The organism is Streptomyces venezuelae ATCC 10712, from assembly GCF_008639165.1.
GTDB classification, from domain to species: domain Bacteria; phylum Actinomycetota; class Actinomycetes; order Streptomycetales; family Streptomycetaceae; genus Streptomyces; species Streptomyces venezuelae.
In genome coordinates this window covers 4,275,000-4,497,608 of record NZ_CP029197.1, presented here as the reverse complement: position 1 = coordinate 4,497,608, position 222,609 = coordinate 4,275,000, and the positions used below count along the sequence as shown (strand labels likewise).

Annotated in this window: 224 protein-coding genes, 3 tRNA genes and 1 riboswitch (2 of these 228 running past the window's edge); of the genes, 113 read left to right on the top strand and 114 right to left on the bottom strand. The window is 72.2% G+C overall.

Annotated features, from left to right (window positions below; all coding sequences use genetic code 11):
• Positions 1-294, top strand: partial view of a serine/threonine-protein kinase gene (locus tag DEJ43_RS38785; protein ID WP_015035353.1) — the final stretch only. It extends 1,386 nt beyond the left edge of the window; the window shows 294 of its 1,680 coding nt (coding positions 1,387-1,680); its start codon lies off the left edge, out of view; its stop codon occupies positions 292-294.
• A gap of 99 nt (positions 295-393) precedes the next feature.
• Here DEJ43_RS38785 and DEJ43_RS20795 read toward each other — a convergent pair whose 3' ends face one another.
• Both DEJ43_RS20795 and thpR read right to left on the bottom strand, forming a co-directional pair.
• Entirely contained in the window at positions 394-1,383 is a 990-nt protein-coding gene (locus tag DEJ43_RS20795) for an aldo/keto reductase (protein WP_015035352.1), read from the bottom strand.
• 210 nt (positions 1,384-1,593) lie between these two features.
• Entirely contained in the window at positions 1,594-2,166 is a 573-nt protein-coding gene (gene thpR / locus DEJ43_RS20790; protein WP_015035351.1) for an RNA 2',3'-cyclic phosphodiesterase, read from the bottom strand.
• Positions 2,167-2,199: 33 nt separating this feature from the next.
• Here thpR and DEJ43_RS20785 point away from each other — a divergent pair, with 33 nt between their 5' ends.
• A complete protein-coding gene (locus tag DEJ43_RS20785; RefSeq protein WP_041662743.1) occupies positions 2,200-2,706 on the top strand; it encodes a GNAT family N-acetyltransferase in 507 nt (168 codons plus the stop codon).
• A 187-nt stretch (positions 2,707-2,893) separates the two neighbouring features.
• On the opposite strand, the gene DEJ43_RS20780 is transcribed toward DEJ43_RS20785, so the two are convergent.
• Both DEJ43_RS20780 and DEJ43_RS20775 read right to left on the bottom strand, forming a co-directional pair.
• The gene (locus tag DEJ43_RS20780; RefSeq protein WP_015035349.1) at positions 2,894-4,231 is read right to left on the bottom strand and encodes an MFS transporter; all 1,338 of its coding nucleotides are present in this window, start codon (positions 4,229-4,231) and stop codon (positions 2,894-2,896) included.
• 26 nt (positions 4,232-4,257) lie between these two features.
• Positions 4,258-4,701 carry a MarR family winged helix-turn-helix transcriptional regulator gene (locus tag DEJ43_RS20775; RefSeq protein WP_015035348.1) on the bottom strand — a complete coding sequence of 148 codons (444 nt, stop codon included), beginning with the start codon at positions 4,699-4,701 and terminating at the stop codon, positions 4,258-4,260.
• 191 nt (positions 4,702-4,892) lie between these two features.
• Between DEJ43_RS20775 and DEJ43_RS20770 the strand changes: the two genes are divergently transcribed.
• Positions 4,893-5,117, top strand: coding sequence for a hypothetical protein (locus DEJ43_RS20770; RefSeq protein WP_015035347.1), 225 nt, complete (start codon positions 4,893-4,895; stop codon positions 5,115-5,117).
• On the opposite strand, the gene DEJ43_RS20765 is transcribed toward DEJ43_RS20770, so the two are convergent.
• The gene (locus tag DEJ43_RS20765; protein ID WP_015035346.1) at positions 5,110-6,555 is read right to left on the bottom strand and encodes an NCS2 family permease; all 1,446 of its coding nucleotides are present in this window, start codon (positions 6,553-6,555) and stop codon (positions 5,110-5,112) included. The two genes, DEJ43_RS20770 and DEJ43_RS20765, sit on opposite strands and share 8 nt — an antisense overlap.
• Positions 6,556-6,714: 159 nt before the next feature.
• On the opposite strand from DEJ43_RS20765, the gene DEJ43_RS20760 reads away from it, so the two are divergent.
• The 5 genes from DEJ43_RS20760 to DEJ43_RS37535 all read left to right on the top strand — a co-directional run bounded on the left by DEJ43_RS20760 (position 6,715) and on the right by DEJ43_RS37535 (position 11,251).
• A complete protein-coding gene (locus DEJ43_RS20760; RefSeq protein WP_041662741.1) occupies positions 6,715-7,047 on the top strand; it encodes a DUF2530 domain-containing protein in 333 nt (110 codons plus the stop codon).
• A 100-nt stretch (positions 7,048-7,147) separates the two neighbouring features.
• Positions 7,148-9,556, top strand: a complete 2,409-nt coding sequence (locus DEJ43_RS20755; protein ID WP_041662740.1) for a cation-translocating P-type ATPase — start codon at positions 7,148-7,150, stop codon at positions 9,554-9,556.
• A gap of 180 nt (positions 9,557-9,736) precedes the next feature.
• A complete protein-coding gene (locus DEJ43_RS20750) occupies positions 9,737-10,063 on the top strand; it encodes an SCO4225 family membrane protein (protein WP_015035343.1) in 327 nt (108 codons plus the stop codon).
• Between the two features lie 124 nt (positions 10,064-10,187).
• On the top strand, positions 10,188-11,090 hold the full coding sequence (locus DEJ43_RS20745) for a hypothetical protein (protein ID WP_015035342.1): 903 nt from the start codon (positions 10,188-10,190) through the stop codon (positions 11,088-11,090).
• Between the two features lie 2 nt (positions 11,091-11,092).
• On the top strand, positions 11,093-11,251 hold the full coding sequence (locus DEJ43_RS37535; RefSeq protein WP_015035341.1) for a hypothetical protein: 159 nt from the start codon (positions 11,093-11,095) through the stop codon (positions 11,249-11,251).
• A 13-nt stretch (positions 11,252-11,264) separates the two neighbouring features.
• Here DEJ43_RS37535 and DEJ43_RS20740 read toward each other — a convergent pair whose 3' ends face one another.
• Together DEJ43_RS20740 and DEJ43_RS20735 are read right to left on the bottom strand one after the other, a co-directional pair.
• Positions 11,265-14,411, bottom strand: a complete 3,147-nt coding sequence (locus DEJ43_RS20740) for a sacsin N-terminal ATP-binding-like domain-containing protein (RefSeq protein ID WP_015035340.1) — start codon at positions 14,409-14,411, stop codon at positions 11,265-11,267.
• A gap of 182 nt (positions 14,412-14,593) precedes the next feature.
• The gene (locus tag DEJ43_RS20735) at positions 14,594-15,523 is read right to left on the bottom strand and encodes a DUF3027 domain-containing protein (RefSeq protein WP_041662738.1); all 930 of its coding nucleotides are present in this window, start codon (positions 15,521-15,523) and stop codon (positions 14,594-14,596) included.
• Positions 15,524-15,885: 362 nt separating this feature from the next.
• On the opposite strand from DEJ43_RS20735, the gene DEJ43_RS20725 reads away from it, so the two are divergent.
• The 4 genes from DEJ43_RS20725 (at position 15,886) to DEJ43_RS20710 (ending at position 19,664) form a co-directional block, all read left to right on the top strand.
• Entirely contained in the window at positions 15,886-17,265 is a 1,380-nt protein-coding gene (locus tag DEJ43_RS20725) for an MFS transporter (protein ID WP_015035338.1), read from the top strand.
• Positions 17,266-17,408: 143 nt separating this feature from the next.
• Positions 17,409-17,888 carry a hypothetical protein gene (locus DEJ43_RS20720; RefSeq protein WP_041662737.1) on the top strand — a complete coding sequence of 160 codons (480 nt, stop codon included), beginning with the start codon at positions 17,409-17,411 and terminating at the stop codon, positions 17,886-17,888.
• A gap of 7 nt (positions 17,889-17,895) precedes the next feature.
• Positions 17,896-18,813, top strand: a complete 918-nt coding sequence (locus DEJ43_RS20715) for a futalosine hydrolase (RefSeq protein WP_015035336.1) — start codon at positions 17,896-17,898, stop codon at positions 18,811-18,813.
• Positions 18,810-19,664 (top strand): 1,4-dihydroxy-6-naphtoate synthase, encoded by an 855-nt coding sequence (locus DEJ43_RS20710; protein WP_015035335.1) that lies wholly within the window; start codon positions 18,810-18,812, stop codon positions 19,662-19,664. Before DEJ43_RS20715 ends, DEJ43_RS20710 begins: the two co-directional genes overlap by 4 nt.
• A 4-nt stretch (positions 19,665-19,668) precedes the next feature.
• Here the strand turns inward: DEJ43_RS20710 and DEJ43_RS38570 are convergent, their stop codons facing one another.
• On the bottom strand, positions 19,669-20,052 hold the full coding sequence (locus tag DEJ43_RS38570) for a cold-shock protein (RefSeq protein ID WP_015035334.1): 384 nt from the start codon (positions 20,050-20,052) through the stop codon (positions 19,669-19,671).
• 140 nt (positions 20,053-20,192) lie between these two features.
• Between DEJ43_RS38570 and DEJ43_RS20700 the strand changes: the two genes are divergently transcribed.
• Positions 20,193-20,471, top strand: a complete 279-nt coding sequence (locus tag DEJ43_RS20700; RefSeq protein ID WP_015035333.1) for a hypothetical protein — start codon at positions 20,193-20,195, stop codon at positions 20,469-20,471.
• Here the strand turns inward: DEJ43_RS20700 and DEJ43_RS20695 are convergent.
• A complete protein-coding gene (locus DEJ43_RS20695; RefSeq protein ID WP_015035332.1) occupies positions 20,459-21,094 on the bottom strand; it encodes an HAD family hydrolase in 636 nt (211 codons plus the stop codon). The genes DEJ43_RS20700 and DEJ43_RS20695 overlap by 13 nt on opposite strands.
• A gap of 143 nt (positions 21,095-21,237) precedes the next feature.
• Here DEJ43_RS20695 and DEJ43_RS20690 point away from each other — a divergent pair, with 143 nt between their 5' ends.
• From DEJ43_RS20690 to DEJ43_RS20680, 3 genes are read left to right on the top strand one after another with little or no spacing between them, the layout of a single operon-like run.
• Positions 21,238-22,242 (top strand): FecCD family ABC transporter permease, encoded by a 1,005-nt coding sequence (locus DEJ43_RS20690; protein WP_015035331.1) that lies wholly within the window; start codon positions 21,238-21,240, stop codon positions 22,240-22,242.
• Positions 22,239-23,306, top strand: a complete 1,068-nt coding sequence (locus tag DEJ43_RS20685) for a FecCD family ABC transporter permease (RefSeq protein WP_015035330.1) — start codon at positions 22,239-22,241, stop codon at positions 23,304-23,306. The genes DEJ43_RS20690 and DEJ43_RS20685 overlap by 4 nt, the downstream gene beginning before the upstream one ends.
• Positions 23,303-24,145 carry an ABC transporter ATP-binding protein gene (locus tag DEJ43_RS20680; RefSeq protein ID WP_015035329.1) on the top strand — a complete coding sequence of 281 codons (843 nt, stop codon included), beginning with the start codon at positions 23,303-23,305 and terminating at the stop codon, positions 24,143-24,145. Before DEJ43_RS20685 ends, DEJ43_RS20680 begins: the two co-directional genes overlap by 4 nt.
• A gap of 104 nt (positions 24,146-24,249) precedes the next feature.
• Here the strand turns inward: DEJ43_RS20680 and DEJ43_RS20675 are convergent, their stop codons facing one another.
• Entirely contained in the window at positions 24,250-25,347 is a 1,098-nt protein-coding gene (locus DEJ43_RS20675; RefSeq protein ID WP_015035328.1) for a hypothetical protein, read from the bottom strand.
• A 72-nt stretch (positions 25,348-25,419) separates the two neighbouring features.
• Here DEJ43_RS20675 and DEJ43_RS20670 point away from each other — a divergent pair, with 72 nt between their 5' ends.
• A complete protein-coding gene (locus tag DEJ43_RS20670; RefSeq protein ID WP_233447969.1) occupies positions 25,420-27,945 on the top strand; it encodes a helicase C-terminal domain-containing protein in 2,526 nt (841 codons plus the stop codon).
• Positions 27,946-27,997: 52 nt separating this feature from the next.
• On the opposite strand, the gene DEJ43_RS20665 is transcribed toward DEJ43_RS20670, so the two are convergent.
• Positions 27,998-28,576, bottom strand: a complete 579-nt coding sequence (locus tag DEJ43_RS20665; protein WP_071891440.1) for a Uma2 family endonuclease — start codon at positions 28,574-28,576, stop codon at positions 27,998-28,000.
• Between the two features lie 132 nt (positions 28,577-28,708).
• Between DEJ43_RS20665 and DEJ43_RS20660 the strand changes: the two genes are divergently transcribed.
• Entirely contained in the window at positions 28,709-30,349 is a 1,641-nt protein-coding gene (locus DEJ43_RS20660; protein WP_015035325.1) for a DNA repair helicase XPB, read from the top strand.
• Positions 30,350-30,352: 3 nt separating this feature from the next.
• Here the strand turns inward: DEJ43_RS20660 and DEJ43_RS20655 are convergent, their stop codons facing one another.
• Positions 30,353-30,541 (bottom strand): hypothetical protein, encoded by a 189-nt coding sequence (locus DEJ43_RS20655; RefSeq protein WP_041662733.1) that lies wholly within the window; start codon positions 30,539-30,541, stop codon positions 30,353-30,355.
• A 321-nt stretch (positions 30,542-30,862) separates the two neighbouring features.
• Here DEJ43_RS20655 and DEJ43_RS20650 point away from each other — a divergent pair, with 321 nt between their 5' ends.
• From DEJ43_RS20650 to DEJ43_RS20640, 3 genes are all read left to right on the top strand, one after another.
• On the top strand, positions 30,863-32,818 hold the full coding sequence (locus DEJ43_RS20650; RefSeq protein WP_237531766.1) for a HelD family protein: 1,956 nt from the start codon (positions 30,863-30,865) through the stop codon (positions 32,816-32,818).
• Complete coding sequence (locus tag DEJ43_RS20645) at positions 32,815-33,297, top strand: VOC family protein (protein ID WP_015035323.1); 483 nt, start codon at positions 32,815-32,817, stop codon at positions 33,295-33,297. Before DEJ43_RS20650 ends, DEJ43_RS20645 begins: the two co-directional genes overlap by 4 nt.
• 86 nt (positions 33,298-33,383) lie before the next feature.
• Complete coding sequence (locus DEJ43_RS20640; protein WP_015035322.1) at positions 33,384-33,956, top strand: dihydrofolate reductase family protein; 573 nt, start codon at positions 33,384-33,386, stop codon at positions 33,954-33,956.
• On the opposite strand, the gene DEJ43_RS20635 is transcribed toward DEJ43_RS20640, so the two are convergent.
• The 3 genes from DEJ43_RS20635 to DEJ43_RS20625 form a co-directional block, all read right to left on the bottom strand.
• Entirely contained in the window at positions 33,953-34,879 is a 927-nt protein-coding gene (locus tag DEJ43_RS20635) for an aminoglycoside phosphotransferase family protein (RefSeq protein WP_041662731.1), read from the bottom strand. The genes DEJ43_RS20640 and DEJ43_RS20635 overlap by 4 nt on opposite strands.
• Before the next feature lie 67 nt (positions 34,880-34,946).
• Positions 34,947-35,636, bottom strand: coding sequence for a copper homeostasis protein CutC (locus DEJ43_RS20630; protein ID WP_015035320.1), 690 nt, complete (start codon positions 35,634-35,636; stop codon positions 34,947-34,949).
• A 51-nt stretch (positions 35,637-35,687) separates the two neighbouring features.
• Positions 35,688-36,665 carry a hypothetical protein gene (locus DEJ43_RS20625; protein ID WP_015035319.1) on the bottom strand — a complete coding sequence of 326 codons (978 nt, stop codon included), beginning with the start codon at positions 36,663-36,665 and terminating at the stop codon, positions 35,688-35,690.
• Positions 36,666-36,849: 184 nt separating this feature from the next.
• On the opposite strand from DEJ43_RS20625, the gene DEJ43_RS20620 reads away from it, so the two are divergent.
• The 10 genes from DEJ43_RS20620 to DEJ43_RS20575 all read left to right on the top strand — a co-directional run bounded on the left by DEJ43_RS20620 (position 36,850) and on the right by DEJ43_RS20575 (position 46,030).
• Positions 36,850-37,134 (top strand): heavy-metal-associated domain-containing protein, encoded by a 285-nt coding sequence (locus DEJ43_RS20620; protein ID WP_015035318.1) that lies wholly within the window; start codon positions 36,850-36,852, stop codon positions 37,132-37,134.
• Positions 37,135-37,352: 218 nt separating this feature from the next.
• Positions 37,353-39,620, top strand: a complete 2,268-nt coding sequence (locus tag DEJ43_RS20615; RefSeq protein ID WP_015035317.1) for a heavy metal translocating P-type ATPase — start codon at positions 37,353-37,355, stop codon at positions 39,618-39,620.
• 37 nt (positions 39,621-39,657) lie between these two features.
• Positions 39,658-39,939, top strand: coding sequence for a metal-sensitive transcriptional regulator (locus DEJ43_RS20610; protein ID WP_015035316.1), 282 nt, complete (start codon positions 39,658-39,660; stop codon positions 39,937-39,939).
• A 171-nt stretch (positions 39,940-40,110) separates the two neighbouring features.
• Positions 40,111-40,500 (top strand): BlaI/MecI/CopY family transcriptional regulator, encoded by a 390-nt coding sequence (locus DEJ43_RS20605; RefSeq protein WP_041664095.1) that lies wholly within the window; start codon positions 40,111-40,113, stop codon positions 40,498-40,500.
• Positions 40,497-41,408, top strand: a complete 912-nt coding sequence (locus tag DEJ43_RS20600) for a M56 family metallopeptidase (RefSeq protein ID WP_015035314.1) — start codon at positions 40,497-40,499, stop codon at positions 41,406-41,408. The genes DEJ43_RS20605 and DEJ43_RS20600 overlap by 4 nt, the downstream gene beginning before the upstream one ends.
• Before the next feature lie 259 nt (positions 41,409-41,667).
• Positions 41,668-42,039 carry a GNAT family N-acetyltransferase gene (locus tag DEJ43_RS20595; protein WP_223831057.1) on the top strand — a complete coding sequence of 124 codons (372 nt, stop codon included), beginning with the start codon at positions 41,668-41,670 and terminating at the stop codon, positions 42,037-42,039.
• 258 nt (positions 42,040-42,297) lie between these two features.
• On the top strand, positions 42,298-43,155 hold the full coding sequence (locus DEJ43_RS20590) for an SAM-dependent methyltransferase (RefSeq protein WP_158506264.1): 858 nt from the start codon (positions 42,298-42,300) through the stop codon (positions 43,153-43,155).
• 137 nt (positions 43,156-43,292) lie between these two features.
• Positions 43,293-43,733 carry a Fur family transcriptional regulator gene (locus DEJ43_RS20585; RefSeq protein WP_041662729.1) on the top strand — a complete coding sequence of 147 codons (441 nt, stop codon included), beginning with the start codon at positions 43,293-43,295 and terminating at the stop codon, positions 43,731-43,733.
• Positions 43,734-43,830: 97 nt separating this feature from the next.
• Positions 43,831-44,853 carry a helix-turn-helix domain-containing protein gene (locus tag DEJ43_RS20580; protein ID WP_015035310.1) on the top strand — a complete coding sequence of 341 codons (1,023 nt, stop codon included), beginning with the start codon at positions 43,831-43,833 and terminating at the stop codon, positions 44,851-44,853.
• A gap of 124 nt (positions 44,854-44,977) precedes the next feature.
• Entirely contained in the window at positions 44,978-46,030 is a 1,053-nt protein-coding gene (locus DEJ43_RS20575; protein ID WP_015035309.1) for a helix-turn-helix transcriptional regulator, read from the top strand.
• A gap of 260 nt (positions 46,031-46,290) precedes the next feature.
• Here DEJ43_RS20575 and DEJ43_RS20570 read toward each other — a convergent pair whose 3' ends face one another.
• From DEJ43_RS20570 to asnB, 6 genes are all read right to left on the bottom strand, one after another.
• Positions 46,291-46,491 carry a hypothetical protein gene (locus tag DEJ43_RS20570; protein WP_015035308.1) on the bottom strand — a complete coding sequence of 67 codons (201 nt, stop codon included), beginning with the start codon at positions 46,489-46,491 and terminating at the stop codon, positions 46,291-46,293.
• 216 nt (positions 46,492-46,707) lie between these two features.
• A complete protein-coding gene (gene mshA / locus DEJ43_RS20565) occupies positions 46,708-48,012 on the bottom strand; it encodes a D-inositol-3-phosphate glycosyltransferase (RefSeq protein ID WP_078508898.1) in 1,305 nt (434 codons plus the stop codon).
• Positions 48,013-48,149: 137 nt separating this feature from the next.
• Positions 48,150-49,715, bottom strand: a complete 1,566-nt coding sequence (locus DEJ43_RS20560; RefSeq protein WP_015035306.1) for a class I tRNA ligase family protein — start codon at positions 49,713-49,715, stop codon at positions 48,150-48,152.
• Between the two features lie 19 nt (positions 49,716-49,734).
• Positions 49,735-50,481, bottom strand: a complete 747-nt coding sequence (locus DEJ43_RS20555; protein ID WP_015035305.1) for an SDR family oxidoreductase — start codon at positions 50,479-50,481, stop codon at positions 49,735-49,737.
• A gap of 91 nt (positions 50,482-50,572) precedes the next feature.
• The gene (locus DEJ43_RS20550) at positions 50,573-51,478 is read right to left on the bottom strand and encodes a PrpF domain-containing protein (RefSeq protein WP_015035304.1); all 906 of its coding nucleotides are present in this window, start codon (positions 51,476-51,478) and stop codon (positions 50,573-50,575) included.
• Positions 51,468-53,285 carry an asparagine synthase (glutamine-hydrolyzing) gene (gene asnB, locus DEJ43_RS20545; RefSeq protein WP_015035303.1) on the bottom strand — a complete coding sequence of 606 codons (1,818 nt, stop codon included), beginning with the start codon at positions 53,283-53,285 and terminating at the stop codon, positions 51,468-51,470. Before asnB ends, DEJ43_RS20550 begins: the two co-directional genes overlap by 11 nt.
• 140 nt (positions 53,286-53,425) lie before the next feature.
• Between asnB and DEJ43_RS20540 the strand changes: the two genes are divergently transcribed.
• The 4 genes from DEJ43_RS20540 to DEJ43_RS20525 all read left to right on the top strand — a co-directional run bounded on the left by DEJ43_RS20540 (position 53,426) and on the right by DEJ43_RS20525 (position 56,122).
• Entirely contained in the window at positions 53,426-54,160 is a 735-nt protein-coding gene (locus DEJ43_RS20540; protein ID WP_015035302.1) for a PIG-L deacetylase family protein, read from the top strand.
• Positions 54,161-54,276: 116 nt separating this feature from the next.
• Positions 54,277-55,248, top strand: coding sequence for a hypothetical protein (locus tag DEJ43_RS20535; RefSeq protein WP_145953711.1), 972 nt, complete (start codon positions 54,277-54,279; stop codon positions 55,246-55,248).
• 48 nt (positions 55,249-55,296) lie between these two features.
• Positions 55,297-55,656 carry a hypothetical protein gene (locus tag DEJ43_RS20530; protein WP_071891436.1) on the top strand — a complete coding sequence of 120 codons (360 nt, stop codon included), beginning with the start codon at positions 55,297-55,299 and terminating at the stop codon, positions 55,654-55,656.
• Positions 55,657-55,753: 97 nt separating this feature from the next.
• Positions 55,754-56,122, top strand: a complete 369-nt coding sequence (locus tag DEJ43_RS20525; RefSeq protein WP_015035299.1) for a peptidoglycan-binding domain-containing protein — start codon at positions 55,754-55,756, stop codon at positions 56,120-56,122.
• Positions 56,123-56,144: 22 nt separating this feature from the next.
• On the opposite strand, the gene DEJ43_RS20520 is transcribed toward DEJ43_RS20525, so the two are convergent.
• From DEJ43_RS20520 to DEJ43_RS38565, 5 genes are all read right to left on the bottom strand, one after another.
• Positions 56,145-56,774 carry a LysE family transporter gene (locus DEJ43_RS20520; RefSeq protein WP_015035298.1) on the bottom strand — a complete coding sequence of 210 codons (630 nt, stop codon included), beginning with the start codon at positions 56,772-56,774 and terminating at the stop codon, positions 56,145-56,147.
• On the bottom strand, positions 56,771-57,097 hold the full coding sequence (locus DEJ43_RS20515; protein WP_015035297.1) for a DUF2087 domain-containing protein: 327 nt from the start codon (positions 57,095-57,097) through the stop codon (positions 56,771-56,773). The genes DEJ43_RS20520 and DEJ43_RS20515 overlap by 4 nt, the downstream gene beginning before the upstream one ends.
• A gap of 68 nt (positions 57,098-57,165) precedes the next feature.
• Positions 57,166-57,444, bottom strand: coding sequence for a hypothetical protein (locus DEJ43_RS20510; protein ID WP_015035296.1), 279 nt, complete (start codon positions 57,442-57,444; stop codon positions 57,166-57,168).
• A 160-nt stretch (positions 57,445-57,604) separates the two neighbouring features.
• Positions 57,605-58,750: a serine hydrolase domain-containing protein gene (locus DEJ43_RS20505; RefSeq protein WP_015035295.1), complete on the bottom strand. Its 1,146-nt coding sequence runs from the start codon at positions 58,748-58,750 to the stop codon at positions 57,605-57,607.
• Positions 58,751-58,979: 229 nt separating this feature from the next.
• Complete coding sequence (locus tag DEJ43_RS38565; protein WP_041662728.1) at positions 58,980-59,675, bottom strand: TetR family transcriptional regulator; 696 nt, start codon at positions 59,673-59,675, stop codon at positions 58,980-58,982.
• Positions 59,676-59,734: 59 nt separating this feature from the next.
• Between DEJ43_RS38565 and DEJ43_RS20495 the strand changes: the two genes are divergently transcribed.
• Entirely contained in the window at positions 59,735-60,502 is a 768-nt protein-coding gene (locus DEJ43_RS20495) for an SDR family NAD(P)-dependent oxidoreductase (RefSeq protein ID WP_041664092.1), read from the top strand.
• A 75-nt stretch (positions 60,503-60,577) separates the two neighbouring features.
• The gene (locus tag DEJ43_RS20490; RefSeq protein ID WP_015035292.1) at positions 60,578-61,240 is read left to right on the top strand and encodes a phosphotransferase; all 663 of its coding nucleotides are present in this window, start codon (positions 60,578-60,580) and stop codon (positions 61,238-61,240) included.
• Between the two features lie 59 nt (positions 61,241-61,299).
• On the opposite strand, the gene DEJ43_RS20485 is transcribed toward DEJ43_RS20490, so the two are convergent.
• Positions 61,300-61,506, bottom strand: coding sequence for a hypothetical protein (locus DEJ43_RS20485; RefSeq protein WP_015035291.1), 207 nt, complete (start codon positions 61,504-61,506; stop codon positions 61,300-61,302).
• A 32-nt stretch (positions 61,507-61,538) separates the two neighbouring features.
• On the bottom strand, positions 61,539-62,399 hold the full coding sequence (locus tag DEJ43_RS38170; RefSeq protein WP_015035290.1) for a glycine-rich domain-containing protein: 861 nt from the start codon (positions 62,397-62,399) through the stop codon (positions 61,539-61,541).
• A gap of 451 nt (positions 62,400-62,850) precedes the next feature.
• Here DEJ43_RS38170 and DEJ43_RS20475 point away from each other — a divergent pair, with 451 nt between their 5' ends.
• The 4 genes from DEJ43_RS20475 (at position 62,851) to DEJ43_RS20460 (ending at position 65,575) form a co-directional block, all read left to right on the top strand.
• Entirely contained in the window at positions 62,851-63,114 is a 264-nt protein-coding gene (locus DEJ43_RS20475) for a hypothetical protein (RefSeq protein ID WP_015035289.1), read from the top strand.
• Positions 63,083-63,619, top strand: coding sequence for a DUF6879 family protein (locus DEJ43_RS20470; RefSeq protein WP_015035288.1), 537 nt, complete (start codon positions 63,083-63,085; stop codon positions 63,617-63,619). The genes DEJ43_RS20475 and DEJ43_RS20470 overlap by 32 nt, the downstream gene beginning before the upstream one ends.
• 12 nt (positions 63,620-63,631) lie before the next feature.
• Positions 63,632-64,501, top strand: a complete 870-nt coding sequence (locus DEJ43_RS20465) for a helix-turn-helix domain-containing protein (protein WP_015035287.1) — start codon at positions 63,632-63,634, stop codon at positions 64,499-64,501.
• Between the two features lie 159 nt (positions 64,502-64,660).
• A complete protein-coding gene (locus DEJ43_RS20460; protein WP_015035286.1) occupies positions 64,661-65,575 on the top strand; it encodes a hypothetical protein in 915 nt (304 codons plus the stop codon).
• Position 65,576: 1 nt separating this feature from the next.
• Here DEJ43_RS20460 and DEJ43_RS20455 read toward each other — a convergent pair whose 3' ends face one another.
• From DEJ43_RS20455 to DEJ43_RS20375, 17 genes are all read right to left on the bottom strand, one after another.
• Positions 65,577-66,344, bottom strand: coding sequence for a DUF4232 domain-containing protein (locus tag DEJ43_RS20455; RefSeq protein ID WP_041662726.1), 768 nt, complete (start codon positions 66,342-66,344; stop codon positions 65,577-65,579).
• A 166-nt stretch (positions 66,345-66,510) separates the two neighbouring features.
• The gene (locus DEJ43_RS20450; RefSeq protein ID WP_015035283.1) at positions 66,511-70,215 is read right to left on the bottom strand and encodes a non-ribosomal peptide synthetase family protein; all 3,705 of its coding nucleotides are present in this window, start codon (positions 70,213-70,215) and stop codon (positions 66,511-66,513) included.
• A 53-nt stretch (positions 70,216-70,268) separates the two neighbouring features.
• Entirely contained in the window at positions 70,269-70,937 is a 669-nt protein-coding gene (locus DEJ43_RS20445) for a maleylpyruvate isomerase family mycothiol-dependent enzyme (RefSeq protein ID WP_015035282.1), read from the bottom strand.
• A gap of 1 nt (position 70,938) precedes the next feature.
• Complete coding sequence (gene ahcY / locus DEJ43_RS20440) at positions 70,939-72,342, bottom strand: adenosylhomocysteinase (protein WP_015035281.1); 1,404 nt, start codon at positions 72,340-72,342, stop codon at positions 70,939-70,941.
• Positions 72,335-73,195 carry a methylenetetrahydrofolate reductase [NAD(P)H] gene (gene metF / locus DEJ43_RS20435; protein WP_015035280.1) on the bottom strand — a complete coding sequence of 287 codons (861 nt, stop codon included), beginning with the start codon at positions 73,193-73,195 and terminating at the stop codon, positions 72,335-72,337. The genes ahcY and metF overlap by 8 nt, the downstream gene beginning before the upstream one ends.
• The gene (gene metH / locus DEJ43_RS20430) at positions 73,192-76,653 is read right to left on the bottom strand and encodes a methionine synthase (RefSeq protein ID WP_015035279.1); all 3,462 of its coding nucleotides are present in this window, start codon (positions 76,651-76,653) and stop codon (positions 73,192-73,194) included. The genes metF and metH overlap by 4 nt, the downstream gene beginning before the upstream one ends.
• A 10-nt stretch (positions 76,654-76,663) precedes the next feature.
• Entirely contained in the window at positions 76,664-77,647 is a 984-nt protein-coding gene (locus DEJ43_RS20425; RefSeq protein ID WP_015035278.1) for a carbohydrate kinase family protein, read from the bottom strand.
• Between the two features lie 3 nt (positions 77,648-77,650).
• Entirely contained in the window at positions 77,651-78,859 is a 1,209-nt protein-coding gene (metK, locus tag DEJ43_RS20420) for a methionine adenosyltransferase (protein ID WP_015035277.1), read from the bottom strand.
• Positions 78,856-79,107: an acyl carrier protein gene (locus DEJ43_RS20415; protein ID WP_015035276.1), complete on the bottom strand. Its 252-nt coding sequence runs from the start codon at positions 79,105-79,107 to the stop codon at positions 78,856-78,858. The genes metK and DEJ43_RS20415 overlap by 4 nt, the downstream gene beginning before the upstream one ends.
• A 12-nt stretch (positions 79,108-79,119) precedes the next feature.
• Positions 79,120-79,563 carry a holo-ACP synthase gene (gene acpS / locus DEJ43_RS20410; protein WP_015035275.1) on the bottom strand — a complete coding sequence of 148 codons (444 nt, stop codon included), beginning with the start codon at positions 79,561-79,563 and terminating at the stop codon, positions 79,120-79,122.
• 1 nt (position 79,564) lies between these two features.
• The gene (locus DEJ43_RS20405) at positions 79,565-80,452 is read right to left on the bottom strand and encodes a class-II aminoacyl-tRNA synthetase family protein (RefSeq protein WP_015035274.1); all 888 of its coding nucleotides are present in this window, start codon (positions 80,450-80,452) and stop codon (positions 79,565-79,567) included.
• 37 nt (positions 80,453-80,489) lie between these two features.
• Positions 80,490-81,383: a diiron oxygenase gene (locus DEJ43_RS20400; RefSeq protein ID WP_015035273.1), complete on the bottom strand. Its 894-nt coding sequence runs from the start codon at positions 81,381-81,383 to the stop codon at positions 80,490-80,492.
• A 22-nt stretch (positions 81,384-81,405) separates the two neighbouring features.
• Positions 81,406-82,449 carry a methyltransferase domain-containing protein gene (locus DEJ43_RS20395; protein WP_015035272.1) on the bottom strand — a complete coding sequence of 348 codons (1,044 nt, stop codon included), beginning with the start codon at positions 82,447-82,449 and terminating at the stop codon, positions 81,406-81,408.
• Positions 82,446-83,288, bottom strand: coding sequence for a class I SAM-dependent methyltransferase (locus DEJ43_RS20390; protein WP_015035271.1), 843 nt, complete (start codon positions 83,286-83,288; stop codon positions 82,446-82,448). The genes DEJ43_RS20395 and DEJ43_RS20390 overlap by 4 nt, the downstream gene beginning before the upstream one ends.
• Positions 83,289-83,404: 116 nt before the next feature.
• Positions 83,405-83,944, bottom strand: coding sequence for a MaoC family dehydratase (locus DEJ43_RS20385; protein ID WP_015035270.1), 540 nt, complete (start codon positions 83,942-83,944; stop codon positions 83,405-83,407).
• An 89-nt stretch (positions 83,945-84,033) separates the two neighbouring features.
• The gene (locus tag DEJ43_RS20380) at positions 84,034-85,203 is read right to left on the bottom strand and encodes a trans-sulfuration enzyme family protein (RefSeq protein ID WP_015035269.1); all 1,170 of its coding nucleotides are present in this window, start codon (positions 85,201-85,203) and stop codon (positions 84,034-84,036) included.
• A 108-nt stretch (positions 85,204-85,311) separates the two neighbouring features.
• Positions 85,312-86,745 (bottom strand): MFS transporter, encoded by a 1,434-nt coding sequence (locus DEJ43_RS20375; protein ID WP_015035268.1) that lies wholly within the window; start codon positions 86,743-86,745, stop codon positions 85,312-85,314.
• A gap of 207 nt (positions 86,746-86,952) precedes the next feature.
• On the opposite strand from DEJ43_RS20375, the gene DEJ43_RS20370 reads away from it, so the two are divergent.
• Both DEJ43_RS20370 and DEJ43_RS20365 read left to right on the top strand, forming a co-directional pair.
• Positions 86,953-87,669 (top strand): HD domain-containing protein, encoded by a 717-nt coding sequence (locus DEJ43_RS20370; protein WP_041664088.1) that lies wholly within the window; start codon positions 86,953-86,955, stop codon positions 87,667-87,669.
• Positions 87,670-87,748: 79 nt separating this feature from the next.
• Positions 87,749-88,462, top strand: coding sequence for a hypothetical protein (locus DEJ43_RS20365; protein ID WP_015035266.1), 714 nt, complete (start codon positions 87,749-87,751; stop codon positions 88,460-88,462).
• Positions 88,463-88,539: 77 nt separating this feature from the next.
• Here DEJ43_RS20365 and DEJ43_RS20360 read toward each other — a convergent pair whose 3' ends face one another.
• Together DEJ43_RS20360 and DEJ43_RS20355 are read right to left on the bottom strand one after the other, a co-directional pair.
• Positions 88,540-88,947 carry a hypothetical protein gene (locus DEJ43_RS20360; RefSeq protein ID WP_015035264.1) on the bottom strand — a complete coding sequence of 136 codons (408 nt, stop codon included), beginning with the start codon at positions 88,945-88,947 and terminating at the stop codon, positions 88,540-88,542.
• Between the two features lie 16 nt (positions 88,948-88,963).
• Entirely contained in the window at positions 88,964-96,430 is a 7,467-nt protein-coding gene (locus tag DEJ43_RS20355; RefSeq protein ID WP_150253466.1) for a polymorphic toxin type 27 domain-containing protein, read from the bottom strand.
• Between the two features lie 424 nt (positions 96,431-96,854).
• Between DEJ43_RS20355 and cmlV the strand changes: the two genes are divergently transcribed.
• Both cmlV and cpt read left to right on the top strand, forming a co-directional pair.
• Positions 96,855-98,090: a chloramphenicol efflux MFS transporter CmlV gene (cmlV, locus tag DEJ43_RS20350; protein ID WP_015035262.1), complete on the top strand. Its 1,236-nt coding sequence runs from the start codon at positions 96,855-96,857 to the stop codon at positions 98,088-98,090.
• Positions 98,091-98,175: 85 nt separating this feature from the next.
• A complete protein-coding gene (cpt, locus tag DEJ43_RS20345; protein WP_015035261.1) occupies positions 98,176-98,700 on the top strand; it encodes a chloramphenicol phosphotransferase CPT in 525 nt (174 codons plus the stop codon).
• 49 nt (positions 98,701-98,749) lie between these two features.
• Here the strand turns inward: cpt and DEJ43_RS20340 are convergent, their stop codons facing one another.
• A complete protein-coding gene (locus DEJ43_RS20340) occupies positions 98,750-99,019 on the bottom strand; it encodes a DUF4031 domain-containing protein (protein WP_015035260.1) in 270 nt (89 codons plus the stop codon).
• A 13-nt stretch (positions 99,020-99,032) separates the two neighbouring features.
• On the bottom strand, positions 99,033-99,389 hold the full coding sequence (locus DEJ43_RS20335; protein WP_041662725.1) for a hypothetical protein: 357 nt from the start codon (positions 99,387-99,389) through the stop codon (positions 99,033-99,035).
• A 120-nt stretch (positions 99,390-99,509) separates the two neighbouring features.
• Between DEJ43_RS20335 and DEJ43_RS20330 the strand changes: the two genes are divergently transcribed.
• Genes DEJ43_RS20330 through DEJ43_RS20320 form a run of 3 tightly spaced genes read left to right on the top strand, consistent with a single transcriptional unit; the run spans position 99,510 to position 102,911 of the window.
• Positions 99,510-100,427, top strand: a complete 918-nt coding sequence (locus DEJ43_RS20330) for a MurR/RpiR family transcriptional regulator (RefSeq protein WP_015035258.1) — start codon at positions 99,510-99,512, stop codon at positions 100,425-100,427.
• Between the two features lie 38 nt (positions 100,428-100,465).
• Complete coding sequence (gene murQ, locus DEJ43_RS20325) at positions 100,466-101,395, top strand: N-acetylmuramic acid 6-phosphate etherase (RefSeq protein WP_015035257.1); 930 nt, start codon at positions 100,466-100,468, stop codon at positions 101,393-101,395.
• Positions 101,396-101,429: 34 nt separating this feature from the next.
• Positions 101,430-102,911, top strand: a complete 1,482-nt coding sequence (locus DEJ43_RS20320) for a PTS transporter subunit EIIC (RefSeq protein ID WP_015035256.1) — start codon at positions 101,430-101,432, stop codon at positions 102,909-102,911.
• A gap of 79 nt (positions 102,912-102,990) precedes the next feature.
• Here DEJ43_RS20320 and DEJ43_RS20315 read toward each other — a convergent pair whose 3' ends face one another.
• Positions 102,991-104,574 carry an alpha/beta hydrolase gene (locus DEJ43_RS20315; RefSeq protein ID WP_015035255.1) on the bottom strand — a complete coding sequence of 528 codons (1,584 nt, stop codon included), beginning with the start codon at positions 104,572-104,574 and terminating at the stop codon, positions 102,991-102,993.
• Positions 104,575-104,724: 150 nt separating this feature from the next.
• On the opposite strand from DEJ43_RS20315, the gene DEJ43_RS20310 reads away from it, so the two are divergent.
• From DEJ43_RS20310 to DEJ43_RS20295, 4 genes are all read left to right on the top strand, one after another.
• The gene (locus tag DEJ43_RS20310; protein WP_015035254.1) at positions 104,725-105,267 is read left to right on the top strand and encodes a GNAT family N-acetyltransferase; all 543 of its coding nucleotides are present in this window, start codon (positions 104,725-104,727) and stop codon (positions 105,265-105,267) included.
• Between the two features lie 22 nt (positions 105,268-105,289).
• Positions 105,290-105,676, top strand: coding sequence for a nuclear transport factor 2 family protein (locus tag DEJ43_RS20305; protein WP_015035253.1), 387 nt, complete (start codon positions 105,290-105,292; stop codon positions 105,674-105,676).
• A 78-nt stretch (positions 105,677-105,754) separates the two neighbouring features.
• Positions 105,755-106,705 carry an aldo/keto reductase gene (locus tag DEJ43_RS20300; protein WP_015035252.1) on the top strand — a complete coding sequence of 317 codons (951 nt, stop codon included), beginning with the start codon at positions 105,755-105,757 and terminating at the stop codon, positions 106,703-106,705.
• An 11-nt stretch (positions 106,706-106,716) separates the two neighbouring features.
• A complete protein-coding gene (locus tag DEJ43_RS20295) occupies positions 106,717-107,442 on the top strand; it encodes a transporter substrate-binding domain-containing protein (protein WP_015035251.1) in 726 nt (241 codons plus the stop codon).
• 10 nt (positions 107,443-107,452) lie between these two features.
• Here the strand turns inward: DEJ43_RS20295 and DEJ43_RS20290 are convergent, their stop codons facing one another.
• Positions 107,453-108,748 carry a lysine 2,3-aminomutase gene (locus DEJ43_RS20290; protein ID WP_015035250.1) on the bottom strand — a complete coding sequence of 432 codons (1,296 nt, stop codon included), beginning with the start codon at positions 108,746-108,748 and terminating at the stop codon, positions 107,453-107,455.
• On the opposite strand from DEJ43_RS20290, the gene DEJ43_RS37530 reads away from it, so the two are divergent.
• Together DEJ43_RS37530 and DEJ43_RS20285 are read left to right on the top strand one after the other, a co-directional pair.
• Entirely contained in the window at positions 108,728-108,865 is a 138-nt protein-coding gene (locus DEJ43_RS37530; protein WP_158506263.1) for a hypothetical protein, read from the top strand. The two genes, DEJ43_RS20290 and DEJ43_RS37530, sit on opposite strands and share 21 nt — an antisense overlap.
• Positions 108,866-109,282: 417 nt before the next feature.
• Positions 109,283-110,074: a class I SAM-dependent methyltransferase gene (locus DEJ43_RS20285; protein ID WP_015035249.1), complete on the top strand. Its 792-nt coding sequence runs from the start codon at positions 109,283-109,285 to the stop codon at positions 110,072-110,074.
• 36 nt (positions 110,075-110,110) lie between these two features.
• On the opposite strand, the gene DEJ43_RS20280 is transcribed toward DEJ43_RS20285, so the two are convergent.
• The 5 genes from DEJ43_RS20280 to thrC all read right to left on the bottom strand — a co-directional run bounded on the left by DEJ43_RS20280 (position 110,111) and on the right by thrC (position 114,920).
• Entirely contained in the window at positions 110,111-110,581 is a 471-nt protein-coding gene (locus DEJ43_RS20280; protein ID WP_015035248.1) for an SRPBCC domain-containing protein, read from the bottom strand.
• A 153-nt stretch (positions 110,582-110,734) separates the two neighbouring features.
• Positions 110,735-112,363 (bottom strand): chaperonin GroEL, encoded by a 1,629-nt coding sequence (gene groL, locus DEJ43_RS20275; protein WP_015035247.1) that lies wholly within the window; start codon positions 112,361-112,363, stop codon positions 110,735-110,737.
• 319 nt (positions 112,364-112,682) lie between these two features.
• The gene (locus DEJ43_RS20270) at positions 112,683-112,886 is read right to left on the bottom strand and encodes a cold-shock protein (protein WP_015035246.1); all 204 of its coding nucleotides are present in this window, start codon (positions 112,884-112,886) and stop codon (positions 112,683-112,685) included.
• Between the two features lie 404 nt (positions 112,887-113,290).
• On the bottom strand, positions 113,291-113,569 hold the full coding sequence (locus DEJ43_RS20265; RefSeq protein ID WP_015035244.1) for a MoaD/ThiS family protein: 279 nt from the start codon (positions 113,567-113,569) through the stop codon (positions 113,291-113,293).
• A 40-nt stretch (positions 113,570-113,609) separates the two neighbouring features.
• Positions 113,610-114,920 (bottom strand): threonine synthase, encoded by a 1,311-nt coding sequence (gene thrC / locus DEJ43_RS20260; RefSeq protein WP_015035243.1) that lies wholly within the window; start codon positions 114,918-114,920, stop codon positions 113,610-113,612.
• Positions 114,914-115,060: riboswitch (SAM riboswitch) on the bottom strand. It overlaps the preceding gene by 7 nt.
• 148 nt (positions 115,061-115,208) lie before the next feature.
• Between thrC and DEJ43_RS20255 the strand changes: the two genes are divergently transcribed.
• The 3 genes from DEJ43_RS20255 (at position 115,209) to DEJ43_RS20245 (ending at position 119,453) form a co-directional block, all read left to right on the top strand.
• Entirely contained in the window at positions 115,209-116,150 is a 942-nt protein-coding gene (locus tag DEJ43_RS20255) for a glucosyl-3-phosphoglycerate synthase (RefSeq protein WP_015035242.1), read from the top strand.
• A gap of 38 nt (positions 116,151-116,188) precedes the next feature.
• Entirely contained in the window at positions 116,189-118,003 is a 1,815-nt protein-coding gene (locus DEJ43_RS38560; RefSeq protein ID WP_015035241.1) for a DUF11 domain-containing protein, read from the top strand.
• 91 nt (positions 118,004-118,094) lie between these two features.
• Complete coding sequence (locus DEJ43_RS20245; RefSeq protein ID WP_015035240.1) at positions 118,095-119,453, top strand: alpha,alpha-trehalose-phosphate synthase (UDP-forming); 1,359 nt, start codon at positions 118,095-118,097, stop codon at positions 119,451-119,453.
• 312 nt (positions 119,454-119,765) lie between these two features.
• Here the strand turns inward: DEJ43_RS20245 and DEJ43_RS20240 are convergent, their stop codons facing one another.
• The 4 genes from DEJ43_RS20240 to DEJ43_RS20225 form a co-directional block, all read right to left on the bottom strand.
• Positions 119,766-121,136, bottom strand: coding sequence for a Fic family protein (locus DEJ43_RS20240; RefSeq protein WP_041662721.1), 1,371 nt, complete (start codon positions 121,134-121,136; stop codon positions 119,766-119,768).
• A gap of 356 nt (positions 121,137-121,492) precedes the next feature.
• Complete coding sequence (otsB, locus tag DEJ43_RS20235; protein ID WP_015035238.1) at positions 121,493-122,335, bottom strand: trehalose-phosphatase; 843 nt, start codon at positions 122,333-122,335, stop codon at positions 121,493-121,495.
• A 77-nt stretch (positions 122,336-122,412) separates the two neighbouring features.
• Entirely contained in the window at positions 122,413-122,673 is a 261-nt protein-coding gene (locus DEJ43_RS20230) for a DUF3263 domain-containing protein (RefSeq protein ID WP_041664084.1), read from the bottom strand.
• A 117-nt stretch (positions 122,674-122,790) separates the two neighbouring features.
• Entirely contained in the window at positions 122,791-124,074 is a 1,284-nt protein-coding gene (locus DEJ43_RS20225) for an ABC transporter substrate-binding protein (RefSeq protein WP_041662720.1), read from the bottom strand.
• A gap of 219 nt (positions 124,075-124,293) precedes the next feature.
• Between DEJ43_RS20225 and DEJ43_RS20220 the strand changes: the two genes are divergently transcribed.
• The 3 genes from DEJ43_RS20220 to DEJ43_RS20210 all read left to right on the top strand — a co-directional run bounded on the left by DEJ43_RS20220 (position 124,294) and on the right by DEJ43_RS20210 (position 127,458).
• On the top strand, positions 124,294-125,253 hold the full coding sequence (locus DEJ43_RS20220) for an ROK family protein (protein WP_041662719.1): 960 nt from the start codon (positions 124,294-124,296) through the stop codon (positions 125,251-125,253).
• Positions 125,253-126,395 (top strand): N-acetylglucosamine-6-phosphate deacetylase, encoded by a 1,143-nt coding sequence (gene nagA / locus DEJ43_RS20215; RefSeq protein WP_015035234.1) that lies wholly within the window; start codon positions 125,253-125,255, stop codon positions 126,393-126,395. The genes DEJ43_RS20220 and nagA overlap by 1 nt, the downstream gene beginning before the upstream one ends.
• Before the next feature lie 136 nt (positions 126,396-126,531).
• Positions 126,532-127,458, top strand: coding sequence for a 1-phosphofructokinase family hexose kinase (locus DEJ43_RS20210; protein WP_015035233.1), 927 nt, complete (start codon positions 126,532-126,534; stop codon positions 127,456-127,458).
• A 33-nt stretch (positions 127,459-127,491) separates the two neighbouring features.
• On the opposite strand, the gene DEJ43_RS20205 is transcribed toward DEJ43_RS20210, so the two are convergent.
• A complete protein-coding gene (locus DEJ43_RS20205; protein ID WP_015035232.1) occupies positions 127,492-128,466 on the bottom strand; it encodes a CBM35 domain-containing protein in 975 nt (324 codons plus the stop codon).
• Between the two features lie 95 nt (positions 128,467-128,561).
• Positions 128,562-130,313: a diguanylate cyclase CdgB gene (gene cdgB, locus DEJ43_RS20200; protein ID WP_015035231.1), complete on the bottom strand. Its 1,752-nt coding sequence runs from the start codon at positions 130,311-130,313 to the stop codon at positions 128,562-128,564.
• A 325-nt stretch (positions 130,314-130,638) separates the two neighbouring features.
• Here cdgB and DEJ43_RS20195 point away from each other — a divergent pair, with 325 nt between their 5' ends.
• Entirely contained in the window at positions 130,639-131,202 is a 564-nt protein-coding gene (locus DEJ43_RS20195; protein WP_015035230.1) for a flavin reductase family protein, read from the top strand.
• Positions 131,203-131,227: 25 nt separating this feature from the next.
• Here the strand turns inward: DEJ43_RS20195 and arfB are convergent, their stop codons facing one another.
• Positions 131,228-131,665, bottom strand: coding sequence for an alternative ribosome rescue aminoacyl-tRNA hydrolase ArfB (gene arfB, locus DEJ43_RS20190; RefSeq protein WP_015035229.1), 438 nt, complete (start codon positions 131,663-131,665; stop codon positions 131,228-131,230).
• 115 nt (positions 131,666-131,780) lie between these two features.
• Between arfB and DEJ43_RS20185 the strand changes: the two genes are divergently transcribed.
• Together DEJ43_RS20185 and DEJ43_RS20180 are read left to right on the top strand one after the other, a co-directional pair.
• Entirely contained in the window at positions 131,781-132,356 is a 576-nt protein-coding gene (locus DEJ43_RS20185) for a TerD family protein (RefSeq protein WP_015035228.1), read from the top strand.
• A 76-nt stretch (positions 132,357-132,432) separates the two neighbouring features.
• Positions 132,433-132,972, top strand: a complete 540-nt coding sequence (locus tag DEJ43_RS20180; protein WP_015035227.1) for a GNAT family N-acetyltransferase — start codon at positions 132,433-132,435, stop codon at positions 132,970-132,972.
• A 7-nt stretch (positions 132,973-132,979) separates the two neighbouring features.
• Here DEJ43_RS20180 and DEJ43_RS37810 read toward each other — a convergent pair whose 3' ends face one another.
• Positions 132,980-134,602 carry a M1 family metallopeptidase gene (locus DEJ43_RS37810; RefSeq protein ID WP_015035226.1) on the bottom strand — a complete coding sequence of 541 codons (1,623 nt, stop codon included), beginning with the start codon at positions 134,600-134,602 and terminating at the stop codon, positions 132,980-132,982.
• A 91-nt stretch (positions 134,603-134,693) separates the two neighbouring features.
• Complete coding sequence (locus DEJ43_RS20170) at positions 134,694-135,233, bottom strand: GlcG/HbpS family heme-binding protein (RefSeq protein WP_041662717.1); 540 nt, start codon at positions 135,231-135,233, stop codon at positions 134,694-134,696.
• 238 nt (positions 135,234-135,471) lie between these two features.
• Between DEJ43_RS20170 and DEJ43_RS20165 the strand changes: the two genes are divergently transcribed.
• The 4 genes from DEJ43_RS20165 to DEJ43_RS20150 all read left to right on the top strand — a co-directional run bounded on the left by DEJ43_RS20165 (position 135,472) and on the right by DEJ43_RS20150 (position 139,196).
• Positions 135,472-136,677 (top strand): sensor histidine kinase, encoded by a 1,206-nt coding sequence (locus DEJ43_RS20165; protein ID WP_015035224.1) that lies wholly within the window; start codon positions 135,472-135,474, stop codon positions 136,675-136,677.
• 2 nt (positions 136,678-136,679) lie between these two features.
• Positions 136,680-137,300: a response regulator gene (locus DEJ43_RS20160; RefSeq protein WP_015035223.1), complete on the top strand. Its 621-nt coding sequence runs from the start codon at positions 136,680-136,682 to the stop codon at positions 137,298-137,300.
• Between the two features lie 97 nt (positions 137,301-137,397).
• Entirely contained in the window at positions 137,398-138,603 is a 1,206-nt protein-coding gene (locus DEJ43_RS20155) for an FAD-dependent monooxygenase (protein WP_041662716.1), read from the top strand.
• Positions 138,604-138,695: 92 nt separating this feature from the next.
• Positions 138,696-139,196: a hypothetical protein gene (locus tag DEJ43_RS20150; protein ID WP_015035221.1), complete on the top strand. Its 501-nt coding sequence runs from the start codon at positions 138,696-138,698 to the stop codon at positions 139,194-139,196.
• A 76-nt stretch (positions 139,197-139,272) separates the two neighbouring features.
• On the opposite strand, the gene DEJ43_RS20145 is transcribed toward DEJ43_RS20150, so the two are convergent.
• The gene (locus tag DEJ43_RS20145; protein ID WP_015035220.1) at positions 139,273-139,947 is read right to left on the bottom strand and encodes a pentapeptide repeat-containing protein; all 675 of its coding nucleotides are present in this window, start codon (positions 139,945-139,947) and stop codon (positions 139,273-139,275) included.
• A gap of 110 nt (positions 139,948-140,057) precedes the next feature.
• Between DEJ43_RS20145 and DEJ43_RS20140 the strand changes: the two genes are divergently transcribed.
• Together DEJ43_RS20140 and DEJ43_RS20135 are read left to right on the top strand one after the other, a co-directional pair.
• Complete coding sequence (locus tag DEJ43_RS20140; RefSeq protein WP_015035219.1) at positions 140,058-141,242, top strand: NAD(P)-binding protein; 1,185 nt, start codon at positions 140,058-140,060, stop codon at positions 141,240-141,242.
• A 173-nt stretch (positions 141,243-141,415) separates the two neighbouring features.
• A complete protein-coding gene (locus DEJ43_RS20135; RefSeq protein WP_015035218.1) occupies positions 141,416-142,414 on the top strand; it encodes a zinc-binding dehydrogenase in 999 nt (332 codons plus the stop codon).
• A 33-nt stretch (positions 142,415-142,447) separates the two neighbouring features.
• On the opposite strand, the gene DEJ43_RS20130 is transcribed toward DEJ43_RS20135, so the two are convergent.
• The 4 genes from DEJ43_RS20130 to DEJ43_RS20115 all read right to left on the bottom strand — a co-directional run bounded on the left by DEJ43_RS20130 (position 142,448) and on the right by DEJ43_RS20115 (position 145,048).
• A complete protein-coding gene (locus DEJ43_RS20130; protein WP_015035217.1) occupies positions 142,448-142,786 on the bottom strand; it encodes a hypothetical protein in 339 nt (112 codons plus the stop codon).
• 9 nt (positions 142,787-142,795) lie between these two features.
• Positions 142,796-143,275, bottom strand: a complete 480-nt coding sequence (locus DEJ43_RS20125; RefSeq protein WP_015035216.1) for a GNAT family N-acetyltransferase — start codon at positions 143,273-143,275, stop codon at positions 142,796-142,798.
• Between the two features lie 141 nt (positions 143,276-143,416).
• Positions 143,417-144,313: an aminoglycoside phosphotransferase family protein gene (locus DEJ43_RS20120; RefSeq protein WP_015035215.1), complete on the bottom strand. Its 897-nt coding sequence runs from the start codon at positions 144,311-144,313 to the stop codon at positions 143,417-143,419.
• Positions 144,314-144,322: 9 nt separating this feature from the next.
• On the bottom strand, positions 144,323-145,048 hold the full coding sequence (locus DEJ43_RS20115) for a DsbA family protein (protein WP_015035214.1): 726 nt from the start codon (positions 145,046-145,048) through the stop codon (positions 144,323-144,325).
• A gap of 164 nt (positions 145,049-145,212) precedes the next feature.
• Here DEJ43_RS20115 and DEJ43_RS20110 point away from each other — a divergent pair, with 164 nt between their 5' ends.
• Positions 145,213-146,601: an NAD(P)/FAD-dependent oxidoreductase gene (locus DEJ43_RS20110; protein WP_015035213.1), complete on the top strand. Its 1,389-nt coding sequence runs from the start codon at positions 145,213-145,215 to the stop codon at positions 146,599-146,601.
• 154 nt (positions 146,602-146,755) lie between these two features.
• Here DEJ43_RS20110 and DEJ43_RS20105 read toward each other — a convergent pair whose 3' ends face one another.
• From DEJ43_RS20105 to DEJ43_RS20085, 5 genes are all read right to left on the bottom strand, one after another.
• Positions 146,756-148,852: a restriction endonuclease gene (locus tag DEJ43_RS20105; RefSeq protein WP_015035212.1), complete on the bottom strand. Its 2,097-nt coding sequence runs from the start codon at positions 148,850-148,852 to the stop codon at positions 146,756-146,758.
• A 108-nt stretch (positions 148,853-148,960) separates the two neighbouring features.
• Entirely contained in the window at positions 148,961-150,439 is a 1,479-nt protein-coding gene (locus DEJ43_RS20100; protein ID WP_015035211.1) for a hypothetical protein, read from the bottom strand.
• A 90-nt stretch (positions 150,440-150,529) separates the two neighbouring features.
• Positions 150,530-150,823 (bottom strand): hypothetical protein, encoded by a 294-nt coding sequence (locus tag DEJ43_RS20095; protein WP_015035210.1) that lies wholly within the window; start codon positions 150,821-150,823, stop codon positions 150,530-150,532.
• Positions 150,824-150,936: 113 nt separating this feature from the next.
• On the bottom strand, positions 150,937-151,650 hold the full coding sequence (locus tag DEJ43_RS20090; RefSeq protein ID WP_015035209.1) for an HAD family hydrolase: 714 nt from the start codon (positions 151,648-151,650) through the stop codon (positions 150,937-150,939).
• Positions 151,651-151,721: 71 nt separating this feature from the next.
• Positions 151,722-151,840, bottom strand: a tRNA-Gly gene (locus DEJ43_RS20085).
• A 139-nt stretch (positions 151,841-151,979) separates the two neighbouring features.
• Between DEJ43_RS20085 and DEJ43_RS20080 the strand changes: the two genes are divergently transcribed.
• From DEJ43_RS20080 to DEJ43_RS20065, 4 genes are all read left to right on the top strand, one after another.
• Complete coding sequence (locus DEJ43_RS20080) at positions 151,980-152,426, top strand: hypothetical protein (RefSeq protein ID WP_015035208.1); 447 nt, start codon at positions 151,980-151,982, stop codon at positions 152,424-152,426.
• 1,136 nt (positions 152,427-153,562) lie between these two features.
• Complete coding sequence (locus tag DEJ43_RS20075; RefSeq protein ID WP_015035207.1) at positions 153,563-154,741, top strand: Fic family protein; 1,179 nt, start codon at positions 153,563-153,565, stop codon at positions 154,739-154,741.
• An 80-nt stretch (positions 154,742-154,821) separates the two neighbouring features.
• On the top strand, positions 154,822-155,580 hold the full coding sequence (locus DEJ43_RS20070) for a Fic family protein (protein WP_015035206.1): 759 nt from the start codon (positions 154,822-154,824) through the stop codon (positions 155,578-155,580).
• Positions 155,581-155,999: 419 nt separating this feature from the next.
• Positions 156,000-156,380 (top strand): hypothetical protein, encoded by a 381-nt coding sequence (locus DEJ43_RS20065; RefSeq protein WP_015035205.1) that lies wholly within the window; start codon positions 156,000-156,002, stop codon positions 156,378-156,380.
• Positions 156,381-156,407: 27 nt separating this feature from the next.
• On the opposite strand, the gene DEJ43_RS20060 is transcribed toward DEJ43_RS20065, so the two are convergent.
• On the bottom strand, positions 156,408-157,088 hold the full coding sequence (locus tag DEJ43_RS20060) for a YdcF family protein (protein ID WP_071891433.1): 681 nt from the start codon (positions 157,086-157,088) through the stop codon (positions 156,408-156,410).
• Positions 157,085-157,879 (bottom strand): GntR family transcriptional regulator, encoded by a 795-nt coding sequence (locus DEJ43_RS20055; protein ID WP_015035202.1) that lies wholly within the window; start codon positions 157,877-157,879, stop codon positions 157,085-157,087. Before DEJ43_RS20055 ends, DEJ43_RS20060 begins: the two co-directional genes overlap by 4 nt.
• A gap of 153 nt (positions 157,880-158,032) precedes the next feature.
• Between DEJ43_RS20055 and DEJ43_RS20050 the strand changes: the two genes are divergently transcribed.
• From DEJ43_RS20050 to DEJ43_RS20000, 11 genes are all read left to right on the top strand, one after another.
• Complete coding sequence (locus DEJ43_RS20050; RefSeq protein ID WP_015035201.1) at positions 158,033-158,365, top strand: SCO3933 family regulatory protein; 333 nt, start codon at positions 158,033-158,035, stop codon at positions 158,363-158,365.
• Between the two features lie 2 nt (positions 158,366-158,367).
• Positions 158,368-159,714 carry an FtsK/SpoIIIE domain-containing protein gene (locus tag DEJ43_RS20045; RefSeq protein ID WP_015035200.1) on the top strand — a complete coding sequence of 449 codons (1,347 nt, stop codon included), beginning with the start codon at positions 158,368-158,370 and terminating at the stop codon, positions 159,712-159,714.
• Between the two features lie 74 nt (positions 159,715-159,788).
• Complete coding sequence (locus DEJ43_RS20040; RefSeq protein ID WP_015035199.1) at positions 159,789-160,472, top strand: DUF2637 domain-containing protein; 684 nt, start codon at positions 159,789-159,791, stop codon at positions 160,470-160,472.
• A gap of 20 nt (positions 160,473-160,492) precedes the next feature.
• Positions 160,493-160,681, top strand: coding sequence for a mobile element transfer protein (locus DEJ43_RS20035; RefSeq protein WP_041662713.1), 189 nt, complete (start codon positions 160,493-160,495; stop codon positions 160,679-160,681).
• 20 nt (positions 160,682-160,701) lie between these two features.
• The gene (locus DEJ43_RS20030) at positions 160,702-160,860 is read left to right on the top strand and encodes a hypothetical protein (protein ID WP_015035198.1); all 159 of its coding nucleotides are present in this window, start codon (positions 160,702-160,704) and stop codon (positions 160,858-160,860) included.
• Between the two features lie 11 nt (positions 160,861-160,871).
• Positions 160,872-161,183, top strand: a complete 312-nt coding sequence (locus DEJ43_RS20025; RefSeq protein ID WP_015035197.1) for a hypothetical protein — start codon at positions 160,872-160,874, stop codon at positions 161,181-161,183.
• A gap of 5 nt (positions 161,184-161,188) precedes the next feature.
• The gene (locus DEJ43_RS20020) at positions 161,189-161,719 is read left to right on the top strand and encodes a GGDEF domain-containing protein (RefSeq protein WP_015035196.1); all 531 of its coding nucleotides are present in this window, start codon (positions 161,189-161,191) and stop codon (positions 161,717-161,719) included.
• Positions 161,720-161,811: 92 nt separating this feature from the next.
• Complete coding sequence (locus DEJ43_RS20015; protein ID WP_411572281.1) at positions 161,812-161,994, top strand: hypothetical protein; 183 nt, start codon at positions 161,812-161,814, stop codon at positions 161,992-161,994.
• Positions 161,995-161,998: 4 nt separating this feature from the next.
• On the top strand, positions 161,999-163,402 hold the full coding sequence (gene repSA, locus DEJ43_RS20010) for a replication initiator protein RepSA (protein ID WP_015035195.1): 1,404 nt from the start codon (positions 161,999-162,001) through the stop codon (positions 163,400-163,402).
• Between the two features lie 2 nt (positions 163,403-163,404).
• The gene (locus tag DEJ43_RS20005; RefSeq protein WP_041662712.1) at positions 163,405-163,608 is read left to right on the top strand and encodes a helix-turn-helix domain-containing protein; all 204 of its coding nucleotides are present in this window, start codon (positions 163,405-163,407) and stop codon (positions 163,606-163,608) included.
• Complete coding sequence (locus DEJ43_RS20000) at positions 163,608-164,753, top strand: tyrosine-type recombinase/integrase (protein WP_015035193.1); 1,146 nt, start codon at positions 163,608-163,610, stop codon at positions 164,751-164,753. The genes DEJ43_RS20005 and DEJ43_RS20000 overlap by 1 nt, the downstream gene beginning before the upstream one ends.
• A gap of 68 nt (positions 164,754-164,821) precedes the next feature.
• On the opposite strand, the gene DEJ43_RS19995 is transcribed toward DEJ43_RS20000, so the two are convergent.
• Positions 164,822-164,900, bottom strand: a tRNA-OTHER gene (locus DEJ43_RS19995).
• A gap of 93 nt (positions 164,901-164,993) precedes the next feature.
• Complete coding sequence (locus DEJ43_RS19990; protein WP_041662710.1) at positions 164,994-165,758, bottom strand: helix-turn-helix domain-containing protein; 765 nt, start codon at positions 165,756-165,758, stop codon at positions 164,994-164,996.
• Positions 165,759-166,064: 306 nt separating this feature from the next.
• On the opposite strand from DEJ43_RS19990, the gene DEJ43_RS19985 reads away from it, so the two are divergent.
• The 7 genes from DEJ43_RS19985 (at position 166,065) to DEJ43_RS19955 (ending at position 169,066) form a co-directional block, all read left to right on the top strand.
• Positions 166,065-166,538: a DUF6907 domain-containing protein gene (locus DEJ43_RS19985; protein WP_015035191.1), complete on the top strand. Its 474-nt coding sequence runs from the start codon at positions 166,065-166,067 to the stop codon at positions 166,536-166,538.
• Entirely contained in the window at positions 166,535-167,122 is a 588-nt protein-coding gene (locus tag DEJ43_RS19980; protein ID WP_015035190.1) for a DUF6907 domain-containing protein, read from the top strand. The genes DEJ43_RS19985 and DEJ43_RS19980 overlap by 4 nt, the downstream gene beginning before the upstream one ends.
• Complete coding sequence (locus DEJ43_RS19975; protein WP_015035189.1) at positions 167,119-167,469, top strand: hypothetical protein; 351 nt, start codon at positions 167,119-167,121, stop codon at positions 167,467-167,469. Before DEJ43_RS19980 ends, DEJ43_RS19975 begins: the two co-directional genes overlap by 4 nt.
• Positions 167,466-167,663, top strand: coding sequence for a hypothetical protein (locus DEJ43_RS19970; RefSeq protein WP_015035188.1), 198 nt, complete (start codon positions 167,466-167,468; stop codon positions 167,661-167,663). Before DEJ43_RS19975 ends, DEJ43_RS19970 begins: the two co-directional genes overlap by 4 nt.
• Positions 167,660-167,944 (top strand): HNH endonuclease, encoded by a 285-nt coding sequence (locus tag DEJ43_RS19965; protein ID WP_015035187.1) that lies wholly within the window; start codon positions 167,660-167,662, stop codon positions 167,942-167,944. Before DEJ43_RS19970 ends, DEJ43_RS19965 begins: the two co-directional genes overlap by 4 nt.
• 340 nt (positions 167,945-168,284) lie before the next feature.
• Positions 168,285-168,668 (top strand): hypothetical protein, encoded by a 384-nt coding sequence (locus DEJ43_RS19960; protein ID WP_015035186.1) that lies wholly within the window; start codon positions 168,285-168,287, stop codon positions 168,666-168,668.
• Between the two features lie 2 nt (positions 168,669-168,670).
• The gene (locus tag DEJ43_RS19955; protein WP_015035185.1) at positions 168,671-169,066 is read left to right on the top strand and encodes a DUF6907 domain-containing protein; all 396 of its coding nucleotides are present in this window, start codon (positions 168,671-168,673) and stop codon (positions 169,064-169,066) included.
• A 685-nt stretch (positions 169,067-169,751) separates the two neighbouring features.
• On the opposite strand, the gene DEJ43_RS19950 is transcribed toward DEJ43_RS19955, so the two are convergent.
• From DEJ43_RS19950 to DEJ43_RS19910, 9 genes are all read right to left on the bottom strand, one after another.
• A complete protein-coding gene (locus DEJ43_RS19950) occupies positions 169,752-174,164 on the bottom strand; it encodes a hypothetical protein (protein WP_015035184.1) in 4,413 nt (1,470 codons plus the stop codon).
• A gap of 287 nt (positions 174,165-174,451) precedes the next feature.
• A complete protein-coding gene (locus tag DEJ43_RS19945; RefSeq protein ID WP_233447967.1) occupies positions 174,452-174,742 on the bottom strand; it encodes a hypothetical protein in 291 nt (96 codons plus the stop codon).
• 391 nt (positions 174,743-175,133) lie between these two features.
• Positions 175,134-175,733 (bottom strand): hypothetical protein, encoded by a 600-nt coding sequence (locus DEJ43_RS19940; protein WP_015035180.1) that lies wholly within the window; start codon positions 175,731-175,733, stop codon positions 175,134-175,136.
• The gene (locus DEJ43_RS19935) at positions 175,730-175,972 is read right to left on the bottom strand and encodes a hypothetical protein (protein WP_015035179.1); all 243 of its coding nucleotides are present in this window, start codon (positions 175,970-175,972) and stop codon (positions 175,730-175,732) included. Before DEJ43_RS19935 ends, DEJ43_RS19940 begins: the two co-directional genes overlap by 4 nt.
• Positions 175,969-176,298: a hypothetical protein gene (locus DEJ43_RS19930; protein ID WP_015035178.1), complete on the bottom strand. Its 330-nt coding sequence runs from the start codon at positions 176,296-176,298 to the stop codon at positions 175,969-175,971. Before DEJ43_RS19930 ends, DEJ43_RS19935 begins: the two co-directional genes overlap by 4 nt.
• Positions 176,295-176,540: a hypothetical protein gene (locus DEJ43_RS19925; protein WP_015035177.1), complete on the bottom strand. Its 246-nt coding sequence runs from the start codon at positions 176,538-176,540 to the stop codon at positions 176,295-176,297. The genes DEJ43_RS19930 and DEJ43_RS19925 overlap by 4 nt, the downstream gene beginning before the upstream one ends.
• Before the next feature lie 290 nt (positions 176,541-176,830).
• On the bottom strand, positions 176,831-178,009 hold the full coding sequence (locus tag DEJ43_RS19920; protein ID WP_015035176.1) for an AAA family ATPase: 1,179 nt from the start codon (positions 178,007-178,009) through the stop codon (positions 176,831-176,833).
• Entirely contained in the window at positions 178,006-178,566 is a 561-nt protein-coding gene (locus DEJ43_RS37805) for a hypothetical protein (protein ID WP_181399520.1), read from the bottom strand. The genes DEJ43_RS19920 and DEJ43_RS37805 overlap by 4 nt, the downstream gene beginning before the upstream one ends.
• Positions 178,567-178,646: 80 nt before the next feature.
• The gene (locus DEJ43_RS19910) at positions 178,647-178,940 is read right to left on the bottom strand and encodes a helix-turn-helix transcriptional regulator (protein WP_199868640.1); all 294 of its coding nucleotides are present in this window, start codon (positions 178,938-178,940) and stop codon (positions 178,647-178,649) included.
• A 64-nt stretch (positions 178,941-179,004) separates the two neighbouring features.
• Between DEJ43_RS19910 and DEJ43_RS19905 the strand changes: the two genes are divergently transcribed.
• Entirely contained in the window at positions 179,005-179,532 is a 528-nt protein-coding gene (locus tag DEJ43_RS19905; RefSeq protein ID WP_051025904.1) for a helix-turn-helix domain-containing protein, read from the top strand.
• Complete coding sequence (locus DEJ43_RS19900; protein ID WP_015035172.1) at positions 179,525-180,721, top strand: tyrosine-type recombinase/integrase; 1,197 nt, start codon at positions 179,525-179,527, stop codon at positions 180,719-180,721. Before DEJ43_RS19905 ends, DEJ43_RS19900 begins: the two co-directional genes overlap by 8 nt.
• Before the next feature lie 101 nt (positions 180,722-180,822).
• On the opposite strand, the gene DEJ43_RS19895 is transcribed toward DEJ43_RS19900, so the two are convergent.
• Positions 180,823-180,896 (bottom strand) — tRNA-Thr (locus DEJ43_RS19895).
• A gap of 182 nt (positions 180,897-181,078) precedes the next feature.
• Here DEJ43_RS19895 and DEJ43_RS19890 point away from each other — a divergent pair.
• The 3 genes from DEJ43_RS19890 to DEJ43_RS19880 all read left to right on the top strand — a co-directional run bounded on the left by DEJ43_RS19890 (position 181,079) and on the right by DEJ43_RS19880 (position 183,636).
• On the top strand, positions 181,079-182,176 hold the full coding sequence (locus tag DEJ43_RS19890) for an ABC transporter ATP-binding protein (RefSeq protein ID WP_015035171.1): 1,098 nt from the start codon (positions 181,079-181,081) through the stop codon (positions 182,174-182,176).
• Positions 182,177-182,399: 223 nt separating this feature from the next.
• The gene (locus DEJ43_RS19885; protein WP_015035170.1) at positions 182,400-182,810 is read left to right on the top strand and encodes a hypothetical protein; all 411 of its coding nucleotides are present in this window, start codon (positions 182,400-182,402) and stop codon (positions 182,808-182,810) included.
• A gap of 109 nt (positions 182,811-182,919) precedes the next feature.
• Positions 182,920-183,636 (top strand): nucleotidyltransferase family protein, encoded by a 717-nt coding sequence (locus DEJ43_RS19880; protein WP_015035169.1) that lies wholly within the window; start codon positions 182,920-182,922, stop codon positions 183,634-183,636.
• Between the two features lie 141 nt (positions 183,637-183,777).
• Here the strand turns inward: DEJ43_RS19880 and DEJ43_RS19875 are convergent, their stop codons facing one another.
• The 6 genes from DEJ43_RS19875 to DEJ43_RS19850 form a co-directional block, all read right to left on the bottom strand.
• A complete protein-coding gene (locus DEJ43_RS19875; protein WP_015035168.1) occupies positions 183,778-185,385 on the bottom strand; it encodes a DoxX family membrane protein in 1,608 nt (535 codons plus the stop codon).
• Between the two features lie 182 nt (positions 185,386-185,567).
• The gene (gene rlmB, locus DEJ43_RS19870; protein ID WP_015035167.1) at positions 185,568-186,527 is read right to left on the bottom strand and encodes a 23S rRNA (guanosine(2251)-2'-O)-methyltransferase RlmB; all 960 of its coding nucleotides are present in this window, start codon (positions 186,525-186,527) and stop codon (positions 185,568-185,570) included.
• Between the two features lie 76 nt (positions 186,528-186,603).
• Entirely contained in the window at positions 186,604-188,004 is a 1,401-nt protein-coding gene (gene cysS, locus DEJ43_RS19865) for a cysteine--tRNA ligase (RefSeq protein ID WP_015035166.1), read from the bottom strand.
• A gap of 193 nt (positions 188,005-188,197) precedes the next feature.
• Complete coding sequence (gene ispF, locus DEJ43_RS19860) at positions 188,198-188,707, bottom strand: 2-C-methyl-D-erythritol 2,4-cyclodiphosphate synthase (protein WP_015035165.1); 510 nt, start codon at positions 188,705-188,707, stop codon at positions 188,198-188,200.
• A complete protein-coding gene (ispD, locus tag DEJ43_RS19855; protein ID WP_015035164.1) occupies positions 188,697-189,446 on the bottom strand; it encodes a 2-C-methyl-D-erythritol 4-phosphate cytidylyltransferase in 750 nt (249 codons plus the stop codon). Before ispD ends, ispF begins: the two co-directional genes overlap by 11 nt.
• 377 nt (positions 189,447-189,823) lie before the next feature.
• Entirely contained in the window at positions 189,824-190,306 is a 483-nt protein-coding gene (locus DEJ43_RS19850) for a CarD family transcriptional regulator (protein WP_003953493.1), read from the bottom strand.
• 741 nt (positions 190,307-191,047) lie between these two features.
• Here DEJ43_RS19850 and DEJ43_RS19840 point away from each other — a divergent pair.
• On the top strand, positions 191,048-191,692 hold the full coding sequence (locus tag DEJ43_RS19840) for a hypothetical protein (protein ID WP_015035163.1): 645 nt from the start codon (positions 191,048-191,050) through the stop codon (positions 191,690-191,692).
• Positions 191,693-191,769: 77 nt separating this feature from the next.
• On the opposite strand, the gene phoP is transcribed toward DEJ43_RS19840, so the two are convergent.
• Both phoP and phoR read right to left on the bottom strand, forming a co-directional pair.
• On the bottom strand, positions 191,770-192,441 hold the full coding sequence (gene phoP, locus DEJ43_RS19835; protein WP_466728736.1) for a two-component system response regulator PhoP: 672 nt from the start codon (positions 192,439-192,441) through the stop codon (positions 191,770-191,772).
• Positions 192,442-192,446: 5 nt separating this feature from the next.
• Complete coding sequence (phoR, locus tag DEJ43_RS19830; protein WP_015035161.1) at positions 192,447-193,676, bottom strand: two-component system sensor histidine kinase PhoR; 1,230 nt, start codon at positions 193,674-193,676, stop codon at positions 192,447-192,449.
• Positions 193,677-193,951: 275 nt separating this feature from the next.
• Between phoR and phoU the strand changes: the two genes are divergently transcribed.
• Positions 193,952-194,632, top strand: a complete 681-nt coding sequence (phoU, locus tag DEJ43_RS19825; protein ID WP_071891424.1) for a phosphate signaling complex protein PhoU — start codon at positions 193,952-193,954, stop codon at positions 194,630-194,632.
• A 207-nt stretch (positions 194,633-194,839) separates the two neighbouring features.
• Complete coding sequence (locus DEJ43_RS37525; protein ID WP_167537142.1) at positions 194,840-194,992, top strand: hypothetical protein; 153 nt, start codon at positions 194,840-194,842, stop codon at positions 194,990-194,992.
• A 64-nt stretch (positions 194,993-195,056) separates the two neighbouring features.
• On the opposite strand, the gene DEJ43_RS19820 is transcribed toward DEJ43_RS37525, so the two are convergent.
• Positions 195,057-195,524, bottom strand: a complete 468-nt coding sequence (locus tag DEJ43_RS19820; protein WP_015035159.1) for a GNAT family N-acetyltransferase — start codon at positions 195,522-195,524, stop codon at positions 195,057-195,059.
• 69 nt (positions 195,525-195,593) lie between these two features.
• Between DEJ43_RS19820 and DEJ43_RS19815 the strand changes: the two genes are divergently transcribed.
• Positions 195,594-196,094, top strand: coding sequence for a hypothetical protein (locus tag DEJ43_RS19815; RefSeq protein ID WP_015035158.1), 501 nt, complete (start codon positions 195,594-195,596; stop codon positions 196,092-196,094).
• Between the two features lie 48 nt (positions 196,095-196,142).
• Here the strand turns inward: DEJ43_RS19815 and DEJ43_RS19810 are convergent, their stop codons facing one another.
• Positions 196,143-196,493, bottom strand: coding sequence for a hypothetical protein (locus DEJ43_RS19810; protein WP_015035157.1), 351 nt, complete (start codon positions 196,491-196,493; stop codon positions 196,143-196,145).
• Between the two features lie 186 nt (positions 196,494-196,679).
• Positions 196,680-197,438, bottom strand: a complete 759-nt coding sequence (locus DEJ43_RS19805) for a phosphoglyceromutase (protein ID WP_015035156.1) — start codon at positions 197,436-197,438, stop codon at positions 196,680-196,682.
• Positions 197,439-197,564: 126 nt separating this feature from the next.
• On the opposite strand from DEJ43_RS19805, the gene DEJ43_RS19800 reads away from it, so the two are divergent.
• On the top strand, positions 197,565-198,971 hold the full coding sequence (locus DEJ43_RS19800; protein ID WP_015035155.1) for an MDR family MFS transporter: 1,407 nt from the start codon (positions 197,565-197,567) through the stop codon (positions 198,969-198,971).
• On the opposite strand, the gene DEJ43_RS19795 is transcribed toward DEJ43_RS19800, so the two are convergent.
• Positions 198,961-199,896, bottom strand: coding sequence for an MBL fold metallo-hydrolase (locus DEJ43_RS19795; protein WP_015035154.1), 936 nt, complete (start codon positions 199,894-199,896; stop codon positions 198,961-198,963). The two genes, DEJ43_RS19800 and DEJ43_RS19795, sit on opposite strands and share 11 nt — an antisense overlap.
• Before the next feature lie 103 nt (positions 199,897-199,999).
• Between DEJ43_RS19795 and DEJ43_RS19790 the strand changes: the two genes are divergently transcribed.
• Entirely contained in the window at positions 200,000-200,977 is a 978-nt protein-coding gene (locus DEJ43_RS19790; RefSeq protein WP_015035153.1) for an AraC family transcriptional regulator, read from the top strand.
• Here DEJ43_RS19790 and DEJ43_RS19785 read toward each other — a convergent pair.
• The 3 genes from DEJ43_RS19785 to mshA (DEJ43_RS19775) all read right to left on the bottom strand — a co-directional run bounded on the left by DEJ43_RS19785 (position 200,967) and on the right by mshA (DEJ43_RS19775) (position 204,613).
• Positions 200,967-202,622, bottom strand: a complete 1,656-nt coding sequence (locus DEJ43_RS19785; RefSeq protein ID WP_071891421.1) for a glycosyl hydrolase family 28-related protein — start codon at positions 202,620-202,622, stop codon at positions 200,967-200,969. The genes DEJ43_RS19790 and DEJ43_RS19785 overlap by 11 nt on opposite strands.
• 130 nt (positions 202,623-202,752) lie before the next feature.
• Positions 202,753-203,253, bottom strand: a complete 501-nt coding sequence (locus DEJ43_RS19780) for a type III secretion system chaperone family protein (protein ID WP_015035151.1) — start codon at positions 203,251-203,253, stop codon at positions 202,753-202,755.
• Positions 203,246-204,613, bottom strand: coding sequence for a D-inositol-3-phosphate glycosyltransferase (mshA, locus tag DEJ43_RS19775; protein ID WP_015035150.1), 1,368 nt, complete (start codon positions 204,611-204,613; stop codon positions 203,246-203,248). Before mshA (DEJ43_RS19775) ends, DEJ43_RS19780 begins: the two co-directional genes overlap by 8 nt.
• Positions 204,614-204,916: 303 nt before the next feature.
• On the opposite strand from mshA (DEJ43_RS19775), the gene DEJ43_RS19770 reads away from it, so the two are divergent.
• From DEJ43_RS19770 to DEJ43_RS19760, 3 genes are all read left to right on the top strand, one after another.
• The gene (locus DEJ43_RS19770) at positions 204,917-205,711 is read left to right on the top strand and encodes a class I SAM-dependent methyltransferase (protein WP_015035149.1); all 795 of its coding nucleotides are present in this window, start codon (positions 204,917-204,919) and stop codon (positions 205,709-205,711) included.
• Positions 205,712-205,930: 219 nt separating this feature from the next.
• Positions 205,931-206,980, top strand: a complete 1,050-nt coding sequence (locus DEJ43_RS19765; RefSeq protein ID WP_015035148.1) for a C40 family peptidase — start codon at positions 205,931-205,933, stop codon at positions 206,978-206,980.
• A gap of 456 nt (positions 206,981-207,436) precedes the next feature.
• Complete coding sequence (locus DEJ43_RS19760) at positions 207,437-208,672, top strand: PP2C family protein-serine/threonine phosphatase (protein ID WP_015035147.1); 1,236 nt, start codon at positions 207,437-207,439, stop codon at positions 208,670-208,672.
• Positions 208,673-208,706: 34 nt separating this feature from the next.
• On the opposite strand, the gene DEJ43_RS19755 is transcribed toward DEJ43_RS19760, so the two are convergent.
• From DEJ43_RS19755 to DEJ43_RS19745, 3 genes are all read right to left on the bottom strand, one after another.
• Positions 208,707-209,051 carry a DUF2516 family protein gene (locus DEJ43_RS19755; protein ID WP_015035146.1) on the bottom strand — a complete coding sequence of 115 codons (345 nt, stop codon included), beginning with the start codon at positions 209,049-209,051 and terminating at the stop codon, positions 208,707-208,709.
• 89 nt (positions 209,052-209,140) lie between these two features.
• Complete coding sequence (locus DEJ43_RS19750) at positions 209,141-209,749, bottom strand: hypothetical protein (protein WP_015035145.1); 609 nt, start codon at positions 209,747-209,749, stop codon at positions 209,141-209,143.
• A 43-nt stretch (positions 209,750-209,792) separates the two neighbouring features.
• On the bottom strand, positions 209,793-210,209 hold the full coding sequence (locus DEJ43_RS19745; protein WP_015035144.1) for a helix-turn-helix domain-containing protein: 417 nt from the start codon (positions 210,207-210,209) through the stop codon (positions 209,793-209,795).
• 116 nt (positions 210,210-210,325) lie between these two features.
• Here DEJ43_RS19745 and DEJ43_RS19740 point away from each other — a divergent pair, with 116 nt between their 5' ends.
• Together DEJ43_RS19740 and DEJ43_RS19735 are read left to right on the top strand one after the other, a co-directional pair.
• Positions 210,326-210,733, top strand: a complete 408-nt coding sequence (locus DEJ43_RS19740) for a helix-turn-helix transcriptional regulator (protein WP_015035143.1) — start codon at positions 210,326-210,328, stop codon at positions 210,731-210,733.
• Positions 210,734-210,792: 59 nt separating this feature from the next.
• Complete coding sequence (locus DEJ43_RS19735; RefSeq protein ID WP_015035142.1) at positions 210,793-211,209, top strand: VOC family protein; 417 nt, start codon at positions 210,793-210,795, stop codon at positions 211,207-211,209.
• Positions 211,210-211,261: 52 nt separating this feature from the next.
• Here the strand turns inward: DEJ43_RS19735 and DEJ43_RS19730 are convergent, their stop codons facing one another.
• Positions 211,262-212,005 carry a class I SAM-dependent methyltransferase gene (locus DEJ43_RS19730; protein WP_041662706.1) on the bottom strand — a complete coding sequence of 248 codons (744 nt, stop codon included), beginning with the start codon at positions 212,003-212,005 and terminating at the stop codon, positions 211,262-211,264.
• A gap of 161 nt (positions 212,006-212,166) precedes the next feature.
• Positions 212,167-212,655, bottom strand: coding sequence for an HAD domain-containing protein (locus DEJ43_RS19725; protein ID WP_015035140.1), 489 nt, complete (start codon positions 212,653-212,655; stop codon positions 212,167-212,169).
• A gap of 76 nt (positions 212,656-212,731) precedes the next feature.
• Between DEJ43_RS19725 and DEJ43_RS19720 the strand changes: the two genes are divergently transcribed.
• Positions 212,732-213,217 (top strand): MarR family winged helix-turn-helix transcriptional regulator, encoded by a 486-nt coding sequence (locus DEJ43_RS19720; RefSeq protein WP_015035139.1) that lies wholly within the window; start codon positions 212,732-212,734, stop codon positions 213,215-213,217.
• Between the two features lie 196 nt (positions 213,218-213,413).
• A complete protein-coding gene (locus DEJ43_RS19715) occupies positions 213,414-214,913 on the top strand; it encodes an MFS transporter (RefSeq protein WP_078508896.1) in 1,500 nt (499 codons plus the stop codon).
• On the opposite strand, the gene DEJ43_RS19710 is transcribed toward DEJ43_RS19715, so the two are convergent.
• From DEJ43_RS19710 to DEJ43_RS19700, 3 genes are all read right to left on the bottom strand, one after another.
• On the bottom strand, positions 214,836-216,833 hold the full coding sequence (locus DEJ43_RS19710) for a HelD family protein (RefSeq protein ID WP_015035137.1): 1,998 nt from the start codon (positions 216,831-216,833) through the stop codon (positions 214,836-214,838). The two genes, DEJ43_RS19715 and DEJ43_RS19710, sit on opposite strands and share 78 nt — an antisense overlap.
• 80 nt (positions 216,834-216,913) lie before the next feature.
• A complete protein-coding gene (locus tag DEJ43_RS19705) occupies positions 216,914-217,576 on the bottom strand; it encodes a TetR/AcrR family transcriptional regulator (protein ID WP_015035136.1) in 663 nt (220 codons plus the stop codon).
• Positions 217,573-218,373, bottom strand: a complete 801-nt coding sequence (locus DEJ43_RS19700) for a TetR/AcrR family transcriptional regulator C-terminal domain-containing protein (RefSeq protein WP_015035135.1) — start codon at positions 218,371-218,373, stop codon at positions 217,573-217,575. The genes DEJ43_RS19705 and DEJ43_RS19700 overlap by 4 nt, the downstream gene beginning before the upstream one ends.
• A 214-nt stretch (positions 218,374-218,587) precedes the next feature.
• On the opposite strand from DEJ43_RS19700, the gene DEJ43_RS19695 reads away from it, so the two are divergent.
• Positions 218,588-219,535, top strand: coding sequence for an ABC transporter ATP-binding protein (locus DEJ43_RS19695; protein ID WP_015035134.1), 948 nt, complete (start codon positions 218,588-218,590; stop codon positions 219,533-219,535).
• A complete protein-coding gene (locus DEJ43_RS19690; protein WP_015035133.1) occupies positions 219,528-220,295 on the top strand; it encodes an ABC transporter permease in 768 nt (255 codons plus the stop codon). Before DEJ43_RS19695 ends, DEJ43_RS19690 begins: the two co-directional genes overlap by 8 nt.
• Before the next feature lie 13 nt (positions 220,296-220,308).
• Here the strand turns inward: DEJ43_RS19690 and DEJ43_RS19685 are convergent, their stop codons facing one another.
• Both DEJ43_RS19685 and DEJ43_RS19680 read right to left on the bottom strand, forming a co-directional pair.
• On the bottom strand, positions 220,309-221,553 hold the full coding sequence (locus tag DEJ43_RS19685) for a GNAT family N-acetyltransferase (RefSeq protein ID WP_015035132.1): 1,245 nt from the start codon (positions 221,551-221,553) through the stop codon (positions 220,309-220,311).
• A 64-nt stretch (positions 221,554-221,617) separates the two neighbouring features.
• Complete coding sequence (locus DEJ43_RS19680) at positions 221,618-222,217, bottom strand: RsiG family protein (RefSeq protein WP_015035131.1); 600 nt, start codon at positions 222,215-222,217, stop codon at positions 221,618-221,620.
• 129 nt (positions 222,218-222,346) lie between these two features.
• Here DEJ43_RS19680 and dtd point away from each other — a divergent pair, with 129 nt between their 5' ends.
• Positions 222,347-222,609: the 5' portion of a D-aminoacyl-tRNA deacylase gene (gene dtd, locus DEJ43_RS19675; RefSeq protein WP_015035130.1), read on the top strand. Its footprint extends 163 nt past the window's final position; only the first 263 of its 426 coding nucleotides appear in the window; its start codon is at positions 222,347-222,349; the stop codon falls past the right edge of the window.

The following is a 222,609-nucleotide window of genomic DNA, read 5'->3' as shown; positions in this document are numbered from 1 at the left end:
CGGTACACGCACCCCGAGGCGGATCGGGACTCGCTGATACGCGCCATGACCGTCACGGGCAGGGAGAGCGTCAGCGACCCGCCCCGAGTGATCCGTCCGCCGGGCTCGGACGTCGACATCCGGTGCACGACCGTGGACAGCCGGACCGTGTGCGGCTGGGGCGACGACAACACCACCGTCGCGGTCGCGTTCAAGCCCACCAGCACGCTCGAAGTGGCGGCGGCCGAGACCCGCAAGATACGCGACGAGATCCGCCGGCCGATCGCGACGGCGAGCGCGTCGCCCTCGGAATGAGACACCGGCGCCGGGCCAGCGGCTCGCCCTAGGGATGAGACGCCGGCGCCGGGCCGCACGGACTGTCCGTCCGGCCCGGCGCCGCCCGGCACGGGCCTCCTACCAGGCGAAGGCCTCGGGAGACGGGCCCGGGCCCGGGAAGATCTCGTCGAGACCGGACAGGACCTCCTCGCTCAGCTCCACCTCCAGGGCGCGCAGCGCGCTCGCCAGCTGCTCCGGCGTGCGGGGGCCGACGATCGGGCCGGTCACGCCCGGGCGGGTGAGGAGCCACGCCAGGGCCGCCTCGCCCGGCTCAAGGCCGTGCTTGTCGAGCAGGTCCTCGTACGCCTGGAGGCGCGCCCGGGACTCCGGGTCGGCGAGGGTCGCCGCGGCGCGTCCCTCCGTGCGTCGCTTGCCCTCGGCCTCCTTCTTGAGGACGCCGCCGAGCAGGCCGCCGTGCAGCGGGGACCAGGGGATGACGCCGAGGCCGTACTCCTGGGCGGCGGGGATCACCTCCATCTCGGCGCGCCGCTCGAAGAGGTTGTAGAGGCACTGCTCGCTGACGAGGCCGACGGAGCCGCGCCGCGCGGCGGTCTCGTTGGCCTGGGCGATCTTGTAGCCGGGGAAGTTGGAGGAGCCGGCGTAGAGGACCTTGCCCTGCTGGATGAGGACGTCGATCGCCTGCCAGATCTCCTCGAAGGGAGTCGACCGGTCGACGTGGTGGAACTGGTAGACGTCGATGTGGTCGGTGCCGAGGCGCTTGAGGCTGGCCTCGACGGCCCTGCGGATGTTGAGCGCCGAGAGCTTGTCGTGGTTGGGCCAGGCCTCGCCGTCGGGGCCCATGTTCCCGTAGACCTTGGTGGCGAGAACCGTACGGTCCCGGCGGCCGTGGCCCTTGGCGAACCAGGACCCGATGATCTCCTCGGTCCGGCCCTTGTTCTCACCCCAGCCGTACACGTTGGCGGTGTCGAAGAAGTTGAGCCCCGCGTCCAGCGCCGAGTCCATGATGGCGTGGCTGGTGGCTTCGTCCGTCTGGGGTCCGAAGTTCATCGTCCCGAGGACGAGTCGGCTGACCTTGAGTCCGGTGCGTCCGAGCTGCGTGTACTTCATGGTCGTCAAGCCAACTGCTTCGAGTGCGCTCGAAGCAAGGGGGTTCCCACGAGGTGGCGACGGGGCGCCTGGGGGGCGTCGGCGGTGCTACTGGCCGGCGACGGAGGCCAGGGCGATGATGGCGAACATCAGTACGAGCACGCCGGCCATGATGCGGTTACGGGTCTTCGGGTCCACGCTTCGAGGTTACCCGGCCGTTCGGCGCGGGCCTCACCCCGCTCCCTCAAGCGGCCAGCCGTCCACCCGCTCGTACCGTGGCTGCTCGCCCCGCACGCCGCTGACCGGCAGGTTCGAGCGGACCAGGGCCAGCTCCCCGACCTCCCAGCGGGTCCCCTCGAAGCCGGCGAGCCCGTCCAGGAACGGGTGCAGGTCCACCGCGTCCGCCCGGGCGCGGGCGAGCGTCAGATGCGCCTGGTAGCGGCGGTGCTCCTCCATCGGGACCCCGGCCCGGCGCGCGGCGGCGTCGGCCCGCTCGGCCAGCAGCCGCAGCTCGTCCAGGCCCCCCGCGACCCCGGTCCACAGGGCGCGCCGCCCGAAGTGCCCGCCGCCGTGCAGTCGGAGCGGGAAGGGCGGGGTGCGGTGCGCGGCCCGGGCGAGGCGGACGCGCAGCTCGGGCAGCAGGCCGTCGTCGACCTCTCCCATGAAGGCGAGGGTGAGGTGCCAGCCGGGCCGGGAGGTCCAGCGGAGCCCGTCGGCGCCGGGCAGGTGGTGCAGACGGTCGACGACGTGCCCGAGCTCGTCCAGGCGCTCGGGCGGCGGCAGGACGGCGGCGAAGAGCCTCATGAGGCGAGTGTGGCAGCGGTTAGCCTCTGCGGCATGAAGATCTCCATCAGGAAGGGCGGGGCGGCGGACCTCCCCGCGATACTCGGGGTGCTCGACAGCGCCGTGGTGTGGCTCAACGGCAAGGGCATCACCGCGCAGTGGGGCACCGAGCCGTTCTCGGAGCGGCCCAAGGCGGTGAAGCAGGTCGAGGAGACGATGGCCGCGGGTGATCCGTGGATCGCCGAGATCGACGGCGTACCGGCGGGGACGATGACGCTGACGCCGTTCCCCGGGCAGCACATCGCGCCGGCGGACGAGCCGGAGGTGTACGTACGCCTGCTCGCGACCCACGGCCGGTTCCACGGCCACGGGGTGGGCGCGGCGCTGCTCGCCCACGCGGCGGAGGAGACCCGGCGCCAGGGGGTGTCGCTGCTGCGGGTCGACTGCTTCGCGGGCAGCGAGGGCCGCCTCGTCGCGTACTACGAACGCCAGGGCTTCACCCCGACGGACACGTTCCTGGTCGGGGACTGGGCGGGGCAGGTGCTGGAACAGCGGGTCTGAGCAGGGGCCGACGACGGCGGGAGGCCCCCGGCCCCGGGTCGGGCCGACGACGGCGGGAGGCCTCAGGCCGGGCCGACGACGACGGGAGACCCGGCCTCGGGCCGGGCCGACGACGGGAGGCCCCGAGCCGGGCCGACGACGCCGGGAGGCCCCGGCCCCGGGGCCTCCCGCCGCCCCCGCCCGAGGGCTACGCCGCGGTCGCCAGGCGTTCGCGGGAGACGAAGCGGACCTGGGGGTGGCCGTGGCGCCAGGTCCAGGCGAGTTTCAGGTCGCCCACCTTGGCCAGGATCAGGCCCACCGTGATCGCCGCCGCGAGGGAGATCAGGCCGCCCGTCGCGAAGCCGACGCGGGCGCCGTAGGTGTCGGTGACCCAGCCGAGGAGCGGCGCGCCGATGGGGGTGCCGCCGGCGAAGACCATCATGTAGAGGCTCATGACCCGGCCCCGCATCGCCGGGTCCGTCGCCATCTGGACGGCCGAGTTCGCGGTGATGTTGACCGTGAGGCCGATCATTCCGATCGGTACGAGCAGCAGCGCGAACAGCCAGAACGCCGGGGACAGCGCCGCCGCGATCTCCAGGACGCCGAAGACGCCCGCCGCGATCACCAGCATCCGCAGCCGGGTCGAGCCGCGCCGGGCGGCCGCGAGGGCTCCCACGAGCGAGCCGGCCGCCATGAGGGTGTTGAGGAAGCCGTACGCGCCGGCGCCGACGTGGAAGACGTCGCCGGAGAAGGCGGTGAGCCAGATCGGGAAGTTGAACCCGAAGGTGCCGATGAAGCCGACGAGGACGATCGGCCAGATCAGGTCCGGCCGCCCGGCCACGTACCGCAGGCCCTCCCGGAGCTGGCCCTTGCCGCGCGGGGCGCGTTCCACCTTGTGGAGTTCGCCGGTGCGCATGAGCAGGAGGCTCACGAGGGGGGCGAGGAAGGACAGGCCGTTGAGGAGGAAGGCCCAGCCGCTGCCGACTCCGGCGATGAGGACGCCGGCGACGGCGGGGCCGATGAGCCGCGCGGACTGGAAGTTCGCCGAGTTCAGCGAGACGGCGTTGCGCAGCTGCTTCGGGCCGACCATCTCGGAGACGAAGGACTGCCGGGCCGGGTTGTCGACGACGGTCACCATGCCGAGGAGGAAGGCGATGAGGTAGACGTGCCAGACCTGGACGTTGCCGGAGAGGGTGAGGACGGCGAGCGCGAGGCCGCAGAGGCCGAGGGCGGCCTGGCTGACGAGCAGCAGGCGTCGCTTCGGGTAGCGGTCGGCGATGACTCCGCCGTAGAGGCCGAACAGCAGCATCGGCAGGAACTGCAAAGCCGTCGTGATGCCGACGGCGGCGGCCGAGCCGGTGAGGCTCAGGACGAGCCAGTCCTGGGTGATGCGGGCCATCCAGGTTCCGGTGTTGGAGACGATGGCGCCGGTGAAGAACAGCCGGTAGTTGCGGATGCGGAGCGAGGAGAAGGTTTCCCCCCGCCCGCGGGTATCGAGGGTGGGTTTGTGGACGGGTGCGGAGTCTGCTCCGGGTCCCGTACTCAAAGTGCGTCGCCTCCTTGGCGTGTCGGTCAGAGGTGGGCGAGCTTCTCCAGGACCGGGGCGGCGGCGCGGAGCTTGGCCCATTCGTCCTCGTCCAGGCCTTCGGCGAGGGTGGCCAGCCAGGCGTTCCGCTTGCGGCGGGATTCTTCGAGCATGGCTTCGGCCTGCTCGGTCTGGCTGACCACCTTCTGCCGGCGGTCGTCGGGGTGCGGCTCGAGCCGGACCAGTCCCTTGGCTTCGAGCAGCGCGACGATGCGGGTCATCGAGGGCGGCTGGACGTGCTCCTTGCGGGCCAGTTCGCCGGGGGTGGCGGAGCCGCAGAGCGCGAGGGTGCCGAGTACCGACATCTCGGTGGGGCTCAGCGACTCGTCGACGCGCTGGTGCTTGAGGCGTCGGCCCAGTCGCATGACGGAGGAGCGGAGCGCGTTCACGGCCGCGGCGTCGTCGGCTGTGCCGTGGGACAGGTCAGGCATGTTCGTTAGCCTAACTCATTACTCTGTCTAAATACCAACGGGAACGCGCCGACGTAGTACGGATCACATGAGGCACGCGAGTGAACCGGATGCACGCAGATCACGCTTCCGCATCCATGTATCACCCAAACGAGTGAGTCGGATCCAGAAAGTGACGCAAAGAAACCCCGGCTGCCCCGACCCTGAACGACATGGGATCGACAGTGCTCAGCCTGCGCATCGACGGTGAGCTGCTCGACCGGCTCAGGAGTCACGCCGCGAAAAGGAGAATGAGCGTCCAGGACTATGTCGTCCGGACGCTCATTCGCGAGGATTTCGACGAGCGGTTCAAGACCGCCGTCGACGAGACGGAGAAGTTCTACGGGGAGGCGGACGGTGAGGCGGGCGCGCGCCCGCCTCACCCCGCGATCACGTGAGGCCGAGCGCCGGCATCGCGTAGTAGAAGACGAAGACCGCCGACACCACGTACATGGCCACCGGGACCTCACGGCCCCGGCCGGCCGCGAGGCGCAGCACGCTGAACGCGATGAAGCCGATGCCGATGCCGTTGGTGATCGAGTACGTGAACGGCATCATCACCATCGCGAGGAACGCCGGCACCGCGATGGTGAAGTCGCTCCAGTCGATGTCCTTGACCGATCCGGCCAGGATGAGGAAGCCGACCGCGAGGAGCGCGGGGGTGGCCGCCTGGGACGGGACCATCGTGGCCAGCGGCGTGAGGAACAGCGCCACCGAGAACAGACCGCCGGTGACCACCGAGGCGAGACCGGTCCTCGCCCCCTCGCCGACGCCCGCCGTGGACTCCACGAAGCAGGTGGTGGCCGAGGAGGAGGTCGCGCCGCCGGAGGCGACGGCGAGGCCGTCCACGAGCAGGACCTTGTTGATGCCGGGGAAGTTGCCGTCCTTGTCCATCAGCTTGGCCTCGTCGCCGACGCCGAGGATCGTGCCCATGGCGTCGAAGAAGCAGGACAGCAGCACGGTGAAGACGAAGAGGACGCCGGTGAGGACGCCGACCTTCTCGAAGCCGCCGAAGAGGCTGACCTCGCCGACGAGCCCGAAGTCGGGCGAGGCGACCGGGTTGCCCGGCCACTTCGGGGTGGTCAGGCCCCAGGACGGGACGGTCGCGACCGCGTTGATCACCATCGCCACGATCGTCATGACGACGATCGAGATGAGGATGGCGCCCGGGACCTTGCGGATGATCAGCGCGAGGGTGAGGAGGGTGCCCAGGATGAAGACCAGGACCGGCCAGCCGGTGAGGTGACCGTCGCCGCCGAGCTGGAGCGGGACGGTGGTGTGCGCGGCGTCGGGGATGCGGGAGACGAAGCCCGAGTCGACGAGGCCGATCAGCATGATGAAGAGGCCGATGCCGATCGCGATGCCCTTGCGCAGGCCGACCGGGACCGCGTTCATCACGCGCTCGCGCAGGCCGGTCGCGACGAGCAGCATCACGACGACGCCGGCGAGGACGACCATGCCCATGGCGTCGGGCCAGGACATCTTCGGGGCGAGCTGGAGGGCGACGACGGTGTTGACGCCGAGGCCGGCGGCGAGGGCGATCGGGACGTTGCCGATGACGCCCATGAGGAGGGTGGAGAACGCCGCCGTCAGGACGGTGGCGGTGACCAGCTGGCCGCTGTCGAGCTGGTGCCCGTACATGTCCTTGGCGCTGCCGAGGATGATCGGGTTCAGCACGATGATGTAGGCCATCGCGAAGAAGGTGGCGAAGCCGCCGCGGACCTCGCGGGCGACGGTCGAGCCGCGCTGGGAGATCTTGAAGTAGCGGTCGAGGCCCGAGGTCGAGGGATCGGGGCTCTCGGGAGAGGTGGCCTTGGCGGTGGCCGTGGTGCTCATGGGGTGGGTTCCTCTTCGGGAGACGTCCGTTTGGCGGTTCATACGAAGGAAACCCGCCAGAGGCAAACCGTTTCAGTATGAACACATGAACGACGGGGCGTCCATCTCCGCGCGTAGACCATGCAGGAGTACGAAATCCCGCCACCTAGACTGACCCCCATGGCGAAGTGGACACCGAAGCACGAGGCACCCGAGCCCCTCGAAGGGCCCGTCGTCGCCACCATCACCGGCGGCACGATCCTCTGGTTCGTCCTCTTCCTCGTCCAGGTCCCGTTCTACGGCTGGTTCGACGACCGGGACCTGACCTGGTGGGTGTGGACCTGCCTGGCCGGGGCCGGACTCGGCCTGATCGGCATCTGGTACGTACGGAAGCGGGACGCGGCGATCAAGCGGCACGCGGCGGCGCGGGCGGCGGACGCGACGGGCGGGGCGAGCCGGGCGGGCGAGGCCGGCGAGGCGGGGACCGGATCCCCCCAGGGTCCCGGGGCGTAGCGGCCGCCATGGCACCGGGGGACGATTCACGTCCTCCCCCGGTCTGAGATTCGCCCTTCTCGGCAGGTGAACGGCCGAATCCGGTCGTAACGTCGAAAACATGACTCAGCGGGCGAAGATCGACACGGACGGCGGCGAGGCCGGGGCGGTGGGGCCGCCCGTTGTCCACCGTCCCGCCGGACTGACCTCCGCCGAGGTCGCCGAACGCGTCGCCCGCGGCGAGGTCAACGACGTCCCCGTACGCAGCTCCCGCTCGACCACGGACATCGTCCGCGCCAACGTCTTCACCCGCTTCAACGCGATCATCGGCGTGCTCTGGGTGATCATGCTCTTCGTCGCGCCGATCCAGGACAGCCTCTTCGGCTTCGTGATCATCGCCAACACCGGCATCGGCATCATCCAGGAACTCCGCGCCAAGAAGACCCTCGACGGACTCGCTGTCATCGGCGAGGCGAAACCCACCGTCCGGCGCGACGGCGTGGCCGCCGAACTCTCCACCTCCGAGATCGTCCTCGGCGACCTGATCGAACTCGGCCCCGGCGACAAGGTCGTCGTCGACGGCGAGGTCGCCGAGGCAGACAGCCTGGAGATCGACGAGTCCCTGCTCACCGGCGAGGCCGACCCGGTGGTGAAGAAACCCGGCGACCGGATGATGTCCGGCTCGTTCGTGGTGGCCGGCGGCGGCGCGTTCACCGCGACCAAGGTCGGCCGCGAGGCGTACGCGGCGCAGCTCGCCGAGGAGGCCTCCCGGTTCACGCTCGTCCACTCCGAACTGCGGACGGGCATCTCCACCATCCTCAAGTACGTGACGTGGATGATGGTGCCGACCGCGATCGGGCTCGTCATCAGCCAGCTCGTCGTCAAGGACAACAACTTCAAGGACGCCGTCGCCCGCACGGTCGGCGGCATCGTCCCGATGATCCCCGAAGGACTCGTCCTGCTCACCTCGGTCGCCTTCGCGATCGGAGTCGTACGCCTCGGGCGCAAGCAGTGCCTGGTGCAGGAGCTGCCCGCGATCGAGGGCCTCGCCCGGGTGGACGTCGTCTGCCTGGACAAGACGGGCACGCTGACCGAGGGCGGCATGGACGTCACCGAACTGCGGCCCCTCAACGGCGCGGACGAGACGTACGTACGCAAGGTCCTCGGCGCCCTCGGGGAATCGGACCCCCGCCCCAACGCCTCCCTCCAGGCCATCATCGACGCCTACCCCGACACCGTGGAGTGGCGCTGCACGGAGGCCCTGCCGTTCTCCTCGGCCCGCAAGTACAGCGGGGCGGCGTTCAGCGAGGGCGACGGCGAGAACTCGACGTGGCTGCTCGGCGCCCCCGATGTCCTCCTGCCCGCCGGCGACCCGGCGCTGACCGAGATCGACCACCTCAACGAGCAGGGCCTGCGGGTCCTGCTGCTGGCCCGGACCGTCCACGAGCTCGACTCCCCCGAGGTCGCGACCGGCGCCCGCCCGACGGCGCTGGTCGTCCTGGAACAGCGGCTGCGGCCGGACGCCGCCGACACGCTCTCCTACTTCGCCGAACAGAACGTCGCCACGAAGGTCATCTCCGGCGACAACGCGGTCTCGGTGGGCGCGGTCGCGGGAAAGCTCGACATGCCGGGCGCGGCGAACACCGTGGACGCCCGCACGCTCCCCGCCGACCGGGAGGAGATGGCGAAGGTCCTCGACGAGAACGCCGTCTTCGGCCGGGTCACCCCGCAGCAGAAGCGGGACATGGTGGCGGCGCTCCAGTCCCACGGGCACACCGTCGCCATGACCGGCGACGGCGTGAACGACGTGCTGGCGCTGAAGGACGCCGACATCGGCGTGTCGATGGGCTCGGGCTCGGAGGCGACCCGGGCGGTCGCGCAGATCGTCCTCCTGAACAACAGCTTCGCGACGCTGCCGTCGGTGGTGGCGGAGGGCCGGCGGGTCATCGGCAACATCACCCGCGTGGCCACCCTGTTCCTCACGAAGACGGTGTACTCGGTCCTCCTGGCGGTCCTGGTGGTGTGCTCGCAGGTGGAGTACCCCTTCCTCCCCCGCCACCTGACGCTCCTGTCGACCCTGACGATCGGCGTCCCGGCGTTCTTCCTCGCGCTCGCGCCGAACAAGGAACGGGCGAAGCCGAACTTCGTCCGGCGGGTGATGCGGTACGCGATCCCCGGCGGTGTCATCGCGGGCGCGGCGACCTTCGCCACCTACCTGCTGGCCCGCCACCACTACACCGGACCGGACGCCCTGGCGGCCGAGACGAGCGCGGCGACGCTCACCCTGTTCCTGGTCTCGATGTGGGTCCTGGCGATCATCGCCCGCCCGTACACGTGGTGGCGCCTGACCCTGGTGGCGGCGATGGGAGGCGCGTTCCTCCTGGTCCTCGTCGTGCCGTGGCTCCAGGACTTCTTCGCGCTGAAGCTGGTGGGCGTGACGATGCCGTGGACGGCCGTGGCGATCGCGGCAGCGGGCGCGGCCCTGCTGGAGTTCGCGTGGCGCTGGGTGGACCGGAGGTTCCCGGCGTAGCGGGCGACCGGCGGATCAGCGGCCCTCGTGTCGCGGCCCAGGCGGCATCACCCAGGCCCGCGACGTGCACGCGCTCACCTCGGTTTGAGTAGCGCTACTCAGGTGGGCGGAGGGCGGTCCGCCGCACGATGGGACCAGCGCCGACACGGCGCGACCGACCCGTCCAGGAGGAATCGACCCATGCGAGACAGCCGCCCCCGCGCCATCGTCCGGCTCACGTTCGCCAACCCCGTCTCACTGGGCTACCTGGCGCTCGTGGCGTCGCTCCCCCTGCTGGTCAGCCCGTGGACCGAGGGCCAGGCCTTCGCGGACTTCTGGTTCGCCCTGGCCACCGCGCCCAGCAGCGTGGTCCTGCTGCTCCCCGACGTGGTGACAGGCTTCTCGGCCTGGGCGAGCGCCTACCACTACTCGGCGCTGGCCCTCTCCGCGCTGATCAACGCCTTCCTCCTCGGCCTCGCCCACCGGTCCCTCCGGAGGAACCCGGCACGACAGGGCCACACCGCCTGACCTGAGCCCCGCCCGGTAACTCCCCTCCCCCAGGGGGCCGGCGGCTTCGGACGGATCTGGCGCGAGGCCCCACCACGGCGTAGCGTGCCGACCCGTTGGCCAGGGGTGGGACGAAGGAGAGAGAGTGACCAGCACGCGCAGGCTGTTCCTGGGGGCGTTCACCGCGGGGGCCGTGACGGTGGCCGCCGGGCCGGGGACCGCGTCGGCGGCCGGGGAGGCCGAGGGGGACGTGACGTACCCGGGCGAGGTGAAGGCCCGGAACTTCCGCACCGACGGCGGTACGACCTCGTCGTTCAGGACCGTGTCCACGACGGCGACGGCGAAACTCCACGCCCTGACCGTGCACCAGGCGGGCGTGGCCGGCAACGGCGTCGCGCTGAACGTCGTCTCCGACAACCCGGAGGACTCGGCGATGTACCTGTCCGGTACCGAGCGGAGCAGGGGCACGCTCAAGATCCTGCACCGGGGCCACGCGGACGCCACGGACGGCGGAGCCGCCGCCGTCTCCATCTACCTGGACACGGACGGCGTCACCGACCAGTCGGGCGGCACCGCCGCACAGGGCATCTACGTCACCCACTCCACCGGCCCCACCAAGGGCAACCTCATCACGCTGCGGAACAACGGCGTGGACGACTTCGTGGTGAAGGGCTCCGGAGCGGTGGGCGTCGGCCTCCCGATCGGCGCCACCCCCCGGGGGCGGGTGGAGATCGCCCAACGGAACTCCCTGATCGGGCTGATGATGCAGGCCAACGAGGACGCCACGAGCCGCGTCGTGGAGATCCGCGACCGGACGGGCGCCGCGAAGCTGCGGGTGCTCAACAGCGGGGCGCTGGCCGCCCACAACGCCATGTTCGGCGTCACGAGCGGCGAGTCGTACGGCGGCGGCGACGGCGTGATCGGCATCCGCAACGCCACCACGGCCCCGACCGCCAACCCGACGAACGGGGGCGTCCTCTACGCCGAGGGCGGCGCCCTCAAGTGGCGCGGCCCCTCCGGCGCCGTGACCGTGATCGGCTCGGCCTGACCATGGAACTGACCCCTGAACAGCTCGTGTCCGAATTCCAGGACGCGGTGATGGAGCTGTACTTCGCCCGCAAGCGCATCGCCCTCCTGGAAGCCGAGAACGCGGCACTGAGAGAACACCTGTCCCTCGACGAACAGACGGCCGGTCCCTCCCTCCGCTGAGGCCCCGTGCCCCTCAGTCGAACCAGCGGTCCCGTGCCAGTTCCGCCGTTCGGGACGGGTCCTCCAGCAGGGCCGCCACCTCGAAGCGGCGGGGCCACTGGCCCGCAGCCCAGGCCAGGCCCGCCGCCACCCCTTCCAGGGTGGAGGCGTGGACCACGCCGTCCGCCGTGCGGCGCCAGTCGAGTTCCGTGCCCGCCGCCCTGAGCTCCTCGTGCTCGACGTACGTCGTGGGCGTCGCCGGGCCGAGGAGCGTGCGGACCGCGTCCGGAACGTCGTGCTCCTCGCCCTCCGTCGTCACCTCCGCCGCCACCTCCTCGCTCAGCCGCCGCACCTGGAACAGCTCCGCCAGATCCGCCGCACGCGTCGGCGACACCGGCAGCAGCGGCATCCCGCCCGCCAGCGGAAGCAGGTCCGGGGCGTCCGCCACCACGGCCTCCGACGCGTCGACGACGACCACGGCCCCGTCCACCACCGCGCGCAACTCGTCCGGCAGCGTCACCTGTTCCGGGTCCAGGTCGGCCAGCGCCGTGTACAGGGCGTGGAGTTGGGCGCCGCCGACCTCACGGCCGGGGTCCGCGAGCCGGGCCAGGAGCTCCGCCGCGCCGCCCGGTTCGTCGAGGAGGGCCGCCACCGACGTCCGTACGCCCAGGGCCCGCAGGACCTGCTCGTCCTCGAAGCCTGTCGCGTCGGCGGAGTCGTACAGGCCGATCAGGAGCGGGTCGGTGCCCGCCGCGCGCAGGCCCGCCGGGCGGCGGCCGTCGAGGACGGGATGGTCGCGCAGCCACCAGGCGGTGTACGAGCGGACCGTCTCCGTGGTGCCGTCCGGCAGCAGCACCCGGACGGGCTGGGTCAGCGCGTCCCGCAGCGGCGGCCGCGCGAGCAGCGCGAGCGCCTGCGGCCAGGCGTCGTCGTCGACCAGGTCCAGGTCGCGTACGGCCACGATCTCCGTCGCCACCGGCGGCACCGGCGACTCCGGGAGCCGGTCCAGGACGTCCTCGCACCACACGTCGACCGCGTGGAGGAGCCCGGCGTCGTCCGGCTCCGGGTAGTCGCCCTCGCGCGGCTCGACCTCGTCCGGGTCCAGCAGCAGATCGGTGGCGCGGACCAGGGCGAACGTGGCGAGGACCCCACAGGCGGCGAGCGGCTGCTCGCCCCAGCGGGCGGCAAGTTCGGCGTCCACGTAGGCCAGTTCGTCCTCGCGCATGACGGCCGCGAAGGCCGAGCCCGGCATCACCAGTTCGCCCGCCGGGGAGAGTTCGCCGTCCTCGTCGGGCAGGGCGAGCGCGCCCAGCCACGGCTCCTCGCCGGGCTCGAGCTCCGCGTCCCGTACGAGCGTGAGGACCGTCTCGACGAGCTCGTCCCCGTCCAGGGCGTCCGCGTCCTCGTCCCAGATCTCCCCCGCGTCGAGCGAGGCGGCGACCGCCGCCCGCACCTGCGGGGTCGTCAGGACCGCGCGCGGCGTGGCGGGCAGGGCCCCCAGCTTCTCCAGGAGCGGATGGGCGGCCTCGGGGTGGGCGACCTTCAGGCCGAGCCGGGTCAGCTCCGCCGGCGTACGGTCCTGCGGCAGCAGGACCTGGCGGGGGCCGATCGCCGTACGGATCCGCGGGGCGTCACCCGCCTCCGCCAGCGGCACCGGCAGGCCCGACAGACGGTCCGGGTCGACGCCCGCCAGGGAGTCGTACAGGCGCCACCACCACTCCGGGGCGCGGTCCACCCCGGCCAGCCGGTCGACCGCCTCCGTCAGCGGGACCCGGCCGATGCCGAGGGTCCGCAGCTCCGGGCGGCGCTCAAGACCGGCCGGGAGGAGCGTCGGAAACACCTCGGCGAGCACGTCCACGGTGTCCGCGCCCGCGCCCTCCACGACCTCGGCCTCGATCGGGCGGAGCGCCGGAAGGTCCTCCGTCGGCGCCGCGGGCGCGAGGAACGCGACCCTGGGCAGCCGGTCGAGGATCGCCTCGCGCAGTGCCCCGTCGAGCGGGCCCTTGCCGAGCGGACCGGGCACGAGGTCGAGGGTGGCGGTCGTCACCGGCTGCCAGTCGGCGAGGAGTTCGGCGTACGCGTCGGCCGCGCGCTGCACCAGGAAGTCGGTGAGCGGGCCGGGCGCCGGATGCCGCCGGGCGGTGTCGAGCGGGAGGGAGGCGATGAGCAGGGCCGGAATGCCGAGGGGCTCGTCGGTCGGGGTGGGGGCGTGCACGACGGGGGTCGTCCGGGGATAGCGCGGGGCGCCCTCCGCGTCCACGGGCACCGCCCAGGTGACCGACCAGTGCGGGCGCAGGCGCTCCTCGACCGGACGGTCCTTGAGGAGCCCCGCGTCCAGGGGGCCGCCGTGGGAGACGGTCCGCCAGCGGTGGGTGCCGGTGGCCGAGTCGACGATCCGCACATAGCCGTCGTCCTCGGAGCGGCGGAGGGTCCGTACCCCTTCGGGGGTCTCCACGACGATCTCGGCCAGACCCGGAAGGGTGAGGAGGAGCGCGTCGTCGACGGAGGACAGCAGCCGTTCGGCGAGGTCGCGGGCGGCGGCGTCGCGCAGCGGCAGGACGACGACGGTGTCGTATCCGTCGGGAGCGGTGCCCTCGGCGGGCAGCGGAAGCCGCAGAAGGGGGACGTGGCCGTCGCGGCGGCGCAGTTCGTCACCGAGGCCCGGGCTGTACCTGGCGGCTTCGGCGGCGAGTTCGCGGGCCTCCGCGAGGGACCAGCGGACGCCGCCGTGGCGGCCCAGGACGGCGGGCTCGTCGGTGACGGCGAGGACCGCCGCGAAGCCGACGCCGAAGCGGCCGACCGCGCCGTGCGCCTGCTGCTCGCGCTTCGCGGACGCGCGGAGCGTCGACAGGGACTCGGCGCCCGTGGCGTCCAGCGGGGCGCCGGTGTTGGCGGCAGCGAGGAGGGCGGGGCCCTCGTGGTCCGCGGGGTGCAGGGTGAGGCGGAGCCGGCCGGTGACGCCGGCGCGGTGGGCGGCGTCGGCGGCGTTCTGGGCGAGCTCGACGACGAGGCGGTCGCGGTAGCCGCCGAGGGCGAGGTCCTCCTCGGCGTTGGCGTCCTCGCGGAAGCGGGCCGGGGAGGCTCCCCAGGCGTCGAGGACACCCCGCCGCAGCCGGGCGGTGCCGAAGGGATCGGTTCCGTCGGTCGTCGTCCGGGCGCTGACGCTCACGTCTGACTCCACTCTGAGGTTTGACTACGCGGGGCCCGAAGGTACCGCGCTCCGCCGTGCCCCTCCCGCGGGGGCGCGTACCCCCCGGGGGCGCGCGGAAGCACACGGCCGCCCCGTCGTGAGCAATCGTCCGCCAGGGGGGACCCCCATCGCCTCAGCGGGACGATTGCCCACACGGGGGTGGGCGGTGGGGGCTACGAGTGGCCCAGGTCCTCCGAGGTGGTGTCGGGTTCCGTGGTGGAGCCGGAGTCCTTGGCCGGGCGGAGGGGGAACGCGTCCGCGCCCATGGAGTCGAGGACCGGCGGCGCCGGGCGCGGCGGCTTCGGCATGATCGCCGCCTCCGAGTGGCCCCCGCAGCCGTACGCCAGGGACACGGCCCGCCCGTCCGCCGGGGAGAACTCGTTCGCGCAGAGGCCGAAGCCCTGCTTCAGGGAGCCCGCAAGGGGCACCAGGAAGGCGCAGGACTCGCAGGTCGCCGGCGCGGCCTGCGCCATGGGCGTGCGCGCCCCGAAGGCCTCTTCCCAGCGGTCCGCCGCGATGTGGAGCCCGTACCGGGACAGGACGCGGGCCCGCCGCATCCCGAGTTCGTCCGCGACCGCGGCGATCGCGCCCCGCGAGGTGGTGCGCGGGGTGATCTCGGCGTCCTCGGCGTCGAGGTGGTCCGCGAGCTCCTCGGACACGACCGAGTTCGGCGGCGGCGTGTCCTCGCCCGAGTAGCCGGGTTCGAGCCGCAGGTCGTCCTGTTCGGTGGGCAGCAGGTCGCCCGGTCCCATGTCGCCGGGCCGGAGCCGCTCGCTCCACGGCACCCACTCGGGGGCGAGGAGGGCGTCGGCGCCGGGCAGCAGGACGGTTTCGTCAAGCGTGACGTTCTTGGCGCGGGAGGCCCGGGTGACGGTCACCGCCCAGCGCCAGCCCCGGTAGCCGGGTTCCTTGGACTCGAAGTAGTGAGTGACGACCCGGTCACCCTCGGCGACCGCTTCGACGTGGGCGCCGACGACGCCGGGGAAGGCCGCCTCCTCGGCGGCTTCCCGCGCCAGGTCTACGGCCTCGGCGCACAGGCGGTCGGGGATACGCGTGGCTCGCGGGGTACGCGGGGTACCGCTTCGCGTCGTCGCAGCACTCACAGGTCTCGCTTCTCTCCTACGCCGTCTCACGGGTGCGCCGGCCGAGCGGCGGGAGCGAAGCCACGGGCGCGGCGGGCGGAGCGGACCTGTGGGCCGCATCGACGTCCGCGCACCCGACTTGTCTCGCGTGTCTCGGGCACACCTATCGCCATCCATTCTGCGGGATGCCGAAGAGGCGCGCGGCCGAGAGCTTCCGCCGGTGACGCGCTACGCACGCTACCCCGTTCGCGGGCCACAGCCCACCTGCGCGCCCCAAGTGGCCCGGATCACGGAGCCTCCGAAGGGCGGTCGGTGGCGGTCGAAAGGGGTCTCCACCGCCGCGCCACGGTTCGTCCGGCGCGCTGGTGGGGCACTATGACGGAGTGGCAGCCGCACGGTCTCCCGCACGATCCGAAGATCATGCCGGACCGCTCCGCCGAGCGGGCCGGGGGGTCGGCCGTGCCCTGCACCTGCCGTTCACCGGTACGGCGAGGGGAATTCGCAAGGCGACGCACGCGCAGGGCGCGGGCGAGTCGGGGCTCGGGAAGCTGATCGAGCTGCACGCGGTGAACGGCGCAGGCGACGTCATGATCACCGTGGCCCTGGCGTCCACCGTCTTCTTCTCCGTGCCGACCGACGAGGCGCGCGGGCGCGTCGCCCTCTACCTCGCGGTGACGATGGCGCCGTTCACGCTCCTCGCCCCGGTGATCGGTCCGCTTCTGGACCGCATCCCGCACGGGCGGCGGGCGGCGATGGCGGGCGCGATGCTGACCCGCGCGGTCCTGGCGATCATGATGTCGGGGGCGGTGCTGACCGGCGGCCTCGAGCTGTATCCGGCGGCGCTGGGGGTCCTGGTGGCCTCGAAGGCGTACGGGGTGGTGCGGAGCGCGGTCGTGCCGCGGCTGCTGCCACCGAACTTCTCCCTGGTGAAGGCGAACTCCCGGGTGACCCTGGCCGGGCTGCTCGCGACCGGGCTCGCCGCGCCGGCCGGGGCGGGGCTGCAGCTCCTGGGGCCCCGCTATCCCTTGTACGGGGCGTGTGCGCTGTTCCTGCTGGGGGCGTTCTGGGCGCTGCGGATGCCGCCGAAGGTGGACTCGGCGAAGGGCGAGCGGCGGGCGCACCTGCTGACGCACGGGGAGCGGAAGCCGAGCCTGCGGACGGTGGGGCCGTCGGTCCTGCACGGTCTGCAGGCGAACGCGGCGCAGCGGATGCTGTCGGGTTTCCTGATCTTCTTCCTGGCGTTCCTGCTGCGCGAGCACCCGCTGTCGGGGCAGAGCGCCGCCGTCTCCCTGGGGATCGTGGGCGTGGCGGCGGGCGTGGGCAACGCCTGCGGTACGGCGGTGGGCTCGCTCCTGCGGGACCGGGGGCACGGTCCCGAAGTGATCATCGCCACCATGATCAGCGTGGTCTGCGGTACGGCGATCTGCACGGCGATCTTCTTCGGCGGGCTGATGGTGGCCGTCCTGGGCGCGGTCGCGGGTCTCACCCAGGCCCTGTCGAAGCTGTCCCTGGACGCGCTGATCCAGCGGGACGTGCCGGAGGTCGTACGGACGTCGGCGTTCGCCCGGTCGGAGACGGCGCTGCAGATGGCGTGGGTGGTGGGCGGCGGGATCGGCATCGCCCTGCCGTTGAACGGGACCGTGGGCATGTCGGTCGCGGCGGGCATCCTGGCCACGGGCGCGCTCCTGGCGGTACGGGGCCTGCTCGCGGCGGCCCGGCGCCGCCCGGGCCCGCAGGGGAAGCCGAAGGCGCGGGTGGCGTAGGGGGCGGCCCGGCGGACACCGCCCGGCGTTCGGCCCTGTGCGGCGGACGCCGCCCTTGGTTCGGCGCGCTCCTTCCGGTACCGGACGGCGGCACGCCGTACCCCCGCGTGGCGCGGGCGCGGCGGCCCGATAGCCTTCGGCTCATGACCGTTGCGTTCTTCACCGGCTCGCGCCGCCGGGCCGCCGTCGCCCTCGGGGCCGTCTCCGCCGGGCTCCTCGTTCTCTCCGCCTGCGACAAGCCGACTCCGATCGCGACCGTGACGGTCGGGTCCGACTCGATCCACGCCGAGGCCGCCTGCTACAACGACGGCGACGCCATCAAGGAGTCGCAGATCCAGCAGTGCCTCAACAAGAAGGCCGAGAAGTCCATCACCGTGGCGATGGACGACAAGATCCGCTTCGGGGTGGACCCCGACATCGCGGACAACGGCTGGACCATCTTCCTCGGCGGCCAGCAGGCCGAGCCCGAGCCGTACAAGAAGACGTACCGGACCATTCCGGCGAGCGCCTTCTTCTCCAGCCAGACCGGCGAGGCCACCGACAACACGCAGGTGACCATCGTCGAGAACACCGGCAAGAAGCTGACCGGCATCTGGCACTTCAAGCTGAAGAAGGAATCCTGATCGTCCGGTGGTTCCCGTCCGCCGGATCCTGATCGTGACGGCCGTGGCGGCGGAGGCGGACTCCGTCTCCGCCGGCCTCGGTCTCGGCGCCCCCGAGCAGCTGCCGCTGCCGGGGGGTCTCGTGCTGCGCCGCCACCCGGGCGGACCCGTCCGGGCCGACGTGCTCGTCGGCGGGGTCGGACCGGCCGCCGTGGCCGCCGCGACCGGGACGGCGCTGGCCTACGCCACGCTCGTGGACGCGGCGCCGAGGGACACCAAGCCGCCGTCGGCCGCGCCGACGGACGCCAAGCCGACGGACACCCCCTTCGTGGGCGCCGCCGGGCTGGACGGCGCCGCGGCCGACGGCGCCGCACCGCCGTACGCCCCGTTCGTTGACGCCGTGCTCCCCGGCGCCGGGGCCCCCTACGACCTCGTCGTCTCCGCCGGGATCGCCGGCGGGTTCCAGCCGCTCGCGGCCCTCGGGGCGGTCGTCGTCGCGACGGACGTCGTCGCCGCCGACCTCGGCGCGCAGACCCCCGACGGCTACCTCACCGTCGACGAGCTCGGCTTCGGGCGGTCCGCGCACCCGGTGCCGGACGCCCTCACCAGCCGTATCGCCGCCGCCCTGGACGCCGGCGGCCTGCCGCACGTCCGCGGCCCCGTCCTCACCGTCTCCACCGTCACCGGCACCGCCGACCGCGCCGCCGAGCTGGCCGCGCGGCACCCCGGGGCGGCCGCCGAGGCGATGGAGGGCTTCGGGGTCGCCGAGGCCGCCGCCGCGTACGGCGTGCCCGTCGTCGAGATCCGGGCCGTGTCGAACGCCGTCGGCCCGCGCGACCGGGCCGCCTGGCGCATCGGCGAGGCCCTCGGCGCGCTCCGGCAGGCCTTCGCGCTGCTCAGCCCGACCGTCTTCGTGAGTACCGGATCCGTGGAGTCCTCGCCGTGACCAAGCTGAAGATCGCCTACTCGCCCTGTCCGAACGACACCTTCGTCTTCGACGCCTGGGCCCACGGCCGCGTCCCCGGCGCGCCCCGGCTGGACGTCACCTTCGCCGACATCGACGTCACCAACGGCTGGGCCGAGAGCGGCACCGACGAGCACGACGTGCTCAAGGTGTCGTACGCCGTGCTGCCCTGGATCCTCGACGAGTACGCGCTGCTGCCCTGCGGCGGCGCCCTCGGCCGGGGCTGCGGGCCGCTCGTCCTCACCCGGGACGCGGCGACCGGCGCCGATCTCGCGGGGAAGACGGTCGCGGTGCCGAGCGAGCGCTCCACCGCGTATCTGCTGTTCCGGCTCTGGGCGGCCGAGACGGTGCCGGGCGGGGTCGGGAACGTGGTCGTGATGCCGTTCCACGAGATCATGCCCGCGGTGCGGGACGGCAAGGTCGACGCGGGGCTCGTCATCCACGAGGCCCGCTTCACGTACCAGAACTACGGTCTGCACTGCCTCGCCGACATGGGCGAGCACTGGGAGACCACGACCGGTCTGCCGATCCCGCTCGGCGCGATCGTCGCCCGCCGCTCGCTGGGCGCCGAGACCCTGCGGCGGCTCGCGGAGTCCGCCCGTGCGTCCGTGCGGATGGCCTGGGACGACCCGCTCGCCTCCCGGCCGTACGTGCTGGAGCACGCGCAGGAGATGGACCCGAAGGTGGCCGACCAGCACATCGGTCTGTACGTGAACGAGTTCACCGCCGACCTCGGCGAGCACGGCTACGCGGCGGTCCGCGGACTGCTCACCCGCGCCGCGGCCGAGGGGCTCGTACCGCCCCTCGGCCCGGACGCGCTCGCCTTCCCCTGAGGGCCTACACGTCGAGCTGGTCCGCGACCGCGCGCAGCAGGCCCGCGATCTTGGCGCCCTGCGCCTTGTCGGGGTAGCGGCCGCGCTCCAGCATCGGCGTGATGTTCTCCAGGAGCGTCGTCAGGTCCTGCACGATGGACGCCAGTTCGTCGGGCTTACGGCGCTGCGCCGCGGCGACGGACGGCGTCGGGTCGAGGATCGTGACGGACAGTGCCTGGTCGCCGCGCTGGCCGGCGACGACGCCGAACTCGACCCGCTGCCCCGGCTTCAGTGCGTCGACTCCGGCAGGGAGCACCGACGAGTGGACGAAGACGTCGCCGCCGTCGTCGCGGGAGAGAAAGCCGAAGCCCTTCTCGCTGTTGAACCATTTGACCTTGCCGGTAGGCACGTCTGTCCTCGTCCTCGTCCTCGTCGATGGGGATAGCAAACAGCGGGTCGACCGACCCGCCGGCACAAGGCTAATGGTCCGGAGGCCGGTGACAAGACGTCGCCGATGTGTTCCTACGGCCTGGGAACTACCCTGGCCGGATGCGTAGTGAAACCCCTGCCGCACCGGCGAACGACAGCGCTCCGGGTGACGGCCTGATCAAGGCCGGTGTCATCCTCTTCGCCGTCGGCGCGGTGGCGACGCTGGTCACCGTGGCTCCGCTGTTCCTCGGCACGGACCCGTTCCCCACGGTCGCGTACACCGTCTCCATGCTGATGGGGGTCGGATTCGCGGTCGCCGCGGCCGGGGTGCTGCGGTCCATCGCGGCCCAGCGGCGGCAGGCCCGGAGCGGGTCGACCGGACCGGTTCAGGCCAGGTAGCCCTCCCACCAGGAACGGAAGTCCGTCAGGTCCGGCAGGACGACGTCCGCGCCGGCCTCCTTCAGTTCCTCGGGGGCGCAGGGCCCGGTGGCGACGGCCACCGACAGGGCGCCCGCCGTGGCCGCGCCGCGGACGTCGCCGACGTGGTCGCCGACGTACACCTGGGCGCCGTGGGCGCGCAGCGCCTCGGCCTTGCCCTCGGCCCACAGGCCGCCGACGACGGCGTCCGGCTCGATGCCGAGGTGGGCGAGGTGCAGTTCGGCGTGCGGGCCGTTCTTCGCGGTGACGACGATCGTGCGGCCGCCCGCCTCGCGCACGGCCCGGATCGCGTCGCGGGCGCCCGGCATGGGCGCCGAGGGCTCGATCGCGTACGCCGGGTAGAGCGCCCGGTAGCGGGCCACCATCTCGGTGACCCGCTCCTCGGGGACCCAGTACGCCATCTCGTGCTCGAGGGGCGGGCCGAGGCGGCTGACGACGAGGTCCGCGTCGACGGGGACGCCGGACTCGGCGGAGAACGCCACCCAGGCGGCCCTGATGCCGGGGCGGGTGTCGATCAGCGTCAGGTCGAGATCGAAGCCGACGGTGAGGGGCGGCCGGGTGGCGGAAGTCGTCATGGGCCCCATTGTCGGGGGTCGTTCCCGGGGCCCCTCCGGGGGTCCTTCCCGGGCCGCGCGGGGACCCCTTCGGGGGACCTCCGGGCCAGGTGTTCGATGATGGGTGCTGCTTACACTGAGCCAAGCCTTACCAAACCACCCGATGGGTCCTGATGCCAGCCGCTTTCCGTACCAGACGGGTCCTCGCGACCTCGGCGGCTCTCGTCGCCCTGCTCGTCGCCGTCCTCCTCAGCCTCGCCGTCGGCGCCCGCGCCATCGCCCCCACCACGGTCCTCGACGCCCTGCTGCACGGCGGCACGAGCCCCGACGCCGAGGTCGTACGGCAGCTCCGCGTCCCGCGTACCGTCATCGGACTCATGGTCGGCGCCGCGCTCGCGCTCGCCGGAACCGCCCTCCAGGGCATCACCCGGAACCCGATCGCCGACCCCGGCATCCTCGGCCTCAGCCAGGGCTCCTCCGTCGGCGTCGTCCTCGCCATCGCCTTCTTCGGGGTGCACACGCTCACCGGATACGTGTGGTTCGCCTTCGCCGGCGCCGCGCTCGCCGCCGTCGCCGTCCACGCCGTCGCCTCCAGCGGGCGCGGCGGGGCGACACCGGTGAAGCTGGCGCTCGGCGGGGCCGCGATCAACGCCCTGCTGCTCTCCGTCACCACCGGCATCCTCACCACCAGGGCCTCCGCGCTCGACGAGTTCCGGTTCTGGCAGATCGGCTCCCTCGACGGGCGCGACGCCCAGATCGTCGGCCAGATCTGGCCGTTCCTGCTGGTCGGCGCGGTGCTCGTGGTGTCCGTGGCGCGCGGTCTCGACGCGCTCGCGCTCGGCGAGGACGTCGCCAAGGGCCTCGGACAGCGGGTCGCGACCGTGCGGATCGTCGGCGGCGTCGGCGCGACCGTCCTCACCGGGGCGGGCGTCGCGGCCGCCGGGCCCGTCGCCTTCGTCGGACTCGCCGTCCCGCACATCGCGCGCGCCGTCGTCGGCTCCGACCACCGCTGGGTGCTTCCGATGGCCGCGATCATCGGGCCGGTGATGCTGCTCGTGGCGGACGTCGCCGGGCGGATCGTGTTCCCGCCGGGCGAGGTGCCCGCCGGGGTCATGACCGCGCTCATCGGGGTGCCGTTCCTCGTCACCCTGGTCCGCCGGAAGGCGGTGCCGGCATGACCGCGCCGACCCTCGTACGCCCCGCCGGGTACGGCACCGTCCGCGCCGGACGGGCCTCCTTCCTGGTCCACCGGCGCTCGGCGCTCGTCGCCGTGGGCCTGCTGCTGCTCCTGGCCGCGTCCTCGGTGGCGTACCTCTGCGTCGGCGAGCGGTTCGTCGGCCCCTCCGAGGTCCTCCGCGTCCTGCTCGGGCAGCCGTCGCCGTCGGCGTTCGTCGTGGCGGAGCTGCGCGAGCCCCGGCTCGTCGTCGCGCTCGCCGTCGGCGCCGCGTTCGGCGTGGCGGGCGCGCTCATCCAGACCGTCGCCCGCAACCCGCTCGCCAGCCCCGACATCATCGGCATCAGCCAGGGCGCGGGGGCGGTCACCGTCGCCGCGATGACCTTCGGGCTCACCTCGTACACCGTGCTGCCGTACCTCTCGATCGCCGGCGGCGTGCTCGCCGCGGCGCTCGTGTACGCGTTCGCGTGGCGCGGCGGGCTGCACGCGACCCGGTTCGTCCTCATCGGCATCGGCTTCGCGATCGCGCTGCGCTCGCTCACCACCCTCTTCATGACCAAGGGCGACTACCTCGTCGCCCAGCAGGCGCAGATCTGGATGACCGGCTCGCTCAACGGCCGCGGCTGGGACGAGTCCGCGCCGATCCGCTGGACGCTGCTGCTCATGCTGCCCGCCGTGCTGTGGGCGGCCCGCGCGCAGCGGACCGTCTCCCTCGACGACGACACGGCGACCGCGCTCGGCGTACGGCTCGGGCCGGTCAGGCTCGGGCTCGTCGCCGTCGGCGTCGTCCTCGCGTCCGTGGCCACGGGCGTCGCGGGCCCGGTCGACTTCGTCGCCCTGCTCGCCCCGCAGATCGCCCGCCGGATGACCCGCACCGCGCAGATCCCGCTGCTCTGCTCGGCCCTGGCCGGCGCCGTGGTCGTCGTCCTCGCCGACCTCGTCGGCCGGCGGCTCTTCTCCCCCGTCGAACTGCCCGTGGGAGTCCTCACGGCGGCGGTCGGCGCCCCGTATCTGATCTGGCTCATCGTCCGGAGCCGAGCCGCCGGATCCTCAGGAGGTAAAGCGTGAGCAGGCTGACCGCGCGCGAGCTGACGCTCGCCTACGAGGACCGCACCGTCGTCCACGAGCTGGACCTGGCGATCCCCGACGGCAAGGTGACCGTGATCGTCGGCCCCAACGCCTGCGGCAAGTCCACCACCCTGCGGGCCCTCGGACGGCTCCTCAGGCCGGCGGGCGGCGCGGTCCTCCTCGACGGGGAGGAGCTCGCCAAGCTCCCGACGAAGCGGATCGCCCGCTCCATCGGGCTGCTCCCGCAGACCCCGGTCGCCCCCGAGGCGATCACCGTCGCCGACCTCGTCTCACGCGGCCGCCAGCCCCATCAGGCCTGGTGGAAGCAGTGGTCGGAGGAGGACGAGCGGGCGGTCACCGAGGCCATGGACCGCACGGACGTGGCCGCGCTCGCCGACCGGTCCGTGGACGAGCTGTCGGGCGGGCAGCGGCAGCGGGTGTGGATCGCGATGGCCCTCGCCCAGGAGACGGACCTGCTGCTCCTCGACGAGCCGACCACCTACCTGGACATCTCCCACCAGGTCGAGGTCCTCGACCTGGTGCGCCGCCTCAACCGGCTGCGCGGCCGCACGGTCGTCGTCGTCCTCCACGACCTGAACCAGGCCGCCCGGTACGCCGACCACCTGGTCGCGATGAAGGCGGGCCGGGTGGTCGCGGAGGGCCCGCCGTCGGAGATCGTGACGGAGCAGCTCGTACGGGATGTGTTCGGGTTGTCGTCGGTCGTGGTCCCGGACCCGGTGACGGGGTCACCCCTGGTGGTGCCGGGGGCGCCGTGGGAGGGGGACGGGGCGGGTGCCGGTGCGGTGACGAGCGCGGGTACGGACACGGTCAAGGGCTGAGGCCCGGAGCGGCGGGGGCGGGCGCGGCGAAGGGGTGACCGTCCGGGCCTGCGCCGGGGCGTTACGCGGCCGCCCGCTCTGGGCGGCGGGTGCCTGCCGCGGTCTCAGCGGCGGGAGCGCCAGATCAGGAACAGGGCCGAGGCCACCGCGGCGCCGCGCAGGGCCCAGGGCCAGGTCTCCGAGACCGCCGCGCCCATCGCCTCCCCGCCCGCCCCGACCGGGTCTCCCCAGCGGCCCTCCACCCTTCCCCACAGCCAGACGACACCCGACGCGGCGGCCAGGCCCGGGATCACCAGGACGGCGGCCTTGACCTCGCCGGGGGTGAGGCGGCGGGAGCCGTAGGCGAGGAGCCAGCCCAGGGCGAGGACGACGGGCGAACCGAACAGCGCGCCGCCGAGCAGGAGCAGGGCGGCGAGCAGGACGAAGGGGTTGGCGAGGCGGAGACGGGAGACGGGGGCCGCGTCGGGCTCCTCCTCCGTCCCGTACGCCTCCGCAGCTGCCCGGGGCTTGCGGCGGAGGAGGACCCGGGCCAGGCGGCGGCCCCTCGAGGGGGCCTCGGCGTCGTCCTCCTCGTCGCCCTCCCCGTCCTCGTGCTCGTCCTCGTCCGGGACGGGTTCCTCGAAGAGGTCAGGGCGCTCGACCCCGCCGACGAACCCCGGGAGGCCTTCGGCCGGGTCCTCCTGCTGCCACCAGTCCGAGGTGTCGTCGAGGAGGCCGCCGGTGGCGTCGAGGCCGGTCAGGTCGCTCGCGGCCGGGGCGTCGGCCCCGGCGGGGGCGCCGGACACGGACGCGACGGGCGCCGACGCGCCGGGCGCCGGCGTCCGCGGCGCGGACTTCGGCTTTCCCGACCCCTCGCGGGACCGCCGGCTCCCCGGCAGCCACCCCGCGGCGCGCCCGGCGCGCCCCGGGCGGCCCTCCTTGCGGGGCTTCGGCACCGGTGCCGGGGCCGGGGCGGAGGGCGCGGGCGGCGCGCCCGGGCCCTCCGCGCGTTCCACGACCTCGTCCGGCGTGCCCAGGGTGCCGAGGATGCGGCGCACCGCCGCCGGGCTCTCCTCGCCGTACGTGGCACGGCGGCGGTCGATCTCGTTCCGGAGCGTCGAGACCAGCCGCATCCGCTCGCTCGCCGGCAGCTGGCGCTGCTGAGCCAGATCGCCGACCCGGCTCAGATAGTCGTAGACCAACTGGTCGCTCTCGATCCCCACGGTGCCCCTCCACGGCCGGTTCGCCCGGTACGGCCCGACGTTAGCGCCTGCGCAGCGGCTAACGTGGTCCGGATGGGGATCGGTGAGCTCGACCGGGAGGCGCACGTGCCCGAGGTATCTGGCGCCGCCGCGGCGCCGCGCACGCTCGCGGAGGCGCTGCGCGCGCGGGGCGACGAGGGGCTCGCCGCGCTGTTGCGGGCCCGGCCCGACCTGTTGAATCCCGTGCCGAACGACCTCACGCAGCTGGCGACGCGCGCCGGGACGCGGGGGTCGGTGGTGCGGGCCCTGGAGCGGCTCGACCGGTTCGCCCTCCAGACGGCCGAAGCGCTCGCCGTGGCCCCGGACCCGGCCCCGTACCCCGTACTCCTCGGGCTGCTCACCGGCGACGAGGGCGATCCGGAGATCGAGGCGGCGCTGCCGGGCGCGGTGGCGCTGCTGCGCGAGCAGGCGCTGGTGTGGGGCGAGGACGACCGGCTGCGGCTGGTGCGGACGGCACGGGAGCTGCTCGCGCCGTCGGCGCAGCACCCGTCGCCGACGGGGCTCGGGCCGACGGTCGCGGAGGCGACGTCGGGGATGTCGCCGGGCCGGGTGCAGGAGATCATCGCGGCGGCCGGGCTGTCCGCGACGCATGACGCGGTGTCGGCGGTGGCGGCGCTGACGGCGCTGTTCACGGACCGGGCGCGGATGGGCGCGCTGCTCGACACGGCGCCGCCGGAGGCGCTCGCGGTGCTCGACCGGCTGGTGTGGGGTCCGCCGTACGGCGAGGTGACGGCGAAGCCGGCGGCGCCGGTGCAGTGGCTGCGCGACCACGGTCTGCTGCTGCCGGTGTCGCCGCGGACGATGGTGCTGCCGAGGGAGGTGGCGCTGCATCTGCGGGGCGGGCGGGCGCACCGGTCGCCGGAGCCGCGTGCGCCGGAGCCGGCGGTGCTGCGCGAGTACCGTCCCCAGGTTGTGGACAGTGCGGCGGCCGGGCAGGCGCAGCTGGCGCTCGCGACGGTCGAGGAGCTGCTGAAGTCCTGGGACCGGGGCGGGCCGCCGGTGCTGCGCGCGGGCGGGCTCGCCGTGCGGGACCTCAAGCGGACGGCGGCGGCGCTCGACGTGTCGGAGGAGACGGCGGCGTTCTGGCTCGAGCTCTGTTACGGGGCGGGGCTCCTGGCGTCGGACGGAGAGGCTGACGAGCGGTACGCGCCGACGCCGGCGTACGACGACTGGCTCGACCTTCCGCCGGCCGAGCGCTGGGCGCTGCTGGTCACGCCGTGGCTGTCGGCGACGCGGACGCCCGGTCTGGTCGGCGGCCAGGACGCGAAGGGCCGGGCGCTGTCGGCGCTCGGCCCCGACCTGGACCGGGCGCCCGCGCCGGAGGTGCGGCACCGGGTGCTGGGGCTGCTGGCGACGCTGCCGCCGGGGTCGGCGGTGGAACCGGAGTCGCTGTTCGCGCGGCTGCGGTGGGAGCGCCCGCTGAGAGGCGCCGCGGCGGCCGGGGACGGGGACGACCTGCGGTCGCGGCTGGCCCGCTGGACGCTGGCGGAGGCGGAGCTGCTGGGCCTGACCGGGCGGGGTGCGCTGTCGGGGCCCGCGCGGGCGCTGCTGAACCTGCCGCTGGCGGAGGCAGCGTCGCCCGGGGAGCCGGGCGGCGGCGTCGAGCCGGCGGTGGCGGCGGGGCGGGCGGCGACGCTGCTTGCGCCGCTCCTCCCGGAGGCCGTCGACCACGTGCTGCTGCAGGCGGACCTGACGGCGGTGGCGCCGGGGCCGCTGCGGCGGCCGCTCGCGGACGCGCTCGCGGTGCTCGCGGACGTGGAGTCGAAGGGCGGGGCGACGGTGTACCGCTTCACGCCCGGGTCCGTACGGCGGGCGCTCGACTCCGGGCAGACCGCGACGGATCTGCACGAGTTCCTGAAGGCGCACGCCAGGACGCCGGTCCCGCAGCCGCTCACGTACCTCGTGGACGACGTGGCGCGCCGGCACGGGCATCTGCGGGTGGGGGCGGCGTCGGCGTACGTGCGCTGCGACGACGACACGGTCCTCGGCGAGATCCTGGCGGACCGCCGCTCGTCCTCGCTGGGCCTGCGCAGACTCGCGCCGACGGTGCTGGCAGCGCAGACGGACCCGGCGTCGCTGCTCGAAGGACTGCGGTCGATGGGGTACGCGCCGGCGGCCGAGTCGGCGACCGGTGACGTCCTGATCACCCGCGCGGACGCGTACCGCACGCCCGCCCGTACGGCCCCGGTGCCGGTCCCGGACGGCCCGCCCGCGCCCGACACGACGCTGCTCGGCGCGGCGGTCCGTGCGATCCGGGCGGGCGACCGGGCGGCGACGGCGGTCCGCAAGGAACCGGCGGCGGCCCCGACGGCGGCGGGCGCCCTCCCGCGCACCTCGGCGGCGGAGACCCTGGCGACGGTCCAGGCGGCGGCGATGACGGGTTCGGCGGTCTGGATCGGCTACGTGAACGCGGAGGGCGGCGCGAGCCAGCGGGTCATCGCCCCGGTCCGGGTGGAGGGCGGCTTCGTCACGGCCTACGACCACACGGCCGACGAGGTCCGCACCTACCCCCTCCACCGCATCACGGGCGTGGCGGAACTGGCGGACGACCAGGTGTAGGACGTGTCCTGCGGACTCCGGGCCGGCCGGCCCGGAGTCCGCAGGACAGGCCTCAGGTCCTCGGGCTGACGAGGGCCGCCGGGTCGACCTCCAGCGGGAACGGCTTCTCGATCAGTGTCGTCCGCCCGGCCTCGGCGACGGTCCGCTCCACGTACCGCCCGTCCTGCAGCTCGCAGACGACCAGCGTCGGCACGGGTTCCAGTTCGAGGCGCCACAGGTGCTCGATGCCGGCCTCCGCGTAGTACGGCGGCTTGAGCAGCCGGTCGGTCCGGCGGCCGGACGACGACGGCGAGACGATCTCCACGACGAGCAGCACGTCGTCGGCGTCGTACGTGACCGGGTTCTCTGCCGCGGCGGCCGCCTCGACCACCACAATGTCCGGGATGAAGAGCCCGTCGGGCAGGATGAGGTTGACCGCTTCCAGGACTTCGGCGGGCACGCCCTCCGACTGCAGGGCGCGATCCAGCAGACTCCAGAGACGCGACGACGCCCGCTGGTGCTTGGTTCCCGGAGCCGGAGACATCACGAGCGCTTCCCCCATCAGTTCACGACGCTGACCACGGTCCTCCGGCAATGCCAGGACTTCTTCTATGGTCCAGGGCCCGTAGTGCGGATCATGCGCGACGCTCATCGCTCGCCACCTCCCTCTCGTGGAACCGGTCGCCTTCAGTGTGGCAGCAGCCACCGACAACCGCCGTGCATCAGGCAGACTGGAGGATTGGCCGTCGTTACGGAACGGCCGGGTGCCGGAAGGACTGATCACGTGAGTGGACCGCTCATCGTCCAGAGTGACAAGACGCTGCTCCTGGAGGTCGACCACGAGCTCGCCGACGACTGCCGCCGGGCCATCGCGCCGTTCGCCGAGCTGGAGCGGGCGCCCGAGCACATCCACACGTACCGGCTGACGCCGCTCGGGCTGTGGAACGCGCGGGCCGCCGGGCACGACGCCGAGCAGGTCGTCGACGCGCTCGTCGAGTACTCCCGCTACCCCGTCCCGCACGCCCTGCTCGTCGACATCGCCGAGACCATGGACCGGTACGGCCGGCTCACCCTCTCCAAGCACCCCGCCCACGGGCTCGTGCTGACCAGCACCGACCGGCCCGTCCTGGAGGAGATCCTGCGGTCGCGGAAGGTGCAGCCGCTCGTCGGGGAGCGGATCGACCCCGACACCGTCGTCGTGCACCCCTCCGAGCGCGGGCAGATCAAGCAGACCCTGCTGAAGCTGGGCTGGCCCGCCGAGGACCTCGCCGGGTACGTCGACGGCGAGGCGCATCGCATCGACCTCGCCGAGGACGGCTGGGCCCTGCGGCCGTACCAGAAGCAGGCCGTCGAGGGGTTCTGGCACGGCGGGTCCGGGGTCGTCGTACTGCCCTGCGGCGCCGGGAAGACGCTCGTCGGCGCCGGGGCGATGGCCCAGGCCAAGGCCACCACGCTCATCCTCGTGACCAACACCGTCTCCGCCCGCCAGTGGAAGCACGAGCTGGTGAAGCGGACCTCGCTCACCGAGGACGAGATCGGCGAGTACAGCGGTACGAAGAAGGAGATCCGGCCGGTCACCATCGCCACGTACCAGGTGCTCACGACCAAGCGGAAGGGGATCTATCCCCACCTGGAGCTGTTCGACTCCCGGGACTGGGGGCTCATCGTCTACGACGAGGTGCACCTGCTCCCCGCGCCCGTCTTCAAGTTCACGGCCGATCTGCAGGCCCGCCGGAGGCTCGGGCTCACCGCCACCCTCGTCCGCGAGGACGGGCGGGAGTCGGACGTGTTCTCGCTCATCGGGCCCAAGCGGTTCGACGCGCCCTGGAAGGAGATCGAGGCCCAGGGGTACATCGCGCCCGCCGACTGCGTCGAGGTGCGGGTGAACCTGACCGACTCCGAGCGGCTCGCGTACGCCACCGCCGAGGCCGAGGAGAAGTACCGCTTCTGCGCGACGACCGCGACGAAGCGGAAGGTCACCGAGGCGCTGGTGAAGAAGTTCGAGGGGCAGCAGATCCTCGTCATCGGCCAGTACATCGACCAGCTCGACGAGCTCGGCGAGCACCTCGACGCGCCCGTCATCAAGGGGGAGACCCCGAACGCCCAGCGCGAGAAGCTCTTCGACGCCTTCCGCACCGGCGAGATCAGCGTGCTCGTCGTGTCGAAGGTCGCCAACTTCTCCATCGACCTGCCCGAGGCGACCGTCGCCATCCAGGTGTCCGGCACGTTCGGCTCCCGCCAGGAGGAGGCGCAGCGTCTCGGCCGGGTGCTCCGCCCGAAGGCCGACGGCCACCAGGCGCACTTCTACTCGGTGGTCGCCCGCGACACCATCGACCAGGACTTCGCCGCGCACCGGCAGCGGTTCCTCGCCGAGCAGGGCTACGCCTACCGCATCGTCGACGCGGACGAGCTGCTGGGGTCGTAGCGCTCAGTCGGGGCCGGGGGCGTACACGGGGCGCGGGTTCCTGACCCCGGCCCGCGGGGGGCCGTAGTCGCCGAGGAGGACGACGCCCGCCGCCGCGCCGCCGAAGGCGCGGAGCGCGCGGAGGGCGGTGCCGAGGGGGCGGACGCGGGGGCGGGGCACGGTGGTCACGAGGGTGAAGGTCGTCGCGGTCATGTCTCCATGATGGAATTCGGACATTCATGACACATCGGTCTGGGGGGTGAACCGGGGTCCCTGTCCCGTCCGACGTGAGGGGGACCCCGTCCCCTACGGGGTGGAGACGGGGGCGAATCCGTTCGCTCCCGGCCCCGCTCAGGAGTTACACTCGCCAGCTTCCCCGCCTCCCTCCGTGGAGAGCCGCCGCCCGGTCGGTAACCGGCGGCCACCTCGACGTGTCCGCGCATCCACCCCGGAGGCTTCACCGTGCCCGTGTCCGACGATCCCCTCGCGCGCGAGCGTGCCCATCTGACCTCCTCCCGCGCCGCCCTGCGCGCGATGCGCGAGGACGTCGAGGCGCTCGACATCAAGGACGTCACCGCGAACTGGGTCAACTCGATCGTCCTCGGGCGGCAGATCGAGGACCGGATCAAGGCGCTGGCCGACCTCTCCCACACCCCGCTCTTCTTCGGGCGGCTGGACTACCTGCACACCACGCAGGAGGGCCAGCGGTTCTACATCGGGCGGCGGCACGTGCACGACGCCGACGGCGACCCGATGGTGATCGACTGGCGTGCGCCGGTCTCGCAGCCGTACTACCAGGCGTCGAAGAAGGACCCGCAGGACGTCGGACTGCGGCGCCGCTTCGGCTACACGGGCGGCGAGCTCACCGCGTACGAGGACGAGCACCTCTCCGACCCGGAGGAGCTGGAGACGACCAGCCGGCTGCTCCAGGCCGAGATCGAGCGGCCCCGCGTCGGCCCCATGCGGGACATCGTCGCCACGATCCAGCCCGAGCAGGACGGGATCGTCCGGTCCGACCTCTCCGGGACCGTGTGCGTGCAGGGAGGTCCCGGCACCGGCAAGACCGCCGTCGGTCTGCACCGTGTCGCCTATCTGCTGTACGCGCACCGGGAGCGGCTCGCCCGGACCGGGACGCTCGTCATCGGGCCCAACCGGTCCTTCCTGCACTACATCGAGCAGGTCCTGCCCGCGCTCGGCGAGCTGGAGGTCAAGCAGGCCACCGTCGACGACCTCGTCGGCGGGCACGTCGAGGTGCGCGGGACGGACGAGGCCGCGACCGCCGTCGTCAAGGGCGACGCCCGGATGGCGGAGCTGCTGCGGCGGGCGGTGCGCTCGCACGTGGCGCTGCCGAAGGAACCACTGATGGTGGTCCGCGGCTCGCGCCGCTGGCGGGTCCCCGCGTACGAACTGGAGGAGATCGTCCAGGAGTTGCTGGACCGCGACATCCGGTACGGGGCGGCCCGGGAGGCCCTTCCGCAGCGCATCGCGCACGCGGTCCTGGTGCGGATGGAGGAGGCGGGCGAGGCGCCCGACGACCGGGTGCAGAACGCGGTCGCGCGGAACACGGCGGTGAAGGCCGTCGTGAAGGAGTGCTGGCCGGCGGTGGAGCCCGCGAAGCTGGTGCTGCGGCTGCTCGGCGACGCGGAGTTCCTCGCGGAGCACGCCGAGGGGCTGTTCGACGAGGACGAGCAGAAGCTGCTGCTGTGGACGAAGCCGGCCCGGAGCGTGAAGACGGCGAAGTGGTCGGCGGCGGACGCCGTCCTCATCGACGAGGCGCAGGACCTGGTGGAGCGGACGCACTCGCTCGGGCACGTGGTCCTCGACGAGGCGCAGGACCTGTCCCCGATGCAGTACCGGGCGGTGGGCCGGCGCTGCACGACCGGGTCGGCGACGATCCTGGGCGACCTCGCGCAGGGCACCACCCCGTGGGCGACGACGAGTTGGGCGGAGGCGCTCGGGCACCTGGGGAAGCCGGAGGCGGTCGTGGAGGAGCTGACCGCCGGTTTCCGCGTGCCGCGCGAGGTGATCGCGTACGCCTCGCGGCTCCTTCCGCACATGTCGCCGGGGCTCGCGCCGGTCGAGTCGGTGCGTGAGAACCCGGGTTCGCTGGACGTCCGCCCGGCCGGGGACCTGGACCGGGACGTCGTCGGCGCGTGCGTCGAGGCCCTCGGGCACGAGGGGTCCGTCGGTCTGATCGCCGCCGACGCGCGGATCGCGCCGCTCGCGGAGGCGCTGACCGCCGCGGGCCTCGCGTACCTCTCGCCCGGCGAGGAGACCACGGCCGAGTCCCGGCTGACGCTGGTCCCGGCCTCGCTCGCGAAGGGCCTGGAGTACGACTACGTGGTCCTGGACGAGCCGGCGGCGGTCGTCGACGGCGAGCCGGACGAGCGGACCGGGCTGCGGCGGCTGTACGTGGCGCTGACCCGTGCGGTGTCGGGTCTGACGGTCCTTCACTCCGCCCCGCTCCCCGCGCAGTTGGGTGACCGGTGAGCCCGGCGGGGGCCCTGCATCACGTCGAGGTGTGGGTGGGTGACCTGGCGCGCGCCGAGGACAGCTTCGGCTGGCTCCTCGGCGCGCTCGGGTACGAGCCGTTCCAGCGCTGGGAGGGCGGCCGCAGCTGGGCGCTCGGCTCCTTCTACCTCGTCGTCGAGCAGTCCGCGGCCCGTACGTCGGACGTGCACGACCGGCTGCGGCCCGGCCTGAACCACCTGGCCTTCCACGCCGGGGACCGGACGGCCGTCGACGCGCTGGTCGCCGAGGCGCCCGCGCACGGCTGGCGGCTGCTGTTCGCCGACCGTCATCCGTACGCGGGCGGCGAGGGCGTGTACGCGGCGTATCTGGAGAACGCCGACGGGTTCGAGGTAGAGCTCGTCGCCGCGCCGGAAGAGCCGGGAGAGCGAGGAGAGCCGGAAGAGCCGGGAGAGTCGGGAGAGCCGGGAGCGCCGCGAGAGGACGCGGGCGAGCGATGAGTTTCCGCGCGGCCGCCGGTCTATAGGTTGTACTCGCTGCTCGGCGGACCTGCTGAGCGACCGTCATGAACCCCATGGAGACCCGGATGCGCACCCTGATCAGCTCGGCCTTCGTCTCGCTCGACGGTGTCATGGAGGCCCCCGGCGGTGAGGAGGGCTACCGCAACGCGGGCTGGACCTTCAAGGACGTGGAGTTCGTGCCGGAGGCGTACGCGATCAAGGGCCGGGAGCAGGAGGAGGCCGCGGCGATGCTGTTCGGCCGGGCCAGCTACGAGGCGTTCAGCGCCGTCTGGCCCGACATGGAGGACTTCGCCCGCTACAAGACGCTGCCGAAGTACGTCGTGTCCACGACCCTCACCGAGGACGGCCTGGCCGACAACTGGGGCGAGACCACGATCCTGCGCTCGCTCGACGAGGTCGCCGCGCTGAAGGAGACCGAGGGCGGCCCGATCATCATGCACGGCAGCGCGTCGCTGGGCCGGGCGCTGTCGGACGCCGGCCTGATCGACCGGTACCACCTGCTGGTCTTCCCGCTGCTGCTGGGCGCGGGCAAGCGGCTGTTCAGCGGGACGGACAAGGACACGCAGAAGCTGAAGCTCGTCGAGCACGAGACGTACGCCAACGGCATCCAGAAGAACGTGTTCGACGTCGTCCGCTAGGAGGCGGTGGCCCCCGCGAGTTCCGCGTACTCCGCGAGCGCCTCGGTGCGGGTGCGGCGGGCGACGGCCGCGAGCACCTCGTTCCTCCCGCGGTAGTGGTGCTCGGTCACCAGGCCCCAGGCCAGCGCCCAGCCCCGGCCGCGCGCCCAGGTCGCGTCGTCGACGCGGGCGGCTTCGCGGAACAGGGGGCGGGTGGCGGCGGTGAACAGGGTCCAGGCGGGCAGCGTGTCGCACGCCGGGTCGCCCGTCCCGAGGCCGCCGAAGTCGATGACGGCGCTGAGGCGGCCGCCCCGTCCCAGCAGATTGCCCGGCAGCAGGTCGCCGTGGACCCAGACGGGCGGGCCGTCCCACTGCGGGAGCCGCAGCACCGCCTCCCAGGCGGCGGTCGCGAGGCCGGCGTCGACGAGGCCGTCGGCCGCGAGGTCGCGGACGGCGGCGGGCAGCTGGCCCTCCTCCCAGGCGGTGACCGGGCCGCCCCGGAAGGAGGCGGGCCCGTCGCTCGCGTCGACGGCGCGCAGGGCGGCGCCGAAGCGGCCGAGCTCGACGGCGGCGTGGGCGAGGTCGGTGAGCGGGGCGTTGTACGTGTCGTCGCCGTCGAGCCAGCGGTAGACGGACCAGGGGTACGGGAACTCGGGGCCCGGCTCGGCCCGGCCCACCGGGACCGGGACGGCCAGGGGCAGGTGCGGGGCGAGCAGGGGCAGCCAGCGCTGTTCCTTCTCGACGTGCCGGGCGGCGTACGCGACGCGGGGCAGCCGTACGACCAGGTCGTCGCCGAGCCGGAACATGACGTTGTCCGTCCCGGCCGACGGCACGGCCCGCACGGGAAGCCCACCCCACTCGGGAAACCGCCCGGCGACGAGCCGGCCGACGAACTCGACACCGACGGGCCCCTCCGGGGAGGCCGGGGGTGAGATGACTGCCATGCCCGGAGGCTAACGACCGGGCGGATCCGACGGCGAACGGTTTTCCCGCCGTACCCCCCTCGGGGCCTTACCCGTCCAGCGCCTCGCGCCACGCCCGTACCGCTGCTGCCGAGACCGGGGACGTCCAGCCGTGGGGGCGGGCCGCGCCGCCGATGTGGAAGGCGTCGAGGCCTGCCGCGCGGAGTTCGGGGAGGTGGTCGAGGCGCAGGCCGCCGCCGACGAGGATCTGCGCCTCGTAGCCGGGCTCGCCCCGGCGGGCGGCTTCGGCCTTGAGGGTGGCGAGGCCGTCGTCGACGCCGGTCGCGGAGCCGGCCGTCAGGTAGGTGTCGAGGCCGGGCAGGTCGGCGAGCCGCTTGCGCAGTCCGTCGCGGTCGGCGGCGCGGTCGATCGCCCGGTGGAAGGTCCACCGGCAGCCGTCGAGGACGGCGATGAGCCGTTCGACGGCGACGAGGTCGGGCTCGCCCTCGGCGGTGAGGAAGCCGAGGACGAACTCGTCGGCGCCCGCCGCGCGGAGTTCCTGGGCCCGCGCCACCAGCGCGTCGACGTCGCCGGCCGCGAAGCCGTCGGTGAGGCGGAGCATCACGCGCAGCGGGATGTCGACGGCGGCGCGGATGGCGGCGAAGCCGGTCCGGGACGGGGTGAGCCCGTCGGCCGCCATGTCGGTGACGAGTTCGAGCCGGTCGGCTCCACCGGTCTGGGCAGCGACCGCGTCTTCCTCGTCGAGGGCGATCACCTCAAGGACTGCACGGTTGCTCACGAGCCCATTCCTCCATGAATGCGTCTCTACAGGTCTAGTCCAATGACCAGCCTAGCCGTGCGCGTGGCCTCCCGCATCGTGCGTGGCCTCACCCGTCGCGGGAACGGACGCGTTTCCGCCGCCCGTCGTGACCGTGAACGACGCCGTCCGGACCTTGCCCTCGTGCTGGAAGTCGAGGAACAGCCGGTACGTCCCCGCGCTGGGCGCCGTCGCGGTGAAGGAGACGTCCGGGCCGGGGCCGCCCTCGTTCGGGTGCACGTGGAGGTAGGCGAGGTCGCCGTCGCGCAGGGCGACGAGGTGCCCGTACGCCCCGAGGTACGGCTCCAGGTCGGTGACCGGCTTCCCGCCCTTGGTGACGGTGAGCTTCAGCTCTCCCGCCTTGCCGGGGTCGAGGACCCCGCCGAGGCGGACCTGGTAGCCGTCGACGGTCGCGGTCGGGGCGACGGCGGGCAGCGGCTTCGGGGCGTACGCCCCCGGGACGGAGAGGTCGGCGCCGAGCGTGACGCCCTTGGCGCCGGGCGCGGCGGGCTTGAAGTCGGCGAAGGCCTTGTAGCCGCCGGCGGCGGGCAGGTCGGCGTCGACCGACCAGGTGCCGTCGGCCGCCTTCACCGGGTGGAGGTGGCGGAAGGTGTTGAGGTCGCGCGAGGCGACGATGAAGTGCAGTTCCTTGCCGTGCTCGGTGGTGAAGGCGGTGACCTTCCGGCCGGCGGCGTCCTTGATCGAGAACTTCAGGACGCTCTTTCCGGCGGCGGGGACGGGGGTCTCCAGGGCGAGGGTGTAGCCGTCCTGGGAGATCTGGAGGCCGCCGGGGAGTTCGGCGGCGGTGCCGGTCTCCGGGGTCTGCGCGCCGTGGCCCGCGTGGCCGTCCGCGGCGGTGCTCCCGGTGGGGGTGGGCGCGGCCGCGTGGTCGCCGTGTTCGGCCTTCTTCGGTTCCTCGACGGGGCCGACGCCCTTGCCGACCCCGTACGCGGTGCCGAAGGTCGCGGCGAGCGCGGCGGCAAAGGCAGTGATCTTCACTCCGGTGTTCATGGCTGCTCTCCCGTGCGGGTGGGTGGCGTGGGTAGCCGTTCGATGCACTTCACCATACCCCTGGGGGGTATCAAGTCAAGTCGGGGTACTGCTTGCGTCCGATACGGGAGGGGGGTATACATGGAACCGAAGCCGATACCCCCCGAGGGTATCCAGCCGCACCGGAACCGACCAAGGAGAAGCCATGGGCTCCTGCTGCACCCCCGACAACAGCTGCTCGACCACCGCGGAGACCACCGCCGTCGCCGTCGCCGACAGCACCACCACGGTCTACGCCGTCTCCGGCATGACCTGCGGTCACTGCAAGACCGCGATCACCAAGTCCGTCAGCGCGCTCGACGGCGTCATCTCCGTCGACGTCGACGTGGCCGGCGGCCTGGTCACCGTGACCACGGGCGGCGAGCCCGACGACGCGGCGATCACCGCGGCGGTCGACGACGCGGGCTACGAGCTCACCGGCCGCGCCTGACCACCGCCCCCCTCGGCCGCCGGGCACGAGGCCCGCCGCTCCCGCGCGATCGCCTCCAGCCGCGGGACCGGCGAGTGAGCCGAAGGGGCGCGCCGGGGGAACGGACCCGAGCGCGCGGAGCCTCCCGAGGAACGAGGGAGGCGAGCACGGTCGGGGCCGTGAGCCCGGCTTCGGCGCCCCGGAGGCGAACCGAGCCCATACAAAGAGGAGCAGGAGCTATGACAACGACGACACCGGGCACCGCCCAGGTCGAGCTCGCCATCGGCGGCATGACCTGCGCCTCGTGTGCGGCCCGCATCGAGAAGAAGCTCAACCGGATGGACGGGGTCGAGGCCACCGTCAACTACGCCACGGAGAAGGCGAAGGTCACCTTCGACGCCGACATCGACGTCGCCGACCTGATCGCCACCGTCGAGGCCACCGGCTACACCGCCGCCGAGCCCGCGCCCCCGCGGTCCGAGACCCCCGGCGCCCCGGACGGCCCGTCCGACGAGGAGCGGGCCGACGAGGAACTGCGGCCGCTCAAGCAGCGGTTGATCACCGCCGTCGCGCTCGCCGTGCCCGTCATCGCGATGGCGATGGTCCCGGCGCTGCAGATCGAGTACTGGCAGTGGCTGAGCCTGACGCTCGCCGCGCCCGTCGTCGTCTACGCCGCCTGGCCGTTCCACAGGGCCGCCTGGACGAACGCCCGGCACGGCGCCGCCACCATGGACACGCTGATCTCGGTGGGCACGATCGCCGCGTTCCTCTGGTCCCTGTGGGCGCTGTTCTTCGGCACGGCCGGCACGCCGGGGATGACCCACCCCTTCGAGTTCACCATCGCCCGCACCGACGGCGCCGGGAACATCTACCTGGAGGCCGCGGCCGGCGTCACCGCCTTCATCCTGGCGGGCCGCTACTTCGAGGCCCGCTCGAAGCGCAAGGCCGGCGCCGCGCTCAAGGCGCTGATGCAGCTGGGCGCGAAGGAGGTCACCGTCCTCAAGGACGGCCGCGAGGTCACCGTACCGACCGGCGAACTCCAGGTCGGGGACCGCTTCCTGGTCCGCCCGGGCGAGAAGATCGCCACCGACGGCACCGTCGTCGAGGGTTCCTCGGCGGTGGACGCGTCGATGCTGACCGGCGAGTCCGTGCCCGTCGAGGTGTCCGTCGGCGACTCCGTCACCGGCGCCACCCTGAACGCCGGCGGCCGCCTCGTCGTCGAGGCCACCCGCGTCGGCTCCGACACCCAGCTCGCCCGGATGGCGAAGCTCGTCGAGGACGCGCAGAACGGCAAGGCCGCCGCCCAGCGCCTCGCCGACAGGATCTCCGCCGTCTTCGTGCCGATCGTCATCGCCCTCGCGCTGGGCACCCTCGGCTTCTGGCTGGGGACGGGGCAGGGACTGACCGCCGCGTTCACGGCCGCCGTCGCCGTCCTGATCATCGCCTGCCCCTGCGCCCTGGGCCTGGCCACCCCGACCGCGCTCATGGTCGGCACCGGCCGCGGCGCGCAGCTCGGCATCCTGATCAAGGGGCCCGAGGTCCTGGAGACCACCCGCAAGGTCGACACGATCGTCCTGGACAAGACCGGCACCGTCACCACCGGCCGGATGACCCTCCTCAAGGTCCACACCGCCGAGGGCACCGACGAGACCGACGTCCTGCGCCTGGCCGGCGCCCTGGAACACTCCTCCGAGCACCCCATCGCCCAGGCCGTCGCCACCGGCGCCACCGCCAAGGTCGGCACCCTGCCCACCCCCGAGGACTTCGCCAACATCCCCGGTCTCGGCGTGCAGGGCGTCGTCGAGGGCCATGCCGTCCTCGTCGGCCGGGAGAAGCTCCTCGACGAGTGGGCCATGGCTCTCCCGGCCGACCTCAAGTCCGCGAAGGAGACGGCCGAGAAGGCCGGCAAGACCGCGATCGCGGTGGCCTGGGACGGCGAGGCCCGTGCGGTGCTCGAAGTCGCGGACGCGGTGAAGGAGACCAGCGCCGAGGCCATCAGGCGGCTGCGCGGTCTCGGTCTGACGCCGATCCTGCTGACCGGTGACAACGAGGCGGTCGCCCGGGCCGTCGCCGCGGAGGTCGGCATCGACGAGGTCATCGCGGAGGTCATGCCGCAGGACAAGGTCGACGTCGTCAAGAAACTCCAGGCCGAGGGCCGTTCGGTGGCCATGGTCGGCGACGGCGTGAACGACGCCGCGGCGCTCGCCCAGGCCGACCTGGGTCTGGCGATGGGCACGGGCACGGACGCCGCCATCGAGGCCGGCGACCTGACCCTCGTACGCGGTGACCTGCGGGCCGCGGCCGACGCCATCCGGCTCTCCCGCAGGACGCTCGGCACGATCCGCTCGAACCTCTTCTGGGCCTTCGCCTACAACGTGGCGGCGCTGCCGCTCGCCGCGGCGGGGCTGCTCAACCCGATGATCGCGGGCGCGGCCATGGCCTTCTCCTCGGTCTTCGTGGTGGGCAACAGCCTCCGCCTGCGGGGCTTCCAGGCCGCCGACCGCTGACGAACTCCCTTCCGCGCCAATCCTCGAGGAGCCCGCCGTGGCCGGTTACGGACAGCACAAGGAAGACATCATCAGACGCCTGCGCCGGATCGAGGGCCAGGTCAGGGGGGTGCAGCGGATGGTCGACGAGGACGTCTACTGCATCGACGTCCTCACCCAGGTCTCCGCGATCAACGCGGCCCTGCAGTCCTGCGCGGTGGCCCTGCTCGACGAGCACCTGAGCTGCTGCGTCACGGAGGCCATCGCGCAGGGCGGGGACCAGGCGAAGGTGAAGGTGGGCGAGGCCTCGAAGGCGATCGCCCGGCTGATCAGGACGTAGCCCCCGAGGGGGCCGGATGGACCGCCCTTGCGCACGTCGGCGCGGGGGCGGTTCCGCGTGGCGGGCCCGACGGGGGTCGGCCGGGAGCCCGCCACCGTACCCCTGGGGGGTATATCTTCGCGAGATGAGCGGCCCGTACGATGGGCCGCCCGTAGGGGGGAGGGGATGCACGTGCGCCGGCTGGGAGAGCTGGAGGCCGAGATCATGGACCGGCTGTGGGCCTGGCAGCGGCCCGCCACGGTCCGCGAGGTCGTCGACGACATCAACCGGGGCCGCCGGGTCGCCTACACGACGGTCATGACGGTCGCGGACATCCTGCACCGCAAGGGCTGGCTCCGCCGCGAGAAGGCGGGCCGCGCCTGGCTGTACGAGCCCGTCCGCAGCCGCGAGGAGTACACCGCCGGACTGATGCGGGACGCCCTCGGCGACAGCCAGGACCGCCCCGCCGCCCTCCTGCGCTTCGTGGAGGTCATCTCGGACGAGGACATGGACGCCCTCGACGCGGCGCTCCGCGCGGCCCGCGGCGACCAGGAACCGCATCCCGGCGGGAGCGCCGCGTGAACCACCACCTCCTCGTCCCGCTCGGGGTCGTCGCCCTCACCGGCTTCCTCGTGCCGTGGCTGGTCGTCCGGGCCCGCTGGGCCCAGCAGGCGCCGCGGCTCGCGCTCGCCGTCTGGGCCGCCTGCGGCGCCCTGTTCGCCGCCGCGACCGCGCTGGTCCCCGCCCAGCTGGTGCTGCCGATCGAGAGCAGCCACCGGCTCGCGGACATGATGTACGCGCTGCGGCCGCCCACCGTCGGGCAGCTCCTGCACCTCGACGGACGCGAGCGGTTCGCCTTCGCGCTCTCCCTCGCCGTGCTCTCGCTGCCCGCCGCCGCGTTCGTCCACCGCCTGGCCAGGGCGCGTCGGGTGCGGGTGCGGCACGCGGGGGTGCTGCGGCTCGTGGGACGGTACGACCCGGCACTGCGGGCCACCGTCCTCGACGACGACCGGCCCGCCGTGTACTGCCTGCCCGGCCGGTCGCGCCCGATCGTCGTCTCCTCCGGCGCGGTGGACACGCTGACCCCGGCCCAGCTCGCGGCGGCGCTCGCGCACGAGCGGGCGCACATCTCGGGGCGGCACCATCTCCTGGTGGCGGCGACGGAGGCCTTCACGGCGGTGTTCGCGCGTCTGCCGCTGGCCCGGCACGGCGGAGCCGCCGTACCGCTGCTGCTCGAAATGGCCGCGGACGACCGGGCGTTGCGGCGCTGCACGCGGGACGCGCTGGCCACCGCGCTGTACGCGCTGGCCTCGGGGCGGGCGCCGCGCTCGGCGTTCGCGGCGGGCGGCCCTTCGGCGGCGCTGCGGATGCGGCGCATCCTCACCCCGCACAGCGCGGGCCATCCGGTGCTGCGCGGGCTGCTGACCGTGGGGGCGGCGGGACTCGCGATCACGCCCTTGATCGTCGCCTGCTGTTCCTTCCCCGGGTAATTGACTCGCTTCACCCCGTCCGATCCGCCGAACGACCCTATTTACTAAGCGAATTCGTAGATTTCGCATCGGTCACGGTCAACTGAATTCCCCGCTATCGTGGGTATGTTGGGGCACGGGGTTCGGCACGTCGAAGGGTACGGAACCAATGCAGCTGGCTGGCGTTCGGACGGCCGCGGCCGGCGATGCGGCGACGATATCCAGGCTGCTTGCGGACGTCATTCGGAGCAGCTACACAGGAATCCTCGACGAAATCCCGATGCGCCGGCTGATCTCCGCACAATGCGCACTCCCCCGCATACGCGCGGAAATTGAAATTCCGGGAGGCGCGCCCGGCTGGCTCGGCTGGCTCGTCGCGACCGACCCGGACGGCACGGTCGTCGGCGTCGCCGCCGGCGGCGTCCCCGTCCCGGGCGAGGGCGAGGTGTACGCGCTCGCCGTGGAGTCCGGCTCCCGCCGCGGCGGTGTGGGTACGGCCCTGCTGACGGCGGCCACGGACCGGATGCGCGGCTTCGGCGCCCGGGCCCAGCGGGTGGAACTCCCCGCGGAGGCCGACCCGGCGCTCCCCTTCTACACCCGGCTGGGCTTCACGGCCCTGTCACCGCGGCGCCTGTCCCGCACGCTGGCCTGAGCGGGCCGGCTTCGGACCCGCCCCGTCGCCGCCACGGGCGCCCACAGGGGCGTACTCCGCGGCGCACTCCAGAGGCGTGGCAGATCCACGCCATCGCGTGTTCACGCAGCCCGATCCGGTGGATCGGGGTTCCCTCCGCAGGTCAGGATGGGTCCAGCGGCGCGGTCCCGGCGGCACGGGTACCTCGTCCGGACGGCATGGACCGAGCGAGCCCCTGGAGGAGCGATGCACACACCGAGCGGCACTTCCCTGCCCGTCGTGCCCGCAGCGTTCGCTCCGGTCCTGCCGTCCCGGTACCGGGAGCGGGAGCCCGCCCCCGGCGCCGGCGTCCGGGTCACCCCGGAGACCCTGCCCGGGCTCGAATCCGTCTCCCCCGCCGACGAGCAGTCCGTCTGGCTGCACGACTCCCTGCTCGGCCCGCACAGCGCGGACATCGTCCGGTACCTCAGCCTCGCCCGCTCCACCGGCGGACCCGTCCTCGACCTCGGCTCCGGCGCCGGGCGGCTCGCCGTCCCGTTCGCCCGGCACGGCTTCGCCGTGGAAGCCGTGGACCGGGACGCCTCGGCCCTAGAGCGCCTCGAGAGCTGGGCCCGCCGGATCGGTCCGCAGGTGGCCGGTCTGGTCGTGACGCACCGGACGGACCTCACCGAGCTGCGGCTCGACGGCAGCTACCGGCTCGCGCTGCTCGCGGGGGCGATGGTCACCGCCGTCCCCCCGACGCGGCGCCCGGAGCTGCTACGGGAGGTGGCCTCGCACCTGGCGGCGGGCGGGGCGCTGGCCCTGGACTACACGGCGCACCAGCTGCCGGGGCTGATCGCGGAGCCGCAGCGGACCTGGGCGTTCCAGGTGCCGCGGTTCGACGGCGTCGACGAGTGGGTGGTGGCCCGGCAGGTCTTCGACCTGCCGTCGATGAGCGAGCGGATCACGTACTACGCGGCAAGGACCGGGAAGCTGTCCACGGAGCGGGTCGTGCTGACCACCGACAAGTGGATCGTGGATCCCGAGCGGCTCGCGGCGGAGCTGCACGCGGCGGGGCTGCACATCGAGGGCCGGCGGCGGCACCGGATCGACGAGCGGACCGAGTCCGTCCTGCTGGTGTGCCGGACGGACGACTGAGCGGGCGGACGGCCGGTCGGACGTGGGCGGCCGGACGCGGACGGCCGGTCGTACGGATGAAGAGCCCTGCCGAGGTTGACGAGCAAGAGGTACGATGCCCACAAAAGTTTGAGCCGACCAGGTGGCGGGCGGAGAAGATGGCAGTCGTGGAAGAGCTGACGGGCCGCGAGGCGGTGATCCAGCGCCTGCGTGACGTCGGGCTGCGGGTCACGGGCCCCCGCCTGGAGGTGCTCACGGTGCTCGCCGCCGGCGGCCATCTCGACGTCGAGGCGATCACCACCACCGCCCGCGAGCGGCTCGGGACGCTGACCAGCCAGGCCGTGTACGAGATGCTGCGGCACTTCCAGGAGACCGGCCTGGTCAGCAAGTTCGACCGGCCGGGTCTGCCCGCGGTCTTCGAGATCTCCGGACCGGCGCACCAGCACGCGCTGTGCACGGTCTGCGGCCGCGTGGAGAACGTCGCGGCGACCGCGCCGGCGCCCCCGAAGGGCGCCCTTCCGCAGTGGCGGGTCGACGACGCGGAGATCGTGTTCAAGGGTCTGTGCCCCGACTGCCGGACGTCCGCCGCCGACGGCTGACCCACGGTCAACTCCGTGCGTGTCGTTCGATTTTGTGGCAGGGTCTAGCGGGGCGATTCAACAGGGTCCACCGGATCCGAGGGGAGTCTGCTGCGCCGTGTCCAGAAACGCCGCCGTGTCCCGCGTGGGCAGCGAGCAGGCCCTCGCCGTCTACCAGGAACTCCGCGCCCGCCCCGACGCCTCCTTCGACGAGGCCGCGGACCGCCTGGAGCTCACCGCCGAGGAGCGGCAGCGCTGCCGCGGGGAACTCGCCTCCTTAGGGCTCGCCCCCTCGGACCTCGACGGCGGCCGGAGCGTGGTCGAACCCGATGTCGCCCTGCTGCGGCTGCTGCGCCGGGAGCGCGACCGGCTCCAGGACCGGCTCGCCGCGACCAGCCGGGCGCACACCGCCCTCGAAGCGCTCGCCGGACCGTTCCTGCGGGCCGGGGCCGCGCCCCGCTCCGAGGTCGAGGTGGAGATCGTCACCGATCCGCAGCGGGTGCTGCGCGAGCTGACCGAGCTCACCGGGTCGGTGCGGACCGCCGTGCACGTCATGCACACCGGTTCGGTACGCCGCGAGGACATGGCCGCCGAGCTGGAGCGCGACCGCTCCCGGGCCGCCCGGGGGGTGCGGGTCCGCGCCATGTACAGCCGCCGGGTCGGCACCGTGCCCGAGATGACCCAGCACCTCGCGGACCGGGCCGCGCTCGGGGTGGAGCTGCGGCTCTCGGCCGTCGTCCCGATGAACATGGTCCTCGCCGACGAGAACTTCGCCCTGCTGCCGACCGACCCCCACGACCCGGACTCGCCGACCATCCTGGCCCGGGGGCCCGGTCTCGTCCGCTCCTACCTCGCGCTCTACGAGTACTGCTGGCAGGCGGCCGCCCGGTACGGCGAGGAGCCCGGCGAGAACGGCGGCGACGGCCTGTCCGACCAGCAGCGGGCCGCGCTCCACATGCTGGCGTCCGGCATCAAGGACGAGCAGATCGCGCGCAGTCTCGGGGTGTCGCTCCGGACGGTCAGCCGGCTGCTCTCGGAGGTCATGCAGGAGCTGGGGGCGGCGAGCCGCTTCGAGGCCGGGGTGAAGGCGGCCCGGCTCGGCCTGCTCGACGCGGAGGGGTCCGAACACGGAACCTGGTAAGGGGAGTTGCGGTGCGGCACGGTAGGTGCGGTGACGCGTACGGGCAGTACGGAACGGACTCCCGCCGAGCCGTGTGACAAGGTGAGGGCGGGGCGACTCGGAGGATGAGGGGGGTCACTTCGCCATGGTCACTGCGGGCGACGGCATCGGGGACGGCGCGACCGACGTCCTCCTTGCCGTGTACCAGGAGCTGCGCCGCCGGGGCGTCTCGGACTTCGAGGAGGTCCGCAGGGAACTCGGGCTCGCGGCGGAGGAGTACGAGCGATGTCGTGGCGAACTCCTGACCCTGGGCCTCATCGTTCCCACCGGGCAGGCGCACGCCACCGTCACCGCCGTGCGGGACGGCAGCTGGCGCTCCGAGACGGACACGGTGGCGGCGATCGACCCGGAGATCGCGCTGCTGCGGCTCCTTGAGCGCGAGCGGGAGCGGCTGCGGGAGCACCTGGCCGAGGCCGACGAGGCGTACAGCACCCTGGAGATCCTGGCCGGCTCGTATCTGCGGGCCGAGGCGCTGGCCCGGGCGGAGGCGCACGTCGAGGCGCTGACCGACTACCGGCGGATCCAGCAGGCCATCGAGGACATCACCGATGTGATGCAGGAGAGTTCGGCCGCGCTGCACCCGGGGACGCCGGGGCGGCAGAACCCGGAGCGGATGCTCGACCGGGACCGGCGGCAGATCGCCAACGGGGTGCGGGTGCGGGCCATCTACGGCCGGCAGGAGGCCACGGACCCGCAGATGGAGAAGTTCCTGGGGCAGCGGGCGGAGCTGGGCGTCGAGATCCGGCTGGCCCCGGTCGTCCCGATGAACCTGATCATCGCCGACCAGCAGTTCGCCCTGGTCCCGATCCGGCCCGAGGAGCCCGGTGAGGGCGCGATCCTGGCGCGGGGCAGCGCTCTCGTACGGCCGTATCTGAGCCTGTACGAGCACTGCTGGCACACGGCGACGCCGTACGGGAACGAGGCGGCGGCGGAGACGGGCGGCGACGGCCTGTCGGAGCAGCAGCGGGCGGCGCTGCACATGCTGGCCTCGGGGATGAAGGACGAGCGGATCGCGCGGACGCTGGGGGTGTCGCTGCGGACGGTCAGCCGGATGATCTCGGAGCTGATGCAGGAACTGGGCGCGACGAGCCGCTTCGAGGCGGGGGCGCGCGCGGTGCGGCTCGGCTGGCTGGACTGACCGGCGGCCGGTACGCATCGCCCCGGGACATCGGGGCGGAAAACGGCGGGGCCCCGCAATCGTGGCAGCGATTGCGGGGCCCGGCGGTGACGGAATTCCCGGGTGGATCACCCCGGGGGGAATCCCCGGACGAATCCCCGGACGAATCCCCGGGCGAATCCCCGGGCGAGTCATCGGGTGAATCCCCAGGAGAATCCTCTGGTGATTCCCGGGGAGAACCCCCGGGCGCCTCCCCGGCGTGAATGTCCCAAGGGGTGACGTCAGTTGGTCGGGGTCGGCTTCGGCGGAACGACCGGCCAGCCGTTGTCCTCGGCGACGCCGGCGACGGTCTGCGGAGTGACCGGGCCGCTGTCGGAGGCGACGGCGAAGGCGGCGCCGCCCGCGACGACGGTACACGCCGCCACGGCGACCAGGAGCTGACGGACGGCCTTGCGGATACCGGTGTTCTGCGCAACGGACATGATTCCTCCAGGACTTGGAATGTGAATTCCGCCTTCGGGGGCCCGTGCCGCCGGGCGTTCCCTGAAGACATCTCCATTCTGTCCCGGCCTCCGAATCGAATCCAGGGATCCTCTCTGCGTGGACTCGCCATGGCGTGGATGCGTCAATCGGCCATACCCACAACGGAATTGACCGATCCGGGACTCACCATATCTTTGGTCGAACCAAAAGAGGTGCTAGACTTGTGCGACGGCCTTCTCATTCCTCCAGGAGAGAGGGGCCGTCGGGGCAGGGGCGTGCCGCCGCCCCTGCCCCACCACCCCCGGACGGGCCGGCCGGGGCACCTCCGCGAGCGCCCCCCGGTACACCTCGAGGGTCCGGCCGGCCGACGCACGCCAGCTCATCCCGCGCGCATGACGCACCGCCGCCTCGCCCATCGTCGCCACCACCTCCGGGTGCGCGGCCAGCCGGCGCAGCCGGCGCGCGTACTCCACCGGGTCGTGACCGCGCACCAGCATCCCCGTCACCCCGTCCCACACCGCCGTCGGAAGACCGCCGACCGCCGCCGCCAGCACCGGCGTCCCGCAGGCCTGCGCCTCCACCGCCACCAGCCCGAAGGACTCGCTGCGCGACGGCACCACGAGCACGTCCGCCGCCCGGTACCAGTCGGCGAGCCGCTCCTGCGGCACGGGCGGGAAGGAACGCAGCACATCGGTCACGCCGAGCTCCGCGGCCAGCTGCCACGCCGTCCCCTCGCGGCCCGCGCCGGAGTGCCCGCCGACCACCGGCACCAGCAGCCGGCGGCGCAGCTCGGGGGCGTCCCGCACCAGCTCGTCCACCGCCCGTACGAGCACGTCCGGACCCTTCAGCGGCTGGATCCGCCCCGCGTACAGCGGCACGAACGCGTCCGCCGGCAGGCCGAGCCGGGCACGGGCCGCCGCCCGGCCGTCCCCGGGGTGGAAGGTGCGCAGGTCGACGCCCGGCCGGACGACCTCGGTCCTGCCCTCCTCCGCCCCGTACAGCGTGCGCAGCGCCGCCGCCTCGTCGGCGGTGTTCGCGATCAGCCGGTCCGCCGCGCCCACCACCTGGTGCTCGCCCCGCACCCGGAGCTCCGGCTCGGGGGCGTCACCGGCGGCCAGGGAGGCGTTCTTCACCCGGGCCAGGGTGTGGGCGGTGTGCACCAGCGGCAGCCGCCAGCCCACCGCGGCGATCCGGCCCGCCTGCCCGGAGAGCCAGTAGTGCGAGTGGATCAGGTCGTAGGCCCGCTCCTCCTTGAGCAGCGCCAGCGAGAACGGCACCACCAGGTCGGGCATGGCCTCCTTGGGGAGCGCCGCGCGGGGACCGGCGTGCAGGTGCCGGACTCGGACGCCGGGGGCGAGGGTGACGAGCGGGGGCAGGCCCTCGCCCCGGCAGCGGGTGAACAGGTCGATCTCCGCACCCTGTTCGGCCAGGGCGCGGGCGAGCTCGACCATGTAGACGTTCATCCCGCCGGCGTCCCCCGTCCCGGGCTGGTGGAGCGGGGAGGTGTGGACGCTGAGCATGGCGACGCGCAGGGACACGTGGGGCTCCTGAGGAGTGGGGGGCCACGTGTCCCTGCGCGTCGCTCGCGCGCGCACGGTCACGCGGCAGGGTCTACTGGAATACTTAGTTGCTTAGTAGTAGGGGTCGTGGGCGGGGATCAGAATCCGAAGATCGGGCCCGACGGCGGTGCCAGGCGGGTCCCCGGAAGCGGGGCGGTCAGGGCCTGCCAGTCGACCGGGCGCCCCGGGGACACCTGGAGCGCCGACGCGAGCCGGTCGGCACCCTCCGGCATCACCGGCCGCGACCACGCCGACAGTGCCGAGGCCACCGCCAACTGCCCGGCCAGCGCCGGAAGGTGACGGCACGAGGTGCTGGGGCGGCACCTCTCGTGGGCGTTGACGTGACCGAAGTCCGCCACCGAGCGGACCATCTCGTCAAGCACGGCCACCGCCCGCCGCGGGTCGAAGGCGTCGGGGCCGTACGCCTCTCGGAGGTCGTCCACGCCCCGGTGCAGCCGCCGCTCCAGGACCTCCCAGCCGGTGCCGCCGGGCAGCGCCTGCGGGGCGAGGCCGTCGCACTCCTCCCGTACGGCGGCGAAGAGCCGGGACAGCCAGCTGTTCCAGTTCTCGTCCAGCTCGCGCCGGGCCGCGGCGAGCCGCTCCCGGTGGAAGACCGTGCGGCGGCCCAGCGGACGGGCCTGCAGGACATGGCGGCGCAGGGTGTCGGAGCCGTACTCGGTGAGCAGGTCGAGCGCCCACACGTTGCCCTCCTGGACGCCCTCCTCGATCACGTACGACTCGTTGACGTTGAAGTCCTGCGGCAGCTTGATGTCCTGCGCGAGCAGCAGCACCGGCAGCAGCACGGCGTGGCAGAAGGCGTGTCCGAAGCCGCAGAAGTGGATGGCGCGGCGGGGCAGCGGGCCCGTCACGTCGTAGCCGAAGAGGTGCATCGCGGCCGCCTCGAAGCAGCCGTCGATCCGATGGTCGGGGAAGCCCTCGACGGGCACCGGCAGCCCCCACTCGGCCGGGTGGCCGACCGCGATGTCGGGCAGGCCGTCCTCGACGAGCGACTCGCACAGCGCGGCCAGCCGAGGCGGCAGCCCCGCCGTCGCCCAGTAGTCGGCGAGCGTCTCCCGGAACGGCTCCAGGGGGACGTAGAGCCGGCGGCAGCGGCGGGCCACCGCCGGGGTGTCGCAGAGCGCGCAGCGGGCCGCGATCAGGTCGCCGCCGTCGTTCGGGCGGGCGCACTCGTGGCACATGCCGCCGTCGCTCACCGCACCGCAGTGCGGGCAGGTGCCGGTGGCGTGCGCCCCGTACAGCCAGCGGTCGCAGGGCTCGCAGTACGGGAGGAGACGGGTGCGCGGGGCGATGACGCCCTGCGCGAAGAGCCGGCCGAACAGGTCCTGCACCCAGCGCGCGTAGCCCTTGTCGCGGCGGGGACGCACGATGTGGTCGAACTCCACGCCCGACCGGAGCCAGTCCGCCGTGATCGCCGCCCGGTAGCCCTCCGCGACCTCCTCGGGCTTGCGGTGGTGGCGCAGCGCCCGTACCTCCACGGAGCTGGCGTGGTCGGCGGTGCCGGTGGTGAACCGGACGGCCTCGCCCTCCGCGCGCAGATAGCGGGTGAGGACGTCGGCGGCGACGTACGGCCCGGCGAGATGGCCGATGTGGAGTTCGCCGTGGGTGGCCGGCGGGGTCGCGGTGATCCAGACAGGGGTGCTCATGGGACCTCCAACGAGGGTTTCAACGCGGCTCGAAATGGAAGGAGCGGATGAAGCAGTCCCGGGGCTGCTCGACCGCGTAGACGATGCATTCGAAAAGGGCCTGGGTGGTCAGCTTCTCGTCGGGCGCTATTCCGTCCGGATTCGATCCGTCCCATTCCGCGAACCGTGGGTCGGAGGTCGAGAAGTCGGGCGGGAAGAGCGAGAAGACCCGGACGCCGGAGGGCCGCAGGCGGCGCGCGAGGATGTCGGCGAACCCCGCCTGGGCGCTCTTCGCCGCCCAGAAGGCCTCGTGGGCGGCGCCGGCGGCCGCCGCGGAGGCGCCCTCGGCGTCGCGCACGGCGACCATGTTGACGATGTCGGGGCGCAGCGAGCCGCGCAGCAGCGGCAGGAAGTGCTTCACCATGAGGACCGTGCCGCCGGCCGTCGACTCGATCGTCTCCACGATCTCGGCGTCGCTCGCCGCCTCCAGGTCCATGCCGTCGAGCCAGCGGGCACCGTTGTTCACCAACAGGTCGACGCGGTCGGTGCGTTCGCCCACGCGGGCGGCGAACTCCCGGATCTCGGCGGGCTTGCTGAGGTCGCAGCCGAAGGCGTGGATACGGTCACGGGCCGAGCCCATGACTTCGGTACGGGTGCGCTCGGCGGCCTCGACCGTCCGCGCCGACACATAGACCTCGGCGCCGAGATGGGCGAATCCGACGGCGAGCGCGCGACCGAAATAGCGGGACGCGCCGGTCACGACGACACGCAGATTCTCGAATTTCATGTGTGTCTGCTCTCCCCACGGATACCGATGGCCGGTCCATTTCAGCGTGGCAGAGGAAGACGGCTCCGGGCCTGGTGAGCGGGGTGCGCGTTCACGCCGTTGCGTGGACACGCCACGGCACGTCGAGCCTCCTCAGCAGCTCGGCGCGCTTGTGGTGGACCCTGACGCGGTCGGGCGCCACGGAGACGGTGACGGTGCCGCCGGGGGTGTGGACCTCGCCGTCCACGGGCGGCACGACGGTCCCGTCGAGCGCGCCCGCGGCGGCGAGGGCGGCGGCGCCGGTGAGCGCGAGCCGGGGGTGCCAGCCGCCGACGGTGAGGGCGCGGACGGTGAGCCCGCCGGGGCCGGCGCCGACGACGGCGATCTTGGGGAGGGCGGAGTGCGGCGGATGCCCGAGGAGCCGGGCGGCCTCGGCCCTGAGCCGTTCGAGCCGCGCCCGGAGGCCCTCGTCGGGGAGGTGCCGGGCGTCGACGAAGACGTACGGGTTGCCGTACCGGACGAGCGAGACGGGCACCCCGTCGAGGACGTCGACGGGGCGGCCGGTGGGGAGGGTGCCGGGGGCGGTCGGGGGGCGGAGGAAGTGCAGCGTGTACGTGTCCGGCGGGCCGCCCGGCTCGGGCGCGCACAGGACGGTGTCGCCGGTGGTCACGGCGCGGACGGTGACGGGTCCGGGGCGGCCGTCGGCGACGACGCAGGCGAGGAGCGAGTGCCCGCACCCGGCCCGGAAGTCGAACCGGACGTCGAACCGGCCTGCGGGGAGGACCTGGACGAAGCGGTAGGCGAGACCGGCGGGCCCGGTCCCGTACAGGGCGATCTTGCGGATGCCGGGCACGGCCCGGCACACCTCGACGAGTTCCCGCCGCAGGGCGAGTGCGCCCACCGGCAGCCGCTCGACCCGCAGGACGAGGGTGGGACCGGGGGCGTCGAGGGCGCGGACGACCGCCGCCCGCACGGGCAGCGGTCCGCGCGGCGGTGGCGGCGGCGCTTCAGGCCGCACAGCCGACGGGGATGCTCAGGGACCGCACGACGTCCGTCCACAGCTCGTGGACCGCCAGCGCCCACAGCGCCTGGGCGTCGTGGTGGGAGGGCCGTTCGAGGTGCCGGGCCAGGAGTTTCTGGACGCGGTCCGCGCGGACCTTGCCGCCCAGGACCAGGCGGGCCGGGGAGAGCAGCTCCCGGACGGTGTCCAGGAGCGGGCTGCCGGGGGCGAGCATCGCCGCCAGGGGCAGCGTGAAGGGCTGCTTGGGGCGGCGCAGGACCGCGGAGGGCAGCAGCTCGGCGCCTGCCTCGTACAGCGCCCGCTTCCCCGTCCGCGCCCCCGTGGGCAGCGACCGCGCGTGCGTCACCACCGCCGGCTGGCAGAACGGCATGCGCGCCTCGACGGCCCACGCCATCGACAGGTGGTCCACGCGCCGCAGGTGGTACGCGGGCAGCCGCCACCGCGTCTCGAACGCGGTCGTCGCGGTGAGCCGGTCCTCGCCGATCGCCTCGGCCGAGCGCAGTTCCTGCTCGATGCGGTCGGCGGCGGAGCCCTGATCGGCGATGAACGCGCGGTAGTGGGAGGTGTAGAGGTGCTCGCGGAGGAGGCGGGGCGCGGCCGAGAGCGCGTCCGCGTACGCCCCGGCCCAGTCCGTGCCCGCCGGCGCGGCGAGCGCGGCACGCATCCGGTCGTACCCGCCGAAGAGTTCGTCGGCGCCGTCGCCGGTGAGGGCGACGGTGAAGCCGTTCTCGCGGACCGCGCGGAACAGGGCGTACGTCGAGAGGGCGATGGGGTCGGCGTTGGGCTGGCCGAGGTGGCGGACGGTCCGGGTGAGGAGGGACCCGATCTCGTCGGGGTCGACGGCGACCTCGTGGTGCACGGTCCTGGCGCGGCGCGCGACGGAACGGGCGTACGCGGCTTCGGAGTCGGGCCACCGGCCGCGGTAGGTGAGGTGGAAGGTGTGGAGCGGCGGCGCGTCGGTCTCGCGGGCGTGTTCGGCGGCGAGCGCGGTGACGAGTCCGGAGTCGAGGCCGCCGCTGGTGATCGCGCAGACGGGCACGTCGGCCCGGGCGAGCCGCCGCACCTCGTGGCGCAGCACGTCCTGGGTGTCGCCGGCGGGCGCGGCCCGGTGGGGGCCGCGGCGGCGGACGACGGGGGCGGCGCCGGGCCGTACGAGGGCGGTGGCGCCGGGCGGCAGGACGCTGACGCCGTCGAGCGCGGTGTGGGTGGAGAAGGAGGTGCGGGTGGCGAGGACGGTGTCGAGGGAGTCCTCGCGGGGGGAGATCCGGACGCCTTCGAAGGCGAGGAGGGCGGGGATCTCGGAGGCGAACCGGGTGGAGCCGCCGTGGGGGTCGTGGTGGAGGTGGACCGGCTTCATGCCCATGTCGTCGACGGCGAGGACGAGTTGGGTGCGGCCCGGCCGCAGGTCGAGGACGGCGACGGCGAACATGCCGTCGAGGTGCTCGGCGAAGGCGGGCCCGTACTCGGCGTAGAGGGCGGGCAGCAGGGTGCCGTCGCAGCGGTCGGGGAAGCGGTGGCCGCGGGCGGCGAGGGCGCGGCGCAGTGCGGTGTGGTTGTAGATCTCGCCGTTGAGCACGGCGAGGACGCCGGGGAGGTGCGGCAGCCGGTAGGGCTGCTGTCCGCCGCGGGGGTCGGTCACGGCGAGCCGGTCGCAGCCGAGGGACCAGCCGGGGCCGCTGAGCACCTGGTGCTCGTCGGGGCCGCCGTGGCGCTGGCGGGCGGAGACCGCCATGAGCGGGGCCGGTTCGGGACGGTCCGTGCCGGCCGCCGTCCCGGCGGCGAAGGAGCCGAAGATCCTGCACATCGCGGTCACCCTCCAAGCAATCACCCGGACTGTCCAATGATTTGAATCTACCAAATTTTTGAATGGCGCGTAAGTGCCATGTCGCGTTCACGCCACGGCTTGGCCTTGCGACACCCCCGGCCCCCCAACAGGCTGGCCCCATGGAGGACTTCGACCCCACCGAACGCACCGCCCCCGCGTCACTGCTCGTGGTGGCCGCGCACCCGGACGACATCGAGTTCTGCGTCAGCGGCACCGTCATGCAGTGGATCGAGCGCGGCACCCGCGTCACCTACTGCATCGTCACGGACGGCGGCGCGGGCGGATACGACCCGGCGCTCCCCCGCCAGGCCATGGCGGACCTGCGCCGCGCCGAACAGGTCCACTCCGCCAAACTCAGCGGCGTCGCCGACGTCCGCTTCCTCGGCTACCCCGACAGCTTCGTGGAAGCCTCCGTCGAACTCCGCCGCGACCTGTGCCGGGTCATCCGCGAGGTGCGCCCCCAGCGGGCGATCATTCCCTCCCCCGAAATCAACTGGGCACGCGTCGCCGACCTGCACCCCGACCACCGCGCCGTCGGCGACGCCTGCCTCCGCGCGATCTACCCCGAGGCCCGCAACCCCTTCGCCCACGCCTCCCTGCTCAAGGACGAGGGCCTGGAGCCGTGGACCGTCCACGAACTGTGGCTGATGACCGGACCCACCCCCAACCAGTACGTGGACGTCACCTCCGTCTTCGACCGCAAGGTCGAGGCGCTGCGCATCCACACCTCCCAGACGGCCCACTTCGACGACCTCGCCGGCCTCCTCCGCACCTGGCTCGGCGAACACGCCACCGCGGGCGGCCTGCCGCCCGGCCGGATGGCCGAGGCCTTCCAGATCGTGCACATCGACTGAGCCCGACCGCGTCTTGCGACCGCACGGACCCCATGAGACCGTGACGCCCAACGTGGCCTAATCCGGGGGGAGTTCACGCAATGGCGGTCGAACGTACGGATAAGATCACCAGACTGATGGAGAAGTACGGCCTGCCCTGGGCCGACGCGAACGAGGACCTCTGCGACGACGCCGCCTCGAAGCTCCGCGCCTTCAAGAAGGACCTCCCCGAAGACCGCCGCGACGCCGCCAGGGCCATCGAGCGCCTGAACGACCGCGAGCGGGGCGAGGCGACGGAGGCGCTCCGCGACCACTGGGACGGCTTCGCGAAGGAGTTCGACGCGGTCGCGTCGGCGGCCGGCGAGATCGCCGACGGACTCGCCGCCTCCCTCGACGTCATCGCCGACACCAAGCGCGCGATCATCGACGTCGTCATCAACTTCCAGGAACGCATCGACGACCTGACCGAAGGCGCCCCTCACTGGATCGGCCGCACCGCGGAACAGGAGGAGGCCGTGGCGGCCGACGCCGCCGCCACCAGGACCCGTCTTGAACCCGAGATCAGCACGGCCCGCACCCGCTGCGAGGAGCGCCTCACCCGCGTACGCAACGACACCGACGTGGCGGCCCTCAAGCGGATCGCCGGACTCCCGGAAGGCACGGGGAACGGGGACAGCGGCCGGGCGGTCGGCAGCCTCGCGCCGGGGATCGGCAGCGGCTCCGGCAGCGGCACCGGGGGCAGCCGCGCGTTCGGCGGCGACACCATGGCGACGTCACCGGGCACCAACGCGTTCAACGGCTTCTGGACCGAGCACGACGAGCACAAGCGGGCGATCTCCACCCTGGACAAGGTCGCCACCCACCTGCGCGACGAGACGTCGACGGCCCTCGCCAAGGCCGCCGTCGACATCGCCGAGTTCGGCGCCGGCGGCACGCTCGGCGCCTCGGTCGCCGCCGGCTACGCCCAGCTCCTCGACGACCTCGTCCTCGCCACCCGCGCCCTCGGGAACCACCTGACCGGCCCGCTCTCCGACGCGATCCGCGCCGCCTCCGAGGACCAGAAGCGCATCGACGACGAGACCGCGCGCCGCTTCTGGTGGAAGAGGTAGCCACGGAACCGGCGGGTGGAAACGGCCCCGCGTGCCTACGATCGTGACATGACCCCTCGCCGCGGTTCGTCCACGCCGTCCCCCTGGTCGCGGGGCTCGGCCCTGTCCATCGGCTCGGTCGGCTCGACGCTCTCGATCGGCTCGGTCGGCTCGTGCCTGTCCATCGGCTCCGTCGGCTCGTTCCTGTCCGTAGGCTCCGTCGGCTCGTTCCTGTCCGTAGGCTCCGTCGGCTCCGCGCTGTCCGTCGCCTCGGTGGGCTCCTGGGCGAGCACCGGCTCCCTGCTGTCGGCCGCTTCGTCCTGGTCGGTGCTGTCCTGGCGCTCACGACGGGGCGTGCTCGCGGCGGGTGCGGTGGGTGCGGCGGCCGCGGTGCTCGTGGCGGCGTCGGGGTGGCGTCGGGGTCTCTGACACCGGACGGCCGTTGGGCGCGTGTTGGTCGGCCGTTGGAGGCGGTGGGCAGGCTGGCCGCCGGACATCCACCGCACGAGGAACGAGGCACCCGCCCATGAACATCAGGAAGCCGCTGGCCAGGCTCGGATTCGTCACCGCGAGCGTCACCCTCGCCGTGACCGCCTGGGCGGCGCCCGCCCAGGCCCACCCCTGGGCGTCGTGGATCGGCTACGGCCAGCCGAACGACTCCCACGGGGTGGTCTGCTTCCAGGACCTCTTCAACGACCTGTGGTGGAAGACCGGTTACCACCCGATCGCGGAGGACCGCATCTTCGGCCCCGACACCGACGGCGCCATCAGGGCCTTCCAGCAGTGGAAGGGACTGCGCCCGGACGGCATCGTCGGCCCCGCGACGGGCACCGCCCTCCTGGACGAGACCCGCGACAACTGGCAGGGCTGCGACTACTACATCCCGAGCTACTGACCCCACCGGCCGGCTCCTCCACTCAGCCGGGCGCCACGAGCCGGGCCGCCAGGACGACGATCAGCGTGCTCGACGCCAGCGCCGTCACCAGTCGGCCCCTGCGCCCGGCCAGCGTCCGGCCGAGCAGGGTGCCGCCCAGGGCGAGGAGGAGCTGCCAGCTCGCGGAGGCGACGAGCGCCGCGAGGACGAAGACGGTGCGATCGAGGGGGGTGGCGGGCGCCGAGGGGCCCGTCGCGAGGATGAGCGCGACGAAGTAGACCACCGTCATCGGGTTGAGGATCGTGATCCCCAGGAAGGTGAGGTACGCGCGGGCGGGGGTGAGGGCCGCCCCGTCGTCACGGGAGGCGAGCCCGCCCGTACGGTACGCGGCAAGGGCGACGCACGCCCCACGCACCGCCAGCACCGCGAGAACCAGGGCGGAGGCCCATCGCAGCGGGGTCATGACGGGGGTGAGCAGCGGCACGAGCGCGGAGCCGCCCGCCACCGCGAGCAGCGCGTACCCGCCGTCGGCCGTGGCGACGCCGAGGGCCGCGCCCGCACCCGTACGCCAGCCGGTACGGGCCGTGACGGCCACCAGGTAGGCGCCGACCGCGCCGACCGGAATCGCGATCCCGTAGCCGGCGAGCAGGCCGGCCACCAGCGCGGCGCTCACGCGACGGCGGGGATCGCGCCTCCGGGGGAGCCGGGCTGCTGCTGTCGGCGGTAGGCCGAGCCGTCCTTGGTACGGGCGAGGAAGCCGCCGATCACGAGATAGCGCCGCAGGGCGGAGAAGTCCTCGTGGACGGTGAGCAGGGCCTCGTTGATCTCGGGCTCGCGGTAGTCCCGGCCGTCCTCGAAGAGGGTCGCGGTGAGGTGCGCGAGGAGCGCCTCACGACGGGCGGGCCGCCGCGGGATCGCCTTGAGACGCCCGTCGGCGGAGAACAAGTCCGCGACGGAGCGGGAATCCGCGGCCGGGCGGGAAGGATGACTGGTCATGGCGGAGAAGCCTGGCGGCCCCCACCCCCGTCCCGCAAAGGGTTTTCGCACCTCCCGGGTCCCTGACGTCACCGCACGAGGACGTTCACGGCCTCCTGGACCTCGGGCAGGACCGACGCCAGGCCGCCCCGCTCGAAGATCGGCCGGGCCCTCTCCACGAAGGCGAGGAAGTCGTCCTCGGACTCCCAGAAGTCCACCACCCGCCACCCGCCGCTCCCGTCCGGCCCGGCGGCGTGCGCGATGAACCCCTCGGGCGGGAACCACTCGGAGGCCTGCAGGAGCCGGTGGGTCTCCTCGTACTGCTCCTGGGTGCCGCCGGGGATCTCGACGGTGACGATGACAGCCATGTCTCTGCTCCAGTACGGGGGGGGAGGGAGGGCGGCGCAGCCGCGGGGGGATCGCGACCAGCACACCAGCGGCCACCCCGCCCCGCACGAGGACAGCCTCCGAACGAGCGACGGCCGGCCCCCTGGCCCCGGCCTCCCCGGCCCCGCCCGCCGCCGGGCCTCAGTCGGTGAGCGCGGCGACGACCACCTCCCGGATGCGCGGGAGGGGGTCACCGTTCACCTTCTGGTTCAGGGAGTACACGACGCGGTGCCGGAGGTCCTTGGTGGCGAAGAACCCGTTGTCCCAGCCGGGCCGGGAGCCCGTCTTGCCCCATGCGTACTGCTGGTCGCCGAGCTTGTAGCGCATGAGGCCGCCGACGCTGAAGCAGGCGGGCCCGCCGAAACAGTTCTTGTTACCGGCGGCGCTCTTCACGTTCGGCACGTCGAAGACCAGCTTCTGCTGCGCCGGCGGGAGCAGCCGACCCCGGAACAGCGCGGTGAAGAACCGGTCCAGGTCCGCGGCCGTGGAGATCATGCCGCCCTCCGCCCACGGGTAGGGGCTCTGCTCCGTGACGTCCAGCCCGTCGACGTACACGGTGGCGTGGGGCGAGGGAATCCGCAGGTCGCCGGCCGCGGGCAGGCTGGTGTGGCGCAGGCCCAGCGGCCGGATGATCCTCCGCTCCAGCTCGTGGCCGAAGGGCCGGCCGGTGACCTCCTCGACGAGCAGCCCGAGGACGAGGGAGTTGAGCCCGTTGTACTGCTGCTCGGAGCCGGGCGCGGGCGGCTCTCCGGTGGCCGAGGCGAACGACTCGCGCAGCGTGTGCACCGGGTCGGCGGACCCGAACTGCCACCCGGGCCCGTCCGTCGGGCTCGGGGTCCTGGCGGGCCTGGGCAGACCGCTCGTGTGGTCCAGGAGCTGACGTATGGTCACCTGCCCGTAAGCCGCCGGAATCACTTCCGGGAGGTACGACCGCGCGGGCGCGTCGAGGGCGATCCGGCGCTCGGCGACGAGCTGGAGCACGATCGTGTGCGTGAACGTCTTGGTGACGCTGCCGATCCGGAAGTGCGCGTCGGGGGTGACCGGACCGGCCGCGGCCCCCCGCCCGTCCCGTCTGACGACCGCGCCCGCGAACTGGTCGTCGGGCATGCGGTCCAGGATGTCCTGAAGGGCGGGATTCAGGCCCACGGAAGCCCGGGGAGCCGTGGCTGGCGCGCCCCCGCCGGGGTGGGCCGTGACGGCCGCGCCGGCGGAGCCGACGGTGCCGGCGGTCACGGCCGTGACGGCGGTGGCCAGGGCGAGGGTGGTGGCGGCGAGGCGAAGGCGCATGTCGTTCTCCGGGGCGATGGGGACGGGTGGGGCGGCCGGAACGAGAGGAGCAGGTCGAGCCGTTCCGACATCTCAACTCTCCTCGCCCCAGCGCCCGTAGCCCATCGGTGATCACCCTGACCGCACCCTGACCGGACCCTTGCCCCACCCCGGAACCCACCCCCGACCCCGCCGCCCGAGAGCTCTGGCGCCTGGCGTCGGCACGTGCCCCGACGGGTCCTCAGCTCGCTTACGTGCCGCCGAAGGTGGCGGTCAGCGCCCGTGCGATGAGTTCCGGGAGGTTCGTACGTCCGTCGTCGGCGGCCCAGCGGGTCAGGGCGGTGTGCATCGCGGCGAGGCAGGCGCTCGTCGCCGCCCGGGCCTGGAACACGGCCTCCGGGTCCGTCGCCGGGTCGGTGACGTCGAGACCGAGCGCCTCGACGACGACCTCCTGCAAGGCGTACTGACTGTCCAGGTGCCGGGCCCGGAGCGCGGGGGTCGCGACCATGAGCCGGAGGCAGTCCAGAAGAAACCGTTCCCCGACCGCACCGGAAGCCACGCCGTCGGCCGCGCCGGAAGCCGCACCGTCGGCCGACGGCCCGCCCCCCGTCGACGCCTCACCCCCCGCCACCGGCCCACCCCCCGCGAGCAGCGCGGCCGCCTCCACCAGCGCGCCGCCCACCCGCCGTACCACCGGCTCCTCCGCCGGCGACGCGGCGACCCGGTCGGCGATGAGCCGTGCGGGCTGGTCCACCAGGACGAGGTCCTCCTTGGTGGGGAAGTGGCGGTACACGGTCATCGCCGAGACACCGGCGGCCCCGGCGACGTCGGCCACCGTCACCTCGTCGTAGCCACGGCCGGTGAACAGCCGTACCGCGTGCGCCTGGATCGCGCGCCGCGTCTCGGTTCGCTGCCGCTCCCGCAGGGTCGGCTTCCGCTCGTTCATGTGATACACACTACCTTCATGTTAGTCACTCACATCAACGGAGGGGGCGGGTGGACGGCATGAGCGGTACGACCGGCAGGACAGCTCTCGTGACAGGCGCGTCACGCGGCATCGGACGGGCCGTCGCGACCCGGCTCGCCGGCGAAGGCGCCCTGGTCATCGTGCACTTCGGCAAGGACGAGACCGGGGCGGCGGCGACCGTCGAGGAAATCCGGCGGGACGGCGGGACAGCCGTCGCCGTCCGCGCCGAACTCGGCGTGGACGGCGACGTCGACACACTCTTCGCCGGCGTCGACGCCGCACTCGACGGCCGCCCGCTCGACATCCTCGTCAACAACGCGGCCGCCGCCCCGGCCGGGCCGCTGGGCGTGACGACCCGGGCGGAGTTCGACCACCTCTTCGCGGTGAACGTCCGCGCCCCGTACTTCATCGTCGAACGCGCACTGCCGCTGCTACGCGACGACGGGGGCCGGATCATCACGATCTCGTCGGTCGCGACGAGGATGGCCAACCCCACCCAGACGTCGTTCGCGATGACGAAGGCCGCGGTGGAGACCATGAGCCGGACCCTCGCCACCCAGCTCGGCCCCCGGGGCATCACGGTCAACGCGGTCGCCCCCGGCGCCACCCGCACACCGACGAACGGCGCCGCCTTCGACGTACCCGGCCTCACCGAGCAGATCACCGCCATGACCGCACTCGACCGCCTCGGCGGCCCGGACGACATCGCCGACGTGGTCGCCTTCCTCGCCTCCGACGCGGCCCGCTGGATCACCGGCCAGGTCGTGGACGCAAGCGGAGGCCTCTTCCTGGGCCCCCGCGTCTGAGCGGGCGGCCGACGCCGCCGCCCGACCTCAAGCCGATCTGGCACGACGGGGGTTCGTCGAACTAGGTTCCTCGGCATGAAGATCGGCGAGTTGGTGGGGGCGGGCCGGACCGCGGACGTGTTCGCGCTGGACGACGGGCGGGTACTGCGGCGCTATCGCGACGGCGACGACGCGACGGACGAGGTCGCCGTCATGGCGTACCTGGCGGAGCACGACTACCCGGTTCCCGCCGTCTGGCCCGGGCCGGCCGCGGGCGACCTGGTGATGCAGCGCCTGTCCGGACCGACGATGGTGGAAGCCCTGGCCGGCGGCGCGATCACGGCCGAACGGGCGGGCGAGATGCTGGCGGAGCTGCTACGGCGACTGCATGCCGTACCGCCGCGCCTCTCCGCCGACCCCGACCGGCGCGTCCTGCACCTGGACCTCCACCCCGAGAACGTCGTACTGACGCCCCAGGGACCGGTGGTCATCGACTGGGCCACCGCCGGCGAGGGCCCGCCCGGCCTGGACTCGGCGATGTCCGCGCTGATCCTGGCGCAGGCGGCCCTCACCATGCCGGACGTCGCGGCGGCGGCCCGAGCCGTACTGGCCTCACTGCTGCTGCACCTCGACACCATCGAGTCCGACCACCTCGCGGAGGCCAGATCGCGACGGGCCGCCAACCCGACCCTCAGCCGGGCCGAGATCGACAGCCTGGCCGAGGCGGTAACCCTGATCAACCGGACGACCGCCCCCTGACACCCGCCGCGCCCGGGGCACGGCACCGGACGGACCGGCCGGGGCGATCGCCCGTGCGCCTATCCCCCGAAGACGAACCCGCGCCGCGGCCGCCTGCGCCCGGCGGCGGCCGCGGCGGCCAGGGTGGCTTCGGTGACGTCCCGCCCGCCGTCGTCGACCACTCGCCAGATGCCGGCCGGGTTCTGCGGATCCACCGGTGTGAGGACCCCGGGAATCCCGTGCCGACGCATGGCGTCATGCAGTGCCGAGACCTCGCTCGCGTCCATCGAACTCTCCCTCCGTCCGCGGGCTGCAGAGCCTAGTCGTCACCGTCCCCTCCGTGGGTCGCGCAGTTGCCGGGGTTGATCGGACCGCAACCGCCGGGCGCCGGCGTGTGCCTGACGACCGCGGCCAGCCCTCCGACCCGCCCGGTCCAGAGCTCGGCGTCGGGGGTGTGCCCGGCCTGCTCGATGAGGGCCATGGTGCGCGTGATGACGTCCGGGTCGTGGCGGGCCGCGTCGGGGCGCTCGGGGTAGTGGTGAACGGTGCGGCCGAGGCGGCTGCACAGCGTGGCGTACAGGTGGGTGTGGAGGACGAGGGCGTGCCAGCCCTCGTCGACGTCGTGGGTGGGGGAGATCCGGGTCTGCGGGAAGAGGCTGGCGGCGTGCACGAACTTGAGGGCCTCGACGACGACGCGAACGGCCTTGTCGGTGTCCCAGCCGGGGTTGTTGTCGAGAACGGTGTGCATCACGCCATGGAATGCGGCGTCGCTCAGCAGGTCTCGGGCGCCGGGCGGGTTGCCGGGCGGCTCGGGACTGGCCGTGCAGGGCGTCGGGTTGCTGTTCGTGCAGGCCACGGGTTCCTCCTGGTGGTGGATGTCCGATGGTGCGTGGGCTCGCCTGTTCCGGGGCGGGGGCCGGTGGGTGCCGGCGAATGCCTTCGGCTGCTCGGGCACGTCGAGGCTGCGGTCGGGACCGCCGCCGCAGACGGCGCGGCCGCCGAGGCAGCAGGGTCCCGCGTAGACCGGCACGTCCCTGAGCGGGAGGCCGTAGTCGCGTCTGACCCGGCCGACTTCACGGGCCCCGTACTGGAGCGGGCGGTCGCAGTACACGCAGTTCCGGCCGCCGTGCTGCTCCCAGGTCAGATCCGCGTATCGCGGGATCTCCCGCTTCTTCGTCATCGCTGCCCCACCTCGGTGAGCGGGGCGAGGCGGCGCTGCTCGCGGCACGGCGCACAGGCGCGGCGGTGCTCGTCGATCTGGGCGTCGGTGCTCGACGGCCCCTGGTGGAAGTCGCACCACCCCTGCAGACACCTGGGACACCCGCACGGCGCGAACGCCGTAGCGGCCGGTACCTCGGTGGGGCGTGTGACCTGCTCGTGCGATACCAGGGACCGCGTCCCGTCCGGTCTCACCCGGTAGACGCTGATCGTCATCATGCTGTGGCTCCCGTCGGCGGGTCAGCGGGGACAGCACGACGGTAGGGAGCGGCTGGGTCCGCGCACCAGCGATGTGCACCGCTGTGCACAGATTCAGCCCACCTGGTGTCCTGTCCCGCCCGCACCCTTGACGAGGAAGCCGGGCGGCATCACGTTGGTGCACATCAGTGCACACCCCGTGAGGGAGGCCGAGCATGTCCCTACAGTTCATCGGCGTGGACCCGGAGTCCGGACAGACCGGGAGCCCGACGGCCTGGGTTGACGAGAAGACCCGTGACATCGTGCTCCAGAGCTACATCGCCGACGAGGCGACCCGCGCCGAGTGCATCGAGAAGAACGCGCCCGGCCACGACAAGACCATCCCGCCGGGCGAGACGGTGATCCGGATTCCCGCCCACATGATCCCGATCCTGAGGGAGGCCTGCGATGCGGCAGAACGAGCCGCCGCGCTTCGATGAGCTGCTCGCCGGCGCCCGCCGCTCGGCCGTCCACCTGGAGATGCGAGACGGGTACGCGGTCCAGGACGAGGCGGACGACTACCGGCGGTGGCGTGAGACCGGTGAGCGGGACGTGGATCCGGCCTCTCCGTACTGGGCGCCGTGGGTCGAGAGGGTGCGTGCCGCAACCGCACGCGGTGTCGTCATGCGGCGGGTGCGGATCGTCTCGGAGCCCGTCAGCGAGTACATCCGGTACGAGCACGCGGGCACCGTGGTGAACGTGCATGCGGGCGAAGAGGTGCGGTGGCTCCCCCGGGATCAGGCGGTCGGCCTCCTCCTCCCGGCCGTCGACGGCTGGCTCTTCGACGACGAGCAGCTGCTCCTCAACCACTTCGACGGCGACGGCCGGTGGCGGGACCGGCCGATGGAGCTGCGGACGGAACCGGTCCTCGTCCGGGCGTACGCCGACGCGGTCGAGGCGGTGTGGGACCGTGCTGTCCCGCACGACCAGTACGAGATCCGCTAGCAGGAGCAGTCGATGCCCGTCTCCCCGTCGTCCTCGGCGCAGACCGCCCGCGAGGGCGTCGCGCGGCGGCTGCGCGAGCTGCGCCAGGACGCGGGGCTGACGCTCGTCCGGCTCGCCGGCCTGTGCGGGTGGAGCCACTCCAAGGCCAGCCGGATCGAGAACGCCAAGACGCCGCCGTCCGCGTCCGACATCGTCGCCTGGTGCCGCGCGTGCGCCGCCGACAGTCAGGCCGCGGACCTCGTCGCGTGCTCCCGTGATGTCGAGACCATGTACCAGGAGTGGCGCAAGCGGGCCCGTACCGGACTGCGTCAGCTCCAGAGCAGCTATGCGGCCCTGTTCCAGGCGACCCGGCTGTTCCGCGTCTACTCCCCCACGGCCGTCCCCGGCCTCCTTCAGACGGAGGGGTACACCCGCGCCCTTCTCTCCGGCAACGCCCGGCTGCTCGGCATCCCCGACGACTCCACCGAGGCCGCCGCCGCCCGCGCCGACCGGTCGCGGATCATCCACCAGGCCGGCCGTCGGCGGTTCGTCTTCGTTCTCGAGGAGAGCGTGCTCCGCTATCAACTCGGCACCAGCGACGACATGGCGGCCCAGCTCGGCCACCTCCTGACGGCGGGGGCCCTGCCCGCCGTCTCGCTCGGCATCATCCCGATGGGCACCCCGCGGACGCTGTGGCCGCAGGAGGTCTTCCACCTGTACGACGACACCCTCGCCTCCGTCGAACTCCTCTCCGCCGAGGTGAACATCACCCAGCCGACCGAGGTGGCCCTGTACGAAGCCGCCTTCGAAGAGCTCCGCGGCATGGCGGTGTACGGCGCGGCGGCCCGCGCCCTGGTCCTCGGCGCCATCGAGGCGCTGCCCGGCCCCACCCACGCCCCATGACATTTGTCCAGTGAACTACCGTCACTCGTATGGGGGTTCTTCGACCGGTGTGTCCTGCTGGACATGATTCCGGGGGGTATGGTCGCGCCAAACGGCCCCCTCCGATGACTGCGAATCATCGGCGGGGGCCTCGACCACCAGCGGAATAGGCCTCCACCCATGATCTGTCGGCATTTTATCTCGCCCTCCCGTGCCTACACCCAGTACACGCACGACATCATCCGGCATCCTCGGCTCGGTTCCGATGCCGTACGGCTGCTGACCTGGCAGCTCTCGCTTCCCCAGAGTGCGCCGGAGTCGCTGTCACGGACCGCCGTACGAGCGAAGATCGGCGCCACCGCGTTCACCCGTGCCAAGCGGGAGCTCATGGCCGAGGGGTTTGTGCACGAGAGGCGCGTGCAGGTCGGCGGAGGGCTCTGGATCACTCAACAGCTGGTGTCGAACGTGCCGTTGACGGCCGGCGCCGCCGCCAAGCTGCTCGGCGGGTCCCCGCCCCCGCCCCCGCCTCCGGCTCCGGTTCCGGCTCCGGTTCCGGTTCCGGTTCCGGTTCCGGTTCCCAGCATCCAGCCCGACTCCCCGACCTGCACCGATCCCGTGAACCCGCAGGTCGCACCGGGTCGCGGTGTTCCGGCCGTCGGTGGACCGGCGGCCCCGTCCGCCGACGGTCATCCAGAGAAACAACCGTCGGAAGACACCTCCCACCTTCCGGAGGCGGCCCTCGCCCTCGTCGCCGGGTTCGTGGTGCTCTCCCCGCACCTGCGGCGCATCCCGCCTGGTATGAAGCGGGAGTTGGCGGAGCTCGTCGCCCGCTGGTTGGACGCCGGGCACTCCCCCGCCGACGTCCAGGAGCACGTCCTGCGCGGGCTGCCCTCCGACGGCACGGTCGTGCACCGGCCCGGTGGGCTCCTCCGGTATCTGTTGCGGGACGTGCCGTCCCCGGTCGCCCGGGTCCCGCGGCCGCCTTCGCGGCTCGACGGGACCCGGGAGTGTCTCGGGGTCCACACCCAGGCCACGCTGTTCCGGCCCGTCGGCGACGAGACCCTCTGCGGGGAGTGTCTCGCCGGCCGGGTGTGAGCTACTGCGGGTAGAGCGCCGAGATCGCGCTCTCCGAGTCCGGGCGCCAGTACGAGACGCGCGCCGTCTTGTCCACGTGGACGCCGGGCTTGGGGAGTTCGAGGAGCGCGCCGTCGCCGTTGTCCTTGGGCTCGTTCTTGCCGACCGGGCCGAGGATGAGGTCGGTCTCCAGCGGGCTGACGTCCTTGTTGCCGGTGCGGGTGAGCAGGCCGGCGTACGCCACCTTGCCGGGGGCGAGGACGATCGGCGACTGCGGCTTGGAGCTCTTCACCGGCGGCAGGAACGCCTGGTCGTTGCCGAACTTGACCGCCGGGTACTGGTAGAGCTTGCAGGGCCGCTTGCTGATGTTCTTGATGACGAGTTCGAGCTTGGTGTCGTCCTTCACCGGCGGCAGCGCCCAGTCCACGGTGACCTCGGTGTTCAGGTCCTGGCAGATGCCGTCCTTGGGGTCCCAGTCGACCTCGCCCGTGGTGCCCGGCGGCTCGCTCGCCGTGGGGCCGCCGTCGGTGCTGCCGGAGTCGCCCGGCTGCGTCGAGGGCGACGCGGGGGCCGTGGTCGGTGCGGTCGTCGGGGCGGTGGTCGGCGCGGTCGGCTTCGACTGCGAGGGCGGCGTGCCGCCCGCCTCGTCGTCGCCCGGCCCGCAGGCCGTGGCCGAGAGGAGCGCGGCGGCGGTCAGCGCCGCGGCTCCGAGCTTCCACGTGCGGTGGGTGCGGATGGAGTTCTTGTGGATGGAGTTTTTGCGGATGGAGTTCCTGCGGACGGTCCTCATGTCACGATCCCCCGTGGCTGTCGGCGTACGCGCGTGCGCGCTGCGTCGCTCAGGATGAGGCGCGGACGCGGCGAAATCACGGGCCACGGGGGGATCGTTACCGATCGCGGACACGGAACGGACAAGGAACGGACGCTTCCGCGCCCTGGTCGGAAGGGGCTGTTCCCTACTGCCCCAGGCGGTACCTGATCTTCTTGATCAGCTCCGCCAGGTCCGGCTGCCTCAGCAGGCTGTAGTGGTCCGCGTCCAGCTCCACGACCGTCGGCGGCCGGGTCGACCAGCCGTCCGTGTTCTCCAGGAACGAGTAGTCGTCACCCGTCGCCTTGAAGAGGGTGACGGGGCAGTTCACCTGGCGTTCCCGCAGTTCCTTGAAGGTGTACGTGAACTCGAAGGTCTCCTCGACGATCGCGACGATCCGGCCGATCAGTTCCGGGTCCAGGGCCGGGAAGTCCTGCGCGACCCGTGCGACGAACTCCGCCCTGCCGTCCGCCCGTACGGTCCCGTCGATCGCGCCCGAGAACACCGAGTACAGGATCGTCACGAACGCGTCGTTCCCGTAGTCCGCCCCGCCCGTCCGCGTGGAGCGGACCTTCGGCGAACCCGGTGCGATCAGGAACAGGTGCTCCACCTGCTCCCCCGCCGCCTCAAGGAGGTGCGCCGACTCGAAGGCCACGCGGGCGCCGAACGAGTAGCCCCACAGGGTGTACGGGCCGGCCGGCTGGCGGCGCCGGATCGCCGCCACGTCCGCCGCCGCCATCTCGCGGATCGTCGCGTACGGTTCCTCGCCCCGGTTGATGCCGTACGCCTGCACCCCGTAGAACGGCCGGTCGATGCCGATCTCCTCCGCCAGGTGCCGCAGGTTCATGGTGTAGCCGCCCAGGCCCGGCCAGCAGTAGACCGGCGGCTGCGCGCCGGCCGCGTGCAGCCTGACCAGACGGGAGGCCGGGGCCGCGGCCGCGCCGTCCAGCTGGTGGGCGAGCTTCTCGATCGTCGGACGCTCGAAGAGGACCTGGAGCGGCAGCCGCGCGCCGAACGCCCGGTTGACCCGCGTGACCAGCGCGACCGCGATGAGGGAGTTGCCGCCCGATTCGAAGAAGTCGTCCAGGACCGACACCGCCTCGACGTCCTCGTACTTCAGGGCCGCCGCCCAGATCTCCGCCAGCCTGCTCTCCGTACGGGTGCGGGGGAGGACGTGCGGGCGGCCGTGCAGGCCCGCGTTGACCACGGCCAGCTCGCCCAGCGCCTTGGTGTCGACCTTGCCGTTCGCCGACAGCGGCAGCCGGTCGAGGACGACGACCCGGTTCGGGATCATGTAGTCGGGCAGGTGGTGCACCAGGTCGTCGCGGATCATCTCCGCCGGGCCCTTCATGTGGACGGTGTCCTCGTACATCCCCTCGCTCAGCCGCTGCTCCTCGCTGACCCGGCCGCCGACGAAGAAGTACGACGGGCCGGTGGGGCGGCCCGCCGCCGTCAGGATCTCGTCCATGCGGCGGGCCGCCGGGAGCGGGTGGCCCGACTTGGAGCTGTAGCCGGAGGACATGAACCCGAGGCCGTGGTCGCCGAGTTGGAGGCGCTGGAGGGCCCGGCCGAGATCGACGTACGCCTGGCCGGCGTCGGCGGTGCGGCTGATCACCGTGATGCCGAGGGCGGCCCGTTCGTACACGGCCTGGTTGATGGCGATGACGTGCTTCTTCTCGACGAGGTCGGCCGAGACCGGGGTCAGGTCGCCGTTCTCGTAGGCGTACTGGGAGCGGGGGAGGTCCGTGACGGCGCTGCCGTGCGACTGGACGTAGACGTCGACCTCCGGGGGCGTACGCGCTTCCTCGTCGTACGGGACCACCTCGAAGGTGCCGTCGGCGCGGCGCCTGACGTCCAGGCCGTAGCCCGGCAGGACCTCCTCGAACAGGCCCACCATGTGGCCCGTCTCGATCTCCAGGACCTCGTCGACGTTGTTCTTGTAGACCGGCTCGATGGCCGAGCGCAGGCCCCGGAAGGCCAGCCCGAGGAACGGTTCGCCGCAGGTGAGGCCCCCGGACGTTCCCTCGTCGGTCAGGTACAGCCTGTGGCGGACCGGGTGGTAGTAGTACGTGCCCGGTTCCAGGCCCGCGATCCCGCGCAGCTCCACGTACAGCTGGGTCGCGTACAGGGCGCCCGGCGAGGCGTAGCCGTACTTCGGGAGCAGCCGCTCCTCGCTCGCGAGGCCGAACCAGCGGAGGATCTCCCCCAGGTCCGCCGCCGTCAGGCTGCCGACCGCCCGCGATCCGATGCCCTCGGGGCGGCGGGCGAGGGCCGCCAGGAGGTCCGCGCGGGTGACCTCCCCGCCCTCGTAGAAGCGGTAGGTCTTGCGGGCGAAGACGGTGCGCCGCATCCGTTCCGTCGGGGTGGCGCCCGGCAGGACGACGACGGGGCGGCCCGCGAGGTCCGCGTCGGGGCGGGTGCCGGCGTTCGACAGCTGCGCCTTGACCTGGAGCTTGGACTCCTTGGACTGGTGGTGCGCGCCGTGGTTGCCCTGGTCCATCAGGGCGGCCTCCTTGGGGGAGAGCTCCACGCAGGCGACGAGGTTCTGGAAGCCGGTGCGGGGCTCGTCCTTGACGATGACCGCCGCGTTCCGCACCCAGTCGTGGTTCTCGATCGCCAGCGCGATCTCGTCCAGTTCGACGCGGAATCCGCGCAGTTTGATCTGGTTGTCGGCGCGGCCCGCGAACTGGACGGTGCCGTCGTCGTTCCAGTGGGCCAGGTCGCCCGTGCGGTACAGGCGCTCGCCCGTGTCCGTGGTGAGGAAGCGGTCCGCCGTCAGCTCGGGGCGGTCCAGGTACCCCCGCGCCACCTGGACCCCGCCGATGCACAGCTCGCCGTCGCGTATCTCGAAGGTCGTGTCGTACGCCGGTCTGCCGATGGGTATCGCCGCCGGGGCGCCGGGGTCGGTCACGGTCGCGCGGTCCACCGTGTGGGAGGAGGCGTTGATCGTGCACTCGGTGGGGCCGTAGAGGTTGATGAGTTCGGCGGCGGGGAGTTCGGCGAGGAGCTGCGCGGCGAGGTTGCGGGAGAGGATCTCGCCGCCCGAGTACACCCTGCGCAGGGTGGTGCAGGTGCCGAGCCGCTCCGTGTCCACGAGGGCCTGGAGAAGGGTCGGGACGCCCTGGAGCATCGTCGCGCCGTGCGCGCGGACGGTGTCGACGAGCGCCTCGGGGTCGCGGTGGACGCCGGGCGGGCCCACGGCGACGCGGGCGCCGACGGCCCCGGCGAGGATCTCCCACTGGGCGGCGTCGAAGCTCATCGGGGTCTTCTGCAGGACGGTGGCGGCGGGGCCCAGCTCGTGTTCCGCCGCGAGCCAGCGCATCTGCGCGACGATCGAGCGGTGCTCGACCATCACGCCCTTCGGCTTGCCGGTGGAGCCGGAGGTGTAGATGACGTACGCGAGGTCGCGCTCCCCGATCTCGTACGGTCCGGGTTCCCGTCCCGCCGTACGCCGGGCGTGCTCGGCGGCGTCGGCGAACGTGACGACGGTCGTGCCGGGAGGGGCGAGGCCGGTGACGCGGGCCCGGAGGTCGTCCTGGGTGACGACGATCCGGGCGCCGCTGTCCTCGATCATGTACCGCACGCGCTCCTCCGGGTACTCCGGGGAGAGCGGGACGTAGGCGGCGCCGGAGCGGAGGGTGCCCCAGGTGGCGGTGACGAGGCCGAGGGACGGGTGGGTGTGGATGCCGACGCGGGTGTCCGCGGTGACGCCCAGGGAGCGGAGGTACCGGGCCAGGACCAGGGCGTCGTCGGAGAGTTCCCGGAAGGTGAGGGTCTCGTGCCCGTGGGCGACGGCGACGGCGTCGGGGCGGCGCAGGGTCTCGGCGTGGAGAAGCCGGTCGAGGGTGTGCATGGGGGTCCCTTCTGTGCGCGGTGCACCGCCCCCCTCGCTCTGGGCGGTCGGGGTCAGCGGTAGATGAGGAGTTCTTGTTCTGTCGCGCCGGTCAGTTCGTAGCGGGTTCTGACCAGGGGGCGGCCCGCGTAGATGCGGATCAGGGTCGCCGCGTCGCCCTTGTAGGTGGCCGGTGGGCGGCCCGCGGTCTCGTTGCCGAGGGAGACCCGGGTCGTCGTCCCTTCCTTCAGGACGCCCACGAGGGCCGGGGTCTCCCGCTTGCGGCTCGTCACCGACAGGAGGGGGAGGGCCAGGTCGAGGGCCGCCCCGCAGTACGCGTCCGGTTCACCGAAGGCCTCCCGGACGTCGCCCGCGTGGACCCACTCGCCGAGCGCGACGGCGTCGAGCCGGTCGTCCTCGCGGGCGGCGATCACGGGGCCGGCCTCCGTCAGGCCGCGTTCCAGTTCGTCGAGGATCCGGCCGAGCGGCCAGTCCTCGCGTTCGGCGACGTCGCAGGCGTTCGCCTCGGGGAGGAACACGCCTTCCTCCAGGCGGTCCTCGACGATTCTGACCAGGGCGGCGCCGCAGTGGGCGAGGACCTGTCGCGCCGTCCAGCCGGGGCACGCGGTGCGGAGTTCGTACGCCTCCTCCGGTGTCCGCCGGAGGAGCGGCATCAGCAGGTCCCGTTCCGTGCGCAGCAGCCGGTCGGGGAGCCACGGGTCGCGTTTGTCGTCCGTACACATGTCAGTAGCGGTAGTGGTCCGGCTTGTACGGGCCCTCGACCGGGACCCCGATGTATGACGCCTGGTCGGGGCGGAGGGTCGTCAGGCGGACGCCGAGGGCGTCCAGGTGGAGGCGGGCGACCTTCTCGTCGAGGTGCTTGGGGAGGGTGTACACGTCGACCGGGTACTCCTCGGGCTTCGTGAAGAGTTCGATCTGGGCCAGGGTCTGGTCGGCGAAGGAGTTCGACATCACGAAGGAGGGGTGGCCGGTCGCGTTGCCCAGGTTGAGCAGGCGGCCTTCCGACAGGACGATGAGGACCTTGCCGTCCTCGAACGTCCAGGTGTGGACCTGCGGCTTCACCTCGTCCTTGACGATGCCGGGGATCTTGGCGAGGCCGGCCATGTCGATCTCGTTGTCGAAGTGACCGATGTTGCCGACGATGGCCTGGTGCTTCATCTTGGCCATGTCGGCGGCCATGATGATGTCCTTGTTGCCGGTCGTGGTGATGAAGATGTCGGCCGTCTCCACCACGTCCTCCAGGGTGGCGACCTGGTAGCCGTCCATCGCCGCCTGGAGGGCGCAGATCGGGTCGATCTCGGTGACGATCACCCGCGCGCCCTGGCCACGGAGGGACTCGGCGCAGCCCTTGCCGACATCGCCGTAGCCGCAGACCACCGCCGTCTTGCCGCCGATGAGGACGTCGGTGGCGCGGTTGATGCCGTCGATGAGGGAGTGGCGGCAGCCGTACTTGTTGTCGAACTTCGACTTCGTCACGGCGTCGTTCACGTTGATCGCGGGAAAGAGCAGCGAACCCTCGCGGTGCATCTCGTACAGCCGGTGGACGCCCGTCGTGGTCTCCTCGGTCACCCCGCGGACACCGGCCGCGATCGTCGGCCAGTCGAGCGTGCTGCTCTCCAAGAGGGCCCGCATGACGGTCAGTTCCTCGTTCTCCGGCGCCGGGAGCCGGCCGGTCTTGCGGTACTCAACGCCCAGGTGAACCAGCAGCGTCGCGTCACCGCCGTCGTCGAGGATCATGTTCGGGCCGCCGGTGGGCGAGTCCGGCCAGGTCAGGGCCTGCTCGGTGCACCACCAGTACTCCTCGAGGGTCTCGCCCTTCCAGGCGAAGACCGGGATGCCGGCGGCGGCGATCGCGGCGGCCGCGTGGTCCTGCGTCGAGTAGATGTTGCAGGACACCCAGCGCACTTCCGCGCCGAGCGCGACGAGCGTCTCGATGAGGACGGCCGTCTGCACGGTCATGTGCAGGGAGCCGGTGATGCGGGCGCCGGCCAGCGGCTGCTGCTCGGCGTACTCGCGGCGGATCGACATCAGGCCCGGCATCTCGTGCTCGGCCAGGGTGATCTCCTTGCGGCCGAAGGCGGCGAGGGAGAGGTCGGCGACCTTGAAGTCGGTGAAGGCGTCAGACATGGACAACGCTCCTTGCGCTCATGACGGTCCGGTGGATTTCCAGGGCCGCGGTCGACTTGTTCAGCGTGATGTAGTGCAGTCCCGGCGCGCCCTCGTCGAGCAGCCGCAGGCCCATCCCCGTGGCGTGCTCCACGCCGACGCGGTAGGCAGCCGCCGGGTCGTCCTTCGCCGCTTCCAGGCGGTGCGCCAGGTCCTCGGGGAACGCGGCGTCGCTCAGCTCGGCGAAGCGCCGGATCTGGCGGACGTCGGTCGCGGGCATGATCTCCGGGATGATCGGGGTGTCGCAGCCGGCGGCCGCGACCCGGTCCCGGAGCCGCAGGTAGTCCTCGGGGTCGAAGAACATCTGGGTGATGGCGTAGTCGGCGCCGGCGCGGCACTTGGCGACGAAGTGCGCGAGGTCCTCCGCCGGGTCCGCCGACCTCGGGTGGCCCTCCGGGAAGGCGGCCACGCCGATCCGGAACTCGCCCAGGGAGCGGACGAGTTCGACGAGTTCATGGGCGTACGTGAAGCCCCGCGGGTGCGGTGTCCATGCCCCGCGCGGGTCGCCCGGCGGGTCTCCGCGCAGGACGAGGACGTCCCGTACCCCGGCGTCCGCGTACGCGCCGATGATCGCCCGCAGCTCCGCCACCGAGTGCCCGACGGCCGTCAGGTGCGCGACCGGCCGCAGCGTCGTCTCGGCCGCGATCCGCTTCGTGACCTCGATCGTCCGGTCGCGGGACGAGCCGCCCGCGCCGTACGTCACCGAGACGAAGTCCGGGGAGAGGGCCTCCACCCGGCGGATCGCCTCCCACAGGGTCCGTTCGCCGCGCGGGCTCTTCGGGGGGAAGAACTCGAAGGAGAAGGTCGGGCTCATCTGCGGCCTCCCGCGTTGAAGTAGCCGGCCTCCGGGTGGTGGACGACGATCGCGTCCGTCGACTGCTCGGGGTGCAGCTGGTACTCCTCCGACAGCTCGACCCCGATCCGCTCCGGGCGCAGCAGGGCGGCGATCTTCGCCCGGTCCTCCAGGTCGGGGCAGGCCGGGTAGCCGAGGGAGTAGCGGCAGCCCTGGTACTCGGTGCGGAGCATGCCGCCGATGCCGGCCGGGTCCCGGTCGCCGATGCCCCACTCGGAGCGCACGCGGGCGTGCCAGTACTCGGCAAGGGCTTCCGCAAGCTGGACGGACAGGCCGTGGAGTTCGAGGTAGTCGCGGTAGGCGTCGGCGGCGAAGAGCTTCGCCGTCTCCTCGCCGATCCGGGAGCCGACGGTGACCACCTGCATCGCGACGGCGTCGATCTCGCCGGAGTCCTCCGCGCGGTGGAAGTCGGCCAGGCAGAGGCGGCGGCCCCGCTGCTGGCGGGGGAAGGAGAAGCGGGTCCGCTCGCCTCCGTCCTCGTCCAGGACGATCAGGTCGTCGCCCTTGGACACACAGGGGAACCAGCCGTAGACGACGGCTGCTTCGAGGAGGTGGTCCGTCTGGAGGCGGTCGAGCCAGGCGCGCAGCCGCGGACGGCCCTCCGTCTCGATGGTCTCGGGGTCCTTGAGGCCCCACTGGCCCTTGAAGAGGGCGCTCTCGTCGAGCCAGGGGGCGTACTCGGCGAGCGGGATGCCCTTGACGACCCTGGTCCCGAGGAAGGGGGGTTCGGGTACGGGGTTGTCCTCGGCGACATCGGAGCGGCCGGCCGGTTCGGGTTCCCTGACCTCGGCGACGGGCGGGCGGGCGGCGACCCTGCGCTGCTTGAGCGGCGGGAGTACGGCTCCGGGGACGCCTCGTTTCACTCCCATGAGGGCGTCCATGAGGCGCAGGCCCTCGAAGGCGTCTCGGGCGTACCGCACCTCGCCCTCGTACAGCTCGTGCAGGTCCTGTTCGACGTAGGCCCTGGTCAGGGCGGCGCCGCCGAGGATCACCGGGTAGCGGGCCGCGAGGCCCCGGCCGTTCAGCTCCTGGAGGTTCTCCTTCATGATCACGGTGGACTTCACGAGGAGGCCCGACATGCCGATGACGTCGGCCTTGTGCTCCTCGGCGGCTTCCAGGATCGCGGAGACCGGCTGCTTGATGCCGATGTTGACGACGTTGTAGCCGTTGTTGGAGAGGATGATGTCGACGAGGTTCTTGCCGATGTCGTGGACGTCGCCGCGGACGGTGGCGAGCACGATCGTGCCCTTCCCGTCGGCGTCCGACTTCTCCATGTGCGGTTCCAGGTACGCGACCGCCGTCTTCATCACCTCGGCGGACTGGAGCACGAACGGCAGCTGCATCTGACCGGAGCCGAACAGCTCGCCGACCGTCTTCATGCCGTCGAGGAGGATGTTGTTGACGATGTCGAGGGCCGGCGTGGTGGTCAGGGCCTCGTCGAGGTCCGCCTCAAGCCCGTTCTTCTCACCGTCGACGATCCGGCGCTTCAGCCGCTCGTCCAGAGGCAGGGCGAGCAGTTCCTCGGTCTTGCCGGCCTTGAGGGACTTCGCCGTCGCGCCCTCGAACATCTCCAGGAAGCGTTGCAGCGGGTCGTAGCCCTCGCGTCGCCGGTCGTGGATGAGGTCGAGCGCCACCTCCACCTGCTCCGGCTCCAGCCGGGCGATCGGCAGGATCTTCGAGGCGTGCACGATCGCCGAGTCGAGGCCGGCCTTGACGCACTCGTCGAGGAAGACCGAGTTGAGGACGATCCGGGCGGCCGGGTTCAGACCGAAGGAGATGTTGGAGAGGCCCAGGGTCGTCTGGACGTCCGGGTGGCGTCGCTTCAGCTCGCGGATCGCCTCGATCGTCGCGACGCCGTCGCCCCGCGACTCCTCCTGGCCCGTGCAGATCGTGAAGGTGAGGGTGTCGATCAGGATGTCCGACTCCCTGATCCCCCAGTTCCCGGTCAGGTCGGCGATCAGCCGCTCGGCGATCGCGACCTTCGCCCCGACGGTCCGGGCCTGGCCCTCCTCGTCGATGGTGAGCGCCATCAGGGCCGCGCCGTGCTCCTTCGCCAGGGCGGTGACCTGGGCGAAGCGGGACTCGGGGCCGTCGCCGTCCTCGTAGTTGACGGAGTTGACGACGGCCCGGCCGCCGAGCTTCTCCAGGCCGGCGCGCAGCACGTCGACCTCGGTGGAGTCCAGGACGATCGGCAGGGTGGAGGCGGTCGCGAAGCGGCCGGCCAGCTCCTGCATGTCGGCGACGCCGTCCCGGCCCACGTAGTCGACGCAGAGGTCGAGCATGTGCGCGCCCTCGCGGATCTGGTCGCGCGCCATCTCGACGCAGTCGTCCCAGCGGGCCTCCAGCATCGCCTCGCGGAACTTCTTGGAGCCGTTGGCGTTGGTGCGCTCCCCGATCGCCAGGTACGCGGTGTCCTGCCGGAACGGCACATGGCTGTACAGGGACGAGGCGCCGGGCTCCGGCTCGGGGCGGCGGTCGAGGACGGCCGCACCCCGCACCCGCCCCACGATCTCCCGCAGGTGCTCCGGCGTCGTCCCGCAGCAGCCGCCGACCAGCGCGGGGCCGTACTCGCGGACGAACGCCTCCTGCGCGTCAGCCAGTTCGGCCGGGGACAGCGGGTAGTGGGCGCCGTCGGAGGTGAGGACGGGCAGGCCGGCGTTGGGCATGACCGAGAGGGGGACGCGGGCGTGCCGGGAGAGGTACCGCAGGTGCTCGGCCATCTCGGCGGGGCCCGTGGCGCAGTTCAGGCCGATCATGTCGATGCCGAGCGGCTCCAGAGCGGTCAGGGCCGCCCCGATCTCCGAGCCGAGCAGCATCGTGCCGGTCGTCTCCACCGTGACCTGAACGATGACCGGCAGGTCGACGCCGACCCAGTCCAAGGCGCGGCGGGCGCCGATGACGGCCGCCTTGGTCTGGAGCAGGTCCTGGGAGGTCTCGATGAGCAGGGCGTCCGCGCCGCCGCGGATCAGGCCCTCGGCGTTCTGCTGGAAGGCCTCGCGCAGCGGCTCGTACGTGACGTGGCCCAGAGTCGGCAGCTTCGTACCGGGGCCCATGGAGCCGAGGACCCAGCGGGGGCGTCCGTCGGCGGCCGTGTGGGCGTCCGCCGCCGCGCGGGCGATCCGGGCGCCCGCCTCGGACAGCTCGTACACCTGGTGCTCGATGCCGTACTCGGCGAGCGCGGCCAGGTTCGCCCCGAAGGTGTTCGTCTCGACGCAGTCCACGCCCACCGAGAAGTAGGCGTCGTGGACGGAGGCGACGATGTCGGGGCGGGTGAGGTTGAGGATCTCGTTGCAGCCTTCGAGGCCGGTGAAGTCGTCCATGCTCGGGTCGGCGGCCTGGAGCATCGTGCCCATCGCCCCGTCGGCCACCACGACCCGCCGGGCGAACTCCTCCCGCAGGGAACTCCGTACGACGGTCACGTGAGCCCCCTCATGACAGTGTCCTCAGATGGGTGACGAGGGTCGCCGTGCAGGCCGTCCCGTACGTCGTCCTGATCCGGTCCAGGAGCGGCTCCCGGTGCAGCCGGTACTCCTGCGTCCCCACGTAGTCGAGGACGGTCGCGGCCACCGCGCAGCCCAGCTGCGCCGCGCACCGCTCCGGCACGCCCCACAGCCAGCCGGCGAGGAATCCGGACCGGAAGGCGTCGCCGACGCCGGTCGGGTCGACGACGGCGGCGACCTGCACCGCCGGTACGGCCAGGGGCTCACGGCCCTCGCCGCGGATGCGGACGCCCGCCTCGCCGTGGGTGGTGACCCAGGTGCCGACGCGGCGCAGCACGTCCGCCTCGGTCCAGCCCGTCTTCTCCAGGAGAAGCGCCGTCTCGTACTCGTTGGTGAACAGGAAGCGCGCCCCGTCCACCAGCTCCCGCACCTGCTCGCCGTCGAGCCGCGCGAGCTGCTGCGACGGGTCGGCGGCGAAGGGAATCCCCAGGTCACGGCAGGTTCGGGTGTGCCGGAGCATGGCCTCGGGGTCGTCCGGGGAGACCAGGACGAGTTCCAGCCGGCCGGTGCGCGCCACGACCGACCTCAGGTCGATCTCGCGCGCCTCGGCCATCGCCCCCGCGTAGAAGGTGGCGATCTGGTTCTGGGCCCGGTCGGTGGTACAGACGAACCGGGCGGTGTGGAGCGACTCGCTGACGCGCACCGAGTCGGTGTCCACACCGTGGTCCTTCAGCCAGACCCGGTAGGGCTCGAAGTCGGCGCCGACCGCGCCCACGAGGGCGGGGCGCAGGCCGAGGACGCCGAGCCCGAAGGCGATGTTCGCTGCCACTCCGCCACGCCTGACCTCCAGGTTGTCGGCGAGGAACGACAGGGAGACCTTGTCGAGCCGGTCGGCGAGGAGCTGCTCGCTGAACCAGCCGGGGAAGGTCATCAGATGGTCGGTCGCGATGGATCCCGTGACAGCGATGCGCATGGTCTACGCCCCCGCCGCCTTCTTCAGGGCCTCCACGCGGTCCGTGCGCTCCCAGGTGAACTCGGGGAGCTCGCGGCCGAAGTGGCCGTACGCCGCCGTCTTGGCGTAGATCGGCCGCTTGAGGTCCAGGTCGCGGATGATCGCCGCGGGGCGGAGGTCGAAGACCTCGCCGACGGCCGCCTGGATGGTCTCGTCCGGCAGGGTGCCGGTGCCGAAGGTCTCGACGAAGAGGCCGACGGGTTCGGCCTTGCCGATGGCGTACGCGACCTGGACCTCGCAGCGGCGGGCGAGCCCGGCCGCCACGACGTTCTTCGCGACCCAGCGCATCGCGTACGCCGCCGAACGGTCCACCTTCGACGGGTCCTTGCCGGAGAACGCGCCGCCGCCGTGCCGGGCCATCCCGCCGTACGTGTCGATGATGATCTTCCGCCCGGTGAGGCCCGCGTCGCCCATCGGACCGCCGACCTCGAACCGGCCGGTCGGGTTGACCAGGAGGCGGTAGCCGTCGGACTCCAGGCTGACGCCCTCCTCGACCAGCTCCTTGAGGACGTGCTCGACGACGTACTCGCGCACGTCCGGGGTGAGCAGGCCCTCGACGGAGATGTCCGCCGCATGCTGCGAGGAGACCACGACCGTGTCGAGCCGGACCGGGCGGTCGCCGTCGTACTCGATGGTGACCTGCGTCTTCCCGTCCGGGCGCAGATACGGCACGGTGCCGTTCCTGCGGACCTCGGTGAGACGGCGGGAGAGCCGGTGGGCGAGGGCGATCGGCAGCGGCATCAGCTCGGCCGTGTCGTCGCAGGCGTAGCCGAACATCAGGCCCTGGTCGCCGGCGCCCTGGGCCGCCAGCTCGTCGCCGGTGCCCTCCACCCGGGACTCGTACGCCGTGTCCACACCCTGTGCGATGTCCGGCGACTGGGCGCCGATGGAGACGGAGACGCCGCAGGAGGCGCCGTCGAAGCCCTTCGCGGAGGAGTCGTAGCCGATGTCGAGGACGGCCTCGCGGACCAGCTTCGCTATCGGCGCGTACGCCTTCGTGGTGACCTCGCCGGCGATGTGCACGAGACCCGTGGTGATCAGGGTCTCCACCGCGACCCGCGAGGACGGGTCCTCGGCGAGCAGCGCGTCGAGGATGGTGTCGCTGATCCGGTCGGCGATCTTGTCGGGGTGGCCCTCGGTCACCGACTCGGAGGTGAAGAGGCGGCGGCTCATGCCTGGACCTCCGCCGGGGCCTTGAAGAAGTGCTGCTCGATGGCGCCGAGGGTCCGGATGGACTCGACCTCGAGGGTCTCCATCTGGATCGCGGTGCCGCTCTCCTGCTCCAGGAGGAAGACGAACTCGACGAAGGACAGCGAGTCGATGAGCCGGTTCTCGATCAGGTCGAGGTCCGGCGCGATGTCGTCGCGCTCGGGGTGACGGTCGAGGATCCAGTTCTTCACCGTCTGCAGGCCGTCGGCCATGGTTGCTCTCCTTTAGCTGCTGATGGATGGTGGGGCGGGCGCGATGATCGGTGCGGCCACCGCCACCGCGTAGTCCACGTCGTGGCTGATGGACACGGTGATCTCGGTGATGCCGGATTCGGCGGCCATCTCGGCGGCCGCCCGGTGCAGTTCCACGAGCGGCCAGCCGCCCTCGGAGCGCCGCACCACGATGTCCGGCCAGGGCAGGAACCTGCCCCTGACCCGTAAGGTCTTGAAGGCCGCTTCCTTGGCCGCGATCCGCCCGCACAGGCTCAGTACGTCGAGCCCGGAGGAGGTACGGCAGTCGGCGAGCTCGCCGGGGGTGAGCATCCGCTCGAAGAACCGCTCCCCGTACTGGGCGAGGAGCCTGCGGACACGGTTGACGGACACGATGTCCATGCCGAGGTTCGCCCACCCCAGGCCGCCCGCCGGCGGGGCGGCGGGACGGGCCGGCACGTCAGATCACCGGCCCGGCCGCGCCGCTCGCACGGGCCCGCAGCCGGGCGTTCGCGTCGAGGACGGCCTCGGTGGCCGCCTCCCAGCCGCCGTGGCGGCGGGTGAGGGCCGACAGCCAGCGCTCAAGGCCGAAGGCGACGCAGCTGGTGAAGGCCGGTCCGCCGGTGGAGGCCAGGGTGATGGCGCAGCGGTCGCCGAAGAAGTTCCGGTGGGTGTTGACCGAGGCGATCGCCAGGTCCTCGTACAGGAACTCGTACTTCACCGGGGTGAGCCGCTGGAGGACCGCCTTCGAGCCGCCCTTGTCGAAGAAGGGGTCGCAGGCGGCCTCCCTGCGCAGCGGCAGGTCGAGCGCCGCGGCGAAGGAGTGGATGCGGGTGGTGAAGTCGGCGAGGTGGGTCTCGGCGTGCTCGCGGGCGCCGATGGCGACGATCTCCCGCATGCGGAAACCGAGTTGGCGGCGCATGCCCTCGTAGTGGGTCTCCTTGCGGAAGCACCAGGAGCAGATCGTGACGAGGGTGTCGTCGGCGACCCGGGTGCCCTGGTGGTCGAGGTAGACGGCGTAGCAGGACGCCGAGGGCAGTCCGAGGCCGGCCGGTTCGAGGGCGGCGGCGGGCCACTGTCCGCGCTCGCCGTCGAAGGGGCTGCCGAGCCGTCCTTCCAGGTCGAGCGGGGCGGCCAGGACGGCCTGGTGCGGGAAGTTGTCGTAGTAGTCCAGGTTCGCCAGGTCGGCGGCCGGGAGGAGCGGGGGCATGGTCATCGGGCGGGCGCCCGCGGCCACTCCCCAGCTCTCGAAGGTGTCGTCGAGGAGCCGCAGCAGGCGGGTCCCCTCGGGTCCCAGGGACGGCAGGCCCCTGGTCGCCCCGACAGTCGCGGGGGTCGTCACGGTCATGGTCGGTGCACCTCTCGGGTGGGAGGTTCCTGGAGGCTCAGACGACGGGCAGGGTGTCGTCGGAGAAGATCCCGGTCTTGAGGAAGAAGGCGAGCGGCTTGCGGATCGCCTTGCGCTCGTGGGGACGCCGGCGCTCGTCGGCGACCAGCGCGTTGCGCAGGGCCAGCGGGTCGGGGATCCCGGCGTCGCGGTACACGTGGGGGTTGTAGAGGGAGTTGACGCTGTAGACGACGTACCGCTTGAGGTACGCCTCGACCTCGCGGACCCGCTCGGCACCGACCGCCTGGCACATCCGCCCGTACAGCAGGGAGACCAGCTCGCGCCCGAAGGCGATGTGCCGGGACTCGTCCTGGTGGTGGATGCGGTTGACCTCGCGGATGGTGTGGCAGAGGGAGGTGTCCTTCGCCATCCGGGAGTTGTAGTGGTCGACGAGCTCCTCGAAGAAGAGGATGCGGGTGAAGACGAGGAAGTTCTCGACCTCCGGCTCCCAGGCGGCGTCGGCGCGCATGGCGGTGGAGCCGTAGATCTTGTTGCCGTAGCGGCGGCAGAACTCGGAGAAGAACCACATGTGTTCGTTCTCCTCGCCGATGAAGTGGTGGAAGAAGTCCGAGGGCACCTCGAAGCCGGGCATGTGGATGCGGCCGACGACCTCGATGAGGAGCTCGCGGATGCCGTGCACGTTGAGGCTGTAGAAGTTGACGGACTCCCACTTCGAAAGCCGCTGAAGCGTTTCCTCGCCGAGGGTGTCGTAGTGCTCGGTGCCGTAGACGGTGAGCAGCTCCGGGGTCATCCAGAAGCGGTCTTCCTCCAGCGACTCGGGCCACTGGAAGGTCTGGTACGGGTTGTAGTAGTCCTCGACGGAACGCTCGCTGAGCCGCTCCAGGACCTCCATGAACCGGTCGGTCACGGGCAGGGGGGCGGTGGCGCCCATGGTCTGGCTCCTTCGGAGGGGGTTACGGGCGGACTTCGTAGACCGCGTTCACGGGCGTCTCGGTGGCGCGGCGCCAGCGGGTGAAGCCGGCCTCCTCCGCGATGGCCCGGAAGGCCTTCTCGCCGGAGTGGTTGCCGAGCGCGTGCGGGCCGCGCTGCGCGACGGCGACGGGCAGGCACATCACGGCGGACAGGGCCATGAACATGCGGGCGGCGGGCGTCTGGACGTCGATGTCCTGCGGCGACACGTTCGACTCGACGAGCATCCAGGTGCCGTCCGCGTCCAGGGACTTGTGGACGTGCTGGGCGGCGGCGACCGGGTCCCCCATGTCGTGCAGGGCGTTGAAGAAGCACACCAGGTCGTATCCGGAGCCCGGGTAGTCGTCGGCCGAGGCGACCTCGAAGACGACCCGCCCGGAGAGCCCGGCCTCCTCGGCGAGCTCCCGCGCGATCGAGATGGCCTCCTCCGAGTAGTCGAAGCCGTGCACGGTGGCGTTCGGGAAGGCCTTCGCGATGAGCAGGGTGGTGTGGCCGACGCCGCAGCCCACGTCGGCGACGGTGCCGCCGGCGGCGAGCTTGTCGGTGACCTGGTGGAGGGCGGGCAGCCACTCCGGGACGAGCTTGTGCTCGTACGTCGGCTGGAAGAAGGAGCCCATGCCGGTGTCGAGGGCCGCGTCGTGCTCGGCCCAGCCGACGCCGTCACCGGTGCGGTACGCCTCCACGAGGAGGTCCTCGGTGGCGTACAGCGCCTTCAGGGCGGTGAAGAACCCGGCGGCGTACGTGACGGCCTTCGGGTCGGCGAGGACCTCGACGTGGTCGGCGGGGAGGGTGTACGTGAGGGAGCTCGGGTGCCGCTCGACGTACCCGGCGGAGAGCTGGGCGTGCAGCCACTCCTCGACGTACCGCTCGTTCGTGCCGGTGGCCCGCGCCAGCTGCCCGGAGGTGAGCGGGCCCCGCTCGGCCAACGCCTTGTACAGGCCGAGGCGCTCGCCGAGGGCGACCGTCAGGCCGCGGACGGCCGCACCGGCGTCGGTGATGACCCTCTGGTGGAAGTCGTGGGCGCTCATGCGGCCCTCTCCTCGCTGTGGGTGGGGAGATCGCAGGTGAACAGGAAGGACCGGGGGACCCGCGGCACCGAGCGGGCCGGCACCGGGTAGGGCCAGCGGCCGAAGTCGGCGCCGTCCTCACCGGGCTGCCGGACCTCCCGTACGGCCCAGCCGCAGTCGTCGAGCAGCGCCTCGGGCTCCTCGGTGCCGAAGAGCCACGGGTTGCCGTCGTCCTTCAGGGCGCTGAGGAAGGTCCGCGCGAGCGGGTTCTCCAGGGCGGCCTTCGAGATGACGTCGCCGAGCAGCACGGAGCCGGGAGCGGCGTGCGCGGAGAGCGTCGAGATGAGGGTCCGCACGGCCTGCTCGGGCAGGAAGAACAGCAGCCCCTCGACGACCCACAGGACGGGCTCCTCGCTCTTCCAGCCCGCCTCCTTGAGGGGGCCGGTCCAGTCCTGGGTCAGGTCGACGGGGACGGTGATCCGGGTGCGGCCGGCGGGCTGCGGCTCGTTCCTGAGCATCTCGGCCTTGGCCTCCAGGAGGGCCGGGCGGTCGAGCTCGTAGACGGTGACGCCGTCGGGCCAGGGCAGCCGGAAGAAGCGGGTGTCCATGCCGGCGGCGAGGAAGACGACCTGGCGGATGCCGCGCTCCTCCACCGCCGCGACGATGGCGCGGTCGAGGTAGGTGGTGCGGATGGCGAGGAACGGCACGGTGCCGCCCCCGGCGTAGCGCTCGAGCAGTTCGAAGCCGATCTGGTCGGCGACGGTGCGCGCGTAGGGATCGGCGAACAGCCGGTCCTCGCGCTCGGTCTCCAGGGCGCGCGCGGCGGCGGTCCACTGGGCGGTGCGGGATACGGCCTCCACAGGAGGTCCCCCTTCACTTCGGTGGATGGACAAAGAGGCAGAGAGGCAGAGAGGCGGAGAGGCGGAGGGGCGGTGATTCGGACGGCCGTGTTCAGGGCCCGACGAAGGACGGTTCGTCAGGCGCTCATGACCGGGACACAGGTCTTGGCCGGTCGCGCGCAGGCGACGGGGTCCTCGGCCGCGGGCATCGACGACAGATGGCCGGCCTCGGAGTCGGCGGGGCGCCGGCGGAAGATGCTGTGCAGGATCATGCTGAACACGGCCGTCCCGTCGGGGGCCACCAGGGTGCACCGCGGTTTGACGGTGCCGGTGGCGGGGTTGAACGGCGACGGGGTGGAGCCGAGGATCTCGACGCGCGCGGTGAGGACGTCGCCCGGGCGGACGGGCCGCAGGTAGCGGACCTCGTCGATGCCGGGCGAGCCCATGCAGGCGCTGTAGGCGAGCAGTCCGTCGACGTAGCGGCGCATGAACATCGCCTGGGTGTGGAACCCGCTCGCGATCAGGCCGCGGAACTGCGAGAGCTCCGCGCGCTCCGGGTCCGTGTGGAAGGGCTGCGGGTCGAAGCGCCTGCCGAACTCCAGCACCTCCTCCGCCGTGACGGTGACGGTGCCCAGCTCGTGGACGTCGCCGGGCCGGAAGTCCTCGAAGTAGCGCATCGCGCGTCCCCCTTGACCTAGGAGTGGTCTTTCCCTGGCACCCACCAATCTACGAATCAGTCATTTATTTTGTCAACCCAAAAGAAGGCTCAGGCGAGGGCTTGTTCGACATCGGCCCACAGGTCCCCCGCGTCCTCGATCCCGACGGACATCCGCACCAGGCCCGCCCCGATGCCCGCCGCCGCCAACTCGCCCTCGTCCAGCTCCCGGTGGGACGTGGACGCCGGGTGCGTCACGAGGGTCTCCACCCCGCCGAGGGAGAGCGCGAGCCGGGCGACCCGCACCCGCTCGATGAAGGCCCGGCCCGCCTCCCGGCCCCCCGCGAGTTCGAAGGAGAGCAGCCCGCCCCCGCCCGCAAGGACCTTCCGCGCCATGGCGTACGAGGGGTGGTCCGGGCGCCACGGATGGTGGACCGCCGTCACCGCGGGGTGCCCGGCGAGGAGTTCGGCGAGCGCCGCCGCGTTGGCGCAGTGCTCACGCATCCGCAGCGGCAGGGTGGGGATGCCGCGCAGGGTCAGCCAGGCGGCGAACGGGTCCGCGCAGGCGCCGAGTTCGACCGTCCGGGGCCACACGCGCAGGCGCAGCTCGTCGTCGGCGAAGACGGCGGCGCCGCCGAGCACGTCCGAGTGCCCGGAGAGGTACTTGGTGGTCGAGTGGACGACGATGTCGGCGCCCAGCTCCAGCGGCCGGCACAGCACGGGCGAGGCGAGCGAGTTGTCGACGAGGCTCGTCACCCCGAGCGCGCGGGCGGCGGCGAGCAGCCCCGGCAGGTCGGGGACCTGCCCGGTGGGGTTGGCGATGGTCTCCAGGACGAGCACCCGGGTCGCGGGGTGCACGGCGGCGGCCGCCAGCTCGGCCGGGTCGTCGCCGGATATCCGGACGACCTCGACGCCGTACCGCTCGGCCAGGTCGGCCAGGACCGCGTGCGTCCCGCCGTACAGGCAGCGCTGGGCCACCACCCGGTCGCCCGGCCGCAGGAGGGCGAGCAGCACCCCGCTGATCGCGCCCATGCCGGAGGCGAAGGCGATGGCCCCGGCGCCGCCCTCCAGGCCGGCGAGGGTCCGCTCCAGGGCCCGTACGGTCGGATTGCCGCGGCGGCCGTAGACGTACCGCCCGTCGGGTCCCGCCATGGCCCCGGCGAGCTCGTCGGCGGACTCGAAGGCGAAGGCGGAGGACTGCACGAGGGGCACGGAGAGCGGCCAACTGCCTTCCGTGAAGGGCTCATTGATGACGTGGACGGCGCGGGTGTTCAGTTCCATGACGTTCCTCTTCTGGGGACGGACCGGGTGCGGCCCGGGTACGGAAAAGGGGCCGCCCGACGTCCTGGGCACGGACATCGGGCGGCCCCTTCGGGGGCTCGGGGCGGTTCAGGCGGAGACCTTCTCGCCTTCCGGGGCGGGCGCGGCCGCTCCGGCGACGGCCTTGTCGCCCTTCATGACGAGCAGGGTGACGACACCGCCGACGGCGGCGATGATCGCGGCGCCGATGAAGGCGGCCGAGAACCCGTCGGTGAGGGCCGGCAGGTTGCCGAGCTGGTCGGCGCCCTGGGACATCGCGACGGCGGTCAGCGCGGCGAGACCGAGCGCGGAGCCGACGTTGTAGGTGGTGTTGACGATGCCGGAGGCGAGACCGGCCTGCTCCTGCGGGGCGCCGGACATCGCGGCGATCATCGCCGGGATGTAGGCGAGGGACATGCCGAGCGCGGCGACCAGCGAGGCAGGCAGGACGTCGACGAGGAAGGTGCCGGTGGGCGGGACGGCGGCGAGCCAGACCAGTCCGGCCGCGAGGACGAGGAGACCGACGCCGATGAGCGGCTTGGCGCCGAACTTCCCCATGAGGCGGGCGGTGATGGCCGTCATGAAGATCATGAGGAGCACGGTCATCGGGAGCAGCGCGGCACCGGACGCGAAGGCGCCGTAGCCCAGGACCTGCTGGAGGTACAGGTTGAGGAAGTACCACATCGGGATCCAGGCGGCACCGAGCAGCGTCATCGCCAGGTTGGCGGAGCCCAGGCGCGGAACGCGCCAGATGTTCAGCGGCATGAGCGGCTCGCGGATGCTCTTCTGGATGACGAAGAAGAGGATCAGCAGGACGACGGCGCCGGCCAGTTCGAGGATCGTGGCGGTGGCGCCCCAGCCGACCTCGGGGGCGCGGACGACGGCGAAGACGGCGAGCGCGAGTCCGGCGGTGACGGCGACGGCGCCGAGGATGTCGACGGAGCCGCGGCGGGACTCGACGTTCGGCAGGAGCTTGGTGGCGGCGAGGGTCGCGAGGCCGATCGGGATGTAGATGATGAACACCCACTGCCAGGCGGCCCATTCGGTGAAGACGCCGCCGAGGAAGACGCCCGCGGTGCCGCCGGCCGGGGCGGCGGCACCGTAGAGCGCCATCGCCTTGCCGAGCTCCTTCGGGTCGTGCATGAAGAGCATCATCAGAAGGGTCATGGCGGAGGGTGCGATGAGGGCACCGCCGACGCCCTGGACGGCGCGGCCGGCGATCTCGACCCAGGCGGTCTGCGCGGCGGCGGCGAGAACCGAGCCGGCGATCATGATCGCCCAGCCGGAGACGAAGATCTTCCGGGCCCCGATGAGGTCGGAGAGGCGTCCGCCGAGGAGCAGGAGGCCGCCGAAGACGATCACGTACGCGTTGAAGACCCACTGGAGCTCGCCCTGCGTGAAGCCCAGGTCCTTCTGCATCTCGGGGAGCGCGACCCCGATGATCGACGTGTCCATGATGACCATGAACTGGGCGGCGGCGAGCACGACAAGTGCCCACCAGCGCCGGGGATTGACGGTTGACATTGCCCTGACCCTTCACTCGCGACGGCCCCCGAGCGGTCCGACCGGGACTCGGGGCATACCCCTAGGGGGTACCTGTGCGGAGCACCGTAGCATACCCATGGGGGGTATGTAAGAGGGAGGAGACGGCACCGGGAAGCGACACCTCCGCGAGGACGGGAGCGCGTGGGAAGCGGCGCTTCCACCGCCCCCGGCGGGCACAATGCCCCCATGACCGCCGAGGAAGAGCACGCCACGACCGCCGACCGGGACCTCGCGCTCCTCCGGCGCTGGAACGCCACCCTGCTCGCCGCCCGGGCCGGCCGGGAGGGCCCCGACCCCACCCCGTACGGCCGGAACCTCCTCGGCCGCTGGGCCGAACCCCAGCGCCGCTACCACACGGTCGACCACCTGCGGGCGGTCCTCGACCGCATCGACGAACTCACCGACCAGGGCGGCGAGGGCGGCGAGTTGGAGCTCGTCCGGCTCGCCGCCTGGTTCCACGACGCGGTCTACCGCCCCGACCGCTCCGAGAACGAGGAACGCTCGGCCGTCCTCGCCGAGAAGGCCCTCACCGAGGCCGGGCTCACCCCGCACGAGGTGACGGAGGTCGCCCGCCTGGTCCGCCTCACGACCAGCCACGACCCGGCCCCCGGCGACCTCAACGGCGAGACCCTCTGCGACGCCGACCTCGCGATCCTCGCCACCGCCCCCGATACCTACCAGGGGTATGCGGCGGCCGTCCGCGAGGAGTACGCCTTCGTCCCCGACGACGCCTTCCGCGAAGGCCGCGCGGCCGTCCTCCGCCACCTCCTCGGACTCCCCCGCCTGTTCCGTACGCCTTACGGGGCGGCGGCCTGGGAGGAGAGGGCGCGGGAAAACCTGGAAAGGGAACTCGCGGAGCTGACGGACATGTCCGGAACAGCACATCCCGACGCCAAACCGTAATGCGGAACCACTCCTGCCGCCAGTAAGATCATTTCGTTTTGTTCTGTATGCGAAAACAGGCGCCAGGAAAGAAAAGACCATGAAGCTGCGCAGGGCCCTCCCGATTCTCGCCGTACTGCCGGCCCTGCTCGCGGCGACCGCGTGCAGCGGGGAATCCAAGGAATCGCAGGACAAGAACCCGAAGGCGAGCGCGACACAGAACGCCGACGAAAAGGAAGCGGCGGAGGCGAAGCGACTCGGGGCGCTCGACGGAAAGGCCCTCGAAAAAGCCGCCATCACCGGAATGACGGCCGGCTACGACGCCAAGAAGATAGCCAAGACGGAGGTCGAGGCCGGCCGCGACATGCGCGCCGACACGAAGGCCTGCCAGCCCCTCGCCAGCCTCATCGGCGGATTCACGCACATCCCCGCCGTGAGCACCGTCCACCGCTCCCTCCAGCCCGGCGAGGCCACCAACGCCACCGTCGGCTCCATGTGGCTCTCCTCCCACTCGGAGGAGAACGCCACCCGGGTCATGAAGGAACTCCGCACGGCCGTCACCGCCTGCCCCAAGGGCTTCAAGACCCTCGGCCTCAGCTACGGCGACGTCGAGGGCCTCCCCGCGCCGAAGCTCGGCGACGAGGCCGTCGGCTACCGGATCACCGGCGAGATCGGCAAGCAGAAGATGCCCATGACGTACACCGTCGTCCGCAGCGGCGGCGTCGTCGCCGCCTTCTACGGGGTGAACATGCTGGACCCGAAGAAGGCGGCCATCCCGGAAGCGGTCGTGAAGGCCCAGCTCGACCGGCTCTGACCGACTCCGAGCCGCTCCGGACGAAGACGGCACGCGAAAGGGCCCCGGTGCGGATCGCACCGGGGCCCTCTCGTCGGTCAGCTCACATTCCCCGATTCCGCCGGGAACTCCGGCGGCCAGGGACCGTCGTACAACGACTCACGGTCGCCCATCAGGGCGTACTCCGCCTCCCGCCAGTTCGGATTACTGGCGACGACGAAGCTTTCCCCTTCCGGATCCAGGATCCAGGTGTATTCGGCGCTCGCCGCCGGAATACCGTGCCGCTCACTGAGCACGGCGAACTCGGCGGCGGTCGCCCGCCGGACGTGCAGCCCGTTCCGGTAGAGGGACCTGAGGAACATCAGGTCCACATGCCCGATGGAGACCTCGACCCTCGTCGTGGTCCGGTCCACCAGTGTGGCCTCGCTGATCAGGAAGAGCTGCCGGTGCGAGGGGTCGAACCCGCTGACCCTGAAGAGCCGCCCCTCCCGGACGAGAGCCGTCATGCTCACCATCTCCTCATCAGTCGGCCACCGGCGTCCCGTTGGCGTACTTCCACTTCTCCGGGTAGACCCGTACCACCTCGCCCTTCGAGTTGGTCATCCACCAGTCGATGGACTTCCAGCCGCGGTCCTCCATCCGGACGGCCGAACGGAGCTTGGTCATCTCCCACGCGGTTCCCATGCCGCGCTGCCGGATGGTCTCCCAGTCTCCGGGCGTGATCCCCTCTCCCCGCTTCAGAAGCGCGTTCAGCGCCTCGTCCGCGTTCGTGGCGCCCGGAACACCGTCCAGGGACACCGAGATCCTCACATTGCGGTTGGCCACCGCCTGCTCCACCCCCACCGTCCAGATCGGTCGTTCTCCCAACCCCATCGACTTCGGCAGTTGGATGCCGTAGTCCTGGTTGTTGAAGGTGCGCCCGCCGGGCCCGCCGGCGAGCTTGGTCAGATCGTCCGAGTGCGGGTTGATCCCGAGGACGATGTGATCGCCGTCCACGACGATGTCCTTGAGGATCCGCCGGCACTTCTCGATCAGCTCGTCGTTGGGCGACGAAGCCGCGAGCGACGTGACGCTGAAGCTCGCGAGCTTGAAGCTCGCCGCCTTGGGCGTCCCCGCGTCCGCGACCGTGCACGCCTCGCCGGCCATCCGGAAGATCCGGCTGAGGATGCCCTGGATGGCGACCTCGGTCAGACCGACCGTACGGAGCGCCCGGTAGGCGTCCATGAACCCGACGCCCAGCTTCAGGGAGGCGTCGAGCGCCGCCACCGCGGCCTTGCCCGCCCGGAAGAGCGGACCCGCGACGAACCAGCTCGCCGCCCAGGCGCAGTCGCCCCAGCTGCCGCCCTCGAGACCCGGCGTGATCAGCTTCGCGCAGCCGATGAAGTCACCGAGCAGCACGTCGACCGGATCGATGCCCGAGTTGAACTGGGCCATCGTCAGCGTCGTGGTGAGCCGCTCCGTCACGGGCTCCTTCGACACGTCGGCGCCGAGGTAGACCGTGTCGTCCTTCGGGCAGCTGCCCGTCGTCGTCGCGTAGGTCTCCCACTTGGCCGCGCACAGGAACACGTCGGAGTGCGTCCGGTACGTGACGGTGGCCGTGATCTTGCAGTCGCCGAAGTGGATGAACGGGTTGCAGTTGTCCTTGACGACGTTCTTCGGCTCACCGATGTACTCGATGTGGTCGAGGACCGCCCACACGCTGCCGATCCCGCTGGTGACACCCTGCGAGATCTGCTCGCTGTTACCGCTCCTCTCCGTGCGGTCCGCGGCGTTCTGGGCCTCCTCCGCCGCGTCCCTTGCGCCGGCCGCGGCCGTCTCGGCCGCCGTGGCGTCCTCCTCGGCCTTCGCGGCGGTGGCACGGGCGCTGGCCGCGTCCTCCTCCGCCTTGGTGGCCACGGCGCGGGCGTTGGCGGCGTCCTTCTCCGCCTCGGTGGCCGCCGCGTCCGCCGCGTTGGCGTCGGCCTGCGCGTCCATCGCCGCCGACGACGCCGCCAGGGCGTCGTTGCCCGCCGACTGGGCGTAGCCGTCGGCACGGTTCGCCGACGCCTGCGCCTCCTTGGCGTCCTTAGCGGCCTGCGCGGACGAGGCCTGGGCCCGCTGGTATGCCTTGGCCGCGCGGGACGCGTCGGCCGCGGCGGCCGCGGAGGCCTGCGCCGCGAGCTTCATGTCCGCGGCGGCCTGAGCGGCCAGGGCCTTCGCCTCGGCGGAGAACCCCTCGGCCTGGCTGGCCGTGGCCGCCGCCGCTGCGGCCTGCTGCTGCGCGATCGTCAGCGACTGCTGACCGGTCAGCACCGCGAACGCCGCGGAGCTGTCGGCCTCCTGGTACGGGCCGCCGAGCGAGATCGCCTCGTTCGCCGGCTTGGTCACCGCGGCCGCCGAGTCACGGGCCGCGAGCGAGGACTGCACCGCCGCGAGCGCCTTGCCCGCGGTCGTCGCCGCCCAGGCCGCCGTCTGCGCCGCCTCGGAACGGGCGGCCGCGGCCTCGGCCTTGGCGGTCTTGGCCGCCTCCGAGGCCTTCTCCGACTGCTCCTTGGCGCCCTTCGCGTCGGCCGCCGCCGCCACGGAGGCGTCGATGGCCTCGGCCGCGGCCGCGTGCGCCGCGGCGGCGGAACCCGCCGCGATCCAGTACGACGCCCAGGCGCTGTCGGCCGCCGCCTTGGCGCGGGACGCGGAGCCCTGCGCCTTGGTGGCCGCCTCACGGGCGTTGGTGGCGGCGGCGGTGGCCGCGTTCGCCGACGCGCGCGCGTTGGTGGCCGCGGTGGTCGCCGTGTTCGCCGCCGCGCGGGCGTCGGTCGCGGCGGCGCGGGAGGCCCCGGCCGCGTCCGTACCCTCGTCGGCGGCGGCGTTGGCCTCCAGGGCTTCTGCCTTCGCGTTCAGCGAGTCCCGCCGCTGCTCCGCCTCGAGGGCGTTGTCACGGGCGGCGACCGCGTCGCGCTCCGCCTGCTCGGCGACGGCCCGCTTGGAGGAGGCCGTGGATCCCGCCGCCTCGGCCGAGGTGCGGGCGTCGCTCGCGATCCGGCCCTGGGCGACGGCGTCGGCCTCGTGGCCCTTCGCCTTGTCCCGCTCGCGCTCGGCGGTCGCCCGGTAGGCGGCCGCGTTGGCGCGCTCCAGCTCGGCCACCGCACGCTTCGCATGGGCGTCGGCCGCGGCCTGCTTGGCCTGCTGCTCCTCCGCGAGCGCGGTCTCCTTGGCCTTCTTGGCCTTCGCGGCGTTCTCCGCGGCCGAGGCCGCGTAGGCGTCCGCGCTGTCCGCCGCGGCCTTCGCCTGGGCGGCGGCCTCCTGGGCGGCGATGCGGCGGAACTCGGTGTTCACCGCGTGCGCCTCGGTCTTCGCCAGGGCGAGGAGCGCCTCCGACGTGGAGACCGTGGCGTTCGCCGCGTTCAGCGCCGTCTCCGTCGCCTTCGCGGCGGCCGCGGCGGCCGCACCGGAGGCGCGGGCGACCTGCACCGACTGCTGCGCGTACATCAGGCCACGGCCGCGCGGCACCTCGGTGGCGTCCGCGATGGCCCAGGCCTGCTGCTGTCCGGTCACCGCGCGCTGCGACGCGGCGGCCGCCAGGGCGGCCTGCTCCTTGGCCTTGGTGACCAGGGCCCGGATCCTGCCCCGGGCGTCCGCGAGGTCCGTCTTCGCCTTGTCGAAGAGGGCCTGCTTCGGCTTGAGGATGTGGTCCGGGTCGGCTTCGAGCTGGTCGTGCCAGTACTTCTGCCAGCGCAGGATCTGGTCAGCGCGCCACGCCTGGCCGATGGCCTCGATCATGTGGGCGGCGGTGTTGCGGGTCGCGGCGGCGGCGTCGGCCTCCGCCTGCATGATGACCGCGCGCGGGGCGGCCTGACCGGCGTACTCCGCCTCCCACTCTGCCGAGGCCTGCGAGACGGCCTCGCTCAGGGCGTTGCGCGGGTCCACCGGGTCGGCGTGGTTGCACGAGGCCCACGCCTGCTTGAGGTTCTCGACCTCGACGCGGAACTCGGGGGTCCCTTCGGTGACCTTCGCGGCGGGGAAGCCGCCGTGCCGCAGGTACGCGGCGATGTCGGCGGCGGTCGTGCCGCCGAAGAAACGGGTGTTGTCGACGTTGGAGTCCCGCAGCATGAACTCGGCGGCGAAGTCGTGCCAGTCGTCCTTGCCGAGGTTCTGCTGGGTGATCTGCCGGGCCTTGGCGATCGCCTCGGGGCTCGCGTTGGTGTGCGCGTCCCAGCCGATGCGGTCGGCCAGCTTCGCCTGCGTGGAGAGGGTGAAGCCGGTGATGTCGGCGCCGAACTCCGGCGCGTGCAGCGTGATCCCGTCGTCGAACGAGCTCATCGCGTACGGCCGGTTGGCGTCCTCCAGGAGGGCCTTCTGGGCCGCGAAGGCGTCCAGGTAGGCGTAACCGGCTTCCCGGTCCTGGTCGTTGGCCTTGCCCAGCGGCATGAAGCCGATCCAGCCGCGGTCGCCGATGATGCCCGCGAGGTCGGCGTTCGTACCGGACAGGCCCTGGATGGCCACGGCCTTCGTGCGGGCGCCGCCCGCGTGCAGGGCGACCCCGGCGACACACCGGTCGAGGCGCGGGGTGCTGCGCACGTCACGGATGACGGCCGTCAGCTCGTTGAGCCGGCGCAGGGCGTTGTCGGCGTCGTTGAAGATCGTCCGCATGCCGTCGGAGACCTTCTCGATCGCCTGGGCGAGCGCGGGCACGCGGCCCACGATCACGGACGCCGAGGGGATGTCGACGAGGGCCCAGAGGCAGTCGTCGACGTCCTTCCCGGCCAGGCACTCCTTGACCTTGGCGGCGTCGAGCTGCTCGAAGAGGATCTGACCGCCGTGGGCGGTGGCCCACTCGACGACGTTCACGGAGACGGCCGCGAGGCCCTTCCGGTAGTCGTCGACACAGGTCTGGCCGCAGGCGTCGAGGAGGATCTTCTCCTCGCGCGCGCCGAGCGCGGGCCAGTTGGCGGCGCCGCCCTTGATGGGCGCGTCGCCCGCTTCGAGCGCGGCCTTGTGCGCGGCGTCGTTCTTCTCGCGCTGCTGCTGCTCGGCCTTCTTGGCGGCCTCCTCGGCGGCGGTGCTGTCGCCCGCCGCGTCGCCGGCCTTCGTCTCGGCGTCCTTGGCCTCCTTCTCCGCCTCGGCCGCCTTGCGCGCGGCCTCCGCGGCGGCCTCGGAGGACCGGCCCGACTTCTCGTTCGCCTCGGCGGCGTGCTTCTCCGCCTCGGTGGCGTCACGGTCCGCCTCGGCGGCCGCGTCGCTCGCCGCGTCCGCGGTCGAGCGGGCGGTGACGGCGTCCTTCCCGGCCTGTTCGAGATGGCCGGCGGCGGCGTCGGAGGCGGACTTGGCGCCCTTCTGCTCGTCGGCGGCGGTGGCCGCGGACGCCTGGGCGCGGGTCACGGCCTCGACGGCCCGGACCGAGTCACTGGCGGCGCGGGCCGCGGCCTCCGCCGCGAGCTTGGCGTCACCGGTGGCCTGGGCGGCCGCCTGCTGCGCGGACGCCGCCGCGGCGGCCGCCGCGGTGGCCTTGGCCTCGGCTGCCGCCGCCTGCTGTTCGGCGAGCGTCTTCGACGACTGGCCGACGAGCACGGCGAGCGCGGCCGAGCTGTCCTTCTCCTTGTACGGCGTGCCGACGGTGACGGCCTCCGCGGAGGCGGCGACCGCGGCGTTGGCGCTGTCTCGCGCCGCGAGCGCGGCCTGTCCGGCGGCGTGGGCACGGCCCACGACGGTGGCGGCCGACTTCGCGGCCTCGGCGGCACTGGCACCGGCGGCCAGGGAGTCCGCCTTGGCCTTCTTGGCGAGTGCGGTGGCGTTCTCCGACGCGGTGGCGGCGTTGTCGGCCCGGGTGGCCGCGTCCTGGGACGCGTCGAGGGCGACGGCGGCGGCGGCGTGCGCGGTGGAGGCCGCGCCGAGGGAGGTGTGGTAAGCCGACCACGCGCTCACCGCGTTGGCCTGGGCCCGCTCGGCGGCGCCCTCGGCCGTGGTGGCCGCTGTGCGCGCGGAGACCGCGGCGGCGGTGGCCTGGTCGGCCGCCGTCTGCGCGGCGGTGGCGGCCTCGGCGGCCTGGTTCGCCGAGGTACGGGCGGCGGTGGCGGCGGCCCGGGTCTCGGCGGCGGCGGCGCTGCCCACGGCGGCGGTGGCCGCCGCTTCGAGTGCGGCGGCGCGGGCCGCGGTGGCCTGCTTCGACCGCAGGGCGGCGACGGCCTTCTCGCGCGCGGTCTGCGCGGCCTTCGCCTTCTCGTCGGCGAGCTTCCGCTTGGCGGAGGCGTCGGCGGTCGCCGTACCGGCGGCCGTGTCGGCGGTCTTCGCTGCGGTCTGCTGGCCGGCGGCCCGCTCCTCGGCCTCCTTGGCCCTGGTCCGCTCGGCGGCGGCCTTGGCGCGGGAGGCGACGGCCGTGGCCTGCTCCGTCTGGGCCTTGGCGCGCTCGGCGGCGGCGGTGGCGGCGGCGGTCTTGGCCTGGTCGCGCTTCTGCTCGGCCGTCGTACGGGCGGCCTTCGAGGTGGCGGCGGCCTCGGCGGCGGCCGTGGCGTTGGCCTCGGCGCTGTCGGCGGCGGCCTTCGCCTGGGAGGCGGCCTCCTCGGCGGCGACGCGACGGAACTCGGTGTTGATCGCGTGCGACTCGGTCTGTGCCTTGGCGAGCAGCGCGTCGCTGGTGGCGACGGTGGCGTTCGTGGCGTTGCCGGCCGTCTCGGTCGCCTTCGCGGCGGCGGCGGCCGCTGCCGCGGAGGCGCGGCTGACCTGCACCGACTGCTGGGCGTACATCAGGCCCCGGCCGCGCGGCACGTGCGTGGCGTCGGCGACCGCCCAGGCCTCCTGCTGCGCGGTGGCGGCCTTCTGGGAGGCGGTGGCGGCCTTGGCGGCCCACGCCTTGGCGGAGGTGACCGCCGCGGCGGCGCTCTGGCGCGTCCGGGCGAGGTCGGCGGTGGCCTTGTCGTACAGCGCCTGGTCGGGCTTGCCGAGGATGGTGTTCGGGTCCTGGGCGAGCTTGTCCTGCCAGTACTTGCGCCAGGTCAGGATCTGGTCGGCGAACCAGGCGAGGCCGATGGCCTCGACCATGTCGTCGGCCGCCTCGCGGGTGGCGAGGGCGGCGTCGGCCTCGGCCTGGATGATCTTGGCGCGCTGGGCGGCCTGGCCGGCGTACTCGGTCTCCCACTCGATCATGGCGCTCATGACCGGGGCGTTCAGGACGCGGCGCGGGTCGACGGGGTTCTGGAAGTCACAGGCGGCCCAGGCCTGCTTGAGCGTCTCGACCTCGATCCGGTACTCGGCGGAGTCCGGGGCGGGCGCCTGGGTGGCGTAGCCGCCGTGCCGCAGGTAGGACGCGATGTCGCTGGAGGTCGTACCCCGGGTGTACTGGGTGTTCTTGACCTCGCTGTCCCGCAGCATGAACTCGACGTAGAAGTCGTGCCAGTCGTCCTTGCCCAGGTTCTCCTGCATGAGGGCCCGGGCGCGGGCGACGGCCTCGTCGCTGGCGTTGCTGTGGCCGTCCCAGCCGAGCTGCCAGGCGAGTTCCTTCTGCGTGACCTGGGTGAAGTGGGTGACGTCCTTGCCGAAGGCGGGGGCGTGCCACTCCATGTCGTCGCTGGCCCAGGCCGATTCGCGGTACGGCTTGTTGGCCTCGTCGAGGGCGGTGGTCCGGGCGCCGACGCCTGCGGAGTAGGTGTCGGCGGCGTCCTCGTCGGCGTCGCGGGCGACGCCGAGGGGGCCGTAGCCGATCCAGCCGATGTCACCGACGGTGGTGCGGAGCAGGTTCTCGTCGCCGGTGAGGCCCTCGATGGCCTTGGCCTTCAGCTGCGGGCCGCCGACGTGCAGCGCGACTCCGGTGAGGCAGCGGTCGAGCCGGCGGTCCTCCCCGATGCTGTTGCGGCCGAGCCCGGTGTCCTTCTCGGGTTCGGTCTCGGCCAGGGCGGGTGAGGCCTGGATCAGGCCGACGAGTACGGCGGACGCCGTCACGAGGGCGGTGGTCGCGGTCCCCTTGGTCAGGGCGGACCGAATGCGACGCCGGCGTCTGCCGACGTCTCGGAACAATGACATGGTCTGCCTTGCAATCTCGCGATCGTCCGGCAGCTTCAAGACATGGGCATGACAGAAAGGCGGCCCGTCGACCGGGCAGACTTCCCCCTCGGCACGACGGCACCGGCACGCTCGCCCCCCACGAACCCGGCGCTGCCGCTTACTCCGTGACCATGTCATGTCCGGCGCCGCACGTGAAGATCAAATAATCTCCACCAAGGGCACACAACGCCCCAGGCACGGACAAGGCGACACTCGGTTTGATCATGTTGTTACCGCGCGTACGGAACCTCCGGAGGCGGCACCCGTCCCGTATGCCGAGATCCCCCGCACTCCGGGAATGACAGGTACCAACCACAGGTTGACGCATGTCATGCCGTCTCCCTCCGCCGAGCCCACGACATCCACCCCGACCCCCGACGCCGGGCCCGCCGCATCCCCCCGGATGCCCCTGGCCGTCTACATCCTCGGACTGTCCGTGTTCGCGCTCGGGACGAGCGAATTCATGCTCTCCGGCCTGCTGCCGCCCATCGCGGAGGACATGAACGTCTCCATCCCCCGCGCCGGACTCCTCATCTCGGCGTTCGCGATCGGCATGGTCGTCGGCGCACCGCTCCTCGCCGTCGCCACCCTCCGGCTCCCCCGCAAGACCACCCTCATCGCCCTCATCACCGTCTTCGGCCTCGGCCAGATGGCCGGCGCCCTCGCCCCCAACTACGCGGTCCTCTTCGCCTCCCGCGTGATCAGCGCCCTCGCCTGCGCGGGCTTCTGGGCGGTCGGCGCGGCGGTGGCCATCGCGATGGTCCCGGTCGGCTCACGGGCCCGGGCGATGGCGGTCATGATCGGCGGCCTCTCCATCGCCAACGTCCTCGGCGTCCCCGCCGGCGCCTTCCTCGGCGAGCACCTCGGCTGGCGCTCCGCCTTCTGGGCCGTCGGCCTCGCCTCCGCCATCGCGCTCGTCGGCGTCGTCACCCGCATCCCCCGCATCCCGCTCCCCGAGACCAGGCCCCGCCTCAAGAACGAGGTCGCCATCTACCGCGACCGCCAGGTCCTCCTGTCGATCGCGGTCACGGCCCTCGCGGCGGGCGGCGTCTTCTGCGCCTTCTCGTACCTCGCGCCGCTGCTCACCGACGTCTCCGGCCTCGACGAGGCCTGGGTCTCCGGCGTCCTCGGCCTCTTCGGCATCGGCGCCGTCGTCGGTACGACGATCGGCGGCCGGGTCGCCGACGCGCACCTCTTCGGCGTGCTGCTCACCGGCATCTCCGCCTCCACCGTCTTCCTCGTGGCCCTGGCCCTGTTCGCCTCGAACCCGGCCGCCACGATCGTGCTGACCTTCCTCCTCGGCGTCTCGGCCTTCTACACGGCCCCGGCCCTCAACGCCCGCATGTTCAACGTCGCCGGCGCCGCCCCCACCCTCGCGGGCGCCACCACCACCGCCGCCTTCAACCTCGGCAACACGGGCGGCCCCTGGCTCGGCGGCACGGTCATCGACGCGAACCTCGGCTTCGCCTCGACGGCCTGGGCGGGCGCGGCGATGACGGTCCTGGGCCTGGGAACGGCGGCCCTGGCCCTCCGCCTGACCAAGCGCCCGGCCCCCGGCCACGTGGTCGCCCGGAGCACACCCGCGGGCGGGACCACCCCGTCCGAACCGGCCAGGGGGAAGGCCACGTCGAGCTGCTGAGGCGCGTCCGCACTGGTGCGCGCCGGGTGAAATCCGTTTCCGCACCGTCCCGGCAGCGCCGTACGGTGACGGGGTGACCACTCGGATGATCATCCTCAACGGCGGTTCCAGCGCGGGGAAGTCCGGCATCGTACGGTGCCTCCAGTCCGTCCTTCCCGAGCCCTGGCTGGCCTTCGGCGTCGACTCCCTCATCGAGGCGATGCCCCTGAAGATGCAGAGCGCCGAAGGCGGCATCGAGTTCGACGCCGACGGCGGGGTGAGCATCGGGCCCGAGTTCCGCGCCCTTGAGGGCGCCTGGGCCGAGGGCGTCGTCGCGATGGCCCGCGCGGGCGCCCGGATCATCATCGACGACGTCTTCCTCGGCGGTGCCGCCGCCCAGGAGCGCTGGCGGAGCTTCGTCGGGGACCTGGACGTGCTCTGGGTCGGCGTCCGGTGCGACGGCGCCGTCGCCGAGGGCCGGGAGACCGCGCGCGGCGACCGCGTCGCGGGCATGGCGGCGAAGCAGGCGTACGTCGTGCACGAGGGCGTGGAGTACGACGTGGAGGTCGACACCACGCACAAGGAGTCGATCGAGTGCGCCTGGGCGATCGCCGCCCACGTCGTCCCGTAGGTCCTCGACGCGAGTCCTCAGGACGCCGGGCGGCCCTCGACGCGGGCCCTCAGGACGCCGGGCGGCCCTTCGGCCGGCGCAGGCCCGCCTCGGTCAGGCGGCGCAGCAGCTCCTTCGAGCCGACCTCGACCGCGCCGCCCGCCACCGCGTCGGCGTACCGGTCGGACGGGATGTCGTAGTGGTCCCGCTCGAAGGCCCGGGGCGGCGCGCCGATCGACGCGGCGAAGGCGTGCAGCTCGTCGAAGGAGACGTCGCTGACGAGGTGCGACCACATGCGGCCGTGCCCCGGCCAGGTCGGCGGGTCGATGTAGAGCGTCACCTGCGCGGGCTCCTCACTTCAGGCCGCCCACCGGCGCGACCACGACCCCCTGCTTGCCGCAGACCCAGTGCGGGTCCGGGCCGAGCTCCGGCTCCACGTCCAGGGCGTGCGGGTCGCCGGTGGCGCAGACCGGGCAGAGCGGCCAGCGTCCGTACCGTTCCAGCAGGGCGTCCTGGACGTCCTGCGCGACGAGCCCGGCGACGTACGAGACGCCCTCCGGCCACTGCTCGACCCACCAGCGCCGGTGGGTCACCGATTCCTCCACCATCGACACGACCTCGGCGGCCGCGACTTCCCGGGCCACCAGGTCGGCCAGCACCAGCGCGCGAGCGGCGTGCAGCGCCTGTTCCACGGGGTCGATGTCGTCCATGGACCCATTGTCACCCGGTGCGCGCGGCTCGCGAAAACGTCCGGAAAGGTCCAAGGTCCCGGCCCGATCCGGGACCGTCGGGGTCTTGTCGCGCCACCCGGCCGAAAGTATCTTTCAGGTGTGACCAATGAAGTGAAGGAAAGTTTCACGAGCGACGCGCCGCCCGCGCCCGCCGCCCTCGCGGCCAAGGTACGCACCCTCGCGCCGTCCATGACCCGCTCCATGCAGCGGGTCGCCGAAGCCGTCGCCGGAGACCCGGCCGGCTGCGCCGCGCTCACGGTCACCGGCCTCGCCGAGCTCACCGGCACCAGCGAGGCGACCGTCGTCCGCACCGCCCGCCTCCTCGGCTACCCCGGCTACCGCGACCTGCGCCTCGCCCTCGCCGGGCTCGCCGCCCAGCAGCAGTCCGGCCGGGCGCCCGCCGTCACCGCCGACATCGCCGTCGACGACCCGATCGCCGACGTCGTCGCCAAGCTGGCCTACGACGAGCAGCAGACCCTCGCCGACACCGCCGCCGGACTCGACACCGTCCAGCTCGGCGCCGCCGTCGCCGCCCTCGCCACCGCCCGCCGCATCGACATCTACGGCATCGGCGCCTCCGGCCTCGTCGCCCAGGACCTCGGCCAGAAACTCCTCCGCATCGGCCTGATCGCGCACGCCCACAGCGACCCGCACCTCGCCGTCACCAACGCCGTGCAGCTCCGCTCCGGCGACGTCGCCATCGCCATCACCCACTCCGGCTCGACCGGCGACGTCATAGAACCGCTGCGGGTGGCCTTCGACCACGGGGCGACCACGGTCGCGATCACCGGCCGCCCCGACGGCCCGGTCACGCAGTACGCCGACCACATCCTCACCACCTCCACCGCCCGCGAGAGCGAACTGCGCCCCGCCGCCATGTCGTCCCGGACCAGCCAACTCCTGGTCGTGGACTGCCTGTTCACCTGCGTCACCCAACGTACGTACGAGACGGCGGCCCCTGCCCTCGCCGCCTCGTACGAAGCCCTCGCCCACCGCCACTCCCCCCGCACGCGCTGAAGCGCCCGCTGACGACCACAGCACCGAAAGAGCCGCACGTGTCTGCTACGTACTCCGAACTCCGCGCCCAGCTGGCCACCCTCACCACCGAGGCCTTCCGCCCCGAACTGGCCGAGATCGACCAGCTGCCCACCGCCGAGATCGCCGCGCTCATGAACGGCGAGGACGCCACCGTCCCCGCCGCCGTCGCCCGGCAGCTCCCGGCCATCGCCGCCGCGATCGACGCCACCGCCGAGCGCATGGCCCGCGGCGGACGGCTCATCTACCTGGGCGCCGGCACCGCCGGCCGGCTCGGCGTCCTCGACGCCAGCGAGTGCCCGCCCACCTTCAACACCGACCCGACCCAGGTCGTCGGCCTCATCGCCGGCGGCCCGTCCGCCATGGTCAAGGCCGTCGAAGGCGCCGAGGACTCCAAGGAACTCGCCGCCGAGGACCTCACCGCGCTCGGCCTCACCGCGGACGACACCGTCGTCGGCATCTCCGCCTCCGGCCGCACCCCGTACGCCATCGGCGCCGTCGAGCACGCCCGCGCGCACGGCGCGCTCACCATCGGCCTCTCCTGCAACGCGGACAGCGCGCTCGCCGCCGCCGCCGAGCACGGCATCGAGGTCGTCCCCGGCCCCGAGCTGCTCACCGGCTCGACCCGGCTCAAGGCGGGCACCGCCCAGAAGCTCGTCCTCAACATGATCTCGACGATCACGATGATCCGGCTCGGCAAGACGTACGGAAACCTCATGGTCGACGTCCGCGCCTCCAACGAGAAGCTCCAGGCCCGCTCGCGGCGCATCGTCGCGCTGGCCACCGGAGCCCCGGACGAGCAGATCGAGACCGCCCTCGCCGCCGCCGACGGCGAGGTGAAGAACGCGATCCTGATGATCCTCGCGGACATCGACGCCCCGACGGCCGCCGAACGGCTGACCGACTCCCAGGGCCACCTGCGCGCGGCGCTGCACGCGAAGACCGACTGAGCCCCCTCCCCTCACAGCAAGGCACCACCGCACCATGAGCACAGACGACAAGAACCGCGCCATCGCCGCCGCGATCCTCCCCCTCGTCGGCGGCGCCGGGAACATCAGCTCCGTGGCCCACTGCATGACCCGCCTCCGGCTGGGACTGCACGACCGCTCGCTCGTCCAGGACGAGGCCCTCAAGGCCCTGCCCTCCGTGATGGGTGTGGTGGAGGACGACACGTACCAGATCGTCCTCGGCCCGGGCACCGTCGCCCGCGTGACACCGGAGTTCGAGGCCCTGGTGGCCGAGGCCCCCGCGGCCGCCCACTCGGCGGCGGAACTCGCCGACCGGGGCGCGGCGCTCAAGGCGGCGCGGAAGGCGAAGAACGCCACCCCGTTCAAGCTCTTCCTCCGCCGGATCGCGAACATCTTCGTCCCGCTGATCCCCGCGCTCATCGGCTGCGGCATCATCGCCGGCCTCAACGGCCTGCTGGTCAACCTCGGCTGGCTGCCCGGCGTCACCCCCGCACTCGCGGCGATGGCGAGCGGCTTCATGGCGCTCATCGCGGTCTTCGTCGGCTACAACACGGCGAAGGAGTTCGGCGGTACGGCGATCCTCGGCGGCGCCGTCGCGGCGATCATCGTCTTCCCCGGCGTCGCCAAGATCGACGCCTTCGGCCAGACCCTCTCCCCCGGCCAGGGCGGTGTGCTCGGCGCGCTCGGCGCGGCGGTCCTCGCCGTGTACGTGGAGAAGTGGTGCCGCCGCTGGGTGCCGGAATCGCTCGACGTCCTGGTCACCCCGACGCTCACGGTCCTGATCTCCGGCCTGGTGACGATCTTCGGCCTGATGTTCGTGGCCGGTGAGATCTCCACGGCGATCGGCGAGTTCGCCGACTGGCTCCTCGCGAACGCCGGCGCGGGCGCGGGCTTCGTCCTCGGCGGCCTCTTCCTGCCGCTGGTGATGCTGGGCCTGCACCAGGCCCTCATCCCGATCCACACGACCCTGATCGAACAGCAGGGCTACACGGTACTCCTGCCGATCCTCGCGATGGCGGGCGCGGGCCAGGTCGGCGCGGCGATGGCCGTCTACCTGAAGCTCCCGCGCAACGGCTCGATCCGCCGCACCATCAAGTCCGCCCTCCCGGCCGGCTTCCTGGGCGTCGGCGAGCCCCTGATCTACGGCGTCTCGCTGCCGCTGGGCCGCCCGTTCGTCACGGCGTGCGTCGGCGGCGCGTTCGGCGGCGGCTTCGTCGGCCTCTTCAGCATGCTGGGCGACTCGGTCGGCTCGACGGCGATCGGCCCGTCGGGCTGGGCCCTGTTCCCCCTCCTCGACGGCAACAAGGGCCTCGGCGAGACGATCGCGATCTACGCGGGCGGCCTGCTCGTCGGCTATCTGGCCGGCTTCGTGGCGACGTACTTCTGGGGCTTCAGCAGGGAACTCCTGGAGGAGTTCGACGTGGACACGGAGCCGGCGGCCGAAGTGACCACGGCCGACGGCAGCCCGGAGCCTGCCCCGGAGCCGGTGAAGGTCTGACGCGGCGATACGAGGAGGGCCCGGCCGGAGGAAATCCGGCCGGGCCCTTCGCCGTACGGTCACGGCCACGGTCACCTGGTCACCGGCAGAGGACGTCCCGGTCCGGCCGTACGCCCTCGGTCAGGAAGCGGGTCACGGCGCGGTCGCCGCAGGCGTTGCCGTTGCCGAGGTAGACCCCGTGGCCGCCGTGGTCGACGGAGACGAGCCGCGCGCGGTCGCCGAGGGCGGCCCGCATCGCCAGGCCCTTGGTGTACGGCGTGGACGGGTCCCGCAGGTTCTGGATCATGAGGATGTTGGACGGGCCGCGGTCGGTGATCCGGACCGGCTTCTCGACGGCGCCGCCCTTCCAGTACGCGCAGGGGGTGGCGTTCACCGGCATGCCGGCGGTCAGCGGGTGGCGGACCCGGTCGGCGTCGACGACCCGCTGGTACGCCGCCGGGGACGCCCGCGGCCAGTCGACGTCGTTGCAGATCACGCCCACGCTGACGGCGGCGGCCTCGTCGGGCATGGCCCCGGCCAGCTCGGGCGGCAGCACGGGCCGGCCGGCGGGGTCGAGCGCGGCGGTGACCAGCCTGGCGAAGCCCTCGAAGGAGCCGTCGGAGTAGAGGGACTGCTGAAGGGCCTGGAGCAGCATGGCCCCGGACAGCGGCACACCGGCCGTCGCGGAGGCGTGCGGGGCGCGGTCGAGGCGTGCGGCGAGGTCGAGGAGCAACGGCCGGACGTCCTCGGGCCGTTCGGCGAGCCGCAGCCCGGCCTTCGCGCGGTCGGGGTGCGAGGCCCACGCGGCGAAGTCGGGGAACCGGTCCGCGGCGCCCTCCGCCATGCCCTCCAGCCAACCCCGGGCCACCCGACGCGGGTCGGGGTCACTGCTGCTGTCGAGGACCCAGCGGTCGGTCCGCCCGGGGAACTTCTGGGCGTACTCGGCGGCCACGTACGTCCCGTACGACACGGCCCACGCGGAGAGCTTCCGCTCGCCGAGCGCCTGCCGCAGCCGCTCCAGGTCCCGCACCTGGTTCGCGGTGGTGAGGCCGCGCAGCATGGCACCGCCGTTGCGGGCGCAGGCCTCGGCGATGCGCTTCGACCGGGCGATGTTCTCCTCGACGCCGCCGCCCGCGCCGGGCCAGGACCGCAGGGTGACCATCCAGCGGTCCTCCTCGGCGAGCCCGCACCGCGCCTTGGCGGAACCACCGATGCCACGCGGGTCGAAGGCGACGAGGTCGTACGCCCCGCCCGTCTCCCCGGCGAGCACGGCCCCCTTCTGCGCGAGCCGCTGCACACCGGAACTGCCGGGGCCGCCGGGAATCACCATGAGCGTGCCGCGCCGCGCCGCGGGCACCGTACTCCGGAGCCGGGAGACGGCGAGCTGGATCTGCTCCCCGTGGGGCCGGGCGTAGTCGAGGGGCACGGAGAGCCGGGCGCACTCCTGCCCGGGCAGCGGCCGCACGGCGGCGTCGCAGCCGCCCCAGTCGAGGCCGGCGGGAGCGGCGGGCGCGACGGAGATCGAGGCACCGGAGACGGGGGCGCCGGAAGCGGGAACGACGGAGACGGGAGCGGCGGGGGCGGCGACGGCGGTGGCCGCCCCACCGCCGGAGAGGGCGGCCCCGGCCACGACGGCGGCGGAGAGGGTGAGGAGGAGGGCGCGGCGTCCACGGTTCGTTGTCATGCGCACAGCCTCGCGAAATCGCCGGAGCGCCCCCATCCGGCAGGCACGCGAATCAGGGGTGGGGCCAACCCCCTCCGCATACGGGGGTGTTCGGAACCCGGCCGCGGAATTGGTTTGCCGTCGGCGACCACGGTCGGATAGGAACGACGCATGCTGAGCGGAAGCAAGGTCGTACTCCGGGCCCGGTACGAGGAAGACATCCCGATCCTGCGGACGGAGCTGTACGACGACGCCGTCACCGGCTCACGCGCCGAAGGCGCCCCGTGGCGGCCGATCACACCCGGCGCCAAGGACCCGCGGCTGTTCGTCGACGACCAGGGACCGGAGACCGTCTCCTTCTCGGTGGTCGAGCGGGACGGCGGCGCGCTCGTCGGCACCGCGACGCTCTGGGGCATCGACAACCACCACCGGGCCGCACACATCGGCCTCGGCCTGCTGCCCTCCGCCCGCGGCAAGGGCTACGGCTCGGACGTGGTCGCGGTCCTGTGCCACTACGGCTTCGTCGTACGCGGCCTGCACCGCCTCCAGATCGAGACCCTCGCGGACAACCACGGGATGCTCCGCTCCGCCGAACACAACGGCTTCGTCCGCGAGGGCGTCCTGCGCTCCTCGGCATGGGTCCTGGGCGAGTTCCTCGACGAGGTGATCCTCGGCCTCCTCGCCAAGGACTGGAAGCCGAACGCGACGAGCTAGCGACGACACCGGGAACGCCACGATGCACACGAACGACGACGAGGCCGCCGTGGCCGAGGCGATCGAGCGGGAGCTGCTCCTGATGACCCCCGCGGTCCGCTCGTCCAGAGAGCTGTCCGAGCGGTACCTCGACCCGGAGTTCGTGGAGGTGGGCGCCTCGGGACGCCGCTGGGACCGCCCGTCGATGCTCGCGGCGATGGAGGTCATGCGGGGCGCCGCCGAGGACGGCCCGACGTACGCGCCCAGCGGGATGACCGGCACGGTACTGGCCCCCGGAATCGTGCACCTGACGTTCGAGACCGTCCTCGACGGCAGACGGGCCCGGCGCAGCTCGATCTGGCGGAAGACGGACGACACGGCCGGCTGGCGCATGTACTACCACCAGGCCACCCCCGCCCCGGAACCCTGACCGACTCGCCGACCCCCGCACAGCGCGCGGATCGCACCCGCGGATATCCGATGGCGGCGCGAGCGCCTCTCGGCGATCATGCCCCGCATGACCACCTCCCCGTCCTCCGCCCGGCCCTCCTCCGCCGTCCCGGCCGCCGCCTCCGGTACCTGGGTGCTCGGTGATCTCACCGTCCGCCGTGTCGGCTTCGGCGCCATGCGGCTCCCGCAGCGTGGCGCGGCCCTCGTCGAGGACGCCGTGCCGCGCGATCGCGGCGAGGCGATCGCCGTACTGCGCAAGGCCGTCGAGCTCGGCGTGAACCACATCGACACCGCCGCCTTCTACTTCTCCCCGCTCCGGTCCGCCAACGAGCTGATCCGCAGCGCGCTCGGCGGGCCCTACCCCGACGACCTCGTCATCGCCACCAAGGTCGGGCCCGCCCGGGACACGACCGGCGCCTGGAGCGAGCACGCGCGGACCCCCGCCGGGCTGCGCGGACAGGTCGAGGAGAACCTGCGCCAGCTCGGCCGCGACCACCTCGACGTCGTCAACCTCCGCATCCTCGGCACCGATTCGGTCGCCGAACGCTTCGGCGCCCTCGCCGAACTCCGCGAGGCCGGTCTCATCCGGCACCTCGGCCTCTCCAACATCACCCCCGAGCAGCTCGCCGAGGCCCGGACCATCGCCCCCGTCGTCTGCGTGCAGAACATGTACGGCATCGGGGTCCGCCCGGAGTACGCCGACTTCGTCCGGTACTGCGGCGAACAGGGCATCGCCTTCGTGCCGTTCTACGCGATCGCCGGCGCCGGCCGCGAAGGCGGCGCCACCGCCGCCGAGAGCCCCGAAGTGCTCGCCGTCGCCGAGGCCCACGGCGCGAGCCCCGCCCAGGTGCGGATCGCCTGGACCCTCCACCAGGGCCCCCACCTGCTCGCCATCCCCGGCACCGGCGACCCCGAACACCTCGCCGCCAACGTCGCCGCCGGCGCGCTCCGGCTCACCGACGAGGACCTGGCCCTCCTGGACGGCCTGCACCACACGCCGGCTGCCTAGAATCCGTCCCCATGACGATCCCAGCGGGCCCCGCCCTCATCGCCGACCTCGCCCCCACCGGCACCCTCCGGGCCTCCGTGAACCTGGGGAACCCGGTGCTCGCCCAGGGCACCCCCGAGGCCCCGTCCGGGATCACCGTGGATCTGGCGCGGGAGATCGGGGCGCGGCTCGGGGTCCCCGTCGAGCTGCTGTGCTTCGACGCGGCACGGAAGTCCTTCGAGGCGATGGCGGACGGCCGGGCCGACCTGTGCTTCCTCGCCGTGGACCCGGCGCGCGAGAAGGAAGTCGCGTTCACCGCCCCGTACGTGGTCATCGAGGGGGTGTACGCCGTCCCGCGCGACTCCGCCCTCACCTCCGTCGAGGACGTCGACGCGCCCGGCGTCCGCATCGGGGTCAAGCAGGGCTCCGCGTACGACCTGTACCTCTCCCGGTCCCTCGCGCACGCGACGGTCGTCCGCGGCGAGGAGGGCGTGGACACCTTCCGGGCGGAGGGCCTGGAGGCGGGCGCGGGCATCCGGCAGCCGATGACCGCGTACGTACGGGAGAACCCCGACGTCCGGCTCATCGAGGGCCGGTTCATGGAGATCCGGCAGGCCGTCGGCACCACGGTCACCCGCGCCCCGGAGACCGTCGCCTTCCTCCGCGCCGTCGTCGAGGAGCTCAAGGCGAACGGTTTCGTCGCGGACTCGCTGCGCCGGGCGGGCCAGGAGACGAGCCTGCTCGCCCCGCCCGCCTGACCGCACGCCCCTACTCGGCGGTCGTCAGCGGCTCCCCCGGGATCAGGGACCGGTCCCCCGGCCCGTACGGGACGAGTTCGTCCCACCACCGGGCCGCCGGATCGAACGGGGCGTACGCCACCCTGCCCCTCAGGGCCGGGTCAGGGGTCCTCACCGCCCGGAGGGCGAACGCCGGACCGTCCGCGAGGCGGACGGGTCCGTCGACCGCCAGCACGCCGAGCTCCGTCGGCATCACCGGGCCGCACACCCTGCCCGCGAGCCCCGGGACCCGCCGGAGCGCCTCCGCATGGACCTCGAGGACCCGGGCCAGCGGCAACCGGAAACAGCGCCGTACGCCACCGCCGCGCTCGACGAGCATGCCGTACGGCGCCAGGCCGAGCGCCGTCTGCTCACGCCACATCCGCGCCCAGAGCGCGGCGTCGTCGTTGACGCGCCGCAGGACGGCCCCCCTGGTGCGCAGCACCGCGCCCGTCGCGGCCAGCCGGCCGAGGGCGCGGCGGGCCGTCGCCGGCCGGAGCTCCCGGGGATGGCAGACGTACAGCGTCAGGACGAGGTGCCGCCCGGACGCCACGACCCGTTCGAGGAGGCGGAGGAGGTCGTCGGCGTCGGGGGCGTCCAGGAAACGCCCGGGGAAGCGGGACACGGCCCGGGTGACGATCCGGACGGTCCGCACGCCGGGCCGGTCGAGGAGCGCCGTCACGTACGGGGCGAGCCGCGCGGTCCGCAGCTCGAACGGGTCCGGCGGATCGGGCGGATCCGCCCCTGACCCGCCCGCGAAAGGGACGCCCGCGAAGAGGACATCGGTGATCTCCGGATGCCGGTCCAGCCGGTCGCCCAACGCCTCCGGGCCGCCGAGCTCCCGGCCCCGCACCGGATCCCCGGCGAACCGTGGCCACCGGGAGCAGGACGCGCAGGGGCCGTGGCAGGTACGCCCCTGGCCCGGCAGGACGAGCAGCGTCTCCGGGTAGCGGTGCCGCAGGCCCGCCGCGTCACGGCCGGCCGGGTGCGGGTCGAGCCGCTCGCGGAGCCCGTCGACGACCAGGCGCAGCCGGTCCCGGTCCCCGTCCCGCAGGCTCCGCTCGACGGCGGCGAAGTCGGCGGGGGCGAGCAGCCCCCGGTGGGGCATGACGAGGCGGTAGAGCGGGTCGTCGGGGGCGCGCGTCCAGTCGACGAGTTCGTCGGCGACGTGGGAGGTGACCCGGAAGGGCAGCACCTGGCCGACGACCTCGGCCTCGTGGGCGAGGGCGGGCCGGCCGGTGCGGTCGGCGATGAGCGCGCCCAGGCGGTGACCGGTGAGGACGGTCACCTGGTCGCCGCCGCCGACGGCGGAACATCGGGCGTCTCCACGGTCGTCGTCTGCACGGTCGTCGCCTCCCCGAAGGGTTCGCTGAGGGCGGTGCGGCGGCGCACCCCGGGACGATGATGGGGAGGGCGGGTCGTCGCCGCCAGGGCGCTAGCGGTGGCCCGGGCCGGGGGCAACCCACGACTCCGGCCAATCGGCCGGGTCGCGTACCGGACAGCGCGCGGGACGCCGAAGGCCGGTCCGGGCCGGTACGGCCGGGTTCGGACCCGCCCGCTTTCGGCCGGGCGGGCACGCGGGGACGCCGCCCGGATTGGCGCCTTCACGGCGCTCGAAAACCGGTCCGCGCGGGCCGCCAGAAGGCCCTTTCCCGGGCCGTGGAGGGGTACGAGGGGCGGTCCGGGCCCGCCCCGCACCCCCGGCTCACGCCGCCGCCCAGAAGGCCGCCAGGCAGCCCGTCACCACCTCCGTACACCACCCCTGACCTGGGCTTTTCCTTCAACTGGCCATATTCTTGGGGAACTCGGAGGGGAGATCCACATGAGCCCGAACGACCGTGGCATCCGCACGATCGACGACGTCCTGAACCTGCTCGACGGGCTGTTCGCGCCCGGCGCCGACCGCTGGTCCGGCGGCGGCTCCGACTGGTGGGACGGCTTCTACGCCGACCGCGACAAGCCGGTGCCGTTCTTCGTCGCCAAGCCGGACGAGAGCCTTGTGTCGTACGTCGAGCGGGGGCTGCTCCCGGCCGGCGGCGGCCGCGCGCTCGACCTCGGCTGCGGACCCGGCCGCAACAGCCTCTACCTCGCCTCGCTGGGCTACCAGGTGGACGCCGTCGACCTCTCGCCCACCGCGATCCGCTGGGCCCGGGAGCGAGCCGAGAAGACCGGCGTAGGGCAGGGCGGCACCGGGCAGGGCGGCGCCCCCGGCATCCGCTTCGTCCAGGGCGACGCCTTCGCCCCCGGCACCGCCCTCGACGGCCCGTACGACCTCATCCACGACTCCGGCTGCTTCCACCACCTGCCGCCGCACCGCCGCGTCAGCTACCTCGCGCTCCTGGACCGCCTCCTCGCGCCCGGCGGGCACTTCACACTCACCGCGTTCGCCGCCGGGGAGGGCGGCATGGGCTCCGAACTCCCGGACGCCGACTTCTACCGCCAGGGCAGCCTCGACGGCGGACTCGCCTATACGGACACGGCCTTGAGGACGATCTTCACCAGCGGCACGCCGGACCTGACCGAGATCGAGATCCGCCGCATGCACGACGAAACCCACGACTCCCCCACCTTCGGCGAACCCTTCCTCTGGTCGGCCGCCTTCCAGCGCCCGTGACCACCTGAACCGCCGAGAGGATCAAGGGCCCCGGTCTCACATCGACTTCAGGTGTTCCGCGAGGCGGTCGTACTGTTCGCGGACCCCCGCCTCCATGCCCGCCGCGAGCGCCTGGTCCCTGATGTCGTTCGAGGGCCAGAACGACGTGCTGGTCAGGGCCGTGCCGCCGTCCGGGGTCGCGTCGAAGGTGAGGGTGACGTGGACGGGTGCGGTGTCCGGCATCTGCTCGAAGACCTCCGTGTAGTCGAGCCGCTCGACCGGGACGACGTCCTCGTACGTACCGGAGAAGACGATCTCCTGGCCGTCCGGCGCGGTCTGGCCCCAGCGCCACCCGCCGCCGACCCGCAGGTCGATGTCGACGACGGACGTGGTCAGCGCGGAGACGCCGTACCACTCCCGTACGTGCTCGGGGTGCGTCCACGCCTCCCAGACCCGGCCCGGCGGGGCGTCGAAGGTGCGGGTGATGACCAGCTCGCGGTCGGCCGGCGTCGTCAGGAGGGTGACCATGGTCTGTTCCCTTCGGCCTTCGGGAAGGTGCCCGCCCTTCCAGCATCCGCGAAACGCCCGAGGGCGGCACCCCCTGGTGGGGGTGCCGCCCTCGGTCGCGTGCGTGTCGCGTCCGGCTCGCGCCTTCGGCGATGAACCACCGATCCCGGAGGATCAGAAGTCCATGTCACCGCCCGGCATGCCGCCGCCGGCCGGCGCGGCGGCCTTCTCCGGCTTGTCGGCGATGACGGCCTCGGTGGTGAGGAACAGCGCGGCGATCGACGCGGCGTTCTGCAGCGCGGAGCGCGTGACCTTCGCCGGGTCGATGATGCCCTCGGCGATGAGGTCGACGTACTCGTTGGTCGCGGCGTTCAGACCGTGGCCGACGGGCAGGTTGCGGACCTTCTCCGCCACGACGCCGCCCTCGAGGCCGGCGTTGACCGCGATCTGCTTCAGCGGGGCCTCAAGGGCCAGCTTCACGATGTTCGCGCCCGTGGCCTCGTCACCCGCGAGGTCGGCCTCGAGCTTCTCGAAGACCGAGGAGGCCTGGAGCAGGGCCACGCCACCGCCGGCGACGATGCCCTCCTCGACGGCCGCCTTCGCGTTGCGAACGGCGTCCTCGATGCGGTGCTTGCGCTCCTTGAGCTCGACCTCGGTCGCGGCACCGGCCTTGATGACGGCGACGCCACCGGCGAGCTTCGCCAGGCGCTCCTGGAGCTTCTCGCGGTCGTAGTCCGAGTCGCTGTTCTCGATCTCGGCGCGGATCTGGTTCACGCGACCGGCGACCTGCTCGCTGTCACCGGCACCGTCGACGATGGTGGTCTCGTCCTTGGTGATGACGACCTTGCGGGCGCGGCCCAGCAGGTCGAGGCCCGCGTTCTCCAGCTTGAGGCCGACCTCCTCGGAGATGACCGTGCCGCCGGTGAGGATGGCGATGTCGTTCAGCATCGCCTTGCGGCGGTCGCCGAAGCCGGGGGCCTTGACCGCGACGGACTTGAAGGTGCCGCGGATCTTGTTGACGACCAGGGTCGACAGGGCCTCGCCCTCGACGTCCTCGGCGATGATCAGCAGCGGCTTGCCCGACTGCATGACCTTCTCCAGGAGCGGGAGCAGGTCCTTCACCGAGGAGATCTTGGAGTTGACGATGAGGAGGTAGGGGTCGTCGAGCGACGCCTCCATGCGCTCCATGTCGGTGGCGAAGTACGCCGAGATGTAGCCCTTGTCGAAGCGCATGCCCTCGGTGAGCTCCAGCTCCAGACCGAAGGTCTGGGACTCCTCGACGGTGATGACGCCTTCCTTGCCGACCTTGTCCATCGCCTCGGCGATGAGCTCGCCGATCTGGGTGTCGGCGGCGGAGATGGAGGCCGTGGAAGCGATCTGCTCCTTGGTCTCGACATCCTTCGCCTGCTCGAGCAGGGCGCCGGAGACGGCCTCGACGGCCTTCTCGATACCGCGCTTGAGGGCCATCGGGTTGGCACCGGCGGCCACGTTGCGCAGGCCCTCGCGGACGAGCGCCTGGGCGAGGACGGTGGCGGTGGTCGTACCGTCGCCGGCGACGTCGTCCGTCTTCTTGGCGACTTCCTTGACCAGCTCGGCGCCGATCTTCTCGTACGGGTCCTCGAGCTCGATCTCCTTGGCGATGGAGACACCATCGTTGGTGATCGTGGGGGCGCCCCACTTCTTCTCGAGGACGACGTTGCGACCCTTGGGGCCGAGGGTGACCTTGACGGCGTCAGCGAGCTGGTTCATGCCGCGCTCGAGACCGCGCCGGGCCTCCTCGTCGAACGCGATGATCTTGGCCATGTGAAGTGGTCCTCCCGGACATGGGGTGGATAACGCTCCAGGACCGCGCCGACGCCCGCGACGGACGGCCTCCGCAGCTCCGCGTGGTTCCTTGCCCCACCCGGCCGGCGGCCTCGTCTGCCCGATCCTCGTAGCACTCTCACCTGCCGAGTGCTAACGCCAATGATTAGCACTCGGCATAGGAGAGTGCAAGCGACTCTCGAGTTTCGGGAGGTGGACAGGGGCGCGCGAGGGGCGCGGGGAACGCGCGAGGGGCCCGCGTCCCCTCAGGGATGCGGGCCCCTCGACGGCGTTGCGTCGGTGGCCGATCGCGCCGCGCTCAGACGGCGAGCTTGACCATGTCCGCCTGCGGACCCTTCTGGCCCTGCGAGATCTCGAACTCGACTCGCTGTCCCTCTTCGAGGCTGCGGTAGCCATCCATCTGGATCGCGCTGTAGTGGACGAAAACATCCGCACCACCGTCGACCGCGATGAAGCCGTAGCCCTTCTCCGCGTTGAACCACTTGACGGTGCCCTGAGCCATGCCTAACTCCCCTATTACTGGCCCTTGCGCGGGACCGCACTTCGCGGACCCGGGTCAGACCCTGCGCCGGAACGCGTCGACCGCGGCTGAATGTATCTGCCCAACTGCCCTCTGCAACAGGTCATTCGAGCGAGAATTCTGGGCGTGCTGGAAAGGCGAATTCGGGAGAATCCCTTGAATCCCGGGGCAAGTCGGGCCCGGCAAAGCGCGCAGAAGGTACACAACGCGCACACACTTTGGCTGCTTCTTGTCGCGCGGGGACGCATTCTCATATGCGTCCGGCATGAGCAGCGGAGGGGACTTCCCCAACTCTACCGCGCTCAACCATGCAGAATTGCCCCTTCCGCTTATTGACGCGGAAGGGGCAATTCAAGAAAGACGGGACAGACGACGAGCCGAGTGACTCAGCAACCGCCGGCGACGGCCGGGATGATCGAGACGCCCGCGCCGGCCGGGGTGGCCGTCTCCAGGCCCTGCTCGAAGCGCACGTCGTCGTCGTTCACGTAGACGTTGACGAAGCGGCGCAGCTTGCCCTGGTCGTCCAGGACGCGGGCGGCGATGCCCGTGTGGTTCTTCTCCAGGTCCGCGATGACCTCGGCGAGGGTCGCGCCCTCGGCCTGGACCTCGGACCGGCCACCCGTGTAGGTGCGGAGGATGGTGGGGATGCGGACGTTCACGGCCATGTCTTCGTAACCTTTCAGTGGACCTGGAGGGCGGGCCGGCTCAGACGGCCAGGCCGGCGTCGCGGAAGGCGTCCAGGCTCGGGCGGATGGTGGCGGTCGCCTGAGAGGTGTCGGCCACCGCGTCCAGGGTCTTGAGTCCGTCGCCGGTGTTGAGGACGACGGTGGTGAGGTTCGGGTCGATCAGCCCGTCCTTGACGAGCTTCCGCGTCACGCCGAGGGTCACGCCGCCCGCGGTCTCGGCGAAGATGCCCTCGGTCCGCGCGAGGAGCTTGATCGCGTCCACGACCTGCTCGTCGTCGACGTCCTCCACGGCGCCGCCGGTCCGGCGGGCGATGTCGAGGACGTACGGGCCGTCGGCCGGGTTGCCGATCGCGAGGGACTTGGCGATCGTGTTCGGCTTCTGGGGCCGCACGACGTCGTGCCCGGCCTTGAAGGCCACCGACACCGGGGAGCAGCCCTCGGCCTGCGCACCGAAGATCTTGTACGGCTTGTCCTCGACGAGGCCCAGCTTGATGAGCTCCTGGAGACCCTTGTCGATCTTCGTGAGCTGGGAGCCGGAGGCGATCGGGATGACGAGCTGGTCGGGGATGACCCAGCCGAGCTGCTCGCAGATCTCGTACGCCAGCGTCTTGGAGCCTTCGCCGTAGTACGGGCGGAGGTTGACGTTGACGAAGCCCCAGCCCTCGCCGAGCGGGTCGCCGATGAGCTCGGAGCAGAAGCGGTTGACGTCGTCGTAGTTGCCTTCGATGGCGACGAGTTCACCGCCGTAGACACCGGCCATGACGACCTTGCCCTGCTCCAGGTCGTGCGGGATGAACACGCAGGAGCGGAAGCCGGCGCGGGCGGCGGCGGCGCCGACGGCGCCGGCCAGGTTGCCGGTGGAGGAGCAGGAGAGGGTGGTGAAGCCGAAGGCGCGGGCGGCCTCGATGGCCTGGGCGACGACCCGGTCCTTGAAGGAGTGGGTCGGGTTGCCGGAGTCGTCCTTGACGAAGAGCTTGCCGGGGGCGACGCCGATCTCGCGGGCGAGGTTGTCGGCCTGGACGAGCTTGGTCCAGCCCGGGTTCAGGTTCGGCTTCTCGGCGACGTCGGCCGGGACGGGCAGCAGGGGGGCGTAGCGCCAGATGTTGGCGGGTCCGGCCTCGATCTGCTTGCGCAGCGCCTCGGGGTCACCGGTGGGGAGCTCGTACGCGACTTCGAGCGGTCCGAAACAGAGCTCGCAGGCGAAGATCGGACCGAGCGGGAAGACTTCACCGCATTCGCGGCAGGAAAGCCCGGACGCGGGACCGAGGTCGACGGTGGCGGCGGAAGCGGCGTTCTGTACAGCCATGGAGGCGAGGCCCTTTCTCCTCATCTTTCCCATGACGAATTTTTCGCCATGAGACGGATTTGGCACCTTCCCTAGCCGGGGACCTCGCTGGAGGACGAGACGAACCGACTGGAGGGTTGCCGGGGCTTCAACGGGCCGTTTCCCTCTGCCCCTCTGGATGAGCGGTATTCGATTGTGAAGCGCGCTGGACTTCGTTCCGACGCTCCGACGCGGGCGGCACCCCGACGTGCATCGGGCATCCGCGTTGTTCAAGACTGTAACCGAAGGCCCGGACGCTTGGACCGGCCGTCCGAACCGCGAGATGGAGATCACGTGCTGGAAGAGGTGGAGCGCTGGCTGGGGCGGCGGTCCTGGTCCGTGGCGGACCGGCCGCTGGAGCGGATCCTCGCCGCCAAACGGAATACGAAGGTCAGCGTCGTCCTGCCCGCACTGAACGAGGAGGCGACCGTCGGGGACATCGTCGCCGTGATCCGGCGCGAGCTGATGTCGGAGGCGGTGCCGCTGGTCGACGAGCTGGTGGTGATCGACTCCGGCTCCACGGACCGTACGGCGGAGGTGGCGGCGGCGGCCGGCGCGCGGGTGGTGGCGCGGGACGCGATACTCCCCCGGATACCGGCGGTGCCGGGCAAGGGCGAGGTCCTGTGGCGGTCGCTGATGGTGACCAGCGGGGACGTCGTGTGCTTCGTGGACGCGGATCTGCGGGACTTCTCGGCGGACTTCGTGTCGGGGATCGTGGGCCCGCTGCTGACCGATCCGGACATCGACTTCGTCAAGGCGATGTACGACCGGCCGTTCGGCGACACCCCTGGTCAGGGGGGCCGGGTGACGGAGCTGGTGGCCCGTCCTCTGCTCAATCTGCACTGGCCGCAGCTGGCCGGTTTCGTGCAGCCGCTGGGCGGCGAGTACGCGGCGCGCCGGTCCCTCCTCGAACGGCTGCCGTTCCCGGTCGGTTACGGAGTGGAGCTGGGGCTGCTGGTGGACGCGCTGCACACGGTGGGCCTGGACGCGCTGGCCCAGGTGGACGTGGGGGTGCGCAAGCACCGGCACCAGGACGGTCGGGCGCTGGGCCGGATGGCGGCGGCGATCTACCGGACGGCGCAGCTGCGGCTCTCGCGGGGGCATCTGGTGCGGCCGTGGCTGACGCAGTTCGAGCGGGGCGAGAAGGGCTTCGAGCCGCGGACGTACGCGGTGGACACGGAGGAGCGGCCGCCGATGGCCGAAATCGTGGAGTACGCGCGCCGTCGCGTGGCGTAACGCCCCATGATGATCCGTTTTGCCTACATTGCCCTTTTATGCGCTTCAGACAACATCACCTGGGCAGGGTGCTCGCGGCCGTCGGCCTGACGGCGGGCTCGCTCGCGTTCACCACGGCGGGGCCTGCCGCGGCGGACGTGGTCGAGCCCTTCGGCAAGCGGTACGACGCGTCGGTGTACGGCGACTTCACGACGATCGGCAACACCGTCATGGGCTGTCCGACCGCCCCCGCCGACCTGGCCGCCCGCTGCGCGACGGCGGCGAGCGGCCAGGGCTCGGACAACAACAACACCTTCGTGATGCGGCGGATCGACGCCGGCGGCACCGGGGCCGACTACGGCTCCAGCACCGGCCACGTGAAGATCCCGGCGGGCGCCGAGGTCGCCTACGCCCGGCTGTTCTGGGGCGGCAACGACGGCACGTACCGGGGCCCGAGCGGGGCCTCACTGAAGCGCTGCGACATCTCCGGCGCGGACGTCGAACCCTCGCCCGGGGACCCCGCGACGACCGCCCCGGTGATCAAGGTCGGCGCGGGCGCCGCGATCCCGGTCTCGATCGACAGCATGGTCGCCGACCCGGCGGACACCAACGGCCCGCACTACTACACGGGCGAGTCGGACGTGACCGCCGCCTTCGCGGGCGTCTCGGGGACGGACGCGCAGGTGGCCGTCGGGAACGTCTGGGCGCCCAACGGCAAGGGCTGCGTGGCCGGTTGGTCGCTGACGGTGGTCCACAGGTTCCCCGGCCCCGTCGCGGCCCTCGCCCCCGAGCGGCGGAACGTGTACGTGTACGGCGGCCATGTCCTGCAGCGGTCGACCTCCCCCGCCACCACGATCACCGTGGACGGCTTCCACCGGAGCGGCGGCACCGCGCGGGCCGGCGTCACGGCGTACGAGGGCGACTGGAACACCGCGGGCGACACCTTCCTCGTCGACGGCAAGAACGTCACCGAGAACCACACCGGCAACACCAGCAACTTCTTCATCAGCGAGGACGACGGCGCCGTCGACCCGAAGCTCGTCAACAACCTGAGCATCGACGCCAAGGCCTTCGACCTCCCCGCCGGAGCCGTCCCGCAGGGCGCCACCTCGGCCGACCTGGCCTTCGCGACCCGCGGCGACACCTACGTGCCGTCCGGGCTCGCATTCTCCGTGCCGGTGCCGGACCTGGAGATCACCAAGACGGCGACCCCGCGCACGGTCAAGCCCGGCGACACCGTCACGTACACCATCACCGCGAAGAACGTCGGCCCGGTCGACTACCCGAACGCGAAGTTCGGCGACGACCTCACCGGCAACCTCGACGACGCCGAGTACAACGGCGACGTGAAGGCGGACCTCGGCAAGGCCACGTACACGGCGCCGAGGATCGGGTACGTCGGCACCATCCCGGCCGGCAAGACGGCGACCGTCACCTACTCGGTGAAGATCAAGAACCCGCCGGCCGGCGACGGCAGGCTCCGCAACAGCGTGGAGGTCGAGACACCCCGCTCCAACTGCGGAGCCGGCAGCGAGGACCCCGCCTGCGCGGCGGCCCCGGTGCTCGACCGGCCCAAGCCCACCCCGAAGCCGACGCCGACCCCGGTCGACCCCACCCCGGACCCGGTCGACCCGACCCCCACCCCGACGCCGGACCCGGCCGACCCGACGCCCGACCCCACACCCCCGGCGACCGCCGGGCCCGCCTCCCCGCCGCCCCCGGCCCCCGGCCCGCACGGCGACGGCCGCGGCGGCGCGATGGCCGCGACCGGCGGCAACGGCGAGCGGCTGTGGCTGCTCGGCGCGCTCGGCCTCGCGCTGGCGGCGACGGGCGTGGTGGCGAAGGCCGCGATGCGCGGCCGCCGCGACACCTGACCCCCCGCGGGTCCGGCCACCCTCCGTGGCCGGATCCGCCCGTCTCGTATACGTACGTTTGAGCGTTTACGGGACGGGCTAGGTTCGCCACATGGCTTCTGTTCTTGTGGCATCCAACCGAGGCCCCGTCTCGTACGTGCGCGGCGAGGACGGCGAGCTCGACGCCCGCAGGGGCGGCGGCGGCCTGGTCTCCGGGCTGAGCGCCGTCTCCTCGCAGGACAGCCTGTGGGTGTGCGCGGCGCTCGGCGAGGGCGACCGGGAGGCCGTCCGGCGCGGGATCGGCGAGCCCGGCGTGCGGATGCTGGACATCGCCCCCGACGTGTACGCCGACGCGTACAACGGCATCGCGAACTCGGTGCTGTGGTTCCTCCACCACCACCTGTACGACATCCCCCGCGAGCCGGTCTTCGACGCCGCCTTCCGGCACCGCTGGGAGGCGTACCGCGCCTACAACCGCGCCTTCGCCGAAGCCCTGGCCGCCGCGGCGGACGAGGGCGCGGCGGTCCTGGTGCAGGACTACCACCTGGCGCTCGTCCCCGGACAACTGCGGGAACTCCGCCCCGACCTGCGCATCGGACACTTCACCCACACCCCGTGGGCCTCGCCCGAGTACTTCCGGATGCTGCCGGCCGACATCGGGGACGAGCTGCTCCGCGGCATGCTCGGCGCCGACGAGCTGGGTTTCCACACCTCCGCCTGGGCCTCCGCGTTCCTGAGCTGCGCCGGCGGCGAGCAGCCACGGACCCGGGTGCGCGTGCACCCGCTCGGCGTCGACGCCGAGGAACTCCGGGCCCTCGCCCACCGCCCCCAGGTCGACGAGCGCCTCGCCCGGCTCCGGGAGGAGGTCGGCGACCGGAAGACCATCGTCCGCGTCGACCGCACCGAACTGTCGAAGAACATCCTCCGCGGCCTCCTCGCCTACCGCGAGCTGCTCACCGTCCACCCCGAATGGCGCGACCGGGTCGTCCACCTGGCCTCCGCCTACCCCTCCCGGCAGGACCTGGCCGCCTACCGCGCGTACACGGCCTCCGTGACGGAACTGGCCGCGGAGATCAACGCCGAGTTCGGCACGGCCGACTGGCAGCCGGTCCTGGTCTCCGTCGAGGACGACTTCACCCGCTCCCTCGCCGCCTACCGCCTCGCGGACGTGGCCCTGGTCAACCCGGTGCGCGACGGCATGAACCTGGTCGCGAAGGAGATACCGGTCGTCTCCGACGCGGGCTGCGCGCTGGTCCTGTCGACCGGGGCGGGCGCGTACGAGGAGCTGAAGGAGGACGCGCTCACCGTCCACCCCTACGACGTCTCGGAGACCGCCGAGGCCCTCCACACGGCCCTGACGATGCCCCCACCGGAACGCGCCGACCGCACCAAACGCCTCGCGTCAGCGGCCACCGCCCTCCCCCCACAGCGCTGGTTCCTCAACCAGCTGGAGGGGCTGAGCGACGCCTGAGCGCCTGGAACCTTGTCGAGGTGGGGGCCGCTCCAGCGGCCGTCCCGGTAGTTGTCCGTGGTGGTGCGCATGCGGGGCCCTGCCAAGGCTCGACCGATGTACTCGGCACGGCCGTCGCCCAGCTGCGACGCCAGGTCGTGAAAACCGGACCGATCGGCGCGGGAGGCCGGACGATGTCCACGAGCGTGCTGGACGGCGCCCACGCGGGAGCCGCCGGCAGGCGCCCGGTACTCCGCCGCCATCTGATCTGCACGACCGATCCGCGTGAACACGCAACTCAGATGGTCTCAGCAGCGCCTTCTTGCCCAACCGCTAGGAGCCGAGGGAGGCGGTGTTGCGACGGGTCTCCGCGAGGTGGATGTCGATGTACCGCGTGAGGGTGAGCGCATCCTGCGGCTCATCCGCCTGGAAGGTGACGCGACGTAGCAGGCTGACGCCGTCGAGCGCGACGCCCTCGCGGGCGAGGACGAAGACGAGGGCGAGGAACGCGGACCGGGCGTTGCCGTCGTCGAAGGGATGGAAGAAGCACACGTCCAGAGAGGCGCGTGCGGCCCGGGCGGTGAGGGGCAGGGGCCGCTCAGCGGTCCGCGTGCTCTCGGCCAGGCAAGCATCGAGTCGGGCTCGGGTGTCCGGGCCGATGCCGTACCGTTCCCGGCCTCCCTTGGCGAAGGCCGGCAGACTGCGGAACGTCGGCGGCTGCTGGGTGCCCAGGACCTGGTGCTGCCAGCGCTGCAGCAGCTCGAAGTCGAGGCAGGAGCCGCGTTTCGCGTCGGCCCGCACCATTTCAAGGGCGGTCAGCAGGCCTTGTGCACGGGCGGGATCCAAGGCGCCGTCGAAGGCGCGTATGTCCTCCGCCGCGCCATCGCGCGCCGGGACCACCGGTTCGCCCCGGCCGTCTTCCGGAACCTCCTGCCAGGCAATGCTCTCGCGCACCGTGAGCCAGCGCTCAAGGTGATCCAGCGTCGGCCTGGCGGGCCGTGCGCCGTCTCCCGGTTGCACCGACAGCGCGAGGCGCTCCGCGACATCCTCGACCAGCTCCGGGTCAGGGCCGGTCCAACTTGCGAACCGCCCGCCGATCGCCTCGTCGACCAGATCCTGTGCGAGGTCGGGAGCGACGCCCCAGCGGCTGAGGAACCAGGTGAGCACTTGACGGCAGTGTCCGTGCCAGGCGCTCCCGCAGCCGGTCCGGTCGGTCACTTGCAGGATCAGGTTGCGGGCGGCCCGCTCCCACAGAATCCGCTGATCCTTGACCTCGGTCAGGTCCAAGGGGTACGCGTCGAACCACCCGGCGAGACTCTCCAGCCACTCGCGCCATTCACACAAAGCTGCGACGACACGGCCGATCGTCTCCTGCGGTGTGGTGATCGAGTCGCTCGGGCAGCACCAGTTCCCGACGGGTCCCCCGTCGAAATCGCCTTCGTCGTGCGCCCAGCGCCAGCCCACGCTCCAGCGACCGTAGTGCTCGGCGAGGGCCTGCGACATGGCGTCGGCCCAGGGCTGTCCCTCGCCCCAGCTCCAGGCACTCATCGCCGGGTCAGCGGCGGGGATGTCGGGACGGCTGGGCACCCTCCGCGCAGGCCCGAGCGACCGCACCACCTGCGGCGCCGACGCACGGTCGAAGAAGTGACGGGCAGGATCCACATCGCCCCATGTCAGAGAACGGGGGGTCAGCTCGACAATCACCGCGCAAGCCTGTCATGTCCACCCGACACGCGGTGCAGTCATTCCCGCCGGTCAGCTGATTGCCAGGGTCGGCCCGTCTTCATAGGTGAAGCGCACCCGACGTACGGGACCCCACCCCCGGCGCCTGCCGGCCGTCGCGGGCCGAGGTCGTGGGATCAATGGAAGCGTGGCCGGGGTCTGTGGACGGTTGCCGCACGTGACGGACGCCCGCCCGGCTTTCCCGCCGTCTGGGCGGGCTGTCGTGGGCCGAGGTCATTAACAGGGCGCGGGCGGCATCTCCTCGTGCGAGTACGGGCCGTACGGAACGACTGACGGGCCCGAGCGCCGGGTCACGGGCCCAGCCCTCCGCGCCCGGTTCAGGCCCCCCGTACCGTGTCCGCGAGGGCGGTCAGGAAGGCCACCACCTCCGGCGGGCCCTGGACCGCCAGGTCCGCGCGGTCGGTGAGTTCCGGGACCTCGGTCGAGCCGCTGCAGACCAGCAGGCCCGGGGTGCCGTCGGAGCGGAGTTTCTCCACGGCGGCGAAGGCGGGCAGGTCGCCCAGGTCGTCGCCCGCGTACAGCACGGACCCGGCGCCCACCTCCCGTACGTACTCCGCGAGCGCGACGCCCTTGTCCATGCCCGGGGGCCGCAGCTCCAGGACCATGCGGCCGGGTTCCAGGACGAGGCCGTGATGGGTGGCGAGGTCGCCCAGCGGGCCCTTCAGCGCCTCGAAGGCGCGCTCCGGGTCGAGGGCACGGCGGGTGTGGACAGCGACCGCGCGGCCCTTCTCCTCGATCCAGACGCCCGGCCAGGCCCCGGCCCGGTCGAGGAAGCCGGGGAGCTCGGCGCGGACCGCGGCGACGCCCGGGTGCGGGGCGGCGGCCTGGACGGTGCCGGTGACGGCGTCCCAGCGTTCGGCCCCGTAGTGGCCGAGGACGACGAGGTGCTCCAGGCCGGGGACGCCGGCGAAGCCGCCGTACCGGACGGCGACCCCGGCGGGGCGGCCGGTCACGACGGCGATCGAGGCCACCTGGGGGGCGAGCGCGGCGAGCGCCTCGACGGCTCCGGGGTGGGCGCGGGCCCGTTCGGGGTCGGGGACGATCTCGGCGAGGGTGCCGTCGAAGTCGAGGGCGACGACGGCCTTCGCGGGCCGCGCGAGGAGCGCGGCCAGGCCGTCGCGGCCGGCGGACGTGGTCGGGTGCGGGAGGCTGCTGACCATGCCTCGACCCTACCGATGTGAGCCCGCGCCGTCAGGGGCACGAACCGGACGCACCGGGTGACCAGCCGGTCCGACCCCTACCTCTTGGCCCTCTTCTCGTCCCGGACCCGCCGCAGCCGGTTCACCGTGACCGGGTCGTGGGCGAGGGCGCGGGGGTCGTCGAGGAGGGCGTTGAGGAGTTGGTAGTAGCGGGTCGGGGAGAGGCCGAGGCGTTCGCGGACGGCGCGCTCCTTGGCGCCGGGGCCGGGCCAGGAGCGGCGTTCGACGGCGAGGAGGTCCCGCTCGCGCTCACCGAGCCCACCCGCGCCCTCGCCGCCGCCGTCCGGGCGCCGAGCCACGCCCTCGCCGCCGCCGTCCGGGCCCCGGGCCGCGTCCGCGTCGCCGCCGTCCGGGCCCACAGCCGCGTCCTCGGCGCCGTCCGCCCCGTCCCGCTCTTCGGTCATACGACCAACTTATTACTCGGCGTTCTCGGCCGTCGTCGCCGCCCGGCCGATCGCGCCGAGGACGTCGGCGGGGCGGCCCGCCGGGGTCACGGCCTTGCCGATGTTCTGCTTGACGTTCTCGCTGACCTTGGCCCAGGACGTCTTGCCGACCGGCGGCAGCTGGCTGCCGGGCAGGGTCTTGAGGAAGACGCGCAGGTTGGCGTGCTCGGGCTCGGTCTCCATGCGGGTGGAGGCGGTGACGGTGACCGGCAGGAGGTCGTTGTCGCCGGCGAACTTCAGGACGTTCTCGTCGCTGAAGACGAAGTTGAGGAAGTCACCGATCTCCTTGCGGTGACCGTTCTGCTTGAAGCCCATGATCCAGTCGGCGACGCCCATCGCGGCCTTCGCCGGGCCGTCGGCGCCGGGGAGCGGGACCTGCCCGACCTGGACGCCCTTCTTGGCGGCTTCCTTCAGGAGCGAGGGGTGGCCGTTGAGCATGCCGACCTCGCCGTTCGCGAAGGCGGCGAACGCGGCCTTGCGGTTGAGCTTGCCGGGGGCGACGGGCCCGGTGAGGCCCTTCCCGACGAGGTTGGCCTTGAGCCAGTCGAAGGTCTTGATGTTGGCGTCGGAGTCGACGGAGTAGTGGTCGGTGCCGTCGGTCCAGCCACCGCCGCCGGCGAGCATCCACATCAGGGCTTCGGCCTGGGCCTCCTCGGGCCCGAGCGGCAGCGCGAACGGGGTGCGGACACCGTTGTCCTTGAGCTTCTCGGCGGCCTTGGCGAGCTCGTCCCAGGTGGTGGGGGCCTTGGCGCCGGCCTGCTCGAAGAGCGCCTTGTTGTAGAACAGCGGGCGCGTGGAGGCGACGAACGGCAGACCGTACTGGGTGCGCTTGTGTTCGCCCGCGGCGACGAGCGGGGCGAGGAAGTTCGCCTGGACGGGTATGGAGAGCATCTCGTCGGCGGCGTACAGCTCACCGGCGGCGGCGTAGTCGGCGTACGCGCCGATCTGTGCGACGTCGGGCGCCTTGCCCGCCTTGACCATCTCGGCGACCTTGCGGTCGACGTCGTCCCAGGACTCGATCTGGACCTCGACCTTGACGCCGGGGTGCTTGCCCTCGAAGGCGGTCACGAGGTCGGCCCAGTACTTCTTGGTGGTGTCGCCGCCGGTGAGGTCGTAGTCGGCGGCGACCAGCCGGAGGGTCACGTCGCCGGAGTCTCCGCCGAGGGAGCCGCAGCCGCCGACCGTGGCGGTCAGTCCGAGTGCGGCGACGGCCGCGGTCAGTCCAAGGAATCGTCGCCGCTCCACGGCTTCATCCACCTTTTGCTCGTCGTTGAGCTGCGCCGAGCCGCACGTTTGCTCTGCACAGGGCCGTAAGTCTCTCGCGTGCGCGGGTATGAGGTCTACACCACCTGGGTATCGCTTCCGCAACGCAACCGGGACCATGGCCCCATGACGGGTCCCGGATTTGTATCCGTACGCAACAATCCTCGGCAGTGGACTAGACCTTTTGGGTCCTCGCGCGACAGACTGTCACCCGTGAGACACGTCATCGCCCTGGATGTGGGCGGCACCGGCATGAAGGCCGCCCTCGTCGGGGCGGACGGCACCCTGCTCCACGAGGCCCGCCGCGCCACCGGGCGCGAGCGCGGCCCCGAGGCCGTCGTGGAGACGATCCTCAGCTTCGCCGCGGAGCTCCGCGCCCTCGGCCAGGAGCGGTACGGCGAGCCCGCCGCGGCCGCCGGAGTCGCCGTCCCCGGCATCGTCGACGCGGAGAACGGCATCGCCGTCTACGCCGCCAACCTCGGCTGGCGCGACGTTCCCATGCGCGAACTCCTCAGCCGCCGACTCGACGGCATCCCCGTCGCCCTCGGCCACGACGTCCGCACCGGCGGCCTCGCCGAAGGCCGGATCGGCGCGGGCAACGGCGCCGACCGCTTCCTCTTCGTCCCCCTCGGTACGGGCATCGCCGGCGCCATCGGCATCGGCGACCGCATCGAGGCCGGCGCCCACGGCTACGCCGGCGAGATCGGCCACATCGTCGTCCGCCCCGGCGGCACCGCCTGCGGCTGCGGCCAGCGCGGCTGCCTGGAGCGGTACGCCTCCGCCTCCGCCGTCTCCCAGGCCTGGGCCGAGGCGAGCGGCGACCCCGAGGCCGACGCCGCCGACTGCGCCAAGGCCGTCGAATCCGGCGACGCCACCGCCGTCCGGGTCTGGCAGGACGCCGTCGACGCCCTCGCCGACGGCCTGGTCACCGCCCTCACCCTGCTGGACCCGCGCACGCTCATCATCGGTGGCGGACTGGCCGAGGCCGGGGAAACCTTGTTCACACCACTTCGGGCCGCGGTGGAGGAGCGAGTCACGTTCCAGAAGCTGCCCGCCATCGTCCCGGCGGCCCTCGGGGACACCGCCGGTTGCCTGGGCGCGGGCCTCCTCGCCTGGGACCTGCTCGCCGACCAGCACCCCCAGCGCCCCACCGACTCGGAGGTTTCCGCCTGATGGCCGATCACAAGGTTCTCGCCGGCGCACACGTCGTGCTGCCCACCGGGATCGTCGAGAACGGACGTGTGATCGTCGACGGCGAACGCATCGTCGGGGCCACCTCGCAGGACACCCCGGCCCTCGACCTGACCGGGCACTGGCTCGTCCCCGGCTTCGTCGACATGCACAATCACGGCGGCGGCGGCGCCTCCTTCACCTCCGGCACCGTCGACGAGGTCCTCAAGGGCGTCCACACCCACCGGCTGCACGGCACCACCACCGTCGTCGCCTCCTTCGTCACCGGCGAGATGGACTTCCTCACCCAGCGGGCCGGGCTCCTCTCCGAGCTCGCCGAGCAGGGCGACCTCGCGGGCCTCCACTTCGAGGGCCCGTTCATCTCCCCCTGCCGCAAGGGCGCCCACGACGAGACGCTGCTGCGCGACCCCGACCCGGCCGACGTCCGCAAGCTCGTCGACGCCGCCCGCGGCCAGGCCAAGATGGTCACCCTCGCCACCGAACTGCCCGGCGGCATCGACTCCGTACGGCTGCTCGCCGAGCACGGCGTGATCGCCGCCATCGGCCACACCGACGCCAGTTACGAGCAGACCGTCGCGGCCATCGACGCCGGCGCCACCGTCGCCACCCACCTCTACAACGCGATGCCCGCCCTCGGCCACCGCGCCCCCGGCCCGATCGCCGCCCTCCTGGAGGACGAGCGGATCACCGTCGAACTCATCAACGACGGCACCCACCTCCACCCCGCCGCCCTGGAACTCGCCTTCCACCACGCCGGCCCCGAGCGCGTCGCCTTCATCACCGACGCCATGGACGCCGCCGGCTTCGGCGACGGCCGCTACATGCTCGGCCCGCTGGAGGTCGAGGTGAAGGACAGCGTCGCCCGTCTCGTCGAGGGCGGCTCCATCGCCGGCTCCACCCTCACCCTCGACCGGGCGTTCAAGCGCGCCGCGACCGTCGACGGGCTCCCCGTCGAGGCGGTCGTCCAGGCCATCTCCGCCAACCCGGCCCGGCTGCTCGGCGTGTACGACCGCGTCGGCTCCCTCGAACCCGGCAAGGACGCCGACATCGTCGTCCTCGACGCCGAGTTCAACCTCAAGGGCGTCATGCGCAAGGGCGCCTGGATCGTCGACCCGACGGCCTGAACACGCTCCTGATCTGGAGTCACACGGAACGGCGGTGGGCCGGGGGTCTGGGCCTACCGCCTTTCGTTTGGCATGATCAGTGCCCGTCGGAGCGTGCGTTCCACAGGTCTTCACACGGAGTACGGGGGGTGGACAGGTGATTCTCACGGTCACCCTCAACACGGCGGTGGACCTGACCTACCGCGTCCCCGCCCTCACCCCGCACGCCTCCCACCGCGTCACCCAGGTCATCGAACGCCCCGGCGGCAAGGGACTCAACGTCGCCCGGGTCCTCGCCGCCCTCGGCCACGAGACCGTCGCCACCGGCTTCGCGGGCGGCGCCACCGGAGCCGTCCTCAGGGAGCAGCTCGCCGCCACCCCGGTCCGGGACGAGCTCGTCGAGACCGCGGGCGCCACCCGCCGCACCGTCGCCGTCGTGGACAACGCCACCGGCGACACCACCCAGCTCAACGAACCGGGCCCGGCCGTCACCGCCGCCGAGTGGACCGTCTTCCGCGCCCGCTTCACCGCGCTCCTCGACGGCGCCGCGGCCGTCGCCCTCTGCGGCAGCCTCCCGCCGGGCATCCACGTGGGGGCGTACGCGGAGCTCGTCCGGGCCGCCCGCGCCGCCGACGTGCCGGTGCTCCTCGACACCAGCGGCGAACCCCTCCGGCGCGGCATCGCCGCCCGCCCGGACCTCGTCAAGCCCAACGCCGACGAACTCGCCCAGCTCACCGGCTCCCGCGACCCGCTGCGCGCGACCCGCGACGCCCGGGGCCGGGGCGCCCGTACGGTCGTCTCCTCGCTCGGCCCGGAAGGGCTGCTCGCCGCGACCCCGGAGGGGCTCTGGCGCGCGGCCCCGCCCGCAGCCGTCAAGGGCAACCCGACGGGCGCGGGCGACTCGGCCGTCGCCGGCCTGCTCTCGGGCCTCGTCGACGGCGCGCCCTGGCCCGACCGGCTGGCCCGCGCGGTCGCCCTCTCGGCGGCCACGGTGCTCTCCCCGGTGGCCGGCGAGTTCGACCCGGCGGCCTACGAGGAGCTGCTGCCCCGCGTAAAGGTCACCCCGGAACCGAACCGGCCGTGACGACCGGGCCCAGCTGAGGACGGCCCCGGCCGGCTACTGGGCCTGGGTGACTTCCAGCCAGTCGAGCAGCACGTCGCACTGGTTGCCGGTCTCGCACGAGATCTTGATCTCGTTCTCGCCCTTCTTGAGGTCGACCGGCGCCCAGGTGGTCTGCCAGTTCTTCTCCAGGTTCGGGTCCGAGGAGTGGATGAAGTTCTTCAGGCCGATCGGCTGGGTGTTCGGCTTGCCGTTGACCGTCAGGGTCGCGTTGGCGTCGACGGCGGGGATCGCGTAGCGCACGGTCAGGCGGTACTTGCCCTCCGTCGGCATCTGCGCCTTCCACGTCACCGAGGAACCGACCTGGTTGAAGCCGCCGACGTACGTGCCGTCCGCGCCCTCCGCACCCTTCACGTCCTTGGCGAGCATGGCCGTGCCGCCGAGCTTCAGCGTGGCCGCGTTCTGCTTCGGGAGCTCGGCCGGAGTCTCCTCGCTGCTCGGCTCGCTGCTGGGCTGCTCGGAGGGCTTCACCGGGGCCGTCGACGTCGTGCCGCCGGCCTGCTTGTCCTTGTCGTCGTCGCCCTTGTTGGTGATCACGGCGGCCGCGATGCCGACCACGACGACCGCCACGACCGCGACCGCGCCGATGAGGAGGCCCCGGGTGTTCGGGCCGCGGCCCGAGCCGCCGCCGTGGTGGTGCTGCGGCGGGGGTCCCTGCCGGGTCGGCGGACCGCCGTAGGTCTCGGGCGCCGCGTACTGAGCCGTCGGCTGGCCGTACGGGACCTGCTGCTGCGGCGGCACGTAGGGCTGCGCGTGCTGCTGGTTGGCGTGACCGCCGTACTGGCGCTCGCCGACCGTTCTGACCTGGTTGTACGAGGTCCGGGGCACGCCGGGCTGAGCGGGCGCGGGGCCGGGATAGCCGTAGCCACCGCCCTGCGGCGGCTGGGCACCAGCGGCCTGACCGTCCTCGTACAGGTAGCCGAACGGGTCGTCGTTCTCGGGCTTGTTCGCGCCGTCGTTACCGGCAGCCATCCGGGTTCCTCTCCATGCTCGCCAGCCGTCGCCGACCGGCCGAGCCTACCCCGAACGGACGAGCCCCCGAAGCGGCCCCGGGCGTGTCAGGAGCCTCAGCCGGCCCGCCGGTGCACCTTGGCGCGGGAGCGTTTCTCCACGTACATCCGCTGGTCGGCGGAGTTCAGGACCTCTTCCACGGTCATCCCGCATTCGGCCCAGCCGATGCCGAAACTCGCCCCCACCCGGACGGCCCGCCCGTCCACCCGGATGGGCGGAATGATCGCGTTGCGCAGGCGTACGGCCAGGTCGGCGGCGTCGGCCGCGCCCAGGCCGTCGGCGAGGACGACGAACTCGTCACCGCCGAGCCGGGCGACCGTGTCGCCGTCCCGGACCCCGGTGGTGAGCCGGCGGGCCACCTCGATGAGGACGGCGTCACCGGTGTGGTGCCCGAAGCGGTCGTTGATCGACTTGAAGCCGTCGAGGTCGCAGAAGAGGACGGCGAGGCCCTTGGTGCCGTCGTCGATGTCCCCGCCGGAGGGCGCCACCATGTGGACGTGGTGGTCGTACGGGCCGACGCCCGCGGGCTCGAAGCCGAAACCGTGCTCGTGCTCGTGCTCGTACGGCGACTCGTAGCCGCCGGAGCCGGAGTCATAGCCCCCGACGTGCGCTCCGTGCGCTCCGTGGCCGGACTGACCGGCGGGCCCCTGGTCGTAGCCGCCGTCCCGCGCGGAGTCGTACCCGCCGCCGTACCCCCCGGCCTGGTCGGCCACCGCGTACGCCGCCGGGCGCTCACAGAGCCGGGCCGAGAGCCGGGACCGCAGCTCGGCACTGTTCGGGAGGCCGGTCAGGGCGTCGTGCGAGGCCCGGTGGGCGAGCTGCAGCTCGTGCCGCTTGCGCTCCTCGATGTCCTCGACGTGGGTGAGCAGGAAGCGGGGGCCGTCGGCGGTGTCGGCGACCACCGAGTTCCGCAGGGACACCCACACGTACGTGCCGTCGCGCCGCCCGAGCCGCAGCTCGGCCCGGCCGCCCTCGGCGGAGGTCCGCAGCAGCGTCCCTATGTCCTCGGGGTGCACGAGGTCGGCGAAGGAGTAGCGCCGCATCACGGAGGCGGGCCGGCCGAGGAGCCGGCACAGCGCGTCGTTGGTGCGGAGCAGCCGGCCGTGCTGGTCCCCGCCCATCTCGGCGATGGCCATGCCCGACGGGGCGTACTCGAAGGCCTGCCGGAACGACTCCTCGCTGGCCCGCAGCGCCTGCTGCTCCCGCTCGAGACGGACCAGGGCACGCTGCATGTTGGAGCGGAGCCGGGCGTTGCTGATGGCGATCGCCGACTGGGAGGCGTACATCTGGAGCGCCTCCTGGCCCCAGGGGCCGGGGTGCCGGCCGTTGCGCGGCCGGTCGACGGATATGACGCCGAGCAGCTCGCGGCCGGAGCCGGATGCGTACATCGGGGCGTAGAGGCGGTCGTGCGGGTGCCACTCGTCCTCGAAACGGGGCGCGGGGCCGTCGGTGTGCCACTGGGGGACGTCGTCCTCCATCAGCACCCAGCCCTCGGTGTGCGGGATGAACCGCAGGTCGCCCCAGGCGGTCGCCATGGAGAGACGGCGCTCCCAGGAGGAGCGGGAGCCGACCCGGCCGGTGATCAGGGCCTCGGCGGCGGAGCTTCCGGCGAAGGCGGCGACGACCAGGTCACCGTCGGGGCGTACGAGGTTGACGCAGGCCAGCTCGTAGTTGAGACCGGCGACCACACCGTCGGCGACGGTCTGCAGGGTGTCCGCCAGGCTGCGCGCAGTGTTGAGGTCCGCCACGACCTGATGCAGCTGCCGCAGGGTCGAGAGACGGACGTACGGCTCCGACTCGGTCTCCATCGCTCGCTCTCCCCGAGACCTCGACAGCAACTCCAGGGTTCTCATCGGCTTCGTGTTGCACTGTCACCGCCACTGAATCACAGCGAGCTGCGCACCCGGTACACAGGGTCAGCAAATACTCGCCTCTGTGACTCAAGTCACAGCAGGTCATGGCGGGTCGCCCGGCACACCGGGAGCGGCCCGCCCGGCACACCGGCGGCGGGTCGCCCGGCACACCGGCGGCGGCTCGCCCGGCACCCGCTCCCGGGTCCTAGGACCGGCGGGGGTCCCGGCCTGGTCCCCCGGCCCGATGCGACCCCCCGAGGGCCCGGACTAGCGTGCGGGTGTGCTGCAGAAGACCCCCGCCTCGCCCCCCGTGTCCGACCTGGCCATCCCTCATGCTGAGGGGGTGAGCAACGAAGAGTTCCGGGCGGCCATGGCCCGCCTCGCGGCGGGCGTCGTCCTGGTGACCGCGCACGACCCCGACGACGGCCCGCGCGGCGAGGACGTCGGCATGACCGCCACCGCGTTCGTGTCGGTCTCCCTCGACCCGCCCCTGGTCCTGGTCAGCCTCCGCAACGGCTCCCGCATGGACGACCTGCTCACCGACGTGCCCGTCTGGGCGGTGTCGATCCTCGCCGAGGACCAGCGGCACATCGCCGGACGCTTCGCGATGAAGAACCGGGTCAGCGACCGGCTCCTCTTCGCCGACGTGCCGTACACCCGCGGCGAGGAGAGCGGCGCCCCGCTGATGGGCGGCGCGCTCGCGACGCTCGAATGCCGGACGGAGAGCCGGGTTGTGGCGGGCGACCACACGCTCGTCGTCGGCCGGGTCCTGACCGTCGGCACCCTGGCACCGGCCGGCGGCCCGCTCACGTACTACCAGGGGAAGTACCGGCACCTGTCCTGACCGCCCGGGACGGAACGCGGCCCGCTCAGCCCCAGTCGCGGGACTGCCGGGTCCGCTTGGTCTCCGAGCGCTGCTTCTTCTCACGCAGCCGGCGCTCGTTGATGCCGCGGGGGATCTTCGTCGGACGGCGGGGCTTCGGCGGCGGGGCCGTGGCCTCGGCGAGGAGCGCGGCCAGCCGGACCGCGGCGGTCTCGCGGTTGCGCCACTGGGAGCGGTGCTCCGAGGCGCGGACCGTCACCACGCCGTTGACCAGCCGGCCGGCGAGCCGCTCCAGGGCGCGCGCCTTCCACACCTCGGGCAGCGCGTCGGTGGCGGCGAGGTCGAAGCGGAGCTCGACCTGGGAGTCGCTGGTGTTCACATGCTGGCCGCCCGGACCCGACGAACGCGAGAAACGCCACTGGAGCTCGGCCTCGGGGAGCGAGACGGAGCCGCGGATGGGATACGGACCGGACATGCCGTCCATGTTCCCCGCAGGGGGCCGTCGGAGTCATCCTGTTTTCGCCACCGGACCGTCGGGAACCGTCCGGGGGCGACACGCGTTTCTCCAGGCGACGACATCTTGATGAAAGGGACTTTCCATGGCTGTGAGCCTGTCCAAGGGCGGCAACGTCTCTCTGACCAAGGAGGCCCCGGGCCTCGCCGCTGTCACCGTGGGCCTCGGCTGGGACGTCCGTACGACCACCGGCACCGACTTCGACCTCGACGCCTCGGCGATCGGCGTGGACGCCGCCGGGAAGGTCGCCTCCGACGCGCACTTCGTCTTCTTCAACAACAAGTCGACGCCGGACCAGACCATCGTCCACACCGGTGACAACCGCACCGGTGAGGGCGGCGGCGACGACGAGCAGATCAACGTCAACCTCGCGGCCCTCCCGCCGACCGTCGACAAGATCGTCTTCCCGGTCTCCATCTACGACGCCGTCAGCCGCTCGCAGAACTTCGGCCAGGTCCGCAACGCGTACATCCGCATCGTGAACCAGGCCGGCGGCGCCGAGCTCGCCCGCTACGACCTCTCCGAGGACGCCGCCGTCGAGACCGCCATGGTCTTCGGCGAGCTCTACCGCAACGGCGCCGAGTGGAAGTTCCGCGCCGTCGGCCAGGGCTACGCCTCGGGCCTCGAGGGCATCGCCCGCGACTTCGGCGTCAACCTCTGACCGACGCCCCGCGGCACCCCTGAGCCCCGGCCGGGCCTTCCCGCCGGGGCTCTCCCCTTCGCCCTACCCTTGCCGCGTGATCGTCGAAGCCCTCACGCCCAAGGCCCTGGAGGACGGCGCGGCCCTTCCCGGCCCGCTGCTCACCGAACTCACCGCGCTGTACGCCTCGAACGAGGAGTTCCATCAGCTCAGCGGCGACTTCCCGGACCCGTCCGGCATCCGCCCCGAGCAGGTCGCGGCCGCCCTCGCCGACGAGCTCGCCCAGCCCACCGCCGAGGTCCTCCTGGCCCGCTCCGAGGGCCGGCTCGTCGCCGTCGCCGTCACCCTCGGCCGCCACCCCGACCCGGCGGAACCCGAACCCTGGCTCGGCCTCCTCATGGTCCACGGGGAGGAGCGGCGCGCGGGCCACGGCCGCCGCCTCGCCGCGTACGTCGAGGACCGCTTCCGCGCCGCGGGCCGCACCGGCCTGCGGCTCGCCGTCCTGGAGAACAACCCGAAGGCCCTGGCCTTCTGGACCGCCCTCGGATACGAGGAGACGGCCCGCCGCCCCGACCTCGCCCACGGCCGCCCCTGCGTGGTCATGCGCAAGCCGCTGGATCCGCCGAGCGACGGATAGGCGCCCTCTAGGGCCGGGACGGCCGTTCGTCGCCGTACAGCCAGACGTCCCACAGCGCGTCGAGGTCCCGGCCGGCCACGGACTCGGCGTACGCCGTGAAGTCGGCCGTGGAGGCGTTGGCGTGCCGGTACTTCGCTGGCCAGCCGCGCAGGATCTCGCCGAACCGCTCCTCCCCGACGGTCTCGCGCAGCTTGTGCAGCACCATCGCGCCCCGCTGGTACACGGGCGGGTCGAAGAGGTTCTCGGCGGCGGGCGGGGCGGCCGGCGGGAAGGCCCAGTTGGCGTCCTGGGCGAAGGCCCGCTCGAAGTGCGTCCGCGCGGGGACGTGCTCGTACTCCTCCGCGTACAGCCACTCGGCGTAGGTCGCGAAGCCCTCGTTCAGCCACAGGTCCCGCCAGGTCGCGGGCGTCACCGAGTTCCCGAACCACTGGTGGGCCAGCTCGTGCACCAGGGTCGTCCGGTCGAAGGAGGCGGCCGGGAAGACGGGCCGGGTCTGGGTCTCCAGGGCGTACCCGAGGGTCCCGTCGGTGGTGACGATCGCCCCGGCGGTGGAGAAGGGGTACGGGCCGAAGCGCCGCGCCTGCCGGTCGAGGATCTCCGGGATCTCGCCGCGCAGCGGAGCGGTGGCGGCGGCGACGGACCGGTCGGCGGCGGTGAGGACGGACACGGCCCCCGCCGCCGGGGTGCCGGCACCCCCGGCCGTGGCTGTGGCCGACGGGTCCGCGCCCCCGGCCGTGGATGTGGCTGTGGCCGTCGGGTCCGCGCCCCCGGCCGTGGATGTGGCTGTGGCCGTCGGGTCCGCGCCCCCGGCCGTGGATGTGGCCGTCGCCGTCGGGTCCGCGCCCCCGGCCGTCGCCGTCGCCGTCGTCGTCTCGTAGCGGCCGATCGCGACCGTCGCGAGATAGCTCGCCATCGGCTCCGCCATCCGCCACTCGGTCGTCACACGGCCGTCCGCCGCCGCCCGGCGGGCCGTCCTGACCCCGTTCGACAGGCCTTCGAAGCCGGCCGGGACGGTGAGCGTGATCTCGTACGCGGCCTTGTCGGAGGGGTGGTGGTTCCCCGGGAACCAGGTCATCGACCCCGTCGGTTCGCCGACCGCGACCACCCCCTCGCCGGTGCGCAGCCAGCCCTCCTGGGAGCCGTCCGCGTCCGTGACCGGCTCCGGCACGCCCCCGTACGCGACCGTGGCGCGGAACTCCGTGCCGTCGGGGATCTCCTCGCGCGGCCGGAGCGTCAGCTCGTTCCCGGCCCGGTTGACCGCCGCGGGCGCGTCGTCGACGGAGGCCCGCTCGACGGTGAGCCCGGCGAGGTCGAGGTTGAAGGCGCTGAGGTCCTGGGTGGCGCGGGCGGTGATCTCGGCGGTGCCGGCGAGCCGCCCGGTCGCCGGGTCGTACCCGAGGGTCAGGGCGTAGTGGCTCACGTCGTAGCCGCCGTTGCCCAGCTTCGGGAAGTACGGGTCGCGCAGCCCGGCGGAGCCGGGGGTGCCCCGGACGCCGCCGGTGGCCCCGGTGCAGCCGCCCGCGAGCAGGGCGAGGGCGGTCAGGGCGGCGGCGAGGCCGCCCGCGGCCGCTCCGGTCCGGTGGTGCCGGCCCTCCCCGTGGTGCCGGTCCGTCCGGTTGCGCTGGGTCACGTATCGATCCTAAGCAGGGCGGATACGGAAAAGGTGATGGCGCCCGGCGGGGGATCCGGGCGCCATCACCAGCTGGGTACCGCAGGCGCGGTTACTTGCCGAGGGAGGCGACGCCGGCCTGGGCGAACTTCTCGTCGAGGTCGCCCGAGGGGGCGCCCGCGACGCCGATGCCGGCGATCGGCGCGCCCTTGGCGGTCACCGGGGCGCCGCCGGCGAGGAAGAGGGTGCCGGGGATGTCCTTCAGGTTCGGGGCCTGGGCGAGGCGCTTGGCCAGCTCCGAGGTCGGCGCGTTCCAGGAGACGGCGGTGAACGCCTTCTTCACGGCCGACTCGTAGGACTGCGGGCCCGCGCCGTCGCCGCGCAGGGTGACGATCGTGTTGCCGTTGCGGTCGACGACGGCGACGGAGACGCGCTGGTTCTCCTGCTCGGCGGCGTCCAGGGTCGCCTGCGCGGCCTTCGTGGCCGCCTCGATCGTCAGGTGCGTCGACTGCTGGAGGTTGGCGTTGCCGGCGTCGGCGCGGACCACGGCGGCGGGGGCGGCGGCCGGGGCCGAGGCGTTCGCGGAGACCGCGCCGAAGGTGCCGGCGGCGAGGACGGCGGCGGCGGTGGCACCGAAGAGGATCTTCTTCATGAGGAACTCCGGGAGGGTGAGGTGCGAATGAGGAGGCCGTTCGAGGTGCGGGGCGGTGTGGAGGCCGCTCCTTCGCTCTGCCATCCATCCTGTGGCCGGAACCCGGGCCGCCCGGTCCACGGTCCGGCTGCCCTCCTCACGCACACTGGAGGACGGCCGGGTCAGCCGATCGGCTGATGCACTCGTGGTCCCCCAGGGCCAGGATGGACAGATATCCCCAGGTCAGGAAGGTGAGCACGTGACGCGGCCGACGGAGCCCCAGGAGCAGGACCCGGACGCCCCCTGGCTCGCGCGGGTCATGCACATCGCGTTCTTCCTCCTCCTCGGCGCCTCCCTGGCCCGCTTCCTGCTGCGCCACCCCTGGGAGGACCGCAGCCCCTGGATCGTCGCCCTCTCCGGCGCCCTCGCCTCCCTGTACCTCCTCGGCCCCGTCGTCGGCACCCGCGCCGCGCCCCGCCGGATCGCCTGGCTCGGCACGGTCGTCGCCGTCTGGATCCTCCTCGTCGTCCTCGCGCCGAGCTTCGCGTGGTGCGCGGTGCCGCTCTTCTACACGGGCCTGCGCACCCTCCCGGCGCGGGCCGCGCTCGGCCTGGTGACGCTGCTGACGGCGTTCGTGGTGTTCGCGCAGGTGCAGCTCGCGCACGGCGGCTGGGACCCGAACCTGATCGTCGCCCCGCCGGCCGTCGCCGCGATCGCCACCGGGGTGTTCGTGTACTCCGACCGGCAGGCGGCCCGGCAGCGGGCGCTGATCGACGACCTGATCCGCACCCGGCGCGAACTCGCCGCCATCGAGCGCCGCGAGGGCACGCTCGCCGAGCGGCAGCGGCTGTCGATGGAGATCCACGACACCCTGGCGCAGGGCCTCTCCAGCCAGCAGATGCTGCTGCAGGCCGCCGACCGCACCTGGGACAGCGACCCGGCCACCGCGCGCCGCCATGTCCGTACCGCCGAGTCCATCGCCGAGCGCAACCTCGCCGAGGCGCGCCGGTTCGTCCACGACCTGGCCCCCGCCGACCTCGCCGAGGGCGGCGGCCTCGAAGCGGCCCTGCGCGGCCTGGCCGCCCGCGAGGCGGCGGCCTTCCGGGTCGACGGGGCGGCCGTCCCGCTGCCCGAACGCGTGCAGTCGGCCCTCCTGCGGATCGCGCAGGGCGCCCTCGCCAACATCCGCGAGCACGCCGCCGCCGACTCCGCCGCGCTGACCCTCACCTACCTCGACGACCAGGTCGTCCTGGACATCGCCGACGACGGCCGCGGCTTCGACCCGGTCGAGACGCCCGGCGGGGTACGCGGCCACGGGCTGCCCGCGATGCGGGTGCGGGCGGCGCAGCTGGGCGGCACGCTGACGGTCGAGTCCGCCCCGGGCGAGGGCACGGTGCTCTCGGCGGCGATCCCGCTCCCGGGCGGCCCCGCGAACCCGCTCCCGAACCCCCTCTCCCAGGAGTAGTGATGTCCGTACGGATCCTCCTCTGCGACGACCACGTCGTCGTCCGCGCCGGCCTGCTCGCCCTGCTCGGCAGCACCCCCGACATCGAGGTCGTCGGCGAGGCGGGCAGCGGCGAGGAGGCCGTCGCCATGGCGGCGAAGCTGAAGCCGGACGTCGTCCTGATGGACCTCCAGCTGGGTGCGGGCATCGACGGCGTGGAGGCGACCCGCCGGATCGCGCCCACGGGCGTCCACGTCCTCGTCCTCACCACGTACGACACGGACGCCGACATCACCCGGGCCATCGAGGCGGGCGCCACCGGCTACCTGCTGAAGGCCGAGCGCCCGGAGGAGCTGTTCGCCGCGATCCACTCCGCCGCCCAGGGCCGCACCGCCCTGTCCCCGCCGGTCGCCAGCCGGGTCATGGACCGGATGCGGGGCGCGGCGGGCCCGAGCCTGACGGACCGGGAGCGGGACATCCTGGGCCAGCTGGGACGCGGACTCGGCAACCGCGAGATCGCGCGGGCGCTGTTCATCAGCGAGGCGACGGTGAAGACCCACCTCGGCCGCATCTATGCCAAGCTCGGCGTCGACACCCGCGCGGGCGCGGTGGCCGTCGCGAAGGAACGGCGCCTGCTGCCGTAACGCCTTCCGCGTCCCGCCGCCGTACGCACCCCACCACTGCTACTGTGCGTTGCCGTCCAACCGCACAGTGTCAGACACAGTTCCCGTGGGAGCGCACGTGAAGCTCGCGATCGTCGGCGGCGGTCCCGCCGGCCTCTACCTCTCGATCCTGCTGAAGCGGCAGGACCCCGCCCACGAGATCGCCGTGTACGAGCGGAACCCCGAGGGGTCCACGTACGGCTGGGGCGTGACGTACTGGGCCGGGCTGCTCGACAAGCTGCGCGCGGGCGACCCCGAGTCCGCGGCCGCCGTCGCCGAGGCGTCGGTGACCTGGACCGACGGGGTCGCGATCGTCCGCGACGAGCGGACCGTCCACCGGGGCGACGCGGGCTTCGGCATCGGGCGGCGGCGGATGCTCGCGCTGCTCGCCGACCGGGCCGGGGAGCTCGGCGTACGGGTCGAGTTCGAGCACGACATCGCGGGCCCGGACGCACCCGAACTGGCCGGCGCGGACCTGGTCGTCGCCGCCGACGGCGTCAACAGCGTGCTCCGCGAGGCCCACGCCGAGCACTTCGGCAGCGCGGTCACCAGCGGCCGCAACCCGTACATCTGGCTCGGCACCACCAAGGTGTTCGACTCCTTCAGCTTCGCCTTCAAGGAGACCGAGCACGGCTGGATCTGGTGCTACGCCTACGGGTTCAGCGGTGAGCGCTCCACCTGTGTCGTCGAGTGCTCCCCCGGCACGTGGACCGGCCTCGGCCTCGACACGCTCGGCGAGGCCGACAGCCTGCGGCTCCTGGAGAAGCTGTTCCACGACCTCCTCGACGGACACGAGCTGATCGGCCGGGACCGGGCCGACGACGCCGCGCAGTGGCTCACCTTCCGCACCCTCACCAACCGGGTCTGGCACCGCGGCAACCTCGTCCTCCTCGGCGACGCCGCCCACACCACCCACTACTCGATCGGCGCCGGCACGACCCTGGCCCTGGAGGACGCGCTGGCCCTGGCGGCCGCGCTCCGCGCCCCCACCGACCTCGACACCGCCCTCACCACGTACGGGAAGCGCCGCCGCGCCGAGCTCGTCTCCGCGCAGAGCGCGGCCCGCTACAGCGCCCAGTGGTACGAGAACCTCCCCCGGTACATGCGCCTGGAGCCGGCCCAGATGTTCGCGCTCCTGGGCCAGCGGCACTCACCGCTGCTCCCGCACATCCCGCCCCAGCTGTACTACCGAATCGACCGCGCCGCCGGCCAACTGGAACCCCTGCGCCGCCTCAAGCGCTGGCTGGGCCCGAGGGTGGCCCGCGCGGTACACGGCCGCCGCTGAGCCGGGACGGGGGGCGGGTACGCGGCCGCGATCGGTGCGCCTGGTGATCCTCGCGTGCGAGGCGGGCCCGGCGCCGTGACACCATCGGTTCCGTGCTCGACATCGGCTACTCCCTCTCGCGTCGCTTCCCCGACCCGCCGCAGACCGACTACCGCCGCGCGGACGTCCACGCGCTGCGCCACGACCTGTTCTGCGGGGACGTGTACCTGGCGGACACCGAGGCGGACCGCGAGGTGTCCACAGCCTGGGGATGGGTGCCGGTGCTCGACTTCGCCTGGGCGCTGTGCGACATCGTCGAGCAGCTCGACCAGGACCCGCGCGGCAGCCGCGCCTCCCAGCCGCAGTACGCGGAGCTCGACTTCACCGAGTCCTCGGACCGGATGCTCTTCGAGCGCCGCTTCGGCTGGGTGGACGTCGAGGCCGACTGGATGCCCGGCGACGAGCCACCGGTCACCTTCAGCCACTCCGCGCTGCGCCGCGAGGCCCGCGACTTCCTGCACGACCTGATCGCCGACCTCACGGACATGCACGAGGGCCTCGGCGACAACCCGGCCATCTGGTCCCTCCAGTCCCGCTTCCCCCGCCTGCCGTAGGCCCTCGGCGGCCTCCCTCGCCCCCCCCGTAAGCCTCGGCCGGCCTTCCCCGCCTGCCCGGGAGCCGCCCGCGGCACTACTCCTCCACCCGCACCCCCAGCTGGGCCGCGAGTACCGGAGCCAGGTCGAGGAGCTGCGCCGTGGAGATCACCGCACCCGCGAGGGACTCCACCCCACGGGCGATCTCCAGCCGCTGGACCCCTCTCAGGTCCACGTCCTTCAGCCGCGCCCCGCTGAAGTCCGCCCCGGTCAGGACGCAGTCCACGAACTCCACCCGTTCGAGCACCGCGCCCCCGAAGTCGGGCTCGCTCAGCACACACCCCTCGAAGACGACGTCCTTCAGCTTCGCCGCCCGCAGGTTCAGGTAGTCGCTCTTCCCACCCCGCACCACCACCCTCTCCAGCACCGCCCCGTGCAACTGCGCCCCGCCGAGCCGCGCGTCCACGACCTCCACGTCCCGCAGCTGCGCCCCGGCGAGAACCGTCCCCACGCCCCGCACCCCCGTCAGCACCGAGTCGAGGAACCGCGCCCCCGTCAGCCGCGCCTCGTCGAGCCCGCACTCCCGCAGCGCGCAGTCCAGGAACCGCGCGCCCTCGCCGGACTGCCCCGCGAGGTCGAGCCCGGCCAGTTCGAGACCGTCGTAGTCCCCGTCCGGTGCGATCCCGCCCTCGTACCCCTCCAGGGGCGGAAGCCGCACCTCCGGCCGCCGCGCCCCCGCCACCGCCGCCTTCTTCTTCCGAGTCGTCGCCATGCCCCCATCGTGAGGTACGCCACTGACAACGCCCCCGATGTCACGAACCCGCCTCCCCCATCCGTCCCGGTACGGGACCACTGCACGGTTCGACACGAGGGAGACCGATCATGCGGAAGCTCACGATCATCGGCGGCGGCTTCGCCGGACTCACGGCGGCCATCACCGCAGCCGAGGCCGGAACCAAGGTGACCCTGCACGAGGCGCACCGGACGCTCGGCGGCCGGGCCCGTACCGCCGAGGGCACGTACCTCACCAACGACGGCCCGCACGCCCTCTACTCCGGCGGCCCCCACTGGACCTGGCTCAAGCAGCGCGGCCTCCTCGGACCGCTCGCCCCACTGCCCGTCGCCGAGTCCCTGCGGCTCCGCTTCCACCGCGCCGGGGCGCTGCGTCGCACTCCGCCGCTCGGCCTGCTGCGGCAGTCCCTCCGTACCCCCGAACAGGCCCCCGTGGACCAGGACTTCCTCAGCTGGGCCACCGGGCTGGTGGGCGAGCGGGCCGCGCGGGAGGCCGCCGCGTACTCGGCGGTCGCGCTCTTCCACCACGACCCGGGCGCGCTCTCCGCCCGCTTCGTGCAGGAACGCCTCCACCGGTCCGCCGCCCTGCCGCCCGAGGCGCACTACGTGCGGGGCGGCTGGGGGCAGTTGATCGAGCGGATGGCCGCGCGGGCCTGGGAGACGGGCGTACGGATCGAGACCTCGTCCCGCGTCGAAAGCCTGCCGCTCGGCGAGGGACCGGTGGTCGTCGCCACGGCCCTGCCCGCCGCCGCCCGGCTCCTCGACGACCCGTCGCTGACCTGGGACAGCGGCCGTACGGTCCTTTTCGACCTGGCGGTACGCACCCGGAAGGGCGATCCGTTCGTGATCTCGGACCTGGACGCACCGGGCTGGGTCGAACGGTTCACGGCCCAGGACCCGTCGCTGGCCCCGGCCGGGCAGCAGCTCGTCCAGGCCCAACTGCCCATCGGCCCGGGCGAGACGAAGGCGGACGGGGTGGCCCACGCGGAACGGCTCCTCGACATCGGCTTCCCGGGCTGGCGCGAGCGGACCGTGTGGCGACGCGAGAGCGTGTCCCAGGGGCGGACGGGGGCGGTGGACCGGCCGGGAACGACCTGGCGCGACCGGCCGGCCGTCGACCGGGGCGACGGGGTGTACCTGGTGGGCGACCAGGTGGCGGCGCCCGGCGTGCTGTCGGAGGTGTCGTTCACGAGCGCGGTCGAGGCGGTGTCGCTGGCGCTGCGCTCGGAGCGGCACCTGGACTTCGGACAGGGCCTTGACCTCAAGCGCGCTTGAGGTCGGAGGCTGTTCTTCGTCGCACACGGCACGGTCGGGGTCGCACCACGGCCCGCCGTCCGCGACCACGGACACCGACCGGCGGGACCCGCGACCGGCGACCGGCGACCCGACACTCACGACCGGCGACCCGCCCCTCACGACCCACCGACCTCACGAAGAACGGGGACCTCATGCACGCCATCCGCCTCCACGCCTTCGGCCCCGCCGAGAACCTCACGTACGAGGAGACCCCCGACCCCGTACCGGGCCCCGGCCAGGTCCGCATCAAGGTCGCGGCCGCCGGCGTGCACGTCCTCGACACCTCGCTCCGCGAAGGCATGACCGGCCCCTTCCCGGCCCCCGCCGAACTCCCCACCGTCCCGGGCCGCGAGGTTGCCGGAACCGTCGACGCCCTCGGCGAGGGCACCGACCCGGCCTGGCTCGGCAAGCGGGTCGTCGCCCACCTCGGCATGGCCCCCGGCGGCTACGCCGAACTCGCCGTCACCGACGCCGCCCGCCTCCACGCCCTGCCCGACCACCTCGGCGAGGCGGAGGCCGTCGCGATGATCGGCACCGGCCGCACCACCCTCGGCATCCTGCAGTTCACCGAGCTCGGCCCCGACTCCGTGGCGATCGTCCCGGCGGCGGCCGGCGGCATCGGCACCCTGCTCGTCCAGTACGCCAAGAACGCCGGAGCCACCGTCATCGGCCTCGCCGGCGGCTCGGCGAAGGTCGCCCTCGTCGAGGCGAACGGCGCCGACCTCGCCGTCGACTACACGCTCGCCGACTGGCCGGAGAAGGTCCGCGCCCACCTGGGCGGACGCGCCGCCACCGTCGTGTTCGACTCGGTCGGCGGCGACACCGCGCGCGCCGCCGTCGACCTCCTGGGCAAGGGCGGTCAGCACCTGGTGTTCGGCTGGGCGGGCGCGGGCCTGCACGACGGCGAACCCCTCACCTACCCGGCCGAGGAACTCGCCGCGCGCGGCATCACCTCGGAGTCCGTCCTCGGCCCCGTGATGCTCCAGAAGGCGGGCGGCGACATCCGCCCCCTGGAACTCGCCGCCCTCGACGCGGCGGCCACCGGCGCCCTCCGCCCGGCGGTCCACCGCTTCCCCCTGGCGAACGCGGCGGGCGCCCACCGCGCCCTGGAAACCCGGGCGACGACGGGCAAGGTGGTCCTGATCCCCTGAGCCCAGGACGGACCCACCAGGCCAGAGCGGCCCTCAGACCGCCCCGACCACATCCCAGGAGTGCGCCTTGAACTCCTTGAGGAAGTCGGGGTGGTCCTCCCACATCCGGGCGACGGAACGCAGCACGTCCCAGTTGTGCTCCAGCGCCTGGTCCACGATCTGCCGCAGCTCCGGCGCCGACTCCCGCTTCTCGACGAGCCCGTTGACGGCGGACGCCGCCTGCACGGTGTAGCGCGTGGCGCGCAGCGCCCGAGAGGTGTCGTCCATGCCGAACCCGTGGTCACTCCCGTTCGCCGGGTCGAAAAGCGGCGTCAGCCGCGCCTCGATGAACGCCGTGATCCGCTGAAACCGCTGCTCGATGTCCGTATCCATGCCTCTTTACTACACCCCCGCCCCACCCAGCTCCGCCAGCGCCCCGTCCGTCAGCCGGTAGACCGTCCACTCGTCCTGCGGGCGGGCGCCGAGGGACTTGTAGAAGTCGATCGACGGGGTGTTCCAGTTCAGGACGGACCACTCCAGGCGCTCGTAGCCGCGCTCGACGCAGATCCGGGCCAGCTCGGTGAGGAGCGCCTTGCCGTGGCCGCCGCCGCGGGCCTCCGGGCGGACGTACAGGTCCTCCAGGTAGATGCCGTGGACACCGCGCCAGGTCGAGAAGTTGAGGAACCAGAGCGCGAAGCCGACGACCTCGCCGTCCTCCGCCTCGGCGACGTGCGCGTACGCGGCGGGGTGCGCGCCGAAGAGGGCCTCGTGGAGCTGCTCCGGGGTCGTACGGACCTCGTCGAGGGCCTTCTCGTACTCGGCGAGGTCACGGACGAGGGAGTGCATGACGGACACGTCGGCGGGAGTGGCTGTACGGATCATGGCGCAAGCCTGCCCCGGGCGGCCCGGGTCCCGCCAGGACGTTTCGCATGCCGGGCGGCGGCAGGACCCGTCGGGCCCCGTGCCGGGCCATGACGGAGACCGGTCAGGAGTCCCGTGCCGGGCGGCGACGGGAACAGCCCCCTACCCCCGCGCCGCCCGCAGCACCCGTGCCACCGCCACCTGTTCCGCGTCCAGGCGCGGCTCGCCGTCCTCCACGTCCCACAGGCCGTTCTGCAGCACCCGTCCCAGCGTCCACGCCACCGCCCGTCCTCGGTCGCCGACCACCTCCGCGAGCAGGTCGAAGCGCCACAGGAGGTCCGCCGGGTCGGCCGGGTCGAAGCGGTCCATCAGCGCGGGCAGCAGATCGAAGCCGGGGTCGCCGGCGAGCGGCTTCGGGTCGATCGCCAGCCATGGTTCGCGGTCGGCCGCCAGGACGTTGTCCAGGTGCAGGTCCCAGTGGAGGAGCCGGTCGCCCGGTTCGTCCACCACCTCCCGTACCGCCGCCGCACAGTCCCGGAGCACGCCCGCGTCGTCCGCGCCGAGGCGTTCCGCCGCCCCCGGCACGTCCGCGAGCATCCCGGCCGCGATGTCGCCGAGTCCGCGCAGCCCCTCGGGCGCGGGGACGGCGACGAGCCGGGCGAGGAGCTCCGCGACGACCCGCATCGCCTCCCGCGTGTCGGTGACGGAACTCAGCGGACGGGCCTCGTCGAGCCGCTCCAGCAGCATCGTCCCCGTACCGGCGTCGTGGTCCAGGAGGCGGACGACGCCGTCGCCGTCCCAGACGCGCAGTCCGATCGGCTCGCCCTCGGTCTCGTCGTCGAGGATCTGCATCTTCAACGCGGCGCGCGTGCCGTCGGAGTTCCGCACGACGGGCAGGACCAGGGAGGCCATCCCGTACATGGACGGGCCGGTGACCCGCAGTCCCCACCGGTCGACGAACTCCTCGGCGAGGTCCGGCAGTCCGGCGACGAACGCCCGGCCAGCCTCGCCGTTGTACTTCACCTGGGACGCGACGAGTGGTTCCGGTACGTGGATCACTCCACGACCCTAGACGCCGGCTTCGCCCAGCGCCTTCGAGAATTCGGCCGCGTCGTACAGCGCGTGCCCGCCGGGCAGCGCGGCCCCGTCGACGAGGACGGTCGGAGTGCCGCCCACCCCCGAGGACTCGAAGGCCTTCTCGGCGTCGGCGACCCAGCCCCGGTACGTGTCCTCCCGCACCGCCCGGTCGAAGGCGGCGCTCCGCAGCCCCTCCACCTGGTCCGCGATCCGCAGCAGGTGGTCGGCGGAGAAACCGTCCTTCGACTCGCCCGCCGGCTGCGAGGCGAAGAGGGCCGCCTGGAACGCCGCGAACTTCCCCGTCCCCGCGTCGACCGCCGCCCGCAGCGCGTTCGCGGCCCGCGCCGAGGCCGTACCGCCGGTCCTGGCGTCGAGGAAGGACGCGACGACGTACTCGACCTTCAGCGTGCCGGCCGCGGCCTGCTCCGCGAGGACCGTGCCGCCGCTCGCCTCGAACTTCGCGCAGTAGCCGCACCGGGGGTCGACGTACACCGTGACGGTGTGCGGCGCCTTCGTCTCCCCGACGACGATCTTCGTACCGTCCACGGCCGCCGGGAGCCCCGCGAGCACGGCCGTCTGCTCCGCCGGCGCCGCCGGCGCCACGGTCACCGCCGCCGCCGTGGACCCGCCGGAGTCCGAACAGCCCACCGCCGCAAGGCCGATGAGACCGGCCGTGACGGCCGCGGCGACGACGCGCCGAGTCCTGCGTACGGTCATGGGAGGGTCCTTCCGGAGCTACGGAATCCGCACCTTCTGCACCGGTGCGGCGCACCCTCGAACCTAGGCCGGGCCCCGGCCGGGAATCGCCGCCGAAGGACCCGTATCCACAGGACCAACGCCCCGGGTAACCTCCCGCCCACGCACCCGGAAGAGGGATACACATGAGTACGGTCAACGGCGGCATCTCGTTCTGGTACGCGCAGGACGGCGCACCCGACCCCCGCGAACCGCTCCCCGGCGACACCACCGCCGACATCTGCATCGTCGGCGGCGGCTACACCGGCCTGTGGACCGCCTACTACCTCAAGAAGGCCGTCCCCTTCCTGAACATCACCGTCCTGGAGGCGAAGTTCTGCGGGTACGGGGCCTCCGGCCGCAACGGCGGCTGGCTCTACAACGGCATCGCCGGCCGCGACCGCTACGCCAAGCTCCACGGCCACGAGGCCGCCGTCCGCCTCCAGCACGCCATGAACGCCACCGTCACCGAGGTCCTCGACGTCTGCGAGGCCGAGAAGATCGAGGCCGACCAGCACCGCGGCGGCGTCCTCGAAGTCGCCCTCTCCCCCGCGCAGCTCGCCCGCCTCAAGGACTTCCACGCCGCCGAACTCGCCTTCGGCGAGACCGACCGGGAGATGTACGGGGCCCGCGAGACCGCCGAACGCATCCGCGTCACCGGCGCCGTCGGCTCCTCCTGGACCCCGCACGGCGCCCGCCTGCACCCGGTGAAGCTGGTGAAGGGCCTCGCGGCGGCCGTCGAGGCGCTCGGCGTCACCATCCACGAGTCGACCCCGGTCACCGAGATCAAGCCCAAGCACGCCGTCACCCCGTACGGCACGGTCCGCGCCCCGTACATCCTGCGCTGCACCGAGGGCTTCACCGCCTCCCTCGCAGGTCAGCGCCGCACCTGGCTCCCCATGAACTCCTCGATGATCGCCACCGAGCCGCTCAGCGACGCCCAGTGGGAGTCGATCGGCTGGGAGGGCCGCGAGACCCTCGGCGACATGGCGCACGCCTACATGTACGCCCAGCGCACCGCCGACGGCCGCATCGCGCTGGGCGGCCGGGGAGTCCCGTACCGCTTCGGCTCGAAGACGGACAACGACGGCCGCACGCAACCCCAGACGATCGAGGCGCTCCGCGACATCCTGGTCCGCTTCTTCCCCCAGCTGGCGGGGGTACGGGTGGACCACGCCTGGTCCGGTGTCCTCGGCGTCCCCCGCGACTGGTGCGCCACGGTCACCCTCGACCGCTCCACGGGCCTGGGCTGGGCGGGCGGTTACGTCGGCTCGGGCGTCGCCACGGCGAACCTCGCGGCCCGCACCCTGCGCGACCTCATCCAGCAGGACTCGGGCCAGTCGGGCCCGACCGACCTCACCGCCCTCCCGTGGGTGAACCACAAGGTCCGCAAGTGGGAACCGGAGCCGCTGCGCTGGCTGGGGGTGCAGACGATGTACGCGGCCTTCCGGGGCGCGGACCGCCGCGAGGCGGCGGGCCACGCGGCGACGACGGACAGGGTGGCGATCCTGGCGAACCGACTGAGCGGCCGCTGAGGGCCGGGGGGCCGCTGGGGCTGGGGGCCGCTGGGGGCCGCGGCGCCGGCTGGCGGGGGCCGCTGGGGGCCGCGGCGCCGGCCGGCGGGCGCCCTTCGGGCGAGGGCGACCTCCCCGAGGGCGACCTCCCCCAAGGCCCCCGAGGGGCCCCGGCTCACTCCACCTCGATACCGAAGTCCCCCACCAGCTCCTCAAGCCCGCCGCGATACCCCTTCCCCCCGAGGACGAAGTCCCAGTCGCCGCCGGCCCGCCGCCGGAACGACCCGAGGACGAGCGCGGTCTCGCCGGGCCGCCCGTCGGAGACCACCAGCCGGTCGAGCTCCGTGCCGGAGTCGTCGCGCAGCCGGATGCCCGCGTCCGTGAACCCGCCGAGGTCGGCGTCCGGGTTCACCTCGGGGTCGACGGCGGCGACGAGCACGAGCCGGTCGGCGGACGCCGGCAGCGCGTCGAAGCCGACGCGGACGGCCGCCCGGTCGCCGGGCGGCGCGGCGACCATGGCCACGGAACCGTCGGGCGTGGCCGGGTTGTTGAAGAAGACGAACCACTCGTCACCGAGGACCCGCTGCCCGGCGCAGACGAGCGCGCAGACGTCGAGCGCGGCGGACCCGGCCCAGTCCATCCCGAGCAGGTTGAACTCGTCGTCGGCCTCGGAGGTGGGCGCGGCGGAAGCGGCGGCGGGCGTGGGCGCGGGTGCCGTTCCGGGCCCCAGCCGGCCGCGCAGTCCGTGCTGATGGAGCAGGTCGACGAGCTCGGTGCCGGAGATGAGGGTCAGCGGCTTGCCGTTGGCGAAGGTGTACGAGCCGGGCCCGAACCCCGACGTGGTGACGAGGACGCCCTTGTTGGCGCCGGCGCCCTGCACGGTCCCGAAGAGGTCGCGTACGGCGGAGGGCGGCACGGTGTTCCGGTACCGCTTCACCTGGACGAGGATCGACCCGCCGCTGATGGGATCGGGGTCGAGCGCCTCGACGTCCACGCCACCGTCGTTGGACCGCTGGGTGGTGACGGCCTGGAGTCCCCGGGCGCGGAAGAGCTGGGCGACGAGCCCCTCGAACGCGACCGGGTCCATGGCGAGCAGGTCGGGCTCCTCCCCGTCCCCCTGCACGACGACCTCGACGCCGACCTGCTCGGGGGTCCGCAGCGGCGCGACGGCGACCCGCTCGTCGGGCTTGGCGGAGAGCCGCCCGGCGAGCGCGCCGGTGAGGCACTCCACGGCGCCGACGAACTCGAGGTTCAGCCGGTCGAAGACGGCCCGGTCCACGGCGACCGAGGCGACGCAGACGCGCCCGGCGAGCCCGGTGGCGGGATCGACACCGCCGACGTACCCGTTGAGGGTGACGCCCTCCAGGGTGCCGAAGCGATCGGCGGCGAACAGCTCGTGCAGGGCGAGCAGGACGCTCTGGGCGAGCACGTCCCGGTAGAGGGCGCGGCGCTGGGTGACGGGCCGGGGAACCTCCTTCTCCTGGTCGGTGCCCGGGAGGTACTTCACGCCCTTGGCGCCGGGCACGACGTCGTACCCGGGCAGGTCCCAGTCGAGCACGAGCCGGCGGCCGCTCCGCTCGTACGCGGCGGACACCTCGCGGGGGAAGCCCTCGGGCCACGCGGTGGAGGCGAAGAGCACGGCGGAGAAGAACTCGACGACGGTCTCGGCGGCACCGTCACGCAGGGCGGCCTCGGTCCCGGCGAGCCCCTGGTTGTGCGCGCGTATCTCCGCGCGCCGGGCGGCCGCCCACTCGTCGTACGCCCTCCGGTAGGCGCCCAGCTGCTCGACGCGGCGGGCCTCGGCGGCCTGGGCGGCGTACCAGTCCCGCTCGAACCGGGCCCGGGCGTCCTGCTCGGCCTGCGCGCGCCCGGCGGCGGTCCAGGCGTTCTCGGGCTGGTAGAACCGCTGATCGGGCATGGGTACGGGCTCCCCCAGGGGGCCCGGCGAGAACGGCTCGATGTCCTCCGCCTGCCGCAGGGACCCGACGTCGAAGACGGCGCCCCGGCACCCGGCCGCCAACAGCCCCTCCAGGACCGCGACCCGCTCGTCCAGCTCCTGGGTCCGCCGCGCGGCATCGGCCTCCCGCCGCTGCCGGTAGGCGGCCTTCTGCTCCCGCTGCATCCGGGCCACATCGCGCTCGTACGCCCGCTGCACCCGCTCCGCGTCCCGCTGCTGCCGCAGCACGGCCTGGTGCTGCCCCTCACGCTGCCGCTGCGCCACCCGCTGCTGCTCGGCCCACACACCGATCAGCCCACCGGAACGCCGACTCATCAGCCCCACCCCTCCCACAGACGTACACCCCCAGCAACGCACAATTGTCCAGGAGCCCCGCGATCCGGAACGCGGGAACCCGAGAACCCGGAGGCCCTGGGACTCGGCTCAGGACTGCGCCTGCTTCAGCAACCCCTTGACGGAGACCTCCGCGTTGACGGAGACCGAGCCGAGGCCGTACCGGTCGGCCTCCCTGTCCACCTCGTTCTCGTCCAGCGCCTCGTAGATGTCGTAGATCGACTCGGTCTTCTTGTGCTTCTTGAAGTTGAACGAGGAGATGAAGACGTTGGGCTCCTCCTCCGGAGACCAGAACGTCGCCACGTAACGCGGCTTGCGCGTCAGGTTGATCAGGCTCGTGTTGTAGCGCACCCGACCGTGGTAGACGACGTGCTCACCGCACTTGTCGGGCGGGCAGTAGTACCTGCCTTCCGACTCCATCCAGGAGAGCTTCTCGTAATAGAACTCGTCGGCCAGCTTCCCCCGGTCCTGCCTCAGGAAGGTGAACCGGAGAAGGGCGTTCAGCGTCTCGTACGCCGTGTCCTTGGGGAGAGTCACGATCCGCTCCATCTTGTACTCCTCCCCGGCGTCCAGCGTCGATCCGGGGCCCTGGAACTGCCCGGACGCGACGATCTCGCTTTCGGTCCCGCTCACGAAGGCCTGCGCGTCGGGCAACCACCAGCCGCCGTCCTCGTCGCCCTTCCATTCCTTCACCCCGGCACCCGACTTGGCGAACGCCGACCGGACCCCGAAGACCGTGTAGTCGTCGACGACGATGTACACCGGAATCCCACCGGCGTTCCTCGCGTAGAGCTTGAGGGGGACGTGGATGTACGGCGAACCGGCGTCCGTCTGCGGCGTCCCGAACTCCGCCCGCATGACGAAGTGCAAGGGCGCGGCGATCGGCTGGTAGAGGATCGAGTACCCGAGACTGACCGCCGTCAGGACCGCCGTGACGGTCACCCCCGCCGCGAACTTCCGGGGGTGCGGAATCCCCCTCCACACCTTCTCCCTGATCAGCAGATGCAGCGCCCACAGCGACCACAGCCACAAGGCGAGGTAGAGCAGCGCCACGGCGATGATCTCGTGCTCCTGCAGCCACAGGAAGAGCAGCAGGGTCGAGGTGGCCAGCGCCATGAGCACGCCGAGCAGGACCAGCGCTCCGGAGAACCGGACCTGCCCCCGGCCCCAGTGGTCGACGACCGCGGGCAGCGCGGCCGCCTGCACCAGACCCGCCAGCAGGAACAGCATCCCGACGAGCCGCTGCGCGAACGTCAGCGCGTCCAGGGCGTCGGCCCAGCCGATGACCAGGTGCAGCCCCACGGAGGCGAGCAGCCCGGCGAGCATGAACCCGATGACCAGACGCCGCCGGCGGCCCCGCTCGTCGGGCCAGACACCGCTGTCGCCGCCCCGCCAGTGCACGCAGGCGTGGTCGTCGAGGTCCATGTCGTCGGGGTACCCGAGGCCGCGGAGCACCTTGCGCAACTCGCGGAGGGACCAGGCGCTGCCCACCGTCTCACCGAGAATCGTGATCCGACGCAGCCCGTGCCGGTCAGGTGGCTCGACGACCACCCAAGGTCGTATGCCCATGCCCCCCACCCTCGACCCGCCACCCGCCATGTGCACGCCCAACTGCTGCGTCCGGCTGAACGCCGAGGGGGCGCGGGACTACGGCGGGTGTCAGCGCACGACGACGTTGTGGGCCGGAATGATCGTGGGCTGAAGGTCGGCGTGGCCGAGGTCGGCCAGGATCGGGCCGAAGGTCTTCGCGTGCGCTTCGAGCGCCTCCGCGCTCTCCCAGACCTCGGTCACCCGGAACCCGCCGTCGACCGGCCCGGCCGCATGAGAGACGAGACCGGGGTCCCCCACGTCCGCGAACCGCGCGAAGCCCCGCCCGTCGGTCACGCGCGCGATGACCGCGTCGTACAGCTCCTGTCCGGCGCCGGGAAGGTCGAAGGTGACGATGATGGCCATGCGGAAAGCCCTTCTCTCGGCCCACCGCGTGAGCGCGGCAGCGCCCGCCCGATCCTAGCGGCAGGCGACCGTACGAGTGCGGAGAGTGACGACGGGTGGGGACAGCGGGGCTGCTACGGGCGGGGCAGCCGCTCCGGGGCGGCCCCGAGTGCCTCCGCGACGGACTGCAGATCGGCCGTGACCGCGTCGGCCCGCGCCTCGGCGAACAGGGCAGCCTTGTGGGGCTCGTTGGCGTAGCCGATCACCGTGGCGCCTGCCGCACGGGCCGCCTGGACGTCCGCGAGCGAGTCGCCGATCAGGGTGCAGCTCGTGATGTCGATGTGCATCCGCTCCGCCGCCGTGATGAGCGGGAACGGGTTCGGCTTCATCAGGTGCGGCTGCTCGGCGGGGCGGCCCACGATCTGCGTGACGTACTCCTCCAGGCCGTGCAGCTCCAGGAAGGCGCGCACGGACTCGGCGGAGTTGTTGCTCACCACGGCCACGCCCCGGCCCGCCGCCCGGGCGGCCCGAAGGGACGCCACCGCCCCGTGGGGCGGCTCGCCGGCCACCGCGACGGCCCGGACCTCGGCCGCCGTCAGCGCCCGCTCGACCTTCTGGCCGAGCTCGGTGTCGGCCTCGTGCGCGATGCGCAGGACGTCGAGGGGGTCGTCCGTCCCGGCGGCCTTCGTACCGGCCGCCGCGTCCTGCGCGGAGAGCAGCGCGGTCAACTCGTCCGCCACCTCGGACGCCGGCAGTCCCGCGAACACGTCGCACAAGGGGCCGTCGAAGTCGAAGAGGATGACACGAGCGTTCGCCAGGGTCTCGGTGAGCGGGTCGGCGTGCGTCACGATCGATGTCCCTTCCGATGGTTCCTGGGACGAGACGCTGTCGAATCACACGCGGGGGCGCAAATCGGTTGCGGTACCGACGGGATTCGAACCCGTGGACAGATGGGAGCAGGCCCGCCCCGTCTCCGTCAGTCGCCGTGGGAGGGACCTCGCCCACGTCGCTTGCAATGGGCCGCTCTGCCACGGCACCGCAACCTACGGGAACGCGCGCACTCCCGCTGCGCCTCAGCGTAGGGCCACCCTCCCCCACGGACGAACCCTTATCCGACAGGCTAGACGCCAGGACCGCGCGACGGCGGCTGCCCCGGGCCTGGCGGAGAATGGCACTCATGTGCGCCCTTTCCGACCCCCCGGAGCCTCGCCGCGTCTCGCCGGGCGAGTACCCGGCGTGGGACCAGGCTCTCGCCCTCCTGAACCGGGACCTGGCGGTGACGCTCCCCCAGCTGGAACCCCTGCAACTGCTGGCCCTCCCGTCCTACGACGCGGACGAGCCGGAGAACGTCTACGTCGCCATGGCCAACGGCGAGTGGCAGGGCAACTATTTGGACCCGACGTCACAGGACACCCTCGCCTCCGCACTGGCAAGCGTCGCCGACGCCGCGCAGGAGACGGTCATGGAACTCCAGTGGCAGGCATGGCCCCTGTGCCCCGAACACGGCCTGGGCATGCACCCAAGGGAGAACCCAGAAGAGCAACTGTCCTGGTGGTGCGCAGGCCCCCGCCCACCCCGAGGCCCAGCCCACATCCACGCGCCCGTGGGCGCCCTGCGCTCGTAGCCACCCTCGCCCGACCGCCCCCGTTGATGTCACCCGTAGATGTCGAAGACCCCCAACCAAGATCGGCTGGGGGTCTTCGCGTGTCCCACCTGGAGCCCCCTGTCGGGTTCGAACCGACGACCCCCGCTTTACAAGAGAGGGAGTGTGAGCCACCGCCTGACCTGCACGAACGCTGCGAGAGCTGATCGATGCTCCAGGGCCCGAGAGCGCCCCTCGTTCCCTGTGGTTCCCCGCCTGATCTGGCACGGATGGGGCACGGTCTCCGCCGTTGTCTGTCAGTGCCCCGGGGTAGCGTCCACGTGCGCGCGGTCGGCTTCCGAGATGTCCCGCTCTCTAGTGCAGCTGCATCCCTGGCTCTGTCCAGGGGCGGCCCGGTGCAAGCCCGGGACCCAACCGACGGCCAGACTCCGCCGATGGCCAAGAGTGCCCTGCCAGCGCCGGCGGCGCTCGAACGGAACTGCTGCTTGCTGTGGGGCACCATCGCAGCAACGAAGCTGGCAGCTTCAGCACGACGAGGCAAACAAAGACTGCAGTGCGTTGCCACGAGCCAGGGGCGCTGCAACACAGCTGGGGTCTGCCCTGCTGTGCAGCCACAGCGGGGGCGGTTCTGTTGCTGTGGGGCACCATCGCAGCAACGAAGCTGGCAGCTTCAGCACGACGAGGCAAACAAAGACTGCAGTGCGTTGCCACGAGCCAGGGGCGCTGCAACACAGCTGGGGTCTGCCCTGCTGTGCAGCCACAGCGGGGGCGGTTCTGTTGCTGTGGGGCACCATCGCAGCAACGAAGCTGGCAGCTTCAGCACGACGAGGCAAACAAAGACTGCAGTGCGTTGCCACGAGCCAGGGGCGCTGCAACACAGCTGGGGTCTGCCCTGCTGTGCAGCCACAGCGGGGGCGGTTCTGTTGCTGTGGGGCACCATCGCAGCAACGAAGCTGGCAGCTTCAGCACGACGAGGCAAACAAAGACTGCAGTGCGTTGCCACGAGCCAGGGGCGCTGCAACACAGCTGGGGTCTGCCCTGCTGTGCAGCCACAGTGGGGGCGGTTCTGTTGCTGTGGGGCACCATCGCAGCAACGAGGCTGGCAACTGACGCAAACGCGCCAACGAAAACATGCGTTCTGTTGTATGTTACGCACCATGGAAGCCGAGCGATTCAAGCAGACACCCTTCGGTCAGGTAGCTAAGCGCCCGGGCGATAAGTGGGCATTCACTTACTACCAGCCATCAGTCATCCCTCGGAAAATCGATCTCGACGCCAGCACTGTACTTGCATTGTCCGAAGCGGATAGCGCTCTGGGTCTGCTGAATGGATTGGCTCAGCTAATTACTGACCCGCAGGTGCTTCTGGGGCCTTTCATTACGACTGAGGCGCTGGCTAGCTCGCGAATTGAGGGAACTAAAGCATCCCTTTCAGAGGTTCTGCAGGCGGAGGAATCGGTCGAGGAAAAGAAGAGTGACGACGTAGCGGAGGTAGAGCGCTACCTAGCCGCCACCTATAAGGGCCTTGAGCTCGTCAAGACTCTTCCGATCAGCCAGAGGTTGATAAAGTCCATCCATGACACTCTAATGAGAGGTGTTCGCGGTGAGGAGCGAATGCCTGGGGAGTTCAGATCTACGCCAGTTTGGGTCGGCGCAGCAGATGACACTCCAGATACAGCGCGGTTTGTCCCTCCCTTGCCTGAAAAACTGCCAGATTTGTTGGGCGACTGGGAGGACTACGTCAACAACGCCAATCGAGTTCCCACGCTAGTGAAGTGTGGGCTCATGCACTATCAGTTTGAAACAATTCACCCATTCCTGGATGGCAATGGTCGAATTGGCAGGCTTCTGGTAGGCCTGCTTTTGCTCCAGGAGGGGCGACTCCACGCCCCACTCCTTTATTTGTCGGGATATCTCGAAACTCACAGAAGAGAGTATTACGAGAGGCTGCAGGCAGTCCGCGAGGAGGGGGAGATTCAGCAGTGGCTGCAATTCTTCCTTGTGGCGGTTCGTCGCCAGTCAGAAGATGCTGTAGCACGCGCAAGTGGCCTAGTAAAGCTTCGCGAGCAGTACTACCGGGACAGCCAGATGGACCGATCTCGAGTCGCCGCCTTGATCCCCATGATGTTCAGCAACCCATTCCTGCATGTACGGCGAGTGCAAAGGGATCTTGGAGTAACGGCTCAGGGCGCACGAAACCTGCTGGAACGAGCCTCTGAAAAATATCAGTGGCTCGATCAAGTCGGAACGGTGGGGCGAGGCGGTATGACTCTTTGGGTCGCTACCGAGATTTTCTCCATCATCGACGGGCCGACCTCTTACACTCGCGAGGCATAGAAAGGTTCGCAAGCCTGCACAGGTCAGAGCGACTGTGCGGATATCCGGTACCTGTAAACCTACGCCTTCGGAGTTGGTCTATGACTAAGGGTGTAATTCCACTGACGCTCGATGAAGTGATCAGGGTTCGCAAGTCGATGTTCGAAATGAAGATCGGGTCCCGGGAATTCGGCAACGATCTCCCCCTCTACCCTGAGAAGCTGCAGTCTGCGGTGGCTCGCCAGGTTGCCGGGTACGGGGACTTCTTGAAGTATCGAAAACTTGAAGGCGTGGCTGCGACCTTGTTTTTTGGTCTTGCCTGCAGTCATTCCTTTGATAATGGAAATAAGCGCACCGCTCTTGTCTCTACACTGGTGCTCTTGGAAAAGAATCGCGCATCTCTGGGGGAGGCAACGGAAGACGATCTCTACTTGCTCGCTACCGACGTTGCGAATCATAAGCAAGCGACGCGCTTCCCGAAGGTAGACCCGGATTCCGTGGTAGACGAGGTGGCTAGGTGGTTTAGGCCGCGAATCCGCGACAGTAGAGCGGGTTACAGGCCGATGAAGACGGGGGATTTTTTGAAGTCTCTGAAGGCGCTCGGATGCGACATCAGTTCTCCCGACAGAAGCTGGGTCCGGGTAACTCCCCCCGAGTCTAGTGAGGGACGTGTGGCTAAGGTGGCCTACGGTGGCGATGGCAGAGAGCTCTCCGCAGATTACATCCGCGGGATCCGACAGCAGCTCGGCCTCTCCCTGGCAGATGGTGTAGACGAGGCTGCCTTCTTCGATCTTGAGCCTGCAGTGGACCGGTTCGTAAATGAGTATCGCAGTGTGCTAGATCGCCTGGCAGACGCATAACAGGCCGGTGGAGCGGCTTTGGGCTGGAGCTGCTTTGGGGCGAGTGATCATGGCCCCGTAAGCTTCCGGCGCGTCGGGCAGTCTGTGGACCTGCCCGGTAAAGCACGACGTTGGGGCCATGATCTTAGAGGCTCGCCCCAAAGTGGCTGCCTAAAGCCGTGGAGCCGACCGCCCCAGCCACAGAGGGGTTCACCACCCATCAACCCGAGCTGACAAGCGTGCGGCCGGCGGCCGGGCTGGAGTGGGGCGGAGACAGGAGCGCAGGCCCGGGCGACGGGCCGCGCGCGCCGCGCCGTGCGCGGCGGGTGCCTTGATGAGGTAGAGAAATCTGTAACACCTACCTCGACTGTGCCCGCTAGGACCTGTCCGGCCGATCAAGGTCGCGTTCCATCGGGCAGGATGCCCTGGTGAATGCCTCAATGACCATGGCGGATGCCCTGAAGCGCGAGAACCCCTGGACGCCCGCTCACCAAGCGGTGGAGTTGAGCGAGCACGCCACGCTCACGCGCGTCCTCGACGAGGGGGCCGACGCTGACGAGGTCTGCTGCCGGATGAATCTGCTGATGCATGCCATCGACACAGAAGTCGACGTCGCCAACCAGTCGGGGGAGCCGATAGACAGTGCACTGACCGCGGTCCTCCTGGCGTACGGTGCTGATCCGCATCTCGCGGTCAACGGCGAAACTGCCTACGACTGGGCCAGCGAGCTCCGCCACGACATGGCGATCAGGCTGATGGATCGGTTCAGCACCCGCCAGGCCAAGTTGAAAGCCCGGTTCAGAAGCATTCGCCGACGGTAGCTTCTGCCGATGATCGCCGGTCAGTTCCTAGGTGTAGGGCCTGAGAGTGTTGCCCTCGCTGTCCCGCAGCAGGCGGCTTGTGTACCCGGCCGTGGAGAGGCGATCGTACGCGTCGAGCACGTCGTCTGGGACCTGCTGACTGATCATGAAGCCCTGTGCCGGGTAGACCAGCAATCGCTGGAGGGCGCCCACGAGCATGTCGATGACCAAGCGGGCGTCTCCGATGGAGTCGACGTACTCCCGGAGGGTCATCGGACTTGAAGCGCTGACGACCTCGACGTCCGGCCAGAGCTTCCGTGCCGTGGCGTACGACCTTCGTTCCTCATACGGCTTGCTGATCAGCAGGATGGAGGTAACGGCAATCCCGGCGTCGGTCAGGAGGTCCTGGGAGAAGCGGATGTTCTCGCCCGTGTTCCGGGCCCGCGGCTCCACCATCACGGCTGAGGCGGGCACACCCAGCTCGATCGCTCGCTCCTTGTAGTGCACGGCTTCGCCGCGGGGCATGCGTTCGCGTGTGGTCGGGCTGGTCGCCCCGGTGAACACGAGAAGCGGGGCCATGCCGCGCTTGTACAGATCGACTGCTACATCGGCCACTCCCAGGTCGTGGCTGCCGAGTCCGATCGCCACCGAGCAGGCTCGGGGCGTGTGGCCCATCTGGTGGTAGTCCCACAGACGCTGCGCGTCGGCCCAGTCCTGGGTTGAGATCACTGCTGGTCGTTCCTGTCCTTTGCCGAGTCCGGAACCTTGAAGTCGTACTCCCACGCGAAGCGGGAAGCGGCATGGATGCCGACGGCGAACTCGACCACGGTGCCGTCAGCCGTGTACGTCGTCCGGTGCAGCTCGACCACGGGTTCACCCGGCGGGAGCTGGAGGAGTTTCACCTCGTCCGCCGTCGGGGTGCGGGCGAAGAGCGATTCCTTCATGTGGTCGATCTCGTACCCGGCGTCGTACAGAACACGGAAACCGCCACCCTTGCCGGCCGGGCCGGGCGTGGGGTCGACGAGACGCGTCCCCTCGACGTGTTCGGGCCGGTAGTAGCTGGTCAGGGTGTGCGTCGGCTGGTCGCCCTCCTTCACGAGGCGGGCTCGGGCATAGACCGGGGCCCCTACGTCCAGCCCATGGGCGGCTGCCACTGCGGGAGGGGCGTCGACCAGGCTGACGCTCTGCGTCTGTTCATTGCGGCGGTACGCGCGGCCTGAGGCAACTCGGTCCGCGATGAAGGCGACTTCGTCGCCGTCTCGCCACTTGGCCTTGTCGTACCGCGCGGTGCCGAGCCGCTTGAGCGGGACTTGCTGGCGGACCACGGTTCCGTGTCCACGGGTCGAGGTGACCAGGCCTTCCGCTTCGAGAGCCTTGTACGCCGCGTGAACGGTGGCCTTGGAGCCCTCGCCCTCTTCCACCAACTGCCTGATCTGCGGCAACTGCTTCCCGGGCTCGTACTCGCCGCTCCTGATCCGCTCGGCCAATCTGTCGGCCAGCTCCCGCCACTTGGGCGCCATCTCGTACCCCTCTCGACAAGAGCAAGTCTCACACAGTCCTAGGACTGTTGACAGTCCTAGGACTACGGGCCACTATCTACTCAGTCGCTCGCAGTCCTAGGACAGCGAGTTGGCAGTTCCCATTCGGGCTGCCCAACAACGTAGGGAGTGCTCATGCCGTCCTTCAAGATCGACACGTCGACCGCCGTGGTGTTCGTGGCCACGGCCCCCGCGCCGAAGCTTGTCAGCAAGCAGACCGGTGAGCGTGCCGTGGACCGGGAGACCGGTGCCGGGCTGTCCACGGTGGGGCTGCTGATCTCGGACGAGGGGGAGGGCAACCTCTACCAGGTGACCGTGCCGGAGACCGGTCTCCCCGACGGGCTCGCGCCGGGCATGCCGGTGTCGGTCATCGGGCTCAAGGCGCGGGACTGGGAGAACACGTTCAACGGCCAGACGCGTCACGGCATCTCGTTCCGCGCCGTCGCGGTCACCCCGATGGGTGTCTGACCATGACCGACGTTTCGACCTTATGGGAGGTCGGCCTCCCGCTCGTCGGAACCGCTGGCGGTCTCGGATACGCGAAGGTGCGTGCGCCTCGGGTGTTCTGGTCGCTGGCGGGTCTGCCGGTGACGACAGTGCGGTTCGCGGTGAACTACCGCACGACGATGGACGTGTGCGGGCTGACGGTGCAGCCGTCCCGCCTGCGGGCGTTCATGGTCCGTAACATCGCCCGCCGCCCCGACGTCCAGCCCGTTCCGCCGATGGTTCGCCGGGTGCGGGGCACGTCGACCGGCTTGCGGGTCACGCTCCGTCTTCCGGCCGGTCTGGAGCCCGCCGACGTGGCCGCGGCCTCCGAACGCCTGCGACACGCCTGGGGCGTCCACTCCGTGAATGTCGTTGAGACGAAGCCGGGGTTCGTGGAGCTGCGGATGACCGGCTACGACGTCCTCAAGAAGGTTCGGATGCCCCGCCAGCAGCTGTCCGGGCCGATGGTGGTGCCGGTCGCGCTGCGGGAGGACGGGACCGCTTTCGTACGGGACTACTTGAAGGTCCCGCACGCGCTAACGCTCGGCGCGAACCAGTCCGGCAAGTCCATGTATCAGCGCAACCTGGTCGCCGGGCTCGCCCGGCTGCCGGTCGCCCTGGTCGGGATCGACTGCAAGCGTGGTGTCGAGCATCGCGGGTACGCGCCCCGCCTCTCGGCCCTCGCGATCACCCCAGAGGAAGCCGACGGCCTCCTCGACGGTCTCGTCGGGGAGATGGAAGAGCGCTTCGACCTCCTCGCCGACCACGGCGTCGCCGACATCTGGGCCCTGCCCGAGTACCTGCGGCCGGTGCCGGTCGTGGTGCTCGTCGACGAGGTGGCGGAGCTGTTCCTCGTCGCGACGAAGAAGGATGAGGAACGCCGGGACCGGATGGTCACCCAGCTCATCCGACTCGGACAGTTGGCCCGGGCCGCCGGCATCTACCTGGAGGTGTGCGGGCAGCGCTTCGGCTCTGACCTCGGCAAGGGCGCCACCGCCCTGCGCGCCCAGCTCACCGGCCGGACCGTGCACCGCGTCAACGACAAGCAGACCGCCGAGATGGGCGTCGGCGACATCGCCCCGGACGCCGTGGCCACCGTGCTGGCGCTCCCGCCGGACCGGCCCGGTATCGCGGTGGCCGGTGACACCTCCGGCGGCTGGTCCCGCATCCGTACCCCCGAGCTCACCGCCGCCGAAGCGGCCGCGATCTGCACCGCGCACGCCCACCTCACCCCGGACCTGCCCGGCCTCGCGGCCTACCGCCCTGCCATCCCGGCCGGTGCCGCTCCGGCATCGGTCCCGCTGGTGAACCCGAGTCCGGCCACCGCATAGCTCTCCGCCCCCTCGGTCGGCGTGACCGTCTCACGCCAGGTCCCTACCTCCCCATGCCCGAAAGGAGGTGAACCGTGCTCCGAACCCTCCGCCTCGACGCCGTACTCATCCAGGCCGTCATCGCCGGTGCCTTGTCCTTCGCCCACCTGCACGACCTGGCGGCCGCTGCCGGTCAGGACGGATGGAAGGCGTGGGCCTACCCCGTCAGCGTCGACCTGCTGCTCGTCGCTGCCTGGCGCCGGATGCGCAAAGACGGCGGCAACCGCGACGCCTGGCTCTGGTTCGCCATCGCCCTCATCGCATCCCTCGGCGCCAACGTCGCCACCGCCGGACTCCTCGACGTGAACGATGTCCCGGACTGGCTGCGCATCCTCGTCGCCGGATGGCCCGCCCTGGCTTTCCTCGGCGGCACCCTCCTCGCCCACGCCCATGCCCCGGAACCCCAGCCGGTCCCGGAGCCCGCAGCCGAGGCTGACCGCGAACCCGCCGTACCGGACCTGGTCGTGGAACGCGTCCCTGAACCGTCCCCCGCGCTGCCGCCGGCCGAACCTGCTTCGGAGGAAACGCCGTCGGCGCCCGAAACCGCGCAGGAACCCGCATCCCCGGCTTCGGTGCCGCCCGCGCTGCTCGACCACGCGCGGAAGATCGCGGACGCCCACCGCGCCCAGACCGGTGTCCCAATCGACGCGGCCACCCTCCGCGCCCGCCTCGGCATCCCGGCATCCCTGGCCGACTCCATCGCCCTCCAACTCGCCTGACCAGACAGGAGGCAAGACCCGTGCGTCCGAACCGCTTCCACCACGTAATCCGCATCGGCCCGGTGCAGGTCGGCACCCACCACGACGGCCGGGGCCGTACCAAGCACACCGCCGTGTGCACTGCCCCGCGCTGCGACTTCTCCGCCGACTACAACACCCGCGCCGCCGCCGAACTCGCCGCCCGCACCCACCGCTGCACCGCTCGCTGACCACAGAGGAGATCCGCGTCATGGACGTCCCGCTCTGGCTCGCCCTGATCGTCGTCGGCGGCCTCGGCATCAAGCTCATCCGCCCGCCCTGGTGGCTCGTCGCCGTGATCCTCCTCGGCGGCTACCTCCTCGCCGACAGCCTCCTCGCCCCCGTCATCGACACCACGATCAACAAGTAGGGAGAACCGCCATGCTCCAGCCCCGCATCCCGGTCAACCCGCTCCCGACCGGCATCGTCACCCCGCTCATCCAGCCCACCCCCACGGCCGACATCGAGCCGACCCAGACCGCCGCCCCGGCGGTCGTCGCCCCGTCCCGGACCACGGTCCAGCTCACCCCCGGCAGCACCCTCGCCCTCGCCGCCGGTGGTGGCGCCGTCGTCCTGGTCGTCGGCGCCGTCCTCGTCTCCATGCTCCTCGCCGTCGCCATCACCGGCGTCTCCGTCGCGCTGATCGCCGTCGTCCTGCGCCTCGTCGTCCGCGACATGCAGAAGGGCCGGTAGCGGCCATGGACGCGCAGACGATCGCGGCCGCTGGCTTACCGGCCCTCCGGTGGGCCCTGCATGGCGGACTGCTCTGGCGCCGTCTCGCCACCGCCCGCCGCGACCCCCTGACCGGACTCCACACCCGCGCCGAACACCTGCTGGCCAAGCACCCCGGCGCCCTCGTCCTCCTGGTCGACCTGGACGACTTCAAGGCCATCAACGACGCCCACGGCCACGCCGCCGGGGACGCGGTCCTCACCGCCACCGCTGATCGGCTTGCCGAGTGGTGCGGACGCCACGGCATCGCCGCCCGCCTCGGCGGAGACGAGTTCGCCGCCATCGTCACCGACCCCGCCCACACCGCCGGCCTCTTCACCCTGCGGACCGCTCTCGACGAGCCGGTCACGCACCACGGCCAGGTCCTGGGGGTCTCGGCCTCGGTCGGTCACTGCCACCGCGACCAGCTGCCGGTGCCGACCCTCACCGACGCGCTCTCGACGGCCGACGCCTCGATGTACGCGGCCAAGGGCCACGGCAGGCGCAACACACACTGAGCGGCCCCCGGAGCGGCCTCGGTCGCCAAACTTCCGCCGCCCCGGGCGCCTGAACACCCTCCCAGACCCAACGGACCCGAAAGGGACAGCTCATGATGCCCCAGCCCACCCTGGCCGCACGCGTCTGCCGCGACTGCGACGGCTTCGCTACCGCCACCATCACCACCGGCCTCCCCGCCGCCGACGGCACCCGGGGGACCATCCCCGTCCACTGCCCCACCTGCCGGGGCCTCGGCCGCACCTTCCGCGCCGTCCTCACCCGCGCGGGGAAGTGACCGCGTGACCGACACCGCCCTCCAGGCGGGCCTGGACTCGGCCACCCTGAGCGATCTGCTCCGGCTGGCCGGGTCCCCCGGCTTCGACCGCCTCACCGAACAACTCCGCCGCACCGGCGGCTGCACCGCCCCCATCCGCCTCACCGGCGCCGCCAAACTCCTCGACCCCGCCACCAAGACCGTGCTCCACGCCTACAGCACCGACGCCGAGCCGGGTGGCGTCCTGCGCGTCGCTTGCGGCAACCGCCGCGCCTCCCGCTGCCCCTCCTGCGCCTGGACCTACGCCGGAGACACCTACCACCTGATCCGCGCCGGACTCGTCGGCAACCCCGACAAGGGCACCCCGGAGACCATCCGGGATCACCCCCGGGTCTTCGCCACCCTCACCGCCCCGTCCTTCGGACCCGTCCACAACCGCCCCGGCACCCGGCCGTGCCGCTGCGGGCAGCAGCACCAGGAGGACGCGCCCGAACTCGGCACACCGCTCGACCCGGACACGTACGACTACGCGGGCGCGGTCCTCTGGAACAACCACGCCTCCGAACTCTGGCGGTACTTCACGATCTACCTCCGCCGCGAGATCGCCGCCCGCGCCTGCCTCACCCAGAAGGCCGCCCGCGAACAGTCCCGCGTCTCCTTCGGCAAGGTCGCCGAGTACCAGAAGCGCGGCGCGGTCCACTTCCACGCCGTCATCCGCTTCGACGGCCCCGACGGACCGCACACCCCACCCCCGGCCTGGGCCACCCTCGGCCTCCTGACCGACGCCATCCACGCGGCCGCCGCCCGCGTCCAGGTCGTCGTCCCCGCCGCCCCGGCCTACGGCGTCAGCCAGGACCTCACCCTCACCTGGGGCACCCAACTCGACGTCCAGCCCATCGGCGCCTTCGGCAACGGCGAAGACCTCACCGAACAGGCCGTCGCCGCGTACGTCGCCAAGTACGCCACCAAAGCCGCCGAGACGACCGGCTCGGTCGACCACCGCGTGGGTAACAAGGAAGCCCTGATCCTCCTCGACGTCCCCGACCACCCCCGGCGCCTGATGGAAGCCTGCATGGACCTCGACGCCGCCTACCCCGACCGGCGCCTGCGCGCCTGGGCCCACATGCTCGGCTTCCGCGGCCACTTCTCCACCAAATCCCGCGCCTACTCCACCACCCTCGGCGCCTTACGCCAGGTCCGCGCCGACTACCGCGCAGCCCAGCAACGCACCGCCCTCGGCCTGCCCGACCCCGACGAACACCCCGACTCCACCCTCCTCGTCGTCGCCCACTGGGCCTACGCCGGCCACGGCACCACCCCCGGCGAGTCCTGGCTCGCCGCCAACATCCGCCGCGACATCCAGCACAACCGCGAGATCGCCCGCGAGACCCGCGCCCGGATCGAAGCGTCCGCCGAAGAGGAGTGGTGACCATGTCCGCACGTCTGCTCACCGTCGACCAGGTCGCCGAACTCCTCGGCACTACCGTCCGGTTCCCCCGGCGGCTGATCGAGGAACGGCGCATCACCTTCGTGAAGGTCGGCCGTCACGTCCGCATCCCGGAGCCTGCCGTCGAGGCGTACATCGCGACTCATACCGTCCAGCCCACCGAGCGTCGCTACGGAAAGGTGGCCTGATGGCGAACCGCAAGGGCCAGCGTCGCCGGTTCGGCACCGTGCGGCAGCTCGCGTCCGGCCGTTGGCAGGCTCGCTACCGCGACCCGCTCTCGGGCGAGACCAAGTCGGCGCCACACACCTTCGACACGAAGACCGACGCCCTCGTGTGGCTGACCACCATCGAGGCGGAGATCATCCGGGGCACCTACCAGGCCCCCGACGCGGGCAAGGTCGCCTTCGGGCCGTACGCCGACGACTGGCTGAAGCACCGCAAGCTGGAAGACCGCACCCGGGAGCGGAGCGAGAGCGTGATCCGGCTGCACATCAAGCCGACCTTCGGCGCCGGGACGCTCGCCGCGATCACCACGCCCCGCGTCCGGGCCTGGCGCACCGCCCTCCTGGAGAGCGGCGTGGGAGAGCCGACCGTCGTAAAGGCGTACCAGCTCCTCCGCGCGATCCTGAACACCGCCGTGGACGACGAGCTGATCCGTCGCAACCCGTGTCGCATCAAGGGTGCCGACCGCTACGACGTCCCGGAGCGCCCCGTGCTCACCGTGGCCGAGGTGTACGCCGTGGCCGACGCCATCCGGCCGCACCACCGGGTGCTCGTCCTCCTCGCCGCGTTCACCACGCTCCGGTTCGGCGAGCTGGCCTCGCTCCGCCGCCGGGACCTCGACCTGACCCGATCCGTGGTCCTGGTCCGCCGCGCCCAGTCCGAGCTGCAGGACGGCACCCTGGCCGACAAGGCACCGAAGTCCGCCGCCGGTGTCCGCCCGGTCGCCTTCCCCGCCGAACTCGTTCCCGAGCTGACTCACCACCTGGAGCACTTCGCCGGTGCCGGTCAGGACGGCCACCTGTTCCAGGGTCCCCGCGGCGGCCTCCTCCGGCGGAGCAACTTCCGGGACGACTGGACCGCCGCCCGCGCCGCCGCCGGCGTCTCAGGAGACGTGCACTTCCACGACCTCCGCCACACCGGGAACACCCTCGCCTCCAGCGCCGGAGCCAGCACGCGCGAGCTGATGACGCGCATGGGGCACAGCACGACCCGGGCCGCGCTGATCTATCAGCACATGACGAGCGACCGTGATCAGCACATCGCGGGGAAGCTCGGCGAGATGATCCGCCAGGCCCGGATGGACACCGGTACGGAGCCTTCTGGCACGTAGGTGGCACGCCCGTGATCATGCGAAAGGGCCAGCGCCGGGGAATCATCCCCCTGCGCTGGCCCTTTGCCTGGAGCCCCCTGTCGGGTTCGAACCGACGACCCCCGCTTTACAAGTCCGTTAACGACGTGCTCTCCACCTGCACTTGGCTTCACGCGAGCCTCTGACCTGCTGGTTTCTTATCCATCGGTATCGGCTGCTATCGGCTCGCGTCGTGTTCTCACGTGTACGGCATGTGTACGGCTACTCGGGCGGCCGGTTGTACCTGGCGAGGGTGGCCTGGGTCGTGGAGGCATCACGGAAGACGAGTTCCCAAGGGCCGGTGTTGATGTCCATGTCCTTCCCGAATCCGACCCACTTCCCCGCCATGCGCCGGCCGGTGGGCTCCACGAGCAGCTGCACGGCGCCGTGGTAGCGGGCCCCGCGGTAGTACCCGTCGGTGGCGGTCTGCTCGACCCACGTGCCGGTGACGACGCTGCCGTCGACCGTGAGGTCCATGGTGAGCGGCGAGTCGGGGTTCGTGGACGCGCTGGGAAGGGACCGGACGGTGAGCCGGTTGCCGTGCTGTAGGACGACGACGTGGTGCTGGCAGACGTAGGTGGTGTCGCGCCCGCTGGAGTAGTACTCGTACCGGGACAGCCACACGCCTGAGTAGGTGGCGCGGGTGTCGGGGTGGGCGCTGGCTGCTGCCACGGGCGGGGCAACGCCCTCCACGGAGGCCTGGACGTCGTGTCCGCCGTGGCCGTCCTCGCCGACGCGGGCCGTGGGCACGATGCCAGCGAAGCCGAGGGAGGCGATGGGGAGGCCGGTGACGCTCTCGAGCGCGCGGGCGTACACAGGTCGGGGCGCTGCCACGTCGCCAGCCTCCCAGCGCTGCACGAGTCGCTTGGTTGCGTCGTTGGGCTGTCCGGCGCGCTGGCCGGCGTCGCGTATCGCTCGGGCGAAATCGTCCTGACTCATGAGCATTCCCATGCGTACCGCACGGAGTGTCGGGTTCGGCGCATTCATGCCTTCAAGGTAGCGCTAACGACCGCCCAATGACACCGATATGACGCCCCATCCGACGCCGGTCTGTCGTCTACCAGGACGCCGCGCGTGGCGACGTTCCGGCGTCATGGTGTGAGCAGACCAGCACTCCCACCAGGAGGAACGGATATGGACTTACGAACCTTCGCCAGGGTGTTGCACGTTAGACGCGTTCGCGTCTATGGTGAACACATCGCTTCCAGAACGGAAGCGGCCCCTCCCCAGTGCTACTTGGCGGTCTCACTGGCTTGGGGCCTAGGTACCGACCCTTCGAGAGAGGGACGAACCATGAGCAACACCGTACAGCGTGCTGCCCGCATCCCGGTGAACTTGCTGCCGGGTATCCCGGCCCAGCCGGCGCCGCAGCCCCGCCTCGTGCCCACCCTGGTCGGCGCCAAGGGGCGGGCGCAGCGCGTCTACATCGAGTGCCCCGAGTGGTGCACGGTCGACCACAGCAAGCGCATCGCGCACCTCGACGACGTCACGCACTACTCGGACGGCGACGTCCTGCAGGTCTCGACGTTCACCGACGAGGACACGTCGCTGTGGGACCTGACGCTGAACATCAGCGCGGACCCGTCGGCCACCGACCTCCGGCTGCGCGAGGCGCACCTGGTCGTCGACGTCGGCGGCGGTGAGACGGCCCACCTCAACCCGTCCATGGCGGATGAGCTGGCCGACGACCTGATCGCGTTCGCGTCGCAGCTGCGGCACAAGGCCCGCCAGGTGGCCCTGTTCAACCGCAAGCAGGCGCAGCGATGAGCGACCGTGACCCCCTGGAGGGGATCCCCGACGCCTTGCTGGACTGGCACAAGGGCGCCCTGGAGGGTGACGCGGCCGTGTGTGCGGCGGCGCAGCCGGGCTACCCCAGCTTCCCGTGCATCAACAACCGGGCGTACCACGAGCGGCACCGGGACGTGCTGGGCCGGACGTGGCCGCTGGACACCGAGGAGCCGCTGTACGTGGCCCGCCGGTCCCCGGTCGTCGACGGCATGGTGACCGTCGAGACCCGCGACCACGGGGCGGTGACGCTGCCCGAGCCGACGTGGTGCCGCGGCTTCCACACGGAGGGCGGGTTCCGGTCGGACATCGAGCACGCCAGCGAGGAGGACGCGACCGGGATCCCGACGCTGTGCCACGACCTCGTCGACGTCCTCGGGGTGTCGCTGGTGCAGCGCCCGTTCTCGCCGACGGCGCCGCAGGTGCACGCGCTGGTGAAGGTCGACGAGGAGGTCCACGCTCTGAACTCCCGGGGTCTGGACGTCGCCGCGGCCCTGCTGGTCGAGCACGCGGCCACGATGCGCCACCTGGCCCGCAAGCTGGCCGCCCTGGAGGTGCAGCGATGAGCTGGAAGGGACACACCCGCCTCTTCGAGGACGTCTCCTACGACAAGCTCTACGACCTGGAGTTCGGGCCGGACGGCTACGACGACGGCGGCGACGACTACATCCGGGCCCTGCTGCCGGTCCTCGTGGACTGGAAGCGGCGCCTGGAGGAGACGCGGGACAGGCTCCGCTCGGGCGAGGACTTCCCCTACCGGGAGTTCGCCCAGCGGCAGATCCGGGAGGAGTCCGCGGCCTACCAGCGGGCCCTGCTGAAGCTGTCCGAGGCGTGGCTGACCTACTTCTTCTGTTGCGATGGCTCCGGCGTCCCCACGTCGCTGATCTTCGAAGTCGACGGGGGTGCGAAGTGATCGCGACGACTGTGCGCCGGCCGACGGAGAACGCGGCGTTCGGGCGGGCCTGCAAGGCGGTCAAGCCTCTGCCGTCCATCGCGGACGCGTTCGCCTGCCTGGCGGACTGCGAGGCCCGCGGCGACCTCCAGGGCGCGCGGCTGTGCCGCCTTCTCGTGCAGCGCGTGGCGCGGGACGGGCGGGTGGGGGAATGAGCAAGCGCGGCTTCCTCAACAACACCAAGACGAAGCGCATGGTCCGCGCCTACGTCCTCGAGCGGGACGGCTGGCAGTGCCACTACTGCCGCCGGCCGTTCGTCGACGAGTCCGAGGTGACGCTGGACCACTACATCCCGTGGTGCATCTGGCAGCAGTCCAAGCCGCGGAATCTCGTGGCCGCCTGCCAGCCGTGCAACAACGCGAAGGCGGACGCCCTGCCGCTCACGTTCGCGTGGCTGCTGCTCCGTCAGGCCCCCGCCCTCGACCTCGCCGCGTAGCCGCAGGTCGAATCCCAAAAGGGTCCGCCTGACGGACGGAAAGTTCCCAGCGTGCGCCTCAAATGCCCCCTGTCGTCGCAGGTGGTTCCGCAAGTGTTCGGGCTCTCCGTCCCGGCCCGTTCCCGCCCCCGACTCCTACCGGGGACGGTGACGGGCCGGGGCGCCCCGAAGGCGCCAGTACCCAATCCCCCAAGGCCTCCGAGCCCAATCCTCACTTGGCCTCCCGCCCAATTCCCCCAAGGCCTCCGAGCCCTTTACCCCCAAGGGGTCGGAGGCCCCCGCAGCCCAATGCTCACTTGGCCTGTAGCGGCCTCCGGTAACACTCCGAGGAGACGTTCCCATGACCCTCTACACCGTCGACAGCGCCCACACCCTCGACCTCCCGCCGGCCCTGCCGCCCACCAACCTGTGGGGCGCCACCGAGCCCGGGGACGACCCGCGCACCGTCATCACCCTCCAGGTCGCCATGACCCGCGACATGCTCGCCGTCGCCTTCGACCTCGTCGGCGGATCCCACGACGACGAGCACCCGGACGCGTGGACCGTCGAGGACATCCGCGAGGCCGTCGAGGCGGGCCTCGCCAGCCACAGCTGGACCCTGCTCCAGGACTACGCCCGCGACTTCCCCGACCTCCTCGACGACCCGTCCATCCGAGAGCAGATCCAGGCCGAGTACCGGGCCGTTGACCGCGCCTACCCGCTGTACGCCCCGAAGGAGTCCTGACCATGAAGACGTACACCGGGCCCACCATCGGCGGCGCCACCGCGACCATCCAGTGCCCCGACTGGTGCACCACGGACCACGCCTACTGGGACGACACGGCCGACGACTGCTTCCACCAGAGCAAGCCGCTCGAAATCCAGGCGCCCCGGGACCGCGACTCCCGGCGCACGGCTCCCCCGTTCCCCCTCATGGGCGCCGAGCTCCGGATGCACTCGACGGACCCCGCCCCCGCCGCGGCCTGCCTGTGGGTCCAGTTCTCCGAGGACAAGGCGGACGGCCTCGAGCTGGACACCGCCGGCGTCGACCAGCTGCTCGCCGGCCTCGACGCCTACCGGGCCGGCCTGGCCGACCTGCGGGAGAAGCTCGCCGCAGCGGAGAACGAGCGGCGCAAGCGCTGACCTGCACGTTTCGCGGCACCGCGATCCACGGCTGATGTGGATGTTATCCACGTCAGCCTGCCCCACCGAGCACCCTGCCGCCCGCCCGAGATGACCCGGTACGTCGCCCGTGATGAGCCCGTGACACCGCAGGTCAGGGCGGTGACGGACCCCGTGACGGGGCGTTGACACGTCACGGGCACCGGGCCTTTTGTCACGGGGTCTGTCACGGGCTCCACCTGCGGTTTCGTCCAGCCGTCACGGGCTCGTCACGCCCCAACTTGCCCCGGTATGCGGGATGGACGAGGGGCGGCGAGGGTGGACGCGACCCAGGTCCGTCCGGGGAACAGGCCGGGGCAAGCCGGGTGCTCAGAGACTGCTCACAGGGTGCTCTGGCCTGCATATCCGCAGGTCGCACCTGCTCGGCCAACTGCTCAGGGGGTGCTCAGCCTGAGCAGCCGAGCACCCCCTGAGCACCCCCTGAGCACCCCCTGAGCAGGGTCGCGAGCAGGCGCGACCTGCGGTTTTGTGACGTGCGAGCACCCTCTGAGCAGCTGCTATCAGGGTGCTACGGCCTGCTAGTTCGCAGGTCGGCTGCTGCTACCGGCCTGCTAAAGGATCACCGCCCAGCAGGGCCGGTAGCAGCCGAGTAGCAGCTGGTGACCTGCGAACTAGCAGCAGCTAGCAGGCCGGTAGCAGCACCCGTTTACCCCCTTCGTCCAGCTCGTGCCGCAGTGATCGCGGGAGCGAGGGTGCTGGTGATCCGGCCGTCAGCCCGGGTGTCGACGTAGCCGTGGAACTCCTGCCCGTCGACGACGAGGGTCAGCGAGTCGCCCGGCTGCAGACCCGGCGCCGGCTGCGTGGCCATCCGGCCCAGAGCGTTCGCCTGCGCCGCGGTGAACACCGGCTCGGGCCTCCCGGTCCCGTTGTACGCCAGGTTGAACCCCGGCTGGAGGTAGCCGCCGCTGTCGAACGTGCCGGGCTGGAAGCTGTACACGTCGGTGAAGAGCGGGTTGTGGTAGCTGCGGGCCCGGGGGCCGACCACGACGCCGTCGCCTCCGCGGGACTCCACGTTGACGCCGTTAATCGTTCCTGCGGTGTGGCCGACGCCGGCGTTCGTGATGCCGATGCGGTAGGGGCTCTTGCCGCCCCGCACCCATCCGGGCGGAGCCGTGTTCCCGGAGAACGCGCCAGTCGCCCAACGGCGATGCGGCTTCTCGCCCCGGATCTTGGACTCGATCGCCGACATGAAGCCTGAGCAGTCCCAGGACGGGTTGCCGTTGCCGCCCCACTGGTAGGGCAGGCCTGCCTGGGTCCGAGCCCAGGACAGGGCGGACTGGATGCGGGGGCCGCCGATACCGCCAGCACCCTTCTCGTCGGCCTCCTTCGAGTAGCCGAAGATCGAGTCGACGATCTTCGCCGGGATCCGGCGGAGCATCCGGCCGAAGTCGGTGTCGGCGCCGGGGAACGCGGCCAGGAGCGGGTCCACGACGCTGTTGAGTCCAGCGCGCGCCGATGACGCCATCGTGTCCGTCAGCCAGTCGGTGCTCGACTTGATGCCGTTCCAGGCTGCGCTTCCCGCACCGGCGACCTTGTCGCCGATCCAGTCGAAGATGCCGCCGTCCGCGTACTTCAGGGTGCGGTCCGTCGGCATGGGGGCGCTGCCTCCGAGAGCCGGCGCCAGGGCCGCCTTCACGCCGGCCGCGCCGCGGGTGCGGGCGATCTGGTTGAACGTGTTGACGAACCCGGAGCCGACCGCGCGGGTGAACTCGGGCCGCATGATGGCCTCGCCGCCGGACAGCTCGAGGCCGCCGCCGGTCGGCGAGACGAACTTGTGGACGTCCCGGCCCGGGGTGTAGCCGGGCAGGACGCCACCCGTCGCCCATCCGTCGGTGACCATCTTCTCGATCTTCGGGGCGCCGAACGCGTCCGCAATCAGGTTCCAGGTCGGGACGATGCCCGCGTTGTAGACCTTGTCGATGACGAACCGGACGGGCTTGCTCGCGATGTCCTTGACCTTCGACCAGGCTGTGTCGATGAAGCCGCGGGCCGTCTCGAAGCTCTGCCCCACCGCCTCCACACCGGTCTTGATGTCGCTGAACGCAGGCTTCAAGGCGTTGTCCCACAGCCAGCCGGCCTTGTCGCCGATCCAGCCGAACACCGGGCGCAGCACCTTGTCCCACAGCCACATCGCCTTGTCGCCGAGATCCTGGAACCCTCGCTTGAAGTAGTCCACGACCGGCTTGACCGCGTTGTTCCACAGCCATTTCGCCTTGTCGGCGATGAACGTGAACACGGGCGACAGGACGTTCTGCCACAGCCATGTGGCGTCCTTGGCGATGCCCTTGAAGGCGGGCGCCAAGACGTTGTTCCACAGCCACTCGGCAACCGCGGCCAGAGCCTTGAAGGCGAGCACCAAGGGCGCGATGAGGATCGTCAGGACGACGGTGGCGAGGATCGCGGCCGCGTCGGCGATGAACGTGAAGACGGGCTTGAGGATCGTCTGCCACAGCCACACCGCAGCGGCCGCGACCGCCTTGAACGCGACCACCAGAGCCGCGAACACCGGCTTGAGGACGTTCTCCCACGCCCAGCTGACGACCGTCTTGATGCCCTCCCACGCGTTCTGCACGATCCGGCGGAACGTCTCCGAGTGCTGGTAGGCGTAGATGATTGCCACCACCAGGGCAATGATCGCCGTGATGATGAGCCCGATCAGGTTCGCGCGCATCGCCGCATTCAGCGCCCACACCTGCCCGGTCATGATGGACGTGACCAGCGTGGCGCCGATGACCGCGAGCCTCCAGGCGCCCAGGGCGAGCGCGGCCAGCTTCGCGCCGATCGCGATCGAGGCGAACGCGACACCGACCACCGTCAGGACGTTGACCGGAACCGCCGAGATGCCTGTAGCGAGGGCGTTCAGGAACGACGTCGCCGTCCCGGCCAGCGGCGCCAGGGCCATGCCCACGTTGAACAGGGCGCCGAACAGGTTGCCCAGCAGCTCGGCGACGAACGGGCCCTGCTCCGCCGCGTAGGACAGGAACCGCTCGAAGGCGGGTGAGCCCTTCAGTGAGGTGCCCCAGTCGGCGAAGCGTTTCGTGATGGTCTGCATCCGGTCGCTGATGCCGTCCATGTGCGGGAAGAACGCCTGCAGTACACCCGCCATGCCCTTGAAGACGTTGCCGAACGCGACGCCCAGCCCCTCGAGCGCGGGCTGTACGGCGCCCGTGAGGTCGGCCTTGAACTCCTTCCACCACGGGGACTTGAAGCCCCTGGAGGCGCGGTCCTGAAGGCTGCCGATCGCGGCCGCTCCAGCGAGGACGATCGGTGTCAGGCCGGGCAGCGCGTTCTTCAATCCCTCGAGCGCGCGGGTGAACAGCGGCATGACGGCCGGCTGGAGGCTGCGGGACCAGGCGCCGAACGCGGTCCGCAGGCCGGTGAACGCTGTCATCGTGTCGCGGGCCGACGGGGACAGTTTCGCCAGCGCTGCCTGGTACTTGGCCTGGGCGGTCGCCGCGGCCGACGCCGTGGCGGCCGTCTGGATCTGCGACGACGCGATCTGCCGCTGGGCGGACGCGATGGAGTCCGCGGCCGACTGCTGGGCCGTCGCGACACCCTTCACGGCGTCGCCGATGCGCTCCTGGGCCTCCGCGATGTCCCGCGAGTTCTGCACCGCCACCCGCGCCTGCTCGGCCTGGGCGTCCTTCACGGCCTCCGTCCGGTCGGCGACCTGCTCCTGGGAGTCCTTCAGCCGCTCCTGGGCCGCCCGCACAGTGTCGGAGCCGTCCACGCCGGCCTTGTTCGCGGCGGCGACCTCGGCAGCCAGGCGCCCCTGCTCCTTGCGCTGGTCCGCCAGGGCCTTCACAGCCTGGTCGTAAGCCAGCTGTGCGCGGTCCCGGTCCAGCTGTGACGCCTTCGAGCCCTGCTTGCGTACCGCGGTGAGCTCAGCCTCCGCCTCCTTCACGCGCAGGACCGCGGCCCGCTCGTCCAGCCCGGCGCCGGCCAGCCGCTCGTTCATGTCCCGCAGCTGCTCGGCAGCAGACTGGCGGGCCCGCGTCAGGTCCTCCTGGGCGCGCACCGCGTCTTCCTGGGCGTCCTTCAGGTCCCGCTCGGCGTCCCGTACCTGCCGGGCGGCCGCCGCTGTCCGCTGGGCTGCCTGCTCGGCCGCCTGCACGGCCCTCTGGCGTGCCTGCGCCACCTGCTCCTGGGCGGCGGCCACCTGCCGGGCCCCGTTGCGCTCAGCAGCCGCAAGCGCCTGCCGGGCCGAAGCCTGCTGAATCGCCTTCTGCTGCGCCGCCACAGCAGCGGCGGCCCCCGAGTTCGTCGACGACGTCGCAGCGTCCTGGGCGGCCTTCTGCGCCTGCAGGGCGCCTGCAATGGCCTTGATGGCCGGGACGCCGACCAGACCCACCGCGCCGACCCCGGCGGCAGCAGCCACACCTGCAGCGGCAACCGCGCCCAGGCCGGCCGCGACCAGCGGCAGAACCGGCAGGATCGCCGGGCCGAAAGCCGCAGCAGCCGTCACCAGGAGCCCAAACGAGCGGACCGCGGGATCCACCCGCACGTCGACGTCGCGGCCGTCGATGGCATCGATCTCAGACCGCAGCGCGGCCAGCTCCGCGACGGCGGCCGCAGTGTTCGCCCGGACAGCGACATCCGGGCTCGAGGCTCCCAGCCGCTGCAGCTCCCGCTCGACGGCCTCGATTTGACGCCGGGCCGTGACCGGGTCCACGTCGATACCGACGCGCTGCGTGGAAAGCTGGTGCAGCTGCTCGCGCAGCGCCCGGATGTCGGCGTCCGCCTCCGTGGTGTCGGCGCCGATCGTAATGTCGGGCAGGGAGCGGACAGCGGCCTCGACGCGGCCCCGGAAGTTGCGGCCGAACGCGCCGCCCGCATCAGATCCCTGCCGGCCCGCCGCGGTCGCCGCCTGCTGGCCGCCGCGCTGGATCCCGTTGCGCATCGCGTCGACCACGTTGACCGTGATGTGACGGCCGATGATCCGGCCCATCTCGCTGCCCACACTGTCCGCAGGCCCGGTCAGACCGGAGCGCAGACGCGGGTAGATGTTCCGTGTGTTCGGGACGACGTCGACCTCGACGCTTCCCACAGTGATCGCCATGTCTCCCCCTTTCAGGGAGTCGATGGCGCGGGCCCTGGAAAGGTCAGACGGGTGGTGCGGTGGTCAAGCCCGGGGAGGAGCAGTCGCGGACTCCCACCAAACGGGCGGACTGAGATGAGCCTCCCAGTCCCCGCCCTCGAGATAGGTGCGGCGGGCCACGCCCCACTGGACGCGCGCATAGCCGACCTGCGTCGGGTCCTCGGGGTCCCTCACCCACCAGTCGCCGGCGTTGAACTCGGCAAGCTGCGGAGGGAAGCTGCCCCCCGCCGGGTCCGGCCGTCGGCGTCTCACGCCACGCGCCGGACACCGTAGGAACCGCGGACCGCGCCGCGGCGCTGGGGCCGCTCGTCCTCCTCGCCGGACGGCATCCGCAGTGAGGCGAGGAGCCGGGCCAGGACGAGGGACTGCTGGCGGTGCTCCGTGATGACCGGGTTGGTCACCTCCTCGCCCTTGGCGTTCTTCACCGTCAGCCGGCCCCGGGAGGCCTCGAGGGCGAGGCGGTCCAAGAGGTCCGCCGTCCGGCATGCCTGCAGGAGCAGCAGCTGCTCGTGGACGTCGAGTTCGAACCCGTCGGCCACGGACTCCCACAGCCGGGTACCCGAGTCGTCCAGGCCAGCCGGAGCCGGTGTTACGCCTACAGGTCCCTGACCTGCACTAATGCTCTGGCGAGCCATAAGGGGTCCTCCTACTCTGCCTGACTGGCCGTCAGCGCATTCGGCAAACCCGCAGGTCAGCGGGCCGCATGGGATCGTTTCAGGGGTCTCAGGGGGTCACGTGCTATACGGCCCGATGGGAGAGAACGCTGGCAGGGGGGTATCCCCCCACCCCTGGTGGCCCCGGCCGGCTGGAGTGAGGAGCCGGCCGGAGCCGTCGGCGCTGGAGCAGCGGGAGGTAGCACGCGCTGCACCATCGGTCTGCTACTCGCCCATGAGCCATCGAGAGCAGTGCCGTTGACGCCGAGTTCATGGGTCATGCTGCAACGTCACCGTCGAGCGGCTGCTGTGCGAGTCCGTCGACCTGGTGCCTGTGCGCCTCGCCCAGCCCCTCGGGGACGGCGAGCCCGTACCGCATGGCCTGCTGCAGCTTGAAGACTCCGTCGTCCGTGTTGGGGAGTTCCTGCATCGCCTTCAGCGTCTCGGCCTCGACGGGCCGCTCGGCCACGTACTCCTGGACGAGGGCGCCCCAGTGCGGGTCGCCGCCCCAGTCCGCAGCGCGGGAGGCGATGGCCTTGGCGAGGATGGTGTCGCCGTCACGCTCGGCGCGCTGCAGGGCCCGGCGCGCGTCGGCCGGCGTCTCGTACTTCGCGGCCCGGTCGTCGGCATCCCGCTTGGCGATGAGCAGCTGCGGGTCGGGGTTGAACCCTGTCGTGCCGAACAGCTTGCGCTCAAGCTTCTGCCGCTCGCGGATGACAGCCTTCGTCTCCTGCTCCCGCAGCCCGTCGAGCGCGTCACGGGCTTCGACGAAGGCGCGGGCGAGCATGACGCGCTTGGCGTGCGGGGTCAGGTCCCGCTTGCCGTTGATGCGCTGGGTAAAGTCGTTGAGGCGGGCGCGGATCTCGTCAGCGTTCACGGGGTTCCTCCGGTGGTGTCAGCGAGGGCGAGGCCCTGCAGGGTGTGGATCATCTGGTCGATGTACTGGGGGGCGCACGCGGTCCTGAGGGCCTGTGCGAGGGCGAGGACTGAGCCGGCGGCCAGTGCGGTCAGCTCGTCGACCGCGAGGCCGTCGAGGAGGCTGCCGATGGCGTCTTCGTCGTCCCTCAGGGCAGCGATGACGACGCCGTAGGCGGTGGCGCCGATGTCCGTGCTCATGCCGCACCCCCGGGGCTGTCGGTGAACTGGCGGGCTTGGCCCGGGCACTGCGTGTTGTGCTGGGTGTGGCACTGCTTGGAGCCGCGGCAGAGCTTGGCGCTACAGCCCTTGGAGCAGAGCAGGTAGGTGCCGCGGGTGAGGGGCCTCGCGCAGCTGCCGCAGAAGCCGAGCCGGATCCCCATGCGCTTCGCTTTCGCCCGGTGCCTGGCCATGAGCCCGCCGGCGCGACGGCCAGCGAGCTCAGCCCGCTGCTGCTGCTTCTGCTGCGCCTTTGCCTTGGCCGCCGCTATCCGGGCGGCCACCTGCGCGTCGACGTGGGAGGTCATGCGGCGAACACCTCGACTCCGTGCTCGCTGCCCTCGGCCTGGTACCAGTCGGCGGTGGTGTAGGCGCTGCCGTCGACGATGAACACGGGCTGGATGACGGTGTCCGCGCCGTCGGCGTCGGTGTAGGTGCACACGACGGCCCAGGCGACGACGGGGAAGCTGTCGTCGACACCCTGGATCTTGACGTAGCTGCCGGGGGTGGCTGCTGCGAGGGAGATGGTGTTACCGGCGGTGACCTTCAAGGTGACTCCTGGTTTGTGGTTGCTGTCGAAAGGCGGCAGCAGAAGGGGGTGAGTGGGGGCTTGCTCGTCAGCTGTCTCCCTCTATGCACGCGGGGAGGTGACGAGATTGGTGATATTGGTTCTGACCTGCTGTTTTGTGTTGACGAAATTGGTGACGAGATTGGGAGAGGGGGTGACGCGAATGGTGAAATTGGGCTGCCATTCGCGTCACCATTCGCGTCATTCGCGTCACGGGCCTGATCTTGTGGAACCGCAGGTCAGGCCCAATCCCGTCATTGGCGTCATTCGCGTCACTGTGTGGTGGGGGGCTTCTCGATGGACCAGATGGCGCGTCGCTCCTTCCCGAAGCCGAAGGTGCGGGAGTGGTACTGCAGGCGCCGCCTGGCCCTGTCCATCGAGGAGTTGCTGAAGCCCGCCGCCTTGGCGTGCTCCTTCAGCTCCTTCGCTTCGGCCTCGCCGCCCACGTCGGTGAGGTAGCCGCGAAGCCACTCGCACGCCTCGTTGGTCTCCGCCCGGTCCACGTCGGGGACGGCTTCGGCGCGCATGACGTCGCGTACCGACGTGTTGATCTCGGGTCCAAGGACGAACCGCGAGACGTAGGACGGGCCCTCGGGGGTGTCGATGGTGACGGCCTGGATGGCGTACTGGTGTGAGGGGAGCCCGAGGCGGCCGAGGTTGTTCTTCTCCAGGCTCATGACGAATCGCTCGTCGCCCTGCTCGTCCTCGTCCTTGGCGAACGCGATGAGCCCGCGGATGAGCTGGCCGAAGGCGCCGGAGCCTGCCACGCGGGCGAGGGGGTCGGTGCCGCCCGCCTTGGTGAAGTGGGCGAGGCCGAGGATGGTGAAGCGGTGGTGGTCTGCTGCCGCGACGAGCGGTTCGAGGGCCTGGCGGACCTCGGCGGCCCGGTAGTCGTTGATGGTCTTGTCGATGTACGACAGGAGCGGGTCCATAACGAGCAGGGCAACGCTGTGCCGTTCGGCTTCCTTGGCGAGCAGGGTTGTGTCGACGGGCAGGCTGAGCCGCGCGTGCAGCTGGTTGTCGTCCATCACCGTGACGTGGAAGACGAGGTCCATGTCCGCGCCGGCGGCGATGAGCCGGGGGGCGATGGTGTACGCCCACGAGTCCTCGGCCGCGCAGTAGATGACGGGTCGGGGCTGGCCGTACATCTCACCGGGGAGTTCGCCCCGGGTGATCTGTGCGGTCATCCACACGGCGTACTGGGACTTGCCCAGTCCGGGCCCGCCCGCCGCGAGGACGAGCGAGTGGAGAGGGATGCGTCCGTGGGACGTGGGGGTGGCGCCTTCCGGAGTGGTGTCCCACAGCCAGCGGACAGGCCGGATGCGGACGGCCGATGCGGGCCGCAGCAGCAGGCCGCGCGGTTGCGGCTGCTCCGGTACGGCGACGAGCCGCGGCCCGTCGGCGGAGGCGCCTCCTTCCCAGCCCGTAGGCCACATGTCGGGGGTGGTCACGCGGCCTCCTGGTAGCGGGCGGGTCGGGGGATGTTGTGGTCGAGGTCGACTTGGCGGCCGTCGAGGTTGTGGCGCCATGTCTCGGTGCCGGGAACTCGGATGGGCGGCCAGCCGGGGGTGGCGATGACGTCGTGGGGGCGCCGGTGTTTGGCGAGCGCGTCGAGTTCGGCGAGGGTGCGCCGGGCCCAGAGCGGTTCGCGGGTGGCGTTGGCGTCGAGGAACCACTGCATGAGTGCGTCTTCGTCGCCGTACTTGCGCCACTTCTCGGCGGCGTCGAGGGCTCCGGCGAGGCGGCGCGGGTCGTCGGGGTGGAGGGCCCGCCACTCCTTGGTGGCGTACTTGGGGAAGTCGGCCGCGAAGTAGAGGGACCGGGCGTCGGCCCACAGTTGCACGGCGTCTTCGGCGGGGATGTGCTCGACGTGTTCGGCGAGCACGACTGGCGGGGGCGGCTCGTCGCCGTTGCAGGCGGGGCCGCAGTCGAGCGGGTCGCGGTGGCCGCAGTGCAGCGGCTCACACCGTCCGGCGGCTTCTCGCCGACGCTGAAGCTGTGCCACCATGGCAGCGGACGTACCGCCCACCGCGGAGTCTTTCTGAAACGCCCCGCCTAGCCCGCGGGGCGTTTCTGCGTTCTTCGGGGTCATGCAGCCTGCCCCCCGGTCTGCACCGTTCGCTCGTCGAGCCACTTCTCGATGGCCGAACGGCGATAGAAGACGCGGCCCGCCTTGCCCGGAGACGTCTTGATGTAGGCCGGGCCCTCGCCCCGCCAGCGGAGATCGGCCAGCGCTTGGGTGCTGCTGAAGACTCTGTACTCCTTGCAGACCTCACTGGGTGTGAGCTGTTCATCAAGGCCGAGCCTTACTGAAGGCATGCGCTTCTCCTTACGTCTGCGCTGTTGCTTTCCTGACGCAAGCGCATCTATCGTGATGCACATGAACGAGATGGTAGCCCATACGGGCCGATACGCAAGGGTGATGAGTCTGCATAGAGTGGGTTCCATGGCAGACCAGCAGCACGGGCGACGTGCAATCGAGATGGGCCCGACCGGCGAGGCGGTGGCGCACAACCTCGCCCGACTGCGGAAGCTCCGGGGCCTCAGCACCCGACAGCTGGCCGCGCTGCTCGAGCAGCGGGGGCGCAGCATCTCCCCCTCCGGGATCATCCGAATGGAGAAGGCAGAGCGGCACGTCACCGCCGATGAGCTGGTCGCCCTCGCGGCCGCACTGGGCGTGTCGCCCGCCTCGCTCTACCTGCCGCAGCACGACGGGCCAAGGCAAACGATCCCGATCACCGGGGTGGGGGACGTGCCGGCCGACACAGCTTGGGAGTGGGCCAGCAACAAGAGGCCCCTTGTCCTGCCCGAGGGCTCCCAGAAGCGAGCCATGACCGAGTACCGCCTGTACGCACTCCCGCCCCACATGGCCGGCCTGGTTGAGGAAGCGATGCCGCTCCAGGGCTGGGTAACGCGCGACGGTGTGCAGTACAACTCCGCGACAGGCGAGCCGCGGGAGGCGACGGATGGCTAGGGTCTGGATCGAGGACCGGGAGAACCACGAGGACTACCGGGAGTCGATGACGAAGTGGCAGGAGGCGAAGCGGGCCGGCAGCAAGCGTCAGCCGCCCGGCCGTTGGCGGGTCCGCTGGTACGGCCCGGACGGCAAGGGCAAGGCGAAGACGTTCGGGAAGCTGCCGCAGGCTGAGGCTGAGGTGCACGCCATCACGGCCCGCCTCGACAAGGGCTCCTATCGGGACCCCCGGTCCGGCAAGGCTGCTACGTCCCTTGTGGCGGAGGAGTGGTTCAAGACCCTCCGCAAGCAGTCCCGGCGGACGAAGAACGACTACCGCGAACTCCTCGACCTGTACGTGATCCCGAAGTGGGGCGACTGGCAGGTGGCCGCGATCCAGTGGGACGACGTCTCCACATGGGTGGACGACCTCATCAACAAACCGGGCGCGTCCGGCCGGCCGCTGAGCCCGGGCCGTATCGCCAAGACGTTCTACGTCTTCGGTGGCGTGATGAAGCACGCCATCCGGACCCATCGCATCGCCGTGAATCCCGCCAGCGAGCACACCCTGCCGCGGCCAGATGAGGACGACGAACACGTCTACCTCACCCACGACCAGGTCGAGGCGCTGGCGGAAGCTGCGGGGGATCATCGGCTCCTGGTGCTGGTCCTGGCGTACAGCGGCATCCGGTGGGGCGAGGCCATCGCCATCAAGGCGTCACGGTTCAACGTCGACACCCGCCGCATCCGGATCGTCCAGGCCTACTCGGATGTCAACGGCAAGCTTGAGTTGGGCCCGGTGAAGAACCACGAGAAGCGGTCCGTGCCCGTACCCCGCTCCTTCGCGGAGGAACTGCGCCCCCTCCTGGACGGCCGGAGACGGGACGACCTGGTGTTCACCGCGCCGCAGGGCGGGCCGCTGCGCTACCGGAACTTCAGGCAGCGCGCGTTCGACAAGGCTGTGGTCGCGGCTGGTCTCGGGGACTTGGGCATCACGCCCCACAAGCTGCGGCATACGGCTGCCTCGCTCGCCATCGCGGCCGGCGCCGACGTGAAGGTGGTTCAGACGATGCTGGGCCACAAGTCGGCCGCCATGACCCTGGACGTGTACGGGCACCTGTGGCCAGACCGGCTCGACGAGGTCGCCGATGCGCTCGACAAGGGTCGTCTTGCCGCACTGGGGCGCCGGAGTGCGGTGCTCGCCGCGTAGGGCCGAAAGATCCAGCACGTACAGAATGCGTACTGCCCGCCAAGGTGATCTTGGCGGGCAGTCGCATGTACACCCACTCTGAGCAGGCCTTTTCCCTACAGAGCCCCCTGTCGGGTTCGAACCGACGACCCCCGCTTTACAAGAGCGGTGCTCTGGCCAGCTGAGCTAAGGAGGCAGCGAGTGCAGTGTAACCAACGCGCTCGGGGCGGCGGTCGGAAATCTTGTCGGGGGTGGAGGGCTGACAGATCCGGCGGCGGCGGGTAGCGTCACGTGGAGTTCATCCAGGTGGACTAGACCTCAATCCTTCCTTTACTCGGATCGTCCGGCACGTTCCTGCCGGTGAAGGGACACATCACCATGGCTTCCGTCACTTTCGACAAGGCGACCCGGGTGTACCCCGGTGCCACCAAGCCCTCCGTCGACCAGCTCGACATCGAGATCGCCGACGGGGAGTTCCTCGTCCTCGTCGGGCCCTCCGGCTGTGGCAAGTCGACCTCCCTGCGCATGCTCGCGGGTCTCGAGGACGTCAACGCCGGCTCCATCCGCATCGGTGACCGCGACGTCACGCACCTGCCGCCCAAGGACCGGGACATCGCCATGGTGTTCCAGAACTACGCGCTGTACCCGCACATGACCGTCGCCGACAACATGGGCTTCGCCCTCAAGATCGCCGGCGTCAACAAGTCCGAGATCCGCACCAAGGTCGAAGAGGCCGCGAAGATCCTGGACCTCACCGAGTACCTCGACCGGAAGCCGAAGGCGCTCTCCGGTGGTCAGCGGCAGCGTGTCGCCATGGGTCGCGCCATCGTGCGTGAGCCGCAGGTCTTCCTGATGGACGAGCCGCTGTCGAACCTCGACGCCAAGCTCCGCGTCTCGACCCGTACGCAGATCGCCGGCCTCCAGCGCCGTCTCGGCATCACCACGGTCTACGTCACGCACGACCAGACCGAGGCCCTCACCATGGGCGACCGTGTCGCGGTCCTCAAGGACGGTCTGCTCCAGCAGGTCGACTCGCCGCGCAACATGTACGACAAGCCGGCCAACCTCTTCGTCGCCGGCTTCATCGGCTCCCCGGCCATGAACCTGGTCGAGGTCCCGATCACCGACGGCGGCGTCAAGTTCGGCAACAGCGTCGTCCCGGTCTCCCGTGACGCCATCGCCGCCGCCTCCGCCAACGGCGACACCACCGTCACCGTCGGCGTCCGCCCCGAGCACTTCGACGTGCAGGGCCCCACCGGCAAGGACGGCCTCGCCGTCACCGTCAACGTCGTCGAGGAGCTCGGCTCCGACGGCTTCGTGTACGGCTCCACCCGCGTCGGCGGCGAGGACAAGGACCTGGTCGTCCGCGTCGGCGGCCGTGACGTCCCCGCCAAGGGCACCACGCTGCACGTCGTGCCGCGCGCCGCCGAGCTCCACGTCTTCTCGACCTCCACCGGCGCCCGCCTCAGCGACTGAGCCGGGGCGGCGAGAGCCGCGCGCCAGGTTCGCCGAACGGCCCCGTATCCCTTGCGGATGCGGGGTCGTTCGTCTTAGTGGGTGGGTACCCCGGAAAACCCCGGCATTCCGGGCCCCCATCCAGCCCCCGCGTCAACACGGGATTCGAAAAGCCGCTTCGAACCATCCCTCGCGAGAGTGACTAAATGTCGCCATATCACTACCGGCCGCTACGCTCGCCTGCGTGACGCACACTGCCCGCCGAATCGGCCGCTCTCTCGCCCTCGTCCTGCCCGTCGTCCTGGTGCTCTCGGGAACGCTCGCGGTGTCCGCCGTTCCGTGGGCCGGCCAGGACACCGGGACCCAGCTCACGGCGTCCTCCTCGGACGTCTCCGTCCGGGCCAAGTCCCGTGCCCCGCAGGACGTCCTGCGCGACCAACTCCTCGCCGAACTCCAGGAGAAGGACCCCGGCACGGCCCTCACCCACCTCCAGCGCGAGGTGGAGAACCGGCCCTCCCTCGCCAAGCACTGCATGTCCATCGCCCGTTCCCTCGGCCGCGCCGCCGTCGAGCAGTACGGCCCCTCCCGCGCCCAGTCCTTCTCCCGTCCCGTCTGTGACACCTCGTACGCGACCGGCGTGATGCGCGCGAGCTGAACAGCCGGACGCTGAACCAGAACAGCCGGACGCCGAGCCGGCACTGCCGGACGGCGAGCGCCGTCGCGCGTCCGGACCTCTCGCGCACGGGGCGCCTATCGTTCCCCGTATGCACACCTCTCCGACACAGGCCGTGGTCCTGGCGGGCGGCCAGGGCTCACGGCTCCGTCCGTACACCGACGACCGCCCCAAGCCGATGGTCGAGATCCCGGGCACCGGGACCCCGATCATCGGCCATCAGCTTTCCTGGCTGGCCGCCGAGGGCGTGACCGACGCCGTCGTCTCCTGCGGCCATCTCGCCGAAGTGCTCCAGGAGTGGCTCGAGGGCGCCGACCTCCCCCTGAAGGTGACGACGGTCGTCGAGACCGAGCCGCTGGGCCGGGGCGGCGGCCTGAAGTACGCCGCCGCGCACCTGCCCGCGCCGGACCAGCCCTGGTACGCCACCAACGGCGACATCTGGACCCGTTTCTCGCTGCGCGAGATGGCCGCGTTCCACGACGAGCGCGACGCCCTCGCCACCCTCGCCCTGGCCCGCCCCCGCATCCCCTGGGGCGCCGTCGAGACCGACACCTTCGGGCACATCACCGACTTCATCGAGGCGCCGCCGTCGCCGTTCCTCATCAACGCCGGCGTGTACGTCTTCTCCGCGGCCTTCACCGAGCTCCTCCCCGACCTCGGTGACCACGAGCGCACCACCTTCCCCCGCCTCGCCCGTGAGCGGCGCCTGGCCGGCTTCCCGCTGCCCCAGGGGGCGTACTGGAGGGCCATCGACACCGCCAAGGACCTCACCGAGGCCGCCAAGGAGCTCGCCGCGCAGAGGGGATGAGCCGGGGAGGGGACGACGGAGGGCTGCCACGCGCCTTCCGTCGGCTCACCGGGGCACCTCGTCCCCGCCCGCCCCACGGCGAAGGGCGGTCACCGCTTCTCGCGGTGGCCGCCCTTTCCCGTACTCCTGCCAGCCCGGTCCTCAGCCCAGCAGGCCGCCGATCGGGTTCCTCGCCCCGCCGGACGTCGAGCCGCTCTCCGACGGCGTGCCCGTCGAGCCGGTCGAGCCGCCGCCGGAGCCGCCGCTCGACGTGCCGCCGGTGGTGCTCGGGGTGTCGCTGGTGGACGGCGGGGGCTCGGGGGCGGAACGGGTCGGCGTACGGCTGCTGCCGGTGCCGGCGCCCTGCGTGGCGGTCGGGCGCTGTTCCCGGGTCCGGGTGGACTCGCGGGTCTTCTCGGCGGGCCGGGTCGCCTCCCGCGTCTTCTCGCGCTCGGCCGGGGCCTCGCTGGTCGCGGCGGGCGCGGGCACCGAGGACGCGGTTCCGGCGGGGGCGCGGCGCTTCGGCTCGGTGGGGAGCGGCTGGCCGGGCAGGTGGTTGATCGGATCGTCGTTGGGGCCGGGGACGGTGATCATCTCGGTGGAGCGGACGGCGCCGCCGAGGACGGAGCCGACGAGGAGGGTGAGGCCGACGACGACGGCCGCGATCAGGGTGCTGCGGCGGGTCACGCGGCGGCGCAGGTGCCACAGGTCGGCGCGCGGGCCGAGGGTGCGCCAGGCCTCTCCGGCGATCCGGCCGTCGAGGGAGTAGACGGGGGCGCCGGCGATGATCAGCGGCGACCAGGCGGCGAGGTAGATGATGTCGGCCGAGTCGTAGACCGGGACGGTCTTCCAGCTGACGGTCAGCAGGAGCGCGGCGGAGAGCAGGGCGCCGACGACGGCGGCGGCACGCTGCCAGAGGCCGAGGACGGTGAGGACGCCGACGACGACCTGGAGGAAGGCGACGGTGAGTCCGGCGCCGACGGGGTGCTGGAGGGCGAAGTCGCGGAGCGGTTCGGCGAGGGCCCAGGGGTGCAGGGAGTTGAGCCACTTCACCATGGAGCCGCGCTCGCCGCCGTCGAAGTAGACGGGGTCGCAGAGCTTGCCCATGCCCGCGTAGATGGAGATGAAGCCGAGGAAGACGCGGAGCGGGAGGAGGACGACGCCGAGGTTCATCCGGCGGCCGGGGTAGTAGGCGTGCCGGACGCTGTCCTGTCCGTGGCGCTGCGCGGGCCGGCTCTCCGTCGTCTCGTCCGGGTACGGTCCGGGTCCGCCGCCGGTCTCGGGCCGGAGGTCGTACAGCTCCTCGTACGCGGTGTCGTACGCGCCCTCGGCGCGGCGCATCGGCGGCAGCAGGGGCCCGGGGTCGGCGGTCACCACGGGGGTCGGCATGGTGTCGTCGATGCGCGGGATGGCCTGGGTGGAGCCCGTGTCCAGCGCGGCGTGGCCGCCGCGGCCGCCCGGGCCGACGGCCGGGTCGAGCGTGGAGACGGAGGACTCGCGGACGGCCTGGAGGAGGCCGGTCGCGCCCGGTGAGGACTTTCCGGTCCATACGACGGGGCGGCGGCGCGGGCCGCCCGTCCCGGCCGCGGCGCCGGACAGGGCTGCGGTGCGGGCGCCGGCGCCGAGCTTGGGCTGCGGAGCCGGCGCGAGCCGCACACGGAAGCTGGCGTGGTTCACGATCACCTGGGCGGGATCGGAATCCACCTTGACCATGCTCAACGCGGGCTGATCGTCGAACCCCGGCCGGGGCGTTCTGGTGTCCACACTCATCTAACCGAGTGATCTGGGTTTAGGACACTGCCTTGACGGATGGGAAATGTCCGAGACCCGTCAAGATCACGCCATGGCCGGGGGTGACCCGTTCGGGTCAGCCCGCCGAGGGGCGGGCCGGTCGGCGACCGGCCCTCCCGCGGTGGGCCGCCATCGGCCGGCCGGCCGGTGGCGGGCCGGGGTCAGCGGCCCATCCGGCGGCGGGCCGCCTCGTAGAGCACGACGCCGGCGGCGACACCGGCGTTGAGCGACTCGGCGCCGCCCGGCATCGGGATGCGGACGAGGAAGTCGCAGGTCTCGCCGACCAGGCGGGACAGGCCCTTGCCCTCGGAGCCGACGACGATGACGACCGGGCCGCCCAGCTCCTCCAGCTCGTGGACCTCGCGGTCGCCGTCGGCGGCGAGGCCGACGACCGTGACACCGGCCTTCTGGTACTGCTCGAGGCAGCGCGTCAGGTTGGTGGCGCGGGCGACCGGGGTACGGGCGGCGGTGCCGGCCGAGGTCTTCCAGGCACCGGCGGTCATGCCGGCGGCACGGCGCTCGGGGACGACGACGCCGTGGCCGCCGAAGGCGGAGACGGAGCGGACGACGGCGCCGAGGTTACGCGGGTCGGTGACGCCGTCGAGGGCGACGATCAGCGGGTCGTCGTGGTCGTCGAAGGCGGCCGTGACGAGGTCCTCGGGGTGCGCGTACTCGTACGGCGGCACCTGGAGGACGAGGCCCTGGTGGTTCAGGCCGTTCGTCATCCGGTCGAGCTCGGGGCGCGGCGCCTCCATGATGTGGATGTTGCCGCGGCCGGTGGCGAGGTTCAGGGCCTCGCGCACGCGCTCGTCGTTGTCGATGAACTGCTGCACGTACAGCGTCGAGGCGGGCACGCCGTCGCGCAGCGCCTCGAAGACCGGGTTGCGGCCGACGACCATCTCGGACTGGCCCTTGCCGCCCCGGCGGGCGACGGGCTTGCGCTTGGCGGCCTGCCGCGCCATGGCGTTGGAGACGCGGTACGCCTTGTGGCCCTTGCGGTCCTCGGCCCTGGGTGTGGGGCCCTTGCCTTCGAGGCCCTTGCGCCGCTGGCCACCGCTGCCGACCGTCGCACCCTTCTTGTTGGACGTGCGACGGTTCCTGCGCTGGCTGTTCCCGGCCATGACTACCTGTTTCCTCTGCTGACGTACAAAGTCTGTAAGTGAAGTGTGCCGCCCGGAGGCCCGAGCGGCACGTCTTCTAACGGTTGCCCAGCGTCCAGCGGGGCCCGTCGGGGCTGTCCTCGATGGCCAGGCCGGACTGGTTCAACTGGTCGCGGATCGCGTCCGCGGTCGCCCAGTCCTTGCGCTCGCGCGCCGACTCGCGCTGCTCGAGCACGAGCCGTACGAGGGTGTCGACGGCGCCGTGGAGCTCCTCGCCGCCACCGGTCTCCTCGGCCCAGTGCGGGTCGAGCGGGTCCAGGCCGAGGACGCCGAGCATGGCGCGGACCTCGGCGAGGCGGGCGATGGCCTCGTCCTTGTCGTCCGCGGCGAGGGCGCTGTTGCCCTGGCGGACGGTGGTGTGGATGATCGCGAGCGCGTGCGGCACGCCCAGGTCGTCGTCCATGGCCTCGGCGAAGGCCGGCGGCACCTCGGCGGCGGGGGCGACGTCCTTGCCGGCCTTCTCGGTGGCGCGCTGGACGAAGCCCTCGATGCGGGCGAACGCCGACTCGGCCTCGCGCAGGGACTCCTCGCTGTACTCGATCATCGAGCGGTAGTGCGGGGTGCCCAGGTAGTAGCGGAGGACGATGGGGCGCCAGGCCTTCACCATCTCGGAGACCAGCACGCTGTTGCCGAGCGACTTCGACATCTTCTCGCCGGCCATGGTGACCCAGGCGTTGTGCACCCAGTACGAGGCGAAGTCGTCGCCGAAGGCCTTGGCCTGGGCGATCTCGTTCTCGTGGTGCGGGAAGATCAGGTCGAGGCCGCCGCCGTGGATGTCGAAGGCGGAGCCCAGGTACTTGTGGGCCATCGCCGAGCACTCCAGGTGCCAGCCGGGACGGCCGCGGCCCCACGGGGTCTCCCAGTCGGGCTCGCCCGGCTTGGTCGCCTTCCACATGGCGAAGTCGCGGGGGTCGCGCTTGCCGGTGATGCCGTCCTCCGCGGGCTGGCGGAGGTCGTCGATGTCCTGGTTGGACAGCTCCAGGTAGCCCGGGAAGGAGCGCACGTCGAAGTAGACGCTGCCGTCGGCCTCGTAGGCGTGACCGCGCTCGATGAGGCCGCGCATCATCTCGATCATCTCCGGGACGTGCCCGGTGGCGCGGGGCTCGTAGCTGGGCGGCAGGCAACCGAGGGCGTCGTAGCCCGAGTTGAACGCGCGCTCGTTCTCGTAGCCGATGGACCACCAGGGGCGGCCCTGGTCCGCGCCCTTGGCGATGATCTTGTCGTCGATGTCGGTGACGTTGCGGATGAACGTGACGTCGTAGCCGCGGTAGTCGAACCAGCGGCGCATGATGTCGAAGTTCAGCCCCGACCGGATGTGGCCGATGTGCGGGGCCGCCTGGACGGTGGCACCACAGAGGTAGATCGAGACGTGGCCCGGCGTGAGCGGGGTGAAGTCACGGATCTGCCGGGCGCTGGTGTCGTACAGGCGAATAGTCACCACTCCAGGGTAGTGGGCGGGTGGTAGTGCCCCGATACCTGTTCGCCGTCTCCGATGACGTTTTTCACCGGTACCGGTGGATGCCGGTACCGGTGAACGTGACGACCGCCGCCGCGGAAGGCGGTGACCGCCACCCGGGAACGCGGTGCGCCGCCGCCCGGGACGTGGTGGATCCGCCGCCCCCACGGCTCCGTTACGGGCGTGCCGCCGGGTACACGAGGGCCGTCGCGAGGGCCGCGAGGCCTTCGGCACGGCCCGTCAGGCCGAGGCCGTCCGTCGTGGTGCCGGAGACGGAGACCGGAGCGCCGGCCGCCTCGCTCAGCGCCTTCTGGGCCTCGTCACGCCGCTTGCCGATCTTGGGGCGGACGCCGACGACCTGGACGGCGATGTTCCCGATCTCGTACCCCTCGGCGCGGACGATCCTGGCGGCCTCCGCGAGCAGGGTGACGCCGGAGGCGCCGGACCACTCGGGGCGGGAGGTGCCGAAGTGCGCGCCGAGGTCGCCGATGCCGGCCGCGGAGAACAGCGCGTCGCAGGCGGCGTGGGCGGCGACGTCACCGTCGGAGTGCCCGGCGAGGCCGTACCCGTCGCTGTCGGAGGCGTCCCAGAGCAGGCCCGCGCACCAGAGTTCGCGGCCCTGCTCGAAGGCGTGGACGTCGGTGCCGATGCCGGTGCGCGGCAGTACGGGGAGATCAGAAGCCATCGTTGGCCCTCCTGCGGGCGAGTACGGCCTCGGCGAGGACGAGGTCGAGGGGGCGGGTCACCTTGAAGGCCTCTTCGTGGCCGGGTACGACGACGACGGGCGCGCCGAGCCGCTCGACCATGCCGGCGTCGTCGGTGGCGCCCTCACCGGTGAGGGCGATGGTGGCGTGGGCGTTGACCAGGGTGTCGTGGTCGAAGCCCTGCGGGGTCTGGACGGCGCGGAGCCGGGCCCGGACGGGGGTGGCGACGACCTGCTCGGGGCCGCCCGGCTTCTCCGCCGGCTCGACCTCCTTGACGGTGTCGGCGACGGGCAGCGCGGGGACGACGGCGACGGCCCCGTCCCGTACGGCCTCGATGACGGCGTCCACGGTGTCGACGGGCACGAGCGGGCGGGCGGCGTCGTGGACGAGGACGGTGGTGATGCCCTCGGGGAGCGCTTCGAGTCCGAGGCGTACGGACTCCTGGCGGGTGTCGCCGCCGGGGACGACCAGGTAGTCGGTGCGCTCGGGGAGGGCGTGGGCGTCGAGGAGGTTCTTGACCTCGGCGGCGCCGTCGTGCGGGGCGACCACGACGACGAGCGAGACCGCGCGGGAGGCGGCCATCGCGCGGACGGCGTGGATGAGCATGGGGGTGCCGTTCAGCGTGCGCAGCGCCTTGGGGGCGCCCGGCCCGAGGCGTACGCCCCGGCCGGCCGCCGGGATCACCACGGCGGTACGAGGAGGACGCACTTCGTCTGACATCGGTTGCACTCCGGCAGGTTTGTTTCCGCGGCCGACATGGGTATGGCCTCACCGTGCCGGACGCTCCGCCTTGACCGGGCCCTTTCCGTGACGACGGTCGAGGCGTGGTCGCCCGAGCACAGGGGGTTCGGACGTGAGGGCCCGAGCAGTGGGGTCCGGGCAGGGGTCCGGCCACAGGCTCGGACGTAAGAGGGGGACGTGAGGGTACGTACGGTGACGTGAGCGCAGCGCTCATGTGACATGCCGCGCTCGGGTGGAGCAGCACTCATGTGAAATGCCGCAGCGCCCGACGACAGCGCTGTGTGGATCACAGCACGCCAGCGGGCACCGCGGCATCGCTTCACTTGGTAGCGCGCTCGGATGTCGTCAGAGCACGCTCAGGACGCGAGGACCTCGTCGAGGAGAGCCTCGGCCTTGTCCTCGTTCGTGTTCTCCGCGAGGGCCAGCTCGCTGACCAGGATCTGCCGAGCCTTGGCGAGCATGCGCTTCTCACCGGCGGAGAGACCGCGCTCGCGCTCGCGCCGCCACAGGTCGCGGACTACTTCGGCGACCTTGATGACATCGCCGGAGGCGAGCTTCTCGAGATTTGCCTTGTAGCGACGGGACCAGTTCGTCGGCTCTTCGGCGTACGGCGCGCGCAGCACCTCGAAGACCCGGTCCAGCCCGTCCTGACCGACCACGTCGCGAACACCGACGAACTCCGCATTGTCCGCCGGCACACGAACCGTCAGGTCGCCCTGCGCGACCTTGAGCACCAAGTAGGTCTTGTCCACGCCTTTGATCTGGCGAGTTTCGATGGCCTCGATCAGCGCGGCCCCGTGATGGGGATAGACCACGGTGTCGCCAACCTTGAACGTCATGTGACAGGTACCCCTTCCGTGGCTATCCAGGGTAACACGGATACGGCTTCTTCTGAATGGCGTTTTCGCAGGTCAGGGCATATCTCGGGGCTTGACAACAGCGACACGAACGTGCTGCGGAGGGCTTCCGGAAGGCGGTATTCGCAGGTCGGAGCGGCTGCGCGGACGGAGAGAAACGCGCACGTTACACCTACCCGGAGCCCCCCAGGGTAGGCTCGATGCCCCGTTTTGTCGGGTTCGGAGTGGCCTTCTTCACGTACTCCGTTCGAGGATCGTCCACCCGTACGGATGCATCGTGGGGTGATTCCGCAATTGATCAGTCGACGCGCGTCCGGGATTTTCCGGGGGTACGGCTCCGCGGAATACCGGGGCGAGCCTCGAATTGATCAAGGCGGTTATGTGAACAACAGGTCAATGGGTCGTGATCCAGCCACACCGGCGGCCGTCGGGTGAGGGCGCGGGCGCGCCGCCGACCGGCCCCGGGCGGATCACCGACGGGCCCTTGGCTCATCTCCGACGGTCCGCCGCCGGTGCCCCGACGGTCCGCCGCCGGTCCCCCGGCGGTCCTCCGACGGTCCCCCGGGCCGTTCCCGGCGGAGGCCCCTGGCCGGTTAGGGGCGGGTCGGGTGCGGGACGGAGAGTGCGGCTCGGTAACCTAAGCGCGCTGACGCACCTTTAGTTGGCGCTTAGCTCCGAAGCCTGTCCATAGCCTGTCCGTACGTCCTAGGAGATGCCGCCGCCGTGAGCCGCAGCCTTCGACGCGGCGCCCTCGCCGCCACCGCCATCGTTTTCTCCATCGCCGCACTGTCCGCCTGCGGGGCGGGCAACGACGCGCAGACGCTCGGCATCCGGCCGGACAACGCGGCCGTCACCGTGGACAACGTAAAGATCCAGAACGCGCTCGTGATCACCCAGCCCGAGCCCGGCGTCAAGGGCCCGGCCGTGGTCTCGGCCACCGTCTTCAACAACGACGACCTGCCCCAGACCCTGGACTCCATCAGCCTCCCGGGCAGCAGCGCCTCGGTGAAGCTGAAGGCCGCCGAGGGCACCGGCCCGATCACCGTCCCGGCCGGCGGCTCCGTCGTCATCGGCGGCGCGGGCAACGCCTCCGCCGTGATCGAGAACGGCAGCGAGGCCGCCCGGGCCGGCGACGCCCAGCGGGTCGTCTTCAAGCTGAGCAAGACCGGCGACGTGAGCATCAACGCCTTCGTCGTCCCGGCCACGAGCTACTTCAAGGACTTCGGCCCGACCGTCGTCCCGGCTCCCCCGGGCACCAAGCCCTCCGCCTCGGCGAGCCCGTCGGGCGAGGCCGAGCACGGCGCCGAGCACGGCGGCGAGGCCTCCGGCGAGCCGTCGGGCGAGGCGAGCCACGCGGCCGGCCACTGACCGTACGCACGCGGAACACATGAAGGGGCGCCCCCGGATGGGGGCGCCCCTTCACACGTTCATCAGCGGCCCACGGCCTACGGCTCGAACTTGTAGCCCAGGCCGCGGACCGTGACCAGATAGCGCGGGGCGCCCGGGTCCGGCTCGATCTTGGCGCGCAGCCGCTTCACGTGGACGTCGAGGGTCTTGGTGTCGCCGACGTAGTCCGCACCCCACACCCGGTCGATCAGCTGCATGCGGGTCAGCACGCGGCCCGCGTTGCGCAGCAGCATCTCCAGCAGGTCGAACTCCTTCAGCGGCAGGTCGACCTTGCCGCCCGCGACCGTCACCACGTGGCGGTCGACGTCCATGCGGACCGGGCCGGCCTCCAGGGCCGCGGGGGTGACCTCCTCCGGCTCACCGCGGCGGCGCAGCACCGCGCGGATGCGGGCGACCAGCTCCCGCGAGGAGAAGGGCTTCGTCACGTAGTCGTCGGCTCCTATCTCCAGCCCGACGACCTTGTCGATCTCGCTGTCCTTGGCGGTCACCATGATGACCGGGACGTTCGAGCGGCCGCGCAGCTGCCGGCACACCTCGGTACCGGGCAGCCCCGGAAGCATCAGGTCGAGGAGGACGAGGTCGGCCCCGTTGCGCTCGAACTCGTCGAGCCCGTCGGGCCCGGTCGCCGCTACGGCGACTTCGAAGCCCTCCTTGCGAAGCATGTAGGACAGGGCGTCGCTGAAGGATTCCTCATCCTCGACGACAAGCACTCGGGTCACGGAAGGACCTCCGGGGCAGGGAGCGGTTCGGTCATGAGATCAGGGGTGGGGGACGAGGCGGGTCGACGGTCCCGTACGGAGCCCGCCTCGGGCAGCCGCAAGGTGAAGGTGGAGCCCTGACCCTCGGTGCTCCAGACGGTGACCTCCCCGCCGTGGGAGGCGGCCACGTGCTTGACGATGGCCAGGCCGAGCCCCGTGCCGCCGGTGGCACGGGAGCGGGCCGGGTCGACGCGGTAGAAGCGCTCGAAGATGCGCTCGCGGTCCCGCTCGGAGATGCCGATGCCCTGGTCGGTCACCGCTATCTCGATCAGGTCCCCGCCCGGCGCCGCGATGTGGCGGGCGGCGATGCCCACCCTCGTACGGGCCGGAGAGTAGTTGACGGCGTTCTCGACGAGGTTGCCGAGGGCGGCGGCGAGCTGGCCGCGGCTGCCCCAGACGTGCAGGTCGGCGGCGCCTCCCGAGACCATGGTGATCTGCTTGGTGGAGGCGGTGTGCCGGGAGCGGTCGATCGCCTCGGCGACGAGTTCGTCCACGGACACGGGCTCGGAGTCTTCGAGCGGGTCGTCGTTCTGCACGCGGGAGAGGTCGATGAGCTCCTGGACGAGGTTGGTGAGGCGGGTGGCCTCGATCTGCATGCGGCCGGCGAAGCGGGTGACCGCCTCGGGGTCGTCCGAGGCGTCCATGACCGCCTCGGAGAGCAGCGAGAGCGCGCCCGTCGGGGTCTTGAGCTCATGGCTCACGTTGGCGACGAAGTCGCGGCGTACGGCTTCGATGCGACGGGCCTCGGTGAGGTCCTCGACCAGCAGCAGCACGAGCCGCGAGCCCAGCGGGGCGACCCGCGCGGAGACGGCGAGGGCCTCGCCGCGTCCGGTGCCCCGGCGCGCCAGGTCCAGCTCGACCTGTCGTATCTCTCCGTCGCGGCGGGTGTCGCGGGCCATGTTGAGCATGGGCTCGACGGCCAGCTTCCCGCCGCGGACCAGGCCGAGGGCGTACGCCGCCGAGCTGGCCTTCACCACGGAGTCGCTCTCGTCGAGGACGACCGCGGAGGAGCGCAGCACGGAGAGCACCGTGTCGACGCCGGGCGGGAGCACGGCGTCGGTGTGCAGGGAGGTACGAGTGGGTCTCGTCTGGTCGCGCTCGCTCCAGCGGAACGCCAGCATGGCGATCACGCCGGTGCACACGCCGGCGATCGCGGCCAATGCGGCGACCGCCGCGTTCACGTCCATGCCTCCAAGGTTATGCGGGCCCGATGACTCTCTCCCAGCCGTCCGAGTGGCTGCTCGAACACTCGTCGCTCAGAGTTCACCCCGAGGACCTGACCGGTTCATATGCCCCGAGGGGTGGGGTGGCGTACGTAGCCCAGAGTTCACCTAGGGGACGGAGACGGTTCATGTGTGCGGGTGGAACCGGACGCGTAGGGGACCGAATGTGGGAGCGTCGGGGTACGAAGCCCCACCCGGACCCCGGAGCCGTACCGGGCTTTGCGTAGAAAGGGACATCCATGCGGGACGCGTACCACGAGGAACTGGACTCGATCGGCGAGGGCCTGGTCGAGATGGCCCGACTCGTCGGGTCGGCGGTCGGGCGCGCCACCACGGCGATGCTCGACGCGGATCTCAAGCTCGCGGAGAGCGTGATCGCGGCCGACCAGAAGGTCGACGACCTCCAGCACGACCTGGAGGCCCGGGCGATAGCGCTGCTCGCGCGGCAGCAGCCGGTGGCGACCGACCTGCGCATCGTGGTGACCTCGCTGCGCATGAGCGCCGACCTGGAGCGCTCCGGCGACCTCGCCCAGCACGTGGCGAAGCTCGCGCGGCTGCGCTTCCCCGAGTCGGCGGTGCCGCGTGACCTGCACGCGACCATCCTGGAGATGGGCCAGCTTGCGCAGCGCCTAATGGCGAAGGCGGCCGAGGTCATCATCACGAAGGACGTCGACCTGGCGCTCCAGCTGGAGCAGGACGACGACGAGATGGACCTGCTGCACCGGACGCTGTTCCAGCACCTGATCGACGACCGCTGGAAGCACGGCATCGAGACGGCGGTCGACGTGACGCTCCTCGGCCGCTACTACGAGCGGTTCGCCGACCACGCGGTGTCGGTGGCGAAGCGCGTCGTCTACCTGGTGACGGGCGAGCACGCGGACGAACTGCAGGCGGCGGACGCACCGGTCGAGGGCGCGTAGCGCCACGGGCGGCGGACGCGCCGGTCGAGGGCGGGGGGGTGCCGTGGGCGGCGGACGCTCCCGGCCGGGGGCGGGCGCCGTCGGCCGGCGGACGCTTGCGCGCGAAGGCGGGCGGGTGCCGTGGGCGCCGATGCGCCGTTGATGCGCCCGTCCGAGTGGGCATGCAATGGGGGGAGGCGACGTGCGCCTCGAAAGGGAGGGACCCCCATGGCCGAATCCCCCATGCCGACGGACACCGGCGCGGAGGCGCCGCGCGAGGCGGACTTCCTGCCCGTACTGGGCGCCTGCGGCTGCGGCTCGGGCTGCGGCTGCGGCTGCCAGTCGGGCGGACCGTGCCAGTGCGGCGGCTGCTCGGGCTGACCGGCGAACCGCGCAGGAGGGGTGGGGTGCGGACACCGCACCCCACCCCTCGTCTCCGGATTCCCTACACGTCCAGCACGCCGACGACCTGGCCTCCGCTGGACTCCCCCGTCGTACGGAAACCCAGCCGCTCGTAGAAGGCGCCGGGCCCGTCCGCGCCGGGCTCCCAGGTCACGTACAGCTGCCGCTCGCCGCGCCGGCGCAGCTCGTCGCGGACGGCTTCGACGGCGAAGCGGCCGTAGCCCTTGCCCTGCCCTGCGGCGGCGATGTTGAGCCGCCAGAGGCCGCTGCGCCGGTCGGAGGGGTCCTTCTCCTCGTTCCAGGGCAGGTCGAGGAAGGCCATAAGGAAGCCGACGAGTTCGTCCCCGTCGAAGATCAGCCGCGGCCAGGCGGCCTCCCCGAAGGCATAGGCCTCGGCGAGGGAACGCGAGACGGGAGCGACGTTCCGCTCCTGATGGGGGTGGACGCGCAGGCCGAGGGCGGCGTCGATCGTGGCGGGGGTGATCGGCTCCAGGCGAAGCGACGTACTCATGGCGCGCAGGTTAGCGGCAGCCGTACGCCTGTGGCCTGCGAATTTACGTGCGCACGCCAGAATGCCGCCATGATCCTCGCGCGCCGCCGTGCCCTCGCCGCCACCGCCCTCGCCGCGATCGTCGCGGCCCTCTCCGGCTGCGCCGTGCCGCCCGCGGGCCTGGCCGGCGTGACCGTGACGGCGGACGGCTCGCCGGTCGGGGTGATCCTGATGTGCCACGACCACATCGACGGGGCGACGCTCTACCCGGACCACGGTGACAGCACCGGCGCCCCGGAGGACGACGGGCGCTGGGAGCACGAGGCCCCGGTCACCGGCTTCACGAGCTGGTCCCTGGCCTCGCCCGCCGACGGCTGGACGGCGGAGACGCCCCTCGGCCGACTGGTCCCCGGGCAGCGGTACGCCCTGTACGGCTGGACCGAGGACAGCTCGTGGTCCGCGGCGCACGTCCACTTCACGACGGCGGACCTGAAGGCGCTCGTGCCGGGGCAGGTGCGGTACGAGAGGGGGGACGAGGTCAGGATCGTCTCGACGGACGAGTTCCGCGAGAAGGCGTGCGAGGACTTCTGACCCCGCAGCCCGGCCTCGCCGCCCCTCCGGGTCCGGCTCCGGCTCCGGCTATCCCGCGAACCAGACCGAGCGGAGCTTGAGCCGGTCGGTGGCCGGACGGCCGTGCGGCCGGAGCGTCCAGGAGTCGCCGGTGCAGTCGGGCTCGGTGAACACCATCGCGTAGTCGTCGGTGTCGTTGTGCGGCGCGAAGGCGGGCTCGGAGGCGCCGGGGTCGGCGGCCTCGGGGATCGTGATGCACTCCCGGCCGGCGGGGTCGTGCAGCGTGGCCGACTGCGGGGACCCGTCGAGCCCGACGAACCGGTAGCCGAAGTCACCGGTGGTGGCGTGGGCGGGCGTGGCCAGGGTGGCGGTGAGGGCGAGGGCACCGCAGACGGCGGCGAGGGAGTGCCGGAAACGCACGGAAGTTCTCGATTCATCCAGGGAGGAGCGGTTTCACCCCACCCCTAACCGCACCCCACACCCCCCATGCACCGCCCGCCCGCCGGAAGGTTTCCCCCTCACCCGTCCGGCCGAGCGGCCCCCTCGCCCCAAAAAGACCCCCGCCCGCGGAGGAACCGCGGGCGGGGGTCTCAGGCGGGGTCAGGGTTACTTCTTGCCCTGGTTCTTGACCGCCTCGATGGCGGCCGCGGCGGCCTCCGGGTCGAGGTAGGTGCCGCCGGGGGTGAGGGGCTTGAAGTTCTCGTCGAGTTCGTAGGCCAGCGGGATGCCCGTCGGGATGTTGAGGCCCGCGATGTCGGCGTCCGAGATGCCGTCGAGGTGCTTGACCAGCGCGCGGAGGCTGTTGCCGTGGGCGGCGACGAGGACCGTGCGGCCGGCCAGGAGGTCCGGGACGATCGCGTCGTACCAGTACGGGAGCATCCGCTCCACGACGTCCTTCAGGCACTCGGTGTCGGGGCGCAGCTCCGGCGGGATCGTCGCGTACCGGGCGTCGTGGGCCTGCGAGAACTCACTGTCGTCCGAGAGGGCCGGCGGCGGGGTGTCGTACGAGCGGCGCCACAGCATGAACTGCTCCTCGCCGAACTCGGCGAGCGTCTGGGCCTTGTCCTTGCCCTGGAGGGCGCCGTAGTGGCGCTCGTTCAGACGCCAGGAGCGGTTCACCGGGATCCAGTGGCGGTCCGCGGACTCCAGCGCGAGCTGGGCGGTGCGGATGGCGCGCTTCTGGAGGGAGGTGTGCAGGACGTCGGGGAGCAGGCCGGCGTCCTTGAGCAGCTCGCCGCCGCGCGTCGCCTCCTTCTCGCCCTTCGCGGTGAGGTTTACGTCCACCCAGCCGGTGAACAGGTTCTTCTCGTTCCACTCGCTCTCGCCGTGGCGGAGGAGGATCAGCTTGTACGGTGCGTCGGCCATGCGTAGGAGCCTAATAGACCGCTGACGATTGACGCGCGTCGTCAATCCACTGGCGTCCGGCACCTGAGATGCGTAAGTTACGAGAGCCGCATGAGGCACTTACACGCACCAGGGGGGCGGCCACATATGTCCATCGACTCGCTCAGACGATCAGCCACCGCGACCGTTTCCGGCCTTCCGCAGGGCTTCTGGTGGCTCTGGCTGTCGACCTTGGTCAACCGGACCGGGGCCTTCGTCCTGACTTTCCTCTCCCTCTACCTGACCGTCGAGCTCGGGCACTCCGCCTGGTTCGCCGGACTCGTCGTCGCCCTCCACGGCCTCGGCGGCATCGCCGGCTCCCCGCTCGGCGGCACGCTCACCGACCGCTGGGGCCGCCGCCCCACCATGGTCACCATGCACCTCGCGGCCGCCGCCTGCGCCGCCGCCCTCGCCGTCGTCACCAGCGCCTGGGCCATCGCGACGGTCGTCCTCCTCATGGGCGCCGCCATGCAGGCCGTCCGCCCCTCCATCAACGCCACCATCGCCGACATGGTCCCCGCCCACGACGTGCGCCGGGCCTACGCCCTCAACTACTGGGCCCTCAACCTCGGCTTCGCCATCGCCTCCATCGGCGGCGGCGCCGCGATCTTCCTCGGCTACCGCACGCTCTTCGTCGTCGACGCCGTCGCCACGACCCTGTGCGCCCTCATCGTCTTCCTGCGGCTCCCCGAGACCCGCCCCGAGGCCAAGCTCGACACCCGGGGCGAGCCGGTCGTCGAGGACAAGGTCAGCATGCTGACCGTGCTGCGCGACGCGCCCTTCCGCACCCTCGTCCTCCTGAACCTCTTCGTCTGCATCGTCTTCACCGCCCCCTGGATCGGCCTCCCCCTCACCATGGCGGACCAGGGCCTCTCCCCCTCCGCGTACGGCGCCGTCATCGCCGTCAACGGCATCGTGATCGTCGGCTTCCAGCTGCTCGTCAACAAGCTGACCGACAAGCGCTCCCCGGTCGTCCTGCTGAGCCTCTCCTCGCTCCTCTTCGCCGTCGGCACCGGCGCGACCGCCCTCGCGGGCTCCCCCGTCGCCTTCGCCGCGACCGTCGTCGTCTGGACGATCGGCGAGATGATCCACGTCCCGACGAACGCCGCCGCCACCGCCCGGCTCGCCCCTGAGCACGCCCGCGGCCGCTACCAGGGCGTCATGGGCATGTCCTGGGCCGTCGCCGGTTTCGTCGCCCCGATCGGCGCCGGCGCCATCGTCGGCGGCCCCGGTCCGAACGTCCTGTGGGCCGTGACCTTCGCGATCGGCTGCCTCGCCGCCGTCGGCTACAGCCTCCGGCTGCGGAAGGCCCTGGCCGATGACACCGCCGGGGGCGGGGACGAGCGAGTCGGCGGTGACGGGACCCCTGAGACCGCCGGAATCCCTGAGACTCCCGTCGCCGGGATCCCTGAGACTCCCGTCGCCGAGACCCCCGAGACCGTCGCCGCCGAGAGCGTCGCCGCGCCCGGCGGAACCGACGCCCCGGCCGCCGGTAAGTCCGCCGTCAGCGCCTGACGGGCGAAGGTCCCGAACGGCCCCTCCCCACCAGGCGGAACCCACTCCCCTCCCTGCGCACTTCGGCGGTGCCCGAGCCGCCGAAGTGCGCCGGCACGACCAGTTCCCGCTCGTCGGCCGCCCGTTCGAGGATGCGGCGGCGGCTCGCCGAGGCCGCCGCGGGGTCCATGCAGAAGCAGCTGTTGTGCGTCGGGTCGAGGATCTGCACGGGACTGTGCAGGAGGTCCCCGACGAAGACCGCCCGTTCCCCCCGCGACGCGAGCCGCAGCACGGCGGAGCCGGGCGTGTGGCCGGGCGCGGACTCCAGGGTGAGGTGCTCGTCGATGCGGTGGGCGCCGTCCCAGAGCAGCGTCCGTCCCGCGCGGTGGACGGGCGCGACGCTGTCCTCGTAGACGAGCCGGTCGTCCTGGCGCAGTCCTCCGCCGTAGGCGTTGTCCGGGCCGAAGTGGGCGTCGTCGGCCGCCGGTACGAGATATTCGGCGTTCGGGAAGGTCGGCACCCAGTCCCCGGACGTACCGTCGGCGGGCCGGGTGTTCCAGCCGACGTGGTCGGCGTGCAGGTGGGTGTTGACGACGACGTCGACGTCCTCGGGGCGGACTCCGGCCCGTTCCAGGAGCCCGGGGAAGTCCCCCTGCCAGTGGTGGAACTGCGGTGAACCGGGCCGCTCCCGCCCGTCGCCCACCCCCGTGTCGACGACGATCGTCCGTCCGCCGCTGCGCAGCACCCAGGTCTGCAGTGCCATGACCGCCCGGTCGTCCTCGGGCTGCCAGTGGTCCGGCGCCAGCCAGTCCTCGTTGTCCCGCCAGGTCTCCGCCGGCGCCGCGGGGACGAGGTCGCGGGCGGCCGCGAACGGGCCCTGCCATTCGACGATCCGGAGGATCTCGACGTCTCCCAGGACCGTGCGCTGTGCGCTCTCATGCGTCATGTGTCGACCCTAGGAAGCCCGGGTGAGCCTCTCAATGCCCGTACGGCTCCACTGAATACGCGAGCGTCTCACCGCCTGCCGTTCGGCGGGCTACGCTGGCGCGATGGACGTGGTGAGCGACGCGATCTCGGCCGTACGGATCGGGCAGCCGTCCTCGCAGCGGGTGCGGGTCGGCGGAGACTGGTGCACCCGCCTCGCCCCGTACGAGGGCGCGGGTTTCCACGTCGTCCTGGAGGGGCGCTGTCTCCTGCTGCCCGACGGCGGCGAGCCGGTGGAGCTCGGCGCGGGCGACGCCGTCCTGCTGCCGCACGGGACCGGGCACGTGCTCGCCGCCGCGGCCTCGGGGGCGACGGTGGATCCGGCCCGCGCGGTGCCGTTCGAACGTTGGATGGACGGGACCGCGGGCCGCCGCTTCCCCCACGTCTCCACCGATGCGGCCACCGCCACGGACGGCACCGCCGTCGAGATGCTGTGCGGGAAGTACCGGCTCGACCGCCGTCACGCCCATCCGCTCCTGGCGGAGCTCCCCCCGCTCGTCCGGCTGCCGGCCCGGGGCGAGGGCGCCGATCCGGGCCTCCGTTCCGCCATCGAGCTGCTGGGCCGCGAGGTCGGCGAGCGGCTTCCCGGCTCGGGGGTCGCGCTCCCCAGCCTGCTCGACCTGCTCCTCGTCTACATGATCCGGTCCTGGGCCACCACCGCGAGCACCATCGCGGACGGGGGCGGCGCCGGGACGTGGCCCGCCGCGCTGGGCGATCCGGTGACCGCCGCCGCGCTGCGGGCCGTGCACGCCGACCCGGCCGCGCCCTGGTCCGTCGCGCTGCTGGCGGCCGAGGCGGGGGTCTCCCGGCCCACCCTGGCCCGCCGCTTCACCGCTCTGGTCGGCCGGCCCCCGATGGCGTACCTCACGTGGTGGCGGCTGACGCGCGGCGCCGCCCTGCTCAGGGACGGTCGGGAGCCGTTGGCCGCCGTCGCGCGGCGCGTCGGGTACAGCACGCCGTACGCCTTCTCGCACGCCTTCCGCCGGGAGTTCGGCACCACGCCCGGGCAGTACCGGGCCGGCCCGGGCGCGGCTACCGCCTGAGGTCCCGCTGGGCCTCGTAGAGGTTCTTCGGGTGGAGGGTTTCCGGCGTTCCGTACGCCTCCACGCGCGCGTGGAGCTCGCCGGTGAAGTCCGGGACGTCGATCTGGTCGAACTCGCGGACGTCGCTGATGCCGACGGTCGCGCTGTACGGGGCGATGGTGTCGATCTTCACCAGGCCGGCCCGGCCGTTGGTCACCGTCACGTTCCAGTGGGTGAACCGGGCCCCGTAGAGGGGGCCCGCGGAGGCGTCGCCGCCGTGGCGGCCGTTGTTCTCGACGGTGATCTCGGTCCGTACGTTGGCGAAGGGCATGCCCCGGTGGGTGTCGAAGGTGCCCATCTCCATCACCCCGCGCGACCAGACGTTGTGGCTGGAGAGGCCCTCGACGTTGATGCCGTGGAGCTGGGTGCCGGCCGGGGCGGGGACCGTGCGGGCCGCGACGCGGAAGTCCTCGATCAGGTTGTCGTGCGCGCCCTCCCGGCAGAAGTACGGGTGGTGGGAGCCGCGTCCCTCGACCCGGGTGCGGCGCAGGGTGCAGGCGGAGGCGGCGACGAGTCCGAAGCCGTTGTCGACGTGGCGCACCACGACGTCCTCGGCCCAGCAGTCGTACGCGCACTGGAAGGTGACGCCGTTGTAGCCCTTGTCGAGGAGGTGGGGGGACTGCGGGGTCTCCACGGCTTCCAGGGTCAGGCCCACCACTCCGGAGTGGGTGAGCGCCGCCGTCCCGGAGATCAGCCGGGGGTCCCACTCGGGGCGCGCGTCGAGCGGGAGGGGGCGTTCGAGGGTCACCCGCCGGCCGTGAACGGCGGTGATCCTTACGGGCCACTCGTAGGGGACGTAGCTGGTCAGCTTCGTCTTGTCGTCCCAGAGGTACGCCTCCGGTCCCGGGCCGCCGCCCGCCATGTGCTCCAGGAGGGTGTGGTCGGCGTCGTCCGCGAGGCGGAGGACGACGAGCCGGCCGGGGCGCAGCGGCGCCGGGTCCTCGACCGTGATCGTGCGGTCGCCGCGGCGGGCCGGGCGGACGGTCGTCAGAGTGGTCCACGCGTCGCGCGTGTTGCCGGTCCAGCCTTCGTAGGGCCAGGCCCGGGCCCGTATCGCGGTGACGAGGGAGTCGTGCCGGGCCTGCGGGGAGAGCCAGATCAGGCCGCCGGCCCAGGACCAGGAGGACTTGTCGCCGCCGTAGCGGGAGCCGTACGGGCCGATGAGTTCGGTGAGGTTGCGGGTGGCGAGCAGTTTGGTGCGGCCGGAGCCGGCGCCGCGCAGGACGACGCCGCTGTGGCCGATCCGCAGGTAGTCGTCGATGCGGTACGTGCCCGGCGGCAGCAGGACCGTGCCGCCGCCGCGCTCGCCCGCCTCGGCGAGGGCGCGGTTGATGGCGGGCGCGGAGTCCGTGGAGCCGTCGGGGGCGGCCCCGTGGGTGAGGGCGTTCGCGACGACGCGGGGGCGCGGGGAGCGGCGGGCGCCGCTCAGGGCGCCCGCCCGGCCCACGCAGGGGATCTGGGGGTGGGTGTAGGGGGCGGCGGCGAACTCCCGCCAGAGCCCCGCGGGGCGGACGGGGGGAGCGAAGCCGGTGGTGCCCAGTGCCGCGGTGGTGGCTCCGGCGACCGCCACGGCGCCGCCGACGAACTGCCTTCTGCTCAGTGCCATGCCCCTGAACCTTTCACGTATATGAACGGTGTTCAGATCTGCGTCGGGCGTGAGCATGGCATTGGAAGTCCCTTGCGGGAAGAGCCCGTGCGGGAAGAGCCCGTGCGGGAAGAGCCCCTGCGGGAAGAGGTCAGTTACCGGGTTTCTGGGTCAGGTTCTTGAACGCGTCGAGGTTCCGGGTCGACTCGCCCCGCGAGACCCGCCACTCGTACTCCCGCCGGATCGCCGACGCGAAGCCCAGCTCCAGGAGGGTGTTGAAGTCACCGTCCGCCGCCTCGAGGACCGAGCCGAGCAGCCGGTCCAGCTCCTCGGGCGCGACGGAGGAGAGCGGCAGCTTGCCGGCCAGGTAGATGTCGCCGAGACCGTCGACCGCGTAACTCACCCCGTACAGCCTGAGGTTGCGTTCCAGCAGCCAGCGGTGGACGCCCGCCTCGTTCTCGTCCGGGTGGCGGATGACGAAGGCGTTGAGGGAGAGCGAGTGGCGGCCGACGCGCAGCGACAGCGTCGTGTGGAGCTTGCGCGTGCCCGGCAGTTTGACCACGTAGGAGCCCGGCTCGGGCGACTCCCACTCCAGTTCCGCGTCCTGGAGCGTGGACTCGATGATCCGCCGGACGTCGTCGAGATCAGACATGGTGGGAGCGTACGCGACGGCGGTTCTCGCGCAGCCGGTGGTCGTGCATGGCGGCCGTGTACACATCGGCCGTGCCCGAGGCCGCCGTGTCCCAGCCGAAGGACCCCGCGTGCAGTGCCGCCGCCGCGCCCATCCGGTCCGACAGCGCCGGATCCGCCACGAACCGGCCGAGCGCCCGGGCGTAGTCCACCGGGTCGTGCCCCTGGACGAGGAATCCGGTCACATCGTCCCGCACGGCGACGGGCAGGCCGCCCACCGCGGCCGCGACGACCGGGGTCCCGGCCGCCTGCGCCTCGATCGCGACGAGGCCGAAGGACTCGCTGTACGAGGGCATGACGAGCACGCTCGCCGCGCGGAACCAGTCGGCGAGCCGGTCCTGGCCCACCGGCGGGTGGAAGCGCACGATGTCCGCGATGCCCAGCCGGGCGGCCAGCTTCTGCAGTCCCTCCGGCTTCGCAAGGCCGCTGCCGCTCGGCCCGCCGACCACCGGAACGATCATGCGCGAGCGCAGCGAGGGGTCCCGGTCGAGGAGCTCGGCGGCGGCGCGCAGCAGGATGTCCGGGGCCTTCAGCGGCTGGATGCGCCCGGCGAAGACCGGGATGAAGGCGTCCTGCGGCAGCCCGAGCCGGGCGCGGGCGGCGGCGCGGCCGTCGGCGGGCCGGAAGTGGTCGAGGTTGACCCCCGGGTGGACCACCGCGATCTTGCCAGGGTCGGCATCGTAGAAGCGGGCGAGCTCGTCGGCCTCCTCGGCGGTGTTCGCGATCAGCCGGTCGGCGGCGTCGACGATCTGCGTCTCGCCGATCACCCGGGCCGCGGGCTCGGGGGTGTCGCCCTCGGCGAGCGCCGCGTTCTTGACCTTCGCCATGGTGTGCATGGCGTGCACGAGCGGCACGCCCCAGCGCTCGGCGGCAAGCCAGCCGACGTGGCCGGAGAGCCAGTAGTGGGAGTGGACGAGGTCGTAGTGCCCGGGGCGGTGGCCCGCCCAGGCCTGCATCACGCCGTGCGTGAAGGCGCAGAGCTGGGCCGGCAGCTCCTCCTTGGCCAGACCCTCGTACGGACCGGCGTCGACGTGCCGGACGAGGACGCCGGGGGTGAGCTCGACCACCGGGGGGAGGCCGCCCGTGGTGGCGCGGGTGAAGATCTCCACCTCGATGTCGATGGCGGCGAGTCGTTTCGCCAGCTCGACGATGTAGACGTTCATACCGCCCGCGTCGCCCGTGCCGGGCTGGTGCAGCGGGGAGGTGTGGACGCTGAGCATGGCCACGCGGCGCGGGGTGCGGTTCCGGCCGGGGAGCCGGAGCCGGGTCGGTGCCGGGTGCCGGTGCCGGGTACCGGCGAACCGGGACACGTACTGGCTCACGTCGGCGGTCCTTCCGCTCGGGGGCGAACGTGCCGGGCTGACACGTCTTGGCTGAGCACGTCTTGGCTGAGCACGTCTGGGCTGAGCAGTTCTGGGCTGAGCAGTTCTGGGCTGAGCAGTTTCCGGGTGTGCGGTTTCTGGGCTGAGCAGTTCGGCGCCGTGGGCATGGCGGCGGGAGGACGTGGTGCGCCCTCCGGCCCGGACAACACCGGAATGGGCCCTTTCATTTCCTCCACGGGTGCCGCTTTGCCAATTCATTACCGGGGCGCGCCGCCCCCGCACCCCACCCCGTAACCTTTCGGCATGGCCCCGCGCACCACCCTCCCCGTCGGCAACCCGACCCGCGGGACCACCAACCCCAACCGGCTGCGCCGCATGGACCGCTGGATCGCCGCCGTCCACGGCCCGGCCCTGCGCCGCTCCCCCGAGCCGCCGCTCGCCGTCGACCTCGGCTACGGCGCCGCCCCCTGGACCGCCGTCGAGCTGCTCGCCCGGCTGCGCACCGCCGAGCCCCGCACCCGCCTCTACGGCATCGAGATCGAACCCGCCCGCGTCGAGGCCGCGAAGCCGTACGAGCACGAGGGCCTCTCCTTCGTGCACGGCGGCTTCGAGGTGCCGGTGCCCGGCCGGGTCGCCCTCATCCGGGCGGCGAACGTGCTGCGCCAGTACGACGAGGAGCAGGTCGCGGCCGTCTGGGCGCGGCTGTGCGGGCGGCTCGCACCGGGCGGTCTGCTCGTGGAAGGGACCTGCGACGAGATCGGGCGGCGGCACGTGTGGGTGGCGCTGGACGCGAGCGGGCCGCGGACGGTGACCTTCGCGACCCGGCTCGGCTCCCTGGATCGCCCCTCGGACCTGGCGGAGCGGCTGCCGAAGGCGCTGATCCACCGCAACGTGCCGGGCGAGCCGGTGCACGCGTTCCTGCGGGACTTCGACCGGGCGTGGGCGGCGGCCGCCCCGTACGCCTCGTTCGGCGCGCGGCAGCGCTGGATCCGCGCGGTGCGCGACCTGGCGGCGGAGTGGCCGCTGACGGACGGTCCCCGGCGGTGGCGCCAGGGCGAGGTGACGGTCCGCTGGGAGGCGCTGGCACCCCGGCGGTGAGGCTCTCTTCTCTCACCTCCCGCGCTCTGTTTCCTCAACTCCTCCTTAATTTCCCGTGCGTCGGGAACGCCACGGCCGCATCACACGTCCCCCGTGGGGGGACTCGGCCCGACAGGCCCCGGTTTCCCCTGTTGCTTTCCGGTTTCGCATGGCACCATCACCGAAGTCGACAGCAAGTTACTGACGGTAAATCAGATTTGGCCACTCGAGGGGGAGCTCGTGAACCGACGCCGCCACGCCACCGCCGCGATCACGATGATCTGCGCTCTGACCGTGCTGGCCTCGCCCGCGCTGACCCTCCAGGCGGCCGCCGCGCCGCTGCCGCCTCCGCCGCCGAAGAAGACCCTGGAGGAGGTACGCCAGGAGATCGACGGCCTGTACCGGCAGGCCGCCGTCGCCACCGACGCGTACAACCTCGCGGAGGAGAAGACCAAGGAGCAGTCCGCCGAGCTCGTCAAGGTCGCCCGTATGATCGTGGAGGGCCGCGAGAAGATCGAGGCCCTCAAGGCCCAGGCCGGCGCCGCCGCCCGCGCCCAGTACCGCAACGGCGGACTCCCCGACGGCGCGCACCTCGTCCTCACCGGCGACCCCCAGCTCTTCCTCGACGCCGCGGGGCGGCTCAAGGCCGGGGCGAAGGCCACCACCGACCTGCTGGGCGAAATGAACCGCACCCAGGAGCAGTTGGACGTCTACGCCGCCGACGCGGGCGTCAACTGGACCAAGCTGGAGGCCAACCGGGTCAAGCAGGCCCAGGCCCGCAAGGAGATCAACGACAAGATAGCGGCGGCGAAGAAGCTGGAGTCCGAACTCGCCGCCGAGGAGCGGGAGCGGCTGCGGCGCCTCGAGGAGCAGGCGCAGTACCGGGCCCAGACGACCTGGCTCGGCACCGGCGTCCTCGCCGGCCTGAAGGCGGACACGACGCCGGAGGCCAAGAAGGCGATCGCGTTCGCGACGGCGCAGATCGGCAGGCCGTACGTGTGGGGGGCCGAGGGCCCGGACTCGTACGACTGCTCGGGACTGACCCAGCGCGCCTGGGGCGTGGCGGGCCGGCCCATCCCGCGCACCTCGCAGGAGCAGTGGCGGCTGCTGCCGCACGTGGACATCAAGGACATGCGGCCGGGTGACCTGATCGTCTACTTCAAGGACGCGAGCCACATCGGGATGTACGTCGGGAACGGCGCGATCGTGCACGCGCCCCGCCCGGGCCGGGACGTGACGCTCGCGGGCGCCGGCTCGATGGAGATCCTGGGCGTCGTCCGCCCGACGTGACCCGGGGGGCGCGTGGGGCCGACGTGACCGGGCGCGCGTAGGGCCGGCGTCGGCCGGCCTGACGGATCCCGGCGCCCGACCGACCTGACGAAGCCGATGGCTCGACCGACCTGACGAAGCCGGTGGCCCGACCGACTTGACGAAGCCGGGCCCCGAGCTTCGCCCGGCGTGACGTTTCTCATTGCCTCCGGGCGGGCCCGTCGGCCGTACGGGGGCAAGTACCTCCCCTTCCGCGGCATATGCCAATCCCGACGCGGGCGCCCACCCGCTGATCACCATTCCGCTGCACACCGCCGTACCGCTATGGTCCGGGACGGGCGGGGCGCCACCCGGCGCCCTGCGCACCCTCGGGGGGAGGGAAGGAAACCCGGACCGATGCCCGTATCCCTACCGCGTCAGAGAAACGTCTCTGCCGATGCGGGACCCGGCGACGCCACCGCAACGGACGCCACCGCCATGGACGCCACCGCTATGACAGGCACAGTCACAGGCACCGACCGCACCGATCTCACCCTCCTGGTCGTCGAGGACGACCCGGCGGGTGCCCTCGCCGTACCCGAACTGCTCGACGCGGCGGACGCCGCCGGCACCCGGGTCCGCATCCGCACCGCCCGCAACCTCACCGAAGCCGAGCGGCTCCTCACCGACGACGTCCACTGCGTCCTCGTCGACCTGTCCCTGCCCGGCCCCCGGGCCGCCGCCGGCGACGACCCGCTCGCCCCGCTGCGGCACATCCTGCGCCTCGCCCCGCGCCACGCCGTCCTGGCCCTCGCGGCCTCCGCCGACGCGGAACTGGCGGCCGAGGCCGTACGCGTCGGGGCCCAGGACCACCTCTTCCGCGAGGAACTCGACGGACGGCTGCTCAGCCGGGCCATCCGGTACGCGGTCGAGCGCAAGCGGGCCGACGCGGTCCAGGTCAAACTCGCCGAGTCCCGGCTCCGCGCCCAGGAGAACGCCCGCCTGGAGCGCGGACTGCTCCCGACCCCCCTCCTGGAGGGCTCCGACCTGCGGTTCGCGGCCCACTACCGGCCCGGCCGCTCGCGCGCCCTGCTCGGCGGCGACTTCTACGACGTGGTCCGTACGCCCGACGGCACCGTCCACGCCATGATCGGCGACGTCTGCGGCCACGGCCCCGACGAGGCGGCGCTCGGCGTCGAGCTGCGGATCGCCTGGCGGGCGCTGACCTTCGCGGGACTGTGCGGCGACGAACTCCTGTCGACGATGCAGCAGGTCCTGGAGCACGAGCGGGAGAGCGAGGAGATCTTCGCGACCCTCTGCACCGTCGACATCGCGCCCGACGGACGCCGGGCGGGCCTGTGCCTGGCCGGCCACCCCTCCCCGCTGATCGCCCGGCAGGGGCGGGCCGCCCGGCTGCTGCCGTACGAGGACGGCGGCCCGGCCCTCGGTCTGCTGCCGCGCGCCCGCTGGCCGCGCCGGCAGGTCGAGCTCGGCGGGGCCTGGAGCCTGCTCATGTACACGGACGGGCTGATCGAGGGCCGCTCGGCCGGACCCGGCTCACCGCGGCTGGGCCAGGACGGCATGGTCGAGATGATCAACCGGCAGCTGGGCGAGGGGCTGCGGAGCGAGGAACTCCTCCAGGCGGCGGTCACGGAGGTCCGCTCGCTGAACGGCGGCGAGCTGACGGACGACGTCGCCGTCCTGGCCCTGGAAAGGGACAGGGCCCGGGGATGACCCCGGGCCCTGATGTCGCTGTCTGCGCCTGCGGCTAGCGGCCGCCGTTGTACGGGCCGTACGGCCCGTCGCTGCTGGAGCCGCCGCCCCGGCGGCCTCCGCCGCCGCCCGAGACCTGCTGGAGCGCGGGGCGGACGTCGACCATGAAGACGATGGCCGCGATCACGCCCGCGATCTGCAGGAACAGCATCGGGAACAGCAGGTTCAGGGCGAGGTTGATCCCCAGGATGATCAGCCAGAACTTCTTCGTCTGCTTCTCGGCAGCGCGATAGGCGTCCTCGCGCGCCATGGCGGCGAAGACGAGCGCGGCGACGGCGAAGCCGGTGAAGACCAGGAACATCACCAGGGAGAGGAGGGAGTCGAATCCCGCGCGCAACATGCTGAGCACCGCCTAGAGAAGAGGGAAAGAGCGCCTCGCGGTCAAGGTACCCGTTTCAACGCACCAGGTACCCGGATTGGTGCCCGTCCCTACTCCTTCTCGGCGGCCACGGTCGCCTTCTTGGCGGGGGCCTTGCGGGCGGTGGTCTTCCGGGCGGGCGCCTTCTTGGCCTCGACGGAGGCGTCGGACCCGTCGGACACCCCGGACACCTCGGACGCCTCGGCGGAAGCCCGTACGGGCTCCGGCTCCTCGGCCTTGGACTCGTCCGGCTCGACGACGACGGCGATCTCGACGATCTCCTCGGCCACCTCACCGCGCCAGGCCTTCACGGCCTCCTCGCCGTGCGCCGCGACCTCCTCGTACTTCTCGCGCGCCTTGACGGCGTACTCGGCGGCGACGCCGACGCCGCGCAGGGCGAGGTCCTGGGCGGTCTCGCCGAGCTTCTTCAGGTCCGTGTCGAGACCGCCGACGACACCGGCGAGCTTCGACTGCACGGTGGCCTGGGCCTCCTTGGCCTGCGCGGTCACCTTCTCCTGCACGGCCTTCGGGTCGGCGTTCCGGACGGCCTCGATGCGGGCGGGCGCCTCGGCGGCGAGCTGCTCGATCAGGCCCGGAACCTTCTTGGCCTGCTGCACGGCGAGGTCGGCGGTGCCGGCGCCGAAGTAGAGAGGGGTACGCAGTTCGTCGATGATGGCCATGCTGGTGGTCCTCCCGGATGTGGCGTACGAGCGAGCGGCTGGCTCAGGGGCGTTCGGCATCGGGTGCGTCGGCCGGGGCGGCCTCCGCCGCCGCTTCGGCGGCCTCGGCCGCCTCGGCGGCGTTCTCCTTGCGGAAGGAGTCGTAGATCTGGAGCAGCACCTGCTTCTGCCGCTCGTTGATCGAGGGATCGGCCAGGATGACGGCGCGCGTCTCCAGCTCGTCCCGCTCCTTCTCGTCGAGGATCCCGGCCCGTACGTAGAGCGTCTCGGCGGAGATCCGCAGCGCCTTCGCGACCTGCTGCAGCACCTCGGCGCTGGGCTTGCGCAGCCCGCGCTCGATCTGACTCAGGTACGGGTTCGACACCCCGGCGGCGTCGGCGAGCTGCCGCAGGGACAGCTGCGCGGTCCTCCGCTGCTCGCGGAGGTAGTCACCGAGATTGCCGACGTTGAGCGATGCCATGCCCCGACCATGCCAGCCTTTGCTAACTATTGCAAGCAACCGCTAGCAAGAGTCGCCTTCCCGGGGCGCCTCCACCGCCCGCGCCCGGCCCCGCCCCGTCCGTACGACGGCGTGCCATGCTGGAAGGCGTGACGCTGGAAGACCTCGTGCGGCTGCGGCGGGCCCGGGACGTGATGGACCGGGACTACGCGCTCCCGCTCGACGTACCCGCCCTCGCCGCCGTCGCCCTCATGTCGACCGGCCACTTCGCCCGCAGCTTCCGCGCCGCCTACGGCGAGACCCCGTACAGCTACCTCATGACCCGCCGCGTCGAGCGGGCCAAGGCCCTGCTCCGGCGCGGTGACCTGAGCGTCACCGACGTCTGCTTCGCCGTCGGATGCACCTCGCTCGGGTCGTTCAGCTCCCGCTTCACCGAACTCGTCGGCGAGAGCCCGTCCTCCTACCGGGCCCGCACGCACGCGGACGGGGCCGCGATCCCGGCGTGCGTCGCGAAGGTCCGTACGCGGCCCGTCCGGAAGCCCTGAGCCCCCATCGGTCAGTTTCGGAGAAGCGGAATCCGGCACCCGGCCGTAGCGTCGATCGCATGAACGTCAAGCTCTCGCAGTGCTTCATCGCCGTCGACGACCACGACAAGGCCCTCGCCTTCTACCGCGACGCCCTGGGTCTGGAGGTGCGCAACGACGTCGGGTTCGAAGGCATGCGCTGGGTCACCGTCGGGTCCCCCGCGCAGCCGGACGTCGAGATCGTCCTCGAACCGCCGCTCGCCGACCCCAACGCCACCCCCGCCGACCGCCAGGCCGTCGCCGAGCTGCTCGCCAAGGGCATGCTGCGCGGCGTGATCTTCTCCACCGAGGACGTCGACGCCACCTTCGAGCACGTCAGGGCGGCCGGCGGCGAGGTCCTCCAGGAGCCGGTCGACCAGCCGTACGGCGTCCGCGACTGCGCCTTCCGTGACCCGGCCGGGAACATGCTCCGCTTCACCCAGCCCCGCACGTCGTAACCCCGGCCGGGCCCGGGCGTCCTCCCCTTCGCGGGGGAGGCCGCCCGGCGGGTCAGGCGCGGCAGCGCAGCATCTCCAGCGGCGGGTGGGCGACGAGATCCGCCCAGAAGTCCTCGCCGAACTCCCGGAGGCCGGCCTCGGAGACCCGCAGCGGAACCCACTCGATGTCGCCGAACCCGGCCGCCCGCAGACAGTCCTCGTAGACCTCGCGGCGCGGGGCGGCGGAGACGATGGTGATCGGCTCCGGTTCGACGAGCGCCGTGATCCGCACGCGCGTCCCCGTCTCGACGTCCCCGGGGAGCGGCTCGCAGCGGAAGCCGTACGTCTCGAGGGACGCGCAGTCGAAGGCGTAGTCGGGCTTCTGGGCGAGCAGGAAGAAGTGGCCGCCGGGCACCAGGTTCCGGTGGATGTTGCGGCACATCCGCTCCATCTCGGCGATGTCCCGGGCGTAGTTGAGACACTGCACGGCCAGGGCGATGTCGAAGCGCCGGTCGAGTAGGGCGAGTTCGGCCACGTCGCCGACGTCGTAGCGCACGCCCAGCGGGTCGCGCCGCTCGATGTCCCGGGCGGCGGCGATCATCTCGCCGGAGATGTCGACGCCGAGGACGTCCGAGGCGCCGCGCCGCTTGAACTCCCTGCTGTAGAAGCCGGTTCCGCACGCCAGGTCGAGCACGGACGCGCCGCGCACGTCCCCCACCAGACCCAGGAAACTCGGCACCTCGCCGTACTGCGTCAGCGGCAGGGCCTTGAACCCCTCGAAGGCCTCGCCGATCCCGTCGTACTGCTGCACGCTCATGTGACTCCCCGTCATGTACTGGACTGTGCGGGCCTGTTGCCCCGCACGCCGGGAGTCTCCACCGCGCACCCCACCGAGCCGCACTGGCAGATGACACGAGAAGTCACGGGGCGGCCCCTCGTATCACCCAACACACCCGAGCAGACCTGCACCGAGGCCCCTCACCCCACCCACCCCGCGAGCCGCAGGAAATCCCCGGAGGTCAGACCCTGCCGGGGGTCCACCCGGTGGAGCAGGGCCCGACCCGGGTGGTGCGCGGCCACCCAGGCCCGGTCCGCGGCGCCGATCTCGTCGTCCACCCAGGCGAACGGCCGCCCGTCGGCCCACGCCACCAGGCCGGGCGTCTTCCAGTGCACCCCGACCGGGGGTTCGGGCCCGTCCTCCGGCCACCGGACGAGCGGCAGCGCCGGAAGCCCGAGGCGCGGGGCGATCCAGGTGTTCGCGTCGTCCTCCCAGGTCGTCGCCCAGACGAGCTCGTACGGCAGTGCCGCTAGTCGCGGCCCCTGAGCCGGGTCGAGCCGGGCGAGGAGGGGGCTCACGGCGCGCGGCGGGCGCGGGGCGTACGTCGGGTACTCCCGGCCGCTCGCCCCGAAGGGGATCAGCGGGCCGTCGACGTCCAGGAAGAGGAGGGGCGTGACCGTGGGGACCATGGGGCCATCCTCACCCAAAGAATTCATCCGCTTTCCGATAATCCGTGACGGATCGGTTCTCGTTACCCTGGCAGGCATGACAGCCATGGCGCCCGCCCGTACCGAACCCGATCTCTCGTACCTCCTCGACCACACCAGTCACGTCCTGCGGACCCGGATGACCGCCGCGCTCGACGCGATCGGGCTCACCCCGCGGATGCACTGCGTCCTCGTGCACGCGCTGGAGGAGGAGCGGACGCAGGCGCAGCTCGCGGAGATCGGGGACATGGACAAGACGACCATGGTCGTCACCGTCGACGCCCTGGAGAAGGCCGGGCTCGCCGAGCGGCGGCCGTCGAGCACCGACCGGCGGGCGCGGATCATCGCCGTGACCGAGGCGGGGGCCCGGGTCGCCGCGGAGAGCCAGCGGATCGTCGACGGGGTGCACGAGAGCGCCCTCGCCTCCCTCCCCGGCGCCGAGCGCGCCGCCTTGCTGCGCGCCCTGAACCTGCTGGTCACCGGCCATCTGGAGACCCCCGTCGAGAGCCCGAGGTCGGCCCGTCGGGCGCGGCAGCGGGGCTGAGGCCGGACCGGGGCCGTCGGACGCCATGCCGGCAGGGCCAGGGCCCGCCCAGAACCCCGAACTCCTCCCGTAAAAAATAGTCTGCAACAAAACCTTCTGCTAACGTCACTCCTGTCGGCTCCACCGAACAGGAGTGATCACCGTGCCCACCCCCGCCCCCTCCCGCGCACTCGCCCTCGGCGTCCTCGCCACCGGCATGCTCATGACGATCCTCGACGGCAGCATCGTCACCGTCGCGATGCCCGCCATCCAGAGCGACCTCGGCTTCACCCCCGTCGGCCTCAGCTGGGTCGTCAACGCCTACCTGATCGCCTTCGGCTCGCTCCTCCTCCTCGCCGGCCGCCTCGGCGACCTCGTCGGCCGCAAGCGCATGTTCCTCGCGGGCACCGGGATCTTCACCGCCGCCTCCCTCCTCGCCGGGATCGCCGCCTCCCCCGGCGTCCTCGTCGCCGCCCGCTTCCTCCAGGGCGTCGGCAGCGCGATGTCCTCCGCCGTCGGCCTCGGCATCCTCGTCACGCTCTACACCGTGCCGCGCGAACGCGCCCGCGCCATCGCCGTGTTCAGCTTCACCGGCGCCGCCGGCGCCTCCCTCGGCCAGGTCCTCGGCGGCGTCCTCACCGACGCCCTCACCTGGAACTGGATCTTCTTCATCAACCTGCCGATCGGTCTCGCCACCCTCCTCGTGGCCCTCCGCGCGCTCCCCTCCGACCGGGGCGCCGGGCTCGGCGCGGGCGCCGACGTCCTCGGCGCCGTGCTGGTCACCGGCGGCCTCATGACCGGGATCTACGCGGTCGTCAAGATCGAGGAGTACGGTGCGGGTTCGGCGCACACCCTCGGCCTCGGCGCCCTCGCCCTCGCCCTCATCGCCGGCTTCCTCGTCCGCCAGGCGAAGGCCGCGAACCCCCTCATGCCGCTGCGGATCCTCCGCTCGCGCAGCGTCTCCGGCGCCAACGCCGTGCAGATGCTGATGGTCGCCGCGCTGTTCTCCTTCCAGATCCTCGTCGCCCTCTACCTGCAGAAGGTCCTCGGGTACGGCGCCGCCGCGACCGGCCTCGCGATGCTCCCGGCCGCCGCCGTCATCGGCGCCGTCTCGCTCGGCGTCTCGGCCCGCCTCATCGCCCGGTTCGGCGAGCGGAACGTCCTGCTCACCGGCCTCGCCCTGCTCGTCGGCGTGCTCGGCCTGCTGGTCCGCGTCCCCGTCCACGCCGACTACGTCACCGACCTGCTCCCCGTGATGCTGCTCGCCGCCGGTTTCGGCCTGGCGCTCCCCGCCCTCACCTCGCTCGCCATGTCGGGCGCCGAGGAGCGGGACGCGGGCCTCGCCTCCGGTCTCTTCAACACCACCCAGCAGATCGGCATGGCACTCGGCATCGCGGTCCTCTCCACCCTGGCCGCCACCCGCACCGAGTCCCTCACCGAGGCCGGCCGGCCCGCCGCCGAGGCCCTGACCGGCGGCTACCACCTGGCCTTCGCCGTCGGCACCGGTCTGCTCCTCGCCGCCCTGGCCCTCGCCTTCCTGGTCCTGCGCCCGACCACCACCACGCCCGCCGCCACGGCCACCACCACCACGCCCACCGCCACGGCCACCACCGTCACCGCCACCACGAACCCCGATCCGTCACGCGCCGGGACCGACCCGCGGGACACCTCCCAGCCACTCCGGAAGGTCCGCCGCGTGCACCAGCGTCAGCCGTGACACCGCCCGGGTCAGCGCCACGTACAACCGGTTCGGTCCCCGGGCCTCGGCGGCCACGATCGCGGCCGGTTCGACCACGACGACGTGGTCGAACTCCAGGCCCTTCACGACCGTCGCGGGCAGTACCGTCACCCGCTCCCCGGCGCCGCACCCCCGCAGGGCGTCCGCCACCGGCCCGGCCAGGGTGTCGGTCGTGATCACCCCCACCGAGCCCTCGGCCGCGAGCGCCTCGCGGACGGCCTGGCGCGTGCCGGCCAGGAGCTCCGGCGCCCGGCGGACGGTCACCTCGCCGTCCCTCCGGACGGAGCGGCCCGCCGGAACGTCCACGCCCAGCTGCGGAAGGAGCCGGTTGGCGAGCTCCACGATCGCCGCCGGGACCCGGTAGCCGAGGGTGAGCGGCACCACGGGCGCCCCGGCCTTGCCGAGGTGGGCGAGCTGCTCGTGCCAGTCGCGGGCCGCCCACGGGGTGGTGCCCTGGGCGAGGTCGCCGAGGACGGTGAGCGACCCGAACTCGGTGCGGCGCGCGATCGCCCGGCACTCCATCGGCGAGAGGTCCTGGGCCTCGTCGACGACGACATGGCCGTAGCCCTCGGGCCGTTCGATCAGACCGGCGAGCTCGTCGAGGAGCACGAGGTCGGCGGCGGTCCAGCGGGCCGAGCGGTACGAGCGCGGCGGCCGCGCCCAGCGGATCGCGGCCCGCTCGGCCGCGTCGAGCGCCCCGTCGTCGGGGTCGGTGAGGAGGCCCGCGAGGACCTCCTCGGGGGTGACTTTCGGCCAGCAGGCGTCGAGGAACGCGGTCAGCGCCCGGGCCCGCTCGATCCGCCGCGCCCAGGCGGCGCCCATCGGCCCCCACCGGCGCTCGGCCCGGAGCTGGAGGGCGCGGACGATCCGGGCGCGGACGCGTTCGCGGCCCGTCGCGTAGGGCGGGGCCTCCTGCCGTACGTCCGCGACGATCGCGGCGAGCTGTCCGGCCGGCAGCCGCCAGTGGTACGAGCCGTCGGGGACGGCGAGGTCTTCGGTCGGGGCCGGGTCGACCCTGCCGTAGAGCGCGCGGCGCAGCACCCCGGCCATCCGGGCGTCGTGTTTGATCCGGGCCGCCGTGTCGGTGTCCTCCGCCCGGACGGGGTGGCGGGCGATCTCGTCGTCGAGGGTGGCCTGGCGGACCCCGGTCTCGCCGAGCGAGGGCAGCACCTCGGAGATGTACGAGAGGAACGCGCGGTGCGGTCCGAGGACGAGCAGTCCGGAGCGGCGCACGCGCTGCGGATGGGTGTAGAGGAGGTACGCGGCCCGGTGCAGGCCGACGGCGGTCTTGCCGGTGCCGGGTGCGCCCTGGACGCAGAGGGAGGCGGCGGGCTCGGAGCGTACGAGGTCGTCCTGTTCGGGCTGGATGGTGGCGGCGATGTCCCGCATCGGGCCGACCCGGGGGCGTTCGATCTCCCCGGCGAGGAGGGCGCTGACCGTCGCCTGCCCGCCGGCCGTGAGCTGCTCGTCCTCCAGGGCGGTGAGGTCCTCGGAGGCGCCTTGGCTGTACGGGGCCCAGCCGAAGCGGCGGCGGCGCAGGACGCCCTGCGGGTCGCGGGGTCCTGCCTGGTAGTAGGCGCGGGAGACGGGGGCGCGCCAGTCGACGACGAGCGGCGGGGCGGCGGGGTCCTCGCCGATGCGGCGGCGGCCGATGTGGTGGGTGCGGCCGTCGTCGAGGTCGAGGCGGCCGAAGAACAGCGGTCCGGGCGGCTGTTCGCGCATCTCCTTGGCGCGGCTGCGCAGATGCCGGCCGAGGGCCTCGGCGTCGGCTCCGGAGGCGGCGGTGTCCTCGCCGGTGACGACCTGCTCGGCGACGTCCTCGGTCATCCGGGCCAGGGCGGCGCGGCAGGCGTCGTGGTGGGAGCGTTCGCGGGCGAGCTCAAGGTCCAGTGACGTCATTCCGGCAAGCCTAGCCGATAACGTTACTGGGTTACATTTTTTACCCGATCACAGATCGGTGGGGTGCGATCGGTACGCGCTCAGTACGGCAGCCCCTCCCGCAGCACCCGAAAGGCGAGCCCGGCCGCGGCCACCGCGTCCGCCGCCACCTCGTCGGCCGTCTCACCGGCCGCGATCCGGCCGGTGTTCTCCTCCGCGAGCACCCCGAGCACGGCCACGATCTGCCCGGCGCCGAGCCGCGCCACGAGCGGATCGGCGGCCTCGGAGCCCTCCGCACCGGCGGCGGCCAGCGCGTCCGCGAGGGCGGCCTCCGACCGCATCCGGTACGCGTGGAGCCGGCCTACCAGGGCGGGCGTGCCGTAGAGCAGCCGCAGGTACGACAGGACCGCCGGGTGGTCGCAGAGTCCGGTGACCGGATCGCGGCGGTCGAGACCGTCGAGCAGGTGGGCGTACAGCGCGTCGAGCGGGGCCGTACCGGCGCGGAGTCCGGCGGTCACCACCCGCGCCGACTCGTCCTCGTGATCGGCGAACCGGTGGAGGACCAGGTCCTCCTTGGCCGGGAAGTACCGGAAGAGGGTCGGCTTGGAGACCTCGGCGGCGGCGGCCACCTCGGCGACCGAGACGGCGTCGAAGCCGCGCTCCATGAAGAGCGCGACGGCCGCGTCGGACAGCGCCTGGCGCGTCCGCTCCTTCTTCCGCTCGCGCAGCCCTGGGGCGGCGGGACGGGAATCCGGCCCGGTCATGAGGCACGTCCTTCCACGAGTACGGCGATCCCGTCCAGGATGCGGTCGAGACCGAAGCGGAACTCGGTGTCGGGGGCGTCGGCGACGTCCATCACGCCCGAGTCGAGCATGCTCGCCACCTCGGGGTACGTCCCCGGGTCGGCCAGCCGCCGCAGCGTCCGGCCGTAGCGGGCGATGACCTCGTCGGGTGCCGCGTCGCCCGCGGCGATGACGTCGGCGAGGTCCGCCATGACCAGGGCGTCGCTCCGGACGAAGCCGCCGACCAGCAGGGTCACCGAGATCTTGGTGCCGGCGTCGAGACCGGTGCCCTCCAGGGCGACGAGGGCCTTCTCCCACCAGGCGACCAGGTTCGGGGTCGCGGGCGGGCCCGAGACGGGGAGCCGCAGCAGCCAGAGGTTGCGCTGATAGACCTCGCGGATCGCACAGGCCCAGGCCTCCAGCGCCTCGCGCCACCCGGTGCCGGGCGGGCAGAGCGAGGCGGGCGGGGCGCCCGTGGCTGCCTCCTGCATCAGGACGTACAGCTCGCTCTTGGCGGAGACGTACCGGTAGAGCGACATCGTCGAGGCGCCGAGCTCCTTGGCGACCCGGCCCATGGAGACGGCGCCGAGGCCTTCCGCGGAGGCGAGGGCGACGGCCGCCGCGACGATCCGGTCCAGGGTCAGGCCGGGCTTGGGGCCCTTCGAGGGGCGTTCCCGCAGCCCCCAGGCCGCCTCGATGGCCGGCGGCAGGAAGCTCCCGCCGTCGGCCCGGCCCGGCGGCCGCTCACTCCGGCCCGTCCGTTCCTCGCCGTTCGTCACAACCCGCCGCCTCCCGGCCACCTCGCACGCTTGACGCCCATCCTAGTAATGCGTAACCCTTACACAGTAACGCGTACAGCATACGCAGTACGGCTGAACGTTCCGCCATGCCGGGGATCGGGGGTCACCCCGTCCACCCGGGGACCACCCCCGCCCGACCGTGGGGTCACCCCGTCCAACCGGGAATCACCCCCGCCACCCAGGGAGTCCGCCCATGCCTCCGGCCATCGAAGCCACCGGCCTGACCAAGAACTACGGGGACCTCCGCGTCCTCGACGCCCTCGACCTCCAGGTCGCGCCCGGCACCGTCTTCGCCCTCCTCGGCCCCAACGGCGCGGGGAAGACCACCACCGTCCGCATCCTCGCCACCCTCACCACCCCCGACGCCGGCCACGCGCGCGTGGCGGGGCACGACGTCGTCACCGCACGCCCCCGGGTCCGCCGCGCGATCAGCCTCACGGGCCAGTTCGCCGCCGTCGACGAGAACCAGACCGGCGCCGAGAACCTCTGGACCGCCGCCCGGCTCTCCGGTCTCACCCGCCCCGCCGCCGCCCGCCGCACCGCCGAACTCCTCGACCGCTTCGGCCTCACCGAGGCCGGCGGCCGCCTCACCAAGACGTACTCGGGCGGCATGCGCCGCCGCCTCGACCTCGCCGCGGGACTCGTCCGCGGCCCCGGCGAGACCCAGGTCATGTTCCTCGACGAACCCACCACAGGACTCGACCCGCGCAGCCGCCAGGAACTGTGGGAGATCGTCCGCGAACTCTCCGACGGCGGCACGACCGTCTTCCTCACCACCCAGTACCTGGAGGAGGCCGACCGGCTCGCCGACCGGATCACCGTCCTCGGCAAGGGCCGCACCCTCGCCGAGGGCACCCCCGCCGCGCTCAAGGCCCGCTACGCCGCCCACCGCCTCGACCTCGTCGCCCCCGACGAGCAGGCCTACCTACGGCTCACCACCCTCGCGGGCCCCACCGCCACCCACGACCCCGCGGCCCTGACCCTCGGCGTCCCCACCGACGGCAGCGCCGCCCACGTCAGGGAACTGCTCGACGCGCTCGACCCCGGGCGCCGCGACATCGCCCGCTTCACCCTGCACACGGCCACGCTCGACGACGTCTTCCTGACCCTGACCGCCGACAAGGAACCCAGCCATGTCTGACACGCCGACCGGCGCCCTCACCGCCACGACCACCCTCGCCGGGCGGGGCATCCGCCTCAGCCGGCGCAACCTCGACGCCGTCATCACCTCGATGATGCTGCCGATCATGCTGATGCTGGTCTTCGTCTACTTCTTCGGCGGAGCCATCGACACCGGCACCCGGTACGTCACCTACGTCGTCCCCGGCGTGCTCGTCCTCTGCGCCGGGTTCGGCGCGGCGGGCACCGCCCTCTCCGTCAGCGAGGACATGCGGCTCGGGGTCGTCGACCGCTTCCGCACCCTCGACGTCGGCGGGACCTCCTTCCTCGCCGGGCACGTCGCCGCCTCCGTCACCCGCAACGCCCTCTCGACCACGCTCGTCCTCGGCGCCGCCTTCGCCATCGGCTTCCGCCCGGCCGCCTCGGCGGGCGGCTGGCTCGCCGCGATCGGGCTGCTGCTCGCCTACATCACCGCCGTGTCCTGGCTGTCGGCGGCGATCGGCCTGCTCACCAGGACGCCGGAGGCGGCCGGGGCGGTCACCTTCGCGATGATGTTCCTCCCCTACCCGAGCAGCGCGTTCGTGCCCATCGACACCATGCCCGGCTGGCTGCACGGCTTCGCCGAACACCAGCCGGTGACCCCGCTGATCGAGTCGATGCGCGGCCTGCTCCTCGACCAGCCGGTCGGCAACTCACCGTGGATCGCGCTCGGCTGGTGCGCGGGTCTGCTGGCCCTCGCCGTCACCGCCTCGGGTTTCCTCTTCCGCCTCCGCACCCGCTGACCCGGGGCAGACCTCAGAAGATGTCGGGCGAGAAGGGCCGCAGCGGAGTCCGGAACAGCAGGTCGGCGCGGGCCGCGGCGCCCGCCGTCAGCTCCTCGACGCGCCCGAGCCGGCCGAGCCGTACCGCCGACTCGTCACCGAAGGCCAGCACGCCCAACTCGGCGATGTCGAAGGCCAGATCGGCCGACGCGTCCGTACGCGCGCAGGAGACCCCGTCCGGAGAGGCGTCGAGCCGGTAGCGCCCGCCGGCGAAGCCGTCCCCGTCCCGCAGGTCCAGCACCAGACCGTCCGCCACCGGGTACGCACGGCTCTCCAGGACCCGGACCGGGTCCAGGACCCGGACCCACAGCATGTCCGCGTACGTCAGCAGCTTCGCGGCGCGCGGGTCCGGCAGGAGCAGCGGCAGCGGGTCGTCGGGCGCCCGGTAGCCGGAGCGGACCGTGCCGATCCAGTCGATGGAGCAGAGGAAGTGCCAGAGGGCGCGCTCGGCGGCCGGGGTGACGGCGATCAGGTCCCGCACGGTCGCCGTGTTCATCGGCTGCTTGGCGTCGTCCCACTTGTCGTCGGCCGTGTAGGCCACGTACCCCTCGACCTCGCCGGACTCCGCGCGGTAGATCGCGTAATAGGGCTCCCGCCACGGCTCGTTCGACACGCCACGGCCGGTGCCGACGTCCCAGCCGCGCGGGGTGCGGTCGGTCACCCCGGCACGCACCCGGGCGAGCCTCGCGTACACCTCGGGGCCGACCTTGCGGATCTCGTCGGCGTCGGTCAGGTCGATCCGGCCGCCGTCCCCGGGGCGGCCCGACCGGCGCGGGTCGAGCCCGGCGCGCCGCACGTCCACGCTCCACTCGGCGGTCGAGCTCGCCGGGCCGAAACCGAAACGCCCGTAGATCGGGTACTCGGCGGCGATCAGCGTCGCTATCGCGTCGCCCCGCTCCCGCGCGGCGGCCAGGTCGGCGCCCATCATCCGGCTGAGCAGGCCGCGCCTGCGGTGCGTCGGGGCGACGGTGACCTGGGTGATCGCGTCGGCGGTGAGGCTGCCGCCGCCGACCGTGCTGACCTCCTGCCGGAAGGACCGGAAGGTCGCGACGGTCCGGCCGCGGTCGTACGCCCCGAGCGTCCGGGCCAGGTCGACGTGCGGCAGCCGGTCGGCGACCTCCGCGTCGGTCACGACGGGCGGGTTGAGGAACCCGGTGCGCAGGGCACGCTGCCAGTCGGGGAACTCGGACTCCGTCACCGCGCGTACGTCGACACTCATCCTCCGACCCTACGCAGCGCCCCGGCGGACCCGCACGCGAGTTTTTCCGGGCGCCGGGCCGCCGTCAGGCGAGCAGGTCGTCGACCTGGGCCTCGCCCTCCCGGTAGCGGCGGGCGATCTCCGCGCTGCAGTCGTCGGCGGTCCGCTGGAGGTGGTGCCGGCGCCGGGAGATCTGCTGCTCGTACCCCGCAAGCCGGCCCATCGCCGCGTGCAGCTCCTCGTCCGTACGGGCCGTCAGGTCCGACAGCTCCACCTCCGACAGCATCTCGGCCGCCAGCCGCCGGTACTCCTCGCCGCGCGGCGTCGACAGCGTCACGTGCCGGGCGGAGCTGCGGTGCCGCGACGGCACGTCGGCCAGGATCTCGGAGAGCCGGTCGAGCACCGGGGCCTCCGGATCGGTCCGCCGCGCCAGCTCGGCCCGCAGGATGTCGATCCGGCCCTGGAGCATCCGCCGCACGTAGCTCAGGTCGGCCTCGTCGCTCTGCGCCTCCCGGCGCAGCGTGCGCAGCTCGGGCAGCCGCAGCGCGCCGAGCTCCGGCCGGGCCCGGTCCGGCAGGGCGGATTCGGCGGTCCGCTGCGCGGGCGGGCGGGTGGCGGCCGAGCCGCCGGCCCGCGTCAGCGGTACGGGACCGGACGGCGTGGGCCCGGTGCCAGGTGCACTCATCAGATTCGTCCCCTCGACCGGTGCGGAGGCGCACCGCCTGACACGCATGGTGCCACTCCTGCACGCGCGCGTGCAGGCGCTCTGCACCCGTTCGGCCCCTACCCGTATCGGCTCGGTAGGTTGGTGCGCATGCGTGCAGTGGTGCAGAGGGTGGACGGCGCGAGCGTCGTCGTCGCAGGGGAGACCGTCGGTGAGATCACCGGCGAGGGGCTGTGTGTGCTGGTCGGGGTGACCCATGACGACACCCCGGAGAAGGCCGCCCAATTGGCCAGAAAGCTCTGGTCCGTCCGGGTGCTGGAGAACGAGAAGTCGTGCTCGGACGTGAACGCGCCGCTGCTCGTCATCTCCCAGTTCACGCTCTACGGCGACGCCCGCAAGGGCCGCCGCCCCAC

Coding starts and splice junctions, on each gene's coding strand:
- otsB (WP_015035238.1), bottom strand. CDS start 122,335: ATGGTCAGCAGCCTCCCGCACCCGACCACGTCCGCCGGCCGCGACGGC.
- DEJ43_RS20335 (WP_041662725.1), bottom strand. CDS start 99,389: ATGGACGACATCGACCCCGTGGAACAGGCGCTGCACGCCGCTCGCGCG.
- DEJ43_RS19690 (WP_015035133.1), top strand. CDS start 219,528: ATGTCTGACACGCCGACCGGCGCCCTCACCGCCACGACCACCCTCGCC.
- DEJ43_RS20475 (WP_015035289.1), top strand. CDS start 62,851: ATGTCCCTACAGTTCATCGGCGTGGACCCGGAGTCCGGACAGACCGGG.
- DEJ43_RS38560 (WP_015035241.1), top strand. CDS start 116,189: ATGCGCTTCAGACAACATCACCTGGGCAGGGTGCTCGCGGCCGTCGGC.
- DEJ43_RS20145 (WP_015035220.1), bottom strand. CDS start 139,947: ATGGCGACGACTCGGAAGAAGAAGGCGGCGGTGGCGGGGGCGCGGCGG.
- DEJ43_RS19880 (WP_015035169.1), top strand. CDS start 182,920: ATGCACACCTCTCCGACACAGGCCGTGGTCCTGGCGGGCGGCCAGGGC.
- DEJ43_RS20095 (WP_015035210.1), bottom strand. CDS start 150,823: ATGGCCATCATCGTCACCTTCGACCTTCCCGGCGCCGGACAGGAGCTG.
- DEJ43_RS20105 (WP_015035212.1), bottom strand. CDS start 148,852: ATGAGTCGGCGTTCCGGTGGGCTGATCGGTGTGTGGGCCGAGCAGCAG.
- DEJ43_RS20765 (WP_015035346.1), bottom strand. CDS start 6,555: ATGAGCACCACGGCCACCGCCAAGGCCACCTCTCCCGAGAGCCCCGAT.
- DEJ43_RS19685 (WP_015035132.1), bottom strand. CDS start 221,553: ATGAGTGTCGACGTACGCGCGGTGACGGAGTCCGAGTTCCCCGACTGG.
- rlmB (WP_015035167.1), bottom strand. CDS start 186,527: ATGGCCGGGAACAGCCAGCGCAGGAACCGTCGCACGTCCAACAAGAAG.
- DEJ43_RS20595 (WP_223831057.1), top strand. CDS start 41,668: ATGCGCCGGCTGATCTCCGCACAATGCGCACTCCCCCGCATACGCGCG.
- DEJ43_RS20265 (WP_015035244.1), bottom strand. CDS start 113,569: ATGGCCGTGAACGTCCGCATCCCCACCATCCTCCGCACCTACACGGGT.
- DEJ43_RS20270 (WP_015035246.1), bottom strand. CDS start 112,886: ATGGCTCAGGGCACCGTCAAGTGGTTCAACGCGGAGAAGGGCTACGGC.
- DEJ43_RS20170 (WP_041662717.1), bottom strand. CDS start 135,233: ATGAAGAAGATCCTCTTCGGTGCCACCGCCGCCGCCGTCCTCGCCGCC.
- DEJ43_RS19680 (WP_015035131.1), bottom strand. CDS start 222,217: ATGAGTGCACCTGGCACCGGGCCCACGCCGTCCGGTCCCGTACCGCTG.
- phoR (WP_015035161.1), bottom strand. CDS start 193,676: ATGGACGTGAACGCGGCGGTCGCCGCATTGGCCGCGATCGCCGGCGTG.
- DEJ43_RS19695 (WP_015035134.1), top strand. CDS start 218,588: ATGCCTCCGGCCATCGAAGCCACCGGCCTGACCAAGAACTACGGGGAC.
- DEJ43_RS20535 (WP_145953711.1), top strand. CDS start 54,277: ATGGAGAAGTACGGCCTGCCCTGGGCCGACGCGAACGAGGACCTCTGC.
- DEJ43_RS19785 (WP_071891421.1), bottom strand. CDS start 202,622: ATGGCACTGAGCAGAAGGCAGTTCGTCGGCGGCGCCGTGGCGGTCGCC.
- DEJ43_RS19910 (WP_199868640.1), bottom strand. CDS start 178,940: ATGTGCATCACGATAGATGCGCTTGCGTCAGGAAAGCAACAGCGCAGA.
- DEJ43_RS20025 (WP_015035197.1), top strand. CDS start 160,872: ATGCTCCAGCCCCGCATCCCGGTCAACCCGCTCCCGACCGGCATCGTC.
- DEJ43_RS19935 (WP_015035179.1), bottom strand. CDS start 175,972: ATGAGCACGGACATCGGCGCCACCGCCTACGGCGTCGTCATCGCTGCC.
- DEJ43_RS20070 (WP_015035206.1), top strand. CDS start 154,822: ATGACTAAGGGTGTAATTCCACTGACGCTCGATGAAGTGATCAGGGTT.
- DEJ43_RS20115 (WP_015035214.1), bottom strand. CDS start 145,048: ATGACCGTACGCAGGACTCGGCGCGTCGTCGCCGCGGCCGTCACGGCC.
- DEJ43_RS20470 (WP_015035288.1), top strand. CDS start 63,083: ATGCGGCAGAACGAGCCGCCGCGCTTCGATGAGCTGCTCGCCGGCGCC.
- DEJ43_RS20490 (WP_015035292.1), top strand. CDS start 60,578: ATGAAGATCGGCGAGTTGGTGGGGGCGGGCCGGACCGCGGACGTGTTC.
- DEJ43_RS20585 (WP_041662729.1), top strand. CDS start 43,293: ATGGCAGTCGTGGAAGAGCTGACGGGCCGCGAGGCGGTGATCCAGCGC.
- DEJ43_RS20515 (WP_015035297.1), bottom strand. CDS start 57,097: ATGACCAGTCATCCTTCCCGCCCGGCCGCGGATTCCCGCTCCGTCGCG.
- DEJ43_RS20400 (WP_015035273.1), bottom strand. CDS start 81,383: ATGGGCGCCACCGCCCCCCTGCCCGTGACCGACCGGTTCATGGAGGTC.
- DEJ43_RS19815 (WP_015035158.1), top strand. CDS start 195,594: ATGATCCTCGCGCGCCGCCGTGCCCTCGCCGCCACCGCCCTCGCCGCG.
- DEJ43_RS20375 (WP_015035268.1), bottom strand. CDS start 86,745: ATGTCAACCGTCAATCCCCGGCGCTGGTGGGCACTTGTCGTGCTCGCC.
- ahcY (WP_015035281.1), bottom strand. CDS start 72,342: ATGTCTGACGCCTTCACCGACTTCAAGGTCGCCGACCTCTCCCTCGCC.
- metK (WP_015035277.1), bottom strand. CDS start 78,859: ATGAGCCGCCGCCTCTTCACCTCCGAGTCGGTGACCGAGGGCCACCCC.
- DEJ43_RS20135 (WP_015035218.1), top strand. CDS start 141,416: ATGCACGCCATCCGCCTCCACGCCTTCGGCCCCGCCGAGAACCTCACG.
- DEJ43_RS19715 (WP_078508896.1), top strand. CDS start 213,414: ATGCTCATGACGATCCTCGACGGCAGCATCGTCACCGTCGCGATGCCC.
- DEJ43_RS20425 (WP_015035278.1), bottom strand. CDS start 77,647: ATGCGCATCGCTGTCACGGGATCCATCGCGACCGACCATCTGATGACC.
- DEJ43_RS20055 (WP_015035202.1), bottom strand. CDS start 157,879: ATGGCGCCCAAGTGGCGGGAGCTGGCCGACAGATTGGCCGAGCGGATC.
- DEJ43_RS20485 (WP_015035291.1), bottom strand. CDS start 61,506: ATGGACGCGAGCGAGGTCTCGGCACTGCATGACGCCATGCGTCGGCAC.
- DEJ43_RS20770 (WP_015035347.1), top strand. CDS start 4,893: ATGGGATCGACAGTGCTCAGCCTGCGCATCGACGGTGAGCTGCTCGAC.
- DEJ43_RS20305 (WP_015035253.1), top strand. CDS start 105,290: ATGCACACGAACGACGACGAGGCCGCCGTGGCCGAGGCGATCGAGCGG.
- DEJ43_RS20110 (WP_015035213.1), top strand. CDS start 145,213: ATGAGTACGGTCAACGGCGGCATCTCGTTCTGGTACGCGCAGGACGGC.
- DEJ43_RS19790 (WP_015035153.1), top strand. CDS start 200,000: ATGGACGTGGTGAGCGACGCGATCTCGGCCGTACGGATCGGGCAGCCG.
- DEJ43_RS19800 (WP_015035155.1), top strand. CDS start 197,565: ATGTCCATCGACTCGCTCAGACGATCAGCCACCGCGACCGTTTCCGGC.
- DEJ43_RS20100 (WP_015035211.1), bottom strand. CDS start 150,439: ATGGGCATACGACCTTGGGTGGTCGTCGAGCCACCTGACCGGCACGGG.
- DEJ43_RS20615 (WP_015035317.1), top strand. CDS start 37,353: ATGACAACGACGACACCGGGCACCGCCCAGGTCGAGCTCGCCATCGGC.
- DEJ43_RS19745 (WP_015035144.1), bottom strand. CDS start 210,209: ATGGCATCGCTCAACGTCGGCAATCTCGGTGACTACCTCCGCGAGCAG.
- DEJ43_RS19950 (WP_015035184.1), bottom strand. CDS start 174,164: ATGGCGATCACTGTGGGAAGCGTCGAGGTCGACGTCGTCCCGAACACA.
- DEJ43_RS20370 (WP_041664088.1), top strand. CDS start 86,953: ATGACCGCCGAGGAAGAGCACGCCACGACCGCCGACCGGGACCTCGCG.
- DEJ43_RS20385 (WP_015035270.1), bottom strand. CDS start 83,944: ATGCGCTACTTCGAGGACTTCCGGCCCGGCGACGTCCACGAGCTGGGC.
- DEJ43_RS20760 (WP_041662741.1), top strand. CDS start 6,715: ATGGCGAAGTGGACACCGAAGCACGAGGCACCCGAGCCCCTCGAAGGG.
- DEJ43_RS20560 (WP_015035306.1), bottom strand. CDS start 49,715: ATGAGCACCCCTGTCTGGATCACCGCGACCCCGCCGGCCACCCACGGC.
- DEJ43_RS19975 (WP_015035189.1), top strand. CDS start 167,119: ATGAGCTGGAAGGGACACACCCGCCTCTTCGAGGACGTCTCCTACGAC.
- DEJ43_RS20495 (WP_041664092.1), top strand. CDS start 59,735: ATGAGCGGTACGACCGGCAGGACAGCTCTCGTGACAGGCGCGTCACGC.
- DEJ43_RS37805 (WP_181399520.1), bottom strand. CDS start 178,566: ATGGTGGCACAGCTTCAGCGTCGGCGAGAAGCCGCCGGACGGTGTGAG.
- DEJ43_RS38565 (WP_041662728.1), bottom strand. CDS start 59,675: ATGAACGAGCGGAAGCCGACCCTGCGGGAGCGGCAGCGAACCGAGACG.
- DEJ43_RS20640 (WP_015035322.1), top strand. CDS start 33,384: ATGCGCACCCTGATCAGCTCGGCCTTCGTCTCGCTCGACGGTGTCATG.
- cmlV (WP_015035262.1), top strand. CDS start 96,855: ATGCCCCTGGCCGTCTACATCCTCGGACTGTCCGTGTTCGCGCTCGGG.
- DEJ43_RS20380 (WP_015035269.1), bottom strand. CDS start 85,203: ATGGAACTGAACACCCGCGCCGTCCACGTCATCAATGAGCCCTTCACG.
- DEJ43_RS20130 (WP_015035217.1), bottom strand. CDS start 142,786: ATGGATACGGACATCGAGCAGCGGTTTCAGCGGATCACGGCGTTCATC.
- DEJ43_RS19730 (WP_041662706.1), bottom strand. CDS start 212,005: ATGAGCGTGCAGCAGTACGACGGGATCGGCGAGGCCTTCGAGGGGTTC.
- DEJ43_RS20280 (WP_015035248.1), bottom strand. CDS start 110,581: ATGGTCACCCTCCTGACGACGCCGGCCGACCGCGAGCTGGTCATCACC.
- DEJ43_RS19960 (WP_015035186.1), top strand. CDS start 168,285: ATGACCCTCTACACCGTCGACAGCGCCCACACCCTCGACCTCCCGCCG.
- DEJ43_RS20510 (WP_015035296.1), bottom strand. CDS start 57,444: ATGGCTGTCATCGTCACCGTCGAGATCCCCGGCGGCACCCAGGAGCAG.
- DEJ43_RS20000 (WP_015035193.1), top strand. CDS start 163,608: ATGGCGAACCGCAAGGGCCAGCGTCGCCGGTTCGGCACCGTGCGGCAG.
- DEJ43_RS19875 (WP_015035168.1), bottom strand. CDS start 185,385: ATGAGTGTGGACACCAGAACGCCCCGGCCGGGGTTCGACGATCAGCCC.
- DEJ43_RS20300 (WP_015035252.1), top strand. CDS start 105,755: ATGCCCCGCATGACCACCTCCCCGTCCTCCGCCCGGCCCTCCTCCGCC.
- DEJ43_RS19705 (WP_015035136.1), bottom strand. CDS start 217,576: ATGACCGGGCCGGATTCCCGTCCCGCCGCCCCAGGGCTGCGCGAGCGG.
- DEJ43_RS20700 (WP_015035333.1), top strand. CDS start 20,193: ATGCGTAGTGAAACCCCTGCCGCACCGGCGAACGACAGCGCTCCGGGT.
- DEJ43_RS19905 (WP_051025904.1), top strand. CDS start 179,005: ATGGCAGACCAGCAGCACGGGCGACGTGCAATCGAGATGGGCCCGACC.
- thrC (WP_015035243.1), bottom strand. CDS start 114,920: ATGAGGAGAAAGGGCCTCGCCTCCATGGCTGTACAGAACGCCGCTTCC.
- DEJ43_RS20365 (WP_015035266.1), top strand. CDS start 87,749: ATGAAGCTGCGCAGGGCCCTCCCGATTCTCGCCGTACTGCCGGCCCTG.
- DEJ43_RS20720 (WP_041662737.1), top strand. CDS start 17,409: ATGACCGTTGCGTTCTTCACCGGCTCGCGCCGCCGGGCCGCCGTCGCC.
- DEJ43_RS20360 (WP_015035264.1), bottom strand. CDS start 88,947: ATGACGGCTCTCGTCCGGGAGGGGCGGCTCTTCAGGGTCAGCGGGTTC.
- DEJ43_RS20445 (WP_015035282.1), bottom strand. CDS start 70,937: ATGTGTACGGACGACAAACGCGACCCGTGGCTCCCCGACCGGCTGCTG.
- DEJ43_RS19980 (WP_015035190.1), top strand. CDS start 166,535: ATGAGCGACCGTGACCCCCTGGAGGGGATCCCCGACGCCTTGCTGGAC.
- DEJ43_RS20050 (WP_015035201.1), top strand. CDS start 158,033: ATGCCGTCCTTCAAGATCGACACGTCGACCGCCGTGGTGTTCGTGGCC.
- arfB (WP_015035229.1), bottom strand. CDS start 131,665: ATGGACGGCATGTCCGGTCCGTATCCCATCCGCGGCTCCGTCTCGCTC.
- DEJ43_RS19740 (WP_015035143.1), top strand. CDS start 210,326: ATGCTGGAAGGCGTGACGCTGGAAGACCTCGTGCGGCTGCGGCGGGCC.
- thpR (WP_015035351.1), bottom strand. CDS start 2,166: ATGAGGCTCTTCGCCGCCGTCCTGCCGCCGCCCGAGCGCCTGGACGAG.
- DEJ43_RS19750 (WP_015035145.1), bottom strand. CDS start 209,749: ATGGCCATCATCGACGAACTGCGTACCCCTCTCTACTTCGGCGCCGGC.
- DEJ43_RS19710 (WP_015035137.1), bottom strand. CDS start 216,833: ATGACGTCACTGGACCTTGAGCTCGCCCGCGAACGCTCCCACCACGAC.
- DEJ43_RS19985 (WP_015035191.1), top strand. CDS start 166,065: ATGAGCAACACCGTACAGCGTGCTGCCCGCATCCCGGTGAACTTGCTG.
- DEJ43_RS37525 (WP_167537142.1), top strand. CDS start 194,840: ATGGCCGAATCCCCCATGCCGACGGACACCGGCGCGGAGGCGCCGCGC.
- DEJ43_RS19725 (WP_015035140.1), bottom strand. CDS start 212,655: ATGGTCCCCACGGTCACGCCCCTCCTCTTCCTGGACGTCGACGGCCCG.
- DEJ43_RS19795 (WP_015035154.1), bottom strand. CDS start 199,896: ATGACGCATGAGAGCGCACAGCGCACGGTCCTGGGAGACGTCGAGATC.
- DEJ43_RS20525 (WP_015035299.1), top strand. CDS start 55,754: ATGAACATCAGGAAGCCGCTGGCCAGGCTCGGATTCGTCACCGCGAGC.
- DEJ43_RS19760 (WP_015035147.1), top strand. CDS start 207,437: ATGGACGCCACCGCTATGACAGGCACAGTCACAGGCACCGACCGCACC.
- DEJ43_RS20030 (WP_015035198.1), top strand. CDS start 160,702: ATGGACGTCCCGCTCTGGCTCGCCCTGATCGTCGTCGGCGGCCTCGGC.
- DEJ43_RS20665 (WP_071891440.1), bottom strand. CDS start 28,576: ATGAGCGTCGCGCATGATCCGCACTACGGGCCCTGGACCATAGAAGAA.
- DEJ43_RS20540 (WP_015035302.1), top strand. CDS start 53,426: ATGGAGGACTTCGACCCCACCGAACGCACCGCCCCCGCGTCACTGCTC.
- DEJ43_RS19805 (WP_015035156.1), bottom strand. CDS start 197,438: ATGGCCGACGCACCGTACAAGCTGATCCTCCTCCGCCACGGCGAGAGC.
- DEJ43_RS20795 (WP_015035352.1), bottom strand. CDS start 1,383: ATGAAGTACACGCAGCTCGGACGCACCGGACTCAAGGTCAGCCGACTC.
- DEJ43_RS20690 (WP_015035331.1), top strand. CDS start 21,238: ATGCCAGCCGCTTTCCGTACCAGACGGGTCCTCGCGACCTCGGCGGCT.
- DEJ43_RS20245 (WP_015035240.1), top strand. CDS start 118,095: ATGGCTTCTGTTCTTGTGGCATCCAACCGAGGCCCCGTCTCGTACGTG.
- DEJ43_RS20075 (WP_015035207.1), top strand. CDS start 153,563: ATGGAAGCCGAGCGATTCAAGCAGACACCCTTCGGTCAGGTAGCTAAG.
- DEJ43_RS20570 (WP_015035308.1), bottom strand. CDS start 46,491: ATGTCCGTTGCGCAGAACACCGGTATCCGCAAGGCCGTCCGTCAGCTC.
- DEJ43_RS20140 (WP_015035219.1), top strand. CDS start 140,058: ATGCGGAAGCTCACGATCATCGGCGGCGGCTTCGCCGGACTCACGGCG.
- DEJ43_RS20205 (WP_015035232.1), bottom strand. CDS start 128,466: ATGGCTGCCGGTAACGACGGCGCGAACAAGCCCGAGAACGACGACCCG.
- DEJ43_RS20505 (WP_015035295.1), bottom strand. CDS start 58,750: ATGCGCCTTCGCCTCGCCGCCACCACCCTCGCCCTGGCCACCGCCGTC.
- DEJ43_RS20575 (WP_015035309.1), top strand. CDS start 44,978: ATGGTCACTGCGGGCGACGGCATCGGGGACGGCGCGACCGACGTCCTC.
- DEJ43_RS19735 (WP_015035142.1), top strand. CDS start 210,793: ATGAACGTCAAGCTCTCGCAGTGCTTCATCGCCGTCGACGACCACGAC.
- DEJ43_RS20670 (WP_233447969.1), top strand. CDS start 25,420: ATGGGGATCGGTGAGCTCGACCGGGAGGCGCACGTGCCCGAGGTATCT.
- DEJ43_RS19850 (WP_003953493.1), bottom strand. CDS start 190,306: ATGACGTTCAAGGTTGGCGACACCGTGGTCTATCCCCATCACGGGGCC.
- DEJ43_RS20555 (WP_015035305.1), bottom strand. CDS start 50,481: ATGAAATTCGAGAATCTGCGTGTCGTCGTGACCGGCGCGTCCCGCTAT.
- DEJ43_RS20685 (WP_015035330.1), top strand. CDS start 22,239: ATGACCGCGCCGACCCTCGTACGCCCCGCCGGGTACGGCACCGTCCGC.
- DEJ43_RS20355 (WP_150253466.1), bottom strand. CDS start 96,430: ATGTCATTGTTCCGAGACGTCGGCAGACGCCGGCGTCGCATTCGGTCC.
- DEJ43_RS20455 (WP_041662726.1), bottom strand. CDS start 66,344: ATGAGGACCGTCCGCAGGAACTCCATCCGCAAAAACTCCATCCACAAG.
- mshA (WP_078508898.1), bottom strand. CDS start 48,012: ATGCTCAGCGTCCACACCTCCCCGCTCCACCAGCCCGGGACGGGGGAC.
- DEJ43_RS20295 (WP_015035251.1), top strand. CDS start 106,717: ATGACGATCCCAGCGGGCCCCGCCCTCATCGCCGACCTCGCCCCCACC.
- DEJ43_RS20395 (WP_015035272.1), bottom strand. CDS start 82,449: ATGAGCGCCCACGACTTCCACCAGAGGGTCATCACCGACGCCGGTGCG.
- DEJ43_RS19770 (WP_015035149.1), top strand. CDS start 204,917: ATGGCCCCGCGCACCACCCTCCCCGTCGGCAACCCGACCCGCGGGACC.
- DEJ43_RS20775 (WP_015035348.1), bottom strand. CDS start 4,701: ATGCCTGACCTGTCCCACGGCACAGCCGACGACGCCGCGGCCGTGAAC.
- phoU (WP_071891424.1), top strand. CDS start 193,952: ATGCGGGACGCGTACCACGAGGAACTGGACTCGATCGGCGAGGGCCTG.
- DEJ43_RS20160 (WP_015035223.1), top strand. CDS start 136,680: ATGTCCGTACGGATCCTCCTCTGCGACGACCACGTCGTCGTCCGCGCC.
- DEJ43_RS19955 (WP_015035185.1), top strand. CDS start 168,671: ATGAAGACGTACACCGGGCCCACCATCGGCGGCGCCACCGCGACCATC.
- DEJ43_RS20045 (WP_015035200.1), top strand. CDS start 158,368: ATGACCGACGTTTCGACCTTATGGGAGGTCGGCCTCCCGCTCGTCGGA.
- DEJ43_RS20405 (WP_015035274.1), bottom strand. CDS start 80,452: ATGACCGTGACGACCCCCGCGACTGTCGGGGCGACCAGGGGCCTGCCG.
- DEJ43_RS20450 (WP_015035283.1), bottom strand. CDS start 70,215: ATGCACACCCTCGACCGGCTTCTCCACGCCGAGACCCTGCGCCGCCCC.
- groL (WP_015035247.1), bottom strand. CDS start 112,363: ATGGCCAAGATCATCGCGTTCGACGAGGAGGCCCGGCGCGGTCTCGAG.
- DEJ43_RS20460 (WP_015035286.1), top strand. CDS start 64,661: ATGATCTGTCGGCATTTTATCTCGCCCTCCCGTGCCTACACCCAGTAC.
- DEJ43_RS20015 (WP_411572281.1), top strand. CDS start 161,812: ATGATGCCCCAGCCCACCCTGGCCGCACGCGTCTGCCGCGACTGCGAC.
- DEJ43_RS19900 (WP_015035172.1), top strand. CDS start 179,525: ATGGCTAGGGTCTGGATCGAGGACCGGGAGAACCACGAGGACTACCGG.
- DEJ43_RS20125 (WP_015035216.1), bottom strand. CDS start 143,275: ATGATCCGTACAGCCACTCCCGCCGACGTGTCCGTCATGCACTCCCTC.
- DEJ43_RS19965 (WP_015035187.1), top strand. CDS start 167,660: ATGAGCAAGCGCGGCTTCCTCAACAACACCAAGACGAAGCGCATGGTC.
- DEJ43_RS20635 (WP_041662731.1), bottom strand. CDS start 34,879: ATGGCAGTCATCTCACCCCCGGCCTCCCCGGAGGGGCCCGTCGGTGTC.
- ispD (WP_015035164.1), bottom strand. CDS start 189,446: ATGTCAGACGAAGTGCGTCCTCCTCGTACCGCCGTGGTGATCCCGGCG.
- asnB (WP_015035303.1), bottom strand. CDS start 53,285: ATGTGCAGGATCTTCGGCTCCTTCGCCGCCGGGACGGCGGCCGGCACG.
- DEJ43_RS20065 (WP_015035205.1), top strand. CDS start 156,000: ATGACCATGGCGGATGCCCTGAAGCGCGAGAACCCCTGGACGCCCGCT.
- DEJ43_RS20750 (WP_015035343.1), top strand. CDS start 9,737: ATGCGAGACAGCCGCCCCCGCGCCATCGTCCGGCTCACGTTCGCCAAC.
- DEJ43_RS20020 (WP_015035196.1), top strand. CDS start 161,189: ATGGACGCGCAGACGATCGCGGCCGCTGGCTTACCGGCCCTCCGGTGG.
- DEJ43_RS20625 (WP_015035319.1), bottom strand. CDS start 36,665: ATGAACACCGGAGTGAAGATCACTGCCTTTGCCGCCGCGCTCGCCGCG.
- DEJ43_RS19720 (WP_015035139.1), top strand. CDS start 212,732: ATGACAGCCATGGCGCCCGCCCGTACCGAACCCGATCTCTCGTACCTC.
- cpt (WP_015035261.1), top strand. CDS start 98,176: ATGATCATCCTCAACGGCGGTTCCAGCGCGGGGAAGTCCGGCATCGTA.
- DEJ43_RS20465 (WP_015035287.1), top strand. CDS start 63,632: ATGCCCGTCTCCCCGTCGTCCTCGGCGCAGACCGCCCGCGAGGGCGTC.
- DEJ43_RS20005 (WP_041662712.1), top strand. CDS start 163,405: ATGTCCGCACGTCTGCTCACCGTCGACCAGGTCGCCGAACTCCTCGGC.
- DEJ43_RS20785 (WP_041662743.1), top strand. CDS start 2,200: ATGAAGATCTCCATCAGGAAGGGCGGGGCGGCGGACCTCCCCGCGATA.
- nagA (WP_015035234.1), top strand. CDS start 125,253: ATGGCCGATCACAAGGTTCTCGCCGGCGCACACGTCGTGCTGCCCACC.
- DEJ43_RS20080 (WP_015035208.1), top strand. CDS start 151,980: ATGTGCGCCCTTTCCGACCCCCCGGAGCCTCGCCGCGTCTCGCCGGGC.
- DEJ43_RS19780 (WP_015035151.1), bottom strand. CDS start 203,253: ATGTCTGATCTCGACGACGTCCGGCGGATCATCGAGTCCACGCTCCAG.
- DEJ43_RS19820 (WP_015035159.1), bottom strand. CDS start 195,524: ATGAGTACGTCGCTTCGCCTGGAGCCGATCACCCCCGCCACGATCGAC.
- ispF (WP_015035165.1), bottom strand. CDS start 188,707: ATGGCTTCTGATCTCCCCGTACTGCCGCGCACCGGCATCGGCACCGAC.
- DEJ43_RS20315 (WP_015035255.1), bottom strand. CDS start 104,574: ATGACAACGAACCGTGGACGCCGCGCCCTCCTCCTCACCCTCTCCGCC.
- cdgB (WP_015035231.1), bottom strand. CDS start 130,313: ATGGAGACCGAGTCGGAGCCGTACGTCCGTCTCTCGACCCTGCGGCAG.
- DEJ43_RS20620 (WP_015035318.1), top strand. CDS start 36,850: ATGGGCTCCTGCTGCACCCCCGACAACAGCTGCTCGACCACCGCGGAG.
- DEJ43_RS20320 (WP_015035256.1), top strand. CDS start 101,430: ATGAGCACAGACGACAAGAACCGCGCCATCGCCGCCGCGATCCTCCCC.
- DEJ43_RS20755 (WP_041662740.1), top strand. CDS start 7,148: ATGACTCAGCGGGCGAAGATCGACACGGACGGCGGCGAGGCCGGGGCG.
- DEJ43_RS37535 (WP_015035341.1), top strand. CDS start 11,093: ATGGAACTGACCCCTGAACAGCTCGTGTCCGAATTCCAGGACGCGGTG.
- DEJ43_RS19990 (WP_041662710.1), bottom strand. CDS start 165,758: ATGAATGCGCCGAACCCGACACTCCGTGCGGTACGCATGGGAATGCTC.
- DEJ43_RS20185 (WP_015035228.1), top strand. CDS start 131,781: ATGGCTGTGAGCCTGTCCAAGGGCGGCAACGTCTCTCTGACCAAGGAG.
- metF (WP_015035280.1), bottom strand. CDS start 73,195: ATGAGCCCGACCTTCTCCTTCGAGTTCTTCCCCCCGAAGAGCCCGCGC.
- DEJ43_RS19890 (WP_015035171.1), top strand. CDS start 181,079: ATGGCTTCCGTCACTTTCGACAAGGCGACCCGGGTGTACCCCGGTGCC.
- DEJ43_RS20655 (WP_041662733.1), bottom strand. CDS start 30,541: ATGACCGCGACGACCTTCACCCTCGTGACCACCGTGCCCCGCCCCCGC.
- DEJ43_RS20415 (WP_015035276.1), bottom strand. CDS start 79,107: ATGGCCGACGGCCTGCAGACGGTGAAGAACTGGATCCTCGACCGTCAC.
- DEJ43_RS20695 (WP_015035332.1), bottom strand. CDS start 21,094: ATGGGGCCCATGACGACTTCCGCCACCCGGCCGCCCCTCACCGTCGGC.
- DEJ43_RS20650 (WP_237531766.1), top strand. CDS start 30,863: ATGCGCGAGGACGTCGAGGCGCTCGACATCAAGGACGTCACCGCGAAC.
- DEJ43_RS38170 (WP_015035290.1), bottom strand. CDS start 62,399: ATGACGAAGAAGCGGGAGATCCCGCGATACGCGGATCTGACCTGGGAG.
- DEJ43_RS20530 (WP_071891436.1), top strand. CDS start 55,297: ATGACCCCTCGCCGCGGTTCGTCCACGCCGTCCCCCTGGTCGCGGGGC.
- DEJ43_RS20285 (WP_015035249.1), top strand. CDS start 109,283: ATGAGCCCGAACGACCGTGGCATCCGCACGATCGACGACGTCCTGAAC.
- DEJ43_RS20310 (WP_015035254.1), top strand. CDS start 104,725: ATGCTGAGCGGAAGCAAGGTCGTACTCCGGGCCCGGTACGAGGAAGAC.
- DEJ43_RS19755 (WP_015035146.1), bottom strand. CDS start 209,051: ATGTTGCGCGCGGGATTCGACTCCCTCCTCTCCCTGGTGATGTTCCTG.
- DEJ43_RS19930 (WP_015035178.1), bottom strand. CDS start 176,298: ATGACCTCCCACGTCGACGCGCAGGTGGCCGCCCGGATAGCGGCGGCC.